Genomic DNA, 230,686 nt, shown 5'->3' on the forward strand with positions numbered 1-230,686 from the left:
TGAGTATACATGATTTAACACAAGAAATCGTTGATCAAATTTGGGCAGAAGCTAAAGAATATTTTTTGGACGGTGAAACGAATCATCTTTCTAGAGAAGAAAAATTGTATTTAGAAGAATATCAAAAACAATTTCAAGCAATTGATGAACTTGAAAATGAAATTGCAAGGTATTTGTTAATCAAGATTCCTGCAAATTGGGACTATCTTTCTATTGAAGAAAAGAGAGAACATATAAAAAATTATGATGACAAGACACATGAATCAAAGTATTTTGTTTATCGTGAAAAAATATCAGCAAGAGAAATTAGAGACGTATTATTGAAAGATGAGAGAATTGAGAATAAAGCTTTGACATCAAAAATAAATTTGAGGCTGAAGAAATTATTAAAACGAGATGCAACTGAGAAAATAAGATATCAAAAGTATTATGGACAGCAAAGAGGATTTTTTATAAATGACGAAGATATTAAATTATTAGAACAAGATTATTGTATTTAACTTTTTAGAAAAGACTGTCCCTATTGTCCCTAGATTTGGGACAACAGGGACAATAAAATTGAAAAAGTTTATTTTTAGAACATGAGCATAAGGAAAACAGCAACCACTAAGCCTTTAGGCTTAGATTTTGGCAGTGCCAAAATGTGGTTGACTCGGCAGTGCCGAGTAGTTTTCTTGTATTACATCTATGCATAATTTTTGCAACCATAATTTAGCTATTTTATGTATAAATTATGCATATTACAATGTATGACTCATACATTTGTAATACATGAAGTAATACATTTTATTACCACATAATTAGTATTACATTTTGAGAGGAATGAAAATATGAGATTGTATATTAGAAACATGGATCCTATTATTCATCAAACACTTAAAGCACATGCGAAAGAAAAAAATATGTCATTAAGTGAATTTACGAATTTAATAATTGAAACACAATTAGCAAATCAACAAATGAAATCATTAACTCAATTGATTATTGATTCAAATAATCAATCTGTTAATTCAATTAATGAACTAATTAGAGTAATTGAAAAACAAACTGAAGTATTAAATAAAGTATTACTGAATCAAAAATTATTATTGGAGCTGTGATAAAAAATGGGTAAAAGAAGAACATTTTATTTGAATGACAAAGTAGATAATTTGCTTCATGAATATAAAAATGAAAATAATTTTCGAAGTATGAGCGAAGCATTATATTCATTACTAACACAAAATGAAAATCAAAATCTAAAAATTAATAGTGAGGAATTGAAAACTAAATTAAATATTATTGATAAAAATATTTGTATTATGTTAGAAATGATATCATACCAAACCGACAATTTAGATTTAGTACCAACGTTTTCTATATCAAATGGATTAAGTAGAGCATACAATGGTGCAAAAAAATTAACAGAAGAAAATATAAAAGAAAATATGATTAATAAACGTGAGCGATCTATGTATTAAAATTAGGAAGGAGAAAAAATATGAAAAAAATAATTAGAAGTATCGCCAGATGCAAAATTTGTAATGATATAATTGAATCAAAGCATACTCATGACTATATAATGTGTAAATGTGGTGCAATCTTTTTAGATGGTGGTAAAGAGTATCAAAGGTACGGATGGTGGCCAGAGAAAGTAGAAGGAAAAAGTAGAGATGAAATAATTGATTTAAGTTTGTCTGAATATGAAGAAGAATAAAAAAGAAAATTATTTTTTATTCTAAATGGGAGTTGATAATAATGAATCTTAAAGGAAAAACAATTCATGACTTCACTCAAAGACAAAGAGAAAAAATGACAGATGATCAACGACGAGAACTAAGAGCCCACACAAAATTAATAATGAAACAAAATGGTTATTATGATGATGTCAGAAGATTGCGTAAAGACAATCCACTTCAAGAAGATGATAAAAAGGATTATTTTTTCGGTAAATCAATAGGAATATTTGAATAGTAGATATTTAAGTTAGGATTATCTAATAAACTAGGATGTGATGATATGCTTGAAGTTGATAAAGAAAAAATTCAAAAAATTCTTGAAAGTGATTTGACTTCTGATGAAATAGCTGAATATTCAGGAATAGCTTATACTACTGCTAGAGAATTAAAAGATGGAATTACAAGTATTGATGAAGCATCATTTAGAACACAAGTTAAATTAACATATGGATATAAAATAGCATTTGAAGGGCATGTGCCTGAAAAAGTTAGCTTAAAAAGAAGAATAGCGATAGTTGATGCAGCAATAGGAATAAATAAAATTGATGGTCTTGTATTAACGGATGAATATATAGAAAAAATGTATGATATGGTACATGGACGAATTAAGAGATCTGAATTTGCTGAGTATGTATTGCTTTTAAATAATGATTAAAAAAATATAGATTCTTTATTCGAGATCATAAGATTTTTAAAGTTGCTTTGTGTAACGAAGCTGACTTCTCACTTAGTTTGAGAAGTCAGCTTTAATAAAATATTGTATCCTTAATTATCAAGTTTTTCTAATAAAGTTTTTAATTTTTTTATTTCATCATCTGTCAGTTTTTCTTGTTTCGCAAAATTCATTACGAGATTAGTTAATGCACCATCATATAATTTATTTATAAATGATTTAGTAGTATTTTTTTTATAAGAGCTTTCTTTAACTAAGGGTTTATAAATATACACTTTACTATTTTTTTCTTTTGATAAAAAGTTTTTATCTACTAATCTATTAATTAAAGTTCGTATTGTTTTAGGGCTCCATTGATTATCATTACTTAAGTAATCTATAATTTGATTAGCAGATAAACCTTCTTTATTGGCCCAAATTACTTGCATAACGGTCAATTCACTTGCTGGAATCTCGTGATTTTTATTCATATTTACATACATCCTTACTTATTTAATTTTCCCACTGCTTATTATATCTTCAGTTATTATTTTTGCAGTTTTGCCATTGGCATCATTATTCTTTTTAACTAATGTTGCAAAAACATATTGTTGATTGTTTTTTTCAAAACCACCAACATACCATCCTTTAATTTCGTGGTTATTTATTATTGCAGTACCTGTTTTTCCCCAAGATTTATTATCGTTATTAGAAAGACTTTTTATAATATAGTTGGTATATTTTTTTGAAAAAATACCATGGTTTTGTTGTAGGTTTTTCATTATCATTGCTTGCTCAATAGGTGAAATTTTCAAACTGGATTCTAACCAATAAGGTCGGTTTTGGCCAGAAATATCTTGATTTCCATAATTAACTTCATTTAAATATGATAATAATTTCTTCTTAGAAATATTTTTATCTAGAGATTCAAAATACCAATTCACAGAATCTTGTAATGCTGTTTTTAATGAATGATCTTTATTCCATTCATTAATAGACGTATCAACACCATCCCATTTTTTTGTATTATTGGTCGTAGAAATGGTTTTATTATTTAGATGTATAATACTATCAATTATTTTATAAGTTGAATCTGGTGAAGTTCTTTCTAATGCTAACTCTTTATTATAAATATACATACTATCATTTTTTAAATTATACATTACAAAAGTACCATTAAAATCTTTAAAATGCACTTTTAAATCTACAGTATGATAATTCATTTCGTTAAGTTTTTTTTCCGGATAATAACTTATTGTATCATTGTATGCAAATAGAGACTTAATAGAAGTAATTAGGGAAATAATCACCAAAAGAAATAAAATTCTTATTTTAATAGGGATAGATTTAAATGTATCATTACTAATTAATTTTATTCTTTTTGTAAGTACTTTGGCAGGTTTACTGAATGTTAACAGAGCGTAATCATTCTTAGTTTTTGAACCAATTTTTAAAAGCGTTAATCCATATAATTTTCTTTCAGATTTAGTAGCATTATGAAGTACTTCTCTATCACAGGCAGTTTCTATATCATTAATAAAGTTTTTAGCAGAAAAATGTATAAAGGGGTTATACCAAAAAATAATTTTAAAAATATTGAAAAAATAGCATTTAAAAATATCATTTCTTTTTATATGTGTTATTTCATGCGTAATAATCATTTTAATTTCCTCATTTGTCATTTTAGTTAGCACATCATCTGGTATAACAATATAATGTTTACCTAACCAGATTGTAAATGGAACTGATATATGAGATGATATTAAAATTTCATAGGACATATTTTTAATAATTTGAGTTGACCTTTTACTGTATTTTATTGTGTTAATAAGCTTGTATACTATAAACAGATAATAACAAGTGAAAAGGAATATTCCCACAATCCAAATAGTATTCAAAATAACATCCCAATTATCGCTAGTCGATGATAATGAAATAGCAAGGTCTTTCACATGATTATAAGATGTGTATAATTCATTTGATGCAACCGTATTCGAATTCGTTTTATCTATAGAATTATTATTGAAAAATGAAAAATTATAATTAATTAATGGAATAAACATACTTATTAATATAATTAACCAGGGAAATATACTAAAATCTATTATTTTTAATTGATTAAGAATGAACTTATATAGTTTTATCAAAAGAAAAGAAATTCCACTGAGAAGAATGCTAATTAAAATATAATTCATATTACACCTCCAATTCTATTATATCATGTATATATTTTAAAATTACATTTGTAATTTAATATAAATATTAAATTACAGTACTAAATGATTTAGTATATATTTGTCATGATATTACATTTGTGATATATTACAAATATAATATCACAAATGTAATACTTGATGGAGGAAATTATGAAGAATATAAAAGTTAAAATATTAATAGTTTGTAGCCTATGTCTTATATCATTTTTCTTATATAATTTATTGAAAGAAAATGAAATTGATAAAATATTTTCTTCAATTGAAAATCGAAATGTAGATGAAATAAATGAGAATATTACTTTTTTATCAAGAAATACTTTTAGTAAAAAACAAAGATACGATAGAATGAATCATATTGATAATTCTCTAGGCATAAAAAAAGTAAATATAACTGATATAAAGTTATTAGAAGAAATTGTAGACACTCGAAAATATAGTGCTAATATGCACTATGATTCTAAATTCGGTAAATTCACAAAAAAAGGTTATTTTGAGTTTGAAAAAAATGGTGAGAGTAAACGTTGGGAATTGAACTGGACACCAGAGGTTATAATTCCAGGACTTACAGCAACTAATGAAGTACGAGTAGAAGAATTGAAATCAAGTAGAGGTGAAATTGTAGATAGAAATGGAATTCCTTTAGCGATAGATGGTGAACATTATCAGGTAGGAATTGATCCTAAAAATTATAATAAGAAGGATAGTAAACAAATAGCTAAGTTATTAAATATAAATGAGAGTACTTTAAAGAACAAATTAAAACAATCATGGGTTAAAGATGGAGTATTTGTTCCAATCAAATCATATGTAGAATTAAGTGATGAAATTAAAAATAAAATACCTGAATACGGATTATCTGTGAATAAAATAAAAGGTAGAACTTACCCATTAAAAGAAGCAAGTGCTCATTTGTTAGGTTATATTGGTGAAATAAATGCAGATGAGCTTAATGATCCAAAATTTAAAGGATATGATTCTCATTCAATTGTTGGTAAAACTGGTATTGAATATATGTACGATAAAGAATTACAAAACAGAGATGGTTTAATAGTATATATTACTGATGATGATGGTTTAACAGATTCAAAAGAAATATTAGTTCATAAGAAACCTAAAAATGGAAAAAAGATAGTTTTATCGATAGATAGTAGAGTTCAAAATAGTATTTACAATCATTTAAAAGATGATAATGGATCTGGTACTGCTATGAATCCCAAAACAGGAGAATTATTAGCTTTAGTAAGCTATCCATCATTTAATCCTTATGATTTTATGTTTGGTATTTCAAATAAAAAATATCAGGCCTTATTAAATGATAAAAAGGCTCCGCTTTTAAATAAATTTCAAGAATTAACTTCTCCAGGTTCTACTCAAAAATTGCTAACTTCTATAATAGGTTTAAATAATGGGGTTATAAATGAAAGCAAAAGTTATGAAATAAATGGTAAAGGATGGAGAAAAGATGGGAGCTGGGGAGGATATAAAGTAACAAGATTTGAAGTTGTCAATGGACGAATTGATTTAGAGAAAGCTATAGCACATTCAGACAATATCTTTTTTGCTAGAACAACCCTAGAAATGGGTGGGAAAAAATTTGTAAGGGGAATGAAGGATTTAGGTGTAGGAGAGGAAACGCCTTCTGATTACCCTGTTCGGACTGGCCAAATAGCGAATAAAATTAATCTAGAAAGAAATTTGAATAATGATATATTGTTAGCAGACTCAGGTTATGGACAAGGTGAAATATTGGTGAATCCAATTCATATTTTATCTATATATAGTTCATTAGTAAATGAAGGGAATATGATGGCACCTAAATTAAATATGGAACATAAAAGCAAAGTATGGAAAAAACATATTACATCACAAAAAAATATTGATATATTAACAAGTAGTATGAGAAAAGTTGTTACAGGCACTCATAAATTAGATACCGAAAGAAATTATGCTAACTTTGCTGGAAAAACTGGTACAGCAGAATTAAAAATGACTCAGAATGAAGGATTAGGTACACAAATTGGATGGTTTGTGGGTTATGATCAACAAAATCCAAATATGATGTTAGCTATAAATGTTAAAAATGTTGAAGACAAAGGTATGTCTAGCTATAATGCACAAAAATTTGCGCAAGTAATGGATGATTTATATGAACATGGAGCTAGGACTTATGAACCAGACTCAGAATAAAAATATACTCAATGTATTAGTATTTACATTGATGTCATTATTATTTACTAATTTATTAATAAATTATATAAAGTTGTTTGACGAATCTAAAAATGGATCGATACTATCTTCACTAAATATGATTAATGAAATAATAATATTTATCCCTTTGATTCTAGGTATAATTTTTATCTGCAATTCTAATAATGTAAAAGAGTTGAAGAAATATGTAATATATAACTTTTTTACTTTTGTAGCAAGTTTTATATTAAAAAATCTGATATTATTGTGCAATGAGAATCTAAATATAATAGATGTACCAGGTATATTCTACTATATATTGGTTGTGTATAGTATTATTATATTGCCAGCATCATTTTTCTATTTTCTATGTGCTCTTATAAAATTTTTAATAATAATAAAACAAAATAAATGAAAATTTAACTTTTTATCGAATATAAGTATATAGTCGTTTATAAGGGAGTATTTGATTTGATTGTAATAAAATTCTTCTTATTTAGTGATAATATAGTTTGATTTATAATTATAGCTTATTCAAAAACTCTATCCACATCTTTTGGATAGAGTTTTATTATTGCAAAAAAATTAATTGAAGATTGGATTAGTGATATAATACTTATTACTAAAGTAAAGATGGAATCAGGTGATTTGTTGAAAACAACTATAGACAAAATTGAAAAAAATCGTAAAAAAAATATTGATAGACTCCTAAATAAGAAGAAGTTTAGCCAATACTTTACTCCGGTAGAGATTGCAAAATTTATGGCTGAGTTATTTGATTTTAAAAAGGGACAAAAAGTAAATTTATTAGATCCTGGTGCAGGTATAGGCATGTTAAGTACTGTATTTTGTGAAGTAGCATTTAAGCAAGTTGATAAAATTGATGTAACTGCAATTGAGATTGATGATACTTTAAATTCAATATTTGAAGAGAATTTATGTTTAATTAATGAAGACAGAGATCTAATATTTAAAGTTTTAAATACTGACTTTATTGAATGGGCAAGTACAGCTATTAATGAACAATTGTCATTATTTAATCTAGAAGAGAAAAGATATAGTCATATTATAATGAATCCTCCTTATAAAAAAATTTCTAGTAACTCAAACTATCGAAAGATTCTTAAAGAAATTGGTGCTGATACTGTTAATTTATATAGTGCTTTTGTAGGCATGTCTATAAAGTTATTGGAAAATGAAGGTCAACTTGTAGCCATATTACCTAGAAGTTTTTGCAATGGACCTTATTATAAAAGTTTTAGAGAACTAATACTCAAAGAAACAATTATTGAACATATACATCTCTTTGAATCAAGAAATGAAGCGTTCAAAGATGACGGAGTTCTTCAAGAAAATATGATTATAAAATTGAAGAAAAGTAAAGAAAAGAAAAATATAATAGTTTCATTATCTTCAGATGCTACTTTTAGTGATTATAAAGAGAATGAATTTAAATTTGAAGATATAGTAATACCGACAGATAAAGAAAAGTTTTTTCATATTCCAGCTTCAAATGAAAAGAAAATATATGAATTATATCCTTCTATAAATAGCTCATTAGGTGATTTAAACCTTAATATTTCAACAGGACCAATAGTAGGATTTAGAAATAAAGAATTTCTCAGAGAAATACCAGATGAAAACTGTGTTCCGTTATTTTATCCTATGCATATTGAAAATAATGATATAAGTTGGATTAAAGAAACAAAGAAAAAAGCAAATGCAATCATATGGAATGATAAAACTGATAGACAACTTTATCCAAAGGGTTATTATGTGATAATTCGTCGATTCTCACCTAAAGAATCAAAAATGAGAATTAATTCTGCAGTAGTAGATCCAATAAGATTTGAATATAATGCTTATGGATTTGAAAATGGTATTAATGTTATACATGCTGATAAAAATGGGTTAAGTGAGCTTTTAGCTATAGGTTTAAATGGATATATTTCTTCAACTCTATTCGATGCTTATTTTAGAACATTTAATGGACATACCCAAGTAAATGCCACGGACTTAAGACAAATGCTTTTCCCAAGTAAAGATATTTTGATGAAAATTGGTGAAATATTAAAAGAAAATCGATCAATAAATCAAGAAGATTTAGATAAAATAATTGAAAGGAGCTTACATGAATAATATTGAAATACGATTAACTGAGACTAAAGAATTATTAAAGAGCTTAGGTTTACCACGTCAACAACAGAATGATCGTACGGCACTATGCTTGTTAGCGTTAATTGATTTGAAACCTGATGAAGATTGGAAACAAGCAAAGTCAAGGATGATTGGTATAACACCAATAATGGAATTTTGTAAAGAGTTTTATGGTCGAGAATATAAACCTAATACTCGAGAGACTTTCAGAAGACAATCTATGCATCAATTCGTATCAGCAGGTATTGCACTTTATAATCCTGATGCACCAAATAGAGCAGTAAATAGTCCGAAAGCTGTATATCAGATTGAAGAAGAAACCTTGATACTAATTCAAAACTATAATACTGATAACTGGATTATGCTATTAGAAAAATACCTATCTAACAGACAAACGTTAGTACAAGAATACGCGAAAGAAAGAGAACAGAATAAACTATCTTTGCTAGTCGATGAAGAATCAGAGTATAAATTTAGTTCTGGAGAACACAGTCAATTAATTAAAGATGTGATTGTAGAATTTGGACCACGTTTTGTACCTGGGGGGAGATTAATTTATGCAGGAGACACTGGTTCAAAAACTGAATTTTTTGATGAAAAGCTATTATTAGAATTAGGGGTTAGTGTGGATTTGCATGGTAAAATGCCAGATGTAATTATCTATTATCCTGAGAAACAATGGCTTATATTAGTTGAAGCTGTAACTAGTCATGGACCTGTTGATGGCAAAAGACACAAAGAACTGCAAAGTTTATTTAAAGACTCTAAAGTGGGAATCGTATATGTGACTGCTTTTCCCGATAGAAAATTGATGTCTAAATACTTTGATGATATAGCTTGGGAAACAGAGGTATGGGTTGCTAATGCACCATCACATTTGATTCATTTTAATGGAGTAAGGTTTTTAGGGCCATATTAATATTTTTAGGGGGTAAATATATGAATTCAATTGATGAACTTGAAAAGCAAATAAAAAGTAAATCTAAAGATATTTATACAGATTCATATTCAATGTCAGTGGGTGAAATTGCAAGTATGTATGATGATGGAGAGATAATATTACAACCAGATTATCAAAGATTTTTTAGATGGACAAATTCACAAAAGACTCGTTTCATAGAGTCTCTATTTTTAGGCATTCCGATTCCTCCTATATTCATTTATCAACAAGAGGATGGGGTATGGGCAGTTATAGATGGTTTACAGCGATTGTCTACCATATTGCAATTCATGGGAAAGTTGAGAGATGATCATAATCAAGATCATAATGTTAGTGAATTATCATTAGAAAGTACTCGATTTTTACCAGCATTAAAAGGAAAGACTTTTGATGGTGCATCTGGTATAAGTTCCAAATTAAAATTATTCTTTAAAAGAGCAAAATTAGACTTGAAAATAATTGGCCATAATAATGATCCTGATACTCAATATGAATTGTTTCAAAGATTAAATACAGGAGGTACTAATCTTTCATATCAAGAAGTTCGAAATGCAATTATTTTAATGGAAGATAGAGAAGCGTTTCATAAAATGGAGTTATTGAGTAAAAATGAGGATTTCATTAACACATTACCATTGTCACAAAAGCAATTAGACGAAAAGAATAATTTAGAATTTATTGTCAGATACTTTATATATAGATTTAATATCAAAAAAGAGTTAGATGCAAAAGGAAATGAAGATATTAAGCCTTATCTAACACAAGAGATTATTAATATACTAAGAACTGAAGATATTGATTGGGATTATGAAGAGAAAATTTTTAGTAATGTTTTTAAAGAGATAAATAATGCTTTAGGTGAAAATGCATTTAAAAAATATAATAATGAAAGTAAGAAATTTCAAGGACCTGTAATGCTTAAACAATATGAAGCAATAGTACCTGGTTTGATCAATAGAGTGATCTTTTTAAGAAATGAGGAACAAGATATTCAATTTAACAATCTAAGTGAAAAAATAATACAATTATCTCTCGATGAGAATTTTATTAATAAGAAAGAGCAGCATCGTCCAATAATAAGAATGAAAGAATTGCTATTATATAGCATATCTTATTTTGATGGATATTATTAAGCTTGAGGAAAAGTTGTCAAAGGATTTAAGTTTTAGAAAACAAGAAATTACTATTTTAGATCAAAGAGAAACTGATATATGGGGGGTATTCCCAACTTCGTCTGGAGTTATAAATGAAGAAGTTGAAGAACTAAAAGAAAGGTGTCGATACTTGACAGGTAAAAGGATGAAAGAGCCTTTATTCATAAGGCATACATCAGTAAAACCAAGTAGAGAGACAAATCATCATAAAAGATTAGAGGATGGATGTAAAAAACATTTTGATTCAATAGTACTTAATCCTTATTACAAAAATAGAATAAAAGATAAAACAATATGCATAATTGATGATTATATTACAAATGGCACCTCTTTTGAAACGGTTAGAAATTTATTAATAAGTGCAGGTGCTAATAAAATCATTTTATTAGCATTAGGTCGTTATAGAAAAGGAACATACGGTGTATATCAAAAAGAAGACTATGATATAAAAATGGATGTTACAAGACCAGGATACCAATATGTTTTGAAGGAAAAAAATAATATTACTGGGGCATACAATGAAAGAGCTAGAAATGAAGTAGAAAATATATATAATATTTTATATAATGATTGATACAAGTTAATGATGAAGTAATTTAATGTTAACTAATTATATAAGGCGACATTTAAATTAATAAGTAAATAAAATGAACATAAATATCCTAGACAATATATCATAGATTACCAAAAATATCTTATCATTTTTATAATAAAGTATTACTCAACATTAGAATTTAAATAGCAATACTCAAAATTATTGAATAAACGCTATTAAATTTAATTATTTAGGATAAAGTGTTTTCTGATAGAGATGATTACTATATTTTTTAAAATAGTTTTTGAATTCTTCTGATGTAACGAACGTTCTTATTTTTCATTATATGGAACGAATTATTTTTTGGATGAAAGTACACAACAATTTTTGATTAGATACCACCGGCCAGCAGTTTATTTAGTTACCCTTTAGTTATCCATGAGTGATATTTGATGTAATTCTATGCAATCGAAAAAATTAGAAATCCTTTAATATCAAGGCTTAAGACAGTCTATACAACTGTACGAAACCCTAAAGTTTTTTGAACGTAAGAAACCAGGTCTTAAAGGCGCTCGTCGTTCACCACAGTTCTCAAAACGTTAGGCTACAGCTGTTGCAAGTTTACTTGCTTACAGATGGAGTCCGCAAATTGCGTCAGCAATTTGTGTTCAATTGAAAATACGTTTACAGCACTCTTTGGAATAATCCAAAGAGTGCTTTTTTGTGTTCCATAACAACTTTTAGCATTACTGGAAGGTGTTTTCTTTTATGTTTATATATTTTTAGTGCTAGGATGAAAAATATATAAGTATAAATTCAAAACCCGAGGTGATTCATATGTACAAACTTGCGCGTATTTATGATAAACATATTCCTGATGGTAAGCGCGTACTCGTAGATCGTGTTTGGCCGAGAGGGATAAGTAAAGAGGATGCGAAGCTGGATGAGTGGTTGAAAGATGTTGCACCGAGTACCGAGCTTCGTAAGTGGTTTAATCATGATCCTGATAAGTTTTCGGAGTTTAAGAAGAAGTATAGAGAGGAGCTTCGTAATAACGAAGCGGTTCAAGCGTTAAAGGATATGAAAGGTACGGTTGTGCTGCTTTATGGTGCAAAGGATGAAGTGCATAATCATGCTATTGTTTTAAAGGAATTTCTAGAGGAATAGTAAAATCGGATCACCTAGAAAAAGGGATCCGATTTTTTTCATGTTTATTAATCGGTAACCATACATCATTTCAGATGTTTGTCGTCCCCAAAGTACTGTATCTACCGTGCTTAATACTTTGTTTGCAAACTGTTCGAGTTCTTCGTTGTATGCAACGAATACGATGTCTATTGCACCGTTTGGGCCTTCAGCATAACCATCTAATGAACTATGCAAAAATAGAGTTAGTTGTCTCATATTATTTCCTTATGTGTAAGTTGAATGTATTGTAAGCGATATTTATTATTTTATTAGTATGGATAGGTCCTGAAGTTTTGTCAATTTTTAAGAAAGGTTTAAATGTTGTATAATTTTACTACAAAGAAATAAATTTAAAACTTATAGTATGTGTACAAGGAGCAAAACATGAATGAAATAATAATTAAGAAAAGTAATATTAGGATGTTCTTTTCGTTTTTAACATTAGTTTGTGGTGGTTTAATTTTTACTATATTTTTATTTTATGGTACTGCGGATAGTTACGAGTGGCTTTTAAAATTTATGTGTTTTTCTATGGCAGGGATGTTATATTTCTTTTCTTTGTTCTATATCAAGCAAATCGTATTGAACAAGCCATTACTTATTATTAATGAAGAAGGCTTCTATGATTACTCATCTATCTTTGCGACTGGAAACAGAATTGTACGATGGTCAGATGTTGAAAATATATATCCTTCTGGAGATGCGAGCGGTGCTTTGGTTTATGTAGCTGTTAAGGATGAGTTCTGGGAAAGAGAAAAGTTTTGGATTGCCTCAAGGCTCGGTATTCATATTATGACGAAGTTCTCTAAGGGTTATGATGATGAAGAGTGTTTTAATCTTATGAATGAGGCGTTTAATGAATATAAGAAGAAAAACGGTTTATATGTGAAAAAGCGTAAATAAAAGTAATATTACATGTTGTGAGGTGTATGATGTACGGATATGAAGTTACGATAACAAATAGAATAATGTTGTTGCTCTCTACGTTGTTCACAGTATTTACGATAGGTCTAATTATGTTTTTATATCCGTTATTCCAGTTTATTCATGGATGGTATCAGTTTTTCTTAAATGTGTTTTTATTTCTACTGTTTATCGCAATGATAAAAGTGCAGAAACGTTCTAAAACTGGAAAGGTTGTAATGATGATAAACGAAAAAGGGTTCTTTGATCAATTATCAAGTGATGCAGAACAGGATAAGATAGTCGTATGGAAAAATGTAAAGGATATGACACTGCAAGAACATAACAACGAGAGTATCATTATCGTCCAGTTGCTGGAACCTAAGAAATTGTTTAAGGTAAAGCCTTCATATTTAAAGGGTGACTGTATTCACCTGAAACTACCGAAGCATATCGGAGTTGAACCTAAAGAGTTATTACGTGTGATGCAGCATTATAAAAAGTATTACGAGTTATATATTGAGGATAAAGAGAAAGAAAAAGAAAAGAAGAAGCATAAGAAAAATAAATCCGAAAACTAGAGGTCATTATGAGATATATACGATTATTAATAGCGATGCTGATATTGATGATAGTTATACCATTGAATGTTCATGCATCAACTTTCCCAAAATTGAATAAAGACCATCTTTATGTACAGGACTATGCAAAGATTTTCTCAGAATCAGAGATTAGTCGTTTAAACTTTTTAAGTGAACAACTTGAAGAGAACACCGGCGTCGAAATGGCAGTGTTTACAGTTGACAGTGCAGGTGAATCACGTGATTTATATGCGACCGAAGTGATTAATCATTATGGTATAGGCAAAGAAGATTTAGATAATGGAATCGTCATTCTTCTAAATATGGATAAAGATAAGAAATACAACAATCGAGGGATTGAAGTACGTGTCGGTTATGGACTGGAAGGCTTCTTTAACGATGCGAAAGTAGGTCGTATTATCGATCAAAGTGGTTATGAAACTTTGAAGGAAGGAAACTATAGTAAAGGAACTATAGAAGTATATGATGCATTTTATGAGGAGATCAATAAAATGTTTGCAGATCTTCCTAAAAATGCAACGTATGATGAAGTTAACGATATCAGCAATTATCAATTTGTGATTAAGCAGTTTTATAAAGAAATGTATGCGTATAATTATTTTATTGTGAAACCGATTATTGTAATAGCATACTATGCATCCATCACAACGGTATTAGCATTTTTGTTAAAGCATTATACAAACAACTTTCATGATATATTTGGAGAGAATACGAACGAGCGCAGGTTCCCGATATTGCATTGCATACTAGTAAGCTTTCGGGCAGGACGATATATAAAGCTGAAATATAATAATAAATTTGTGACGCTATTGTACTATGTGCATGGAGCGATTTTCTTGTTGCTGGAGATTTTGTATTTATTTTATTTGGAAAGTACAAATTTACTGAAATTAACGTCGACAGGGATATACAATGAGACACGAAAAGACCCGGCATATATTGATGATGAAACGGATAAGTTAATTCGTATGGAGAAAGTACTGCCTGTGAATACGAGAATATTAGATACATCGGCACCTCAATTTGCAGATGGGTCTCCACTTGGTGGTGGCTCAGGAGGCGGCGGTGGATCAAGCGGTGGTTCAGGTGGCGGCTTCGGGGGCGGCTCATCTGGCGGCGGTGGTGCTGGTCGAAGCTTCTAGAGGATGTTTGAATTACTAAAAAAAGGATATAACATAATATTAATATAAAAGGGAGTCGATCTGATGTTTAACTACTTAAATAATTTGTATGTTGCAAAGCAAATGTATGAATCAGGTAAAGGTAAATTACAAGGTGACGAGAACTTAGTTAAAATGTTTGAAGAGTTTGGTTATTCTAAAGACTTTATGAAAGTAATCGGTGGGGTTGAAACTGCTGGTGCTGCGTTACTTGCATTGTCTGTCTTTAATAAGAAATTCAATCAAGCTGGTGCATTACTAGTAGAAGGTGTAATGCTTGGTGCAATTTATTCTCATTTAAAGGCAGGACACGGATATGAAGCGACTAAGAGCGCACGTAATATATTAGCGCTTAATACGACATCGCTATTAACGAGTTTTAAAGACGATAAAGATAAATAATAGGATGAACCGGTATTCTCAAACTTGAGGATACCGATTTTTTTATGCGATATTACCGTATATAACGTAGTAAATAGAAAAGAATAAATTCATCATAAGTTTTTGCTATTCATTAGCGGAATTTATTCAACTTTTAATCAAATTTTAATTTTTAGTTAAGTATCGTCCAAGAATTGCTCTGTATATTTGTAATTAATAAAACATTACAAATAAGGAGAGAACATATATGAAAATCGTAGTTATTCCATCAGGTTTTAAAGAGAGTTTAAGTGCTGAAGAGGTGGGTTACTCAATCGCGCATGGTATTCAGAAGGTAGATCCGAGTCATGATGTTACTGTAATTCCTATGGTTGATGGCGGAGAAGGTTTCGCTAAAACAATTACTAAATTGAAGTCTGGAGAAATTATTAATCATCGTGTAACGGGACCTATTGGAGAAAAGATTAATTCATTCTATGGCATGTTTTATGAACAAGGTGTAAAAACTGCTGTAATCGAGATGGCAGCAATTGCAGGTCTTAAGAATGTACCGAAACATTTACGAAATCCGTTAAAAACAACGACATACGGTGTTGGAGAGATGATGTTAAAAGCACTTGATGATGGTGCGGAGCGTATTCTTATTGGATGTGGTGATTCAGGTACAAATGACTGTGGTATCGGTATGGCTCAGGCATTGGGTGTGCGTTGCTATGATGAAACAGGTCGTGAAATTTACATAGAAGGGGGCGGAGATATTCATCGTATTCAATCTATAGATTTTTCAGGTTTAAATGATAATATTAAACGCATTCCAATCGATGCAGCTGTTAACTGGAAAAATGTATTATGTGGTGAACGTGGTGTTGCACGTGTATTTGGCCCTCAAAAAGGCGCAACGCCAGAGCAGGTCGAACTATTAGCAAACAATCTAGAATATTTAGCAGAGTTATATCATGAAGTTTCGACTGAAGACTTAAAGTATGGCCAAGGTACGGGGGCTTCTGGTGGTCTTGGTGCTGGCTTAATTGCTGTATGCGGAGCGAAGTTACATCCAAGGTTTGAGATTATTATGAAGTATATTCAAATTTCAGATGCAATACAAAATACGGATCTCGTATTTACAGCAGAAGGATGTCTGGATTATCAGACGCCTCACGGTAAGATTCCATCAGAAGTAGCACGTATTGCAAAACTTTATCATAAACCTGTTATTGCACTGGCAGGTACAATCGGTAAAAATGCAAAGATTAACTATGACACTGGAATAGATGCATTCTCAAGCATTATCCCTCAACCAGCAACATTAGAAGACTCGATTTCGGATGCAAGTAAATGGCTGAAAAATTGTGCAGAAAATGCGATGCGAAAAGTAATGATTGGTATACTAATTGCTAAAGCGATGAAGTCGCATGCGAGTTGATATTTCTAATAGGACGCTTATCATTACGATAAGCTGTCTATTGTTTGCGATTTATATCTTTACATCGACTGATTTTGAATATTTAGGTAAGATCAGCGTCATATTATTTGTCGTATCGCTCGTTATGTTTATTGCAACGCCACTTCCTGCTGCGCTTGTTGCATTGTTATTGTTAACATTAGGTGTATTGATAGGCTTGCCAAAGTCATTGCTATTCGGTTCGTTTGAACAGGATATAATATGGTTGATGATTGGCGCGTTTATCATTAGTGGAATGCTCGAAAAGAGCGGACTGATGAAACGGCTATCTGATTGGGTATTAAATCAAGGTCACACACGAAAAATGAATCGTTTTATTTTTATTGCGTCCCAATTTATTAGTGTGGTTATTCCGTCAACTTCATCTCGTGCAGTAATGTTATTACCGTTATACGAGCAACTCATAAAGAAATTACCACAACATAAAACGTATTACAGTTTGCTCTTTCCAACACTTATATTAATGGGTTCAAATTTGACGTTGTTAGGTGCAGGGAGTCACTTGATTGGAATGGGCTTACTTGAAGCTCAGAACAAGAATACATTATCATATTTTGAGTTTTTATTATTTGGTGCACCGTTTGGAATATTGATTGGTGTAGTTTCAATGTTAGTTATACGCTTGTTTACAAAAGTGAAACATGAGCATATCGTACATGAATATATAGAAAATAAACATTATAGTATAATTGAGAAAAAGTCATTATTTATTATTATTGTAACAATTATCTTATGGATGACAGAATGGCTACACAATATGGATATTTCTGTATTAACATTATTTATTGCACTTATCATAATGCTGCCGTCATTGAATATACTGTCATTTAAAGAAGGTTTGAAGTACATTAACTGGAGCTTGATATTATTTGTTGCTGCAGCGAGTGCGTTAGGTTCTTTACTTGTAACGTACAATGTTGTAGATGATATACAGCAGACATTATTTAAAATGTTAACAAATTTAGAGTGGATGAATGAGTTTTATATGATGATTACGATTATCGTAATCAGTGTACTTTCTCATTTATTAATTACAAGTCATACAACAAGAGCAATCGTATTAGTTCCAGGATTTTTATTATTAGCTGATATATTTCAATTAAATCCGACAGCGACAGTATTTTTAGCACTTATCGGCATGAACTACTGTTTGACGTTTCCTGTAAGCTCTAAGTCTATATTAGTATTTTATGAAGCGGATGCTGGTTTTACATCGAAGCAATTAATGACATTGAGTTTAATATTAACGCCGATTTATATTGCCGCTATGATTATATTTTATTATTGTTACTGGAGCCCGTTAGGATTAACACTTTAAGAGGTGAATTATGGAACATATATTAATAATCGAAGATGATGAAAAGATTTCACGTGTAATCGAACTTGAACTTGAATTTGCAGGATATAAAGTGAGTAAAGCGTACACTGGACGTGAAGGATTAAATATATAAGAATCTAATCAAATTGATTTGATATTACTGGATGTAATGATACCTGAACTTAATGGTCTTGAAGTGTTACGCCGTATACGTATGGCTGATGAACAAACTAAGATTATTATGCTTACAGCACGAGATACGGTAATGGATAAAGTTGGTGGGTTAGATGGTGGCGCTAATGATTATATGACGAAGCCGTTTGAAATTGAAGAGTTGCTTGCACGTATTCGTGTACATCTGAAAAGCGCAGATGTTAAACCGGTTAATGAAGTAGTAACGTTTAAGTCTATCGAAATACACCCTAATGTACGTGAAGTCTATTTAAATGGTAAAAATATAGAGTTAACGCAAAAGGAATACGATTTACTTTATTATTTCATTGATAATAAAAACCAAGTATTAAATCGTGAACAAATTATTGAACATGTTTGGGGATATGATTATGCGGGAGATACTAATATTGTAGATGTATATGTACGATATATAAGAAAGAAATTAGGGACACCGCATGATTATATAAAAAGTGTTCGTGGCATGGGATATTTAATAAAGGAATAATTATATGAAGTTAAGTACTAAAATTCAACTGTATACTACTGTTATGATCGTACTCACATTAATTGTAGTGAATGTTTTCGTATATATTACGTTTAAGAAAAATGCTATTCAAAACGAAGTGCATCAATTAGAAAATAGGGCAATAAATATTATTAAAGAATTAGAAAAGTCCAATCAAACAAAACAGGATAACGAAAAGATTATCGTCAATCATTTACTGTCAGACGGATCTGTTACGATTGTTAATCAAAATAATAAACGCAAACTTCAAATTATGACGAAACAGCATTATCGTAATTTGATTGAAGACTATACGGATAAACAAACAGATAAGTACATTACACGTGGGAATCATCATTTCGTAATGGTTTCTGTACCGGTACTCTGGGAAGATAAAGAGACTGTCAACTTGCAAATATACGAGAATATTGATATGAAACACGAATCATTTGAAAACTTAAAGTGGATATTAATCGGTTCTACAATTATGGTTACGATCATTACTATTATTCTTAATATGATTATTACGCATAGTATATTAAAACCAATTCATCTGCTCATAAATAAAATGTCTAACATTCATAAAACGAAAGGTTATACAAAAATTGAAAGTATAGAAAACACATCAAAAGAATTAGATGATCTGACCGATACATTTAATTTAATGATGAAACGATTAAGTGAACAAGAAGAGAAAGAACAGAGTTTTATTGCAAACGCCTCACATGAATTAAAGACACCTATAACTGTAATTAAAAGCTATAGTGAGATGTTAAAGCGCTTCGGTAAATCAAAGCCAGAGGTATTGGATGAAGGATTAGACGCCATACATGAAGAAGCGATAAGGATGAGTTATTTAGCGAATCAAATGTTACAGATTACGTCATTTCATAAGCAAACGAAACATAATGAACGTGAATCATTTGAACTTATCCAATTGTTACAAAGTACCGCAAAGAAATTATCGATTACTCATGGGCGAGAAATTGATGTTCAATCAAAAATAAAGACTTTACACATAAAATTAAATCAGGAGCAATTTGTGCAACTCATTACAATATTTATCGATAATGCGATTAAGTATAGTGATAAAAGTGTAGTGATTGCGTTGAACCAAAAACATAAAAATGTGATGCTTCAAATTGAAGATAAGGGCATAGGGATACCTGCAGAAAGTCTGGATAAGATATTTAATAGATTTTATCGTGTAGACAAGGCACGTACTAGAAAGACAGGTGGCAGCGGTTTAGGGTTATACATTGCAAAAGAGATTGCACAAGCAAATGATATAGGGATTGATGTATATTCAGAATTAAATTACGGAACAACGGTTAAATTAACGATAAAGGAGCAGTACATTGAAACATTTAGTTAAACCATTTCTATATTTTGTAACGATACTACTGACAATTGTACTTGCTGTTGTAGTTTTTCAGAGTAACCGAGCGTTGCTTAGTGAAGCTGATGCAAAGAAAATAGTTGCCGAACGTTATGCAGGTGACATTAAAGATTTTCATATGACTGCGAATAAACAATACTTTAAAGTGATTGTGGAAGATAAACGAAAGAGATTTCAATTTAAAATAGATAGATATAATGAGAAAATCTCAAATTTGAAAGTGTTGAAGCACTTCGATAACAATAACACACAAGATGAAAAGAAGCGTGAAATAAAGAAAGAAAAGCGTAAAGAGGATACAAATAATAAACAGTTGAAATCAAAAGATGAAACACAAAAAGCAGTTCAAAAGAACGAGAAGCAACAGCAAAGTTCACCAAAAACCAAAACAGAGCATCCATCAATAGAGCAATCCGCAATGCCTAATCAGCAGTCAAGCAATCAGATGCCAGCAGAAAGTCAAGATACATTACAACAACCCACATATTCTCAAGAGGTACCAAATCGTCAGCAGCAGCAATCCAATGTACAAGTACAAGAAAGTCCATATTACTATTATTCAGATGATGATGATGACGATGAATATGACGATATGGATGATGATTAAAACTGAATAATACGGGCGGTCGCTTATCGTTCCAAGAGACAAGCCAATTCAAAATCCATGAACACTAAAATAAATGATGTATACTATTGACCAGACAACTAACCATATGAAGACTTTCTTACGGTATGTAAGACAATGCAGCACATGATGAGATAACCAGTAAGCGATTATTGTAACGATTACAAAGCGTAATAGTCTAGCTGGTATCGAGCATATTAGAAATAAAAATAAATTCAAGTATTGTGGTGCAGCAAATGCAAACATTTTATATGGTATTCCAAAGAGCGGTCCTGATATGAGCCCGATGAATGGATTATCATTCATTGCTTTTGTGACATGCTCTAACATATATGGCTGGACGGATGGTACATGAAATAATATTGATTTCATCACGTCTTGATTGATCAGCGCGGTAATATAAACAAGTGTTCCACCAATTAGAGCACCGATCAGAGTTAAACACAGCATCTTTATGATGATGTGTTTATTTTTTTGTGTTATGGCAACGTAAGTAAGAAAGATATCAGGAATAATAAAAAATACTGTGGCTTCAGCGAATCCCCATAATAATGCAATTAGTCCCATAAGTGCTCCTTATTAAATGTATTATTAATCATATATTATTACGAAATAATTTTGTTAATACAAATCATATGTGTATAATTACTGTAAATATAACATTTTTGATGAGAGGAGTAAGGATGATGGTAAGTATTTATGAATTGAAGCCAAAGTTTCAGCAAGTGATCATGCCAATTGTTGATAAGTTTAGAAGTGCAGGTATTACACCCAATCAAGTAACTGTAAGTGCACTTCTTTTGTCTATTTTAACGGGTGTGGCGATAGCATTATTTCATGATAACACGTGGGTTTATTTGTTGGTTCCGATAGTTATGTTTATAAGAATGGCACTGAATGCGATAGACGGTGTAATGGCTTCCAAATATAACATGAAGTCAAATCTAGGTATGCTATTAAATGAACTCGGTGATGTCATAAGTGACTTAGTATTGTACTTACCATTTATTTTGATTGTCAGAGATGAGGGTATTTCTGTGATATTATTTATCGGATTATCAATTATCAGTGAAATGGCAGGAAGTTTAGTTCAAGTTATAGGATCAAAGCGAAGATATGACGGACCTATGGGTAAGAGTGACCGTGCTTTCTTAATTGGTCTTATTGCATTTTTGATAGTGCTAAAGATAAATGTCATTCCATTTATACATATTATTCTTTATATTGCATCACTGCTTATCGTATTGAATATATATAAACGCATGAAAAATGGGTTGAAAGGAGCAACGTATGAACCTCAATAACCTATCAAACGAAATGATTACTGTATTAATCGGTGTCTTTGTTGTCCTTATTATCTCAACGATTATTAGTCAAATATTACTCAGGAAATATTCGAATAAGGATACTGAAAACATATGGTTACGTGTAAAATCTTGGTGGATGATGTGTATTATATTCTCATTTGCGTTAATGATACATAAAACAGTTTCTTTAATCTTTATGGCTTTTCTTTGCTTTCTGGCATTAAAAGAATATTTTTCACTAATTCCTACAAATAGAAGCCATCGTCTTGTATATTTATGGGCGTATTTAACGATACCTATTCAATTTATATTAATTTATAACGGACTCTATGGCTTTTTTATCGTTTTTATTCCTGTATATATGTTTTTATTTATCCCGATACAAGCGTTGATCGTTGGAGAAACGAAGGGCTTCTTACACTCTATGGCTACGATTCAATGGGGGATCATGTTATTCGTGTTTAGTTTAAGTCATCTGGCATACTTAATTGTTCTGCCAGGAAATGAACAATCAGTTTCAGGCGCAAGCTTAGTATTATTTTTAGTCATACTTACTCAAGCAAATGATGTATTTCAATACATATCAGGTAAATTATTTGGCAAGCGCAAAATAATCCCGAAAGTAAGCCCTAATAAAACATGGGCTGGTTTTATAGGTGGCGTCATACTTACAACATTACTTTCAATGTTACTTGGTTCATTACTTACTCCTTTTACTTTATCAGGCATGATCGCTGCAGGTATGTATATCAGCGTCAGTGGTTTTATTGGTGACGTGAACATTTCAGCGCTTAAACGTGATTTAAATATTAAAGATACCTCTCAAGCGATACCGGGCCATGGTGGTATATTAGATCGTGTGGACTCGCTCACATATACAGCACCATTATTCTTCCATTTCACGAGATTCTTTTATTTTTAGAAAGGAGCTACTTTGATGAGGAATTTATTATTCACGCTTATCGTGAGACCAATCGTCTTTATTGTCTTAGGTTTGAATATAAGACATTATGAACGATTACAAAAATCTGGTCCACTTGTCTTGATAGCAAATCATAATAGTCATCTAGATACTTTAGTACTAATGAGTCTGTTTAAAGGTAAACATTTTCACCATGTAAGACCTGTAGCTGCTGGTGATTACTTTCTTAAGAATAAAGTGTTGAAATGGTTTTCCACAGAAGTGATGAATATTATTCCTATCGAGCGTAAGATGACACGTGACTTTAAAGGGATGTTTCAACCGATAATAAATGAATTACAAAATGGAGGTATAATCATACTATATCCAGAAGGTTCACGTGGAGAACCAGAACAGCTATCTAAGTATAAGTCTGGAATCTATTATTTAATGCGTGAATGCCAGAATGTACCCATTCAACCTGTTTTTATGCACGGATTAGGAAAGGCATTGCCGAAAGATAGCTTCATACTCGTGCCATTTTTTGTAGATATCTTTATTGGGGAAACATTTAAATTTATTGATGACCGCAAAGTATTCATGGATGAAGTGACGAATAGACTTAATACTTTAAGAGATGAAGGTAATTTTAAGGAATGGTAAAATTTCAAAAGGAGAAATACGTATGTTCTTGCCGAAATTATTCAAAGTAGAAGATTTTAATGCACTGATAGATTTTTTAAGTAAGAATCCATTTGCTACGGTTATTTCATCTAAGGATGATGTACCGTATGCAACGCAGGTTCCAGTTATGGTGGATGTCATTGATGAAGAGGTCGTGTTATCATTTCATCTCGCAAGACCAAATCCTCAAAATAAGACACTTGAGCATAATAAGAATGTACTGATTCAGTTCACTGGTGCACATGGTTACGTATCATCTTCATGGTATGAACAAGAAGAAGTTTCTACGTGGAATTATCAAGCAGCACAGTTAACAGGAGAGTGTGTTGTTCTGAATGAAGATGAGCTGATGGAAGACCTAAGGCATCTAACGGATCATTATGAGACAGGTGACAATGCGAGAACGTTTGATACATTGAGTGAGGATGTGCTAAAGCAGGCTAAAGGGATTATTGGATATAAAGTAAAGGTTCGTGAAGCGGGTCTTAAATATAAATTAAGTCAGAATAGAAGTGACAAAGATTATAAAAATATCGTCTTGAATTTACGTGAAAGTGATAATCAGGATGATAACCGTTTAGCTGCTGAGATGGAGAAGTTGAGGGATTAATGTAAATAACGTGATAAAAATTAATAAGATGAATATAAGAACTTGGATACTATATCCAAGTTCTTTTTTATTTCACAAATTATTCATAAATAATGAATTTCACCGTGATTGAAATCACGAATGTATCGTCTGAAACTTTTACAATAATAAGTGAGAACAATTATTATTACTATTTCGAAAGGGGATAATGGTATGGCGAATGTTAAAGAACATAAAGAAAATACTGAAACACTAAAAGGTACGTTCTTTGCGACTGTCGTGTTTGTAGGTGGAAGTATCATTTTCTGGACTGGTTTATTACTCGTTTTATATTTACTACGTTATTAAGAAAGGAGCAACAGCATGAAAGTACATAAATTAGAAGAATTATGGTTGATTATCGGTGTCGTAATTATCGGACTTGCAATCGCAATAACAGGTTATCAGGCATTTGCCAAAGAGATGGCACCACCAAGTCATATCGAAACAATAGATCCGACGAAAGTATCTAAGACACCTCCTTTTAATAAACCTGGGTTAAAGAAAATAGGGGACAATGAATATGAAGCGGTTATGACGTTAGAAGCTTTCAAATTTGAACCGCAAAAATTGGAAGTGCCAAAAGGGGCGAAAGTAACATTTAAGCTTACGTCAAAAGATGTCGTGCATGGTATCAATATCCCAAATACGAATGTAAATACGATGGTGGTCCCTGGTCACATCCAGACCATCACACAGACATTTAAGAAGTCTGAACGATTCATCATGATATGTAATGAATATTGTGGCACTGGACATGACACAATGTCGATGCAAATTGTTGTAAAGGAGTGAGGATATGAATAAGTTACGTGGATCGCATTATCGTTTTTCTTTAGTGAATATGTTTCTAGCATTTGTATTGCTATTTATTGGTGGGTTTATAGGTTTAATACAAGGGTTGAACAGAGCAGGAGTATTAAAGATATTAAATGGATTAAACTATTATGAGCTGTTAACACTGCACGGTATATTATTGATTATCGGTTTTACAACTTTGTTTGTTAATGGGTATTTATACGCCGCAACAGACTATGTATTAGGTGGCTTACAAAAGATATCTAGAACGTTATCGTGGGTTGGTTTGGTGAGTTTTCTTATTGGTGCTTTAATGGTTGTGTTTGAAGTAATTAATCATCGTGCCACTGTGATGTATACGTTTTATGCACCAATGGCAGCGAGTCCCGTATTTTATATAGGTTTAGTATTTGTCGTGCTTTGCATTTGGTTAAGTGCAATCGGAATATTTATATCTTGCTATAAATGGAAGCAGTCACATAAAGGAGAACACTTACCATTATTCGCATTCTTTGCTACAGGTGTATATACGCTTATTACATTAGGAAGTATCGGTGTAACGGTAGAAGTATTGATGATGATTCCATGGTCTATGGGCATTGTAGAACGTATTAATGTACTATTAACCCGCACTTTATTCTGGAGTTTTGGTCACACATTAGTAAACGTATGGTATTTAGTTGCAGTGTCTGCCTGGTATCTCGTCTTACCTAAAGTTATTGGCGGGAAAGTATACAGTGATGCATTAACGAGAATTACAGTTATCTTAATTGTCGTGCTCAATGTTCCTGGTGGGTTCCATCATCAGATTGTTGACCCTGGATTTTCTCCAGGACTTAAATTTATGCATTTAATTATGAGTGTGGCGATAGGATTCCCATCTCTTATGACAGCATTTGCGATGTTTGCAGTTTTAGAGCAAGTCGGACGTCAAAATGGAGGTAAAGGCTTACTAGGCTGGCTTTGGAAATTACCTTGGGGTGATGTAAGATTTCTAACGATTATGTTAGCCATGGTCGGCTTTATATTTGGTGGAGCAGGAGGTATTGCACAAACAAACAATCAGTTGAATCAAGTTGTACATAATTCTTTATGGGTTGTAGGGCATTTCCATGTAACTGTAGGGGTTTCAGTTGTACTGACGTTCTTCGGTTTAGTGTACTGGCTAATCCCATATTTATCAGGAAGAGTTCTAACGCGAAAAATTCATAACTTAGGTATATGGCAAACAGGATTCTGGACGATAGGTATGATCTTTATGTCTTTATCGATGACGTTTGTGGGCTTAATCGGAGCACCCCGTCGAACACAGTTTACAACGTATCATGAGCATGCACACGCACTAGCATGGAATCCGTATTTATTATTTGTAGGTGCGGGCGGCATATTGTTGTTCATCGGTATTGTTTTGATGTGTTATATCGCATTCTATTTAATGTTTAAAGCACCTAAAGGACACACACCATTTATGGTGGCAGAAGTAAACGAAGCGGAAGTAACTACACCTGCATGGACTGAAAAATGGTCGTTATGGTTAGTGGTCGCATTCTTACTGATTTCTATGGGATACGTATATCCAATAGTTGATATCATTCAAAATGCACCTCCAGGATCACCACCGATTAAAACTTGGTAAAGGAGTCATTAATATGAGAACAGAACGTATCCTATCCGCACTATTGATTATTATAGGATTGATATTTCTAGGGATAGCAACAGATGGATATAAAGCTTTTACATTAGAACAAAAGCGAGTAACGACATTAGAGACAACAACTCCGAAGTATCCGAATATTGAAGTCGTCGATAATAAAGGTAGAACTTATCCATTTGATACGTTCAAAGGAAAATATATATTAATGACATTTATCTACACAAATTGCAGTACGGTGTGTCCGATGATGGAACAGAATATGAAATCGGTCTATAAGAATATTGACATGAAACGATATAAAGATGATATAGTGTTTGTTAGCTTATCTTTTGATAGAGAAAGAGATACTGTAGACGTATTGGAGCGCTATGCAGGATACTTTGATGCTGACGGTGAAACTTGGAGAATGGTTACACCTACTAGTGATAAAGACTTAAAGAAAATATTAGACACATATGGCGTTATTGTGATTCCTGATGGAGATAATAACTTTCAGCATAATACATCGTTTTATCTTATTAAACCGGACGGAAAGCTGCACAGTGTAATGAAGTTTCAAGATATTGATAGCACGACAGAAACTGTGCAGCAAGCATTAAAGGATGTGAGATAAGATGAGACAGTTTTATTATGGATTAGCATTATTTATATTCTTAGCGTTGCCACCTATAAGAACATTGTTTGAGTCGATAATGGTCATGCATATGCACATGCAGATGATGTTGCTGTTTATTGCAGGATGGCTAATGGGGAAATTAGTGAACGAGAAACTGATTAAAGCACATCGATATAATACGACGGGGATGCCAGGATTGATTATCTTCATTTTCTTATTTATATACTGGATGCTGCCAAGAGCTATGGACGAAGCGCTTGAGTATCCATCAGTTGAAGCATTTAAGTTTGTCTCAATACCGCTTATCGGCATGTTATTCAGAGATAGTATGGCAAAGTTGAATCATAATAAAAAATTCATCATATACACATGCATTGCCATTACATTCTCGATACTAGCTTATTTCTATATCTTTAGTGAAACAACTTTATGTAACAACTATTTAGAATCTGATCAGCTGGCGGTGGGGTATGGGTTTATATTCATTGCAATAAGTGTTGTATTATTAATGTTTATACAGATAAAAGATAGTAAGTAGCTCACTTACTATCTTTTATTTTATGCAGATTGATTTCGATAAATCCATCTGCATCTTCTTTTAATATGTGCATCTTCTTAAACACAGTAAAGTTACGACTTACTGTTTCGCGTGTTAATCCCAGCATGTTCGCAAGTTCTTGTTTATTAATCTTAAGCAGAATCTTTGTGAAATCATTATTTTCAACTTCTCCGTGCATAAGTGCCAGACGCTTTAACATTAATAATAATTGCTGAGGTGTGGGTTCTAATATTTTCTCCTGCAATCGTTTCTGTAGATCAACGATTAGATTACCTAAATACTTGAACATCTTTATTGAAAGTTCCGGATTCATCTTAACAAGTGTTTCAAACTCGTTTTTACTAATAGATAATATCTTAGCATCCTCAACAACAACCGCATTAGCTGGATAAGGTCCTGTTCTAAAGAAAGCATGATGCGGGAATAGTTCTCCCGGACCGAAGAAATTCACAATTTGTTCTTTACCGTTAACATCAGTGCGATAAATCTTTACAGTGCCTTCTTCAACAAAATAAAAATGCGTCATCTCTGTTTGATCATAAAAGATATGATTGAGTTTCTTATAATGCTGTATTTGAGAGATGGTCGCCACTGCAGCAAGTTCATGTGTATTAAGCATCTTAAAGAAAGGAAAGTGCATCATGTTGTTATTCATATTATCATCCTTTATATCATCGTATGGTGATTATATCATGTAAGATAAATTCTGATAAGATTCGAAAGAAAGGCATAGCTCTTATTCAAAGACATGAGAATAATAATTTTAGTAGCTTTTAACAAATTATCATGTTAAAGTTGTATCTGTATTAGATACAACAACGAATTAGAATTGAGATGAAATAGATGGGTACTAAATTTTCAGTTGCACTGCACATTATGGTAATGATTTCAGAATCAACAGAGGTTCAGAATTCAGACACTATAGCGAATAGCGTAAATACGAATCCAAGTTATATCAGAAAGATTACAGCATTGCTTAAGAAATCAGGTTTAATCGAAAGTACACAAGGTAAGAGCGGAATGTCACTTCTAAAATCAAGTAGAGAGATTGATTTATTAGAAATTTATCAGGCAGTACATCCAAAAGAAGTGAAGCTATTAAATGTTCATACAGACGTAAATCCAGAGTGTCCTGTCGCTCAGAATATTGAATCGGTGCTCAATCCGGTATTTACAGATGCTGAACAGCAATTATTTCAATCATTAAAAGCAAGAACGTTAGAAGATGTTATTAAACAAATGAAGGAGAATCATAATGAAAGCTATTCAAATCAAACAATATAGTAAAGATATTAAGGTAGACACTAATAAAATAATATTGATAATTGATTATAAAAAGAAATTATTTCGTTATATAAAATAATATTAGGAGTGAAATACATGTCAGTAGAAAAATTATTTGAACCACTTGTATTAAGCAATGGTGTAACGATTAAAAATAGATTATATAAAGGTGCGATGAGCGAAGGGATGGGTGACAAAACACATCGTCCTACAGAAGAACTGGTTAATGCTTATAAACATTGGGGTGATGGTGGTATCGGGATGTCACTTACAGGGAATGTAATGGTTGATAGACGTTATCTAGGTGAGCCAGGTAATGTCGTCATTGAAGATGATAGAGATTTAGATATATTAACACGTTGGGCAGAAGCGGGTAAACGTAACGGTAGTCATATTTGGATGCAAGTTAATCATCCAGGTAAACAAAGCCCTAAATCAGTATCTAAGCAACCGATCGCACCAAGTGCTATCCCGATTGGAGGAGATGCTGGTAGTGCGTTTAATCCACCACGTGAAATGACAATCAACGAAATTAAAGAAACGGTTGAACGCTTTGTTACAGCTGCAGTAATAGCGAAGAAAGCAGGATTTACTGGTGTTCAAATTCATGGCGCACACGGGTATTTAGTAAGTCAGTTCTTATCATCAAGAGATAACCGACGTTTTGATGAGTATGGTGGAACTTTAGAGAAACGTATGCAATTCTTAATTGATATTTATACAGGAATGAGAAACGCGCTTGGAGAAGATTTTCCTATCAGCTTGAAGATCAATTCAACAGACTTTAATGATAAAGGTTTCTCTTTAGAAGATTCCATTGCAGTAATCAAGAAGATGGCTGAATTAGGTATTGATCATATTGAAATATCAGGCGGAGATTATGAAAAACCAGAAATGATGGGTGACGGTGAAGTATATTTCTTGGATTATGCGAAAAAAATCAGTGACATTGTAGATGTACCAATCTCAGTTATCGGTGGATTCCGCAAACAAGAAAGCATGATTAATGCGATAACAAATACAAATGTAGCAATGATTGGTATTGCAAGACCACTAGTCTTAAATCCTGAATTACCAAATCAACTTCAAAATGGCACATACGAAGATATGACGCTTCCAAGACTGACAACTAAAGTAAAGGCATTGGATAAACTTTTAGGTGGATTTATCGGAATTGCATATTACGAGCAACAGATTAGAAAACTCGGAAACAATCAAAACCCGGTAGTCCATACAAACGCATGGAGTCCATTATTGGATTTAGCAAAAACGCACGGTGCTAGAGCATTCACAAAAAGAAGACGATAACAATCATCCGGGATGTTCATACATCTCGGATTTTTTACGTACATTACTATCTTAAATAGATGATTTCATTTATTAAGCAAATCAATTTATAGTAAACTTAAGAAAAGGAGTGATATTCATGACTTTGCTAGAACGAATTCAGAACATCGAAATATTAAAAGATGATCCAATTTATGATGAAATTCATGATAACAAAGGAAACAATGAAAAATTATCATTTGAAATCAACAATGGTTATAAAACGAATCCAGAAGTATTAAAAATACTTGGTGAAATGACGAGTCAGACGATTGATGAAAGTGTTGTCGTATCTCTGCCTTTCTATACTGACTACGGAAGACATATTAAATTCGGAAAAGAAATCTTTATCAATAAGAATGTAACATTTGTTGATTTAGGTGGTATTGAGATAGAAGATAACGTATTGATCGGACCATCAGCTAGAATTATTTCAGTGAATCATATTGTAGATCCAGAGAAGCGACGAGGCCTTGTTGTTAATAAAGTTGTTATTAAGAAAAATGCATGGATTGGTGCGAATGTCACTGTATTACCTGGTGTTACGGTTGGAGAGAATTCAATTGTTGCAGCAGATTCAACAGTAACAAAAGACGTCCCACCGAATACTGTTGTGGCCGGCACACCCGCGAAAGTGATTAAGAATATAGACTAGGAGCTGATTTGATGAGTACACTTGTAATTATCACACATCCGGAGATGAATAAATCAATTGTTAATCGTATGTGGAAAGAAGCTATAATTGAAGCGGATATTGATGTCGTTGACCTATATGAATTATATCCAAATTCAAAGCTGGATATTTATGAAGAACAACAAAGATTACTAAAGTACGATAAAGTAATTTTTCAATTCCCGTTCTATTGGTATAGCAGCCCACCATTGTTAAAACAATACCTTGATGAAGTATTCTTGTTTAACTATGCATATGGACCTGAGGGCACAAAACTAAATGGTAAATCATTTGGGTTAGCTGTCACTGTAGGAAGTCCAGAATCGGATTATACTGCAGCAGGGTTCAATAAGCATACTTTAAATGAATTGCTGACACCTTTTGAAGCAACATTCAACTATATTGGAGCGAAATATATTGGATACTTCGCGCAATTCGGTACAGTCAATCATGCTACCGAGAGTGAATTGATAGAAGGCACAAAGCGATATATTGAATTTGTGATGCAGTAATATATGAGATGAGCATAATTAAATAGCATAAAAAAAATAAGTGCTGATAATCGAATCTATCAGCACTTACTCTTTTCGCTTGTCTAGTGATTCAATCCATACTCATAAGAAACACCCAGATTCTCACGTAAAGTTTCACCTTCATATTCTGTGTGAAATAATCCGCGTTCTTGTAAGATAGGAACAACGAGTTCTACAAAGTCTTTAACACCATCATGTGATGAATCAGGGACGATTGAGAATCCATCTGTTGCATCTGCAAGATACCATTCTTCTAAGAAGTCAGCTACCATATCTGGTATTTCTCAAGGATCACTGACGAAGCAATTGAAGGAATTAGAAAGTGATGGATTGGTGCACCGTGAAGTATATGCGGAAGTGCCGCCTCGCGTAGAATATTCGTTAACTGAGATGGGACAAGAGATACTACCGATACTCGTTGATAATTTAATCTCAGCTATGAAAGACAAACCGTTAAAAGCACACTATGATGGCGCTACCGCTTGTCCTGTCGCTACAGAATATGGTCAGGCCTTTATCGCAGAATTCGGATATGATATGAAACCGAAAGAATCAATGCGGATTGATCAAGGGAAGACAAACCCATTACTGTATCAAGTAAAGAAACGCGCAATCCCGTTTATGTATTGGCACGCAATGTTAAAAGGGAAGGCATAAGTGAATAAAAATTAAGCACCGGATTTTTCCGGTGCTTAATTTATGTCTCTTTTTATCGATTTAGGTAAATCGATGAAAGGTTGAATATCTTGTACATACTCAAGAATCCCTTGATACTCATCATGTTCATCGAAAAGCGCTTTATAAGTTACATAAATAAATTCATCACCTTTTTTGAACCACATTGTAACGGATGATTCTTCTTTATTTTTTAGCATTCGCATGATCTTCATTACTTTCTTCAAACTCTTTGGTGGATGACAATTTGCAACATGACGACCGATAGATAACGGCGTTCTAATAAACATCATATTTGCAGATGAAGTTATCTCATTGAAGTATTTAAACAAACCATTTTTATCGACGAATGTAATTTCAACTGGCAAATTATTAAGTATAAGTTCAGCTTCTTTTAGCGTTAAGTAACCGCCACCTATTTTTATATTTTGTGTGTAATCAATGCTTTCATCCCTTTGTTTAAGAGGTAATGATTGTTCGTTCCAGACACGATTGACGTTCACCGCATATCCGAAAGCAGCACTTTCGTTTGCGATACGAACGAAATCTGCTTCATTGAATAACTCCTGGATGAAAGGAATCAGAATATCTTCCTCATATAACATCATCTTGTGCATATCATTAAACAGTAAATCAAAAGATTTCTTAATATGCCTGAACTCAATTTCATGAATTCGTTTAATGCGATTGCGAAATTGATTATAGTGGCTACGAATATCGTCATCGAGCGCCCACATTTTTCTTGGCAATGTGTAAATCTGATGACGTTCTAATAATGGGAATAGAATCTTTTCTTTGCGATTATAATGTGCGTACACTTTGCTCAAAGCTTGAAGTTCATTTTCTATTATTGATGAATCTTTATTTACTTCTAGAGCAGGTAACTTATCTTTTAAGCTGTTTAACTGGATATTAAAGCTATCATTCTCTCGTATTAATATATTTAATGGATGATTGTCATCTAATGAAACGTAGACATGTTGAAGTTCGATTTCTGAATGTATATTGTAATGGTGGATGAGATTATGAATGTCAGAAATATCATATAACCCTTCTGTATAATGGATGTGAATAAGCGTCTGCAAGAAATCAATTGTTGGTATCTCTTTAAGAACTGTATCCTCAATCTGTTGTTTTCTGTCAATAATTTGATTCAACAATATTTTAAGCGTATTAGAAAGTTGAAAATCAACCATGTTGTCACCTCTTTTATAAGTTATATTTAATATACATCTTTTGAAGAGTTTTGTAATGTAAATAATATAAATTCATAAAATTGTAAGTATCTCTATATAAAAATTAGAAAATTCAGTATAATTTTATTGAGAAGTGAGGGGATAATATGATTTTGAATCATTACATACATGGAAATGGTGATGAAACTATATTGTTATTACATAGTGGAGGTGAGACTGCTTTAACTGAAAATGAATTTTTGAGTACGCAGCTTCAACAGAATTATAAAGTGATAAGAATGGACTTAAGAGGTCATGGTAAGTCTGTTAGCAATGATTTAGATAACTATTTTATTGATTGTGCACATGATGTAATAGAAACACTAGACTATTTAAATGAGTCAGATATCCACATTATTGGCGCATCACTTGGTGCAGTAGTTGCACTCGTTATTAATGATATTGCGACACATCGAGTAAAATCATTGGTTCTCACCGGTATAATGACGGTTAAGTATGAAGGCTTTGATCTGAGCTCTAAAGAGGAAGATGAAAGACTTATGGAAATCATTGAATTAGATGAGGTCATTAATTATATGGATGAGATTCATGAAGGGGATTGGAGAAAGGTTATTACTAATGACGTAGGGAAAGATTGGTACCCCTTTGAGTATACAAGTAAATTTCCGCTTATTGATAAGCCTGCACTTTTATGTGTAGGGGAGAATGCACATCATGAATTGAATGGTATTGAGCAACTATATATGAATGATAATGTTCATATAGCGATTGTTCCTTTTGCCGGGCATCTTGCTAATGAGATGCAACCCGAATTATTCAGTAAAATCGTTGAGACTTTTTTAAATGAAATAAAGGAGTGATACTAATGGATTCCATCACAATTTACAATTCATATAGTGATCAGGATATTACCAGGATGGTAGAGGTCTATAAAAGTGTTGGATGGATGAATCACGATTATCACAAGGTAAGTATCATATTAAATAATAGTACTCATATAGCGATAGCTAAACTGGATGATAATATTATTGGATTTGCGCGAGCACTATCTGATGGGGTATTTAACGCTGCTATATATGATGTTGTTGTTTGTCCGGAATATCAAAGAAGAGGCATTGCTAAAATATTACTGAGAAATTTACTTGCACAATTTGAGAATCTGTCTTGTATTCATTTAATTTCAACAACTGGTAATGAAACATTTTATAAAAAAATGGGGTTTAAGAAATTAACAACAGGTATGGCGATATATCACAAAGCGCATTTGGAAAAAGAATATACGGAGGGATAGAATGACTAGTGTTATATTAGAACTTCCGCAAAAGAAATACTTATCAGATTTATACTTTTGGAGGTTTGAAGATGAAGTACAAGAATCATTCAAATGGAATGGACCATACTTTCCTAAACCAACAACTAAACTATCAAAGCAAGAGTTCATTGAACAGGAGTTTAAGAATAAATATCTTTTAGAAACAATACCTTCAACGATGTTTATTATTAAAGATGAGGAGTTTATTGGAACGGTGCATGCCTACTGGGAAAGTGAAGTGACGAGCTGGATGGAGATCGGTATTGTTATTTATAATCCCGATTATTGGAGTGGTGGATATGGAACGAGTGCTTTAAAGCAATGGATTGATTATATTTTTACTAATAGTGACATCCATCGAATCGGATTATCTACATGGTCTGGTAATATCCGTATGATTAAACTTGCTGAAAAGTTAGGTATGCAACAAGAAGCATGTATTCGTAAAGCAAGAATCGTTGAAGGGGAATACTACGATGCGATAAAGATGGGAATGTTACGAGAAGAATGGAAATGTCATACACTATAAAATTATCGGAGGTCTAGCATGCAGAGTTTCTGGGTTTATGTATTAATTACGATTGTGTTAATTGGTATAGGTATTGGTTATAGCGTTTATGACAGTATTCAATTGAAGCGTAAAATAAAAACATTGTTTAATAAGCAAGCGACGCTTTTCAGACAAAAAGGTAATCATATTATGTTTGATCATTATTATAAGCATATTAGTAAATCAGAACCACGATGTATTGATGATATTACCTGGAATGATTTAAGTATGGACCAATTATTTCAACGTATAAACTATCACTTTACTTCAGTTGGTGAAGAGTATACATATACGTTACTGCGTAATTTCCCGGGTCATAATGTAGATGAATTGATTATGAATAATGTTACTGAAGATGTAGCATATCGTGAGAAGTTATCATTTATATTAGCGAAGCTTGGTAGAAATGCGAATAATGATGCAAGTCAGTTTACAGTGCATTATCAGAAAAAAGAGCGTTACAACAAGCTGATGATACTCGTTAGTTTCTTACCGATACTGAGTTTAGTAATGTTTTACTTCGGTGTCTCTATTGGTATATTCAGTGTAATTGTTGCAATGGGTGTCGTTATGGGGCTGTCAGTAAAATTCCAGTCTCAAAGTGAACTCGTTTATAACGATTTATTCTATGCAATTAAGGTTATTGACACTGCTAACGAGATAATGAAATTAAACGGTCATAAATCAAATATTAGTAAGATGAAGTCTGTTAAGTGGATGAGTTATTTCATGTTGAACGATGATAAGAATGAAGGGAATATTGCGCTTACAATGATTAATGCGATGAAGCAGATGTTTTTAATTGATTATCATTTGTATCATCGTGCGCTTGCGATACTTCATAAACATCATGAAGATTTCGCGACGTACTTCAAAGTAGTAGGACAGGCAGATGCAAGTTATAGTACTGCTTTATGGCGAACGACATTACCATATTACGCGATTCCTGAAGTTGCTGAAGATAAAAAGCTTGAAGCGGAGGAAGTGTATCATCCGTTACTTGATCGTGCTGTAGCGAATGATTTTAACTACGCGCATTCTGTGCTGTTAACAGGCTCTAATGCCTCAGGTAAATCTACATTTATGAAAACGATGGCGATAAATTTAGTAATGGCCCAAGGTCTGAGTACATCAACAAGTGAACGATTTGTGTATCAACCAGGTATCGTAGCCACTTCAATGAATTTAGAAGATAGTTTAGCGAAAGGTGATAGTTACTTTATCGCAGAAATTAAATCAGTGAAGCGACTTATAGAAGTGCTTAAATTGGCATTACCGACGTATATATTCATTGATGAAATATTGCGTGGAACGAATACGAAAGAACGAATTGCTTCAGCAACTGCAATATTAGATTATTTGAACTTGCATCAAAACAGTTTACTATTTGCAGCAACACATGATATTGAATTAACTGAAATATTGACACACTTTGATTTTTATTACTTTAAAGAAACACTGACTGAAGATAATGATATAACATTTGATTACACGATTAGAAAAGGTGTTACAATGACTTCGAATGCAATAGAGCTTATGCGTATTCATAATTATCCTGAAAGTATATATAACAATGCCAAATCACAGCTCAAACAATTAAAACAATTGAATATGGAGGCTTAAGCACCGGATACCCGGTGCTTTTATATTATTATAATCTAATTGTATATATGTAAATACGTATATACAATTAGTGGTAAAAAGTTTATAATGTAATTAGAAGGAGATGATATTAATGAAATATGAAGCAAATCGTGATAATCATAGTATTATAAAAGAGCAGAAGTTATGGAAAACGGGAAATTCAACTGTAGTTACTATCCCGAAAGAGATGATGGAGAACTTAAATGTTACAGTAGGTGATACATTAGAGTTTAATTTAATGTCAGATGGTGTCGTTATAAAGAAAAAGGAGTCTACTGATCAGGACATATTAGATTTAGCAAAAGAAATATCACAAGAGTATCATGAAACATTTGAGAAGTTGGTGGAGAGATAATGTATTATCTAACTGAAGAGGACATTATACTTCTAAATACATTTTTAATAAAAAAATATTCTCCGAATGAACAAATTGGTGTAGTAGAACCAACCGCACTGCATCTGACTGTATCATCACCTAAGCAACATGTTTCTGGTGAAGAGTTATATCCAACTATATATTTAAAAGCTGCAAATTTATATAGAAATATTGTGATGAAGCATATTTTTTATAATGGTAATAAACGAACAGCGTTCATGGCACTCAATGTATTTTTGAGGAAGAACGGTCTGAAACTCAAAGTTGATGCTGATGATGCGGTTGAATTTATCGTACGTATTGCTACTGAACGATTAGAAGAAGACGTCATAGCTGAATGGATTGAACGCTATATTGAATAACAGAGGCTATAAACAATCATGTTTGTAGTCTCTTTTTATATTACATATGTTAGTAATACTTTACAAAATGTTAGGTATATTGTACATTAGTGGTGAGGTGAACAGCATGCTCAAGTCTCATTTAAAAGAGTACCGTGCAAAATTTAACATGAATCAAAGTGAGTTAGCGGATAGAGTTGGTGTCACAAGACAGACGATTGGTTTTATCGAAAAAGGTACGATTTCACCGTCTATCACGTTAGTTTTAAAGATTTGTCGTGTATTTCAATGTCAAGTTGAAAATCTTTTCGAATTGGAGGATGTTGAAGATGAGTGAACAACAATTTAAAAAGATTTATCCGTTATTTAATTTAGTTTGTATTGTATGTATTGGATTACTTATCATTCCACTAAGTATGGTTATGCATTATACGATTAATGAGAAGGACGTATTGTTTGCCATTCATATTGATCCATATAAGTATGGGAGTGTATTTTTGTACTTTATCATTGCTGCAATCATCATTAATATCATATTGTTGTTTGCAGGTACATTATTTCTCATATGGGCAAAGAAAAAGTTCAAAAAAATTAACTTAGTGCCAGAGATTAATGATATGGATGAAGGAATGAGTTACGTTACGTATGAATCTATGAAACAATCATACACATGGCTGAGTATACTCTTCCCATTTTTTACGGCAATCATCTTTTTACTCCCAGATAATTTTGTAACAAAACCGGTTGTACTGAGTATGCTGCTTGTAATGTGCATAATAATGTATTTGACTTATTATTTTAGAAATAGAAAGCTATTAAATTAAAAATTTGGAACTTAAGACTTCATTATTGATGAAGTCTTTTTTATTAATTTATTGTAAATTTTCAGAAAACATTTAAATAATATATACAATTAATCTATAATTATGTATGTAATTAAATTTCTGTTTATAGGAGGACAATATGGAAGATATCGTAATTGGAAAAAGTAGATTTAAAATTGGTTGCTCAGTATTTATCCTACTTATCGTATCGATTATTTTAGGTGTTATTGTTTTCATGGGCGACCTTGATTCTATAGGTAAATTAATTGTAGGTGCATTGTTTGTACTTATGGTTGGATGTGTGGTCTTTTATTTCATTCAATTTATGAATAGTAAGCCGTTATTAATTTTGAAAGATGAAGGTTTCTATGATTATTCGACGATTGGAGCTACTGGTGACAGACTGATTCGCTGGGACGAAGTGGATCATATTGATTTAATTCAGTATGGAAATCAAAAGAACATTTCTGTATTTCTGAAAAACCCCGAGGAAACTTTAAAGGATGCCAAAGCGACAAGTAAAGCATTGTCTTCTATTAATAATAGCATGATGGATGCAGGTCACATTAATATTATCGTGAGAAACGCAGCCGGTATTACATCTGAAGAGTGTGCTGTATTAATGATGCAAATTCTGGAAGATAAGCAACATAAACAAAATATTACTGAAAAGTTAAGCGGTCTAGGTGAAGCTGCAGTTCAGTATTTTGAAGATTTATCAGATAGACATGATGATGAAAGGGCTACTGTATTAAATAACCGTGGCTACGTTTTAACTGTTGAGCTTGATAAAAAGTATCAAAAAGCACCGGACGTTGTGCAGCTGCAGCAAGTGATACTTACGTTACAGGAACTTGTTAAACAACCTGCAGTTCTGGCGAAGTTATCATCTGACGATATTGATGATATTGAGAAAGGGATGCTGCCTAAAGGTTATACATTACATCATCATGAAGTACCGTGTAAGTTTGAACTTGTACCACAAGTACTTCACAATGAAACACCGCATTTAGGTGGAAATGTACTATGGGGAGGTAAGTTAGAACTATGATGAATACTTTAAAAACAAATGCATTATATTCAGAGCCGATTTACTCAGAAGACTATATCAAGTATATCGAAGCGTATCATGAACATAAATTACCGGAATCATTCAAATCATTTATAAATGTTTTAAATGGTGCTGTATTTAATAATGTTGTCGTGAATAATACGAATGTAAGACGTAAGTTTATTTCGCTGTACAAAGTATTTTCTTTAAATCCGGATAGTCGTTATGAGAATACATATGTACCTGTTATCGGAAACTTTTCAGATTTAGGGGAGTTCTTCATATTTGCTACGGATGCGTTTAATAACTACTTTGCGCTTGATTATAGAAATGATAAAGACATACCGTCAGTTGTGTTTATTGAACATGAGCAGTTTAACACAGTTGAAGAAACGACGATGACGAAAGGTCCTGACTTTTATGAATCATGTGAAAAGCTATCAGAATTTACATCTGCAATTTTTGAAATTGCAGACAACTTTGAAAGTTTTGTCTCAAAACTTGAAATTGTAAACGATGGCTTTTTGGACGGTGTTTCTATTGAGAACATGAATCGCAATATTGAATTAAATACGACAGACTTTGATGAAATAGAGACGCATATGAAGTGGCTTAACAATAGACTTGTCGAAGCGGCAAAGAAAGTAGACGGTATTATACCTCCAGATTACAAAGCGTTCCTGCTTTATTACGGTAAAAATCATGCAGGACAAGTAGAAGGAGAAATTGGTTCAAATAGTGAGAAAGAACCGCATAAGTATGTGACGCTTAAAGCGTTTATAGACAAATTTAATCCGAATATGGAGCGTCTTCAACCTGAAATAGATCGATTAGAAAATGTGTTGAAGCGTATATTAAATAATGAAGTAAAATCTGTTCAAGGAGATCCGATTACAGGCGTTTCAATTTATTACGAAGTGGATGGCGGATTAAAGACGAACGTAAGTTATGTAGATTGGTCTCAACATGAAGATATTACAGTAATAGACCGATACCATGAAGTGTTAAAACGATATACGTCACATGATGGCTATGATGAGGAAACGCTACGAAAAATTGAACGTGTAGCAGAAATTGAGCAACATAGTGATAAGAAGTAAGACAAACAAGAATGTGCATATTGCACATTCTTGTTTTTAACAAAATGATGAATGGGGAAGGTATGTAATATGAATAATCGTTATAAAAAGAAACCTGATTTCAATACACTACATGATAAGTCGTCAAATGTAGATAGTAATAAAAGTGTAAGAAAACGTCGCATTATCATTACAACTATTATTGCATTACTACTCAGTTTAGTAGTGGTTGCAATCGCTGCTGTAATGATGAACATGGATAATAAGCAGAACAAAGAGAAAAATTTATTAACTGAACAAAACGAAAGTAAAGAAACAACTAAACAGCCATCGGAATCTAAAATTGTAGAAACAGATGAAGAAGAAACTGTAAAAAACAGTGAGGATATCGTTATAGAAGAAATTACTAAAGGTATTCAAGAACATAAGCCAAAATTATTAACAAAACATATTAAATTCAAAGGTAAACCAATTACAGAAGAAATGGCAAATGCATGGTTGAAGTTAATCGATGAAACAGGAGAGAAAGAGGCGATTGCCAATAACTTCGAGATTATGATGAAGCAGAATGTCAGACAAGAATTACCTGTGTTTTCTGATGCTCTAATGTTTCATAGAGAGACGCTGTTAGAAATAGATGCTCGCCGTGGAAAATATTCGCTTTCACTTCCAGAAAATCGAGCTTATTTAGGAGATAGTTATAATCAAAAATTAAGTTTTAACTTGTTAGGAAAACAGCACGATTATGAACTTTCAAAATATGATACGAAAGTCGTAGAAAATATTCCGCTTGGTATATATAAAGTAAAAGCTAAAAAGATAATTAAAAATGAAACATTCAATGGCGAATTTGAAATTAATCCATTAAAAAGTGAAACAGATGTAATAAATAACTTCGATTTTATGAAGATTGATGTGTATTTATATAATAATTATGGTATAAAAGAAGATTTAACGCTCCATGTTGATGATAAGCAAATAAAGGTTAAAGATCCAGATAGTATTGAAGATATTTTTATAAAAGTGAATGATGAAACAGAAATCTATGCAACTGCTGTAAAAAGAGGAAAAACGGTAACTACGAATAAAGTGAAAGTGACGAAATCTATGGCCAATCACAATCGCTCAATGCATGTACAGTTAATGTTTTAAAAATATGTTGTTTAAGAGTGAATAATTGATGCTTTATTATTTGAACGCGCATATACTTAAGCAATTGAGATGTGAAGTTGTACTTACAATTGTTCACATAAAAGGGAAAAAACAATATGAAATACTTAAATAACAGAAACAAATATTCAATTAGAAAGTTTACAGTAGGTGCGGCCTCACTTATGATCGGTATGATGATGTATCGCTTCATAACATTTGTGACATGGGTAAAATGCACTATCATTCGGGAACTGAAAGCTAACGATATCTTCAAATTTATTGTAATGTGCACAACGACCTTTTTTATCTATGTTAATGCCTTTATACATATTAAATACCTCCATAGTCATAACTTTATTTGATTATACATGATTAATACAAAGATATTAAATTATCAAATATTCATTAATGAAAAGTGGTATACTTTCAAAGTAAAATTTTTCTTGGAGGTCTATATGTCAGATACTTTAAAACGAGAATGGCTGAGTCAGCCATTACAGAATATATTAGCAGGAGTCGTCGTGTCTCTTGCATTAATCCCTGAAGTTATTGCGTTTAGTGTAATCGCAGGGGTGGATCCGATGGTTGGATTATATGCATCATTTATCATTGCAGTCGTCATTGCATTTACAGGTGGAAGAAGTGCAATGATTTCAGCAGCAGCGGGTGCTATCGCATTACTTGTGTTTTCACTCGTTAAAGAGCATGGTGTTGAATATTTGTTTGCAGCAACTGTATTGATGGGAATGCTGCAAATCATCATGGGGTTTTTAAAAGTAGGGAATTTACTGAAGTACATTCCAAACACTGTAATGATTGGTTTTGTTGATTCACTCGCCATACTCATATTCGTCTCTCAACTACAGCACATTTTTAATATTAACGGATGGACGTATGGCTTTACTGTAGCGACAATCTTAATTGTATACTTTATGCCGAAGTTCTTTACGAAAGTACCGGCGCCTCTCATTGCGGTTGTGATACTCACGACAATTTCAATAATGATGAATGCCGATGTAAAGACGGTAGGTGATCTTGGAGAAATAAAGCGTACGTTACCACATTTCTCACTGCCGAATGTTCCGTTAAACTTTGAAACGTTTATGATTATATTCCCGTACAGCTTATCGATGGCAGTCGTCGGATTAGTTGAAAGTTTACTTACGGCACGTATTGTAGATGATACATTAAAAAGTGAAAGTGATAAAAATAAAGAGTCGCGAGGTCAGGGGATTGCTAATATATTCTCTGGCGTATTCGGTGGTATTGGGGGTTGTGCAATGATTGCGCAAACTGTAATGAATTTGAAAACTGGAGGAACGACAAGACTTTCTTCTATCGCGACAGGTTCTGTATTGATGTTTCTGATTATTGTTCTCGGAGACTACGTCGTGCAAATTCCGATGAGTATTCTTGCGGGTATAATGGTTGTCGCAGCATTCAGTACATTTGATTTCGGAACGTTTAAGTTTTTAAAGAAAGCAAGTCTTGTAGATATTATCGTAGTATTAACAACAATTATATTAGTTCTGATGACACATAATTTAGCAATTGGTGTTATTGCGGGGAGTGTAATCAACTTTATATTTAATAAGAAAGTGGTGGCATAAATGTATAGAACAGTGCTTATAGCAGTAGATGGCTCTCATAACAGTCTGCGCGCAGCAGAAGAAGCTTTAAAACTGAAGGCAGAACGTTATACTTTGTTATCTGTAATTACACCTGAAGACTCTAAAGAAAGTATGCTACATGGAACAGGCAATAGTGAGTCCGATCGTAGAGATAATCTGGCGCATATTATATCGAAGTTTTCAGGGCATCAATATGACGTCGTGTTTGCACATGGACATCCGAAAGAAAAAATTGTAGAAGTGGCGAATGATGGTATGCACGAAATACTTGTTATCGGCACACGTGGGTTAAGTGGCATAAAAGAAGTCATGATGGGAAGCGTCAGCCGTCACGTTGTTAAACAATCTGAAATACATGTATTAGTCGTAAAATAAAACAGGAGATTCCGAATTGGAATCTCCTGTTTTTAGTTGTTCATATTGAAATGTTTAAACCCTTTATAAATAACAGGGAAGAATAATATAAGTCCTACAATACCCATCAACGGGAATACAGTTGCAACAAGTTTTGAGAAACTGATAAACGTCATTAAGAATGTCATAACTGCAATCACAACAATCATAATATAGTAATGTTTGCTATAAGGTTTTGTGAAGCGGGAGATAAATGCATAATTTAAACCGACAACGGTATTATAAATAACAGACACCATTATAATTGAGAATATAAATCCGATGATTGGATGAATTTCTTTCGCCAATAATAATGTCGGTAAATCTACTTTTACAATATGTTTGTACTCCGTTACAAGACCTAAGTTGATTAACATGAGCAGTGCCATTATGATAATACCACCAATTAATCCACCGAAAATCGCATGTGTTCCTTTTTTTAGTTGGCCACCCATTACAGATAAGAAACTGAATGCTGCTGCAATCTGTAAACTAGAATAGTTGATTGCATCAAACCACCATGGATATAATCCTTTGTTTTCAGGAATGCTCGTAATACCTTCTGAAATATTAAAATCGTGTTTAAACATATAATAAATTGAAATGATTAATACGATAACGATTAAAAATGGTGTCACAACACTTAATACACGAATAATTTTATCAAACTGTAAACAGAGTGTTAAACTCACTAATCCTATAAATATAAGGCCGCTCACCCAAAATGGTATATTAAAACTTTCGTTTATCGTACTAACACCACCTACACTCATAACGAGTGCCAGGCCGAGTAGGAAAGCTGTTAATACAAAGTCAAAAATTAATGATATTTGTTTCGGTAAGAAATATTTTATGCTCGTCGCATGATTCTCACTCTTAATATCATAGCTTGCTTTCATTACAAACATGCCACCTAACGTGACGAGTATACCTGTTAATATTATGCCCCATATACTGTTAAGGCCATGTGATGTGAAAAACTGTAATACCTCTTGTCCTGTAGCGAATCCTGCGCCTACAACGACGCCAACAAATGCAAATGCAACAACGATAATTTGTCTAAAATCTCTCATGTTAACCCCTTCCAGAATAAAACTAAACTTTATGTATTTAAAGGTTTATGATAGCGTTTTCTGGAAGAAAAGTCCATGATTTATAAGGGATTTATATAAACATTACGAAATAAAAAGTTTTATTTTATTTATTTTCATTTAATTTTGATAATGTTACGTAGTTGATGACAACACATAATATATCCATCGCTTCTTTAAGTTGTTCAACATTTAAGAATGATGGTGCGATACGTATGATGCTGTCGTTAGGATCTTTACCATATGGATGCGTTGCCCCGGCTGGCGTTACTTTCAGTCCTAAATCACTACATTTCTGAACGATTTCACTCGCACAATGATCTAATACGTCAATCGTAATGAAATAGCCACCCATCGGTTTATTCCATTTACAAATTTCAGATGAGTAAAGTTTTTCTCTTAAATAAGTATCTACAACGTCAAACTTCGGTGCCATAATTTCTTTATGCTTACGCATATGTTCAACTAAACCATCTTTATCCTGGAAGAACTTCACGTGGCGCAGTTGATTCAGTTTGTCATGACCTATTGTCTGAACACCAAATAATGATACTAAATAATTTATATTAGCTTCACTTGCAGCAATCGCAGAAATACCCGCGCCAGGGAATGTCATTTTAGATGTAGACATTACCATTAATGCACGGTCTTCATTACCAGCAGACTTACATGCGTGAAGTAAGTTTTTAACCGTTACAACTTCATCACCGATATGATGATAACCGTAAGCATTATCCCAAATAATTCTGAAATCATCAGCTGCAGTTGTCATATTTGCTAAACGTTCTACAGTTTCATCTGAGTAATTATAACCTTGCGGATTAGAATATAAAGGGACACACCAAATACCTTTAATTGCAGAATCTTCTTTAACAAGCGCTTCAACTTGTGCCATATCAGGGCCGTGATCTGTCATATCGACAGAAATCATTTCGATGCCATAAGACTCACAAATTGTGAAGTGACGGTCATAACCTGGAACTGGACATAAAAACTTAACTTTCTGATCTTTCCAAGGTGTTGCACCTTTTGATACACCATAGAACATGAATTTATTTACCATATCGTGCATTAAATTCAGACTCGAGTTTCCGCCGATGTAAACCTCTTTTGTATCCACATTAAATAAATCGGCAAACAATTGCTTCGCTTCGGGTATACCACCTGGAATACCGTAGTTAAAATAACTCATGTATGAAGCTGCATCTTCACTCTTAAGTACATCCAGCATCGGGAACGAAAGCGCGACTTGATCACTTGACGGTTTTCCACGTGTCATATCAATATTAATATCCTGATTGAGTAACGCTTCGTACTTATCCTTATAAGTTTGTAGTGCTTCGCTTAAACTTGCCATATATTACACATCCAATCTATATTGTTACTGCCATTATAGAATATTTAATCAATGATTTACAGTAAGATAAAAAATAAAAGCCCACCCCCAACAGATAGGGTGGACTTTTATAAATAATTAACTCCAACAGATAAGTTAATCATTTATCTTTATATCAAAAGGAAATATGAAGAGCAATCATAGATTGCTTTAACATTGTAACATATAAATGTAAAAAATGATATGTTATTTTTAACAATACGTATATGATTATTAATGATAAAAAATGTTAACTAAATTAATGTTTTAATAACAAATATTTGGGTAAAGTATAAATGTAAACATTTATGAAGGAGTGATATAAATGGAAAACGAAGGAAAACTTGAACAACTTAAAGGTAATGTACAGGAAACTGTAGGTAATGCTATCGGCGATAAAGAATTAGAAAACGAAGGAAAAGGCAACAAAATTTCTGGTAAAGTTAAAGAAGTATCAGAAGATGTACAAAACAAAGTTGATGAAACAATCGATAATTTCAAAAAATAATTTATAAAAGTGAGATGCATGCGTGCATCTCACTTTTTTGTATATAATGAAAATGCATATAAAGGAGGACTTTCATGTATACAATATACTTAGCAGGTGGTTGTTTATGGGGCGTGCAAGCATTCTTAAAAACTGTCCCAGGAGTTATCGAAACAGAAGCAGGTAGAGCAAACGGCAGCACGAGTGACTTAACAGCACCATATGATGGTTATGCAGAATGTGTGAAAACAATATGTGATGATACATTAAGTATGCGTCAACTGCTTGATGATTTCTTTCAGATAATTGATCCGTATAGTGTAAACAAGCAAGGTATGGATACTGGACCGAAATATAGAACAGGGATATATAGTGAAGATGAAGCATTATTAATAGAAGCGAGGCGCTACATTAATGAAAGAGAAGATAAAGCGCAAATTGCAGTTGAAGTAATGCCGCTCCATAATTATGTGAGAAGTGCTGACGAACATCAGGACTATTTGGACAGAAATCCAGGTGATTATTGTCATATACCATTGCATATGATGAAAAAATATAAAAAATAGAACACAATATAATATACAACGATATATCTATGTGGTATGCTCATCTAAATTAAAAGAAATGAGGAATATGAAGATGAATTTTGATGATATTAAAGCACAAGCAGGTCAATTAGTTGAAGAGCATAAAGATGAAGTAATCGCACAAGGTCAGCAATTTATTGAAGATCATAAAGACGAAGCAATCGAAAAAGGTAAAGCATTCATCGAAGAGAAGTTCGGGAAGTAATACAAAATAAAGCTTATAACATATTAATTAAAATATGTTATAAGCTTTTTTTCAGACATAGAAATTTATTCATAGTCAAACTCAACTGTCCCAGTATTAATGTTCAACTTAACAATTGATTTTGCGATATCTTTAGGTCTACTTTTTAAGTCGCTTAATTCAACATCACCGTTTTGTGAAGTGACTTCAAAGTGAGTATCCTGTGGTTCTGATTGATATTCAAAAGTACCGTCACCTAGACCGATGTTACCATCAATATTAATATCTGGATTTAAACCATATAATTCAATCGTTCCTGTTTTTACATCAATATTAGTATGTTTTGAATGATATTCATCTACACTAATATCTCCTATACCTACATTTAGCTTTCCTTTATCACTTAAAATACGATTTGCTTGAATAACACCCGTTCCAGCATTCATTTCTAATTCTTCGGTAGAAAGATCATCTAATTCAATCATACCTGCAAATGTGTTCACTCTAAAGAATTGCAGTTTTTGATTTGGTATAAGTAAAGTTATTTCTATTTCATCACGGTTTACGTGATTACCAAATATGAAATTTATTTTTTGTTTCTTTGAATCGTTTTTCGTTTTGAGGTAGAGTATGTTATTTTCTACTTTAAATTGATAGTTATCTTTATGGATAATATTATTAATCTTTATTGATGGCTGATTATCATTAGTTTTCATGACTTTGATTGTACCTTTACCGATATCCAGGTCGACGGATTTAAATGGCTTGTCTATCGCGATATTCGCATTAGATTTTTTTTGTTTTTCAGGAACAATCTGATCTTTTGTGAATATCATACCTACGATTCCGATAATGAACAACGCAATTCCTAGAAATAACAGAAATTTTTTCATTGTTACGCTCCTTTCACTGTATTGATGTTCCATTTTGCATATTTAACTATTAGCTTATTCGCATATTTTCCGATGTAGTAAATTGCAAAAGCTAGGATTATACCTGCACCAACCATGGATACTGTCATAAATACTTCGAATAAAGTTACAGCTTCAGCGCCGTTAATTAAATAATCAGCGACTAAAAAGAGCGGAGAGATAATAAATATTCCAGCCATTATAATCATGCTGAATATTAAAGAAATATATGTGAATAATGGAACCGACATAAAGAAAATATTTAAAATGCCTAAACCTATGGTAGCCATTACAGCATTCATGACATTTGAAGTGGAAGGGTTTTGTTCAGCGCGATCAACGATATAAGTTGATTTAAGTTCTTTTGCAATGCGCTTTGGATCTCCGAGTTCAGAAGATATTAACTGCTCACTTTTTCCATCAAGAAGACCATCTTCAAAATGCGTTTCATATTCAAATAATATGGATTGTTTTTCGTTTTCATTCAAGCCTCTTAAGTTATTGTATAACGTATTTAAAAATTCATTCCTATTCATTATGTACCTCTCCTTCTAGTAATTGATTTACTGATGATTTTAGTTCTTTCCATTCTTCAATAAGATGTTGTAAATGCTTCTGCCCTAGTTCAGTGATTGTGTAGTATTTACGTGCAGGACCTGCTGAAGTCTTTCCCATATAAGTATCGAGTACGCCTTCATTAACCAGCCTGCGCAACATAGGATACAGCGTGCCGTCAGCAATGGATAGGTGCTCGGATATTGTTTGAGAGAGTTCGTATCCATATTGATCTCCTTTACTAATTTCATTCATTACAACGAGCTCTAATACGCCCTTTTTTAATTGAATATTCATATCAAAACTCCTTAACTAGAGAACATATCGATATAGTTCTTAATGACTATATCGTATCATCTACTAGTGAATAATTCAATATAGTTGGAAAAGATTTTACTATTGTTGTAAATTAAAACTAATATTTGATAGAATATCTAGAAAAAAGGGGGATGGTTGAAGTGATTGAATTTAGAAAATTAACACTAAAGGATAAATCAGCTTTTGAAAACTATATGGAGGAGTGGGATAAACCTGAAGAAATTGTACCGACAGCAACGAACTTCACGCGATATAAAGATTTTGAAGATATGATTCAAGCTTTTGATTATAGAGAATCTGGTGGAGAATGGGTAAAGAATACTACACTCTTTTATATTATAGAAGGTGTTATTATTGGTGCGGCAAATATTAGACATAGTCTTACTGAAGACTTGTTGAATACTGGCGGTCATATTGGATATGGTGTAGGAAAGTATTATAGAGGACAAGGTTATGCTACTAAAATTCTTCATGAATCGCTTAAGTTTGCTCAAACTATTGGTATTGAGAAAGCTTTAGTGACTTGTGATGAGGATAATATAGCATCTGGAAAGGTTATTATAAAGAATGGTGGAGTAGAGGATGTACCGTTTATGCAAAGTAACGGTGTAAAAAGCAGACGTTTTTGGATAGATGTTTAAAGTATCGTTTATTTAACGGTACTTTATTTTTTATTTTGACACATACCCCTATAAGGTATATAATGAATTTATTGATACCCCCATAACGTATAGGAGTGAGTGAAATGTCAGAGCATAAACATATAGCGGTGCCACGTAATGACGAGGAAAAGGATAAGTTGATTAAACGGTTAAAGCGTGTCGAAGGTCAGGTGCGTGGTATCCAGAAGATGATAGAAGAGGATCGTTATTGTGTTGATATATTAGTTCAGATGAGTGCAATCGAGTCTGCAATGAAGCAAGTAGGTTATGCAGTTACAGAGCGTCATATGAAGCATTGTGTAAGTGATGCGATTAAAGATGGTAATGGCGATGCATCGATTGATGAGTTGATGAAAGTTTTAAAGCAGTTCAATAAATAGGAGGTGAGGGTATGGCAAAGCGTAATGTTACGTTACCGATAGAAGGTATGACGTGTGCTGCATGTTCAGGTCGTATTGAAAAAGTGCTCAATAAGATGGACGGCGTTGATGCACATGTAAACTTAACGACAGAACAGGCTGCTGTGTCGTTTGATGATGATATCCTTTCAGTTGACGATATTGCCGCAAAGGTGGATAAACTTGGATATGCGGTTCAGCTTGAGAAGAAAGCATTTGATATTACAGGGATGACATGTGCTGCGTGTTCAAATCGTATTGAAAAAGTATTAAATAAACAAAGTGGCATTCAGCATGCGACAGTTAATTTGTCGACAGAGACAGCGATGGTTGAATATTATCCGGGAAATATAAGTGATGATGATATTATTGCGCGCATAAAAAAATTAGGATATGGTGCGACTTTACAAAGTGCGGAAAAAGTAGATCGTAAAGCACTAGAGCTAAAGCATAAGAAACGTAAGTTAATAATATCAGCGTTATTATCATTACCATTATTACTTACGATGTTAACGCATTTGTTCGGTTTACATTTGTCGCACATATTAATGAATCCGTTGTTTCAGTTTTTATTAGCATTCCCTGTACAGTTCATTATTGGCTGGCAGTTTTATTCTGGAGCATATAAAAGTTTGCGTAGTGGTTCTGCTAATATGGATGTACTCGTTGCGCTCGGAACAAGTGCGGCATTCTTTTATAGTATTTATGAAAGTATGAAGTGGATGAACGGTTTAACGCATGACCCACATCTATACTTTGAAACGAGTGCTGTACTGATTACGTTAATTCTATTTGGAAAGTATCTGGAAGCACGTGCGAAGTCACAGACAACGAATGCATTATCAAGCTTGTTGAATTTACAGGCGAAAGATGCAAGAGTAATAAAAGACGATACAGAGATGATGGTACCTGTTGAAAACTTGCAAGTAGGCGATATGATTATCGTTAAACCGGGTGAGAAGATACCGGTTGACGGTATTGTTGTTAAAGGTCATTCTTCTGTAGATGAATCGATGTTAACAGGAGAGTCAATGCCTGTGCAAAAGCGTGAAGGTGACACGGTCATCGGCGCAACGATGAATAAAAATGGTCACTTTACGATGGAGGCAAAGAAAGTTGGACATGATACAGCATTGCAATCGATTGTAAAAGTTGTGGAAGCAGCACAAGGGTCTAAAGCGCCGATTCAGAGAATGGCAGATATTATTTCAGGCTATTTCGTACCGATCGTTGTAGGTATAGCTGTTATTACATTTTTAATATGGATGTTTTTTGTGAAACAAGGCTTTGAGTCATCTCTCGTTGTAGCGATATCAGTACTTGTAATTGCTTGTCCTTGTGCACTGGGACTTGCGACACCTACATCGATTATGGTAGGTACGGGTCGTGCTGCTGAACGTGGTATTTTATTCAAAGGTGGCGAACATTTAGAGCGTACACATGAAATTGATACAGTTGTGCTGGATAAGACAGGAACGATTACAAAAGGAGAACCAGAAGTTACAGACTTTACTGGCGATGATACTGCACTGCAATACTTAGCGAGTAGTGAGCAGGCTTCTGAGCATCCGCTTGCAAGCGCAATTATGAAATATGCTGAACAGAAAGTTACACTCAAAGATTTAATGCATTTTGAAGCAATACCAGGTCATGGTATTCATACAGTAATTGAAAACATAGATATTTACATCGGTAATCGCAAGTTGATGGATAAATTTAAAATTGACGTTAGCCAATTTGAACAACAGTTAACACAGTATGAGTCTGCAGGTAAAACAGCGATGTTAGTTGCTTATCATGATCAAGTTCAGGCGATTGTCGCAGTGAGAGACGTAGTGAAGCCAAGTGCGAAATCGGCTATAGCTCAGTTAAAAGCAATGAATATTCGCGTTATTATGTTAACAGGTGATAATAAACGTACTGCTGAAGCAATTGCAGCAGAGGTTGATATTGATGAAGTGATTGCAGATGTATTACCTGAAGATAAATCGAATAAAGTAAAAACACTTCAGGAACAAGGTCATAAAGTTGCAATGGTAGGAGATGGTGTGAACGATGCACCTGCACTTGCATTAAGTGATATAGGAATAGCGATTGGCACAGGTACAGAAGTCGCGATTGAAGCCGCAGATGTGACGATACTTGGTGGTGAATTGAATCTTATTCCAGAAGCGATTGAACTCAGTCATATTACGATTCGCAATATTAAACAAAATTTAGGCTTTGCATTTGGTTACAATATTATTGGAATTCCATTTGCAGCATTCGGGTTACTTGCACCGTGGATTGCGGGACTCGCGATGGCATTATCTTCTGTAAGTGTTGTAAGTAATGCATTACGTCTGAAATCTGTTAAAATAAAATAGAGATATCATATTAATTTTTAATGAATATAGTTATTATTTAAGGAGGAGATATATATGGAAACAATTTTAAACGTAGAAGGTATGACTTGTGGTCATTGTAAAGCAGCGGTTGAAAGTGCAGCGAAAGAAGTGTCTGGTGTAACTGATGCTGTGGTGAATTTAGAGTTAGGAAATGTTACAGTAACGCATGATGACGCACTTAACATTGACGAAGTAAAGCAATCGATTGAAGATCAGGGATACGACGTAAAATAAAATATGCTGTCGCAAATGCGACAGCATATTTTTTATTTTACCTTTTTTGCTAAGTCGGTAATGTAATTGAAAAATGCATCATGATCAACATCATACACGACGTTTACCGGACGACCATTTTCCATTTCGTACGTACGGCCTTGACTTGGCCCATGTGTATATACACCAGAGAATACTTCTTTAGACTTCACAAGCTCTGGTTTTCCGATAGAAGCTGTAGTTAGAACATCCCATAAATAATATGTAGAGTTAGTTGCAAAGTGTTTAAGTGGTGGCACGACTGCGTAGCTGACACCTAAGAAATCAACACCTTGAAATTTACGCTCATTTGCCCACATTTGTCTAATGTCACCTGTAAGCGGTACTTGTATTGTACTTTCTAAAGCCACCATATCAATTTTAATGTTTGTATCAAATACAACACCGACAGCCTCTGGATCCCAGAATGCATTCCATTCTGCAGTACCATCATGTTCAGGCTCATGTACGTTACCTTCAGCGCGATACGTACCACCCATCCAAACAAGTTTCTCGATTTTATCTTCAATTTTTGGTTCAACTTCCAGTGCTTTTGCTAAATCTGTTAAAGGACCAGTGAAAAGTAATGTTGTTTTACCTTTTTCGTTCATCACTTTCTCAATTAAGTGTTCATGTGCCGTTAACTTTGAAAGTGGTGCATCGATAGTGCCTTTTTCATTAAGAATAGGTAATGCATCCATAAAGAACGCATGCATTCTCCAGTCTTTAGGGAATGGGTTTTTACCGCGTAATGGACTCATCGCAGTTTCAAGTTTACCATCGCCGAAACGATCAATAATTTTTCTTGAAGCATAAGTAGCAGGTTCAATGTAACAATCTGCATCAATAACGCTCACACCTGTAAGCTCAACATCGTCCATTTGTAATAGTAAAAATAAAGAAATTAAATCATCAACGCCACCATCGTGGTTAAAGTATACTTTTTGTACCATAGTTTTCACCTTTTTCATTAAGTATACTTTCATTATAAACAATAACATATCTATATCAATATAATAATGAATAACGTTTAATAATATTTGCATATATTAAATATATTAGGTATAATAATTATACTAAAATGAATTCGGGAGGATGTATAGTGAAAATAGAACTTGGTATAACATCATTTGGAGATAATGGCGATATTCATACTGAATCAAGTGTGTTACCGGCGATACCAGATCATGAAAGAATTAGAAATATTGTAGAGGAAATTAAATTAGCAGATGAACTTGGGTTAGATATATATGGTCTTGGTGAGCATCATCGCACGGATTATGCAGTGTCGGATCCGGTAACAATTCTAGCAGCTGCAGCACCTATGACAAATCATATTAAGTTATCTTCAGCTGTAACCGTATTATCAAGTGATGATCCGGTGAGAGTGTATCAACGCTTTGCAACATTGGATGCTCTTAGTAATGGTCGAGCTGAAATTATGGCGGGACGTGGTTCGTTTATCGAGTCGTTTCCGTTATTTGGCTATGATTTAAACGATTATGAACTGTTATATGAAGAAAAATTAGATTTATTAATGAATGTAAATCGAAACAAATTCGTCAACTGGGAAGGGACAACACGTGCGCCGATTGAGCATAAAGTTGTGATGCCACGCGCGATGCAGGAAACACTTCCGATTCACATCGCAACAGGCGGAACACCTGAGTCATCTGTTCGTGCTGGTGCACTTGGGCTTCCGATAACGTATGCAATTATTGGCGGAAATCCTGGACGATTTAAGTATAACGTTGAAGTGTACAAAGCGTCACTTAAAGCAAATGGATTTAATGCTGATGATGCGTTTATTTCAACACATTCATGGGGATATATAGCTGAAACTGACGAGCAGGCAGCACGAGAATATTTTCCATCAACAAAAGCAGTTCACGATGTTCTTGGAAAAGAGCGAGGTTGGGGTACATACACTGAAGCTGCATTTATGAATGAAATTCATAACGGTGCACTATATGTAGGAAGCCCTGAAACTGTAGCACAGAAAATTATTAATACAGTTGAAACGTTAGGATTGAACCGCTTTATGATTCATTTACCGGTTGGATCAATGCCACACGATAAAACAATGAACGCGATTCGTTTATATGGAGAACAAGTCAAACCGATTGTTGATGTATATTTTCAGAATAAATAATTCGCAATTCCATACTGATTTTTGAGATAATCGTAACGAGATAATCTTAAAGGTGGGTAATAGATGAGAATTATTGTATATTGTGGAGCAAGTGAAGGAAACCAGCCGATTTATTTAGACAATGCAAAGCAGTTAGGCGAGTGGATTGCAAACAACGGTCACTCTTTAGTATACGGTGGTGGCAATGTCGGTTTAATGGGAGAAGTGGCAAATACAGTACTGGCTAATGATGGTCGTGTCGTTGGTGTCATTCCGAAATTTTTAGCTGATAGAGAAATTGCACATGAAGGCTTAACGGATTTAATTGTTGTGGACAATATGTCAGAACGTAAAAATAAAATATTAGAAGTTGGCGATGTATGTATCGCTCTGCCAGGAGGACCAGGTACGCTAGAAGAAATTAGTGAAGTGATTTCATGGGCGCGTATCGGACAAAATGACAGACCATGTATTGTATATAATGAAAGTGGTTATTATGATTTGCTTGAAGCATTTTTCGATAACATGGTCGCACAAGGTTTTTTATCGCAGGATGATAGAGATAACGTATACTTCGTCAAAAATGTCGATGCGTTAGATGAAGTAATTAAAAACCATAAGAAGCCGGAAATAAGAGTATACAAATAAAGGTCGAGACATCAGTCTCGACCTTTATTATGCTTCTGCATGTTCTACGACAGCAGATTTGTTATTAAATGTTTCTTTGTTAAATGTTCCAAGTAATCTTGAAGTGATTGTACCACTTACCATACTTCCATTAACGTTAAGTGCAGTTCTTCCCATATCGATAAGCGGTTCAACTGTGATTAATACACCTGCTAAAGCAATAGGTAAGCCCATAGAAGAGAGTACGATAATTGCAGCAAATGTTGCACCACCACCAACACCTGCAACACCGAATGAACTAATGGCAGTAATAATCGCTAACTGAATAATAAATTCAGGTGAGAGCGGATTGATACCTGCAGAAGGCGCAATCATTACCGCAAGCATTGCCGGATATATACCAGCACATCCATTCTGTCCCATCGTTGCACCGAATGAAGCGGACATGTTAGCAGTCGCATCATCAACACCAAGAGCATTTTTCTGAGCAGCAATATTTAATGGAATCGTACCTGCGCTAGAGCGTGATGTGAAGGCAAACACAAGTGTCGGAATGACCTTCTTCAAATATGTTACAGGATTTACGCCGAATGCTGATACGATAACAAGGTGTACGATAAACATCGTAATTAACGCAACATATGATGCAATAACGAATTTACCAAGTTCCATAATACCTGCGAAGTTTGTACTTGCTACCATGTTAGCCATAAGGGCGAGTACTCCAAATGGTGTTAAACGTAAAATGATAGAAACGAGACGCATAACAACAGCGAACACAGCATCCACCATTTTTGTGAACATCTCTGCATGTTCCGGGTCTTTACGACGTACGCCGAGTACAGCAATACCAACTAAGAATGAAAAGATAACAACAGCAATTACAGACGTCGGACGTCCTCCTGTCATGTCCATAAATATATTAGACGGGATGAAGTTTACGATACGTTGAGGCATCGTCTTCTGTTCCATCGTATCAAACTTTTCCTGTATTTCAGTACCACGCATTTTCTGATCCTGGCCGATATGAATCTGGTCTGCATTTAAATCAAAGATTAATGCAGAAGCAATACCGATGAAAGCCGCCACTAATGTTGTTAACACTAATGTACCGATAACAGAAGAAGCCATTTTTCCGAGCTGGTCAGCAGTGTTTAAGTTAATGATTGAACGAATGATTGAAACCATTACGAGGGGTACGACAATAACCATGAGTAGCTTAACGTAACCACTACCGATAATTGAATACCAATCAAGTGTCGAAAGTGTCACTTTACTATCTGAACCGTAGAAGACTTGAAGTAAAGTACCGAGGATGATACCGAGCGCCATACCAGTGAAGACACGTTTAGAGAAAGAAACATTTTTCTTATGCATCACTATGAGTAATCCTATAAGAATAGTAAGAATTAAGACGTTAAAAAAAATTAACCAGTTATCCATCTGATTAAAACCTCCAAAATATATAATAATCTTAACTTTACAATGAATTGGGATATATTTCAATAGTATATAGGAAAAAGGATGTAAATGATGGGGTGAAGAGGAATGGGAATAGAGAAGGTGCCGAACAATGTAGAAGTTCGGCACCTAGGTTGTAGAAAGTGGTGGGGTGTGTGCTGTAAGTGCCGAACAATGTAGAAGTTCGTCACCTGGGTAGTAGAAAGTGGTGTGTTATGTGTTGTAGGTGTCGAACAATGTAGAAGTTCGCCACCTACGCCGGTGAAAGCAGTGTGTTCTGAGCTGTAAGTGCCGAACAATGTAGAAGTTCGTCACCTGTGTAGTAGAAAGCAGTGTGTTCTGAGCTGTAGGTGCCGAACAATGTAGAAGTTCGTCACCTACGCCGGTGAAAGCAGTATTTCTGAGCTGTAAGTACCGAACAATGTAAAAGTCCGCCACCTAGGTAGTAGAAAGCAGTGTGTTCTGAGCTGTAAGTGTCGAACAATGTAAAAGTTCGTCACTCCAACCCCCGGTCGGCCAGATCTCTACAAAAAACCTCCTAATCGTTCATCCAGACAAATTTATAAGTATATTCACAAGAGGATTCCTTTAAAATGAAATTCGTATTTTGAGATGAAATATATGCCTTTCCACATGTTTTACCGATTGAAGCATAATTTTTGCGCATTACTTTTTTAATTGTTGATTTCCCTATGGCTGTAAATTCCATAATTTCAGATGTTTTTACATGACTATTTTTAAGAAGGGCTATCGTATCAAAAGCAATGTGTACAGCTTCTTGTTTAGTTATACGTCTGCCACAATTACAAATAATACGGCGTTCCTGATTTTGGAACTTCCTGATAAATTCATGACAAACAGGACACTTTATACCTTTTTTCATATCCTGGAAAGGGTAGTATATAATTCGTTCATTTTTACTGTCCTTCTTATGAAAGTTTGCGAGTGTAGTCAATGCACGAATATCCGCATCATTTGGAGGTTTAACAAGTGCGTTTACAATACGGTCAACATCTTTATGAAAGAGAATATGTGAATGACCGTTAAAACCTGTAACGACAAAGTCAGGATTTATAAACACGACATAACTCAATATTTTATAATCCAGATTATGTTTCATACAAAACTGCTTCAGCTTAATATGAGCACCATTGAACTGCGAGATAGGATCCTTAATGACATAGTTTTGTTCACTTACAAAGTTGTTGTTAATAAATGCGTAATGTCCGGAAAAGTTTTTAATATCAAAATGAAATAAATAGCCATCTTGAATGATTAGAAAGTCATACTGAACTTCACCTTGATAATCCAACCTCAGATCCCATAACTTTGTGCCACCACAATTTTTAATGCGTTCGTAAAACTGTTTTTCTCCTAAATATCCAGAATATAAACGTTTAAATTGTGCTTCATCGAAATCATCTAAAGCAATACGACCCTTTACTTCGAATAAATATTTGACATAGGAACTTGGAAAATAAGTTTTTACAAACATTTAGTCACCTCTACTCTAATATATAACGTTAAAATAAAGGTGACAAATTACATTTTTGAAAATATTATTTATTTTGTGTAATGCATGATAATCTTACTTAACAGTTCAGCACTGCCGTTCAGACGGTCATTGTAATATTGTGTAAAGCGTTCGTCTGTTGTATAGAGCGATGCGAGATTAAAATGATATGCCTTACTGTACATACCGCTCATTATTTCCAGCCATATTTTATGACATTCAAACACTTCTTCTCCGACTGGATCTGTAACATCCAGATTGCGATTCATCATAACATGTAATAACTCAAACATCTTTCGTTCTGCATTTACTGCTTTATCGTATGAATCTTGAGACAAATGTTTGTAATGCGTATGACTTTTATTTAATGTTGCCTCATCATATTTCTCTCTTAATTCATCGCCGTACATTGCTTCGTTTTCCTGAAGTTTATAATCTTTAAATGTTTCAAACTTCTCATGCTCCGTCATGTGTATCTCTCCTTTTTGGTGGGATATGGTCTGGTCAATAACTTTAATTAGAGATTCAATATGCGCTGCTTGTTCTATTAACCTTCTACGCTGCAAGTTGAGATGTGACAATGTATCACCGTCTGAAAGCAGTTTTTGAATGTCATCCAGAGGGAATTGTAATGACTTATAAAATAAAATCAACTGCAGACGATCCAGTTGTGCTGTACGATACATACGATATCCTTTATCCGTATAATGATCTGGCTTTAGTAAATTGATGCTGTCATAATAACGCAAAGTACGTGTACTTACGCCCGTTAAATCACTGACTTCTTTCACTGAATAATACAAAGCATCACCTCCATTAATTAAATTACACCTTTACGTAACGTTAAGGTCAACAGTTGTGGTAAAATTAATAAAAATTTATTCGAGGTGACACCTATGACAAACATACTCATGAGCACTTTCCCCGCAAAATCGGGATGGAATGATGTGCTACAGCAATACCTTGAAAACAAAAAAGTGCTGGTCATTCCTTTTGCGTTCGGTGATATTGTGAAGAATGAACGGGACTGGCTGAAAATATATGGTCTGCGCGGGAAATATTACTTACAGACCGTTAATCCACTCGTGAGTTTCGGAGTGAATAAGAAAGATATTTCATGGGCAAAGTATTATTCTGATACACCTCGTACTTTAAAAGAGAAAATTAATGAAGCGGATGTACTATTCTTTTCAGGCGGATATCCGGACTTGATGATAAAGCGTCTGAAGGATATGGATGTTATAAAGTCGATTCAGAAGTTTCAGGGGACTGTTATAGGTTTCAGTGCTGGTGCAATGATTCAGATTGAAAACTTCCACATCACACCTGATAAAGATTATGACCATTTCTCTTATCATTACAGTCTGGAATTGTTACACGGATTCGATATTGAAGTACATTATGAAAAGTCTGATTATCATGATGCATATATTGATAAAGTAATTCAGGAAAGAAATATTCCGGTATATGCAATAGGGGATAACGGTATCGTTATTGTTGAAGATAACCAGTTTAAAAGTTATGGAGATGTCACGTTTTATCATGTATAACACGCCCCACTAGATAATTCTTTAATTTTTATTTATGATAACTGTATTGAAAGGAATGATTTTATGCCGATGATGAATGTTTATGTAACGATTGAAGAGAAGAAGATGATTCAGGCTGTTGCTAAAGATTTGGATATGAAAGTGTCAGATGTTTTCAAAATATATTCAATGAAAGAAATAGAAAGCAAAGCGCGTAATCTTGATATTGATGAAGTGTCTGTTAAGCATGATAAACAGCATAAAGCGATGATGCGTGAGCTTGGGTTATAGTGTTTACAAATCATTTTATACACTTTATAATATTTTTAAAGGTGGCTTCGTGCCGGTTTTCATGTATATTATGATTACAGCGCCTTCCGATATGGAAGGCGCTTTTTATTTTGGAGGTTATAATGAAAATTAATTTATTTTTACTTGCGATGATGGCATTTTTAGCAGGATTAAATGAGCTTGTGTTAGCGGGTATACTACCTTTCGTGATGGATTACTTTAATATTAACACACAAGAAGCAGGTTATTTAGTAACGGTCTTTGCATTAATATTTGGTCTTGCAGGTCCCGTTCTGATGAGCATCACGATGAATATAAATCGAAAAACACTGTTATTAGTTTTCTTATCGATTTTCATCGTTGGTAATTTAATGAGTGTGTTTGCACAATTCTACTGGATGATGATGTTATCTCGAATCGTACTAGCTGCAAGTGTGTCGATGTTAATCGGTCTCGCATTATCATTATCTGTAAAAGTAGTCCCAGAGTATATGCAGGCACGTGCGATTGGCGTTATTATGATGAGTATCAGTGGTTCTTTAGTACTTGGGACGCCGATTGGTATATATATTGCGGAACTGACAGACTGGAAGATGATATTTGTATTGATCAGTGTTTTGTCAGTTATATTAATGTTGTTACTGATAAGATATTTCCCAGAAAATATTCAAGTAGAACATGTCTCTATGGCACGTGACTGGAAGTTTATATTGAAGAAAGAGATTTTATCTGTCCATTTGTTCAGCTTTTTATTCTTTGTAGGGCAAGGTATGTTTTTCGTTTATTTAACGCCATACTTAATGGATAGAGGCCATAGTATCGCAGTTGTAGGTTTAATATATCTCGTGTTTGGTCTTGCGGGTATTATTGGCAGCGGAATCGGTGGATATATGACAGATAAGTTTGGGAGTACGAATTTACTTGTAGTACAGTCATTTTTATATGTATTTTTAATGCTAATGGTGAACTTTACAGCATCTTCTGCCGTGCTTGTATGCATTAATATTGCAATATGGGCAATGACAGGCTGGATGGTCAATGCGCCAACACAAACGTATTTAATACAAGCAGCACCGAAGTTTTCGAGTATTAATCAGACGGTAAGTACATCATCAACGCAGTTCGGTATTTCTCTCGGCGCATTGTTAGGTGGTATATGTATTACTCAAACAAATTCATATCCAGCACTCATTTATTACGGCTGTATTGTTTTAGCAATTGCATTTTTAGTAACGTTATATATACGCAAACTTAATACGAAATAAGGAGTGGCATATGCCACTCCTTATTTTGCGTGTATAGATGAATGTTTAAGGGATTTATGTGTTACAGCATGGTGAACGATGCTGACAACTTTAGAAATTAGAAGTGCACTTAAAAACCATGCGATAAATCCTGTTATGATACTTAGAGCATAGTTTGAAGTTGTACTTAACATACTCCATGTAACGAGTATGCTGATCAAACCGCCAGTCATACCGAATACAGCACCTCGGCATACGTTCGTTGCAAATTTATTGCCATATTCCATCCCTGCAATGATAAGTGAAAGTAGAAATACAGCAGGAAATGTCGCAAAAATCCCACCGAAATCTTCCCAAGGGATGACTTTAGATATGATATAGCTAAAAGCGACGGTACTTCCACCGATGAGAAATTTTAATAATAATACTTTTGTTTTCATATGAAAGACTTCCTTTAAATGTTTTTAAGTGCGAAAAATACGCAAGAAATAACAAACCAGCATAGTGTAGATAAGACAGCACCTTTTTTAAATCCTGTCTTAGGTACGAAGTATGACGCGAAGGCAACGGTTAAGATGCAGCTCGTAATACCGATGACGGCACCACTGCTTAAATTCATTGAAGCATTAACGAGATCTTCACCGTGATGATCGACTGATAGTACGAGTATCGCCGCTAGAAATACAGCAGGAAGTGTCGCGAAAATCCCGCCGATTTTACCGCCAACTTTATTTGCGATAATGGAAGCACCAGCAACTGCAATCCCGCCGATGATAAAGCGTAATATTAATCCGGACAATGATATTCCGAACATAAAGGTCATCTCTTTTCTTTGTTCGTGATATATTTCACAATTAGAATATACCCATTTTGAAATATTGTAAAGCCATTTGAACATTATGCCACGTAATTGTCATATGTATTGATTGACGAACTTTGTTGGTAAAACACATTAAATTCCTATACTATTAAGATACGAACAAATTGTAGGAGAATGCTTGTGAAATATTTTTTGATTGCTGTTGGAATCATGTCGACTGTACTTGGCTTCATCGGTGCAGCGTTACCTCTTTTGCCGACGACGCCATTTTTACTGCTGGCAGTATTTTGTTTCGCACGCAGTTCTGATCGATTTTATGAATGGCTCGTTCAGACAAGGCTATATAAAAGTTATGTGCAGGAGTTTTATGAACAAAAAGGATATACGATGAAGAAGAAAATTCAGCTGCTAATATCAGTGTACATTGTCGTTGGATTTTCGATATATATGGTCGATCATTTATATGTAAGAATTGGCCTTGGCATCATGCTGTTTTTACAGACGGTTGTACTGTTTACATTTGTAAAGACGATTAAAGAATAAACAGATCGAGACATAAGTTTCTATCTTCTTTCGATTAACAGACGAAACGGCGGAACAAAAGTTGCCACTAAGACAAAAACCGAACAAAAACTATAAATCAAAGAGCTGTAGTGCACCCCAAAAGTTAGACTTAAAATCTAACTTTTGGGGTGTTTTATTTGGCTAAATATGATTTGGAATTCAAGCTGAAAATCGTAATTGAATATATTAATGGCACAGGTGGATTCAGTGTTGTTGGTAAGCGTAATGGTATAAGTCGCTCTATGGTTAGAGATTGGTATAGAGCATATAGTGCCTTCGGCATTGAAGGGTTAGAAAGAAAAAGAAGTAAGAATAAATACAGTTTAGAGGATAAGATTGTTATACTGAGATGGATGAAAGAGAATAATGCTTCATTAAGTATTACTTCAACCAAATTCCGTATTAATAATCCATCTCTTATATCTTCTTGGGTGAATGCTTATAATAAGCATGGTATTGATGGATTGTCTGAAAAGAAGAAAGGAAGTCCATCTATGAAGAAGAAAAAAATTAATAATAGTAATAGTGACTATGTGAAAAAAATTGAACATGAAAATGAACTTTTAAGAGCTGAACTTGCCTATATAAAAAAGTTGAAAGCTTCAGGGATAAGTATACCGAACCGACTGCTAAAATCGAATCAAGAGTCATTAAAGAGCTCCGAAAAGATTTCAAATTAAACATTGTCCTTGAAGCACTGAAATTCCCAAAATCTACATATATGTATTGGCAGAAGCAGTTTGATAAAGAAAATAAGGATCAGAAAATAGAAAATCAAATAAAGGAAATTTTTGAGGAAAACGCCATGAATTATGGCTACAGAAGGATTACAGGTGAACTTAGAAATAGAGGATATATTATTAATCACAAGAAAGTTCAGAGAATCATGAGTAAATTGAATTTAAAATCAATCTCATTTACTAGAAAAAATAGAAAATATTCATCCTACAAAGGAAAAATTGGCCGTATCGCTGATAATTTGGTTAACCGTAGGTTTGATACAAATATTCCCTATCAGAAAATAACTACAGATACATCAGAGTTTAAATACCATTATCTTAATGAAAATGGTTTAATTTGTACTGGGAAGCTTTATCTTGACCCATTTATGGATTTGTTTAATAGAGAAATTATCTCATATAGTATATCCAAAAAGCCAAATGCAGAAGGTATTATGTCAGCACTTACAAAAGCTGTGGCATTAACAGATGCATGTGAGTTTAGAAGAACTTTTCATAGCGATCAAGGTTGGGCTTATCAGATGAAAAAATATAGGCAAAAGCTTAAAGATAATAAAATATTTCAGAGTATGTCCCGTAAGGGAAATTGTCTGGATAACTCGCCGATGGAGAGCTTTTTCAGTATTTTAAAACAGGAAATATTCTACGGAAAAGTTTATGAAAGTTATGAACAACTTGAAGCAGCAATTGAAAATTATATATGGTATTACAACAATAAGCGAATTAAATCAAAATTAGAATGGAAGAGCCCGATAGGGTTCAGAGAAAGTAGACTAAATGTAAAAATTGCATAAAAAAATGGAATGGATTTCTCCATTCCAAATAGTCTAACTTTTAGGGTTCACTACAAGCGATTTATTAGTTTTGTTCGGTTTTTGCTTGTGGCAGAACACGTTTGTCCCAGCCTCTTTTTGCGATTACAGTTTCTCTTTCAATCAGTTTATGCGGAATAACAAAACGTGTACCATCCGTATTATCACCTTTTATTAAACCAGCAAGTTTATGCATCGCTTTTTGCCCGAGATTTTCAGTTTCAATATCAAGCGTCGTTAAATAAGGGTGCGTTAGTGTTGAGAATATAGAATTGTTAAAGCTGATAACTGATATGTCATCCGGCACTTTATAGCCATATAATTCTACGAGCTGAATAATACGCAGCGCAAATATATCATCGAGTGCAATAATTGCTGTCGCTTGCGCAGATTGAATTTTCTCTTCAAGTTTAACGTAGTCATCCGGTACATTTAATGTCAGACTTTGATGTGCATTTAACTGTGCCAACATCATTGCCTTCTGATAACCGAAATATCGTTCATAAAAAATGTTCTCAGTTGTCGTATTTGTAATGAAGAGTATATTTTGATGGCCATTTTTAATTAAGTAATCAGTCGCTTCCTGACCGAGGAGCTGATTATCATTATCTACGTAAACTGTATTAGAAAGCGCGTCATATGGTTGTCCGATTAACACGAAAGGAATGTTTTGCTGACGTAAATAGTCAATGATAGGGTCATCAATAACAGAGTATGTAATGATAAAGCCGCCGACTTGTTTTTCAGTATGCATCGCTTTAACGTTTTCAAATAATGTATCGATATCTTTCGCAATTGCAAGTGCGGTCGTTAAGTTATGTGTACGTGCTTCACCGTTTATCGCTTCAATAATCTCGAGGAAGAAAGGATTCGCAAGTCGCTCTTTAGAATTGAGTGGTGGCAAAATGATGCCGACAGCACTCGTTGTACGCTTTCCAAGATTTCTGGCAGAAATATTCGGTACGTAGCCGAGTTCATCCATTACTTTCTGAACTTTCTTCTTTGTTGCCTGTGAAATGCTCGGATGATCATTAATTACACGTGACACTGTGCTAGTCGCTACATTTGCTTTACGGGCTACATCTTTAACTGTAATCGTCATCATCTTCCTCCTTGTTGCATGATTTAATTATATAATGGCGCAAACGATTGCATTAGTCAATACTATGATAAAAAGTTAATAACTTCTCTATTTACAAAAATGAATTCAAGTGATATATTAAAACCAACGAAACCGATTGCATAAAAATAAAAGGAGTTGAATGCAGTGAAAAATTTATTGAGTTTTGAGTTCTGGCAAAAGTTCGGTAAAGCATTGATGGTTGTTGTAGCGGTTATGCCAGCTGCTGGTTTAATGATCAGTATCGGGAAGTCGATTCCATTAATCAGCCCGGATATGCAGATGTTAATTACGATTGGTGGCGTAGTAGAAAGTTTAGGTTGGGCAATTATAGGGAACCTTCACTTACTGTTTGCGCTGGCCATTGGTGGAAGTTGGGCGAAAGAGCGTGCAGGTGGTGCGTTTGCAGCAGGGATAGCTTTTATATTAATCAACCGTATTACAGGTGCTATCTTTGGTGTCAACAGTGCAATGCTCGCAGATGACAAAGCCTTTACTCACACATTATTCGGAACTAAAATTATGGTGAAAGGGTTCTTTACGAGTGTATTAGAAGCACCAGCATTAAATATGGGTGTGTTCGTAGGGATTATCGCAGGATTTGTTGGTGCGAATGCATATAACAAATATTATAACTACCGTAAGTTACCAGATGCGTTATCATTCTTTAATGGTAAACGATTCGTACCATTTGTCGTAATATTATGGTCAACAATCGTCGCGATTGTACTATCAATCGTATGGCCATATATTCAAGCAGGAATTAACAACTTCGGTCTATGGATCGCAACATCAAAAGATACAGCGCCAATACTGGCACCATTCTTATTTGGATTTTTAGAGCGTTTATTATTACCATTCGGATTACATCATATGCTTACAATTCCAATTAACTATACACAGCTTGGTGGAACATATGAAATTCTTTCTGGTGCACAGGCAGGTACGAAAGTATATGGACAAGATCCATTATGGCTTGCATGGGCAACAGACTTAGTAAACTTAAATCATGTTGGAGATACTTCACAATATAACCATGTATTAAACTCATTTACACCTGCACGTTTTAAAGTAGGACAAATGATTGGTTCAACCGGTATTTTAATGGGGCTTGCATATGCGATGTACCGAAACGTTGATAAAGATAAGAAGCCGAAATATAAATCAATGTACTTCTCAGCTGCAATCGCAGTATTCTTAACTGGTGTAACAGAACCTTTAGAATTTATGTTTATGTTTGTTGCAGCACCGCTTTATGCTGTGTATGCATTGATTCAAGGTGCAGCATTCGCGATGGCAGATGTTATTAACTTACGTGTCCATTCATTTGGAACAATCGAGCTATTAACACGTACACCGCTTGCGCTCAAAGCAGGTCTTGCTGGAGACTTAATCAACTTCGTCTTAACGACAATTGGATTTGCAATCGGAACATATTTCATTGCAAACTTCCTAATTAAGAAGTTCAACTTTGCAACACCAGGACGCAACGGAAACTATGAAATTGATGGTGAAGCGAATGCAACTGAAGTTGTAGCAGCTGATAAACAAGTGATTCAAGTCATTCACTTGTTAGGTGGGAAAGACAACATTAAAGACGTAGATGCTTGTATGACGAGACTGCGAGTAAGTGTTAATGATAAATCTAAAGTTGGTACAGAAGCAGATTGGAAGAAAGCCGGGGCAATGGGGCTTATCGTTAAAGATAACGGTGTACAGGCTGTATATGGTCCTAAAGCAGATGTATTAAAGTCAGACATCGAAGATTTATTACAATCGGGTGCCGATATTCCAGAACCAGAAGAAACAACGGTTCAGTCAACTATACTGGATAACACTGATAGTGCTGGATTTACAGGTCATGTACATCAACTACGTGCTGTTGCAGATGGGGAAGTTATCGATATTACTGATGTGAACGACCCGGTATTCTCGCAGAAAATGATGGGTGAAGGCTATGCAGTAAAGCCGGAATCAGAAGAAGTTGTATCTCCGGTAGATGGAGAAATTATCAGCATCTTCCCGACGAAACATGCAATCGGTATTAGAACGAATGATGGTATTGAAGTATTAGTGCATATGGGAATAGAAACAGTACAGATGAAACAACCAGCTTCACGAGTTGTCGTAAACGATGGTCAGAAAGTGAAAGCAGGAGATACATTAGCGTATATGGATCTGACAGCAGTAAGAGCAGAAGGTAAGGATACGACAATTATCATTGTGATGACCAACAGCGATAAAGTTGATACATTACAATTAAATAAAACAGGAATCGTACAAAAAGGTGAAACAGTAGGAACGATGCTTGTTTAATCAAAAAGACAGTCTTCGGGCTGTCTTTTCGTTATAATAAAAGTAATAAATATAAGGAGCGAGAGATGTGAAAGTATTAACGTTAAATACGCATAGCTGGCTTGAAGCGCAGCAGGAGGAGAAACTAGAGATTATCGTTGAACGTATTATGAAGGTGGATTACGATATTATTGCACTTCAGGAAGTCAATCAGCTATCACATAATGCTGTCATTGAAACACCGGAAAACTTTTGTCCGTTAATGGAACAAACACCTATTAAAGAAGGAAACTTCGCCTATGAAATTGTGAAAAAGTTAAAGGAAAAAGGAGCGACATATTACTGGAGTTATGCGATGAGTCACATCGGTTATGGTATATACGATGAAGGCAGTGCACTATTATCTAAAACACCGATTGATCCGTATGCAGTGTTCGTATCAATAGAAGAAAGCCCGGATAATTATAAATCAAGAAAGATACTTTTCGGGAAAACGACAGCAGATGATGTAGAGTTACTCGCTGTAAGTTGTCATTATTCATGGTGGATAACACAATCAGAAGGATTCAGTTACGAATGGAATAATACAATCAATACATTGTCGCATTATGACATGCCGAAACTTGTAATGGGTGACTTTAATAATCCGGAAGGTACAGAAGGATATGCATTTGTGATAAACAGTGAGGCAAATATACAGGATACATACACAGTCGCAACAAAGAGAACAGGAAGTCATACAATTGAGAAAAATATTGCCGGATGGGAAGACAACGATGGCAAACTGAGAATAGATTTTATATTCAGTACACCTGAATTTAAAGTGCTGCATCACGGTACAGTATTTGATGGGAAAACAGAAGCAATTGTGAGCGATCACTTCGGTGTAGAAGCGGAAATAGTAAGATGATAATACCAGCCATGTGCTGGTTTTTTTTGTTTGTTGACTATTATGGCATAATAAAACTGAGGTGAGCATATGAAGATAATGATTGTGGAAGATGACCCGGTTATTCGCGAGCATCTTGCTGAGGCACTTAAAAAATGGCAATACGACGTATACATTGCAAAAAACTTTAATGATATCATTGAAGAATTTAATGATTACAAGCCGCATATAATATTACTTGATATTAATTTGCCTGCTTATAATGGTTATCACTGGTGTCAGGAAATAAGAAAGATTTCTCAAATTCCGATTATTTTTATCAGTAGCAGAAATGATAGTATGGATCATGTGATGGCGATGCAGATGGGAGCAGATGATTATATTGAAAAACCATTTGATATGACCGTTACAATTTCTAAAATCCAGGCAATGTTAAGACGAAGTTATGACTTTGTAGTGGAAGATAGAAGACTTAAAATCAATGGAGCAGAACTTATTTCTGAACAGGCGAAATTGATGTTTAAAGCGGGGGATATTGATTTAACATTGACAGAGCTTCAAATTATGCAATGTTTATTTAAAGCAAATGGAAATTTTGTCAGCCGAAATGCATTAATAGAAGCATGCTGGGAATCAGAACATTTTATTGATGATAATACATTAGCAGTTAATATGACACGGTTACGTAAGAAGTTATCCAAGATCGGATTGAACGATTTTATTGAAACGAAGAAAAATGTCGGATATAGAGTGGTGAAATGATGAATTTTATTAAGAGTAAAATGTCTGAGTTTCTAATCGTAATAATGCTATCATCTATTTTTATTTCTATTATGATGCTATATAATTTGCCGACCGAAGGGATAACGTTAAGTATTGCAATCGTTATATTTCTCGGGATAATATACTTTGGTTATAGTTCTATAATATATAAAAGAGAATGTTCAGTATATGAAGAAAATGAGCGTTTAATAGATGATATACAAATACTGCGTAATGAAAAAATAGCGTATCAAAGTGAAGTGGAGTCATACTTTCTGATGTGGGTACATCAGATGAAGACACCGATAACTGCATCTAAGTTATTACTGGAGTCCCCTGATGAAGAGACAAATTCCAGAATGCGTCATGAGATTCTGCAAATTGACAACTATACGAATCTAGCTTTAAGTTATTTGAAATTAATGAACGAGAAAACAGATATGGTAATTATGGAAACCACTATTGATGATTTGATCACACCCCTCATTAAACGCTACTCGATCCAGTTCATACATAACAATACGAAACTTAACTACGAAAGGGTACATCACCTAGTATTAACAGATGCAAAGTGGGCAAGTGTTATGATAGAACAAATATTAAATAATGCACTTAAATATGCGCGTGGACGTCAAATATGGATTGTTTACGATGAAAAAAATGAAGTGTTGTCAATTAAAGATGACGGCATCGGTATTAATGCATCAGATTTGCCGAAAATTTTCGATAAAGGGTTCTCTGGATATAACGGGAGATTGAATGAAAAATCAAGTGGTATCGGCTTATATATTGTTAAGACCATTGCCCGTAGAATAAATGTTCAAATATCTGTAGAGTCTGTTCTGAATGAAGGGACAACTTTTCATATGAAATTCCCGAACCTTACAAAATTGTAAGGTTTGTTTTTATGATTGTAAGGATAGATAAAGGCTTGAATATTCACGACAAAGTACAATGGGGTTAATAATAAATATAAAGGAGTGAAATTCATGTTATTAGATATAAGGAATGTAAAGAAAGTTTACGGTAAAGGTGCTAATCAGACAGTTGCATTAAAAGATATGAATTTTTCAATTGAAAAAGGTGAATTTGTAGCAATAATGGGAGAATCAGGTTCTGGGAAATCAACATTACTAAATATTATAGCTACCTTTGATACACCAACAGAAGGAATAGTTATGATTGATGGACAGAATGTTGGAATGCTGAAGAACAAGGATGTAGCAAAGTTTAGAAGGGATACACTTGGGTTTGTCTTTCAGGATTTCAACGTGCTGCATACAATGTCTAACAAGGATAATATATTAATGCCACTTGTACTCAGCAATAAGCGACCGGATGAAATGAATAACCGTATTTTACCGCTTGCTCAAAAACTCGGTATTGATACATTGCTGGATAAATATCCGCATCAAATATCAGGTGGGCAGCAACAACGTATTGCAATTGCACGCGCACTTATTTCAAATCCGAGTATATTACTTGCGGATGAACCTACTGGAGCGCTGGATTCAAAAACTTCGAGTGAAATAATGAATTTGTTTCGTGAAATCAATGATGATGAACAAACGATATTAATGGTTACACATTCGAGTATTGATGCAGCTTATGCGAAAAGAGTTGTATTTATAAAAGATGGAATACTTTATCATGAAATTTATCGTGGTAATGAAACGCAAAGTGAGTTTCAGAAACGTATCTCTGATAGTTTAGCCTTATTATCAGAAAGAGGTGAGTAATATGACACTGAATTTAATCTGGAAACTCGTACTCAGAAATTTTATAACGTTGCGAAGTATGATTGTTCCGTTTATTCTTGCATCAAGTGTGATGATAGGATTGGAATATATTATGATTTCATTAATTAATAATGAATATATACAGAAAAGACATGAAAACTTACCATCACTAATAATGTATGCAAATATTCTTGTAGGACTATTAAGTGTCATTTTTATTATTTATGCGAATCGTTTTGTGATGAAACAACGTAAACAGGAATTTGCGCTTCATATGATTTTAGGGCTTGAGAAGAAACATATTCGTCTAATGATTTTACTGGAAATGGTTATTCAAATGCTAATGACAGTATTGATTAGTATTACAGGAGGCTATTTATTCGGTAATATCGTATTTTTAATGCTGAATAAACTCGTAAAAGGATCAGGCATCACTTTGATGAACTACCCATTTGATATAAAGGCAGCATATATTATCGGTTTATTGGTTGCAGGAATATACGTTATTCTTTTTATATTAAATAACATAATGATTACAATGCAGAGTCCTATACAATTAATGCGTACACAAAAGGCGGGAGAGAAGAGGACGCGCAAATGGTTTATCGCTGTATGTTTTATCCTTGGAAGTTTAACAATGGGGTATGGTTATTATCAGGCAGTAACGGTTGAAGGGGTACTATCATCATTTCAGACGATATTTTTTGCTGTTGTAGCAGTACTTATCGGTACGTACTTACTTTTTATATCGCTGACGATAATGGTACTTCAGTTATTAAAGAACAATAACAAAATTTATTATCAACCGAAACATTTCTTCTCAATCTCAGGGTTAATTTCTAGAATGAAGATGAATGCGGTAGGACTTGCAAGTATTACGATGCTTGTTACACTTTTAGTTGTGACGTTAGGAATGACACTTACTGCATATAGAGGAATGGAGAGCCAGGTATCAGGTAAATTGAAACAGGATTATTTAGTTGACTCATTTTATAATACGAGTGCTGAAAAAATAAAAAAAGAAATTAGTAAATATGCTACAGTAGATCGCTTTAGGGTTGCGCAAACAATATTTTTCGCACTCGAAAATGAAGCGGGGAATTTTAGGCCACTACCTGCTGAGCCATCTAAAATAAATCCTAAAACAGTGACATATGCCACCGTCATCACCTTGCATGACCATAATGAAATACATGATGAAAAGTTGAAATTAAAAAATGGAGAAATTATATTAAGTTCTAATACTAAGCGTTTTAAAGGATATAAAAATGTTAACTTAGTAGGCAATAATGTGAAAGTGATCAATGCTGATAAAGATTATATTGGTAACAATCTCGCAATTGATGCATTATATATTATTGTTAAAGATAAATCAGAACTTGAGAAAATACGTTTATATTATAAAGAGATAGACAGGAAAACAAATAAACGTATTCCAACAGAATTATCAACAAGTATTGAATTTAATATTGTTAAAGGTGAAGAAATATTTAAACAAAATATTTCTAAAATCGAAAAGAATATAGGGACAAGAATTGTTACTAAAGAACAAGTTCGAAAATTAGTATATGAACTTAATGGTGGATTAATATTCATAGGTATTGTTGTTTCGATTGTGCTGTTAACTGGAATTTTCTTAGTATTATATTATAAGCAGTTATCAGAAGGCTATGAAGACAAACAGAACTACAATATTGTGAAAAAAGTTGGTTTACCTGACGACTTGATCAAATCAACCATTCATAAACAAATACTATGGATTTTTGGATTGCCGATTATTGTGACGTTAATTCATACTTTATTCGCATCGAAAATTATTTATAATTTACTTGGAATACTTGGTATTCGAGATATTAGTTTATTTATTACAAGCTATATCGGAGTTACAGTAATTATTATGTTTATATATGGAATGATGTACTTAATCACAAGTCATAAATATTATAAGATTATTAATGAATAATACCAGCCATGTGCTGGTATTTTTTATGGGAACATTAATTTTTAACGTGATTTAAAAATCGTGCAACGTTTTATCTTTTATGAAAAAATAACGTGCAGAGATTTAAAGTCATTTCGTCTGCACGTTCCTAAATTGTTATTTAACTGATACTTTTAATACTTCGTATCCAAGCTTTTCTATTGCTTGCTGAACCTCTTCGGGTTCAACGATTGCTGGATCAAATTGCATCTTCGCTTTACTTGCGTTAAATAATACTTTCGGTGCTTCAACACCTTTAATATTCTTCAGCAATCCTTCGATAGATGCTAAGCAAGATGGACAAGTTAATGTTTCGAGTTGTAATGTTAATTGTTTCATAATGATTTCCTCCTAAAATTATTTTTTTGATTTAAATTGAATTAATCTCATTGCGTTTAGTATAACAAGCAGCACACTTACTTCATGAGCGAACATACCTATCGCTAAGTTTACACCGCCCATGATTATACCGATGAGCAGTAAGATTACTGTAATAAGTGCGATTGCGATGTTTTGTTTTAATATGCGCATTGTTTTTCTTGCAAGATTAATTGCATGTGCATATTGTGTCAATGAGTCATTCATCAGAACGAGATCTGCGGTCTCCATAGAGATATCTGTTCCGCCTTTCCCCATAGCCAGTCCTACATCTGCGATTGCAATTGCTGGCGCATCATTGATTCCATCACCGGCCATTGCAACTTTTTTACCTTGCTGCTGCAGTAATTGAATTTGTTTCAATTTATCATCCGGCATCATTTCAGCTTGGTACGTATCCAGACTTAATTGCTGACTTATAGTGTGAGCAGTTCTTGCGTTATCTCCTGTAAGCATGATGATTTCTTTAATTCCGTTATCACGCATTGTTTGAAGTGTTTCTACTGCATCTGAGCGGATCGCGTCAGCAATCGCGATAATGCCAGTAAATGTATTATCGATTGCGATAAATGTAACAGTATTACCTGACGTTTCTAATTGTTTCGCCTGTTGTTCGTATTGTTCTTGTATCGTAATATGATGGGTCTGCATTAGTTTACGATTTCCTATTAATACAGTGTGATCGTGGATTTTACCTTTAATTCCTTGTCCTTTAACTGTTTTTGTTGTAATCATTTCTGATTGGTCGAAAGCTACTCGTGCTTTTACGTATTCCACGACTGCCTTACCAAGATGATGTTCAGACGTCATTTCGATTTGGCCGATGAGTGATAATATTTCTTGTTCTGTAAAGTGTGTCGTGTCAAATTTAACAGAAGTTACTTCTGGACGACCTTTCGTTAACGTACCAGTTTTATCGAAGACAAGAGTGTCTACTTTTGATAATGCATCGATTACTTCTCCACCTTTAATGAGCACACCATTTTTAGCGCCATTACCAATTCCAGCGACATTTGCAACAGGCGCGCCAATAACGAGTGCTCCTGGACATGCGATGACTAGAAATGTAATAGCCAGGTGAAGATCGCGTGTGATAAGCCAGACGATTAATGATAGTATTGCAATACTTGGTGTGTACCATTTTGCAAATCTATTCAGAAACTTCTCTGCTGGTGATCTTGCATCTTGTGCTTCTTCTACGAGTTCTATAATTTTTGCGAACGTCGTGTCTTCATCTACTTTTTCAGTGAATACTTCAATATATCCAGTATCAATAATGGTACTGCTGTAAACTTTGTCATTCTCTTTCTTTGATACTGGGTGTGACTCTCCTGTTATGGATGCTTCAATAATATGAGCCTTTCCTTTAATGATATAACCATCCACTGGCACAGTCCCACCAGAATATACGACGACTGTGTCACCAATATTAATATCGTCAATATCGACTTTTTCAATTTCTCCGTCTCTTAATCGGTTTGCATCTTGTGGTGCCATATCAACAAGTTTGCTAATTGAATTACGTGTAATCTTAAGCGTTCTTGCTTCAAGATAACTTCCGAATAAGAATAGGAATGTTACAACAGCTGATTCAGTATATTCATGAATATATAGCGCTCCGATAACGGCAAGCGTTACAAGTAGTTCAATGGAGAAGACTTTCAGCATAAGTGATTGCCATGCTTTTAATGCGATTGGCATCATGGCGATTAATGTTGCGATAATAAGGAAAGCGTTGCTAAAGCTTTGTACACCTGTCCATTTTAATAATAATCCAGACATAAGAAATATAAATGTAATCAGTGTCAATGTATTTACGTTCTGATAAATCCACTTCTTCATTGTCTCTGCTCCTTTCGTAATATGTGTTGTCCTTTCACATATTATGATAAGGGAGATTCCACTTTAATAAATTGACTTAGATCAATTTATTGAGGTTTTCCTGAAGAATTCGATATGTTTTATGATTAATTTTCTTTATAATCTGTTCTTCTTCTAATTTATTGAAAGTACGATTTAATGTTTCGGGCTGCATACTTAAATAAGACGCAATATGCTTTTTAGTTAAAGATAAGTTCAGCATATTCCCCTCACGATAGTTTTCGATATACATCATTAGTTTAGAACGGCTATCCAGTAATGAAATATTCGTTGTCTGCGTTTCAGATTCTGACAGACGTTTTGCAAATGTTTCGATAAAGGTAATGCTGATGCTAGGATATGTGTGCATTAATTGATATATATCTTCTCGCTGGATAATACAAATTTCAGCATCTTCTATTACTTCAGCGTAAGATGTGTTGTGCAAAGAAGGGTTAAATAATGATATTTCTCCTGTATAATCACCGTGTGAAAGTATTCTGATTAACTGCTCTTCACCGTTTTCATTTAGTTTATAAATTCTGACACGTCCTTTATGCACAACATATAGAGAATCAATTATATCTCCTGCTAAATAAATATGTTCTTTTTTAGCGAAAGTTCGATGCATAATTCGGTTGAAGATAAGTTGCATCGTCTCTTTGTCAAGGTGATTAAATATGGGTACTTTCTGCACACATAATTCATAATTAAGATGACATTTCATAACGAGCCCTCCGATATCTTTTAATCTTATCCTAACATATACCTATAATTGAATTATGATTTATCATTTTATGATTGTCATTTTCTTTTTAATGTGACATACTAATTATTGTATTAGTATAACCTATTGATGAAAATGGTATAACACATTAAAAATAAGAGGTGAATAAATTGATTAAAAAAATTTATGCTTTTGAAGAAGGTAAACAGGATATGAAAGACTTATTAGGTGGTAAAGGTGCGAATCTTTCAGAGATGATGCGTCTTGGTTTACCTGTGCCTAAAGGTTTCACAATCACTACTGAAGCGTGTATTGAATATCTTGAACAAGGTGAAAAGTTAACGGATGATTTATTAAATGAATTAAAAACATATATTAAAGGTTTAGAAGATAAAACGGGTAAAGCATTTTCTTCTAAAGAAAATTTATTGCTGGTCTCTGTACGTAGTGGTGCAAAAATTTCAATGCCTGGTATGATGGATACGATTTTAAACTTAGGTTTAAATGATGAAAATGTTGAAAGTTTAGCACAAGTAACAAACGATGCACGTTTTGCTTATGATTGTTATCGTCGTTTATTACAAATGTTCGGTAGCGTTGTATACAATATACCGATGGAAGATTTTGAAGGTTACTTTGAGTCATATAAGAAAGAAAATGGTTATCAATTTGATGCGGATATCCCTGCTGAAGGTTTAAAAGTAATCGTTAATAAGTATAAAGAAATTTATGTTGAACAAGCATATAAACCATTCCCGCAAGATCCGATTACACAGTTAACTGAAGCGATTGAAGCGGTGTTTAAGTCATGGAATAATGATCGTGCACGTATTTATCGTGATTTAAATGAGATTCCACATGATATCGGTACAGCAGTGAATGTTCAGGAGATGGTTTTCGGTAATAGTGGCGAGCGTTCTGGTACTGGTGTTGCATTTACGCGCAATCCGGCAACTGGTGAGCATAAGTTATACGGAGAATATTTATTGAACGCACAAGGCGAGGACGTTGTAGCAGGTATTCGTACGCCGAAGGAAATTGAAACATTAAATGAGCAGATGCCTGAAGTTTATAAGGCGTTTGTAGATGTGACGAAAAAATTAGAATCACATTATAAAGATATGCAGGATATTGAGTTTACGATTGAAAATGAAAAACTATTCATATTACAGACGCGTAATGGTAAACGAACAGCGAAAGCTGCGATGAAGATTGCATATGACATGGTAGAAGAAGGTGTAGTTTCAAAAGAAGATGCTGTAAAAATGGTTGACGTGAAATCAATCGATCAACTACTTCACCCTGCATTTAAACCAGAAGCATTAGCGCAGGCAGAACTTGTTTCATCGTTAGGGTTACCGGCATCTCCGGGCGCTGCAACAGGTAAGATTGTATTCAGTGCGCTTGATGCAAAAGTACAGGCTGAAACAGGCGAGTCAGTAATTTTAATGCGTCCTGAAACGTCACCTGAAGATATTGAAGGCATGATTGCGAGTCGTGCGATTGTTACGACACATGGCGGTATGACGAGTCATGCTGCAGTAGTTGCACGTGGTATGGGCAAATGTTGTGTTACAGGATGTTCTGATCTTGAAATCAATACGAAAGAAAAGTATGTCAAATATGATGGTAAAAGGTTATCTGAAGGTGATGTCATTTCTGTTGATGGCTCTACGGGTAAAGTATATATTGGTGAAATTGAAACGACAAATGCCGAGCGAAGCGATGAATTTGAAACATTTATGGGATGGGCTGAAGATGTTGCACGCCTTAAAGTACGCATGAATGCTGAGACTGAACAGGATATTCAGGCTGGATATGCATTTCATGCGACAGGTATCGGTCTTGTACGTACTGAGCATATGTTCTTTGGTAAAGAACGATTAATTGAAATGCGTCGTTTTATATTAGCACCATCGCATGAAGAACGTGTCACTGCTTTATCAAACATCGTAAAGTATCAGACAGAAGACTTTGAATCGATATTCCGTTTATCTGGTGAGCGCCCAACGATTATTCGATTACTTGACCCACCGTTACATGAATTTTTACCGAAATCAGCTGAAGAGGTTGATGCCGTTGCGTGTCAGCTAGGAGTAGATAAAGCGCTTCTTGAACGAAGAATTTCAGAATTACATGAATTCAATCCGATGCTTGGACATCGTGGTTGCCGTTTAGCGATTACATATCCTGAACTATATGAGATGCAGACTGAAGCGATTATCGGTGCTGCATTAAAGTTACAGGATGAAGGTATTCATGCAAATGCAGAAATTATGATTCCGCTTGTGTCTACTGTAGAAGAGTTTAAAATATTAAAAGATGTCGTGAAAAAGAAAGCGGATACAATTATGCATGAACAAAACAAGACGATTGCATATAAAATTGGTACAATGATAGAAACACCTCGTGCATGTCTTATTGCTGGAGCGCTTGCGGAACATTGTGAGTTCTTTAGTTTTGGTACAAACGACTTAGCGCAGTTAACTTACGGATTCTCACGTGATGATGCAGGTAAGTTTATTAATGAATATATTAATCGAGACATCCTGGCTGTCGATCCATTCCAGACTTTAGATATTGACGGTATCGGACAGCTCATTAAGATGACGGTTGAGAATGCGAAACAAGTTAATCCTCAAATTAAAATTGGTGTATGTGGAGAGCTTGGTGGAGATCCGAAATCTATTCATTTCTTTAATACACTTGATATTGATTATGTATCATGTTCACCATTCCGAGTTCCAGGAGCAATTCTGGCAACAGCGCAAAGTCAGGTGGAATAATATTAGGAGGCAGTACATTTGAGTAAATATGAGCAAGATGCATTATTGATATACATCGTTTCAGATTCTATCGGTGAGACTGCCGATAGAATGCTGAGTGCGACATTATCGCAATTCCCTAAATTAACATCTGTAACAGTTAAGAAATTCTCGTTTATTAAATCGGTAGAAGAGTTTAAGAATATATTAACACTTGCACATGAAAAACAGGCCATCGTAGTGACGACACTTGTAAATCCTGAATTCAATGCGATTGGTAAAGCGTATGCTGACGAAGTAGGACTATCATACATTGACTTTATGACAGGTTTGATACAAGTGATTGAAAGTCATACTGGAATGGAAGCATGTCATGAAAGTGGTGCACTGCGCAAGATGGACAGTGATTATTTCAGACGCATCGAGGCAATTGAATACTCAGTTAAATACGATGACGGTAAAAACTTTCATAATTTAAGTGAAGCAGATGCATTGATTGTAGGTGTTTCGAGAACGTCAAAAACACCGCTCAGTATGTATTTAGCGAATAAAGGTTATAAAATTGCGAATATCCCACTTGTACCGGAGTCGCCGATACCAGAATCGGTATATCAGGAGAAGAACTTACGTGTTATCGGGCTTACAGCGAGTCCAGAATATATTATGAACATAAGAACAGAGCGCGTGAAGATTTTAGGACTTACAGGACAGGCCGAGTACAATAACTTAAAGCGAATTAAAGAAGAACTGATTTATGCTGAAGAAGTGTTTAATCGTTTAAACGCAACAGTTATTAATACTGAGTATAAATCGATTGAAGAATCGGCGTTCTATATTGAAAAAGTGCTGAATAAAAAATAGAATAAAAATAAAGAAGCACGGCAAAATTATTTGCCGTGCTTTTAACTATTTAAAGCGAGAATATGCTATTATGATAAAGTTGAAAAGGAGGATGTTATGGAAAAACAACAAACTATACAAAAGAGTATCGGATTCTTCCCGGCATTAGCACTCGTAATGGGAACAGTGATTGGTTCGGGCGTATTCTTTAAAGTATCAAATATTACAGAAGTTACAGGAACACCGGGTATGACACTACTTGTATGGCTACTAGGTGGTTTAATTACAATTTGTGCTGGATTAACGGTTGCAGAATTAGCAGCAGCAATTCCAAGAAACGGTGGACTGACAACATATATAGAATATACATACGGTAAGTTTTCAGGATTTTTAGCAGGGTGGGCACAAAGTTTTATTTACTTCCCTGCAATGATTGCGGCCCAGGCGATTGTGTTTTCAGAACAAGTATTAAACTTGCTGCATCTTAAAGATGGTTGGCTTGTACCAGTAGCATTTATCGCTGTTGCATCAATTTATCTAATTAATATTGTAGGTTCTAAGGCTGGTGGTATACTTCAATCGGTTACGTTAGTCGTGAAGCTGATTCCACTCATCGTAATTATTATATTCGGATTAATGAATACAGGGAATGTAGAAGTATCACTTGCGCCAAATACAGGTGACACGGGGATTAATTTCTTTACTGCTATTGGTGCTGGATTACTTGCGACGATGTTTGCTTATGATGGATGGATTCATGTTGGTAATATTGCCGGGGAAATGAAAAATCCTAAGCGTGACCTTCCACTTGCAATCGTGATGGGATTAGGTTTAGTAACGATGATTTACTTATTGATTAATGCGACGTTCCTATACACGTTACCGATTGATGAACTTAAAGGCAACTTAAGTGCTGCAACAGATGCATCACAAATATTGTTAGGTGCAATGGGCGGTAAGTTTGTGACAATTGGTATATTAATTTCGGTGTACGGTGCATTGAACGGTTATACGATGACAGGTATGCGTTTACCATATGCAATGGCAGAGAAAAATGTATTACCGTTTAAAGCTTCGTTTATGAAAGTAACAAGCGCAGGAATTCCGTGGTTCAGTGGACTTGTGCAAGTGATGATTGGTGCGGTTATGATCACGCTAGGTGCATTCGACTCTATAACGAATATGCTTGTATTTGTAATATGGGCATTTTATGTCATGGCGTTTTATGCAGTGTTTGTATTAAGAAAGCGTGAAAAAGCGCTTGAACGACCTTACAAAGTACCGATGTATCCTGTGATACCAGCAATTGCGATGATTGCAGGTGTATTCGTAATGGTGAATACGTTATTCACACAACCCGTATTAGCAATTATCGGAATAATGATAACACTACTTGGAGTGCCGATTTATAAAGCACAAACGAAATAAATGAATACTGTTTTATTTAGACGAGAACAATGATGTTCTCGTCTTTTTTTACGAAAAATTTACATAAAAATTACAGATGCTTAACTCAATATTTTAAAAATACTGTTATTCTAAAATGCTACAGAATATTAATAGGAGGACAATGTAATGTCAATTGAATTAAAAAACATACAAATGAAATTTAAAGATACTACAGCAGTTAACAATTTAAATGTCACAATTCCTAAAGGGTCATTAGTAAGCATATTAGGACCTTCAGGTTGTGGTAAAAGTACGACGTTGTTCATGATAGCAGGTTTGCATGAACCAACAGGTGGCCAAATATTATTTGATGGTAAAGATGTGACAGCGTTGCCTCCGGAAAAACGCAATATCGGAATGGTATTCCAGAACTATGCATTATATCCACATATGACAGTACTTAAAAATATTATGTTCCCACTTAAGATGCAAAAAGTACCGAAGCAGGAAATGAAAGCCCGTGCGATTGAAGCAGCTAAGTTAGTAGAGATTGAACATTTACTGAATCGTAAACCAGGTGAGTTATCAGGTGGACAACAACAACGTGTTGCAATTGCGCGTGCGCTTGTAAGAGAACCGGAAGTATTGTTGCTCGATGAACCACTTTCAAATCTTGATGCGAAGTTAAGACTGACAATGCGTGAAGAAATTCGTGAAATTCAGCAACGACTCAAGATTACGACGTTATTTGTTACGCACGATCAGGAAGAGGCTTTGAGTATTAGTGATCATATTATGTTAATGAAAGATGGTGTTTTGATGCAATATGCTACACCAAATGCTTTATACGCATCGCCTGATACAAAGTTTGCTGCTGAATTCATCGGGTCACCATCTATGAATAGTTTCTCAGTAAACGAAGATACAAAGCGTTTATTAAATGATATGAATACTGAAGGTGCTGCCACGATTGGTATTCGCCCAGAAGATATCGTAATCGATACTTCTCAGGCTGGTTTAAAGGTAACTGTTAAACTCGTTGAGCAAATTGGTCGTGATAAACTTGTGACGGTTGAAGCAAAGGATGGTACAAGGGCAAAGTTGTTCATTCATAAAGATAGAAACTTACAAGTTGATGAAGAGATTTATATTAAGGGTGAATCCGGTGCGATTAAACTATTTAATGAAGAAGGGCGTAGACTATAATGGCGAAGTCATTTAAAGCTTATTTATATTTACTACCTGCATTACTAATTATTTCAATTTTTATTCTATATCCTATGGTGAAATCATTTTTGATGGCATTTTATACAGATTATGATTATTTCAAAGATGATGTGAAAGCATATGGAGTGGATAACTTTATTTATTTATGGAACGATAGTGAATTTCATCTTGCACTTAAAAATACGTTCATATTTGTACTAGGAGTTGTGCCTGCTTCCATTATCATCTCTTTATGGATAGCAATCTTGCTCAATTCAAAGATTAATTTTAAAGGATTCTTCAGAACAGTGTATTTCATTCCGTTTGTTACGAGTGTTGTTGCTGTTTCTATCGTATGGCGATGGATTTTTCATTCAGATTATGGTCTGCTCAACTACTTTTTAGGATTTATTGGTATACAACCGATTGAATGGTTAGAAAGTGCAAAGTATAGCATGCCAGCGCTCATTATATTATCAATCTGGAAAGGACTCGGTTATAACATTATTATTCTGCTTGCTGGATTACAGAATATAAATGATGCATATTACCGTGCTGCTCGAATTGATGGCGCAAATATATGGAATAGATTTGTACATGTAACGTTGCCGGGACTTGCACCGACATTATTTTTCATATCTATTATATCAGTGATTAATGGATTTAAAGTTTTTGACGAAATTTATGCACTATTTGGTGGAAAACCTGGTATTGCAAATAGTAGTTTAACTGTTGTGTATTATGTATTTAACAAATTTTATGGAGAATGGGAGTTTGGCGTAGCGAGTGCAGCTGCGTATGTACTGTTTATCATTATCTTTATCTTTACGCTTGTTCAACTATATATCGGAAAGAAAAAGATTACTTATTAGGGGAGATAATAATGAAATCAGGATTTACGAAAGGATTTACTTACTTATTGTTATCGCTCGGTGCAGTGCTGATGTTGTTACCTTTTATATGGATGTTATTAACTTCAATTAAACCTTCATACGAAGTGATGAAGATGCCACCTGTTTGGATACCTTCAGAGTTTAAGTGGGATAACTACGTTGAAGCATTTGAGAAAGCTCCGTTTGCGACATATTTATTAAATTCGATTGTTGTTACCGTTTTGTCGACACTCGGTGAACTTATAACTACAATTCTTGCAGCTTATGCATTCAGTAAACTGAAGTTCTTTGGAAAGGATATACTTTTTTCAGTGCTGATGGCGACGATGATGATTCCTGGAGAAGTACTACTCATTCCAAATTTCGTTACGCTTTCGAATTTAGGGTGGCTGGATCGATTTGAAGCATTAATTATACCGTGGACAGCGAGTATATTTTCAATATTTTTATTAAGACAGTTCTTCTTATCAATTCCAGATGAATTGCATAGTGCAGCGCGTGTTGATGGGTGTAGTAACTGGCGTTTCTTGTGGGAGATTATGGTGCCTTTAGCAAAACCAGCATTGATAACGATTATCTTATTAAAAGCAATTGGCTCATGGAATGCATTTTTATGGCCATTAATCGTTACAAATTCAGAACATATGAGAACATTGCCTGTTGGTTTAACGGCATTTACAACGGAAGCAGGAACCAATTACGAGCTATTAATGGCAGCAAGTGCAATGATTATTCTGCCGATGATTATATTATTTATTATTTTACAGAAGTATATTATTCAAGGTGTTGCAAGAGCGGGAATTAAGGGATAATTTAATGACTTTTAAGGAGGTGGTCCACTTCAGTTACAGCGTCCATGATTTTGTATGATTTCAATACATTTTAATTTTGAACAAATGAATTTAAAGCAAAAGGGAGAACTACAAATGAAAAAAGTATTTTACTTATTATTAGCAAGTATTTTATTCTTAGGCGCTTGTGGATCAAAGCAAACGGATGACAAAGGTTCAGATAATAAATCAGCTTCAGGGAAAACAGAAATTGTATTCTGGCATGCGATGACGGATACACACGAAAAATGGTTAAAAGAAAAGACGGATGCATTTAATAAAGAGCATAAAGATATCGAAGTGAAATTAGTTGCGCAAGGTAACTACGGTGATTTATCTCAAAAGTTATTAGCAGCAGCGAAAGCAAAGAAAACACCAACGATTGCTCAAGCTTATGGCGAATGGGTAAATGATTATCAAAAGAACGACCTTGTAGTAGATATTAAACCGATGATCGATGAAAAAATGAAAGATGAGAATGCTTATGAAGATATTAATCAAGTATTCCGTGATGATAATACATTTGGAGAGAAAGTCTATGGTCTGCCATTTAATAAATCGACACGTGTTTTATTTGTAAACAATGATTACTTGAAAAAAGCTGGCATTGAAGCACCTAAAACTTGGGACGAATTACAGTCAGCAGCAAAGAAATTAACAACAACTGTAGAAGGTAAAAAAGTTGTAGGTATGGGATTTGAGAATCAATTAGCTCACGAGTTAAGCATGTATGTAAAACAAGCAGGTGGCGATTTTATCGATGAGAAAACGAGTGAAATCAAGTTCAATTCTAAAGAAGGGTTACGTGCTTTAGAATTTATCGATGGTATGTTAAAAGATAAAACAGCACGTATGGCCGGAGAAGATGAATACTTATCAGGTCCATTCACAAATGGAGATGTTGCAATGTACATCGGTTCAAGTGCAGGTATTCCATTCATCCAAAAAGATGCAAAAGATATGAACTGGACAACAGTGCCACTTCCGAAAGATAAAGTACAGGCAGCACCATTCCAAGGGACAAACATTACAATGTTCAACAACAGTTCGAAAGAAGAACAAGCAGCAGCATTTGAGTATATGATGTATTTAATTACTCCTGAGAACACGATTGATTGGGCTAAAACGACAGGTTATTTACCAGTTAGGGAATCAGCGCTTAAAGATAAAGTATGGACAGATTTTGTTAAGAAAGATCCGGTGTTCAAGGCAGGATTATCACAATATAAAGGTGCATTTATTGACCCTCGTATCCCTGGTGCATTTGCGATTAAAGAAGCAATGTCAAAAGAGCTGGATAAGATGATTTATGAAGGTAAATCACCGAAAGAAACGTTAGATAATATGACGAAGCGCGTACAAGAAGAAATCGATAAAGCTAAAAAGTAGGTTTTAATATGAGTAATACACAGATTGCGTTTTACAGTGGTACGAATACAATAGGCGGAACAATTTTTAGTGTCACATATGGAAAAGATAGATTTATTGCGGATTTTGGGCACAGCCCGAAATCTGCATTATACGATGAAAGAATTCATACACGTGGTAATATTTCAGATGAAGTAGTAGTTGGAATATTACCGGATATTCCAGATTTTTATAAGGATTCACAGTGGAATACTGTCGTGGGAATTAGCCATATGCATTTAGATCATATGGGACTGCTTCAATATATTCCTCATAATGTCGACATCATAACTAGTAGAGATTCTAAAAATCTTTATGAGCAACTTACTGCAATTGGAGATGGCCAACCTTCATTTGATGCGAATCGACTTACTGCAGTTGAGCCGAACAAATGTTTTAAAGTTGGACAGATTGAAATCACCTTTATACCTGTAAATCATGATGTTATCGGTGCGTGTGCGATTCGAATCGCGACACCGGATACAGTCATTATGTACTCTGGGGATATTCGTCTGAATGATGATGATGCTTTAACAGATGCGTGGATTCATGAAGCTGGAGATGTGGACTATTTGATCATAGAAACAACCTCGTTAAGTTTTGATAATACTGAGAAAGAAGCGTATGTACCTCATACATTTGGAGAATGTAATCAGTATATTTTAAACATATATCAACGTAATATTAAGCGTATAATTGATTATGTGAAGTTAACAGAGCTGATGCAGTATACGTTTGTAGTCGATGATAGAATCGCAACTTTAATTGATGCTTTCTATGACGGAGATATGTCTCATTGCTATATGTATGAAAGCGTTAAACCGATTGGATATACCGGAAGTATACAAACGATTACACTGGAAGAAGCAATTCAGTTAGAAAAAGTTGTAATACAACATGATTTCTCTAACTGGCTACTTTTATCTCACTTTAATCTATCAGGTTTTGATTATTTGCATAGTAATGGAATGCCACTTGGGGATTTTGACCCGGGGTATAAAGTGATGAAGGCGTGGATTGAACGTCTTAATCTTAACTATGTAGATTTTCAGAAGAGTGGGCATGCAACGATTGCGCAACTAGAAGAAGTCGTTAATACAATAAAACCGAAAGTATTAATACCACAGCATGGATTTTATCCAGAGCGACTGCAGTATCCGAATCGTATACTACCTGAGATAGGTAAAGTGTATGAACTATAATTGAATTATCAAAATTAAACGTACAGATATTCATTTATCTGTACGTTTAATTGTTATATCAAACTTCTGAATATATCTTTCGCATAGTTTATTTTTGCAAGGCGTGGTGTCTGGCCGCACCATAAATGTAAGTCCTCTGCATTGTTGTTTTGAGCTGCTAACTTTCTGAATGGTGAAGTTAAATCGTTTTGATATGGATAAGGAAGAATGTCTTCATAATATTGCTCCAGATTTACGATGAGCTGATTTTTAATACCTCGTGCTTCTTTACCGCTTATTGCTTTAGTAAGCGTAGTATCTGTTTCAGTGGATGCTGTAATTGCTTCTTTATGAACGGTTGGAGCTTTGCTTTCATAGCTCGTTAAAAAAGCAGTTCCCATTTGGACACCAGCCGCACCTAGAGCAATTGCGGCATTTATACCACGCTTATCCATAATACCGCCAGCAGCAATGACAGGAATGGATACTTCGTCAACAACTTGTGGAATTAATGACATTAAACCGATGTGCGCATTCGTATTGAAGTTCGCACGGTGTCCTCCTGCTTCATACCCTTGCACGACAATAATGTCCATACCTGCTTTTTCACAAATTACTGCTTCATGGACGGATGATGCACTACCAATTGTTTTAATATGGTGCGCCTTTAACTTTTGTATAATAGACGCGTCTGGTATTCCAAAAGTAAAACTGATGATTGGTACGTGCTTTGAAATGATAAGGTCAATCATTGAATTAAAATGATCTCGATCATTGTGTTTAATATATGGTTTATCAATTTTATATTTATTGTAATAACCTTGTAAGTGTTGATGCATTTTGCTGATAGATGCTTCGTTTGTAGTCGTGTTTTCTGGAATGAATAGATTTACTGCGAATGGCTTCTTTGTAAGTGCTGTAACTTTGTCGATTTCATCATTTAATTGTGCCAGTGACATGTACCCAGCACCTATCGTTCCTAAACCACCTTCATTGCTTATTGTGGCAACAAGTTCAGGTGTTGTAGCACCTGCCATACCTGCTTGAATTATAGGATGTGTAATGTTTAATAAAGAGGTTAAAATCATGCTTTGTTTCATAATATCTCTCCTTTATGAAGCTTATTAATATATTATAAAGTTAGACACAATAGTTGTCACTGTATTAAAAAATTATGTTGTGCTATATTTAATGTGTAAGTAATTTAAAAGGAGTGTTCATATGACACAATTAATTCCGTATTTAGCATTTGATAACACGAAAGAAGCATTATCTTATTACGAAGAAGTATTCGGAGCAACGGATGTTCAACGTTTACCAGTAGGGAAAGAGCAAGCAGGACAGTTTGGTATAGATCCTGAGCAAGCGAACAACATGACGATGCATTCTGAATTCAAAGTAGCAGGCCACACGCTTTACGCAGCTGATAAATTTAATAAAGCTGGAGATTTCAACAGCAGTATTTCATTATCAATCAACTGGCAAAAAGATAACGCAGAAGAAACGAAGGCGATGACGGAGTTATTTGAGCGTATTGCAGCGCATCCGGAAACAACTGTTGATATGCCAATCGGCGAACAGTTCTGGGGTGGTGTTATGGGAGCACTTAAAGATAAATATGGTGTAGACTGGATGTTTAACGGTAACTAATTTAATGATAAAGAGCTGAGCAATCAGCTCTTTTTTTGTGCTATATTTGTGATTGAAGGGAAATAGATGGTACTAAAAAAACAAGCACTCACAATTGTGAGTGCTTGTTTCCAACATTAAATATTATAATTTAACGATGTTAGCAGCTTGAGGTCCACGTTGACCTTCTTCGATATTGAATTCAACTGCTTGACCTTCTTCTAAAGTTTTGTAACCGTCTCCTTCGATAGCACTGAAGTGAGCGAATACGTCGTCTCCACCTTCAACTTCGATGAATCCAAAACCTTTTTCTGCGTTAAACCATTTAACTGTACCTTGTGTCATAATAATGACCTCCAAAAAATTATTAAATAATATCTAATGTTTTACAAAGAAAACTTCACACATTACAAAAAGTTTCGACTAAACACGATTACTCTTTGTAATATGTGAAGTTCTTTGTTTCTTGCATATGTTCGATATATTTGTACTAAGTATATAACGGATATTCTGTGTTGTCAATGAAAGATTATTATTATTATTGAACATACGGGATAAATGGCTTACATATCACGTTTATAGATAAAAAATAAAAAAAACGAGTACTCTTATGAGCACTCGTTTCCAACATTAAATATTATAATTTAACGATGTTAGCAGCTTGAGGTCCACGTTGACCTTCTTCGATATTGAATTCAACTGCTTGACCTTCTTCTAAAGTTTTGTAACCTTCACCTTCGATAGCGCTGAAGTGAGCGAATACGTCGTCTCCACCTTCAACTTCGATGAATCCAAAACCTTTTTCTGCGTTAAACCATTTAACTGTACCTTGTGTCATAATAATGACCTCCAAAAAATTATTAAATAATATCTAATGTTTTATAAAAAACACTTCACATATTACAAAAATAGTCGGCTTACATGATTACTTGAGTAATATGTGAAGATCCTTTGTTTCTTGCATATGTACGATATATTTGTACTAAGTATATAATGGAAATCCTGATTTGTCTAGGTTAACTAGACAATTAAAAACCAATTTGAGTAAAATTAGATTTTAAAATGTGTGTAAAATTAACCGAAAAGCTTAATGACATACGTTTTCACAACACTTTCATTTTAGTAAATAAAATTTCTTTAATTCATACGAATGAGTATAATAGCTCCGAAAATGAATAGCAATCCTAAATATTGCACACCTGTAACTTTCTTTTGTTTCGCTCCTATCCATCCGAATGAATCCAGTAGAATACTACATATAATTTGACCGAATAAACAGATGATAACGACAAGCCCTGTACCGATAATCGGGACTAAGTATGACATTCCGAAAACGAAGAATGATCCGAGAATCCCACCGATCCATATCCATTTCGGTTTATCTTTACCGATTGCAAACCGAATCTGAGTGATTTCTTTTCTTATAAAAGTGACGATGACCAACAAGAATACCGTACCGATGAAAAACGAAATAAACGCAGCATGAACCGGTGAATTTAATAAATGTCCAAGCTCCCCGTTAATTGCCGACTGTGTAGCCATTAACATCCCAGCGATAATTCCTGAAATCTGAAAAGGAAGTTTAGATATGCTTTGTTCATCTGGTGCTATGTAATGTTGTTTTCTTTTTCTTAGCCAATCAGGAAGTACGATAACCATAATGACACCAAGAACTAATACGAGTAAGCCGATAAATCTTAATGGTGTGAGAGCATGACTAGGTGCATGAAACAGTCCGAAATGATCGACGATGATACTCATGATAATTTGACCCATAATAGGTAGTACAACAGTCTGGACACCACCTAATACGGGGAATAGCAGGATGTTAGCTGTTAAACCAATTAATCCAAGAATACCACCAATCCAAATCCACTTAGGCTCATTTAAGATGACAGAGCTATCAATAAGTAATGTATGCTTCGTAATCAATGTCATAAAGAGTAAAAAGATTGTACCGACAGAGAATGATACAAAGGACGCTACAAATGGTGACAATACGTAAGTTCTAAGTCTAGAGTTCACTGCAGTTTGTATAGGTACAACTAAGCCTGTTGCAAATGCAAATAAAATATAAAACATGTTCCTCTCTCCCTTACGTATCTATAGTACTGAAAATGTCCCGAAATTGCTATAGATGGTTATTTGCAAAGTAAGTAGGGTAATAAAAGTTAAAAGATATTTCGGAGGAAATTATGACAGAATATAAGCGAAGTGTGATTTATGAAGAGCAAGCAATAAGAAACAATAAAACGATAGGACCGATTGGTGAACTCGTAAAGTTGATTGATAAAAAGAGTGTACGCATTATCGTTATGATTTTAGTTGTCACATTTTTCATGTTCAGAATATATATGCAATAAAAAATCGAGTTTGAGTAGAATCCTCAAACTCGATTTTTTATTATTTTTTCCAGCGCTCTAAATTTTTAAGCTGCATAGGATAGAAAGTAACCATGAGCCATTTCTTGAACGCATTGCCTTTTCCATTGCGGATTGCTGCTTTTCCACGTGTCAGCATTTCGTCCATCGTAATATTCGGTTCAATAAATGCACCATTTGCATAACAATAACTACAAAATTTACTGCTTTTCGTACCATCTACTTCAGTTCCTCGAACATCTTCACCGTGCAACATAAGCGGCATACCACAACTTTGACAGAATTTCTCCATAATATCCTCCTAAACGTGCTGATCGAACAGCAATACATTTCCATCTAAATCTTTAACCATAAAGTATCCAGGGCCTTCGTCATTCTCCGCTTGTAGTGGTTGAAGTAACTCGTATCCTGCATCTTCTAGTGCTTGTGCGATTTCGCGAACATCTGTCCCGTTTGTACTATTTTTCTGTTCATTCCATTTTGGATTGAATGTCATCATATTCCCTTCAAACATACCTTGAAATAATCCGATACGTGCATTCCCATTTGATAATACAATCCAGTTATTCGTAACATCTCCACTTACTTGTTTAAATCCTAATGTTTCATAAAACTTAATTGAAGCCTGCAGATCCTGTACTGATAAACTTACTGAGAAATTTCCTAATTCCATAATGATGACCTCCTAGTTAAAAAAATATGCGGCAGTTGCCATGACGATAAAACAAATCATTCTATAGCTTTCGTTTATAAATATTAATTTGATGGACTTCATTTCAAAGAAATAATTTTTCAAACTTGAAAACACGGAGATTAGTCCAATCACAGCTCCCGCACATAATACATTTAGGTCGGTATGTGTAAGTAAGAAGAATACACATAAAGAAACGATGACCTCAACGACAACCGCTAAAATCATTTGAGGTGTGCCACTACCTGCTGCTTTAATTTGTTCGTCTGTTATTTTAATTTCTTTTTGCCATGCTTTTCCGAATAGCACAGAGTACCATAATCCGCCAATCATAAAGGCGATAAGACCTGCAATTATTGCTGCAATAAAATTCATTAGCTCTGCTCCTTTGTTGCTTCTGCGTATACGCGTTCCATAAATGATTGTACGACTTTATCATTTTGTTTTTTCGGCATTACTTTAAGCATTATTTTTCCTAATAGATTAATACCTTCATTTTGGCCGCTATAAGTGAAACGCGTTTCATGATCATTGATGCGTTCTAATACATAGTCTGCTTCGATTGCGAACATATTCGCAAGTTTAAAACCAGAACGATTATGCTTTCTGCTCGGTGTATCTTCGTGTTCTAAATCTGTAACAATATATTTCATGATACGCTTACCTTCTTTGTACGTCTGTTCGTATGTTGAACCGACCACACCAGGTTTTTTGTCAATAACACGTATATCAATTACTTGAGGCATAATACGCTGCATTTGCTCAATGTCAAATAAATGCCAAATTGTCTCGATGTTCGCAGGAATAATTATTGTTTCTTTCCAAGTTAACATATATAGCCTCCTTTTTATTAATTGTATACGATTGAATTTGGAATGGCGAATGATAATTGTAAATTTACAAAAAAGTTAATTAGGAGCTGGGAATGAGAGATGAAATGGACGCGGTGCCAATTTCGAGCAGGAAAATGTGAGTGAAATGGGCACGATGCCAATTTCATCAGCAATAAATCTCGACAAATATATAGACAACTATCTATATAAGAGTTAAAATATATTTGAATATAGATGATTATCTATATAAGGGGTGAGACATATGGATTATGAAAGATTTGCAAAAATATTAAAAGTTATGAGCGATAAGAGCAGGCTGGAGATTATTGATATGCTGAGCTGTGGAGAACTGTGTGCATGCGATATTCTTGAGCATTTTGATTTCTCACAACCGACGCTTTCTCATCATATGAAGCAGCTTAAAGATTGTGGATTAATTTCAAGTTACAAAGATGGTACGAAGGTAATGTATGTATTAAACGATGTATTGTGCAAAGAGATTATGGCATTCCAAAGTGAATTGTTTAATGCATCAGAGCGTTGTATTTGCCATTTATCGAAATAATGAACTGGGAGGATTTTATTATGGTAGAGATTAAATTATTTGAACCTGCAATGTGCTGTGCATCAGGAGTTTGTGGTCCTGCACCTGATCAAGAGTTAATTCGAGTGAATAGTGATGTAGAGAAACTTAAGCAAAATGGCATTAAAGTATTGCGTTACAATTTAACTTCTGCGCCGAACGCTTTCGTACGTCACGAAGAGGTTATGCATAAGATAAAATCAGAAGGCGAATCTGCATTACCGATTACACTTATTAATGACGAAGTTGTGAAATCAGGGAATTATATGTCTTCAGATGAAGTTGCGGATATTATCGTGGTACATGATTTACAAAATAGTTGCTGTGGTCCGAATGATAATTGTTGCTAGGAGTGGTTTTTGTGGAACGCTTAAATTTAGATAATATTGAGTTAACGAAATACTTATTCTTCACTGGTAAGGGAGGCGTGGGTAAGACATCTTTATCTAGTAGTATCGCAGTCAATCTGGCAGATCAAGGTAAGCGTATTGCGCTTGTAAGTACTGATCCCGCGAGCAATCTTCAAGATATCTTTAATATGTCCTTGACGAACGCACTGACGCAAGTCCCGGCACTGCCTAATTTATATGTAGCAAATTTTGAACCTGTCAAAGCAGCTGAAGCGTATAAACAGTCGGTTATTGAGCCATATATCGGTGTGTTACCAGAGTTTGCGATTAAGAATATGGAAGAACAGCTAAGTGGTTCATGTACGGTTGAAGTTGCGGCGTTTAATGAGTTCACGTCATTCTTGACGAATGAAACTTTAGCAGATGAATATGATCATATTATCTTTGATACTGCGCCAACGGGTCACACCCTCAGAATGTTAGAGCTACCTGAAGCGTGGTCATCTTATTTAGAAAGTGCGACTCATGAAGCATCTTGTTTAGGCCAGCTATCAGGATTAGGAGAACAGCAATCAACGTACTTTGCAGCAGTAGAGCGTCTTAAAAATGAAAAAGAAACGACAATGATATTTGTTGCTCGAGGTGACAAATATAGTTTGTTGGAGGCAAAGAGAGCGATGCATGAATTAAATGCCCTTCAAATCAATCATCATTTCTTAATTATCAACGGTTTAATCAACCACGCAGATAGCGAGCTCGCAAAGGAAAAGCGAAATGCCTCTGACAGGGCGTTACAGCAATTTGAATCGTTGATTAAGAAAGTACCGACATTTTACGTTGAGCTTAAACCTTATAACGTTATGGGTCTTGATGCGATGCGTCATTTATTTAGTGAATATGAACATATCGAAAGTAGCGAGGATCTTAAATTAACGGATGATTACATGCATCTGGAACTTCTGGTCGATGAACTTGTGCAGGAAGAAAAGCGCTATATCTTCACAATGGGTAAAGGTGGTGTCGGTAAGACAACTGTTGCTTCACTTATCGCTGAAAAACTTGTAGCACGCAATAAAAAGGTGCTGCTTGCGACAACAGATCCCGCAAATCAGTGGCACGATAAACATCAATATAACAATCTTACAATTAAGTATATCGATCCAAAACAAGCGCTGGCAGATTATGAAGCGGAAGTATTGCGTAATGCTGACCAGTTGACGCAAGAGCAGATCGATTATATAAAAGAGGATTTAAGAAGTCCTTGTACCGAAGAAATCGCATTCTTTCGCGCGTTCAGCAACTTTATTGCTGACACTGCGCATGACGTCGTTGTAATCGACACAGCGCCAACAGGTCATACACTATTATTGCTCGATGCATCACAAAGTTATCATAAAGAAATTGAACGCAGCACGAATGAAGTGCCAAAATCGGTATCGATGTTATTACCGAAGATATTAGATAATACACTTACAGAAATGATTATCGTTACACTCGCTGAACCAACACCTGTTAAAGAGGCGATGCGACTCAAAGAAGATCTCGAACGTGCATCTATTAAACAGAACCGTTGGGTAGTGAATAATACGATAGCAAATTACGATGTGCATGATGCATTATTCTCGCATAAAATTATGAATGAACGTAAAGTTATAAATGACTTATTACAAGACAAGTTGAGCGTGACATTACTACCTTATGACCCAAAGCTTATTTAATGGAGGGAAAAATGAAAAAGACAATTTATTTCTTATGTACAGGTAACTCATGTCGTTCACAAATCGCAGACGGTTTCGGAAAAAAGTATTTACCAGAATGGAACGTATATTCAGCAGGAATTGAAGCGCACGGCGTGAATCCGAAAGCGATAGAAGCGATGAAAGAAGTTGGAATTGATATTTCTGATCATACTTCGGATGTAATAGACAGAGAAATATTAAACAACGCAGATTTAGTTGTCACACTTTGTGATCATGCTAAAGATGTATGCCCGGTAACACCATCACACGTTAAAACTGAACACTGGGGATTTGAAGATCCTGCAGGACAGGAGTGGGAAGTATTCCAGCGTGTTCGTGATGAAATTGGTGCCCGCATTAAAGAATTCTCTGAGAAAGAAGCGGACCATGTTTGATCAGTTGAGTAAGCCGGCACAACGCGCGCTGCTATCAATTGGCATAACTTCGTATGATGAAGTCATACAGTATAGCGAGCAGGATTTATTAAGTTTACATGGTTTTGGGCCTAAAGGATTGCGTCTATTAAAAGAAGAACTAAATAGGCAGCAATTACAATTGAATAAAAATCATCAATTAAAGAGTCGCTGATTAGCGACTTTTTTTAGTTTTCTGAAAATATTTCAAAACTTGAATTCATAAACAGTCAAGCATATAATGAAATATAAATTCAAATAAATTATATTATAGAGAAATATAGTTTTATTGCATGTAGGAGGAAGTAGTTTGTATAAGTTACAACATTATTTATATTGGACGTTTCGTGTCTTATTGCAAGTAAGTTTACTTACATTGTTTTATATTATAGGGGAATGGATTAACATGCATACCACGCTAACCATCCCAGGAAGTTTGATAGGTCTCATATTGTTGTTTGTCGCCCTGGAAATAAAAGTGGTAAAACCCGAATGGATTGGGTTAAGATGTAATACTTTACTAAAGGTCATGCCTATATTATTTGTTCCAACTTTAGTGGCATTGATGGACTATGGTCCTTTATTTATGAAGAGCGGCCTATTTTTAATGTTCGATCTTGTGTTATCTTCTCTTATCATATTTTTTATGACTGGATGGTTTACACAGTTCGCCGTGAATTATAAACAGAATAGAGGTAGATCTGTATGATTGAAACGGCTAGTCTGCTGTTCCTTACAATCGTATTGTTTGTCGGAGCAGTCGCTTTAAATAAACGTTATCCTAAAGTGTGGACGTTGCCTATATTTACTGTGAGTGCAATAATGATGGCGATTCTTGTCTTCTTTCATATTCCTTATACAGATTATCAGCAAGCAACAAGTATCTTTAACTTTCTTTTAGGACCAGCGATTGTAGCATTTGCATTGCCTTTATATCAGATGCGAAAGATCGTTGTTAAATATCTACATTTCATTGTTGCAGGATTCACTATCGGCTTAATGGTATCTCTATTAGCTACTTATGTACTAGGACTGTTATTGCCGTTAGATAAAGCACTGATTCATTCTCTTTGGGAGAAGAATGTCACTTTACCTGTTGCTATGAATATTGCATCATCTACAAATGGCAGTGTTGCATTAACCTCCATCGCAGTTATTATTAGTGGCTGTATCGGATTCAGCTTTGGTCATAAAGTGATGACATGGATGAAAATCGATCACTTTGTCGCACGAGGCGTTGCGATGGCTGCTGTTGCCCATGTATTCGGAACTAATACGTCTATGGCATTAAGTAAAGAAGAAGGTGGTATCGCACTTGTGACGATGATTGGAACAGCGATTTTGGCAAGTGTCATTATTCCAATATTAATATCATGAAAAAACAAGGTGTTTACCTTGTTTTTTTAATTTACATTTTATAAAAATATTGTTTTAAAACTCATACATAAACCCTTCTTGCCTTAATTCGTTTACTGCGTTATCCAAAATCTTCTCAGATTTCGCTGATATGACGTGATCGTGTATGCCGTAAGTTAATTCAGCAAGCATTCGCCCGTTATCTTCTTCCATATCATTAGAAAAGTCATAGCATTCCTCGACAGAGCGCAGCATTAGCTCAACTGAAATTTTGCCGTATATTGGATGATTTACAGATACGTTATCGATCATTGCGCCATTTTCTACTATAATTTTTAATTCTTCTAGCATGCGCTCTGAGGTATGGCGTACGGTGATCGTACGTTTATACTTTTCTCCTTGTTCTTCAATTCTTTGAAAGATATAGCCTTGTTTTGTCGCTTTGATTGGATACTCTTCTGCTCTAAGTTGCGCGATATCTGAAACGATTATTTGTCTTGATACATCGTATTGCTGCGCCAGTTGATTGCCGTTGATTGGTGCGGTGCTCTCTTTTATTAATTGTAAGATTGCGAGGCGTCTTTCATTTACATTCATCTTCATTACTCCATTTCGCTAAGTGCACAGATTAATGCGTTGATATCGGCATCAGTTGTTAATGGGCTGATTGATATTCGTATAAACTGATGGATACTGTACCCTTGTTGCATGATTAAACTTTCCAGTGCTTTTGAATGCATTGTACCATGACCACAGGCGGTACCGGTAGAGATTAATATATCTTTTTGTGAGAGCTTCTGCATAATCACTTGTCCTTCTTGTCTGCATAAAAGCGGGATAATATGTGGTGCTTGTTCGTTGAAGATTATCGGATGGAATCTATCTCTATTTAATTGTGACATCATTTTCTGTTTCATCGGATAAAGGTCTGTATCAGGATATTCAGTCAGTGCTGTCGTCATGGCAGCGAGGGCTCCGATATCTACAGTACCATTTCTCATCGCCTGTTCATGATGTAGGTAAGGATTTCGAATGTGCAGTTCATCATCTCGAATGAGTAAGGCGCCTACACCTTTAGGCCCAAAGAATTTATGTCCGCTGATGGCGAGAGAGGTCATCACGTGTGTCGGTATATTAAGCTTAGCAGCTGACTGAACGCAGTCCACATGAAATGGGATATGATATTGTGCTGCAATGTGACCGATTTTTTCTACAGGTAAGATATACCCTGTTTCTGAATTGACGTGCTGTGCGGTTATTAGTGCAATTTCATTGTAATGCTCCTCAATATAATTGGATAGGGCATTAAGGTTCAACGTACCATCCTTATACTCGGGTATAAAATAATAATAAATATCCTCATAAGGATAGAGTGCTGCGAGTACTGATGGGTGCTCATATCTGCTAAGGACAACAGTTCTTTTATCTGTTTTGTGTAAATAATTTTGAATTGCAATCTCATTCGCATGTGAGCCGCTTGAAGTTGTAATAGCTGTAAAATTATCTGTAAAGTAATTATTTAATGCACTCTCACAGTTGTTATGTATATCTTTAGCGATATCCCCACCCGCATGTAAGCTCTCAGAATTGTAGTAGTAATTAACGTTAATATCTTTATATATATTAAATACTGATGCGCTGAGTGGTGTAGTAGCAGCATAATCAAAATAGATCATAAAAATTCTCCTTGTGTTTTATTATTTTATATGACAATATTATTGTAAAGTTATTGTAAATATAAAGTAACGGTGTTTTTTATGTATGATGTAATTATTGTTGGTGGTGGATTGGCAGCGCTTAGCCTGCTAAATGCATTACCTGAAAATATGAAGGTTGCATTAGTTATGGATGAAGTAGAATCGAGTAGTATGAAAGCGCAAGGCGGGGTCAGTTGTTCTTTATTCGAAAGTAGTATAGATCAGCATGTGATGGATACGTATAATGCGGGTTGTCAGCAAGGAGATATCGATGTTATTCGTAAAATGATTCAAGAAGGCAATGCAGTCATAAAAGAATATATTGCAGCGGGTATGCCATTTGATAAGGAAGGTAGAACTTTTGTGCTTGGGTTAGAAGGTGCGCATACATTACCTAGAATTCTTCATATCAAGGATCAGACAGGGAAACATATGTGCAATTTTTTGGAGGCACGTTATAGCGCTTCAGTAGATATCTATAAGACAAAAGTAAGTGCATTGATGCGCAATAAATATAAAGAAGTTATCGGTGTAGAACTTACTTCCGGAGGGCAGCTCATTGCCCCTAGAACAGTACTTGCAACAGGAGGGTACAGCGGATTGTTCTATCCTGCTTCCAACACATATACAGGAGGTGCAGCGATGCAATATGCTGCTTATGAAGCAGGGTGCACTCTGAAAGATCTTGCCTATATACAGTTCCATCCCACTTTATTTATACAGGATAATCGTACGATTTGCTTGATCTCTGAAGCACTTAGAGGACAAGGTGCAAAACTTGTTGATGAAACAGGTGCTCATATTATGGCATCGACAGAACAGCAAGATCTGGCAGCGCGTCATATTGTAAGTCGCACAATTTATGAGCACATAAAAGAAGGACATAAAGTCTATTTAGATATTACAGAAGTAGAAAATTTCAGCATGCAATTTCCATATATACATAGCATGTGTGAATTGTTAAATATAACGACACATATCCCTGTAGCGCCTGGTGCACATTACACGATGGGTGGAATTGAAGCTGCGATCGATGGACAGACAAATGTAGAGGGATTATTTGTGATAGGGGAAGCGGCGTGTACAGGATTTCATGGTGCCAGCCGTTTAGCGAGTAATTCGCTATTAGAAGCAGTTGCAATGGGGGCTGCTTGTGCTCAGCGATGTCTTGAAGAAGAACATCGAGATTTAACTGTTTCACCATTTTATACCGTAAATATTGAATATCCAGAATATCGTTTAAGTACGCAGTTAATGCATGTATTAGGAATTGAACGCGATCCATTGGTGATGGAAGACTTTAAGAACATACTCGGTAAAGATATATATAGTAAGTTGATTCAATTGGTTATTGAAGATGCATTACGTAAACCGTCAATTGGCGCACATCAAAAGAAAGTACTACAGGAGGGTTAACTGATGAACAGAATTCGTCTGCAAAGGAAGTTGAGACAATTTATGGATGAGGATATACAGTATGGTGACTTATCTTCTTCTATCTTTGAGCATAATATGAAAGGAACGATGCATTTTATCGCTAAAGAATCAGGATATTTCTCAGGAAATGAAGTGATTGTACAAGGGTTTAACATTCTGAGTGAGAGCGATGTTACATTACATAAAAATGATGGGGATATAGTGAAAAGTGGTGAAACAATTGCTGAAATTACGGGTAATATTAGAGATTTATTACAAGCAGAACGCACAGTACTGAATATTATTCAGCGTATGAGCGGGATTACGACATTAACGAAACAGTTTATAGACGAAGTTGCTGCAACGACTACCCGAATTACAGATACGCGTAAAACGACGCCAGGGCTTGGTATGTTTGAAAAATATGCAGTGCAAGCAGCAAGTGCAACGAATCATCGAAGAAGCTTAAATGACGGTATTATGTTAAAGGATAATCATATTGCGTATGCAGGCAGTATTTCGAAAGCTGTTCAAAAAGCACGTACACTAGCAGGCCATATGGATAAGATCGAAGTGGAAATAGAAGACGCAGCGATGCTACAAGAAGCGATTGAGTCACAAGTAGATATTATTATGTTTGATAATTGTACACCCGAATTTATAAAAGAACATATTGATCTTGTACCAGACACGATTATAACAGAAGCCTCGGGAGGCATTACATTAGATACAGTACGCGCCTACGCTGAAGCAGGAGTCGATTATATTTCGGTGGGGCAGCTATTTCATAGCAGTAAAGGGCTTGATATATCAGGGAGGATAAAAGTAGATGATTGATTTATTAAAAAACTCTAAAATACCACAGCGATATTTAGCGATGTCACAACAACAGCTGGAAGAAAGAGTGAATGAAATTAAATCTGAATTAGGAGATGATTTATTTATTCCGGCACATCATTATCAAAAAGATGAAGTTGTACAGTTTGCAGATGCGATTGGTGATTCTCTGGAGCTTGCGAATATATGCAAAGATTCTACTGCAAAGTATATTGCATTTTGCGGCGTTCACTTTATGGCTGAAACAGCAGATATGCTGACAAATGATGAGCAGATTGTCCTGTTACCGGATATGAGAGCAGGATGTTCGATGGCTGATATGGCGAATATTAATCAGGTTGAGCGTTGTGATGACTTCCTGCAATCCACATACGGAATTGACTGTCTACCGCTGACGTATGTTAATTCGACTGCACACATTAAAGCGTTTGTCGGCAAGAAAGGTGGCAGCTGTCTGACGAGTGGTAATGCGCATAAAGTAGTAAAACATGCACTAGAACAGAACAAAGTCATCCTATTTTTGCCGGACCAGCATCTTGGTAGAAATACGGCCTACGATCTTGGTGTTCCGTTAGAAACAATGGCGATATATGATCCGATTTCTGAAACACTAGAATTTGAAGGAGAAGTACAGGATATTCGTATCGTGTTATGGAAAGGACATTGCTCAGTACACGAAAAGTTTACGATCGAGAATATTAAAAATGTGAGACAGCAACATCCAGGTATGCGTATTATTGTACATCCAGAATGTACATTTGATGTTGTACAGGCAAGCGATGACTCAGGAAGTACAAGAAAGATTTTAGAAGTGATTACATCAGCACCAGCAGGGACGAAATGGGCAATCGGAACTGAGATGAACCTTGTAAATCGTATTATTAAAGATAATCCGGATAAAGAGATAATTTCTCTTAATCCGTTTATGTGTGCATGTTTAACAATGAATCGAATTGATTTACCACATTTAGTATGGTGTCTGGATAACATTGTTGAACACCGATTTGACAATCAGATTGTAGTTGATAAAGAAACTACGACATATGCATTAAGAGCCCTCAATCAGATGCTTATTTTACAATAATCTATATTTTTGTGAAATGCTGAATTATTGCGTATAATTGATGTAATTCAATTGATGGAGGAATTACTATGAATAAATGGATTAAAAGAAGTTTAGTAGTAGGTGTGGTTGGTGTAGGTGTTTATCAATCGGCTAAATATGTCAAAAATAACGAATATATTAAAGAACGTTTAGGCGATTTGAAGAATATTAAGGAATATAATGACTTACGTATCGCGATTATGGAAATTATTGAAGCGTTTAATAATCCAGCGTCGAGACCTGAGTCTCATATTGCAGATGATGTAAGTGCAGCACAAGATGCGCATTCTAATACACATAATTCAGAAGAACCATTAATTGCCGATGCAGTTAAGCGTGTATTGGATACGAAAGTTGTAGAAAACTTATTAGGCGATAAAGCCGATATTGATTTAATGAAATCTTTAGTTGATGAATCAAGAGATGTTGAAAAGCTGATCCGTGGATGGTTTAATTAGTGTTTGATAACAGAAACAATTAGTGGTATGGTTTATATATACAACTGAATAAGACGATTGCTAGGGGAGCTCTTATGAGCTGAGAAAGGAATATCCTTGACTCTTTGAACCTGTTTGGTTAGTACCAGCGTAGGGAAGCGAGCGTGTATATTAATGATGTTTTTTTGTCGTGAATTTTCACCTCCTAGTAATGAATATAACTAGGGGGTTTTTATTATGGTTAATTTGAAGAAGTCGTTTCCAGCAAGTAAGAGAATCTTTAAATCAGGTATCGGTGATGATGCGGATATTCAAGTGCCATTTCGCGAAATATCACTCACGGATACGGTAACTGAAATGGGTACAACAGAGAATGCACCGGTAGTTGTATATGATACAGGTGGCGTTTATCACGATGATACATATGAAATTGATGTGGAACGTGGAATTCCTAAGCTTCGCGAGAAATGGATCGATGACAGGGCAGATGTTGAACGCTATACAGGACGTAAAGTATTAGCAGTCGATAATGGTTTTAAAGACATTAATCATACTAAGTTTGTAGAAACGCCATTTAAGTATGAACCGAAACGTGCGCGACAAAGTAAAAACGTCACTCAGATGCATTATGCAAAGCAAGGTATTATTACGAAAGAAATGAAGTTTGTTGCAATTCGTGAGAACGTAGATCCTGAGTTTGTGCGCAGTGAAATTGCACGAGGACGCGCAATTATTCCAAACAATATTAATCATCCGGAATCTGAGCCGATGATCATCGGTAAAAATTTCAAAGTGAAAGTAAACGCGAATATCGGTAACTCAGCAGTTAGTTCATCGATTGAAGATGAGATAGAGAAGATGGTATGGGCAACGCACTGGGGTGCCGATACGATAATGGATTTATCTACAGGTAAAAATATTCACGCGACTCGTGAATACATTATTCGTAATTCTCCGGTACCTGTCGGAACAGTGCCCATTTATCAGGCGCTGGAAAAAGTAGATGGTATCGCTGAAGACTTAACGTGGGAAGTATACAGAGATACATTAATTGAACAGGCAGAGCAAGGTGTCGATTACTTTACGATTCATGCAGGCGTATTGTTACGATACGTGCCAATGACTGTAAATCGTCTGACAGGTATCGTCTCACGTGGAGGGTCAATTATGGCGCAATGGTGTTTAGCACACCATGAAGAGAGTTTCTTATATACGCACTTTGAAGAGATTTGCGAAATTTTAAAGACATATGACATCGCAATCTCACTCGGTGATGGACTAAGGCCTGGTTCAATATATGATGCCAATGACGAGAGTCAGATTGCTGAGTTAAAAACACTTGGTGAATTGACTAAGATAGCATGGGAGCATGACGTACAAGTGATGATTGAAGGACCGGGTCACGTACCACTTCATAAAATTAAAGAAAATCAGGAACTTGCAGACTTCTACTGTAATGAAGCACCTTTTTATACATTAGGACCGCTGACAACAGATATTGCACCAGCTTATGACCATATAACATCAGCGATCGGTGCTGCTAATATCGGTTCATACGGCACAGCAATGCTCTGCTATGTAACCCCGAAAGAGCATTTAGGGTTACCAAATAAAGATGACGTCCGTACAGGTGTTGTAACGTATAAGATTGCAGCACATGCAGCAGACTTAGCGAAAGGGTTGCCAGGTGCGGATGAACGTGACAATGCAATTAGTAAAGCACGCTTTGAATTCAGATGGGTAGATCAGTTTAATTTATCGTTAGACCCGGAACGCGCAAAAGAATACCACGATGAAACATTACCTGCAGAGGCTGCGAAAGTAGCACATTTCTGTAGTATGTGCGGGCCGAAGTTCTGCTCAATGCGTATTTCACATGATTTACGTAAAGATAAAGGCATGCAGGAGATGGCAGATAAGTTTAAAGCGCAAGGCAGTAAAATATACTCATAGAATTTCCTGTGATCGGAGCACAGTTGATTCATATATAAAAGCATCATCCGTTACCAAACCCGGATGATGCTTTACTTTATATATTCACTGAAATCTGTCACATTAAAAGGGAATTTATTATCAGCAATATTGTTTTTGAGTTCCTGTAATGATACGAGTGCAAAGTTAGCAAGCTGGAAAGGATAGTTAAATTTCGCGCTGTTTTCTAAAAACATATCATTGTTACGCAATACCCATTCATTATGACTTGTCTTTACGTAATCTAAATCTAAGTCCAGATACGTGATGTCTCGATCTTTATTACGCTCACAAGGTGATGAAATATTACAAAATATTTTAATCGGCTTATATGCATCGTTAAGCGTAATGAAAACAGAGTAACCGTAATACTTAGAAAGAAAATGCAGTGTCTTGTATTGGAAAGGCAGTTCTGTATTTCTTATAAAGTGTTTAAGCGTTGCAGATTCATCACACAATACGAGAAAATATTGATCAGTTTCTTTAAGTAATGTACCTTCTACCTCGATATGAGGTCGATGTGGATATTTGTGTGATTTAATTTTTATTTTTTCCAACAGTAGACCTCCTAACTTATTTTTAAGTACAAATCCAATTATAATACGAAATGTAAGCCTTTGCATAGGGGATTGTTAATATTGTAACAAGTGTCATAAAATTTACGAAACTTTAAATGGTTTGTAATAAAATATTGAAATTGTATGCGTATCATTAAAAGAAAAAGTGGAGTAATTATATGAGAAATTTATTAGAGATTTTTTTAACTGCACTAAAATTAGGTGTTACAAGTTTCGGTGGCCCAATTGCACATTTAGGATACTTCAGAAATGAATACGTTGTGAGACGAAAGTGGTTGAGTGAAGCTGTATATCAGGATATTGTGAGCCTGTGCCAGATCCTTCCGGGACCAGCTTCAAGTCAGGTCGGTATGGCGATTGGATTACTGCGAGGAGGAGTATTAGGTGCAATTGCTGCATTTTTAGGATTTACGCTGCCTTCAGTCATTGCACTTATTATCATCGCATCATTATTTGTTCAAATGAATATCCCACTCGGTTTTACGAAAGGATTAATGCTCGTTGCTGTAGCTGTCGTGTTACATGCTTTAATCGGAATGGGAAAAAAAGCACTTACGAATGTGATAACAATTTTAATCGCAATTATAAGCTTACTCTTTATACTATTTAATTCCGTTACATGGGCGCAAATATGTGTCATTATAGTTTCGGGTTTAGTTGGCATTATTGCGTTCAAAGGACATACAACGCGTAGTGAGCAATTATACATTAATATATCAAAACGCGTAAGTAACATTGCATTGTTATCGTTATGCATCTTGTTGATTGTACTCCCTGTATTAAGTTATACAACACAGAACAGCTGGGTGACATTTTTTAATCAATTATATCAGGCAGGCTTACTTGTATTCGGAGGAGGACACGTTGTATTACCATTACTTCAGAGTGCATTTGTACCGGATATTACATTGGAACAGTTTTTAGCAGGATATGGTGTGACACAAGCGATGCCGGGTCCGCTCTTTACATTCAGTTCATATATTGGAACAGTGATGTTTGGTGTAATGGGAGGTATCGTCGGGATGGTGGCGATTTTCTTACCGGCGATGCTATTAGTCATTGGGACGTTACCTTACTTTGCTCAAATTAGAAGCAATCCATATATCGCAAATGCCCTTAAAGCAATTAATGCCGGCGTTATCGGTATACTTGGAGCAGCATTTATGAACCCGATAGTGAAGCACACAATTATCCAGCCTGTAGACGCATTATTTGCAATACTACTGTTTGTAATGCTTCAATATGGGAAAGTAGCACCATGGATTGTAGTTGTGACAGGTTTAGTTGTAGGGATTATATATTATAGATAGGAGAATGAAATGAGACATACATGGGCAGACGCACATCCTTTATTAAGTGAGTATTACGATAATGAATGGCAAATTGAATCACATGACGACACATATTTATTTGAAATGCTTGTACTGGAAGGAATGCAGGCTGGTTTATCATGGCTTACAATTTTGAAGAGAAGAGAAGGAATGCGTAAAGCATTGCATTATTTTAATTATGAAAAAATTGCTTTATATGATGAAAGTGATTTTGAGCGCCTTATGCATGATGATGCAATGATTAAAAATCTTTTAAAAGTACGAAGTATTATCACAAACGCAAAAGCATTTATAGAAGTTAGAAAAACATTCGGCTCATTTGATAAATATATTTGGAACTTTACTGATAATAACCCCATCGTGACTTATTATGAGCACGAAAGTGATATACCTACTGATAATGAATTATCTCAGAAAATCAGTAAGGATTTGAAGAAAAGAGGTTTTAAATTTGTTGGACCTGTTATCATATATGGTTATCTAGGTGCAATAGGAATAATTCAGGATAAATTAAAGTAATACAAAAAAGTGCTGATCTTAGTTCAGCACTTTTAACGTTTTATAACATAAGCAAGTAATATACATATCGCTGCAAAGAAGATTGAAACATAAGGTGTAATTGCAACGTCGAAATTATTAATAATAACACCGCCGATAAGTGCACCGAAGCCAATGCCGGCATTTAACGCACTCATATTCCAGGCCATAATATTACTTGAATCACCTTTTACCTGCTTAATAATACCAATTTGAATTGCAGGGTTCGTACTCCACTCAAATATGTTCCATATCAGCATGACGATAAGTAAAACAATATAAACAGGTAATGCGAGTTTGAATAAGAAAATTGAAACTGTATAAATTGTAAGTGCGATAAGCAGCCATTTTTTACTGCCCATCTTATCTGCCATACGGCCTCCGAAACTTGTTCCGGCAATACTTCCGAGTCCACAAACGAAAAGAAGGATCGAGACTTGAGCTAACGTATAACCTTCATTTAACATCATTGGGCTGATATACGTAAATACGATATAGTTTGATGCGAGAATAAAGAACGTAATTCCGATATACTTCGCAGCTTCTTTCGGATAGAGCAATTTAGATGTTTTATCCTCATCTTCGTCTGTTTTAATCTGATTCGGTAACTGGAACATCAGCATGATAGTAGCAATCATACTCACAATAATAATCATCCAGAATGTTGCACGCCATCCGAACATTTCGCCGAGCTTCGTTCCAATCGGTACACCAAACACATTCGCACCGCTAAATCCGATATAAACGAGCCCGAGCATCTTACCGCGTTCTCTTGGATCACTTAATATTACTGTCAGCGCTAATAGTTTTACAACGATAATGCTGGATGCGGCTGATGCGATAATGCGTCCGATTACGATAATCCAGAATACACTACCGACTGCATTAATGATATTTCCGATAATGAAAATGACGAGGCTGATGAGCAGTACCCATTTCGGGTTATAGCGTTCTGTAACTTTCACAAGGATCGGTCCGCTAATTGCAACGGTGAACGCATAAATGGTTACAAGTTGGCCAGCAAGTGCACGTGATATATGCAAATCATCACTGATCAACGTCAGTATACCTGCAACGACAAGTTCCACCATTCCAACAACGAACACACTTAATATAAATGTAAATAATTTAATTTTAGACATAATAAAACCTTCCTTAGTTGTATGCATTAAGATTATATCAATATTTGACAGTTTAAACATGTATTTATTATTAATATAAATATTCAGATAACAATGTTTACGCATTGTAAATTCAACAAAAACAATGCATAATAAAAGTGAAAAGGTTCTCATTATGAAGAGGAGTGGTCAAGATGATTAGACAGATTAATGAAGTAGAGTTACAAGATGCAGTTGACCGCATTGCAGAGATTTATTTGACAAACTTTAATGATCGCAGACCGTTACGTGAATTAAGTAACGACATTTTAAAGTTAAGTCAGAACGATGGATTTATGTGCTTAATTAGTACACAGTTAGGTACGATTGATGGTTATTTATATGGATATAAGAGTGAAGTGACGCAATTTTACAGACAGTTATTAGATCAGTTTTTATCTACGAATGAAAAAGGAATGCTTGAAGATGCGTTTGAAATTGTATCAATTGCTGTCGATAAGAATATTCATAATAACGGAATCGGAACACAATTACTGGATGCACTACCACCAGGTAAGTATTATTTAACGAGTGATGTGCATGATGTGCCAGCAAATACGTTCTATTATAAAAATGACTGGACGTTACTGAAAGCGAATATGTATTTACATCCGAATATCCCTCAGAAAAATTTATATTATAAAGAAATTAAGTAAAAGTGAGAACAGAATGATTCTGTTCTCACTTTTTAATTATATAATGACAACGCTTACATGTTTGTGTATAATATTTTTATGCATTTTAATTGCAAAAATATTCAAAAAACTTAATTTTATTATTTTTAAAAACTTGAAAAATTAACTTTTGCAATTAATGTTAATGTGTTAAAATGAATAAATATTAATTATGTTGTATAAATACGGAGGGATAATCTTGCAATACGATAAAAAGACTTGGAAATTAGGTCAATTGAAATTTATCATACCGAGTTTATTAGGTATATTTTTATTTTTAACGCCACTTAATGTAGAAGGGCAGACAAGCTTACCAGTAGCAGTATTGGCGAAATGGTTATTGAGTTTGCTAAATGGCTTTACGCCGACATTAATTTATATTGTCATTATGTTATCTGTCGTGTTGACGTTTTTCTGCAGCTTTATTCAGCATCCGAAAACGAGTTACTTCAGACAATTGTTTAAAGTAAACTGGATATGGTTTTTAATTCGTTTCGTAGGTGCAGTATTTGCAACGATTGTATACTTCGAAATGAAAGTACCATTTGTTGATACTGAAAACACTGGCCAACTCATCTATACAGGATTATTACCGACGTTAATTGCCGTGTTTTTCTTCGCCGGATTATTCCTACCGTTTTTAATGGACTACGGTTTACTTGAATTTTTAGGGCCGATGTTTTCTAAAGTAATGCGCCCGTTATTTACGTTACCTGGCCGTTCAGCTGTAGATAACTTAGCTTCTTTTATTGGAGATGGAACTGTAGGTGTTATGATTACGTCAAAGCAGTACGAAGGAAATTTCTTCACACGTCGTGAAGCAACCGTAATTGCAACGAGTTTCTCTGTCGTATCGATTACATTTGCAATTGTTGTTTGTGAACAAGTTGGTTTAATGAACCACTTCTTCTATTTCTATGGGACGGTTATCGTATCGTGTTTAATTGCAGCGATGATTATGCCAAGAATCTGGCCGTTATCTAAAATTCCGGATCATTACGCAGATGGTACGACAGAAGTGAAGGATGAATCAATTCCGGATCATCATAATGTCATTACTTATGGATTTGAAAATGCTACGAAGACAGCGATTAAAGCACCAGGCTTTAAAACATTCTGGTATCAAGGCTTTAAAACAGTAGGAGATATGTGGTTTGCAGTATTGCCGGTTGTAATGTGTATCGGTACAGCGGCGACATTAATTGCTGAATATACGCCGTTTTTCCAGTGGATTGGTATGCCGTTTGTACCATTATTAGAGCTACTGCAAATTCCAGATGCAGTTGCTGCATCTCAGACAATATTAATTGGTTTTGCCGATATGTTTTTACCGTCAATCTTAATTACAGATTCTGAATATGAATTAACGCGTTTTGTTATTGGTGCATTAAGCATCTCTCAGTTAATTTATTTATCTGAAGTTGGTGGCGTTATATTAGGCTCTAAAATTCCGGTAAGTTTACCGAAATTATTTGTTATTTTCTTAATGAGAACAATCATCTGCTTACCGATTATCGTATTGATGGGACATTTACTATTTAGTATGTAATCATTCTATAAAAGAACCCCGAACGCATACGCGTTCGGGGTTTCTCAGTTAAATTTCTGTTTCAAGTTTTGCGATGACAAGTTCAGAGCCTAACATCGGTGACTCACCTTGAGGTTTATCTCCTCCGCGTGAATGTGCCTGTTTAAATGCATCGCTTGTTTTCCAGGCTTCAAAGTCTTCTAGCGTATCCCACCATGTGTTGACATATAACTCATCATGATCTTCCAAGTTTTGAATTGACCACGTCTCAATTTTATTGAATCCTTTTAGTTGCTGGATTGCGCCATCTTTCGTAAACATCGGTGCCATTTTTTCTGCGAATCCTTTTTTCATCTTAATTCTGTTTGTAACGATATACATGAAATCACTCCTAAAGTTTTGTAGGGTTTGTCGCCCAAATTTGATTTGTTCGTACGAAAGTTCGACGGTTAATTTTAAGTTGCGATATGATCACTTCAGCGATATCTTCTGGATGTGTCATCGTTTCAGAATCGAGTGTGACTTCTCCGATTAAATCTGTAAGTACAGCAGATGGGTGAATCAGGAATGTACGAATATTATGCTGACGCATTTCTCTCATTACGCCATCAGATAATCCTGATAATGCAAACTTACTAGCGGAATATGCACTTGAAGTTGGCCCGGCATTTACTGCAGACATCGAGCTCATATTCACGATATCACCTGACTTTTGTTCAATCATATGTGGCAAGACTTCCTGCATAAAGTGGAACGGACCGAATACATTGACTGCCATCATATTCATTAAGTCTTCTTCTGTTGTATCTAAAAACGAACTGTTATGCATTATACCTGCATTGTTAACGAGTATATCAATACGCTCAAACGTTTCCATTGTATGCGCAACAGCTGCCTGGATGTCTTCTTTGTTTGCACTATCGCAAACGATAGCTGTTACATCAACGTCGAATGCAGATAATTCATCGACAGCATCTTCTAAATGATTAAAATTACGACCAGTAATTGCGATGTGTACGCCTTCAGCTGCAAGATGTTTTGCAATTTGTAAACCGATACCTCTAGACCCACCTGTAATGAGTGCGACTTTGTTATGTAAGTTTTCCATGATATCCCTCCTGGAATTAAGTGTATCAAATGATTAATAAAGATGAAAAAGAAGAGGTTGCGAAATGACAACCTCTTCATAACTATTATTTATTTAATTCGTTAATAATTTTTTTGTCGTTATGTGTGTAGATAATGTACTTTTTGTCTTTCGTGTCTAAAAGCACGCGGTTTGTTTTACCGAAAGTAGAACCGATACGAACGATTCTGTCGTCGCTTGCTTCGTCAGCTGTTGCATAGATGTTTGTGTCTTCTTTAACGCTTAAGATATCTTCGTTAGGAATCGTGATATCAGCAACACGCCATTTAATGTTTACTTCTTTGTCGTTTTTAGTAATTCTCATTGCCATTTCTAAACACATCCTTATCATTTTTATACCATTAATATAACGCTTTTTCGCACTTTATTCAAATAAACTGATGTGTTTAAATGAATTTAAATGAAAATAATCTTTAATGGAAGATATTAAATAAAATTTCACTGTTTTATTACAAAAATCCTCATAATTGATTATGAGGAGTGGTGAAAGGATTTGGTGAATTGAAACATAAATCAATGATTTTACTATTGCTCGCAGTCGTAATCATCGCAGCAACATTACGCGCACCGCTTACTATCATTGGGGCGATTATTTCAGAATAATTGCAAGTAAGAATGAAAATGTTTAAGAGGTTGGAACAAAGTGTTCCGCCGTTTAGTCTGTTAATGGAAAGAAGATAGAGCTTTATGTCTCAATCTTCTTTCCATTATGACGTTTCTTATATCCCATCCACTTACTAAAGCTGTATATCGCAAGGCCGCTCCATATACAAATAAACGTAATTGCATTTGTAGTTGTAAACGGTTCGCCAAACATAAAGAGACCTTGCAGTAATATTAAAGTCGGAGATATATATTGTAAAAGTCCGATAAGTGATAACGGAATACGCTTTGCGCCAGCGCTAAATAATATTAATGGTATTGCTGTAGCAACACCTGCAAATAGTATTAGGAAACTCTCGAAGTTCATCCCGAAATATGTTTTATGCTGCGATGTTAACAATGCGATACCAAGGCACGCAATCGGTAATGTAATCAATGTTTCAAGTGCGATACTGTATACCGCATTAATATTGACAACTTTCTTCATTAAGCCGTATAATGCAAAACTCAGTGCAAGTGCAATTGATACAATCGGAAATGTGCCAATTGTGATCGTCATATAGAGTACACCTAATGCAGCGAGTGCAATTGCAATTGTTTCAGTTTTCGTAAAGCGCTCCTTTAGAAAAATAAAACCAAGTGCAATGCTCATCAGTGGATTAATATAATAACCGAGACTTGCCTGGAGTACATGATGATTATTGACAGCCCATATAAAAATACCCCAGTTAACGGTAATGACGAGGCTTGCGACGATGAGTGCGATAAATTCGTGTTTTCTTGTATATAAAGCTTTCGTTTCCTGAATGAGTGGAGATAATTTTTTAGTGAAAGCAAGTAGTATTATCATAAATACAAATGACCAGACAATTCGGTGAAACAGTATTTCATAATCATTGAAACTACCGACAGCACGCCAGTAAGAAGGGAGAATTCCCCATAATAAGTATGCAGATGCAGTATACAGGACACCTTTTTGTGAATTATCCATAATCGCCACTCCTTTTCATCATGATTATAACAATCGAAAAAAAGTGTGGCAATGTGCAAGTTTTTTACAATTACTAAATTGTGTTATAATACATGCAGTGTGATTTATAATCATAAGGAGAGACATATGAAAAGAATGAAGATGCTAGTGTTAACTTTATTGTTAGTACTTACAGCATGTGGTAATCAAAATGAAAAACAGCAGGAAAAAGATACAAAACCGAAAGTAGAAGTTAAAGTAAATCCTGAAAAGAAATCAAACGACAAGAAAAATAACGAAAAGAAAACGGAAGAATCTAGTACGGTTGAGAAATCTACTGAAAGTAATGAAACGGTTGTTCACATCGAAAGTAACGAAGAAGCACAAGCGAATCATATTGATACAAACAAGTATAATCAGGCGAGAGACTGTTTAGTAAATGGCAATAATAATCATCAATGTCATGCAATAGCTGAGACGAAGGAATACTCGAAAGCCTGGAATAATTTAACGAATGAAGGGTACAACTGCAAGAATGGTACATGTTATCAAATGACACAACACAACGTGACACAACGTAAAGAAATACACGTAACACAAGAAGTACCTAGTGAGGCTCAGCCAGCAGTAGAAAGTTCTTCAGAGATGCCGACAACAGAACGTCCTTCTACAGAAAACGTAACATCTGAAGCACCTTCAACTGAACAAAAAAAGCCGATGGATAAAAAGAATGAATCGTTAGAAAGTACTACTGAAGGTGAATGATGTTAACAATTCAAGATATTAAAAATGCATATGAGCCACTTAGAAATGAAGCTAACAGAAAACAGATGGAAAGCTATATGAAGAATCAATTTCAGTTTCTTGGCATTAAGAAATCAGAAACGGCACCGATTATGCGAAAACTATTCAAGGAATTTGGTTTGCCAAATGATAAAGATGACGTGAAGCAATTAGTAATGAATTGCTTTAGCGAACAAGAACGTGAATATCACTATATTGGTATGATTATATTAAATAAAAGCAGTGAATTATTCCACGGAGAGGACTTGTCATTCATTAAATCTATTATATTAACGCATACTTGGTGGGACTCTGTTGATACGATTGCACCGAATATTCTCGGGGATATTGTTAAACGTTCTCCGGAAGTGAAACTTGAGTTGTGTGAATGGTGCTTAGATGATAATTTTTGGTTGAAACGTGCAGCATTATTACACCAATTAAAATTTAAACAACAGATGGATCTTCCATTACTTGAACAAATGATTGATCATTTGAAAGAAGATAAGGAATTTTTCATTCGAAAAGCAATCGGATGGATATTACGAGAGTATTCAAAAACTGATGCGGCATACGTTATTAATTTTGTGCAGCAACATACATTATCCAATCTATCTTCAAAAGAAGCACTTAAATGGTTGAATAATCAAGAAAGCTACAAAATCAATTGATTTTGTAGTTTTTTATTTTTAGTATTATGTATACTGTAGTTATAGAGTATATGAGTAATGGAGGTACGCTTGTGACAGGAAAAACACATATCGCATTTGGCGTACTAATTGGAACGCAATATGCAATTGCACAATCACAAAACATAAGTCAGTTTGCTGCAATAATTGGAACAACAGCTTTATTCAGCATTATTCCAGATATTTGTCATGCAGGTAGTAAACTTGGTAGAAAAATCTGGCCGATCAGCATACTTATTAGATTATTGTTCGGGCATAGAACAGTAACGCATTCAATATTTTTTGTCATATTAACAAGTGTATTATTATACGTTTTACAAGTGGAGAAGATATACATTTTTAGTGCGATATTTGGTGTGTTGAGTCATCTATTTTTGGATATGCTGACGCCATCAGGTGTGACTTTATTTTTTCCGTGGCAGAAAAAAATACGATTTCCATTTAAATTTAAAACAGGGGGCATAATAGATTTATCGCTTGCAACAACATTTAGTATTGTTACAATGTATATTGTTTACAATGAGATTGTGCATAGAACGATTTTTTGGATTAAATAATAAAGGAGAATTTTATGAATAAAATTTTAAGAAAATATAACCATGAACAATTATTAAATCAGTTAGATTTACTTTCACAAAGAGAAAGATCTAATTTAGAAGAAAGTTTATCAATCATTAATTTTGAAGATATCGCTAAATTATACAAGGATGTTTATGTTGATAGAAAGATAGAACTCCCGCAAAATATTAAAGATATTGATACTACAATTATCAATGATATTTCTGAGGAAGAGATATTAAAAATAAAAAATATCGGTCTTCGTGGAATTGAAGAAGGAAAATTTGCAGCTGTATTAATGGCAGGTGGACAAGGTACTCGACTGGAACACAACGGTCCTAAAGGTACTTTCAAATTTGAAGGTATAAGTTTATTTGAAATGCAGGCGCGACAAATAAAAATATTAAGCGAAACATTAAATGTTACAATTCCATGGGTAATTATGACAAGTAATATTAATCATGAAGAAACATTACAATTTTTCGAAGAAAATCAGTACTTTAGTTTAAATAAAGAAAATGTTCATTTCTTTATTCAACCTAATATCGTTGCGTTAAGTGAAAGTGGCGAATTGTTATTAAATGAAGGCAAACAATTAATGACAACTCCTAATGGTAATGGAGGTATCTTTGAAGCGCTTCAAACATCAGGAATCAACCAATTACTGAAGCAAATGGGTGTGACACATATTTATCTGAATAATATTGATAATGTCCTCGTGAAAGTGCTGGATCCTATTTTGTGCGGTTATGCAATTGAAAGTGATGCGGAAGTTACAACAAAGACAATACGCGCAAAAGAAAATGAAAGTGCTGGACGTGTAGTTGAAGTGGGTGGCAAGAAACAAGTTATTGAATATACTGAGCTTCCAGAAGGTAAAGAAAATATATATCGCAATGCAAATATAGGCATCCATATTTTTAAATTAGACTTTATCATGCAACATGCATCAAGTGAAATACCTTATCATTTAGCAGTGAAGCAATTAGCGCAGCTTGATGAAACATTTACGGTCGTTAAAAAACCGACATTAAAATTCGAAAAGTTCTATTTTGATATTTTTAAATATGCTGACACATTTAAAACAGTACAATTTGACCGACTTGAAGAATTTAGTCCGCTAAAAAATAAAGAAGGTACGGATAGCATTGCAACAGCTTATGAAGCATTAAAACGCATGCATCGCTTATAGAGGAGATGAAACATGTTAAGTAAAACTTCAGTTTATGTAATGATCATGATGGGTGTATTTGCAATAATCAATTTATTTTTAATTTATTATTATATATTTGTCGTAAAAGGATTGATGTGGATGGGATTTGTCTCATTGTTTGCGGCAGGGTTGTTAATCAGTTTAATGATTAAGTATTACAAACAACAAAAAAAGAAAGACTTTTCAAATATAAACGCACATATAAAGTCTGAAGAAGATAGAATTTTAAAGTAAAAGGATATATAATGTTTAAAAAGTAAAGAAATTACGAAAAGAGGGCTTGTAATGAAAAAAGACTGGGTATTACCTTTAATATTAGGTAGCATCATATTGATAATATTGTCCCTGTCGTTGTTTGCATACATTAGTAAAACTAATGATGAAAAGAATAAATTATATTTAGGTGACTATATTAAAGAAAATCAATTACATGTTAAAGGTGAATTATCTCGTGATACGATTCCGTATTATCAAAAAGGGAACAAGTCTCAACCAGTCACATTACATGTTGCAGAGGGAGATGAAATAGAGGTAGGAAAGCCTCTATTTTCTTATGAAAGTAGCGATAGTGTTCAAGCTCAAAAAGTTTTAGAGCTTGAAATTGATAATAAGTTAATCGAAAAAGACCAAAAAGAAGGTCAACTATTAGAACGAGAGCAAAGACTGCAAAACAATAATAATAATGAAACGCTGAACGCAGAAATTAACTGGTTAGAAAATGAAATAAGAAAAATTGATAATGATTTAGATATACTAAACATTAAAAGCGATGAATTGACGAATAAAATTGATCGCCAAACAATCAAGGCACCGATAAAAGGAAAGGTTCTTCAAATCAATCAGCAGCAATTAGCGAAACATACATTAGTTAATCAGAATGAGCCAATCATGATTATAGGGAGTGAAAAAATTAAAATAAAAGGACAAGTCAATCGCGATACTGCACTTCAAATGAAAAAAGATCAAGTAATGAAGTTTAAGCTTGATGATAAGGAGACAGAAGGAAAAATTATATCTGTTAAACAAAAGATTGATGGAGAGCGTATTTATTTTGAATATGAGGCAAGTGTCGATGTTGATAATCCTTATTATGTTGGACAAAAGATTAAAGGAATTATAAAGCATAATACTGTCAATAATATTTGGATACCAAAATCTTATGTCAAAGAGAAGAAGAATAAGAAAAAGACAGAATACTATGTTCAAAAAGTATATGGAAAAGATGTAAATGAAGAGAAAGTCGTTGTAAATGGATCTACTAAAGACGCATTACTCATCACTAAAGGTTTGACAACTATAGATGAACTGAAGAAGTATGAATAATCAATTGTTGCCACTAATAAAAAATAAATGATTGTAGGACGTCATTTATGGGTAAATGTATTTAAAGCATAAAAGCGGCCTACAAGGAGGAAAACATATGAAGTGGCAAGGTAGACAAGGGAGTTCGAATGTAGAGGATGCCCGTGGTTCAAGTTCTGGAGGGTTCTCTGGTGGTAGTCCTATGGTCATCGGTGGCGGTGGTATGGGATGTCTCGGTATTATCGTAATGATTATATTTGTCTTAATGGGAGGCAATCTTAATGATTTAGGTAGTATGATGGGTGGCCAGGAATCACAACAGCAAACACAAAATCAGCAAAATGATAACGGTAATAATGATGTATTTGATACAGGTAATGTTAAAACGGATGCAGGCAATGATGGTACTGCTACTCAGAAATCATTAGATGAAAGAGGACAGTTTGCATCAGTTGTACTTAAAGATACAGAAGACGTTTGGCATGAAATCTTCAAGAAATATGATAAAACGTATACAGAACCTAAACTTGTTCTTTATTCAGATGGTGTACGTTCTGGGTGTGGTCAGGCAAGTTCACAGATGGGACCTTTTTATTGTCCTGTAGATCAGAAAGTTTATATCGATTTATCATTTATGGACGAGTTAGATAAGAAGTTCAATGCACCTGGTGACTTTGCAATGGCATATGTTATTGCACATGAAGTAGGACATCACGTTCAGAACGAACTCGGTATATTACCGAAGTTTCATCAGTTGAGAAATCAATTATCAGAGAAAGAATATAATAAGTATTCTGTTGCTGTTGAATTGCAGGCTGATTACTTTGCAGGTGTATATGCAAAACATGCACAGGAAATGGGTTACACTGACGAAGGCGATTTAGAAGAAGCGATTAAGGCTGCTCACGCTGTTGGTGATGATACGATTCAGGAGAATGCTTTAGGTCGAGCAAATCCTGATACGTTTACACACGGTTCGAGCCAGGAGCGTATGGAATGGTTTAAACGCGGTTATGAAGCTGGAGACTTCAGTCAAGGTAATACATTTAAAGCACGTGGTTTAGAATTTTAAACAAAAATTAGAGACTTGAGACAGGTGATATATGCATTTGTTTCAGTCTCTTTTTTAGGAGGACGTATGAAGACACTTATATATAACGGCACAATTTATTCGATGCGAACGGAACGTGAAACGTTTGATGCAATAGTAATTACCGATAATAAAATTTCAGAGTGTATAAACGTCGAGGTTAACCTAGCACTTTATGACCATGTTATCGATTTGAAAGGCGCAGTGCTTTTTCCGGGATTTGTAGATACGCATACACATCTTGTCGGAACTGGTATGGCGCTTACGAGTATATCCTTTAAAGGTGAAACATCGGCGCAATCGGTATTAGACGTCATTTGTGAAGCAACGAAAGCAATGGATGATGATCAGTTTCTAATATGTGAAGGACTGGACGATAACAAATTAGATAGAAAGTTAACGATCAATGATATTGAACGCGTTACACATAAGAAAGTGATAATTAAACGTGTTTGTCGTCATGCAGCACTCGTAAGTCGTGCCGTATTTAATCATTTTAATATAACTGATAATACGCGTGATATCAGCGGTGGGAAGTATGAACGTGAAGATGGTAAGCTTAATGGCTGGGTGCACGATAATGCAATGGAAGCAATCCTTTCGGTAGCATCAAAAACAGATGAATCCACTATTACGCAAGCTGTCGATAAGGCTGTAACAGCATTTCGCTCTGTTGGATTAACGGGTGTTCATACAGAAGATTTAGCTTATTATGATGACTTTAAAGATGTGCTGCAAGCGTATAAAAACGTTATTCATAAACAAAATCCATTCAGGCTTAATATATTAAGACATACTGATGTAATTGAAGAAGTGCTCGATACTGATTTTGAATATAATGAATACTTCCGCCCGGATGCGATGAAGTTTTATGCGGATGGCGCGCTTGGGGGACGTACTGCACTGATGCGAGAGCCATATACAGATGATCCGTCAACAAGTGGCTTAGCCATTTATACGAAGTCTGAACTTGAAGCGAAAGTAAAGTATGCAAGAGAACAAGACATACCTATTGCAGTGCATATGATTGGAGATAAAGCAGTTGAAATGGTGTTAGATGCAATTGAAGCTTACCCGATAAAAAATGGTCGCGATAGACTTATTCATGTGAGTTTCTTAAGTGAAGATTTAATTTCGAGAATGAAGCAGTTACCTGTCATATGTGATATACAGCCGATGTTTGTCGCATCGGATTTCCCATGGGCAATTGCGCGTGTCGGCCATGAACGCGTGCGATATAGTTATCCGTGGCACTCATTACTTAGTGCTGGAATTATTTGTGGTGGTGGTTCTGATAGTCCAATCGAAACATACAATCCGATGTATGGTATTTATGCTGCTGTAGCAAGACAATCTCCTGATGATACACAAGGTTATAATATGGAAGAAGCGTTATCCGTATATGATGCCATCAGATTATATACGACAGAAGTGGCGAAAGTTGCACGTAATGAGGATACTTACGGAACGATTGAAGTTGGGAAGCATGCCGACTTTACGATTCTGAAACAAGATCCTTTCAAAGTTAAAACAGAAAAGCTTTACGAAATCGAAACATCATGTACAATGATTGATGGGAAGATTGTATATCAGTGCGAAGGATGATGGGACATGAAGTTTAAAAAAACGAATATATCATGGATACCATTATTATTTGTATTATCGGTCGTAATAATATCAGGGATAGCATTTTTAATGATGGTGTTTTTCGGTATGTATGGATTGAGCCGACTGCTTATTTATTATAGGCTCGCTGAGTTTACATACAATGAAACTGTAATGGATAATATATTTTATTATGGGTCGTATTTAGTGATGGGGTACGCTGTCCTTTTTATTATTGAATATATTATGGATGAACTAAAACGCATGTCATCTAATAATAAGTTTTTCCAGGGCTGGTATTTCCATCTCATAACTGTAAGTGTATCGACACTCGTTTTTTATTTCGGCGTACACATTAACTATATGCACATTAAAATAAACTTTATTGTCATACTCGTCATTATTAGTGCGCTCTATTATTTAACAGAAGTGTTCTATCCGGATAGTGAAGATTTAAATAAAGATAATGAATAAAAAGTGGCACGAGAAATTACTCGTGCCACTTTTTATTCACTTTCGCAATAGACGGATACACTACCAGCATTCACTTTGAATAATCCATTACCGTCTTCATCTATAATGATTTCATCTTCACGTGTATTCGTATAGTCATACCAAACTTGTCCGGCACGTGATTTGCCGACATGCATTTGTTTTTCAGCCTCAGTTTCACTCGTATTAATAATGACAACACACCCCGTTTTATTACCTTCGCCGCGTCTGACGAAACCGATGACGTTCGGGTGATCGAAGTAATCGTCCTGGTCACCACAAGCCTTATGCTGACGAACGTATAAGAGTGGGTCGATTGCTGCTTGTTTACCTTCTACTGGTATATCTCCTCCGATACCATAATAATCACCGTAGAAGATGCAAGGATAACCGTCTTTACGCAGTAAAATTAACGCATATGCACTTTGTTTAAACCAGTCTTTTACGAAAGATTCTAATGCTTCACCTGGTTGAGAATCGTGATTATCTACAAATGTTACTGCAATTTCCGGATGTTCAGCCACAATTGTATCATCGAATATTGTGCGCATATCATAAGCACTTCCTGCTTCAGAGGCAGCCTTAAAGTTAAAGTGAAGCTTTACATCGAATAGATCAGAGTTGTAACCTGCTTCTTCAAGAAACTGCTCATTTGCACCTAAATCAGCATTCCAGTATTCTCCAAGAAAATAAAAGTCGTCACCGGCATGCGCGCGCATCGCCTCGCTGAATTCTTTAATGAAATAACTTTCAATATGTTTAACAGCATCCATGCGCATACCGTCAATTTTCAAAGTGTCGATAAACCATTTTCCCCATTCAATTGTATGTTGGCGTACATCAGGATGTTGATAGTCAACGTTCGTAAACATTAAGTAATCGAAATTTCCTTTTTCATCATCAACATTTTCGTTCCAGTCTTTATGTTCACCTAATATTTTAAATATGCCGGTACGACCGGTTTTATGGTCGTAATCTGTACCGTTAAAGTGTGTATGATTCCATTTGAAGTCACTGTATTTATTATTGCGTACTGAGAAGTCAAACTTCGTAAATGCTTCGATATCGAAAGGTTCTGATATTATGTTGTTTCTGTCAGATGGGTCCACTTCTACAACTTTTACTGTTTCAGCTTCATCAGCACCTGCTTTATGATTAATGACAACATCTGCATATACTTTCAGGCCATGATTGTGACACGCCTGAATTGCAGCGATTAATTCTTCTTTCGTACCATACTTTGTTCTGACCTGTCCTTTTTGATCGAATTCTCCTAAGTCATATAAGTCATAAACGCTGTAACCTGTATTCATTACATGATCTGCTTTACATGCAGGTGGGAGCCATACTGCATCGATGCCTTTTTCTTTTAAATGTGGTGCGTCTTCCTTTAATCTATTCCAGTGATTACCATCGCCGTTTGCGTGCCATTCGAAGTACTGCATCATCGTAAAATGTTGTGTCATATTAAGCTCCTTATTGTATTATATTTATTCTTTTTATATACCCGTTTTATTATGAATACATCATCACAATATTAATTAAAGTAATTTCTTTTATACAAAGGCAGTTCTTTTTGATAAACTAAACATATTAGAATGTGAAGGAGCGTTTAAATTGTTAACTAAAGAACAAGTAGTAGAAATTATTGGTCAATTAGAAGATCCGGTAGTAAATGTCCCACTTTCTGAGACGAACGGGATCAAAGAAGTAAGCATTAAAGAAGAAAAAGAACATGTATCTGTTAAAGTAATGATTGCAAAGCTTGGTGGACAACCACAACTTGATTTACAAATGAAGATTGTTGAGAAGTTAAAAGAAAACGGTGCAAAAACGGTAGGTATTCGTTTTGAAGAGATGGACGAAGCGATGCTTGAACAATTCCGCGGGGTTTCTACTTCTGAAATTGAAAAACATGTCGATCCGAATAATAACGTAACATTTATTTCGATAGCATCTGGTAAAGGCGGCGTTGGGAAGTCTACAGTATCTGTAAACTTAGCAGTAGCACTTGCAAGACTAGGTAAGCGCGTTGGATTAGTCGATGCGGATATTTATGGTTTCAGTGTACCTGATATGATGGGGATTTCTGAACGACCTGAAATCGATGGGGAACGTGTAATTCCTGTATCACGATTTGGAGTTAAAGTAATTTCAATGGCGTTTTTCGTTGAGGAGAACACACCTGTCATTTGGCGTGGACCGATGCTTGGTAAAATGATCAACAACTTCTTCCAGGAAGTGAACTGGGGCGAACTGGATTATATTTTACTTGATTTACCGCCGGGCACAGGGGATGTTGCGTTAGATGTGCATACGATGTTACCGAAAAGTAAAGAAATTATCGTCACAACGCCACATCCGACAGCAGCATTTGTAGCGTCAAGAGCGGGTGCGATGGCATTGCATACTGATCATGAAATTCTTGGTGTTGTTGAGAATATGAGTTACTTTGAAAGTAAAGAAACAGGAAACAAAGAATATGTCTTCGGTCAAGGTGGGGGACAGAAGTTAGCAGAAGAGTTAAACACAGAACTTTTAGGACAGCTTCCTTTATCTCAACCTGATTGGAACGACGAAGATTTCGCGCCATCAGTATATCAGGAAGATCATCCACTTGGTATTATTTATCAGCAGATGGCACAAAAAGTTATCGACAAAACAAAATAATATAAAGAGGTATTCGGCGTGACATTAAAAAATTTAGGGAAGTTTTATGGCATCACGTTATTAATCGGGTTAGTAGTAACGGTGATAGTAAGTTTAGTTTTTGGTTACGACAAATTAACAGTATATCTTGTTAGAGGTGAGTACGGAGAGTTTCTTGCAGCACTCATCTGGTTTATGGGGTACGGACTTCTTATTGCATCTATTAGCCAACTTGCGTTTTTTGCATATTTATTTATACATCAGATGGGGCAAGGTATCTTTAAAGGTGGATGGAATGCAATACAAGTTGTTATCATTTTATTTGCAGTCATTGACCTTGTATATTTCAGATATTTAAGGTTCGGTCAAAAAGATGGCGACATATTAAAGTTTATTTGGATACCGATATTAATTGTATTATTCGGTATAATCGTCAGTCTGTATAAGAATAAGCTAACAGGTAAAAACGTATTTATACCTGCAATGTTCTTTATGGTTGTGATGACGACAGTTGAACTGATTCCATTTCTTAAAGTTAAAGATATGATGTGGTTATACTGCACGATATTCGCATTACTATTATGTAATGCATTCCAACTACTGTCTTTACCGAAGTACAATAAAGCATCGTATGAAGAGCGTAAAGCGCGTAAGATTGCACGAGGTACATGGGTAGAAGAACCCGTACAGACGAAAGTGAAGAACACGAAAGTAGTAAGTAAGAAGAAAAAAAGAAAGTAATACTATGACCTGGCTCAGCTCGAGTTAGGTCATTTGTCATTATGGAAAGAGGTTAACTATGAAGAGAGGTTTAATTAGTGCGCTCGTTATCATTATGTTCATGAGTGCGATAGAAACGTCCATCGTCTCACTTGCAACACCTGCAATCGGTAAAGATTTAGGTGTTCATGAGTCACTCGCATTAATCTTTACAAGTTATATGATTGCAATTGTTATCATAACACCGCTCGTCGGTGAAATTATGAAGCGTCTCGGTTCGAAGTATACGATGCTTGCAGGTATTACAGTTTTTATTATCGGAAGTATGCTATCAGGTGCATCGTTTACGTTTCCAATGCTCGTTGCATCCAGATTGATACAAGGGTTTGGTGCAGGCATTATGATGACAATGGGGAGCATTATTCCTAAAATTGCATTTGAAATTCCGTATCGTTATAAAGTGATGGGAATTGTCGGAAGTGTATGGGGGATTTCCAGCATCGTTGGCCCATTGCTTGGCGGACTAATATTAACTTATTTGAAGTGGAGTTTTCTATTCTATATCAATGTACCGGTTGCAATTATCGCAATCGTACTCGTATTAAAGTTCTTTAAATTTGATGAGCAACCATCAAAATCGAAGCTCGATGTTAAAGGACTGGCTTTATTTTATGCATTTTTATCATGCTTAATTGTGGGCTTTGCACTTGGAAGTACATTAAGCATTGCCATATATGTCGCTGCGCTCATACTTTTATATTTATTTATCAAGTTAGAATTTAAAGTAGCAGCACCATTTATACCTGTTCGTTCTTTCAATAAGAAGATTGGGATAACGATGGGGACGGATATGATATATGCAATGATGCTGATGGGCACAAATATTTTCCTGCCATTTTATTTGCAGACCGAAAAAGGACTGACACCGCTTATGAGTGGTTTGACAACCTTTTCAATATCCGTTTTCTGGCTGACGTCTACATTTATACTGAAACATGTTGAGCGAAAGCTTTCTGTCAAACAAGTATATCAACTGAGTTTCCTCTATATGATTGTTGGTGGATCAATTATATTACTGACTGAAAGTGTCATCGCAGTGACGATAGGGTGTATATTCCTTGGATTAAGTTATGGTACAGTATTTACGAAAAATGTTGTAACCATCCAGGAGAGTGCAGCACCTCAAGAACTTGGCAGCATGATGAGTGCGTATAGTTTACTTAAATTTATAGGGTCTACAACGGGATCTGTCGTTATGTCATTCGTTTATTATAGTAATGTCCTTTCGAATATCCATAACAACATGGCAGTTATGGTAATCATTGCGATAATACTAATCATTATTTATCAGATGATTTATAGAGGTAAAGTAGTTCGATAAGCATATCATATGCTTATCGAATTTTTGTTTTCAAATTATAATAAAAAAGTTTAATAAAAATCAAATAAAGTGTTGACTTAAATATTGCAACTTGTTAAGATATAAAAGTCGCAAAAATAAGTGACGCCAACAATTAAACGTTTGAAAAACAAACTTGAAAAAGTGTAAAAAATGCTATTGAAATTTTGTTCTCAAACATTTAATATTAATTGAGTAAGAACGACGCACAAACATTTCAAATAAGAAATCGTGAGTGTAAAACTTCTTCAAAATAAAGCTTGCAAACAAGAATGAAACGTGTTAAAATTTTATCTTGTAGCAACAAAAATGAACATTGAAAACTGAATGACAATATGTCAACGTTAATTCCAATAATTTGAGTGATTAAGTTCACTCCCAAGACTGATTGCCTCAAGCAATCAAAGAGCTTTATCAAGCAATCTATTATGGAGAGTTTGATCCTGGCTCAGGATGAACGCTGGCGGCGTGCCTAATACATGCAAGTCGAGCGAACTAACGAGAGTGCTTGCACTCTCTGACGTTAGCGGCGGACGGGTGAGTAACACGTGGGTAACCTACCTATAAGACTGGGATAACTTCGGGAAACCGGAGCTAATACCGGATAATATTTAGCTTCGCATGAAGCAATAGTGAAAGGCGGTTTTGCTGTCACTTATAGATGGACCCGCGGTGTATTAGCTAGTTGGTGAGGTAACGGCTCACCAAGGCAACGATACATAGCCGACCTGAGAGGGTGATCGGCCACACTGGGACTGAGACACGGCCCAGACTCCTACGGGAGGCAGCAGTAGGGAATCTTCCGCAATGGACGAAAGTCTGACGGAGCAACGCCGCGTGAGTGAAGAAGGTTTTCGGATCGTAAAACTCTGTTGTAAGGGAAGAACAAGTACGTTAGTAACTGAACGTACCTTGACGGTACCTTACCAGAAAGCCACGGCTAACTACGTGCCAGCAGCCGCGGTAATACGTAGGTGGCAAGCGTTATCCGGAATTATTGGGCGTAAAGCGCGCGTAGGCGGTTTCTTAAGTCTGATGTGAAAGCCCCCGGCTCAACCGGGGAGGGTCATTGGAAACTGGGAAACTTGAGTGCAGAAGAGGAGAGTGGAATTCCATGTGTAGCGGTGAAATGCGCAGAGATATGGAGGAACACCAGTGGCGAAGGCGGCTCTCTGGTCTGTAACTGACGCTGAGGTGCGAAAGCGTGGGGATCAAACAGGATTAGATACCCTGGTAGTCCACGCCGTAAACGATGAGTGCTAAGTGTTGGGGGGTTTCCGCCCCTCAGTGCTGCAGCTAACGCATTAAGCACTCCGCCTGGGGAGTACGGTCGCAAGACTGAAACTCAAAGGAATTGACGGGGACCCGCACAAGCGGTGGAGCATGTGGTTTAATTCGAAGCAACGCGAAGAACCTTACCAAATCTTGACATCCTTTGACAACTCTAGAGATAGAGCTTTCCCCTTCGGGGGACAAAGTGACAGGTGGTGCATGGTTGTCGTCAGCTCGTGTCGTGAGATGTTGGGTTAAGTCCCGCAACGAGCGCAACCCTTATCTTTAGTTGCCATCATTAAGTTGGGCACTCTAGAGAGACTGCCGGTGATAAACCGGAGGAAGGTGGGGATGACGTCAAATCATCATGCCCCTTATGATTTGGGCTACACACGTGCTACAATGGATGGTACAAAGGGCAGCAAAACCGCGAGGTCAAGCAAATCCCATAAAACCATTCTCAGTTCGGATTGTAGTCTGCAACTCGACTACATGAAGCTGGAATCGCTAGTAATCGTAGATCAGCATGCTACGGTGAATACGTTCCCGGGTCTTGTACACACCGCCCGTCACACCACGAGAGTTTGTAACACCCGAAGCCGGTGGAGTAACCTTTTAGGAGCTAGCCGTCGAAGGTGGGACAGATGATTGGGGTGAAGTCGTAACAAGGTAGCCGTATCGGAAGGTGCGGCTGGATCACCTCCTTTCTAAGGATAATACGGAAACAAACCAGTAGGTTTGTAGGAATAACGGAGACATATTGTATTCAGTTTTGAATGTTTATAGATTATAATGGGCCTATAGCTCAGCTGGTTAGAGCGCACGCCTGATAAGCGTGAGGTCGATGGTTCGAGTCCATTTAGGCCCACCATTATAAATATTCATATCAATTTAATTACCTATTATGGGGGCTTAGCTCAGCTGGGAGAGCGCCTGCTTTGCACGCAGGAGGTCAGCGGTTCGATCCCGCTAGTCTCCACCATTAATTTTGTACTTTGAAAACTAGATAAAGTAAGAAGATATAAAAAGATTTTACCAAGCAAAACCGAGTGAGTTCATATTTGAATTCTTGAAAAAATCGCGCGTCTGCATAATGCAGACATCACAATATTAATAACAGATTAAGTTATTAAGGGCGCACGGTGGATGCCTTGGCACTAGAAGCCGAAGAAGGACGTTACTAACGACGATATGCTTTGGGGAGCTGTAAGTAAGCTTTGATCCAGAGATTTCCGAATGGGGAAACCCAGCATGAGTTATGTCATGTTATCCATATGTGAATACATAGCATATGAGAAGGCACACCCGGAGAACTGAAACATCTAAGTACCCGGAGGAAGAGAAAGAAAATTCGATTCCCTTAGTAGCGGCGAGCGAAACGGGAAGAGCCCAAACCAGAGTGCTTGCACTCTGGGGTTGTAGGACACTCAATACGGAGTTACAAAGGAATAGTTTAGACGAATGATTTTGGAAAAATCAGCCATAGAAGGTAAAGGCCCTGTAGTCGAAAAGTTATTCTCTCCTGAGTGGATCCTGAGTACGGCGGAACACGTGGAATTCCGTCGGAATCCGGGAGGACCATCTCCCAAGGCTAAATACTCTCTAGTGACCGATAGTGAACCAGTACCGTGAGGGAAAGGTGAAAAGCACCCCGGAAGGGGAGTGAAATAGAACCTGAAACCGTGTGCTTACAAGTAGTCAGAGCCCGTTAATGGGTGATGGCGTGCCTTTTGTAGAATGAACCGGCGAGTTACGATTTGATGCAAGGTTAAGCAGTATATGTGGAGCCGTAGCGAAAGCGAGTCTGAATAGGGCGAATGAGTATCAGGTCGTAGACCCGAAACCAGGTGATCTACCCATGTCCAGGTTGAAGTTCAGGTAACACTGAATGGAGGACCGAACCGACTTACGTTGAAAAGTGAGCGGATGAGGTGTGGGTAGCGGAGAAATTCCAATCGAACCTGGAGATAGCTGGTTCTCTCCGAAATAGCTTTAGGGCTAGCCTCGCATGATGATTACTGGAGGTAGAGCACTGTTTGGACTAGGGGCCCCCCTCGGGTTACCGAATTCAGACAAACTCCGAATGCCAGATAATTTAATGCGGGAGTCAGACTGCGGGTGATAAGGTCCGTAGTCGAGAGGGAAACAGCCCAGACCACCAGCTAAGGTCCCAAAATATATGTTAAGTGGAAAAGGATGTGGCGTTGCCCAGACAACTAGGATGTTGGCTTAGAAGCAGCCATCATTTAAAGAGTGCGTAATAGCTCACTAGTCGAGTGACGCTGCGCCGAAAATGTACCGGGGCTAAACATATTACCGAAGCTGTGGATTGTCCTTTGGACAATGGTAGGAGAGCGTTCTAAGGGCGTCGAAGCATGATCGTAAGGACATGTGGAGCGCTTAGAAGTGAGAATGCCGGTGTGAGTAGCGAAAGACGGGTGAGAATCCCGTCCACCGATTGACTAAGGTTTCCAGAGGAAGGCTCGTCCGCTCTGGGTTAGTCGGGACCTAAGCCGAGGCCGAATGGCGTAGGCGATGGACAACAGGTAGATATTCCTGTACCACCTAAGATTGTTTGAACGATGGGGGGACGCAGTAGGATAGGCGAAGCGTACTGTTGGTTATGTACGTCCAAGCACTGAGATTGAGTATTAGGAAAATCCGGTACTCATTAAGATCAAGGTGTGATGGGGAGCGAAATTATAGTAGCGAAGTCGTTGATTTCACACTGCCAAGAAAAGCCTCTAGTTAGAAATTAGGTGCCCGTACCGCAAACCGACACAGGTAGTCAAGATGAGAATTCTAAGGTGAGCGAGCGAACTCTCGTTAAGGAACTCGGCAAAATGACCCCGTAACTTCGGGAGAAGGGGTGCTTTTTAGGGTGCAAGCCTTGAAGAGCCGCAGTGAATAGGCCCAAGCGACTGTTTATCAAAAACACAGGTCTCTGCAAAACCGTAAGGTGAAGTATAGGGGCTGACGCCTGCCCGGTGCTGGAAGGTTAAAAGGAGTGGTTAGCGTATGCGAAGCTACGAATTGAAGCCCCAGTAAACGGCGGCCGTAACTATAACGGTCCTAAGGTAGCGAAATTCCTTGTCGGGTAAGTTCCGACCCGCACGAAAGGCGTAACGATTTGGGCACTGTCTCAACGAGAGACTCGGTGAAATCATAGTACCTGTGAAGATGCAGGTTACCCGCGACAGGACGGAAAGACCCCGTGGAGCTTTACTGTAGCCTGATATTGAAATTCGGCACAGCTTGTACAGGATAGGTAGGAGCCTTTGAAGCGTGAGCGTCAGCTTACGTAGAGGCGCTGGTGGGATACTACCCTGGCTGTGTTGACTTTCTAACCCGCACCACTTATCGTGGTGGGAGACAGTGTCAGGCGGACAGTTTGACTGGGGCGGTCGCCTCCTAAAGAGTAACGGAGGCGCTCAAAGGTTCCCTCAGAATGGTTGGAAATCATTCGCAGAGTGTAAAGGCACAAGGGAGCTTGACTGCGAGACCTACAAGTCGAGCAGGGTCGAAAGACGGACTTAGTGATCCGGTGGTTCCGCATGGAAGGGCCATCGCTCAACGGATAAAAGCTACCCCGGGGATAACAGGCTTATCTCCCCCAAGAGTTCACATCGACGGGGAGGTTTGGCACCTCGATGTCGGCTCATCGCATCCTGGGGCTGTAGTCGGTCCCAAGGGTTGGGCTGTTCGCCCATTAAAGCGGTACGCGAGCTGGGTTCAGAACGTCGTGAGACAGTTCGGTCCCTATCCGTCGTGGGCGTAGGAAATTTGAGAGGAGCTGTCCTTAGTACGAGAGGACCGGGATGGACATACCTCTGGTGTACCAGTTGTCGCGCCAGCGGCATAGCTGGGTAGCTATGTATGGACGGGATAAGTGCTGAAAGCATCTAAGCATGAAGCCCCCCTCAAGATGAGATTTCCCAACTTCGGTTATAAGATCCCTCAAAGATGATGAGGTTAATAGGTTCGAGGTGGAAGTGCAGTAATGTATGGAGCTGACGAATACTAATCGATCGAAGACTTAATCAATTTTAAAGATTTTTTATTCGGAATTGCCGAGTAAAACTTAATATATCTTACTTACTTTATCTAGTTTTGAAAGTATAATTTAAAGGTTGAAACGAGCGTTATGGCCCGTATCATTTTTGATAAATCGAATGAGAATCGCCAGATTCGATTGAGATTTAGAAAATGAATAGGGACAGCGAGTTGAAACTGGATATCATATTCTTTCATTTGTCTGGTGACGATGGCAGAGAGGTCACACCTGTTCCCATACCGAACACAGAAGTTAAGCTCTCTAGCGCCGATGGTAGTTGGTCTTACGATCCGCGAGAGTAGGACGTTGCCGGGCAATATTTATTTATCCACAGTAGCTCAGTGGTAGAGCTATCGGCTGTTAACCGATCGGTCGTAGGTTCGAGTCCTACCTGTGGAGCCATTAGGCCCCTTGGTCAAGCGGTTAAGACACCGCCCTTTCACGGCGGTAACACGGGTTCGAATCCCGTAGGGGTCACCATTTCGGAGGATTAGCTCAGCTGGGAGAGCATCTGCCTTACAAGCAGAGGGTCGGCGGTTCGAGCCCGTCATCCTCCACCATTTTTCTAATAATGAATTAAATATAGCGGAGGGGTAGCGAAGTGGCTAAACGCGGCGGACTGTAAATCCGCTCCTTCGGGTTCGGCAGTTCGAATCTGCCCCCCTCCACCATTTATTGGGCTATAGCCAAGCGGTAAGGCAACGGACTTTGACTCCGTCACTCGTTGGTTCGAATCCAGCTAGCCCAGCCATTTTTAGAGCCATTAGCTCAGTTGGTAGAGCATTTGACTTTTAATCAAAGGGTCAGAGGTTCGAATCCTCTATGGCTCATCTGAAAGCATCCTGTATAGGATGCTTTTTTATTTATATTTTTTTATATAATATATTTATTTAATTTATTAATACTTATGAATACGCTTTCATTATTATACATAAATATCCATTTTATGCATTTATGCATAAAATTATTGAATATTCACTTTGATAACAGTAAAATAATATTATATCCAGATTTCTAAATAGTCTGAATTTTAATTACATTGATTAAAGGGGATACAATAATGAATAAAACTATCGAGATTATTGGTGCGCCAAGTGCATTTGGCCAACGTAAGTTAGGAGTTAACATGGGGCCGGACGCAATGCGTTATGCAGGTTTAGTAGAGCGTATCGAAGCAATTGGACATAAAGTTATCGACAGCGGGAATATAACGGCACCGCCAATCGATATGAAAGTATATAAAAGCGAACAAGATGGCGGTTTACGTAACTTACCTGAAGTGACAGAGTTTTGTGAGACGTTATGTAATACTGTAGATGCATCTGTTAAGAATGGTCATTATCCATTAGTCATCGGTGGGGATCATTCTATCGCAATGGGTACAATTTCTGGTATTGCAAAGCATTATAACAATTTAGGCGTTATTTGGTATGACGCACATGGTGATTTAAACGTTGCAGACTCTTCACCGTCTGGTAATATTCACGGTATGCCACTTCGTGCTTTAATCGGTGACGGTCATGAAGATTTAGTGAATATCGGTGGATATAAAGGAAAAGTTAAAGTAGAGAACATCGTTTTAATCGGTATGCGTGACTTAGATGAGGGTGAGAAAGCATATATTAAAGAAGTAGGGATTAAAACATATACGATGGCTGATATCGACCGTTTAGGTATGAAGACAGTTATTGAAGAAACGTTAGAACATTTAGCGGAATGTGACGGTATTCATTTATCATTAGACGTAGATGCACTGGATCCGAATGAGACGCCTGGAACAGGTACGACAGTGCCGGGTGGTATTACGTATAGAGAAAGTCACTTCGCTTTAGAGATGCTTCATGATAGCGATAAAGTTACATCATTTGAAATCGTTGAAGTAAATCCGTTAATTGATATTAATAATAAAACAGCAGAGCAGGCAGTAGGGCTTACTGGTTCATTATTTGGAGAGAAGTTATTATAATATATGTATAAAGCACTGGTACAAAAGTTCCAGTGCTTTAAAGCATTTTTATAACATAATTACTTAAAGTATTGTACAATGCATACATAGTTCATAGAAAGAGGTAACACAATGAGAAGAACAAGTTCACCGGAATATTTCCATCATGTTGAGCACTTAAAGGAACAAAGTCAATCTAAGCGTACATTATGGATTTCATTATTTATTACGTTATTCTTTACAATTGTTGAAGTTGTAGGGGGGATTTTATCAAACTCTCTTGCATTACTTTCAGATTCGATGCATATGTTAAGTGACGTATTAGCACTTGGTTTATCAATGATTGCAATTTACTTTGCGAGTAAGAAACCAACTTCAAATCATACGTTCGGATTTTTAAGACTTGAAATTATTGCGGCATTTTTAAATGGTTTAGCATTAATCATTATATCAATCGGTATATGTTATGAAGGTATTATGCGTATGATTAATCCTCAAGTTGTAGATGTGAAGTTAATGCTCATCATCTCGACTATCGGATTAATTGTAAATATCGTACTGACAATCGTATTAATGCGTTCATTAAAAGGTGAAGACAATATTAACGTACAAAGTGCATTATGGCATTTTATCGGGGACTTATTAAACTCGGTAGGCGTTATCGTTGCTGTCGCAATTATATACTTCACTGGCTGGACATTAATTGACCCAATATTAAGCATTTTAATTTCGATTATTATATTCCGCGGCGGATATAAGATTGTTCGCAATGCATGGGTAATCTTAATGGAACGCGTACCAGAAGGGTATAATTCTGATGAGATTATTGCCGATATTAAAGCGTTTGACGGTGTTATAGACGTACATGAGTTCCATTTATGGGCAATTACAACAGAACATAACTCAATTACTGCACACGTTGTTGTAGATACGTTAGATGGGGTACGTAATTACGAACTCATTAATAAAATCAGCAAAATGTTAGAAGAGAAGTATAAACTTGCTCATAGTACGTTACAAATTGAACATTTACAGAAAAATAATCTAGATGACCCATACTTTGATAATATTAAAAAAGAAGTAGAGTAAGCACGACTTACTCTACTTCTTTTTTGATTGTGACGATATAGTTCGTATCTCCATTTTTATTAGAAGCTTTTTTAATGTATTTTTTGAGTTCCTTTTTAAATTCTGTGTAAGATGCAGCATCAATTTGTAACTTATAAGTTGTTTCCTTTTTTTGTTTCACTGTAGATTGATTAAACTTAAGCAGTTCAGGTGAAGGCATAAGCTCACGTGCTACAGGTGCATAGAACTTCTGTATAATGCTATGTTTCTGTTCAGTTTTAACGATTTCAATAATACCGTTCTTTTCAAGTTCTGATAAGTGGTAATGAATTTTAGCGCGCGGAATTTCAAGTTCATCAGCGATTTGTTGTCCGGTCTTCGGTTCAGTAGACATAAGTTCTAATAATTTAATACGAAATGGGTCACTAACACACTTAAGCTGTGGCAAATTATTGATCATTAACGTCTCTAACATGAGCTTGCTCCTTTTCTTTTGAGGTTGATATTTTTATTTAAGTATATTTTATCATCAAATAGTTACGATTTATCAATAATACAGTAAAATTTACATAGTCTTAATAGATTGTTTACATTAAATAATTTATACTTATAAACGAACGTAACAAGGAGGGGTATTTGTGATTGGTCAAAGAATAAAAGCTTTAAGAAATGAAGCGAATTTGACACAGCAAGAATTGGCAGACGGTATTATATCTAGAACATATTTGAGCTTAATTGAGAAGAATTCAGTTTATCCATCTATGAATGTGCTGAAGAAGTTAAGTGAACGCCTCAACTGTACACTTGAAGATTTCACATTGGAAGACAACGATCGCAGTATTAGTCTGTTAAATGTAAAACGTGAAATTAAGTGGGCAGAAAATCAAGTGATTGTCGGAAACTTTGCTAAGTTAGAATCATTTTTAGAACAGCGTTATGACACATTGGATACATTATCTAAAGAAGAACGTGCAATTGCACTATGGGTTAAGGCAAGTTTTCTATTTAATGAAGAAAAGTATAAAGATGCGGAACAAGTTGTGCTAAAATCAATTGCGCTTGCTAAAGGATTTAAAGATGTTACTTTAAAATTACGTTGTCTGGAACTTCTAGGTAAGATTTCTTTTAATAAAGGTGAGAAAGATAAAGCAATACATCATTTAAATAAGGCGAATAAAATTGCAATATTAGAGAATATTTTTAGCACTGAGAGAGTGTCGATACTTACAAGCTTAGCACAATATTATTCTCGTATAGGTGAGTTTTACGTAGCGATTAATTTAAGTAATGAAGCGCTGGATTATAACAAGAAACTTAAAATACATTATAAATCGATTGAGCTTGAAAATATATTAGGACGTTCATATCGCGCGCTTGGAAAGCTTGATGAAGCAGAGCATCATTTTAAACGTGCTGTAATGCATTGTGAGTTATCTGAAATTAATTTTGATTATGTAGGAAGTATTAGTAACGTAGCACTGCTGTTAAATACACGAGGTCTTTATGATGAAGCATATCAAGAAATCCTTAAGGCGAATGAAGTGCTTGATAAATATCAGTTTAAACATCCATTCTCAAAGTATATTCGCCTTCATTTAGCAGAAATATTAATCAATAAAGATAAGTTTGAAGAAGCGGCTGAAGTGTTAGAACAATACGCTGACCAGGATGATACAGGATATGGTTATGAATTACTCGGAGATATTGAATACAAAATAGGAGCGTATGAAAAGGCTATTGAGTAGTATGAGCAATCATTAACTTGTGAAGATCTGCCGTTTTATTCCATAGATATATTAAAGAAAATATCAAGCATATATGAGTTGCAAGGAAACTTCGAAAAATCGAATGAATATTTGAAAAAATGCATTGAAATATACAAGGAAATTGCACCAGACATGATATAATATAGATTAGTATAATTATGGAGGAGATACAATGCAGTTGACGCATGTTTTTGATAACTTAAACACGATTAAAGTTATCACTGGCATCATCGACCTCTTAATTGTATGGTACGTAATTTACCTGATTATCAATGCGATTAAAGGTACGAAAGCGATACAATTATTAAAAGGTATCTTCTTTATTCTGATTGGTAAATTAATCAGTGATTCTTTAGGATTAACGACAACTTCTAAGATATTTGATATGGTAATTGATTGGGGATTCCTGGCAATTATCGTTATTTTTCAGCCAGAATTAAGAAGAGCACTTGAGCAGTTAGGTCGAGGAAGTTTATTTAAACGTAATGCCGCAAATTTAAAAGTAAGTCAGGCGAAATTGACAGATGCAATGGTGAAATCTATTCAATATATGGCAAAGCGCCGCATCGGTGCTTTAATTGTATTTGAGAAAGAAACAGGATTGCAAGATTACATAGAAACCGGTATCCCGATATATGCAGATATTTCATCGGAACTGATGATTAATATTTTCATTCCTAATACACCACTACACGATGGTGCGATGATTATCCGTGGCGACAAAATTGCTGTTGCAGCGAGTTATCTGCCATTATCAGATAGCGCTAAAATACAGAAGAGCTTAGGAACAAGACATCGTGCAGCAGTTGGTATTTCTGAAGTATCTGACGCATTCACGGTCGTAGTATCTGAAGAAACAGGAGATATTTCTGTTACGTATAATGGGAGATTACGAAAAGATGTTTCTCTTGAAGTGCTTGAGGCATTGTTGACAGAACATTGGTTTAATACGAACACATCTAAGAAAGGTGTGATGAAATAATGCTGGAAAGTAAATGGGGACTAAGATTAATTGCTTTTTTACTTGCCCTTGGAATTTTTCTACAAGTAAATAATGTGTTTGAAGTGTTTGGTAACGATCAATTCAGTCAGACACAGCAAACTGTAATTACAGATGTGCCAGTGAATGTGATATATGATGATAAAAATCTGTACTTATCCGGGGCACCGAAAACAGTAAACGTGAAGATTAGTGGACCACAATCTATCGTTAAGAAAACGCAGAGCTTAATGGATTTCACAGTAGAACTGGATTTATCGAACTCGAAAGTTGGGGACTATAAGAAAGACTTTAAAGTTACCGGCATCTCAGATAAATTAAAGTATGAAGTAATGCCTAAATCTGCAACGCTTTCTTTATCTGAGAAGATTCAGGAAACGAGAAAGGTAGAAGCGGAAATCAGTTCTTCACGTATTGCTGCTGGATATGAACTTGTCGGTCAGGAAGTGGACCCTTCACAAGTAACGATTACTGGTGGTGAAGATGAGATTAATAAGATCGCTTATGTTAAAGCGACATTATCTGATTCTGAGAAATTAACACAAACTACAACTTCTCAGGCAGAAGTAAACGTGTTTGATGCAAGTCTAAATAAATTAGATGTTACTGTTAAACCAAGTAAAGTGAAAGTGAATACGAAAGTAATTCCGACATCTAAAACAGTAAATATTGAACCGAACACGAAAGGCACATTACCTTCGGGGCTTAAATTAAAGTCTGTGGAATTATCAGAAGATCAAGTTGAACTCTTCGGTAAGCGTTCAGTATTAGATGGTATCGGCAGTTTAACGATTGATGTTGATTTATCTAAAGTTACTGAAAGTACGACAATTAAGCAGAAGTTGTCATTACCGAAAGATGTTACGAGTTCAAAACCAGAAACAATCGAAATTAAAATTGAAGTTACTAAAAACTAAAGGAGATTTATTATGGGCAAATATTTTGGAACAGACGGAGTTAGAGGGGTAGCAAATAGCGAATTAACACCTGAACTTGCATTTAAATTAGGTCGCTTTGGCGGTTATGTGCTTGCGCACGGTGGTTCAGAGAAACCTACTGTTGTTGTAGGACGTGATACGCGTATTTCAGGTATTATGTTAGAATCAGCGCTTGTAGCAGGCCTTCTATCAACTGGAGCAGAAGTAATGCGTTTAGGCGTTATTACGACACCAGGGGTAGCTTATTTAACACGTGAGATGAATGCGCAGGCTGGTGTTATGATTTCAGCAAGTCATAATCCAGTTCAAGATAATGGTATTAAGTTTTTCGGAGCAGATGGATTTAAATTAAGCGATGCACAGGAAGCGGAAATTGAAGCATTATTAGATGCAGAAGAAGATACGTTACCACGTCCAGTAGGTGTAGAATTAGGACATACATCTGATTACTTCGAGGGCGGACATAGATATTTAAGTTACTTAAAATCAACAATTGAAGGTGATCTTGAAGGACTTAAAATCGCGCTAGATGGTGCGCATGGTTCTACTTATTCATTAGCACCATACTTATTTGGTGATCTTGAAGCGGATACAGTAACAATCGGATGTAACCCGGATGGCAATAATATTAACGATGGTGTTGGATCAACACACCCTGAAAAGTTAGCTGAGCTTGTACTAGAAAGCGAAAGCGACTTTGGACTTGCATTTGACGGAGATGGAGACCGTATTATTGCGGTTGACGAAAAAGGTCAGATCGTTGATGGAGACCAAATTATGTTTATTTTGGCGCAAGATATGGATGCTCAAGGTGCACTTAAAGATCATATGGTTGTATCGACTGTTATGAGTAACTTAGGTTTTTATAAAGGGTTAGAAGCGTTGAATATTAAATCAGATAAAACGAAAGTCGGCGACCGATATGTTGTTGAAGAAATGCGCCGTGGTTCGTATAACTTAGGTGGAGAACAGTCAGGTCACATCGTTATGATGGATTACAACACGACAGGTGATGGCTTATTAACAGGTATTCATTTAGCGAGTATTGTAAAACGTTCAGGTAAGACATTAAGTGAACTTGCTGGACAAATGACGAAGTATCCACAACGATTAGTAAATATTAAAGTATCTGATAAACATGCAGTAGAAGAGAATTCACATGTAGCTGCTGTAATTCAGGAAGTAGAAGCAGAGATGAATGGTGAAGGACGCGTATTAGTTCGACCTTCAGGAACAGAACCATTAGTACGTGTAATGGTTGAAGCAAAGAGTGATGAAGATGCAGAACGCTTCGTTAACAAAATTGCTGATGTTGTAAGAGAACATATGGGATTATAATATAAAGCACTGAAGAATAAATCATTCTTCAGTGCTTTTTTTGTCACGCGCGGATGTGTGAGTGGACAAAATGATAAACTATTATAAAATTACTTTACTAAATTTTGAAAGGATGTGAGATAATATAAAAAAAGAAAAAGGAGAACAAATATGAAGAAACATTTGCTACCGACTATTACAGTCACATTACTACTCGGTGCTTGTGGGGAAGAACAAAAAGATGGTGAAGATAAAAGTGCATCTGAAATTGCTTCGTCATCTACAGAATCTACAAAAAATAAAGAAATGAAACAAAAAACGTCTCACAAAGAGAAGACAACAACAGAAGAGAAGGACGAAACGAAAAAAAATGAAAGCAATGATAACAACAGTGAAGGTGCAAACAATTCTAGCGTACAAGAAGATGTTATATATCAATTTACACAAGAACAAATGACAGCGATGGAAAAAGAATTTCTTGATTGGGCAGACGAAAGAGCGAAGACAGCAGGATTAGCAGTATCTAATTATTACTTTACTCATGGAGCAGGAGGCTTCGGAGATTGGTTTGCCCGAAGTGAAGATGGCGATATACAAGTTCAAAACCTGGATAACCCAGGACCAGCAGGATTTAAGATTAGAGCCATTGGTGGTGTTGTATTCTATACTTCTAAGGCAGGCATAGTAGGTCAAACTGAAGAAGTGAATAAAGCTATTACAGCAGAAGGGTATTCACGCCATTCAGATTTAAATGAGGATATCCATAAATACATCCTTGCAGATAATGGAAAAGTATATGAGTTAATTAAACCGGCAACAAAAATGAGTTTCACGACTGGTTTTGGTGAATATAGCGACTCTGGTACAAGAGAAGGAGCATATATGCCGAATGAAGAGTTTTTAGTATCTAAAGATACTGCAGCACAGCAGAAATGGCAGAAAATATTAAATAAATATAAGCCAAATGCAGAAAAAATCAGCACAAAGCCTGAACAAAGTAATACAACAGCTAATGGTAAATATTCATTTATTAATGATAAAAATGAGATTGACTTCAGTGATCCTACGTTTAGACAATATTATTTCTTTGAATCACATCATGAAGAAGCGTTTGGTGTACGTGTAGGAATGACTGAAAAGCAAGTAAAAGATATTTTAGGTGCACCGACAGGAGAAACAGTTTTAAGTGGTCAAGGTGCTGTATCTGCAAAGCTATATGGAGATATTGCAGTTGCGTATTTTAATAATGTTGTGAATACGATTGTGGTACATCCACAGCGTAAAATTACAGAAACAGAGGCGTTACGTTATTTCCCTAACCCAACAATGAATAATTTAGAGCGTATTCGTAATGGTGAGGCGAAAACAGGACCTGAAATGTATCCGTTCTTCTTATACGATGGCAATCATGGGAATGGTTATCAAATCGTCGTTGACTTTGATGACGCAGGAAATATTAAAGAAATTAGAAATCAAAAAGAAGTTATTAAACCGATTCAACGTTAAGTAAACTTTTAAAAATTATTTAAACCATTGGAAGTTGTATAAATCCAATGGTTTAATTTTATATCATTTTCATTAATGCATACAAGTTTGTTATACATTGATACATGAGAGAATACACTTGTATAAACAGACGGCTATATAGTACAATAGTCTAAGTTTAGTAAACTATTTCATTCGAAAAGGAGGATCGTAACAACTGAATATACAGCGCCAGAACAGGAAACTGTTGACGAGGACGGATGGTTATCGAATTTTCGGCGGATGCCATCCCGGATGAAGCGATTCGACAGCTGATGAACAAACCATGTGGGCAACTGCATGAACAAAACACATCAGCACCGCATAATAAAACTACTAAACAAATTAAAGTTTGAATTGGAATTAGCAGGAGGAAATTATTATGTGTGGTATCGTAGGTTATATTGGAACAGAGGATGCAAAAGAGATCCTATTAAAAGGTTTAGAAAAATTAGAATATCGTGGTTACGATTCAGCGGGTATCGCTGTACGTAACGGTGAAGATGTTCGTGTATATAAAGAAAAAGGACGTATTGCTGAATTACGTAAAATGGTTGATGATTCTTTTGACACGACAACAGGTATTGGGCATACACGCTGGGCAACGCATGGTGTACCTAACCGTGAAAACTCTCACCCACATCAATCAGAAAGTGGTCGTTTCACTTTAGTGCATAATGGTGTGATTGAGAACTATGAACAGTTAAGAGAAGCGTATTTAACAGGTGTTACTTTCAAATCTGATACGGATACTGAAATTATCGTTCAATTAGTTGAACACTTCTCTAAAGAAGGTTTAGATACTGAAGCGGCATTCGTTGAAGTATTGAAATTATTACACGGTTCATATGCTTTAGGATTATTAGATACAGAAAATCCAGACGTAATTTACGTTGCGAAGAACAAATCACCATTACTTGTAGGTTTAGGAGATGGGTTCAACGTTATCGCATCTGATGCTATGGCGATGTTACAAGTAACAGATACGTATACAGAATTGCACGATGGTGAAATTGTTCTTATAACGAAAGAAAACATCGAGATTAAAGACTTAGAAGGTAACGTTATTACACGTGAACCATATAAAGCAGAAATCGATGCATCTGACATCGAAAAAGGCACTTATGCACATTACATGTTAAAAGAAATTCATGAACAACCTGCAGTAATGCGCCGTATTATTCAGAAGTATCAAGATGATAAAGGGAATTTAACGATTGATAAAGATATCGTAAAAGCAGCACGCGAAGCAGACCGTGTATATATCGTTGCATGTGGTACGTCATATCATGCAGGTCTTGTTGGTAAAGAGTATTTAGAGAAGTGGGCAGGTATTCCTACAGAAGTTCACGTTGCTTCAGAATTTGTATATAACATGCCATTATTATCTAAAAAACCATTATTTATCTTCATTTCACAATCAGGTGAAACTGCAGATAGCCGTGCAGTATTAGTAGCTGTAAAAGAGTTAGGGTATCCTGCACTTACAATTACGAATGTGCCAGGTTCGACGTTATCACGTGAAGCGGATCATACATTAATCTTACATGCTGGACCGGAAATTGCGGTAGCATCGACAAAAGCATACACTGCTCAAATTGCAGTATTGGCAATCTTCGCTCAAGTAGTAGCGGCAGATGCAGGTGTTAAAACAGAAATCGATTTATTACCTGAACTTGCGAAAGTAACTTCAGCAATAACAACAATAGTAGATGACGCGAAGTTAATGGAAGACATTGCCTCTAAGTATTTATCGACAACGCGTAATGCATTCTTCATTGGACGAACTATGGATTTCTATGTTGGTTTAGAAGGTGCTTTAAAACTTAAAGAAATCTCTTACATTCAGGCTGAAGGTTTCGCTGGTGGAGAGCTTAAACACGGAACAATTGCGTTAATTGAAGATGGAGTACCGGTAATCGCACTTGCAACACAAGAAAGTGTAAACTTATCGATACGTGGTAATGTGAAAGAAGTAGTTGCACGTGGAGCACTTCCTTGTATTATATCGATGCGTGGTCTTGAAAAAGAAGGCGATGCATACGTAATCCCAGCGGTTCATGAGATGTTATCACCGCTAGTCTCAGTTGTTACATTACAATTAATTTCATACTACGCTGCTTTACACCGTGGTGCAGATGTTGATAAACCACGTAACTTAGCAAAATCAGTAACAGTAGAATAGGATTTAAATTTTAGAGTGGGACGCTAATTGCGTTTCACTCATTTTTTGTATGTAAATATAGCGGAATATAACATTTGTACAAACTTGTATGTATTTACTAGTCATATATTGTGCGTTTAATTTACAAAATAATTGCAATATAAAGAAATATCATTATATTGCACAAAGTTTAAAAATATTATATTAAAATCTGTTATTTCTTGCTTATATAGTGTTAATTTATATTAATTTGACAAAAATAAAGTAATAAAAAATCTTATCAAATCAATCGGAATTGAAATTTAGAAATTTGTTATAATATAAGTAAATATTGTTAAGAATAGGTGGGAATAAAATGAATACGATAGACATGTATTTAATTGTCGATGATATTAATAAGAAACACCCGGAATTAAAACAAAGTGAGGAGAGTCAGTTGATATTAAGATCTTTAATATATTCAAATTTTGCTTTAGACTCTGTTGAATATATCACCGGCTTATCAAAACCACAAATTCTTTCAGTTTATCAAAAAATCAAATCATCTAATTATGTACAATTTGAAGAGGGTACTTCCGTACAATCTATGACTAAACCTCGTAGCTTTAAAAGAATAGAAATGGTAGATTTTATAAAATCAAGATTAATTAACGATAATCCGACAATTGAATTTGTTAATTTAAAGTATAACGTACTGACGTGCAGAATTGATGAACGCTTCTTTACTGTATATATTAGTACAAGTCGAGACTATGAATTTCTAAAAGATGAGGATCTCGTCAATACGAAACGTGTAACAGCCTGGCATAAAGGTGCTGAAGATATCTTTAATGAGTATGATTACTATGCATTACTCGTTAAAGTAGATCAGCGCTCAACATACAGGACAGATAATGATAAAGATATTGAATATATCTTCTTAAGTAAAAGTGAAATGACAGACTGGATTAAAGAGAAGAATCGAAATCAAAGCGGTATGGTGAACTGTTATGTTCAGTATTTGCAAGATAAGCATACAGGTGAATTACTAAAAGTAACAGATTCAAGAGAGCACCCTGTTATCTCTTTAAAGCAATTTTATCGAAAATCATTAAAAATAAATGAATAAAATAAAGCCGAGACATAGAGGTCTCGGCTTTATTTTATTCGTACGGATTTGAACGATCTACTTCATCACCGTTTTCATCATATTCAATTACTGTTCCGTCTTCATGAACATCAAATGACATTACTGGTTTATCATTATCATCGAATACACCGAAGCCATAACCAAATGTTTTCTTATCTGGCGTTCGGACTTCTCCGTAAAGACTTAAATCAGATATACCGAGATGATCTTCTGCAGCTTTAATCGCTTTTTCTTCTGAATCTATCGTGACTGTATCGCTATTATAGTCACTGCTGTTGTCTTCTGAAGTATTATCAGATGCGCTATCTTTTTCTTCATTTTGTTTTGCGAGTTCATTTGCACGATCTTCTGCAGCTTTCGCACGTTCCTCAGCGGATTTTGCACGGTCTTCTGCTTCTTTTGACTTGTTCTTTTCATCTTCTTTTGAAGTGATATATGCATCAATTTCATCTTCGTCAAACTTTAATGTCACACTGTTATTGCCATCTTCCAGATCTAGGTCATTAATCGTTTCGGTAGGTGTTTTAAAGTTTTTACCATCCACTTCACCTTCAGCGTATACACTGAAAGATTTTCCTTTATATGGACCATATACTTCTTTATTCTTGTTATAATCCACTTCATTATCATTTACGAATACTTGTGTTTCAGATTCATCGAGTTTACCATCGCCTTCGATAGTAATGTTTATAAAGTGTTCATCGAATTCTAATGTTACTTGCGGATCCTGAATTGTGTTAATAATTAATTTTCCTTTTGTCGCTTCACCACTAATAGACTTCTCAGCATCTAATATATATTGTCCGGCTACAAATGAGCCAATTGTAGTAGGATTATCTTTTGAAAGAGATAGTGTATGTGTATTTCCATTAAACTTAAAAGCAATATCTGCATTCTCTTTACTTGTAACTTCTACTTTATGACGTTCTGGCTCAAAATTGTATTTCGGGAAGATACTGAAGTGTTTACCGTTACGCTTCAGAGAAAGGATGTCTTTATCTTTAAGTTTTATCGTAGTATCAGATTTTGATTTTGCAGCGCTATGAAGCTGACTGAAAAAGTCTTCTTTTTGTCCCGATTTTTCGATTAATGTTGCAAATGCTTGTGCTTCATTTTCTGCGATACCATCCTGGCTTACAGTAAGTAAATGACTGAGCGCTTTATAATCTTTATCGTTAATTGCAGTCTCGATTGCTTTTGCTGATGTTTCAGGGCTGAATTTATTACTGAAGAAGAAATAAGCACTTGCAAGACCGACAAGTAATAATAAGCAGAGAAACGGTAAAATAAGCTTCTTCTTATTTTTCTTTTTTTTGAAGCCTTTGTTCTCTTTGCTTTGTGAAGTGCTGCGTTTTTTTGTTTCATTCTGTGTTGGCGTTTCTTCAATTACTGGAAACGGTGTCCCGCATTTAGTACATACTTTTTGAGAATCTGTTGCTTCAAAGCCACAACTTGTACAAAATTTACTCATAATGTTACTCCTTTAAATTTATTAACAATTTAATTTTAAAGTAAAAAAATACAATTCTCAATCTAAATTCTACAATTTTACAGTAAAATGATATTAAATTAATAATACAAACTAACACAAAATGATAAGATAGAAATATTAACAGTTGAAAGGAGTATATGTATGACTGAAATTATGAATGGTGCAGAAAGTTTTTATGCCCAGGGAAATAATATAGGAATATTGTTATCTCACGGTTTTACAGGTGCAACGTTCAGTATGATGCCACTTGCAGAAGCGTACAAAAAGGTAGGGTATACAGTATGTTTACCAAGACTTGCAGGTCATGGTACGAATTTAGATGATATGGCCGCTTCAACATATGAAGACTGGATAAACAGCATTGAAGAAGGGCTTGCAAAGCTCAAGAAAACATGTGACACAATTATTATGTCAGGTTTATCGATGGGCGGTACGTTAACGCTTTATATGGCAGCGAAACATCCGGAGATTAAAGCAATTATTCCGATTAATGCCGCAGTAGTGATTCCGTATATGCACGAAACAGCACATGTGGATGTTGATATTATACCAGGAAACGGTAACGATATTAAAAAGCAGGGCGTACCTGAAATAGGATATAAAGATACGCCGGTAAAAAGCATATTAGAGATTCGTAAATTAATGCGTATCGTAGAAGAAAGCTTATTCCAAATTAAGTGTCCGACACTTATATTCGTAAGCCCTGAAGATCACACTGTACCAGCATTTAATGCGGATTTAATCTATACGTCAATTAATAGTGCGCAAAAAAGCATTATTGAAACGCCGAACAGTTATCATATGGCAACACTTGATCACGATAAGGAATTCATTATAGAACAATCACTTTCATTTGTAGAATCAATAATAAACGGCTGATTACTCAGCCGTTTTGTTATGAGAAGATTGTCGTCTGCATATTACTTTGTGCAACAATTACCGGCCAGTAGAACGGTGCGTCTTTCCATCCAGAGTCACTGTGACCGTTCTGTCTGAGCAGTATGACACTTGGATGTGTTTTACCGAGCTTATATGCCGTCTGTAATTCATCGTGGCCCGTGTCTGGTCTGTCCGCAAATCTTCCATCACTACGCAGTCTACTTATATTACGATTCGTTCGGACGATGACCCATACGAAGTCATCGTCTGTTAAGTATTCAATCATTTCAACGTAGCGTTCCATATGAAATGGCATACCTTCTGTATAAATAAACGTATCTTGAATCTCCATTAATATATCACGTACGTACTGGACAGGGACGAGAACATTTTGTCCTGTATGACGTACAGCATGTTTTTCTAATGTACTGACCATTTTATCGATGCGTTTCATCGCTTGATTTAACTTCGTTTTGCTTATCGTTTCAAAACCTACAGGTAAGAACCGTTTACGCGGTTTCACTGTAATCAGTTCTGACATTAATAATTTATTAGGGCTACAAGGAATGATTTCACCTTTAGCATCTTTCGTTAAAAACTTTACAGTATGATCCTGCTTCATAATCGCCTCACGTAACCCTTCGTCAAAGGAATGCATACGCTGCATTGCACTATAAATTCGGGGTGTCGTATAAAAACGAGTGACTTCCATATCTTCCATCGGGCGGGCGCCGTACATACGTGAATGCTGCAGTACAGTGTCCTGCTGGAACTTACGTGGATCACGACCGTAATAGAAACCAATTAAATTCCCGACGGTAATACCGCGATCTAATATTTGACCCCCGATAAAGAAAGTCATTGGTGTACGTAGTCTCAGCTCACCATTATAATCCAGCAGTTGATTGACATCTTTTTCGGAATTGACGATTTCTATTAACAACTCTTCATCAATCAATGACGACTTCACAGATGCCAGAACATCACTAAAATCAGGCATATGTTGAACAGAATGCTTTAAATCTTCATAAGACGTATAAACTAATTCACGGAATAACTGCGGGTCTTCTGTAATACTTTCCTTTAATTTCGACTCCATACGACTGACGACATCATACTGCCAGAGGTGTGCCTTTTTCGTCGTAATCGTATGCATAATAAAGCTGTATTTCTTAATATAATCACTATTTATATGCCTGACTTTAGCACCGACGATAAAGTTCAAGAGTGCATGGCGTAACCCCTCTAAGTTCTTCGATGTTAACAGATAATCATCTTTTACACGTCTGTTATCAGGCTTACGTAATACTTCGAGCTCACCTTCGTCTATCGCGTGATATAAGCTGCGCGCTCGAGGCGACTGATCCTCAAAGTAAAACTTACCGCCAATGTACTTATCATGTGTCGGGACAAGGACGGTAAACGCCGGACGTTTCGGCTGGTAGCCACGCTCTGCAAGCACATCCGCATCCGGTTGTAAGTATAACGAGTAAGGCGTTGCGGTAACTTGTAAGTATGCAGCAGTCGGTAACATCGCTTTAATACCATCAAGCTTTGTCGCGATTTTCTTCAGTTCAATTAAATTACGCTCCTTATCTTCACTATAAACAACGGATGCATAATCCGCTTCATCATCGATAAACATTACTTTACGCATCTTCATCTCAGGGTAATCGATAAAAAACTGCTCAAGACGTGTGACATTCTTAATTTCTTTTTTCACAATGATAATTTGTTTTTGCTTCAGTTCATATTTGCGCAACTTCGGCATACGGATAATATCATGCACAATGACCATATCCTCATCCATCGCGCGTTGAAACTCACCAGCGACACGCGCATACGTCTGACGTGCAAGCGCATTGGAATTTTTCGTTAATATTACAATGCAGTCGAACACATCATCCAGCGCAAGTGCCATCGTACCGATATAACTACGGGTCTTACCTGACTGGATACGCCCAAGCAGCATCCCCGGACGAAATGTATCCGTAGAATGCACCTTTAACTGCGCATTCGTACGCTGCATAACTTCAATTTCTTCTTCGCTGTAATGATTCAGCTGTTTTACACATTCAAAAAAATAACCATCTAATTTCAACTGCACTCAATCTCCTGTTTATTGTATAATTGTATATTCTACTATAAACTAAAACTAAAGACATGAAAGGAATGTAATTATGAACAGAAAACCATTTTTCTATATTATGATCTTCTTCCTGACATTCATATTTGCGAATGTCATTCAAAATATTACAAGCGGCGCACCACTTGAACATTATTTGATCTATGCGATTGTTGGGCTTTTTATACTCGCAACTGTAATTCCTGATTTCATCAAGATATTCTTAAATCCAACATCACGCGCACTCACGACAGGAAACATTGTTGTCGCACTCATATATGCAGTGATAATCGGATTATCTGCTAAAGGACTTACAATGTCACATGAAACATTCGACCGCGCAATTTATATTGCATATATTATATTTAGTGCGATACTGCTCGTCTTAACGCTTTACATGGACCGTGTGAGAAGAAAGTCAGAACAAGCTTAAACAAGGAGAGCGTACTATGATTATCGTCGTTATATTATTCTTACTGATTGGTATATATATGTTAACCGGGCGTGGAAGTTTTTTGATAGCAGGCTATAATATGATGCCACAGGAACAGAAGCAGAAGTATAACGAAAAGCGCTTATGCAGATTTACAGGGGTGATGATTATAATTGCAGCACTCTATTGCGCAATGATGGAGTTTACGAATGTGAATGAAATCTATGCATCTATAGGATTTATTATCATAACACTCATATTTGTTATCGTAGTGAATGTATCATCTTATTTTAAAGTGAAATAATTTCGATTGAAGCGGCACTCAAGTTTTTGAGTGTCTTTTTTATAATAAAATGAATGATTTGTATAATTGTGTATAAAAATTATCGGGCCAAATTAATCGACAACAAGTTGGAAGATGTAATATATTTCAAATCATGTTATATTGAAGAAAAAAAGGAGAGATACTATGTTTGATTTAACAGGTCAGATTGCATTTGTTACAGGTGGAGCTAATGGCATTGGTAAAGGAATTGTTGAAGCATTATCACAAGCAGGCGCATTTGTTGTTATTGGAGATATTGATGAAGAAAATGGTAAGAAGACAGCAGAAGCGGTAAATGGTCAATATGTATATTTAGATGTGACGGATCAAGCATTATGTGAGAAAGTTGTGAATCAAATCGTTGAAGAACATGGGAAATTAAATATACTATGTTCAAATACAGGGATATTCCCGCAAGTTATGATAGAAGATATGACAGAAAGCGATTGGAATAAAACGATTGATATTAACTTAAAAGGCATGTTCTTCGTAGTACAGCAAGCGCTGAAAGTAATGAAAAAGCAGAACTATGGACGCGTAATATTAACATCGTCTGTAACAGGACCGATTACAGGTTATCCAGGATGGGCGCATTACGGTGCGAGTAAAGCGGGTCAGTTAGGGTTTATGAGAAGTGCTGCACTTGAATATGCGAAGTTCGGTGTGACAGTGAATGCGATTCAGCCAGGTAACATCCTGACAGAGGGTCTGAAGGCACAAGGTGAAGCGTACTTAGAAGGAACGAGACAAATTGTTCCGACACATGAACTCGGTGAACCGATTGATATCGGATATGCAGCAGTGTTCTTCGGCGCTAAAGAGACGAAGTATATTACAGGTCAATGTATCGTTGTAGACGGAGGGCAAATCTTGCCTGAAGAACCGATTGGGATACTGTAATTGAAACAAGGATGGAAACCAGGTAAAACTATGAAGTTTATGAAACCACTATTAATTTTAAGTTTACTAATCAATATCATATTCATCTCATTTTGGGGATATAGATATTTTGTTTATGAAAAGGCTTTAGCAATAGAACAACAAATTAACACCCATCTTGAAAAACAAGGCTTAACAGATTACAACATTCATACGAGCAAAAATTATAAATTACAAGAACCATTGGATTATCTTGCTGAAGTGAGGCTATATGATGATCCAAGGTTGTATCAATTTTATGTTGATGATAATACAGTAAAGGTACTTGATGTTCAGGATACAGATGGTGTATATAAAACACTTGATGAAGTTAAAGCGCGTGTGTTTAATGAAGATGGTACGTATTTGAAGCGAGATAAGAAGAAGTAGTAAAATTATAGCTGTTTTTAAAAATGACATCCAATATGGGTGTCATTTTTATTTTTTGGGGATGATGCCGTAGTAGATTGTTTAAGAATCTCAAATTCTAAAACTGATAATTAAGTTTCATAAATTTGTAAATATAATCATAATTATTTTAAGACTTTCATATATAATATAATTATAGAATATGGATGGTTGGTGAGCTTTTATGAAGAAAGTTTTATTAATTTTGTTAATAATATTATCTGCGTGTAGTAATCCACATACGGATAAAGAAGACCTAATTATTTATTCACCATATCCTGAGCGATTTATACAACCGGTAGTTCAAGACTTTGAGCATGACACAGGTCAAAGAGTACGTATTATACATGACTCTACACGTAAATTAATAAAAAAAGTTGAACAAACTCCTATGGAAGAACGCGGGCATGTATTTGTAGGAGGTTCTTTAAGTGAACTGAAAGGCAGCAGCAGTATTATTAAGGGAGAGATAAAGCCATTTATCTATATGCCATCTGTATTTATTGTAAATAAAGACCTGATAGGAGACATAAAAGTCGATAAATATCGTGATCTATTAAAAAAGGAATTATACAAGCAGTTCAGTTATCCAAATCCTGAATTGACGAATACAGGCTATCAGCATAGAAGTGCTCTTGAAACAATTTATAATCAATCACAATCAGAGAAAATATTAAATCGTGGTGTGCAACTGAATAAGACTGCTGATGTAATGGAACATGTGATTTCTGGCAGAAGTTATGTAGGACTGACTTATGAATACGCGGCTATGGATTATATGGATAAAGGCTATCCTTTAAAGATAATCTATCCATCTGATGGCACAATTATTAATACAGATGGTATCGTAAAGATTAATGACCACCCTAAAAGTGAAGCATTTATTCAATATATGCTGAGTAAACATGTACAGCAACACATTTCAACTACATTTCATGTCAAACCAATACATAAAGAAATACAGATTACTCCGTACAAAGTACTGAAGCCATTGAATGAAATAAATGTGATTCAAAAAGGTGGAGCATCATGAATCATCATCTATATAAGAAAAAGATAAGGCGTACGTTAATATTATTTGCGATTCTACCCGTATTCCTGTTAGCGATGATAGGAATACTCGCATATTATGCGATTTATATTATGAAAACAGATTATGAACTTAATAAAGTCAATAAAGAAATAGTGCGCGTTATTAAATCAGATAGACGTCATATTGATAAAGAATTTACAGTATTTATTAAACACTTGCCGAAGGATACTACTGAAATTTATCGTGCGTTGTATGATAGGACAAATAACACAAAGCGACAATATTTTTTTAATTTTGAGTATGACAGACAATATACGAATAACTACAATAATACACCGACAATCCCGATTTATCATCGTAGTGGACAACATCATCAAGCACCATTTGAACTGACTGTTAGCATACCTGTAACGTCTCTTAAAGAAACTGTGCAGTTTCCAAGTTATCAGTATGTTATTACTGATACATATGACAACATATATTACAGTAGTGATGATGAAAAGATAGGAGAGAAGTATATTTATGATGAACATAAACAAATTACGGCTTTTCATAGGGACAAACAGTTAAAAATTTATGTTTATCAGGATTTAACGCAAGCATTTGACAGGGGAATAATGCTTATCAGCATTTTATTCGGAACGTTTGTCTTACTAATTGTTATAACAATGTACACAAGTAAGCACCTTGCGCACAGACAAACAAAGGATATTGACGAAATTATTGCTAGAATCAGGCAGGCGCAAGTCAGAGCATTAACTGCATATGAACCGCTCTCTGCCCCTAGTGAACTTGAAGTGATTAACAGGTATATTTTTGAGTTATCACAATTAAATGAAAGATTATTGAGGTCAACAAAGGACTCTAATGAAGCATTAAGACAATCACAACTGAAATCTTTAGAAAATCAGTTTCAACCACATTTTATATTTAATACGATGCAGACAATAAACTACATGATAGATACAGACGCCAAAGCAGCGAAAAAAATGATGATAAAACTTTCATCTATATTAAGATATACATTACGTGTCAAAGAGTCAGAAGTAACATTCAGAAAAGAACTAAAATATTTAGACGACTATCTTTACATTCAGAATATTCGATTTGACGGGAAGATAAATTATTTCTTTGAAATAAATGAAAACTTACTGGATTACAGAACAGAAAAATTACTAATACAACCTATAGTTGAAAATGCGATTAAATATGGAGATATCAATCAAGGATTAAATATCATTATCCGAATCAGACTACTTAATAATAATGATATATTGATTGGTGTATATAATAGCGGTCAAGGTATGACTGATGAAAGGCTTCAGGAAGTTCGAAGTATGATTAGACATTACAAGTTACGAAATCTGCATATCGGTTTACAGAATATACATCAGACGCTACGCATTAAGTTTGGGAACAAATACGGTATGAAAGTTTTCTCGCATCAGCATAACGGCACGATGATTGTATTAAGAGTTAAAAGAGGTGATATAAGTGTATAAAGTGATAATTATAGATGATGAGCGAATGATAAGAGAAGGCTTAAAAGCGAGTATAGACTGGAGAAAGCTCAACTTTAGTGAGGTGTATATTGCGAAAGATGGTATAGAAGGTCAGGATCTTATTGTTGAACATGAACCTGACTTAGTCATAACAGATATTAAAATGCCACGTATGAACGGCATTGAAATGTTAGAAAAAACGAAACATATACAATTTAAAAAGTTGATATTATCCAGCTATGATGACTTTGAATACGCTAAAGCAGCAATTCAGTTTCAAGTCGTGGATTATTTATTAAAACCAATAGATGAAGATGAGCTCTTTGATTTGTTAGAAGAAATCACGACAACATTTACAGAGAAACATAACATAGTTCCCGATATATTAAAGCCAGTTTTAAAAACAGATTATGAAAACTACTATATCAATCAGGCAGTACAATATATTAAACAAAATATAAGACTTGAACTGGATAATGAATCGATTGCCAATAGGCTGAATATTAGTACTTCTTATTTAATGCGAACATTTAAGCAATATACAGGCATAACAATGAAAGATTTTGTTAACCGATATAGAATTTATCATTCTCTTCAATTACTGAAGCAGCCACTTAAGATTTACGAAGTATCAGATAAAATCGGATATAATGAATATAAAGCTTTCAATTACAACTTTCATAAGTATATGAATATGACACCAAATCAATATATTAAACAAATTTGAAATAAGCCGGGTAGTGGTTATCACTATCCCGGCTTATTGATTACATCTTACTCTCTAATTTTCTAATCTTTCTTTCCTCCGCTACGGCAACGATACTCAATAATATCATACCAAGAATCAGCGCCGCATAGAACACGATAAATACATCCGTCCAGCCATGTAATACATGTCCAAAGACATTTAATCCCTTACTTTCTGGGTCAGCGATCATCGCTAAACCAATCTTAGCCATCGAGTCACCAAATAAGTAACCGAATGTACCAGTCATACCGTTGGCTACACTGATCGCACGTTTTGGTACAAAGCCTACAAGAGATACACCAATCAATAATTGAGGTCCGAATATCAATGCACCAAGGCCGAATAAAGAAGCATTAACCATACCAACACTTGTTGCATTCTTATAGAACATTACAACAAACACAATTAGAAACATACACATAATAGCAACAAGTGCACGACGACCTTTCAATAAATCAGAAACATAGCCCCACATCAAGCTTGCAACTAAAGCGCCAATTTCAAAGTAAAAAATAGTATTCACTGCATCTCCTGCATTGAATCCAAGATGCTCAGTCACATATAATGGTGCCCAGTTATCAATACCGATACGCACAATATATACGAATATGTTTGATACACATAGAATCCAGATGATAGGATTCTTAAGGATATATGTCTTGAATATTTCCCATTTTGTCATATCTTGAGATGCAATATTCTCCTCGTCCACAGGTTCTTCGAAGATATCTTCACAGCGATTCCATCCTAACTCTTCAGGATCATCCTTACCGATGAAGAGTGTGACAATACCGATGATTAAAGCGATGATACTAGGGAAGATGAACATCCCGATAACATTACCGTGGAAGAACATGTTTGCACCCCATAATGCAAGACCACCTGCAATGGCACCACCGATATTATGAGAAGCATTCCAGAAACCGAGATAACGACCGCGCTTTGTTCTAGGTGCCCAGCGCGAGATTGTTGAGTAACTCGCAGGACCACCTACTGCCTGGAACATACCGTTTAATCCCCATAATACAATTAAGAATCCGACAGCTGATCCGAAGTAACTTAGCGTGAACCCCATAATTAGCACGACGATAGAAGACATAATAAGTAAAAATGATATGATACGTTTCGTATTTCTCCCGTCTATGAGATAACCGATTAAAGATTTTCCGAGTCCATAAGTGATACTGAACGCAAGCCCAATGTAACCGAGCTGTAAAGTAGTAATGCCAAGCTCTTCTTTCAGCATTGGTTGTGCAGCTTTAAAGTTGTTTCTTATTAAGTACATTGACATGTAAGCAAAGAATACAACGAAAAAAGCTTTTAAAAATTGTTTACGCCATTCCTTTCTCTGAACAGGAATAGGAATTCCTTTGTTAGGAATCTTCTGGATGTCAAAAAAGTTCATAAATAAACGCCTCCTTTTATTTGTCTTCAGTGTAATCAAAAATGATAACGTTTAATATACGATAAAATATTATTTTGTCTGAAGAAGTGAACAAAAAACAAAAGATAAATAATACATCCAATATTTTATGATTATTATGTATACTAGTTTTAAAACAATATTGATGGAATGAGGTGAGATAATGGAATTGACAAATCGTCAAAAAGAAATAATGAAATATATGCTAAATGAAAGTAAAACACTATATCAAGTTGAAGAATTATCCGTAATATTTAAAGTCTCTGATAAAACAATAAGAAATGATATTAAGGTATTAAGCGAATTTACAACTAATATTAAAGAATTTTCAATTTACTCGAAGAGAGGATCGGGTATTCATTTAGAAGTAAATAAAAATGAAGTTGATAATTTGCATAATAATCTTGAAAAATTTATTTCTATAGATAATAAGGCTTTGCTTTCCATACATATTGCTGAAAAATTATTAAAGATGGAGAAAGAGCTAAGTATTAAAGCATTAATATCAGAATTTAATAGTAATCAATATGAGATAAGAGATTGTCTTAATACAATCAATTTGTGGTTAGAGAGATTTGATATCCGGTTAACTATAAAAAAGGGTTATGGAATTATATTATCTGGAGAGGAGATAGATTTTAGAAATGCTATTAAGTTTATTTCTTCACTAAATAAGGGTAACTCACAGAAGGACTTCCTGAAATCTTTTTTTGGTGAACATTTATATAATCAAGTAGAATACGTAGTTGAAACATCGTGTGATAAAAAAATGAGAAAATCTCAAAGACAACAGTTTTTATTACATGTACTTATCATGATGAATCGATTACAAAATAATAAAAAGTTAAATTATAAATTAGAAGATAAAGAAGTTATTGATGGTTCGATAGAAGAAATTATAAAAAAATTATCTGAAATATTTGCAATTAAAATACCTGATGAAGAGAAACATTTCTTAAATATGCATTTACCAGGTAAATTATTTGAGAATAATTATGAATATGAAGTCAAAGAGTTTATAAAATTGTTAATAGCTGAAATGAAAAATGAAGCGATGATAGATTTTGAAAAAGATTCTGCTTTATTAAGTGGACTTGAAACACATTTAAAAACTACATTTTTCAATCTTAAAAATAATTTAGAAATAAATAATCCGTTAATATTCGAAATTAAGACAAGGTATCCATTTATTTATTCAAGTGTTATAAATAGTTATAGGAATATTTATAACGAAAAAATTGAGTTACCTGAAACTGAATTAGGATATATTGCACTACATTTTCAGGCATCTTATGAGCGTATTAAATTATCACGTCAGACCAATATACTGATTGTGTGTCATTTAGGTATAGGAATATCTCAAATGTTAAAGGTGAAAATACAACAAAAATATAATAATGTCAAAGTAGTAGATGTTGTTTCTGAAGAGAGGTTAGCATTATCTATAGCGACTCATAGTGATATTGATTTGATAATCTCTACGACTGAAGTAAAGGCGTCTAATATTGAAGTAGTGAAAGTTTCTCCTCTTCTGAATGAAAATGATGAAAAAACTTTAAATGCATATTTCACAAATGCTAATTCACTATCTGGCTTAACACCGACAGAAATGATTAAATATATGCAGCCGTTTTTAATATTTACCATGACTGATACTATAGATCGATTTAAAGTAATAGAAGAAATAGGACATAAACTTATTAGTAACAACTTAGTTCATATTGATTTTGTAAAATCGGTAGCCGGTAGAGAATATTTAAGTTCTACCTGTATAGGCAACGGTGTAGCTATACCACATGGAAAAACGCAATATGTTAAAGAGTCCTCTATATCAGTTTGCAGATTAAATAAACCGATTTATTGGGGAGAAGATTGGGTGGATATCGTCTTTTTAATAGCATTAAAAGAAGAAGATAAACATTCTTATCACAATATATATAGAGAATTGCATCATATTATGCAAAATAAAATGCTTCTAGATAAAATCAAGTCTGAAAAAAGTAATTTAGGTTTATTAAAATTATTTAGAGATAAGAAATTACCGGAATAACGGTAGTTTCTTTTTTTAGTAGAATTTTTTAAACATTATAATATAACTATACATTAAATATAGAGGAGGAAAAAATATGAAGTTATTAGCAATTACATCGTGTCCGAACGGTATAGCTCATACTTATATGGCAGCAGAGAATCTACAAAAAGCAGCCGATAAGATGGGCGTACAGATGAAGGTTGAAACGCAAGGTGGAGTAGGTATTGAGAATCAACTGACAGAGAAAGATATTAGAGAAGCGGATGGTATAATTATTGCATCGGATAGAAAAATTGATAAGTCACGTTTCAATGGGAAAAAATTAATAGACGTTAGTGTTGGAGAAGGAATTCGAAATCCAGAAAAACTTATTCAACGTATGAAAGATGGAGATGTTTCTACGTATACGGGTGGATATTCAAACGAATATAAAGAGGAAAAAAGGGCTCAAAATCCAATTTATCAACACTTAATGAACGGTGTTTCGTTTATGGTACCATTCATTGTAGTAGGAGGATTATTAATTGCTTTAGCTTTAACTTTAGGTGGAAAAACTACACCTGAAGGAATAGTAGTACCTGAAGGAACATTCTGGTATCAAATTCAACAAATTGGTGGTGCAGCATTCACCTTTATGATTCCGATATTAGCTGGTTATATTGCTTATAGTATTGCAGATAAACCAGGCCTTGTACCCGGTATGATTGGTGGATTAATAGCGGCTAATGGCTCTTATTATGGTAGTACTGCAGGCGCAGGATTCTTAGGTGGAATTATTGCAGGTTTCTTAGCAGGTTATGTAGCATTATGGATTAAGAAGATAAAAGTACCAAAACCAATGCAACCCGTAATGCCGATTATCTTTATTCCGGTAATTTCTTCTATTATTGTTGGATTAATATTTATCTATTTAATTGGAGCACCAATAGCTCAAATATTTGAAACATTAAATGGTTGGTTAAAAGGAATGCAAGGCTCAAACGCTATATTATTAGCTTTAATTTTAGGAGCTATGATTTCTTTTGATATGGGTGGACCAGTAAACAAAGTTGCTTTCTTATTTGGATCTGCAATGATTGGAGAAGGTAACTATACAATCATGGGAGCAATAGCAGTTGCCATCTGTATACCACCAATTGGTTTAGGGTTAGCAACATTTATTAATAAGAAAAAATTCAATGCCAATGAAATTGAAATGGGTAAAGCATCATTTACTATGGGGTTATTTGGTATTACTGAAGGGGCGATACCTTTTGCCGCTCAAGATCCGTTGCGAGTTATCCCATCAATTATGATAGGATCTATGACAGGTTCTACAATAGCAATGCTATCAAATGTAGGAGACAAAGTTGCTCATGGTGGACCCATTGTTGCAATTCTTGGAGCAGTAGATAATGTCTTAATGTTCTTCATAGCAGCATTGGTTGGTTCACTTGTCACAGCATTCTTAACAATAGCACTTAAGAGTACTAAGAAAAAAGAATTAGTAACACCAGACGGAGATACAATTAAGGTAACTGAAGAATCTAAAGATAATAATAAAGAGGTAAAACCTGTTATTACAGAAGTTGTAAAAGAAAATGAATTAATTGAATCTCAAAATATTAAGGTAATTGATGCTGAAGCAACTCAAGATGAAAGTATGGATTTATTGATTAATCAGCTATATGATAGCAACGTTATTACAGATAAAGCTGAATTTAAAAAAGGAATACTCGAAAGAGAAAGTCAGAGTTCAACAGGAATTGGAATGAATATTGCTATCCCACATGCAAAATCACATGTAGTAAAAGAGCCGAAAGTATCAGTATTAAAAGTTAATCAAGGAGTGGACTGGAACTCATTAGATGGAACACCGGCTAAACTTATCTTTATGATTGCTGTACCATCTGACGATGCAGGAGACACACACCTTAAGATTTTGCAACAGTTATCTAGAAAGTTAATGGATGATGATTATAGAAATAGTTTATTAAATGCAAAAGATGAGATTGAATTATATAATTTACTTAAAAATTTATAAAGGATGATTGTATGTCACCACTATTTTTACAACCAGTATTTAAAGAACGTATTTGGGGTGGAAATCATTTAAAGGAATTCGGATATGAGATTCCAAATGATAAAACAGGGGAGTGCTGGGGAATTTCGGCGCATGAGAACGGTCCGAATATTATTCTGAATGGAGAACATAAAGGTAAAACATTAAAAGAGTTGTGGGATGAAAATACAGGACTGTTTGGAGTTCAAACGACCGATAAGTTCCCATTACTTACAAAGATTCTTGATGCGAATGATGAATTATCTGTGCAGGTACACCCTGATGATGCATATGCACAAGTACATGAGAATGGAGAGCTTGGGAAGACTGAGTGCTGGTATATTATTGACTGTGATGAAGATGCTGAAATTATCTATGATCATAATGCGAAAGACAAAGCCGAACTGGAGAACATGATACATGAGGGCAAATGGAATCAACTTTTTAATTCGATTAAAGTAAAACCAGGTGACTTCTTCTATGTACCTAGTGGAACAGTTCATGCAATCGGGAAAGGTATACGTATATTAGAGACACAGCAGAATTCGGATACGACTTATCGCATCTATGACTATGACCGTATGGACAAGGATGGTAATAAACGTGAACTGCATATTGCTCAAAGTATTGATGTAATCGGATTTAATGAAGAAAATGCTAAAACAAAAGAGGAAGTTACTGAAGTACAGGGAACTGTGGTTAAAACGTTTATCTCTAATAATTTCTTCACAGTGAAACAGTTACTGATAAAAGAATATTATAAATATACGAAGCAGCAAAATTATTCATTAATGAGCGTGTTGTCAGGTGAAGGTATGTTAACTATCGATGGACAGGTCTATGAAATCAAAAAAGGCGATCATTTTATTCTGACGATTGAGGATAAAGAAATTGAGTTACAAGGTATGCTTGATGTTATCGAGAGTTATGTTTAACACAATTGATGAATGAAGAATATTCATAAAATGCACCTCTAAAGGTGAACCTTAAAATTCAACTTTAGGGGTGTTTATTTTGAATAAAATAGTATGAAATTAATTTTAAATTCAAGTCTAAAAGAGATAGAAAAAAGAAAAAATTTTAGCTATCGTTTATTGAATAGTCATCATAATTATATACATACATAATTAAAAAAGTATTAAATCACATGCAATTCAGAATCATTTTTCATACGTAGAAAATGCTAAAAACCCATTTCAAAATAACTTCTTTTTATTTACAATAATACAGAATATACAAAATAAGGAGAATGTTATGAAACGTTTAAGAAATTTATTCATTGTTCTGATTGCTGTACTTGCTACTGTAAGTATTTCGACCCCGGCAAGTGCTGCAGAATACTATTATAAGTATAACGGACATAGTGGTTATAATTATCAATTTGTAAAGTCTAAGTCATTTATTAATGCGGTGAAAAAGGGTAAAGTCACTGTTAATGGAAAGACAGTTGTCAAAATAGTACCAATTGAGTCTGTCGAAAAATCATCAGAGCCAATGATGGAATATGGTTTTGGGAATAAGAAGGTTAAGTCAAAATACATTAAAAGAAAGTATGACACAGTCTTTTTTCTGAATGATCACCTAAAAACATACGCCATTGTTATGCCTGTTAAAAAAGGTAAGATTACGAAAAAACAATTTATTAAAATATACGGTAAAAACTATGCAGAAATGCAAGTTGTTGATAATGAGTATAGTGTATATTACAAATTTAAAAATCATTATTTTGAAGGTATATTTAATAAAAAGAATCAACTGATTGGTGTTTCGATGAGTTCACATATTAGCGGACAATTCGGAAAAGAATTCGAACAGATGATTTTTGGTAAATAATATGAAAGTGCTACAGTATCTATAATATGGAACTGTAGCACTTTTTATTTTACATATCTTATGTTGGTGTTATTTCATAATTGAAAAGTATTATAATTAAAGAAAACAATTGAGGTGTACGATGGATAAATGTTTAATTATTGGATCGACAGTATGTGATGTTGTGATAAATGTAGATAAATTACCAACAACAGCAGGAGATGTACATATATCAAGTCAGGTGATGGCACTAGGTGGATGTGCATATAATGTAGTGTCAGTTTTACATCATCTAGGTATCCCTTATACGTTTATATCACCAGTTGGAACAGGGATGTATGGGGAATTTGTAGCTCGTGAACTATATAAGAAAGGGATTCAAACAAAGGTGCGTGTTGAAGGAGAGAACGGATGCTGTTATTGTTTCGTTGAGCAGCACGGAGAACGTACATTTATGTCACATCACGGTGTTGAGTATACGTTTAATCCGGAATGGTTACATGGTTTGAATTTAGATGACTACAAGTATGTATATATATGTGGGCTGGAAGTCGAAGAACGTGATGGAGATAAACTGATTGATACGTTAACACATATCGATGCAACAATTATCTTTGCACCAGGACCGAGAGGGAACTTAATCCCTAGGGAACATATGGAACGCGTGTATCAACTATCACCGATTGTACACTTGAATGAACAGGAGATAATGGAACAAACGGGATGTGATACGGTTGAAGCGGCGCTTGAAGTAATGTATAGAAAGACACGCAATAAAATTGTCGTAACACAAGGAGAGCATGGTGCAATCATATATGATGGTGTGGTTACACATGTACCAGGAGAAACAGTTACAGTGAAAGATACGATTGGTGCTGGAGATAGTCATGCAGGTGCATTTATATCTAGCCTGGCTAAAGGGATGGACGACAAATCCGCACTAACACTCGCAAACAAAGTGGCGGCACAAGTAGTACAGGTGAGTGGCGTTGGGTTGAGTGATGAAGTGTGGAATAAGATTAGGTTTAAAAGATGAAAATAAAAAAGAATAATAAATATCCTTATAAAGGAAAAATATTCATCAAAATCGAGTGAATTTATAAATGTAGAAAAAATTGGAAAACAGAAAAATTATGTGATTAAATATGCTTGTAGTACATTATACAAGTAAGGGAGAATCATGATGGGACAGTCTTTCACGTTGAAAAATATGAGTAAGAACCAATGCTTTAGTCCTCATGAAGCGGCATGTGGTTGTAAGCCTTATGAATTTAGTGATGTTGATAGTTTCTTTATCCTTGAAATTTGTATGAAGTTAAAAGATGAGTGGAATGGAGATTGTCTTGCAATTGCCGGTGATTATATAGAAGATGAGCGTGAAATGAAGTGTTTCTGGCCAAGTATTAATTCGTGTGAAGTGAAAAATGATGAATTATATTTAGACTATTATATACATGAAGAGTATGATTTTGTAGTTATTAATACTGAAACGTTGGAAGAGAAAATAGCGGCTTTATTAAAATAACTAGAAGATTTTGTGTTCGTTAATTATAAGAGACAAGCCTTTATCGAATGGGATTATCGTATTGCTGAAAATGAAGATAGATGGTCACAATCAGTGGTTAGCACGTTATTGATTCACAATGATTATTATTTAGGATGGTTACCCGACAATTTTGGTAATAGCTTAAATGGTAAGTGGGTTAGTGAACCTGTTGGTATGATTACTAGAGAAGAGACTTTGAAACTCAACTATTACGAAGTTTTCGTGTGAACCCCGGAGAATGATCAGATGGATGGAAAAGTGATTTTGGTTAAGGCGAGAAAATAAATTATATTGAACAGACATCCATAAAATTGTTGAGTGGTTGTCTGTTCAAATATATTATTCTACAAATTATTCTGATGATGAAAATTCTTTTAAAACAATACTGATAAATATTGCAGTAATTCCTATTGCGTAAAGTTGATACATAATTTCATCAGTTGTCGTTACAAAGTTAATAGGCGCATTGGAGTTAACAAATTTTATGTCGATTTGCTTGGTAGTAAAGCTGAAACCTTTGTATATAAGTGTAGAAAAACTTTCCAATTCACTATTAACTTTTGAAAAATAGATATTTATGCTTGTTTCTTCCAAAGTTAAAAACTTATATAGAGGTATAGGTTTTTTTCGAATGTACCTGTGTAAATAAATTTATTACTCAAATCAAAAAATGCAGACGTAAAACCGATAATAAAATAAAAGTATGCGAGGTGAATCAAACTATTAATAAATACTAGAGCCTTATTAATAATTAAAGAATTAAGCTTTAATTTATTTAAGTTGATTACAATAAATATAAAAGATAAAAGTGGATACAATGATACTATAAAATAAATATAAAAATCTGTATAAGTTATTTTTAGAAATTCAAGTTGTAATGTTAATGTTGCAAGTAAGTTTAATCCCAATGATTCAATAAGAATTGTTAAGATTATGATAGTATTTCCAACATTTGTAGAGTTTTTATTAAACTTACTATTAATAAATATACTAGTTCTTATAAAGAAATCTAATATTATATAAATAATAGTTATTTTTATAACTAAGTGGAGATGTAGAGTTGTTTTTAAATTAATTAGATAGAGTATACACAATGTAACAATTTCAATTATAAATATATTTTTTATATGAAAATATTTATAGCCCTTCTTAATTGTTAACATGAAATTATTTCTGACTACTCTAATTATTTTCAAAACATTTCTTAAATTGCTTTTGCAAATTATAGGTAGTTTATTTGCATGAAAAATAAGAATTATTAGAACATCCAAAATTAGAGTTGCCACATATATTAAACAAAATAAAAATAAAAATAAAATAAGTGTTATTATAATAACAGGTGATGAAAGTATTATGAAGATGAAAGGAAATAAATTTTTTATAAGATTAATGATACTATGATAGTGATTTATAGCCATCAGAGTTAAAATTATCATTAATATAATACATACGAATAACGTCATACACACTCTCCTTTTTATTTTTCATATATTTACTATAACAATTTTTCATGTCAATCATATAATTATGAAAGGAACTTTATATGCCTAACCAATATTCAACTCAAGAAGCGTGGAGGTTATTAATAGATGAACTGGATATCAAACAAAAGGTTGAAAAGAAAAACTTTGTAAAAGTTAGTGCGAAAAAGATTAAAGAGTACAAAGAACCCCGAGTAATGTGCAAATGGGATTCAAGTTATCAGCGCCCAAAAATCTTAAGGGATAACAATATTAGTATCCTTCCTATCAGTAGAAGAGAGTATGTCCTTGGGAATTTTGATTTGTATTGTAAACTTCCTGAGTTAGATAAAGAAGAAGCTACTAAAATTAAGGTGCCACATTTTGAATCTATTAATACTGACACAATCAGTAGTGAAGCTAAGGCGATTAGCGTCATGAATTTATCGGGTATTCTAGAAGATTTTCTGAATGTAGAAGATAATTTTTCAACTTTTGCTGGAAAAATGGGTGTAGGTAAATTTAACTTTGATGTAAAAATAAAAAATAGTAATAAAAAAATTAACATACAAGTTGATAAGTCAATTTGTGAAATAGATGCAGGTTATGAAAACGATGATTCTATTGTGATAGTAGAAGCTAAAAATGTTGTAAATTCAGACTTTCATGTTAGACAATTATATTATCCATATCGTCTATGGGATACAATCGTAAGTAAACCTATCCGATTAGTTTTTGCAGTCTATACTAATAAGATATTTAGATTGTATGAATATCGATTTAAAGATATACAAGATATATCTTCGATTGAATTAGTAAATTATAAATTGTATTCAATAGATAGTACAGATATTCAAATTAGTGAAATTAAAGCGATACATAAAAAAACTAAAATTGAAACTGATGATAATATGTCTCAATTTAGTAAATCAAATAAAGTTCCTTTTATTCAGGCAGACTCCTTTGATAAAGTTATTTCATTAATTGAAAACTTATACGATAATCCGATGAATAAGTTTGAAGTAGCTGAAGAAGTATTGAATGTAGACCCGAGACAATCTGATTACTATTTTAATGCTGCAAAATATTTAGGATTACTATATAAAGACTCTAAAGGTGACATGTTGTTAACGCCCTTATGTGATAAAATGATGAACATGTCATATAAACAAAGAATCATGATAATATTGCAACAAATATTTAAACATCAAATATTCTACGAAATATTTAAGCAATATTTTGATACAGGAGCATTACCTACTCAAAATGAAATCATAGAAAAAATGAGGAAGTACAATGTTTGTTCAGAAAATGTAATTCATCGAAGAAGTAAGAGTGTTATCAGTTGGTTGAACTGGATCATAAATTTACCGAATATCACATCAAAATAATTAGTTTTATTTTGATAGATAGATTATAATTAGAAATAACAATTAAATTATTGAACATGAAAAATCAAATTGGTTTTTCATGTTTTTTTGATCAAATGAAAGAACGGTGAGATTATGCAACCATTTGTTAAATGGGCTGGAGGAAAGCGTCAATTATTAGCGAAAATTTTAGAGGAAAGTCCGAAAGAGTTTAATAAATATTATGAGCCTTTTATCGGAGGAGGTGCGGTATTTTTTGCAATTGAGCATGAGAATGCAACAATTAATGATATTAATACACACCTTATACATACTTATAATATAATAAAAACAAACCCTGATGAATTCAGTCAATTACTAGAAGAATATGATTCGATATTACTAAATGCTGAAAAATACAATGAAATTAGAGCAAAATATAATAATAAAATATTAGATAATAGATACGACTTAGAAATGGCCGTGTTATTTGTGTTCTTAAACAAGCATGCTTTTAATGGATTATATCGTGTGAACTCTAAAGGATTATTTAATGTACCTTGGAATAAAAAAGAGTCAGGGGCTTCGTTCAATAAAGAGAATATTTTATCTATATCGAAGTATTTACAAAGTGTAACAATATTAAATGGAGATTTTGAACTTGCAGTAAAAGATGCGGCAAAAGGAGATTTTGTATTTTTTGATAGTCCGTATGCTCCTTTGAATCCAACAAGCTTTGATTCTTATGATAAAGCTGGCTTTGGTATTGAAGAACATGAAAGACTAGCGAGACTGTTTGGTGAACTTACTGAACGAGGATGTTATTGTATGCTTACGAATCATAATACTGAATTAATTAGAGATTTGTATCAAAATTATAACATCGAAGTAGTAAATGTACGTAGAAGTATTAACTCAGATGCGACTAAGCGTGTAGGTAAAGAAGTAATTATAAAAAATTATTAGTTGAGGAGAAGGAAATGAAATCAAATATTTACTTTTCAGATGATACAACTACAATTTACCATGGAGACTGTTTCGATGTCTTAAATAATGAAATTAAAAAAAGTACGGTTGATGTGATATTTGCAGATCCTCCGTACTTTCTTTCTTCAGGAGGAATATCAAATTCTGGAGGAAAGATGGTAAAAGTTGATAAAGGGGATTGGGATGTACCTACAACCTTTGAAGAAAAACACGAATTTAATAGAAAATGGATAAAATTGTGTAAACGTTTACTAAAAGATAATGGTACAATATGGATAAGTGGAACACTACATAATATCTATTCAATTGGAGTAGCTTTAGAACAGGAAGGTTTCAAAATTCTTAACAATATTACGTGGCAAAAGACAAATCCTCCACCAAATTTAGGATGCAGAAACTTTACGCATTCAACCGAAACAATTTTATGGGCTAGAAAAGATGATAAGAAAGCACGACATTATTTCAATTATGATTTAATGAAAGAATTGAATGATGGAAAACAAATGAAAGATGTCTGGACGGGATCATTAACGCCACAAAAAGAAAAAGAATTTGGAAAACATCCTACACAAAAGCCGCTCTATGTCATCGAAAGATTATTAAGAGCATCCACGCAACCAGGTGATGTCGTACTAGACCCTTTTATGGGAAGCGGGACAACTGGTGTAGCTTGTAAGAAATTAGATTTACATTTTATTGGAATTGAGAAAGAATCGAATTATGCAGAGCTTGCAAAGACCAGAATTATTAATATGTTGATTCAGGAGGAGTTATTTTGACAAATAAACGAGACTTTGACGAATGGCATTCGAAATTTAAGAAGAGTATTGCAGATTATAAGTACTATGTAGATTTTGAAAAGGTTATTAAAAATGTAGAATCGATAAAGATTGAGTTGAACATACTAAATTCATTAATCGGTGAACAGAACATTGAAGAGAAGTTTATTGAGATAGTAGAGAGATATCCTGAGACTTTAAAGTGTATACCAATATTATTAGCGATTCGAATCAATCAAATTCCTGTAAAAACGATAGATGAAGATAAAATATTCGACTTCAATAATCCGAATCATTCACCAGAAGAATACGCGATATTTATGAAAGAAACAGGACTCTTTGATTTACTTAAAAATCATTTAATTTCAAATCTGATTGACTACGTAACAGGTGTGGAAACAGGTTTAGACAGTAATGGTCGCAAAAATCGTGGTGGTCATCTAATGGAAGACTTAGTTGAAGAGTATTTGAAGTTATTAGATGTCGAATACTATAAAGAAATGAAGACGACAGAAGTGCAAGAAAAGTTTGGAGTTGATTTATCTGAAATTACGAACGCAGGAAAAACGATTAAACGATTCGATTTTGTGATTAACCATAACGGAACGGTATATGCAATTGAAGCTAACTTCTATCAAGCCGGTGGATCAAAGTTGAATGAAACAGCAAGAAGCTTCAAGAACCTTGCTATTTACTCTAAAAAAATTGAAAATTTCAAATTTATGTGGATCACAGACGGGGCAGGATGGAAAAGCGCGAAAAACAATTTAGCAGAGACTTTTGGCGTTATGGAACATTTGTACTCTATTGAAGATTTGCAAGATGGAGTGCTAGAGAAACTATTGAAGGAGTAGATATATGTGGCTAGGCAACCTAACATTTGGGGCGGCGGAGCAAATACTAATTTAAATGGACTAGAGTTTGAGAGGACAACATCTTTAAATGAGACTTTGAGAAAAGATGGTTTTGAAATAAATGATAATAATGAAATTAGATTGAAAGATAAATTTATTGGATGGTCGTTGCCTCAACATAAAGTATATAAAGATTTTTTGATTAAAAAAGGTATAGACTATCGGGAATATAATTCTAAGAAGTGGTTACCTGATGAATGTTTTGTTAATGAATTAAATGGCACAGTGTACATAATAGAAAAGAAATTTCAAATGAGTTCAGGATCAGTAGATGAGAAACTCCCTAGTTGTCATTTTAAGGCAAAGGAGTATAAAAAACTATTTGAGCCATTAATGTATAAGGTAGAATTTTATTATGTTTTTAATGACTGGTTTAAGCACCCTGGATATAAAGACACTTTAGAATACATAGAGGAAATGGGATGCAAATACTTTTGGGGTGAAATACCTTTTAAATATTTGGGGTTGGAATTTAATAAGAGCAGTGAAGAAATTATTAGAGTTACATATAAACCATGAAGCTGTTAGTCAGATGACTATCATAATTTTAATAAATGGTACAACTATATTTCACAATTACATCGTACATTCGATATGGAACTGTTAGAAGAAAGCATCTATACAAACTACTTGATTAAGTTCATACCTAAAGAAAAGCGAGAACGTGTTGATATTGCGGATAAAGTTAAACTAGAGTTCTATAAGTTACATCAGGACTTCAAAGGCGATATCGCATTAGTAGCAGAAGAGGGAGAATTGTATAATCCTGAAGAAATTAACACAGCAGTTAAACCACCTGATGAAAAAGAACAATTAGATGAAATCATTCAGAAAGTAAATGAAAGATTTCCAGATGATTTTACAGAAGCAGATAGAGTAATAATTGAGAACCTATATAAAGCATTTGAGAAAGATCCAGATGCCAAAGTGATTAATATGGCGAAAAACAATAGTAAGGAGATGTTCAGAGATAGCTTATTTAAAGACATCTTTATGAAAAAAGTTATGCAGGAATACCTAGGTAATCAACAAGCATTTGAAAAATTGGTTGGTGGCGACCAGGAATACTACAATACAGTGTATACATTAATTGAGGATGAGTTGTATAGGAAGATGAGAGGGTAAAATTTAATGGAATTTTCCTGATATTAAATAATTATATTACAAAAATATGGGCTTAAATAAGGAAAAATAATCATGTGGTTAATTTAAAAGATGTATATGTCACTCAAGGACAGACTACAACCATATGAATCGCCTACTTTCTTAATTTAACAATACATCCCCTCAGGGGAGTTGTCCAATTAAGTGTAGACGATTCAACATGCTGTAAAAACTCAAGTCATATCAATGGCTTGAGTTTTTATTTATATGCTATTAACAATATAAGTAAATAATATTCATCTAAAGGATAAGCTTGTATGATGAGAGAAATATAATCCAGAAAATCCATAGAAATTGTCTAGCTTATTTTGACAAACGAAAGAATACAAAATGGATATCTTTTCAAATAAAAATGCAAACCATCTATAATATAAATTAACAACTAAATAATAATGAGGTGATTACATGTCCAGTATCGATGAATTATTAGAACGGTATCGCTCATTTACGAAGAAGGAATGTATTCATATAAAGACGTATGAACAAGTACCGACATATGTATGGGAAAGTAAGTTTGGCGGGTTACCATATTTACCACATGATGCTCAAAGTCCTACAACACAAGATGGTAAGCAGCTTCATTTTGTGGCGCAATATCATTTAGATGTATTACCAAAAAACAAAGTGGGGCTACCATCAAAAGGGATGCTACAGTTTTGGGTGCTGATGGATGATGTTTATGGGATTGATAATAATAACCATGCATTAAATGATAAACATCGTGTGATTTATTACGAAACAGTAGACAAAACGGTAACGAGAGAAGATGTTGAGAAGAAATATAGGCATCCAGATGATGAATATTTTAATCCAATAATTAATGAGTTGAGTATTTCTTTTGAAATTGGCGAGAACTATATGTCTTTTGGCGATAGAGATTTTGATAAAGTGTTGCAACAATTGGGAGTTGATCTCGAACAACTGAGCGATGAGGAGCAGAATAAATTTTGGTTAACTGTCAATGTTGAAGGACATTTTATTGGTGGTCATCCAACACATATACAACAAGATATTCGTGATACACGTCTGTCAGAAATGATTAATCCTTCGCAAATGGATTATTCGAAATATGATATTTTACTACTTCAAATAGATTCTGAGTTAAACGAAGCATGTACGAAAGATATTATTTTATGGGGAGACTGTGGAAACGCACATTTTTATATTACAAAGGATGATCTGGCACAATGTGATTTTAGTAAGGTTATGTATGATTGGAATTGTTATTAATGATAATGTAAATTAAGTAACGAGGTGTGAACATGTCTAATAATGAACAGTTTGATAAAGTAATTAATACATTTAGAAATTTAACGAGAAAACAGTGTATTGATATTAAAGTCATTGAAAATTCAAATCCAAATATAACAGATAGTAAATTTGGCGGACTGCCTTATTTACCACAAGATGTTCATTGTCCAACAACTCCAGAAGGTGAGCAGTTACATTTTCTTGCTCAATACCGATTGGATGAAATACCGAAAAATGATATAGGTTTACCAACGACGGGATTATTGCAGTTTTGGGTTTTGATGGATGATATGATTGGTTTAAATGATGATAACTATATATTAAATGATAGACATCGCGTGATATATTATCCAAAAATAGATATGACGGTTACACGTGATGGAGTAAGCGAGAAATATCATTACCCTGAAGATGAATATGCAAATCCAGTTCGAGGTGAATATGCGATTACATTTCAATTAGGCGAGAATATGATGTCATATGAAGATAGAGATTTTGATAAAGTCGTAAATCAAATTGAAGGATATGATTATTTAAGTGAAGCGGATGAAGATAAGTTCTACGAAATAGTGAATCAAGAAGGACACTACATTGGAGGAAATCCTGTATTCCCACAATATGATATTCGTGATTCACGATATATTGAGTTTAACAAGCATAATTTAGACTATTCTAATTATGATATTTTACTACTTCAAATTGCTTCAGAATGGTACGATAATACAGGTGATTTAATTAATTGGGGAGACAGTGGTAGTGCACATTTTTTTATAACGAAAGATGATTTAGAGCGTTTAGATTTTACAAAAGTACTCTATGAATGGGCATGTTATTAAGTGATGATTGTGACAAGTAGATAATGAATGAGTGAAAAGGATTATAGTTTCATACAAGTTTTAAGTAAACATAATCAAGAAGTGCACATTGCAGCTTATGATAAGTCAGGAAATAGCAGTGGCTATGTAACAAAGAAAGTAGTGGATAACGTACCACCAGCAGCTGCAAAGTAATTAATCTTGAGTAAAGATAAGAAAAAACTAAGTGGTAATGGTGAAGTAGGAACTACAGTAAGTGTGTATTATAAAGATACTTTTTTAGGATCAGCTATTACTAATGAAGATGGACGTTTCTTCGTGAAGATGAGTAAACAAAAACGAGGAAGAGTATTAACAATTCAGCTCATGGATGCTGCAGGAAATGATAGTAAGATTGTTAAATATAAGGTTAAGTAATAGTAAGAAAATATATAAGATTATATTTTAGGAGCCGCCATATTTAGACTAAATATGGCGGCTCTTTAATGAAATTTGTAAATGTATCCAAATTAAAAAACAAACATATTACAATATATTATTTATTGTATCTATTAGTAAAAGTTGCTAAAAATAACTAAAAATAAGTAAAAGTAATGTTGTTTATTACTATTTGGGTAGAATGTAATATTTATTTATTGTAAAATTATATTGTATTAAAAAATATGTTAAAAGGAGTAGTAAGTATGAACAGAAAAGTATCATTTGCATTATCTCTTATTATGTTTTGGATTAAAGGTCAGGTGGAAACAGATACTCGTTTCGTAAAAATTAAAAACTCTAATACAGTATTAGGTTTTATTCCTGCAGGTAGTAACAATCAAACAATCCCATTAAAGAATATTAGTGCTACTCAAATTAACAGTAGTTATAAAATTATGCCAATGATTATTGGAATAATTTTCATGTTTATTGGACTATCTCAAATCAGTAATAGTTTCATGTCTTTCTTAATTTTTGGATTAATTGGTGTTGGTCTATTTGGTAGTGGAATATTAACAACACTTGCTATTCAACGTGCTGGTAATGATTACATCATCGCAGTGCCATTCTTCGAAAAAGCTAAGCTATTAGAAGCTCAGGACATGATTGAAGAAGCATTAGCACATGATGCTGATAAAACAGATTTAAACTTATATATGAATCGTAAGGACGAAGCATAATATATACTTTCAACTCAAGTCATATCAATGGCTTGAGTTTTTATTTATATACTATTAACAATATAAGTAAATAATATTATAATTTAGGAGTATGGAAGTAATAAAATAATAAAAATGACAACTAGGAGGAAATATGAAACAAATACTAACAGGTTTATTCATTTCTACGTTATTACTAACTGCATGCGGACAGCAACAAGAGGAAAATGAAGAGAAATCATCAATTCAATCGAAAAGTGAAGAAAAATCATCAACAACTAATAAAGAAAAATCAGAACAAAAGAAAGATCAGTTAGCAGATACAAAATCAACAGCGAGTCAAGCTGAACCTTCATCACCTGAAGAAAAAGAGAAGGGTAATGAAGAAATAAATATAAAATTGGACGAGAAAACAAAGATTGCTTTAGCATTTATGCATCCGGAAGCGGAAAAATTTATTGTATCAGGTAAAGAAGTATTAACAGGTAAATATACAAAAATGGTGCCGCCAGAGCCACAAGTAAGAAAGTTTTATAAGCTTGTTCTTACACCACATTATGAGAATATTATTCCGCAAGGTGCTAAAGTTTATATCGTCCATCCAAATAAAGCGAATGCTATTTCATTTATAGCATTTACTGATAATGAAACAGTTATTGGTGGTACGCAAAGCGGGTATTATGATTTAAATAATAGTAATAATGGCTTTATTAGATATAATACTGAATCTTTCTTTAACGAGAAGAAACATCTTCGTTCATTAAAAGAACTCGCAGATATGGTGGAAATCGGCGAAAAGCCATCGTATGAGGAAACGGAGCGAGAAGAAAAAATGACGAATCAAACAGTAAGAGAAAGAATTTATAATGAGATTATTGCGATGGAAGGTACTACGCAATTGGATCCTAAGTATATATGGGATGATATTAAGTTGGATGAGAAAAACAATAGCTTTTATGTCAACTATAGAAATAAAGATTTAGAGGTGCTAGGGACGTATAAATATGTAGATGGGAAGCTGGTAAAGGAATTAATTAAATAAAAAAACTACTCTAGAACATGAATATAAAGGTGATATGTGCATAATTAAATTCTATAAGATGACTGATTTCCTGAAAGTGATCCTTATTAAAATGCTTATCACTTTTTCCAATTACAAGACGTTTCCTTCCGTTAAGCGTATTAAGGAACGCGTTTACTTCATCTATGGAAACAGGATAAAACAAATCGCCTGTAATGTAGATGGCGTCTTATTCTGAAACAGTCTTATTCCAGTTCTTGATGAGTAGCGCATTCATTTGTTCAACAGCAAAGGAACGTGATTTAGCCATATTTTTGTGATAAAAGTGTGTGTCTGAAATGAAGTGGATTATTATGGACTCGCAAATATAAACAGGACAGCCTTTGATTAAAGACTGTCCTGTTTATTGTTATATTCATTAATAAAAGTATTAATTTTTTTGTAGATAAATTCCTTATTATTATCTTTTTCAACATAATTTTCAATGTAATCATCAAGATCGGTTAATTCAAAATTATTATGAATACGCGTTAAAATTGCTTCTGCTAGTAATATTCTGTTTGAAGGATGTTTATATAAGTGATGATAAGATTTATCTGTTAATTTATTAACATAAAGTATATCCCAGTTATCATATTCACTATAAATTCTTTTTGACAAATCAAATCCAACTTCATATAATTGCTCAATTTGGAAAGGATTATTATCTTTTTTCTCTTGCATATATTGAAGTATTTTCAAAGCTAGTGATTGGTATTGATACATCAATTCATTTGAATTTAAATATTTTAAGCTAAATTTAAATTTAATTTCTCTAATAAATTTATCTAGAAAATCATTTTCTATTAAATAATCGAATACTTTAAGTTCATCCAAGTTAATCTTCTTATAGTTATCAGTTTTCTCTAAGTAAATATTAATGAATGTAATATAGGGATTTAGAGATACATCTAAAGGATAAGCTTGTTTGATGAGAGAAATATAATCCAGGTAATCATTATTTTCAATAGCATGATTAACATAATTCAATATGTTTTTGAATGCACTAATAATGGATTCATCGACGATTGGAAAATACTCTATATCAGAGTTTAATATATGAACAGCATACATTTCAGGTTCAAATGGCCATGTGTATATACTGTAGTTTTGAATTTCATTGAGAATATCTATGAATTGCTTATTTATAAAGTCTATATTATATACTGGGAAGGACCCCATTTCATTAACACTATCATAATACTCTTCTATTGGAAATGAGTGAGATTCCATCAAAGATGAAAAAGTTTCGTAGAAAACGCTGTGTGTTGTTGAAGAGTTAGATCCTATTTGTAATGAACGGTAATAAAATAGCCATGTATACATTAAAGTTAAATCATCGTTATATTCAATATAGGTATCATAATTAAATTCTGTTTCATTTTTTTGAATCAGTGTATTCATTGTATGAAAATAGTTATGGGTGAATAAATCTACTAATATATGGTTATAATCATATTGATTATCTTTTAATGATAATATTTCTCCATTGCTATATAAGTATTTATTTAAGGATACGACTTCTAAGAATATATCTTCAAATAGTAACAATGTATCTTCCTGATTCAAATTTTTAACATATGGCTCAGAAATTATTGCTGAGAAATAATCAGACGGATTATTTTCGTAATTGATACAATGATTAATTAGCAATTTTAATTTTGAGACGAGAATTCCTAATCTCTTATGCTCTGATATCTCTTTAATAACGTTATGAATTAATTGATCATTTTGTAAATCTATTAAATTAAAGTTTTTATTTTGGAGAGAGTCGAAATAAAATGTTGAAAATACTGTCAGATAATCATCGTGATAATTATCTAATATCTTTAATTGGAAATGATTAAATAATTCAAGTTCTTGTATTAGAAAATCATTTTTTTCCTGATGTGATAATTTGTTAATATAAGTTTTACTAAATTTATTAATATTTACTTGATGATATAATTTAGCAGATTCAAGGTTACTGTTTAAATACTTATAAAGTTCTTTATTATATAAAACTTCTGTAATTACTATATCTCTTTCATGTGGTTCAACGGTTGAAATTAAGTTGTTAATATATATGAAAATTTCCTTTTCTTTTTCAACTAAGTTAAGTTTTTTGTTTTCCGAAACTCTAGAGAATTTGTTGTTAAATTCATTAATAAGAGATCTAATAATCAATCGATTAAACGATTCGCTTTCTTCTATCTGCTCATTAATAAGAAGTGCTTTAATCGGAATATCAATATTCTTTATTATCAACAAAATAAAAATAATTGATAGAACAACTAGACTTGCTTGCCACGTTGAGGAAAGTATTGTGAAAATCATTTCATTTTCTTTTATATGCTTTGGTATAAGTTTAAAGCAAAAATAAATAATTAAAGGCAGGAGAAATTGAAATGATAGTATTGCTGAAAATACAATTTTTCGTGTGATTTGAATATATGGATTTTGTTCAATAATGATGACAGCACGACTTCTACCTAAATATCTTGATTGAGTATCACTCGAAAAGCTCACGATAAATTGTAAAAAACTAATATATACACCATATAAGCCAAGTACAACGAATGCCATATTTAATATCTCCATGAGATTAAAATTTGCTTGAGTTACAAATAATAAGTCATATTTAATTTGAATAATAATTATTAATAACATTATTAACATTAGAATTAAATCATAGCCGGTGAGAAAGGACGTTTTTTTTAGAACACTAAAAGGCTGATTATAAAACTTATCTAATCTTAGTTTACTTTGAAATTCAATTGAAACAAAAAGGCAGATAATTATTACAGCTACTATAATAAATGCCACATATATCACATCCTTGAATAATTTAATTTTATTTTACTTCAAAAAAGTAATATTTTACTAGTGGTTTGGACAGAAATATAAGGTACAGGTATTCACTCTGATGAAGGTCAAGGCAAAAGTGAATTATCCGAACGTATCTGATGATTCGAGTCTTTTTTAATACATTTTAGTATGATAGACCTAAATGGATGAGGGGATGATTATATGGGGGAACATAATATAAATAAAGATACGTTTCAAGTTAGCTTTTCAAATACACATAATGATGCTGATGTATATGAAGTTAATGAAAGATATATCCATTACCACACACCTAATCAGCTGATTAAATATTACGCCAATTATTTTCAGTATAAAGTGATGCCGGATGTTGATACTTTTATGAATGATTATGAAAGACAAAAGGCATTTCATGAACAACGTGGACAAAAGCATGCACTGTTTATATTCCCTGAAAAAGAAGTACTGGATGATGCATTGCAGGAGAAGGCAAAGGCTTTAGGATTTACTGTTGAAAAGATGGAGCTTTATTTATTGAAAGAGATGCCGAAATCTAAAGATACTGAGATTGAAGTAGTGCAGGTGTTGAAGGAAAATGATGTGTTCCTGGATTATCTTGAAGTTTGTCGTGAAGGGGATTTAGAGTACGGTGAAGAATTTGCAGATCTGAAAGCACGCACACATCGACGTGATGTATTAAACCCACAAATATTACAGTTTGTAGCGTATCAGCATGGATTTCCTGCAGGTAAAGTTAATGCGGTGGAAAGTGCAAAGTATATTGAAATAGATGATTTATATGTGCTCGATGCGATGCGTAAGCAAGGTGTTGGGACGGCATTACAGCTAGCAGTATGGCGTTATGCATCACAAGTTAGTAAGCAGGTTATCTTAATTGCTGATGGAAATGACGCGCCGAGAGAAATGTATCAAAGACAAGGGTATGCGTTAGTCAGTGAACGTTATGAGTTGTTACGTGTGCCGTCAGCGGATAATTTAACATTCAATAATAGTACTAATAGTAATAATGATATCTCCCTCGGATAAATGAATATTGAGGGAGATTGTTCTTTGAAAGGGTAATGCTGCATTAACTAGTATTTTAGTGAACAAGAACCTTACTTTTGAATAATATGGAGGGAATATCATGAATGCTGAAGTTGAATTGAAATTGAAACAGTACAAAGAAGGATTTGGTGAATCATTAACTAAAACATATACAAGGAATATGTCTGATGAACAAATTATAGAAGCAGTAAATACTTGTCTGGAGAAAAATATGACTTACTTTGAAACAATGGTAGAGAAGTATGGGAAGTGGATTGTGATTTAGGATAAGATGCATGTTGTAAAAAATTTAATCCCCATATTTATGGCTTGAGTCAGACTGCAGACTTCATCTCCAAAGAGGTCTTTATCAAAAGTTTAAGAGCACGCATATACTGCGTGCTCTTAATTTTTATCCCCCAACATTCACTAACGCAAACGGATAGACTGCATTCGCCTGTTGTAACAATAGTGAAGCGGCAACTGTCATCGTCCAGCGTGAGTTAACGATTGAGTCGATGAGGAGTATGGTGTTGTCTGTTATATCTGCTGATTCATTGCGTGCTAGTGTGTCTGTAATATTTTGTTCTTGCATAATAGAGTTGTGCATATCGCTCTGTATATGTCCTGGTCGTGTTTTGTCCAGTGCCTCTACGTAATTTAATCCATGTTCGCGTGCAATGTATTGTGCGAGTTCATTGACGAGTGCTGGATAGCGCTTGTTCGGGACTGGTACAATCGTATCGATTTGATGTGTTTGAATGTGTTCTGCCAGGAAATTACTAATTGTGATCATCGTCTTCTCACTGTAATGCTGGTTTGCGCGTTCTGCCATAAAGCGTTTGCCGATAGGTGAATAAGGATCTGTCGTATACGTCCATCCTGGCATGTAACGTAATGCTTCATCTAACTTCTTATTGTTTGCGTGACGTTTACGAGGTTCGATTTCACCATGCAGTTTGTTTTTATAAGCTGTTGCTTGTTCGAGGTACGGATTGTCCTCACGTGTTGGGATGAATATTCGTCCTTTGCAGTGTGTACATTTGCCGCACTTTTCTTTTAAATCAGGGGCATCCAGTTCATTTGCGATATATTGCATATAACAGCCGTCATAGTTTACGAATCGTTTTAAGTTATCGAGTTCAACGATGCGTGTGTCGTTTAATTGCTGCTGTAGTTTCTTGCTCGCTCGTTCATCAAATGTTTCATTCGGGTTTATGACATACTTACGTTTATCCATATAGATATATTCATGCACGAATAAGTACTTCAGCACGCTTGAAAGTTTTGTAACGTTCAAGTTGAAGTGTTGTAGAATCTCGTTACGTGATAGTCCTTTTGGATAATTTGCAATTAGTTTTAATATGTCGCTCAGTAGTGATGGATCCTTATATGCACTATCGATAAAGGACTTAATAATTTCTTCATCTTCATCACCATGTAATAGTATCGCAAGTGCAGGTTTGCCATTTCGTCCAGCACGTCCAATCTGCTGGTAATATGAGATTAAGTTTTGCGGGAGCTGATAATGGATAACGAATCCGATATCCGCCTTATCATAACCCATGCCAAGTTTTACTGTCGCAACGATGACACGCGTTTGTCCTGTATGGAAACGTTCCAGTACTTCCTGCTCTATACTTTCACCGAGTGCATTCTGAACGCCGGAGTAATAAGCTTCGCATGAAATATCGTGTTGCTGTAGAAATGTTGTCACGTCTTCACATTCACGTTTCGTTAAGCAATATATGATACCTTGCTGCGCACTTAAAAAAGGGTGGTGTGTCAATGCATCTGTGACAAATGCCAGTCGTTCTGCCTTACTTTGTACAGGGTTTACTTGTATAGAAATGTTATGACGCATTAAGTCACCACGGAACACGTTCAAGTCGTGACCGAGTTGTGCTTTAATGTCTTCAATTACACGGTCGTTAGCTGTCGCTGTCGTACCGAGTACTGCAATCGAATCAGGCAATGTTTTAAGAAGGCGCACGATACGCTGATAATCAGGTCTGAAGTCATGTCCCCAGTCTGATATAGAATGCGCTTCATCTACAACGATGAGTTCGATGTCGCGTAAGTTCGTTAACGCTTCTATAAAGTCCGGACTTGATAACTTCTCGGGAGAGACAATAACTGCATCTGTTTGCTGTAAGTTCGCGTATATCTCATCCCATTTATCGCGATTGTTGCTATTAATTGTTACTACGTTCAGTCCAAGCTTTGCCGCCGCTTCAATTTGGTTGTGCATTAAAGCTAACAGTGGACTAATAATAATTGCAGGACCTGCACCTTGTTCTCGTAATAATTTCGTTGCGATAAAGTAAACGATTGATTTACCCCAGCCGGTTTTTTGAATTACGAGCGTCTTCTCTTTTTTCATAATCGCCTGTATTGCTTCTAACTGACCCTCTCTGAATGCACTATTGTCGCCATAGCTTTCCTTTAATAATTCTGTAGCACGTGTTGTAATATTGGTCATTTCGCTAACCTGTTCAGTACTACTTCACCGAGAGATTTCGCACAGATCATCATCGTGTCCTCATGAATTGTGAGTGCATCAAAATCTGCACGCAGTCCTATAACTTTTCCAGGATTACCGCTTTTTATATCGACGATAACAGCATGACCACCGCCGAAATTCGTATGTATGGGAACGTCTTTATTCTTATAGAAATGTTGGATGAACGCTGCAGTATGTTCCTCGTGAAACGACAACTCTGGATGCGCATGTAAGTGACGTCTGATTTCTAACATACGTGCTTCTTTCTCTTCTAATTTTTTGAACAATTTTTCTTTTAAAATCATAGTTGTAACCCCTTTCACTCTTTTTTTATTATAATAAAAAATCGATGTTCATTGTTGCTGGACGGTTGTTAACAAGATGTTTATATATGATATCATTAGAATTTAATATACATATACCTTAAACTATAATTGTAGTAAAAATTTGTGAAGGAGTTGTTTCGATTGTTAAATATTCAGGACGTAAGTGATATTCCGGAAGGTGAGCAATTAGCGTATAAGAAGTTTATTGACGCATTAAAAGATAGCGACGTTCCAACGCAAGAATATGTACGAATGAACCTTTCTAAATTAGAAAATGAAACGCTTGAACAAAGTAAAATTGGCGGTGTACCGTTTTTAAAATCATTGGATGACATTCCGGTAGATGTAAAGAACGCACCGATGATGTTACTCGCACAAATTAACTTAAGTGAATTACCTGAAGGTCAAAGCGTATTCCCGGTAAATCAAGGTTTATTACAATTCTGGGTGAGCGGCAATGACGAAGGCTATGGTATGGGGATTGAGTCATTGGAAGACATAGGGAACTCTAAGTTGATTTTTATAGAAGATGTAAGTACTGCACTGACATTGGAAGAGATTCAATCATACTTTAATCAGTTCGAGTTTGAAGAAACACCGATTAGCGGCGGAGCTTTTAAAATTTCATATTCATTAGAAAAACAAATGCTTACACCAGTAGATTATCGTTTCCAGGAAATCGCGGTACCAATTTGGAATGAAGTGAATCCTGATATGGAAGTCGAGTCTATATATGATGGGTATGAAGAAGTGTTTGAAGCAATTTTTGAAACGTTAGCACCAGAACAACCAATGCATCAACTTGGTGGGTTTCCATTCTTTGCACAAGAAGACCCACGAGAATTTGAGGAAGAGCTTCAAGTCTATGATCAGCTGCTACTTCAAATTGACACAGATGACGATGAAGGTGTTGAAATTGCATGGGGAGACGCAGGGATCAGCAATATTCTAATGAAATCTGAAGATTTAAAAGCGATGAAATTCGATAATTATATATTTACGTGGGATACGTTATAAAAAATTAAGGTGAGATGATCATTTATCTCATCTTTTTTAATGGATAATATATTTTAATATGTCTTTTACATGGAAAATATTACATAATAGTAGTAAGAAAAAGAAAGGGTGATTTTAATGACAAATGTTTGTAAAGACTATTTAAACTACTGGCGTTATGCACTTAATACAACTGAAGAAGCAAGTCGTTCTGAGTATTGGTTTCCAACACTTGCGCATGTGGCGTTCTTCTCATTATTGATGGCAGCAGACAAAGAAAACTATGACACAGAGCCTGGGGATCAGTTTATCCCGACACCGATAAATAAACTGTACACTGCATTTGCTGTACTGTCATTCATTCCAACTTACAGCGTATTTAGCAGACGTCTTAATCATCTTGGGATGAGTAAGTCTATTGCGAAACTCATCTATAGTGCGAATGCGTTAGGATATATTTACGTGTATTTTATGAATAAGAAAACACATAAAGAAATTGAAGCAATAGTAGGTGGACGTAAGAACTTTGCGATATTAGCAAGTATTGTGACGGTTGCATACACTTCGGAGCTGGTGCTTGCACTCAAGAAATAAGCATGATAATAAAAGGTGATCTGTGTAATATTTATTCTATTTCAGGTTATAATTCAGCTGTTTAAACAGCTGAATTACTGTAAAAAAATAGCATGTTAAAGAAATAAGGAGACTAATATGGAATATACAATTCTTATATTATTTATTGCATTTGCTATTTTGATAATATATTTTGCTACAAAATTTTTACATAAAATTATGAATAAGAGATATGATTTCTATAAAATGTTTTCAATAGTGCTAATTGCAGTATTTATACCATTATTAGCTTATTTAATTTCGAGTGAAGTTATTAATTATTGGTCACAGCCAACGGATGAAGATCGTCAAAGGCTGGGAGAGATGACAACGAAAGTTATTTATAGTGAAGATTTTAAAAAGTTAGAAAAAACACGTATTATTTATAGTATTGAACCTTCAGTAAATCGTTATAATCGGCAAGCTAATAATTACTTATACGATGTGTATGTGAAGACAGACAAAGAAACATATGGATTTAATTGTGATGACCTCGATAAAGATGATAAAGACCAACAATGCAAAATTGTAGATATCTCAAGTTGGAGTTACTCTGAATATAGCGAAGAACAGCCATTCTTTAATGGATATAAAGGGTATAAAAATGGTATAAAGAGATAAGACCATTGTAGAAATGAGGCAAATTATGCTTAAAGTTATTAACATTCATAAACTTTACGGTAAAGATAAATGGGTTTTACGTGATTTGAGCTTTGAAGTTATGGATGGTGAATTTTTCGTACTTGTCGGGCCTAGTGGGTGCGGTAAGAGTACATTGCTGAAGATGATTGCAGGGCTAGAGGATATTACTGAAGGTGAACTGTATATTGATGGTCAGCTTGCAAATCAGCTGCATCCTAAAGATCGTTCATTATCGATGGTGTTTCAGAACTATGCACTTTATCCGCATATGACTGTTGAAAAAAATATTTTATTCACATTAGAAAATCGTAAAGTACCTAAAGCATTACGTCATGATAAGATGATGGAAGCGGCTAAGCTTGTAGGTTTAGAAGATTACTTGAAGAAGAAACCAGGCGAACTCTCTGGTGGGCAGCGTCAGCGTGTGGCATTAGCGCGTGCGATTGTCAGTGAATCGAAGTTGTGCTTAATGGACGAACCGTTATCAAACTTAGATGCAAAGCTGCGTGGACAGATGCGTGTTGAGTTACGACAGTTACAACAGCGTCTCGGTATGACGATGATTTATGTGACGCATGACCAAGTTGAGGCGATGACGATGAGTGATCGTATCATGGTGTTAAATGGTGGACATATCCAGCAGATCGGCACACCACTTGAAATCTACAATGAGCCCAATAATAAGTTCGTTGCGAATTTTATGGGGTCTCCTGCAATGAATATTGTGCGTGGTAATGTAACAGGTAACGCAGTCCATTTCGGTGATTTTAACTTACCGATCAACATGCCGGTCGCTGAAGGCGCGATAGATGTAGGATTCAGACCGGAAGATGTAGTGTGTGATGAAACGGGCACACTCGTTACTGTCACTGCGTGCGAGATGTTAGGTGATACGACGGTCGTTAACTTCATGATTAATGGAGAGAAATGTATCGCTAAGTTTTCGGAGCAAGTATCGCTTGCAAATGGTGATAAGATTCGCATCTCAATCAATGACAAGAAAATTAAATATTTCGATTCAGAAAATGGAACAGTGATTAAATAAACGGGCGATGGCTCGTTTATTTTTTGCAATGATTGTTAACTTATATTTAAAATTAGTTTACAATATAATGGTACAGTTATATTGAAAATGTATACAAGGGGGATTTTATGTTAGCACAACGTATTATTAAAGGGGAAAGTATTTCAAAGGAAGAAGCATTGTCGTTATTTGTCGATAATAATATAGATACATATGACTTATTACATGAAGCATATCAAGTACGTAAGCATTATTTTGGTCGTCGAGTGAAGCTCAATATGATTCTGAACGCGAAGAGTGGGATTTGTCCGGAAGACTGTGGTTATTGTGGTCAGTCTAAGCTGATGAAGAATAAGGACAAGTACTTGCTTGTTGACAAAGATCAGATAAAGTCAGGTGCAGACTTCTGTGCTACCCATGATATCGGAACGTATTGTATTGTTATGAGTGGTCGTGGTCCGAGTGATAAAGAGGTCGATCATATCGCGCATACTGTAGAAGCGATTAAACATGAACATCCGCAGCTTAAGATTTGTGCTTGTCTCGGTCTGACGAATGACGAACAGGCGAAAAAGTTAAAGTCGGCTGGTGTAGCCCGTTATAATCACAATATTAATACGAGTGAAAATTACCATGATGAAGTTGTAACAACACATACATATAAAGATCGCGTAAACACTATTGAAATTATGAAAGCAAACAATATCTCACCATGCTCAGGAGTTATTTGTGGTATGGGGGAAACAGATGAAGATATAATCGATATGGCATTTGCACTGAAAGAAATCGATGCAGATAGTATCCCAGTCAACTTCCTCCATCCTGTGAAGGGGACTAAGTTTGGTAATGAAGATAATTTAACGCCAGAACGCTGTTTAAGAATTTTATCACTTTTCAGGTTAATCAATCCTACGAAGGAAATTCGTATTGCCGGAGGGCGTGAAGTAAACTTAAGGTCACTTCAGCCACTTGCAATGCAGGCTGCGAATTCAATCTTTGTCGGTGACTATTTAATTACGAACGGTCAACCGAATGAACTGGATTATAAAATGTTAGAAGATTTAGGATATGAAATAGATATAAATAAAAATTGATTACACTGTTTTTTAGTTATAAAACATAAAGGACGTGAAGTTCACTGTTTAAGTTAAATTTATGGAAAAAGAAAGCTAGTGATAAGAGCAAGTGGCCTCCAAAGCATGCAAAAAGTAGTATGAAACTGGTAAATATGATAGAAAAGACATAAACAAAGATGCTCGAATAATCATATGTTCGAGTGTCTTTTTTTGAAATAATTGCAAACGCTTACTTTACGTGATATTCTATATGTAATCGGTTACACATGGAGGTGGTAGGATGCCAACAATTAAAGATGTCGCGCGTGAAGCAGGTGTATCTGTTGCTACAGTATCACGTGCAATGAATAGCTCGGGTTATGTACATGAAGACACGCTAAAGAAAATAAATCGTGCAATCGAAGTTTTGAATTATCAACCAAACGAGACTGCACGTACACTTTTTACAAAAAAATCAAAAATAATTGGCTTATTACTTCCTGATATAAGTAACCCATTTTTTACTTTAGTAGCAAGAGGCGTAGAAGATGCGGCCTCAGCAAAAGGATTTCATGTTGTAATTGGTAATAGTGATCAGAACAAAGAGAAAGAACGACAATATGTTGATACTTTCAATATGCATAACTGTGCAGGCATCATCTCTTCGGCATTAATGTTTGACGATGCTGAACACTATATCCGTAAAACTGGAATGGAGCACATTATGTTAGACCGTACAGGTTCGATACATCATTCAATAGCAGCTGATCATTTTAAAGGCGGTGTGCTACAGGCACAATGCTTGATTGATAGACAATGCAGACGTGTACTTGTCATTGAAGGCAATCAGCAGTTTAATTCATTTAAGCAACGTCGAGAAGGCGCAGTTTCAATATTCAAGCAGTCTAAAGTTGCATATGAAGTTATGAATGGAGAAGAAGTTTCTAATGATCAACAATTATTAGATTATATTAAATACAATAAAGTAGACGGTATTATTTGTTACAACGATTTAATTGCCATACAAGTAATGGGGATGCTGCAGCATCATGGAGTACGAATCCCTGAAGAGGTTCAAGTAGTAGGTTTTGATGATATTCAGTTAAGTGAATATTGTTATCCGAGTTTAACTACAATTCATCAGCCAGCATATTTAATTGGTAAAGTTGCATGTGAGCAACTGATAGCGTTACTTCACAATGAAAAAACGGAACAGAATATAAAATTAGATGTTCATTTAATTAAAAGAAATAGTACAAGGAGTGTTTAAGATGGGAAATATTTTTGTAATTGGTAGTGCTTCTGTTGATCTCGTTGTTAAAAGTCATCGACAACCTGCGAAAGGAGAAACGATACTCGGTGAGTCGTTCTTTATGACAACTGGAGGTAAGGGCTCTAATCAGGCAGTGAGTGCGAGTCGATTAGGTGCAGAAGTGTACATGGTAGGTGCAGTTGGAGATGATACATTTGGTGAAATGATTTTAAACAATTTTAAAGAAAATCACGTAAATATCGACAATGTGGAAACGGTTACACATCAATCGAGTGGTACCGCACATATTACGTTAGAGGATAACGATAATTCTATTATTGTAGTTCCTGGTGCCAATTTTAAGATAACAATTGAACAAGTTGAGGTTGTGCTAAGTAAGTTGGAACAGTCGGATATCGTCGTTATTCAAAATGAGATTCCTGTTCAAGTTACTGAATATATTATTAATCGTACGCACGAACTTGGAATTACAACGATTTATAATCCAGCGCCTTTTGTACAGATCGATACATCACTTTTAAATAAGGTATCTTACTTTACACCGAATGAAACAGAAGTTCGAGAACTATTCGGTGAAGACTTTGAATCTGTAATTAAACAATATCCGAAGCAAATGATTGTAACATTAGGTGCACAAGGTGCTGTTTATTATGATGGCGAATTAAAGCGTGTACCTGGCTTAAAAGCTGAAGTAGTTGATACAACTGGTGCTGGTGATACATTTAACGGAGCGTTTGCAGTTGCGTTAAGCGAAGGTAAAGATATCGATGCAGCATTACAATTTGCTAATAAAGCAGCAAGTATATCAGTCGGTGGCTTAGGTGCACAAGGTGGCATGCCGTATAGAAAGGATATGGCGTAATGTATAAGACGGGAATTTTAAATAGTGATATTTCAAAAGTATTAAGTGATCTTGGTCATACAGATACAATCGTAATTGCAGACTGTGGATTACCAGTTCCATCTAGTGTTAATAAGATAGATCTTGCATTAAAACATGGATTTCCGAGCTTTATTGATGTTCTAAAGATTATAGCGGAGCATATGGTGATTGAACACTATACATTAGCAGAAGAAATAAAAGAACATAATATGAATACATTGCAATCAGTAGAAAACGTATTGCATCATGATAAAGATTTCGTATCACATGAAGCATTTAAAGCATTGACGAAAGATGCAAAAGTAGTTATTAGAACGGGAGAAGCAACACCTTATGCCAATATTATATTGAGAAGCGGTGTTAATTTTTAAGGAGGTGCGACAATGATTAAAATGTCAAATATTCATAAAGCATTTGGTGCAAACAAAGTACTAAAAGGCGTCGACTTTTCACTTAACAATCAGACAGTACATGCTTTAATGGGTGAGAATGGTGCTGGGAAGTCAACACTGATGAATATTCTTTCGGGTATACATCAACATGATAACGGTGAAATCTTTGTTGATGGCACAAGTGTAAATTACAATTCACCAAAGGAATCTGAACAAGCAGGTATTCAGTTTATTCATCAGGAATTAAATATTTGGCCAGAAATGACCGTACTTGAAAATTTATTTGTCGGTAAAGAATTGACGACAAATTTTGGTAAAACAGATGATAAAAAAATGAAAGCAGAAGCTTTAAAAGTATTTAATCGATTAGATTTTCACTTACCATTAAATAAAGTTGCAGGCAGTTGTTCAATCGGAGAACAGCAAATGATAGAAATCTCTAAAGCATTAATGACTGATGCGAAAGTGATTATTATGGACGAACCGACAGCAGCACTAACGGATAAAGAAATTGATAAGTTATTTGAACTCATTAATCAGCTTAAATCAGAAGGTGTAAGTTTCGTGTATATCAGCCACCGTATGGATGAAATATTCAGAATTTCAGATGAGATAACAGTTATGCGTGACGGTGTTTCTGTGATGCATAAACATACGGAAGATACAACATATAATGAACTCGTACATGCAATGGTAGGTAGAAGTTTAGAACAACAATTTCCGGATCGAACTGTTACACCAGGAGATATACTGCTGGAAGTTAAAGCACTTTCAAATGATACATTCGGTATGAAAGGGATTAATTTCAATTTAAGAAAAGGTGAAATTCTCGGATTTAGTGGACTGATGGGTTCTGGTCGCACTGAAATTATGCGTAGTTTATTTGGAATAGATCGTGGTGTGAAAGAAGTAGTCATTGAGGGGAAAAGTGTAACCATTAAAAATCCAGGTGATGCTATTAAACATGGATTAGCACTGATTACAGAAAATCGAAAAGATGAAGGGCTCGTACTTGATGCATCGATTAAAGATAATATGACGATGGCTAACTTAAAAAGTTTTACAAAGAATGGTTATATTGTGAATCAACCACTTGAACTGTTCGTAGACCAAATGCAGCAAAGATTGTCGATTAAATCAGATAAGAATTTAAACGTTGGCGCATTATCTGGAGGTAACCAGCAAAAAGTTGTAATTGCAAAATGGGTAGGTAATGGACCTAAAGTATTGATATTGGACGAGCCGACACGAGGTATTGACGTTGGTGCAAAACGTGAAATTTATAATTTAATGAATGAATTAACGGAGCGTGGTATATCCATCATAATGGTATCTTCAGAAATGCCTGAGATTATTGGACTTAGTGATCGTGTGTACGTAATGCAGGAAGGTCAGATTAAAGGTGAACTAAAAGGCAAGCATATTTCCCAGGAAAATATTATGACACTCGCTACAGGAGGCGAAATCAATGAATAGTAAAGCAGCAAATAAAACGAATATTATAGAAAAGCTTGGACCATTACTTGGATTACTGATTTTAGTAATCATTATTACAGTACTCAATAATAGTTTTATTGCACCGAGCAATATTTTTAATTTATTGAGACAAGTATCGATTAATGCACTTATTGCTTTCGGTATGACATTTGTTATTTTAACAGGTGGAATTGATTTAAGTGTTGGTTCTATATTAGCGTTATCAAGTGCACTAACAGCAATTCTGATTACGAGTGGCGTTGATCCGGTATTAGCCTTATGTATTGGCGCATTAATTGGAACAGTACTTGGTGCAATTAACGGTGTACTCATTACATTAGGCAAAATAGCTCCATTTATCGCAACGCTTGCAACAATGACAATTTTCAGAGGATTGACACTCGTCGTCACAAATGGTAATCCAATTACTAACTTAGGTGATAGTATCCCGTTCCAAATGTTTGGTAAAGGGTATTTCTTCGGAATACCAGTACCAGCAGTAACGATGATTATTGCATTTGCAGGGTTATACTTTATACTGCATAAAACGATTTTCGGAAAACATACTTATGCAATTGGTGGTAATGAAAAAGCAGCATTTATTTCTGGTATTAAAGTTAATAAAGTTAAAGTTATGATTTATTCAATCTCTGGGTTGATGGCAGCTATTGCTGGTGGCATATTAACTTCAAGATTAAATTCAGCACAACCTACAGCTGGAGCTTCGTATGAGTTAGATGCAATCGCAGCGGTTGTGCTTGGTGGTACATCACTTTCAGGTGGAAAAGGACGTATTTTTGGCACGCTAATCGGTGTACTTATTATCGGTGTATTAAACAATGGATTAAACTTACTCGGCGTATCATCATTTTATCAGCAAGTAATTAAAGGTATTGTTATTCTAATTGCGGTATTAATCGACCGTAAGAAATAAAGGAGCGTAAACTATGAAGAAATTAATCGCACTTATAATCGTTTCATTACTCATTTTGTCAGCATGCAGTTTAGAACCACCTGCATATTTAAAAGAAGATAAAACAAAAAAAGATAATAAAGATATTACAATCGGTGTAAGTCTATCTACGTTAAACAATCCATTCTTCGTAAAAATGAAAGAAGGTATTGAAAAACAAGCAAAATCACACGGCTTTAAAGTTAAAGTTGTAGATGCACAAGATGATTCAGCGAAGCAATCAAATGATATTGACGATTTAATTCAACAACAAGTAGATTTCTTAATTATTAACCCGACAGATTCAGCAGCAATATCTGCATCTGTTCAAAATGCTAATAATCAGGATATTCCAGTTATTACTTTAGACCGTTCAGTAGATAAAGGAAAAGTAACACAGTTTATCGCCTCAAATAATATTGAAGGTGGAGAAATGGCTGGAAAACTAATTGTCGATAAGTTAGGAGAAGGTACTAAAGTTGGAGAGTTGGAAGGTGTTCCAGGAGCAAGTGCTACACGAGAACGTGGACAAGGATTCCATAATGTTGCAGATAAAAAATTAGATGTTATTGCAAAACAGACTGCTAAATTTAATCGCGCAGAAGGATTAAATGTCACACAGAATATGATTCAGTCAAATCCAGATATTAAAGCAATTTTTGCACATAATGATGAGATGGCACTCGGGGCAATTGAAGCAACTGCAGGGAAAGATATTCTTGTAATTGGGTTTGATGGTAATGATGATGCGATGAAATCAATTAAAAACAAACAACTTGATGCAACCATTGCACAGCAACCAAGTTTAATGGGTGAAAGTGCAGTGAAAACGATTGCTCAGATTAAAACAGGTAAGAAAGTTGATAAAGAAGTGAAAGTACCACTTAAAATAGTTCAACAATAATAGTGTGCTTAATATTATGCTTAAAGGGTATTACAAACTATACAAAAGTATAGGAGGGATACACATGAAGGTCGATAAAGACACGACAAGTGAAAGAACTCAGAAAATGCCCGAATCATCGCTCGATGGTCCGATGAATGAAAAAGTTAAAGAACAGCTTACACTAAAGCCAGGAGAAAAGAAAGTAAGTAAAGAAGATCAGAAGTAGTGGGTAATAACTAAAACAAGCTGGATTAGTAACATTACTAATCCAGCTTGTTTTATTAGAGCTATTTTACTTCTTTAAATGTTACTATATTTTTTTTGTGTTCATTGAGTGTTTTTAATTCTTCATCTTTTTCCTTGCCATCTATGACCATTTTAACGATCTTACCTTCGTAATAACCTTCTTCTTTTTTCTCAACTTCTATATCCATCTCAGTACCTTTATCATCTGTTAAACTTAAAGTCTTATCTTTAAACTCGTATTTCATCTTTTCATTTTTAGAATCATCTTTAGGTTTAACCGTACCATTATTTTCAAAAACAAGTGTATCTTTACTACCCATAATATCTACATCAAATGTTTTGCCTTTAAACTCGCCACCTGAACCACAAGCACCTAATAAAAAGACAAATAAAAGTGCAACTAAACTCATTTTTTTCATAATAATCCTCCCTAAATAATGTAATATGTTACAAAGTTTATTATACATAATTACAACTATTTACACTAATGATGTGAATTGACATATCAATTTTTGAAGAATTACATTTGATGCATTTTAACCCAATTATTATTTTCTTAAAATCAAAGTCAGGTCGTTTATCCTGGAAAGAAAGTGGTCGATGCGCCTTATTAAACTAGTTTTTTATTAATACTTCTCTTTCAGTCACTGGCTTTTCTGTATGAATTCTATCAAAAATTTTATTAAGATTATAATAAGTAAGCCATTTAAAGAATTATCGGTATAGAATTGCTTATTAATAAATAGGAAGTTTTGTTCCTTCTCTGTTTTTTGTTTGTTGAAATAATTTTGTGAGTTATGTAAAATACACTTTATAAATTCTGAAAATTAAAATAATTAGGAGGAGATGAGATGAAGGAACAATCAGTAAAGAAGAGGAGTTTCATTGATAAGTTTTTAGATGTGATTGAGAAGTCAGGAAATAAACTTCCAGATCCAGTCGTTATCTTTATGTCTTTATGTTTAATTATATTGATAGCTTCATTTGTGACGGGACAAATGGGTGTATCAGCAAAGAATCCTGCAGATGGAAAAGTAATTAAAGCAGTAAATTTATTAACGCCTGAAGGTATTGCGAAAATTATATCAGAAGCGGTAAATAATTTTGCAACCTTTCCACCACTCGGATTAGTACTCGTAGTAATGATTGGAGTAGGTATCGCTGAAAAAACGGGATACTTTGAGACGTTGATGAAATATACAATTGAGAGAACACCTCGTAAGATCATCGTTCCTGTTATCATAATTGTTGGGATTCTCGGAAATGCTGCAGGGGATGCAGCACCGATAGTGTTACCACCGATTGCTGCGATGGTATTTATCAAACTTGGATATCATCCGGTTGCGGGTCTCGTAATGGCATATGCATCTGCTTTAGGTGGTTTTTCTGCGAGTATTATGTTAGGTATGAGTGATGCATTGGTTGTGTCTTTCACAGAACCAGCTACCAAACTTGTTGATGATAGTGTTTCTGTAAATGCCGCAATGAACTATTATTTTTTATGTGTATCTACAATATTACTATTAATTGTAACGTGGATAGTCACAATGAAAATTACAGTTCCAAGATTCGGATTATATCAGAGTAACGATAATGATGCATCAAATGAAGTAACGCCTACAGAGCGAAAAGCAATGATTATTGCAAATATTGCATTAGTTATTACGATAGTGATAATCGCTGCTATATCAATACCTGAAGATGGATTGTTAAGAAATGCTAAGACGGGAAGCTTAATTGAAGATTCACCATTTATGAATGGTATTGTTCCTATTATTACTTTGTTGTTTTTTATACCTGGAATTGTATATGGATTTGTAGCAAAAACGATGCGTAGTACAAAAAAGTTTGCGGAAATGCTTGGTGAGTCTATGAGTACGATGGGGCCATTAATCGTTATCGTATTTTTTGCAGCACAAATGCTTGCGTATTTTAATTGGAGTAAATTAGGAACGATTATTGCTATAAAAGGCGCTGAAGCACTTGAAGGTCAAAACGGTGTTGTATTAATACTAGGTGTATTATTTTTATCGGGGTTTATTAATATGTTGATAGGTAGTGCCTCTGCTAAATGGGCAATTTTAGCACCTATACTTGTACCTATGCTTATGTTATTAGGATTTCATCCTGCATTTACTCAATTAATTTATAGGGTAGGAGACTCTGTTACAAATCCGATAACACCAATGATGCCTTACTTACCATTGTTATTATCATATGCTCAGAAATATGTTAAAGATATAGGATTAGGAACATTGATTGCAGCTTTAATGCCATTCTCTATCGCATTCGGTATATTCTGGACTATTTTACTAATTGCATGGTACTTCACAGGGCTACCAGTTGGACCAGGTGGACCAATTTATTTGAAATAGTGAGTGAGAAATTGGCGCGGTGCCAAATTCGAGGCAGATTAAAAGCGTGAAATTGGTATGATGCCAATTTCACGCTTTTTATATCATATTCATTAACATCTTAATTGCTGCAAGTGCAATTAAGAATGCTAGTATTACCCTTAATAATTGCTGGTTTGTCTTTCTTGATACTTTCGTTCCAATTGGCGCAAATAGCAAGCTTGCAATGACAAGCGGTAACATCATCATAAAATCGATTTGTCCTGTCATCGACTTCATGATGAATGTGCCAACTGATGAGATAAATGCTATCACGATACTACTCGCAACAACACTTCTAAAAGGTGCTTTAAAAATTGCAAGCAATACCGGAACAATGATGAATGCACCCCCTGCACCAACGATTCCTGAGAGTATTCCTATAGCAAGTGCGGTGATAAATAGTGCAATTTTATTAAAAGTTGTGTGCTCATTCTCTGGTTTTACTTTGACAAACATTAAGAAAACGGCAAGTATCGCTAAAAATGTATAGACGATATTGATTAATGAATCATCAAATATTGAAGCACTAAATGCGCCGATTAAACTTCCAAGTAATATACCTGCTCCCATTGGTACAATAATCCCTTTATTGAGGTCAGGATTATTGCGTTGACTCATGCTGCCGCTCAGCGTACTAAAGAATACTTGTGCTGCCGTAAGTCCGGATGCAATTTCAGGTGTTATCTTATAGCCGAATATCGGCGGAATAAATAGCAGCATCGGATAAATTACAATAGCGCCACCGATTCCGACAAGTCCTGATATGAATGCACCAAATGCCCCAATTAAAGAGAGGATTAAAATTAAAGACGTGTCCATTCAATCATGCCGCCTTGGACATTTGTCGTCTTAATATCAAATTGTTGCAGGTAGTCACATGCCATACCACTTCGGTTACCTGAACGACAAATAATAATGTAGTCATCTTCTTTGTTAAATTTATCGACATGCTGATCCAGTTCAGACAAAGGAATATTTATAGCTTCGTTAATATGTCCTGCTTCAAATTCCTCTATTTCTCTTACGTCGATCAACTTGATTTCTGCACTTTGTTCAAGTAATTGTTTTAAACTGTTCACTGTAATTGTATTCATTTTATTTACCTGCTCTTTATCAATAGATTTACTGCTTCTTTTACAAGATCGTCAGTATCTGTTTCGTTTTTTACACTATCTTTAACACATTGCGCTAAATTCTCACTTACAATAACGCCTATTAAGCGTTCAATCCCACTGCGTGATGCGCTGAGCTGCGTTACGACATCTTTACATTCTTTATCTTCTTCCATCATTTTCAGGATGCCGTTCAATTGGCCCTGCAGTCGTTTAAGACGATTAATCTGATTTTTATCGTATTTCATATTATACCTTCTTTCGTAATTCATGATATTCATACTATATACCCCTCTAGGTATTGTGTCAAATATTAAAAATACCCATATAGGTATTTGACAACTTGATAAACAATGGTTTATTATACCCCTATAGGTATTTAATGAGGAGGAAACAAAATGAGAAAAATTATGATTATTGGTGGTGTAGCAGGTGGCGCATCTGTAGCAGCACGTTTAAGACGATTAAATGAACAAGATGAGATAACTATTATTGAAAGAGGTCCGCATGTATCATTTGCAAACTGTGGATTACCTTATTACATCGGTGATGAAATAAAAGATAGAGATAAATTATTAATTCAAACACCTGAACTGATGAATGATCGTATGAATATTAACGTCAGAACCAATACAGAAGCGACTCAAATCAATCCGGATAATAAAACAGTCGTACTTAAAACAGAGCACGGTGTTGAAGAAGCCTCTTATGATATTCTTATTCTTTCGATGGGAGCACGTGCGATTGAGGTACCAATTGAAGGTGCAAAACAAAGCCATGTCTTAACTTTAAGAAATATTCCGGATATGGATAAAATAAAATCTTATATAAACGAGCGTAATGTAAAAACAGCGTCTGTCGTAGGTGGAGGTTTTATTGGGTTAGAAATGGCAGAGAATTTACATGCTCTAGGAATTGATGTAACACTTTTTGAACTTGGTAATCAAGTGATGCCTGGCATGGATAAAGATATGACAAAATTATTAGAAGCGCATATGGTTCAGAAAGGTGTCAATTTAAAATTAAATTCATCCATTAAAAAGATAAACGAGAAAAGTGTCATTGCAGAAAATGGAGAAGAAATTTTTAGTGATATGGTAATTATGGCTATCGGTGTTGTACCTGAATCGACAATTGCAGAAGTAGCAGGCATTGAAACAGGTGTTAAAGGTGCAATCAAAACAAATGATGTATTTGAAACTTCAATTAAAGCTATTTATGCTATCGGTGATGTTGCAGAAGTGACACATAAAATTTCAGAGCAGGATGTTCATATTCCACTTGCCTGGATAGCGAATCGTCAAGGTCGCTTACTTGCTGACCACTTAAATGGTAAACAGATTGAAAAAGTAAAACCAATTGGTACTGCTATTGCAAAAGTATTTGATTTAAATGCAGCAAGTACAGGTCTTAATGAGCGTACTCTTAAGGCTCGAGGGTTAGATTATCGTGTTGTACACGTATCAGGCCAATCAAATGCAACATATTATCCTGGTGCAGAACCAATGACGATTAAAGCGTTATTCAGTCCGGAAGGGAAAATATATGGAGCTCAAATTGTTGGTCGCAAAGGTGTTGATAAGCGAATAGATTTAATCGCAAGTGCAATGACATTTAATCAGGATATTAGACGTTTATCAGAAATTGAAATTGCATACGCACCACCATTCTCTTCAGCAAAAGATCCGGTAAACATGGTTGGTTACATTGCACAAAATGTAATTGAAGATGATATGAAGCTTATTCAATATGATGAAATTAACCATTATAAGCAAATAATAGATGTACGAGAACCGATTGAATATGAAATGGGGACGATTAAAGGTGCAAAGAATATACCACTTGGCACATTGCGCAATCGTCTGGATGAACTTGATAAAAACATACCGGTAGCGATTTTTTGCCAAGTTGGTCAACGTGGTTATAACGCTGCACGTATATTACAGAATAATGGCTTTAACGTTGTGAATTTAGATGGAGGTTATAAACATTACAAAGCGATGAATGAAAAGGTAAATCCACCGGAAGTAAAAGCAGTTGAACAAGTGCAGAATGAAAAACTAACTATAAAGGAGCAACTCATGAAAAATGAAGATAGACGCGTTATAGAAGCGAGTGGTCTGCAATGCCCAGGACCAATCCTTAAAGTAAAAGAGAATATGGATGAAATGAAAGACGGTGAACAACTCGAAATACACGTAACGGATTTTGGTTTCTGTACCGATATCGAAGCGTGGGCAAAAAATACAGGAAATACAATGATCAGCAATGAAACAAAGGATGGCAAAGTAGTCGCAGTAGTACAAAAGGGAAACGATTTACCCGTTAACGTGCTGAACGACAAGGATGGTCATCAACTCGTTGAAACGAAAAATGGTGCTACGATGGTTGTGTTTAGTGGCGATCTTGATAAGGCGTTAGCATCATTTATCATTGCAACTGGTGCTGCGTCATATGGTAAAGAAGTGACGATGTTCTTTACGTTCTGGGGTCTAAATGTCATTAAGAAACCGGGCGTGACTGTCGCAAAAGAAGGACTCGATAAAATGTTCAGCAAGATGATGCCGAAGCATGCAGGTAAACTACCGATTTCTAAAATGAATATGGGTGGTGCAGGTGCAAAAATGATTCGCCACGTCATGAACAAGAAGAAAGTAGATTCTTTAGAAACAATGATTGAAAAAGCGCAATCGATGGGTGTTAAGATGGTTGCGTGTACGATGAGCATGGATATTATGGCGATAACAAAAGAAGAACTTATTGATGGTGTTGAATATGGCGGCGTTGCAACATACTTAGGTGATACTGAACAATCAAACTTAAACTTATTTATTTAGGAGGGACATTATGTATTTCAAACAATTTTTTAATGAACAACTCGCGCAATATTCTTATTTAGTCGGATGTCAAAAAACAGGAGAAGCAATCATTATCGATCCACTGCGTGACATTACTCCGTATATTGAAGCTGCAGAACAAGAAGGACTACGTATTACACATGTAACTGAGACACATATTCATGCGGACTTTGCTTCAGGTATTAGAGAAGTGATTAACATGGGAGCACAAGGTTTTGTATCAGGACATGGTGGTAAAGATTGGACATATCAAGATATTAAAGCAGGTATTATTCATGAAGAAGACGTTATAAAAGTAGGGAATGTGAAACTTGAAGTGTTACACACTCCTGGGCACACACCTGAAAGTATTAGTTTTCTCCTGTATGATAATGGAATGAACGTACCAATGGGACTATTTACAGGGGACTTTATCTTTGTTGGTGACGTAGGGCGACCTGATTTGCTTGAAGAAGCAGCAGGTATTAAAAATACGACAGAAACAGGTGCGAAACAAATGTTTCAATCACTGAAAAAGGTGGATAAGCTTCCAGACTTCATACAAATATGGCCGGGACATGGTGCAGGTAGTGCATGTGGTAAATCGTTAGGTGCAGTTCCCATGACGACACTTGGATATGAGCGTGCAAACAGCTGGGCATTCCAGATCAATGAAGAACAAGTATTCATTAAAGCATTAACTAGTGAACAACCTGAGCCACCGTATTATTTTGCTGAAATGAAGCGTATCAATCGTGATGGTGTAGCATTAATGCATCATAATATTGTAACACCGGTAGATGAAATTAAAGAACGTGCAATAGATATTCGACCTAAAGAAGTTTATGCAGAAAATCTTTCTGATGGTATTAATATTCCTTACAACAAGAAATTTTTATCTTTTGCAGGTTGGTATTTAGATTATCAAAAACCATTGCAATTAGTTGGTGATTTTGAGACGGTACAAAAAGCAGCGCATGATTTAAAAATGATTGGTTTTGATAAAGTTACGACATATGTGGACACAGTAAATGGTAAATCATACAAAAAGATTGTTCCGGAATCATTTAAACAGTTAGATAGAGAGAAAATTAATATTCTAGACGTACGTACGAATAAAGAATGGAATGAAAGTCACTTTAAAGAGGCGGTACATATACACTTTGGAAAACTATTAAAGAAAAGCGTTCCATTTAATCAAAACGAAAAAATTTATGTACATTGCCAATCAGGTGTCAGAAGTGCTATAGCAATGAGTATTCTAGAACAGCAAGGATTTACGAATTTAATTAATATTAATGGTGGCTATCAAGCTATAAAATAAAACACAGACGCTTATACGAAGTTATTCGTATAAGCGCTTTTAATGTATAGTCCCGGTATTCAGCGTTATATCTTCTTGATGCGTCAGTGCTGCCTGGATTGCAGTGTAAAGTGCTTCAGTCATTGTTTCTATCGGCATTGATGGTTTGTCTTTCGTTTGCTCTGGAGCATATGGTACGTGAATAAAACCACCTCGCATAGAAGGGAACTCTTTAGTGATTGTATGCAGCAATTGATACATCACTTCGTTGCAGACAAATGTGCCAGCACTGTATGAAATTTCTGCTTGTATATCTTTATCCTGAATCGCTTTTACCATCGCTTTAACGGGTAAGTTAGAGAAATATGCATTATCACCTGTGACGATGACATTCTCATCTTGCGGTTGATTTCCTTCATTATCCGGAATTCGTGCTTCAATTATGTTAATCGCAACTTGTTCAATGGATATTGCACTTCTACCACCTGCCTGACCTACGCATATAATGATATCAGGTAAGTTTTTCATTATTGCATCTCTTATTAGTGCTGCACCTTTATAAAAGACGGTCGGGATTTGCATTTTAATGATCTGTGCTCCGTCGATTGTTTCAGGTAAAGCATTCACTGCTTCATATGATGGATTAATTTTTGCACCATCAAATGGTTCAAAGCCTGTTATTAATACTCTTTTCAATGCAACTTCCTCCTTTTAATTAAACAAAATGATTACGATTTATAATTACTCTATGTTGATCGCATTCTGAAAATGTAATTTCTTCAAGCGAAACGTTTTCTGGCAGAATATTATTGAAAGATGTCCATATATAGTAGCAGAGATTCTCTGCAGTCGGATTAATATTCGGTAACGCTAAATTGATGATATTAGAGTTAAGCGTTTCAGATAAATGATTATCATATAAATTCCGAATATAAAAAAAGTCAACAGCAATACCGTTTTCATTGACTTTCGAGGAGATGGTGATTGTGAATTTGTACAAATGTTCAATTAAATATTTATATAACGTATCTGAAAAAAATATTCTGCTACTTGTTTTGAAGGAAAAGTCGAGTTGTAAATATATTAATTCATGATAGTAAGGATTTGAAGTATTCTTTACATTATTCAATATATTCTGCATAAAATTCTCTCCTATATATTAATGATAAAATTACATATTTAAAACTTAATACGTGAGGATGGATGATGATGAAATTTGTTAAAGTAACATTAGTAAGCGCGTTATTGTTCACAAGTTGTGCTACATTTGAGCCGAATCAAACAGAGGCGGCTACAGTGTCACAATTCAGGTAGAGCGGTAAGTCATTACCAGTTAAATATGGAAATTTTAAAACTCATAAACAAAGAAAGACGCGTATATGGTATTGCATCGTTACGATATAATAATAACAATTATATCTCTCAAGGTACAAATTTGCTTGCAAATGAGATTAGAAGATACTTTGCGCACTACCGTCCAATAGAAGATTGTTATTATTGTACTATTATATTGTATCCGGTTACATTTTTTTATATTAAATGCTTTACTACGATTACAAATGACAAAAAAAGGTCTATAATAGAAGTAATGGAGTTCAAAAATATTGGGGGCAGGAATGAATGAAGCGTAAATTTAAAGAAACAGATGTAATTTTAATTGGTGGCGGAATTATGAGTGCAACACTAGGTGTGTTGTTAAAGGAACTTGATCCGTCAATTAACATTAAAGTTTTTGAAAAATTAGAAGCTGCAGGTCTTGAAAGCTCGAATGTATGGAATAATGCAGGAACTGGGCATTCTGCTTTATGTGAATTAAACTACACGAACGAAGATGCAGATGGCAATATCGATATTACAAAAGCAAGTGGTGTAAATGAGCAGTTCCAACTATCGAAACAGTTATGGGCATATCTTGTAGACCAAGGTAAGCTAAAGCATCCTGAAGGATTTATTATGCCTGTACCACATTTAAGTTTCGTTGAAGGTGAACAAAATGTTGACTTCTTAAAACGTCGTTTAAAAGCGTTCGAAGGGAATCCATTATTTGAAGGAATGGAGCTAACAGAAGACCATGATAAGATGCGTGAATGGGTACCATTAATGATGAAAGGTCGTAATCCCGATGAAAAGATTGCGATTACACGTATGGAAGCAGGGACTGATGTTAACTTCGGTGCGTTAACGAATGACTTGTTTGATATTATGACTTCTTATGAAGGTGCAGTGATTCATTATAACCATGCCGTAAAAGATATTAAACGTAATGAAAACGGTACATGGGATGTAAAAGTCTATGATGAAAAAGCAAAGAAATCTGAAATCCATAGTGCGAAGTTCGTGTTTATCGGAGCAGGTGGATATTCGTTACCATTATTACAGAAGACGAAGATTCCAGAGGCAAAAGGTGTCGGTGGCTTCCCAGTAAGCGGATTATTCTTAGTATGTAAAAAGCCTGAAATTGTGGAACAGCATTTAGCGAAAGTATATGGAAAAGCGAAAGTTGGCGCTCCTCCGATGTCAGTACCACATTTAGATACGCGTTATATTGATGGTGAGCGTGCATTATTATTCGGACCATATGCAGGTTTCTCACCAAAGTTCTTAAAAACAGGTCGATATACGGATTTAATCGAATCTGTAACACCAGGTAACATCGCAAATATGTTATCAGCTGGTGCGAAAGAAATGAAATTAACACAATACTTAATTTCACAAGTAATGCAGAATCACGAAGCACGTATGGAAGAATTACGTGAATTCGTTCCGAATGCTAAATCAGAAGATTGGGAAATTGTCGTTGCAGGACAACGTGTACAAGTGATTAAAGAAACTGAAGCAGGCGGAAAAGGTACGCTTCAGTTCGGTACAGAAGTGATTACAAGTAAAGATGGTAGTATCGCAGCGTTACTGGGGGCTTCACCTGGTGCATCAACAGCAGTTCACGTTATGTTACGTGTTATTAATGAATGTTTCGGGAATCGTATGACAGAATTTGAACCGAAAATTAAAGAAATGATTCCTTCATACGGTAAGAAATTAGCAGAGCATCCAGAATTATTTGAAGAAATTAATAAACAGACAGCACGTGCACTTGGCTTAAAAGAAAAGTAATTACTAAAAACAGAAGAACAAAATGTTCTTCTGTTTTTATATGAGTTGGGAGATAGTTTTTCATCATGCTTGATAAAATGAATGGTGTTATACAAAAATATATTGCATTTTTAACGATCAGTAGTTTAATTCTCGGTATTATATTTGATGATTTTGGAAAACAGTTTCTATTATTTGTACCTTATTTATTTGCCTTTATGACATTTGCAAGTAGTATTCGCATGAAATTCAGCGATTTGAATGTATTTTATAAAGCGCCTCGTGCCATATTATTCTGTTTGTTAATACTGCATATTATAATGCCGATTATTAGTTACGTTATTGCGCAATTCGTATTCGATGATCCGTTACTCATTATCGGATTTGTCATGCTGATGTCTGTACCGACCGGTGTCACAAGTATTATTTGGATCAATGTTGGTAGAGGTGATATACCATTAGGACTTGCTGTCGTCATGCTTGATACGATGCTAGCACCGATTATTATTCCGACAACACTCCACTTCGTTGCGATGAAGTCTGTAGAAATTGATACGAGTAGTTTAATTATCGATTTAATCATGATGATTGTCGTCCCGACGATTATTGCAATAATTTTAAATGAAATTAGTAAAGGAAAAATACCTGATATTATTGGCACAAGGCTTAGTCCGTTTAGCAAACTTGCATTATTCTGTATTATATTTGTAAATGGTGGAGCGATTTCGCCATATATGAAAAAGTTTTCGTGGGAATTATTCATCATTATACTTGTTGTTTTCGTAGTCGTTGTAAGTGGTTATATAGTGAGTGTTGCATTGAGTCATTTTATGGAACATAGCTATGCGAGACATGTGAGCATTACATTTTTATGTGGAATGCGTAACATCTCTACAGGCGTCATTGTCGCAACAACATATTTCCCGGCAAAAGTTGCGATGCCTGTTGCTTTCGGGATGCTCTTTCAGCAATTATTAGCAAGTATCGTAAGTCAGCAATTGGAACGATACAGACCACAAAATTGACACAAAAAATGTGTCAATTTTATTTATTTTCTTTTATGCGAATATATTCACATGATAAAATCGAGTTTAAAAGAAGTTGGCGGTGCACGTGCATCAGTTGTAACAGCAGCAAGTAAAGTTGTCTGTGTCGGCTTACCACCAGAAACAATGGATTTATCAATCGTTAAAACTGTTCTGGATGGTATTGAAGTAGTAGGCTTTTTAGTTGGAACACGTGAAGACTTACGTGAAGCATTCCAGTTTGGTGCAGAAGGTAAAGTAGTACCGATTGTTGAAACGCGTTGCTTACATGAAGTGAATGATGTGTTTAAAGAGATGCATGAAGGGAAAATTCAAGGTCGAATGGTAATCCGATATGCATATACAATAAAATTAAATTTTGGCGTGATATTTTTCAAAAATTGCAGGAATTCCTGCAATTTTTTTAGTTTTCGGCTGAAATTTTTTAAAAACTGCATTTTTCGTTGATAGACGTGCGTTTGCGCATAAAAAAATTACGCATTATATTGAAGTTGAGGTGATCATTTTGATAAAAAAAGTCCATGAACCAACTTCTATTAATGCGTATTTATATGAACTTGAACACAGAATTCATATGGAGCAGGAAGATTATCTTAAATTTGTGAAGTACAAAAAAGGATACGAAGGAGAACTAAAATTCTTTGAAATGATTGAACAATTAGATGGAGATTTTGTTGTTTTATGGGATATAAATTTTGTAAGGCCGGTACGCGTGCAATATGATTTCATAATTATTACATCGAAAAATATACTTCACTTTGATATTAAAAATTATAGTGGCAACTACCGATATCAGAATAACCGTTTGATCAGTGAACACGGCAAAACAGATAAAGATATATTCATACAATTGGATAATGCGAATGCATATTTAAATCAGTTGATTGCAAAGTATGAAATGCCTCAAAATCTCATCAGTAAAATTATTTTTATTAATGAAGATTTAAATTTAACAGGATTTAACGGTAAAGACTGTGTGATGTTCGCACATGAACTTAATGCGGTATTTAATTATTTGAAAACATGTAAAGGTATCACACAACAAATGAAAAATTTTGCTGATGCGCTTATACAGATGCATGATAATGAAGGAATTGAAAAACGCATTTATTATTATAATATCGACGAAATGAAACTTGGCCTACGATGTCCTAAATGCAGAAAAATTGAAATGCGGAGGGTTCCTGAAAAACAATATTTACAATGTAGTTGTGGGTACAAAATTTCAAATCATGATGCAATCCTCGCTGCATATGAAACATTAAGGTTATTAGGAATGAAACAAATTCAAAGGAAAGATATTGTAGCTTTTACAGGAATATCAGTTCGAACAGTAGCGCGATATGCGAATAAACTATTTAATAAAAAATCTAAGCATAGGGGGACGTATTATGAGAAAGATGAATTAGAACTATAAAATCTGAAACGGTAGAAGGAGGCACGTAAATAAAAAACACGTGCCACATTGGCCACGAGAACCTCTTGAAACGGTAGAAAGTGGCACGTAAATAAAAAACACGTGCCACATTGGCCACGAGAACCTCCTGAAACGGTAGAAAGTGGCACGTAAATAAAAAACACGTGCCACATTGGCCACGAGAACCTCTTGAAACGGTAGAAAGTGGCACGTAAATAAAAAGCACGTGCCACATTGGCCACGAGAACCTCTTGAAACGGTGGAAGGTGGCACGTAAATAAAAAACACGAGCCACTTTGGACATGGGAACTCTCTGAAACAGTGGGAGGTGGCACGTAAATAAAAAACACGTGCCACATTGAGAGTTCATCGTTAATCCGATATAGACGCAAACCAAAAAAATCATCCCATCCAATTTGGATGGGATGTGCTTACTTATTTATATTATTGGTAGATTCCTTTTGCTTTGTCAGAGTAATCGATGTAAATACATTTCACTTGCTGATAGTGACGTAATGTTTCTTTATAAGTTTCACGTCCGATACCTGATTTCTTATAGCCACCGAATGGTGAACCTGCTGGAATCTGATTGTATGTGTTAATCCAGATGCGGCCAGTGTCAATTGCATTCGCAACTTGTAATGCATCGTTAATATTTGCAGTGAAGATTCCACCAGCTAAGCCGTATTCTGAGTCATTAGCTTTCTCGATAACTTCTTCTTTCGTTTTAAACTTAGATACTAATACAACAGGTCCAAAGATTTCTTCCTGTACTAAACGAGATTTGTTGTCTTCGAACTCAATAATTGTTGGTGGGAAGAAGAAACCTTTATCACGTCCGTTATCCATTAAACGTTTACCACCAGTAACAATATTCAAACCTTCTTGTTTTGCGATTTCCATATATTCTTCGATTTTATCGATTTGAGCCTGACCTGTTTGTGAACCGTAATGGTTGTTCTCATCCATTGGATCGCCTACGTTTACTTTTTCAAATGCTGCTTTTAATTTACTAATAAATTCATCATAAATGCCTTCTTGTACATATAGACGGCTTCCGGCAGAACATACTTCACCCTGGTTAAATAAAATACCAAGTTGCGCACCTTCAACAGCTTGATCAAGGTTAGCATCATCAAAAATAATGTTTGCGCTTTTTCCACCTAGTTCTAGTGTAGCAGGTACGATACGTTTTGCTGCTGCTTCTGCAACGCTGTACCCAACTTCTGTTGAACCTGTAAATGAAACTTTCGCAACATCTTCATGATTGAAAATTGCATTACCAGATTCTGATCCCTTACCTGTAACGACGTTTAATACACCTTTAGGTAATACATCCTGTATAATTTCTGCTAATTTAAGTAATGATAAAGGTGTAGATGAAGATGGTTGAATTACAACTGCGTTTCCTGCAGCAAGTGCTGGCGCGAGTTTCCATGCTGCAAGAAGCATTGGGAAGTTCCATGCGACAACAGCACCGACTACTCCGATAGGTTCGTGCTTAATCACACTGATAACATTTGCATCAACTTCTTTATTCGTTCCTTCATCTGCTAAAATAACACCAGCGAAATATCTGAAATGCTCAGCTGCAAATGGCAAGTCAATATTAAATGACTCACGAATTGCTTTACCACTGTTTAATGATTCAATTTTCGCAAGCTCTTCACGATGTTCATCCATTTTATCTGCAATTTTGTTTAAAATCTTTGCGCGTTCTGTATGCGAAGTATGACGCCAAGTTTTAAATGCCTCTTTCGCTGATTGAACAGCATCATCAACATCTGCTGCTGTACCTTTTGCGATTTTAGCTAATACTTCGCCTGTAGCAGGATTCGTAACATCAAGCGTTTCCCCTGATGCACTGTCTTTAAATTCACCATTAATAAATAAACCATACTGTTCTTTTAATAAGTTACTCATGATTGTCCTCCTAATAGTAAAATTTCTTGCTACCCGAATTGTACAACTGTCTTCTATAAAAGTGCAATAGAGTTGCCCTATTTAATTTCAGAAAATTTAGTTAAATGGTTGTAGATTGTTGAATAGTATTCGTTTTGTAATATATTTGGATAATGCTTACAGTTGAAAGGTGAGGTATCTTAAGAAATTCACTGATATAACAACGTTTATTGAAAAGATGCTTTTGTTACAGACGTATACAAAATATATCACTTAAGTAACAAATTATTAACAATACCCCAAATGATGTTTAAACATGCTATAGTAATTTCAGTGCTAAACGAGGCACACAATTAACCAAATAAAATATATAACTTTAATATAATCATTAAAATTACCGGAGGAATTTATATTATGAAAAAATCAGCATTAGCTTTAACGGCATTAGTGTCATTATCAACATTAGGAACTACTCAAGTAGACGCAGCAGCTTATGGAAGAGCAGATGCCTCTAATACAACTACAAGTGTAAACACTCAATACTCAAATAACATCAACTATACATATAACAATGATGGTTCATATACTTATAATTATGATTACAACACACCAGTAGCATCTGCACAAACTGCAGTATCATCCGACTCAAACACTCCTGTTGTTTCTCAAACTTCAGTAGTACAAAAAGCACCAGCAACTACTGCTGTGAGCGGAGACGTTGCTTCAGTAGCATTAAGTGTTGCAGCAGGTAAATCATATGTGTTCGGAGCAAACTCAGCTTCAGCTGTTGACTGTTCTTCATTTGCACAACAAGTTTTAGCAGCGATGGGTAAATCAATTCCACGTTCGACATATGCACAAAGAGATGCAGGAACACAAGTTTCTACACCACAACCAGGTGACTTAGTATTCTTTAACAACTATAGCCACGTAGGTGTATATATCGGTGGAGGACAAATGGTTGATGCATTAAATCCATCTGAAGGAATCGGACAACGTTCAGTAAGCTACGTAAGTGGTTACATTGATGGATACTACAGATTCTAATTATTTCATAAGTAAGCATTGGGGCATAAGTCTCAATGCTTTTTATTTTTAACTTTATTATTTTTATATCCTATATTACAATCAAGGAAACATGTAAAGGTGGAGAAGCATTTGTGGCATTATAAAACTTATGAATCATTAACGCATGATGAAATTTATCAGATCTTCAAACTTAGAATAGATACATTTGTTGTTGAACAGCAAAGTTATTACCCTGACATTGATGAAAGAGATTTATCATGCATCCATTATTTCAAAAAAGAGGGCGACAAAGTAGCTGCTTATGCGCGTATCATATTAGATGAAAATAAAGTAAAATTAGGTCGCGTGATTGTTAATCCAGAATTTCGTGGGCAAGGACTTGCACGTGAACTTGTTCAAAATGGACTTGATTATGTAAAAGAAAATTATTCAGATAAAAATATTTCACTCAGTGCACAGGCACATTTAAAAGACTTTTATGCGAGTTTCGGTTTAATACCATCATCAGACATATATTTTGTAGATTTAATTCCACATATTGATATGTCTCGTAAACCATTTGCATAAACAAAGTGAGAGGATGAATCATTTGAAAGTATATATTACGCACTTTCTTTTGAACGATACAGATTTTATCATCGCTTCGAATGCTTCAGGTGTTATTTATTTAGCGAATGACGATACGATGGAGTATTTAAATCGACATATCGAGCGATTCTACAGTGAGGCAGTAAAAGTTACAGGATATGAAGCGGATCAGTTAAACGCGCGCTTCATTGAAGACTTGAGATTATACTTCAAGGGCGAACTGAAACAGTTTAACTGGCCACTTAATTTAGCAGGTACAGATTTCCAAAAGAAAATATGGTCATCGCTCTGTAATATTCCGTATGGTACAGCAGTGACATATAGTGAAATCGCCTCATTATCTGGTAATAAACAGGCCGTACGCGCAGTTGGTGGTGCAGTTGGTGCAAATCCGGTAATGATAGTAGTACCTTGCCACCGCGTTATCGGCAAGAATGGTGAACTAACTGGATTCAGCGGTGGTCTTGATATGAAACGTACATTATTAGCAATTGAAAATATTAAATATATAAAATAAGGAGATAACTATGACAATTCCAGCATGTCCAAAATGTAATTCAGAATATACTTATGAAGATGGATTAAACTACGTATGTCCGATGTGTGCTCATGAATGGCCACAGGAAGAAATTGTAGAAGAAGTAGTCGTGAGAGATGCAAACGGCAACGTCTTACAAGACGGGGACAGTGTATCTGTAATTAAAGACTTAAAAGTTAAAGGAAGTTCTTCAGTTATAAAGCAAGGAACGAAAGTGAAAAATATTAAACTTGTTGATCCGGATAATGGACACGATATCGATTGTAAAATTGATGGATTTGGCCAAATGAGTTTAAAGAGTGAGTTTGTTAAGAAATTATGATGAAAAGAATCGAAAGTATCGATGTAATGCGCGGTATTAGTATAATGGGAATTTTGTTCATGAACATCGTAGGATTTCATATGAACGAGTTGTATACACATCCGATAGACCATTTTCATACATCAATGGATCGATTTCTGTACTATTTGGATGTATTATTCGTCCATAATTCATTTTATCCAATCTTTTCGTTTTTATTTGGCTTTGGTTTAGCAATTATGGCAGCGAATATAAAAGAACGTGGCGGTAATTTTTTACCCATCCTTTATCGTAGAGTATTTGCTTTATTAATATTCGGTATGCTGCATGGTGTACTTATCTTTTATGGAGATATACTGAACGTTTATGCAGTATTAGGTATGATTGCTATTATATTTTTGTTATTGCCAAATATAGTGAGCCTCATTACCGCAACTGTCATTTCAGTATTGTATTTACTTATCAATTTAATATTGATGGTAGCAGCTATCGTTGAGCCTCAAATGCTTCAGTTTACTTCATCGGAAGAAAGTAAACATTGGATTGATGTAATGCATAGTGGTGATATCGGTAAGATTATCACGCTTAATCAGCAGTTCTTTCTTGAAAATTTCAGTGCACTTAGTGTTACAGGCATTTTTAGTTATGGTTTGTCTGTATTGCCATTTATATTATTCGGTATGTTTGCGATGCGTGCAAACTTGATAGACCGTATCAACCTCAACAAGAAGGTATCAATAACGATTGCATTTATCAGCTTTATTATAGGATTACTTATCAAGTACTATACGATTTACGCAGATTTAAATATGTTTTCTGGTCAGGCGTTTATCTTCTACGGTGGAACATTCGTTGCAATCAGCTACTTTATAGCAACAGTACTCGTTTGTAATTACAAACCTATTTATACGTATTTAAAACCATTTCAACGAGCAGGAAAAATGAGTTTTACTTTATATATTACGCAAAGTGTAATAATGTTTATTATATTTTACGTATTTAAATTATATGCAATGCTTTCGCTCGTTGAAGTTTATATGATTGCAGTTATCATTATTATATTAGAATTAGTGTTTGCAACTCTTTATTTCAAACGATTTAAGTATGGACCACTTGAGTGGATATGGAGAAAAATTACATACTTAAAATAATTGCTCATTATATGATTGTGATTTAAAATATGTTATAATGTACTAGCTAAAAGGAGGTGTATCAAATGGCGAATCTACAGGAACAAATTGCTGAGTCAGTATTGGCAGGTAATTTTTATGCAACTGAAAAGTTAATGAACGCAACAGATTTTATGGAATTTGAAGAAGCATTTATCAGCGCAAGTCACGAAAGTGAGTCGGTCATGTATTATACATTTATATTAGAAATGATGAAAAAAGAAGAATCGGTTGAATTACATGATCTTGCATTTTTACTACTTGTATATCCGTTGAGTGAAGTGAAAGGTGCATTTGATAGTGCATATTTCCATGCTGAACGAGCTGTTGTAATGACAGACTATAAGGAAATTAAAAACTTACTGCAGTTATTATTCTTATACACGACGCCAACGCCAGTATTATCAGATCGTGAAGCATTTGATACATCTAAGAGAATACTTGCGATTGATTCAACGAACCAGGTTGCAAGAACTTTAATGAAGAAAGCTGCGAAAAAATTAGATAAAGTTGTCGTAGATATTAAAGACTTTAATCAGTACAAAAACGCTTAAGACAGTGTCTTAAGCGTTTTATGTTTATTCAAGCCATAGTTCAATCGGTACAATAATTGGAAATTGACCTCGGTCTTCAGATAACTTTGTAACGATTGATGACGCTTTTGCGAATAATGGAATGGCATACATTGCTTCATTTTGTTTTATGTCAGCAAGAATATCAGTACCTTCTTCCCCCTGAATCAGCATCGTTGTTTCGATGACGCCGTCAACTTGTGTACCGAAATGCCCGAACATAAAGGTAAGTTTAAATTCAAATACGTGTGGATCATCGCTGCCAGTATAATCTAATCGATGCATTACAGTAGGTTCTTCAGAATTGCTTTCAAAGTCTCTTACATGCGCTTCTCTTACATATGTCTGTACAATTTGTTTATGAATTTCCATATTAAAGCTCCTTTTCATCGTGTTATTTATATAATGAAATAAACGCTTTTATAATGCAAATTATTATAAAAAATAAATATAAGTATATAAAATAAATCGTAAGACATATTGTTTTTACGTATTAAATGCTATAAGATGTATAGACAAATAAAATTTCGGAGGAAATATGAAGAAATCTACAATCATAATGATCACCTTTTTAATAGGTGCATTTTTTACGTTTTTAAATGAAACATTGCTAAACATCGCTTTAACGAAAATTATGACAGTTTTCCATGTCGATGCACCGACAGTACAGTGGTTAGCAACTGGGTTTATGCTTGTTATGGGTGTGCTGATGCCACTTTCTGCCACAATTATACAATGGTTTAATACACGACAACTTTTTATCGGTTTAATGTCGATATTCTTAATTGGGACTTTAGTTGCCGGTTTTGCAGTAAACTTCCCGATGTTACTTGCTGGTCGAATGATTCAGGCAGCTGGAACGGGATTATTAATTCCTGTTATTATGAATGCGCTGCTGTTATTATTCCCACCACACGAGCGTGGTAAAGTAATGGGGAACTTCGGACTTGTTATGATGTTTGCACCAGCCATTGGTCCGACGCTTTCAGGAGTCATTGTTGATACGCTCGGTTGGCGATGGTTATTCTTTGCTGTCGTACCATTTGTTTTGTTTTCCATTGGATTTGCGTTTAAGTATTTAGATAATGTAGGCGAAGTAACGAAACCAAAAGTAGATGTATTCAGTGTAATACTTTCTACAGTTGGTGTAGCGGGTGTGATATACGGTTTTAGTTCAGTAGGCAGTGTTCAAGGTGGATTTACAAATCCGCTCGTCTTTGTTTCTATTATTACTGGATTTATCGCTTTGTTCATCTTTGTATTACGTCAGAAAAAGTTATCATCACCTTTACTGGACATGTCAGTATTTAAATATGGTAACTATAGTAAAGGGATGTTTATATTCGTTGTCGTGGTGATGGCAATGTTTGCTTCTGAGATTGTAATGCCGATGTATCTTCAGGGGCCGATGGGGTTCAGTGCTAAAGTAGCAGGTATGATTTTATTACCCGGGGCATTACTGAATGGTGCCATGAGTCCTGTGATGGGGCGTATCTTTGATAAAATTGGGCCTCGTAAAATGATTATTCCTGGTATGTTCGTATTAATGGCAGTTATGTTCTTCTATTCAACGATTCATCCGGGTATACCACTTTATGTCTTTATTATTGTTTATATGATATTAATGGTTTCGATTTCAATGATTATGATGCCGAGTCATACAAATGCGATTAATCAATTACCGAAACATTTGTATCCACATGGTACAGCAATTGGTAATATGATCCAACCGATAGCAGGTGCAATGGGAATTTCAGTGTTTGTAAGTATCATGACACATGGTCAGAAGAAGGCACTGGATGGTATAAGTCATCCGACGCATGAACAAATTCAGGAGGCATTAACGAGTGGTGTTCACCATGCATACTGGTTTGCAATCGCATTGACGATAATTGGTTTTATAACGGCACTTTTCATAACACGTTCAAAATCACCAGAAGGCGAGACGTTCGGTCTGGAAGAAGAAAGAAATTAAATTTCATGTTTATCAATAGAATATATGGGTAATTAATAACTTGTTGTGACTTATTCACGGCAAGTTATTTATTTATAGGGAGAGGTTGGATGTCAAAAGGAAACAGAGAGTCGATGAAAATAGGTGCCGCATATGTTGGTGTCATCGTCGGCGCAGGATTTTCAACAGGTCAGGAAGTTTTAAAGTTTTTCACGAATTATGGTATATACAGTTATTTTGCTATTATTATTGCCGGTCTGATGCTGACATTTTTCGGACGACAAATTAGTAAAGTAGGATACGGACTTGATGTAGATAGTCACGAACCTACAATTACGTACCTATTTGGTGAAAAATTTGGTAAAATTATTGACTACATTTTAGTGTTTTTCTTATATGCGATTTCAGTCATTATGATAGCTGGATCTGGTAGTGCATTTCATGAAAGTTTCGGCATCCCGATTTGGTTAGGGTCATTGATAATGATCGTAGCAGTAGTCGGCACATTACTTCTGGATTTCAGTAAAATTGTAAGTGCTTTAGGTGTTGTGACTCCTTTCTTAATTGTTGTTGTAACAATTATTGCTATATATTTCTTCTTTAAAGGTCATGTTTCGGTTGGTGAAATCGATAAGTATATTGAACCTTCTAAACAACCATTCAAATTAAGTTTCTTACCAGAAAATTCATTGTGGTGGTTCTCGGGATTAAACTACGGAGGACTCGCATTTGCAACGGGTTATAGTATGATGGCAGCCATTGGTAGTGATGCATCGAAGAAACGTATTGCAGGTCGTGGTGCATTTATTGGAGGTATTACATTACTAGTACTATTACTAATGGTTAACTCGGGCCTTCTAAGTGAATTAGAAATGATTCAGGATTCAGCGATTCCTACACTAGTATTAGGACGTATGATTCATCCAGTTCTCGGTTTAGCATTAAGTATTATCATGTTAATGGTAATGTATAACACAATTGTAGGACTTATGTATTCATTCGTAGCAAGATTAACGACGCCTTATTCGAAACAATATGTTATTTTACTCGTCGTTTCAATGACAATTGGTTATGCATTAAGTTTCGTAGGTTTCGTAGAACTAGTTGGAACAGTTTATCCGATTATGGGGTATGTCGGTTTACTACTATGCTTCGGCTTACTATTTAAATATATTAAACGTAAAAAGGCAGGGAAAGACCATATTGCATAAGCAATAGGTCTCCTGGCTTTTCTTTATATCACACATTAACATGTATAATGTGTATGAAGTGAAAGGATTTTGCAGATGAAAAAGAGGTACTTACTATTCGTTATTTTATTATCATTAATTGTCATGTTTATTGCACGCGTTATGGGATGGTACCCTAAAGAAAATGCAGCATTAAGTGAAGGGACTGTCTTTGATGAATTTGGTGTAGCAAGGAATGTTAAACTAATATCAGATGTGAAGTACGGAAATGATGCACCGAACTCAGAACTTGATATTATTATGCCGAAAAACATTAAAGAAGGAGATAAGCTACCCCTTATATTATGGACACACGGTGGTGGATTTATCGCAGGAGATAAAAACCATAAAAATCCTTACTTAGCACAAATTGCTGAACGAGGGTTTATTATTGCGAACATTAACTATGCACTCGCTCCGGCACATCAATATCCTGTCCCGCTCATTCAGGAAAAACAGGCCGCAATGTTTATGAAGCAGAATAAATTTAATTTACCGATTGATTTTAGTCAGATTATTATTGGTGGTGACTCTGCAGGTGCTCAAATTGCATCTCAATTTGCAGCGCTTCAGACGAATAAAGCATTAAGAGATGATATGCAGGAAAGTGCTGTATTTAGCAAAACTTCAATTAAAGGTGTTATTTTATTTGGTGGCTTATATGATATGCATACTGTTAGAGACACGAAGTTTCCACGTATTGAAGAATATATGGAGAGCTATACTGGGGAAAAACATTGGGAGCAGGACTTTAAACAAATTAATCAGATGACCGTTACAAAACAAGTGACACGTAACTATCCACCTGTATTTCTTACAGTAGGTGATGCGGATCCTTTTGAAAGTCAGTCTAGAGCATTGGAACGTGTATTAAAATCAAATAACGTCCCTGTGGAGACATCGTATTTCGATGGCACACATAAACTTAAGCATCAGTATCAATTTCATATGAAATTAAAAGAATCGAAAGTAACATATGAAAAGTTAATGCAATTTTTAAGTGAATATACAAATCAATCATTATATAATACATTAGAAGAAGAACCATTAGTAACGAAACCTAAATAAACGAGGTGCGTATAATGAAAGAAAAAGTATTGTTAACAGGTGCAACAGGTTATATCGGAAAATATTTATCACAGCAACTTGCAGGACAGTTTGATATATATGCGATGAGTAAGTATCCAGGTGAAGTAGTGCAAGGTGTCAAATGGATAACTGCCGATATGTTCTCTTTAAATGATTGTATCGATGCAATGCAGCATGTGGACTACGGCGTTTACTTTCTGGATCCGAATAAACGCTCCAGTAAATTAAACGATGCAAGGTTTAAAGATATCAATGCAATCAGTGCGGATAACTTTGCCCGTGCAGCTGAAACGACAGGTTTAAAAGCAATTTTCTACATTACCGGAACAAGTGATGATACAGAAACATTGAACATTTTACAAAGTTACAGCACGCCTGTATTCGCTACTAAAACGACAGTTAAAAGAAAAGGGATTGTACCACAGACACAAACGTCTGAGATCAACGACGTCAGAAGTATTCAAAGAACGCTTATCCCGTCGTCGTGGACAGTTGCTGAAGTAAGCCGATATTACTTTAACTGGTTGAGTGAAATGGCATTTAACGTAGTACAAGTAACAGAAGCGGGACAATCGTTTACGATACATGTCGCGGGTAAGAATATTCTCACGCTGACATTGGATGAAGAAAAATGTGATGTCAATCGTGTCGTATATAAAATAACGAGTGGTGCAATGTATAAAGATACGCCGGATAGTAGAGCGCGTATGGAATTCAGAAGGTTAAAACATACAGATACATTAATTATCGCATTGCATGATTACGAACCGACATTACCATGGTTAATTTATTTATTAACACAATTACCAATTCATCATTTATCTATGCGCATATTCGATGTAGAAATGCGTATAGCACGATTTCAGGAAGAGAAAGCAAACGGCGTAGAAAAACGATATACGAAATAAAAAAATCAATCAGCAAAGGATGATACATTTACTTTTGCTGATTGATTTTTTTATGATAAGACACTAATTTGTGTGTATTAAATATTACAGTTTTGTAAAGATTGTAAAGAGCATTGATAGTATCAATGTTTTGCAAACGCTTTCTTTACATACTTAATAAAAATTTTACAAATATCTATTAATAGTAAACAAATTGCTTTAAAATAGGCAATGTAAAGAATTATAGTGTAAATACTAGGAGGCAGTAACATGTTTAACAAGAAAAAAGATAAATTTGCGGTTCAGTTAGAAGCTATGGCAGAAAACTTAGATCGTGCTGCAGTTGCATTTGGTGAAATGACTTTTCATAATGCATTTGATTTAAAAAAGTATGCGGATACGATTAAAGCATACGAAACAAATGGTGACGAGTTAATGCACCAGATGATATCAGACTTAAATCAAACTTTCATTACACCAATTGAACGTGAAGATATTCTTGCACTTTCAAATGCAATTGACGATGTAATGGATGGTATGGAAGAAACATCTGCAATGTTTGAAATGTACTCAATTGAGTACTCAGATGAGTTTATGGCAGAGTTCGTTCAGAACATTCAAGGTTGTGCGAAAGAAATCAAAACAGCAGTTTCACTTGTCGCTGATAAAAAGTTATCACATGTACGTGTGCACTCTATTAATATTAAAGAACATGAAACAAATTGCGACGGTATTTTAAGACAGTCTATTAAACATATTCTATCTGTAGAAACTGATCCATTAACTGTGATGAAGATTAAAGATATTTATCAATCACTGGAAGATATCGCTGATAAATGTCAGGCAGTTGCGAACATACTTGAATCTATCATTATGAAAAATAGTTAAGGAGCATTTTTATGGAACCGATTATTATTTTTACGTTTGCGATTGTGTTCTTCGCGTTAGCCTTTGACTTTATCAATGGTTTCCACGATACGGCAAATGCAATTGCAACAGCAGTATCTACTAAAGCATTAAAACCACGTCATGCAATCTTTATGGCAGCAGTGCTGAACTTTGTTGGTGCGATTCTGTTCCACGGAGTTGCAAAAACAGTAACGAAAGATATCGTTGACCCGTTTACATTACAAAACGGTCAAGTAGTAATATTAGCGGCATTAATTAGTGCTATTACCTGGAACTTACTTACTTGGTATTATGGAATTCCAAGTTCATCATCTCATACATTAATTGGATCAATTGCAGGTGCTGCAATTGCCTCTGGTGGATTTGGCATATTAGAATATGCTGGATTTACGAAAATTGTAGTCGGATTAATTATTTCACCACTACTTGCATTTATCGTCGGATATATTATGTATACGATTATTAAAACAGTATTTAAAAATGCGAATCTGACTAAAACAAATCGTAGTTTCAGAGTTGTACAAATCTTTACAGCAGCAGCGCAAGCTTTCGCACATGGTTCCAATGATGCACAAAAAGCGATGGGGATTATTACGATGGCATTAATCTCTGCGGGTATGCAAACAGGTAGTACTGAACCACAATGGTGGGTACAGTTATCATGTGCTGCAGCAATGGGACTTGGTACAGCAGTTGGTGGATGGAAGATTATTAAAACAGTTGGTGGCAACATTATGAAAATTCGCCCGGCAAACGGTGTAGCGGCAGATTTATCATCAGCTTTAATTATCTTTGGTGCAACACATATTCACTTACCAGTATCAACAACACACGTTGTATCATCATCAATTTTAGGTGTAGGTTCAAGCCACCGTGTGAAAGGTGTAAAATGGACAACAGCACAACGTATGATCATTACTTGGGTAATTACGATGCCAATTTCAGCTTTACTTGCAGCAATTGTATTTTTTGTAGTTAACTTTTTAACGCATATTTTTTAAGGTAATATTTTTACATGAGAATCATCAGATAGGGATTATCTATCTGATGATTTTTTTTAAATCAAATTATTCGAAAATTATACGCAATAATTGTATAATAATGACTATAATAAATTTATTTGGAGGATATTATGAACAATTACTATAACGCAGAACCGGTATCACGTTCATCTGCTTACCGTCAGACGTTTTTATTCTTTATGTATTACTGGATTATCTTTGCAGCAGGAACTTATTTAGGTCAGTTCGTACCAGCTGGTTTAAGATTTACAGTTTCAATGGCTATTTTTGCACTGATTATGATGTCACTATTTGTTCGTGCATCACGTAAATTTGGATTTTTAATTTCGAACTTAATGGCATTTGGTATGGGAATCGTAAGTTATGGTTCGTTTATGTACTACATGTCAACATTAGGTGAAGTTGCATTTTATCAAAACGTGGCGCTTGCAGTTGGGGCATTCTTAGCATTCGGTTTAGTTGGTTTCTTCGTTGTAGGAGATGCTACAAACTTAGGACGTTTATTATTCCCGGCATTAATCGCTTTAGTGTTTGCAAGTTTCTTAGGTATCTTTATTCAAATTCCAATGTTTCAGATGGTAATAACAATTGCAGGATTAGCAATTTTCTTCCTGTACACTGTATATGACTTCAACCGTTTGAAACAAGGAAACTTCTCACCACAGGAGATGGGATTCAGTTTATTTATTAACTTATTAAATATCATTTTAGATATTTTACGATTAGCGAGTATTTTAAGAGATTAAAGGCAGATGCCTTTAATCTTTTTTGTGTAATGAACGATAAATGTGTATAATAATGACATAAATTATTGAAAGAGAAGTGTATACTATGGGTCGTAAGTGGAACAATATTAAAGAGAAGAAAGCTGCAAAGGATAAAAACACGAGTAGAATTTATGCTAAGTTTGGCCGTGAGATTTATGTTGCAGCAAAATCTGGAGAGCCAGATCCAGAGTCGAACCAGAATTTAAAGTTTGTACTTGAACGTGCGAAAACATATTCAGTACCAAAACATATTATCGACCGTGCAATTGAAAAAGCTAAAGGCGGTTCTGAAGAGAACTATGATGAATTACGCTATGAAGGATTCGGTCCAGGTGGATCAATGTTAATCGTTGATGCGTTAACAAATAACGTAAACCGTACAGCAAGTGACGTACGTGCAGCATTCGGTAAGAATGGTGGAAACATGGGTGTATCAGGTTCTGTAAGCTACATGTTTGATAATACTGCTGTATTTGGATTTGATGGTAAAACTGCAGATGAAACGTTAGAAATTTTGATGGAAGCGGACATAGACGTGCGTGATGTAATGGAAGAAGATGGCCACGTTGTTGTATATGCTGAGCCAGATCAGTTTGCAGCAGTTCAGAACACGTTGAAAGAAGCAGGTGTAGAGGAATTTACAGTTGCTGAGCTTTCAATGGTACCTCAAAATGAATTAGATTTGTCAGATGCAGATTTAGAAGTATTCGAGAAGTTAGTAGATGCAATTGAAGATTTAGAGGACGTACAAACAGTACACCATAATGTAAATGCATAACATTAAGCACTGAACATGTTCAGTGCTTTTTTAGGAGGTACTATGAATAAGCATGATTTCATTGAAAGTTTGAAATTAATACCACATCCTGAAGGTGGTTACTATTTTGAAACATATAAGTCAGATTTAAGTGTTGAAAATAAAAAATTATATACTAGTATATATTTTCTGCTTGAAGCAGGGAATATCTCACATTTTCATAGAATAAAATCAGATGAGTTATGGTACTTTCATGCTGGAGACACACTCACAATTCATATGATTTTTGAAGATGGTAAATATGAAGCAGTAAAATTAGGGCTAGATGTTAAAAACGGTGAAGTGCCTCAATTTTTAGTACCTAAAAATACTGTGTTTGCTTCAACCGTTGAAGGTGAGAATGAATGGAGTCTTGTTGGATGCATGGTATCACCAGGTTTTACATTTGAAGAATTTGAATTATTTACTCAAGATGAGCTTAAAGTCAGATATCCGGAACATACAAATATAATTGAAAAATATGCATTAAAACAAAAGGAGGATGTATAATGAAAAACAAAAAAATAACACCGTTTATGATGTTTAACGGGAAAGCAGAAGCAGCAATTGAGTTTTATACATCAGTATTTCGTAATAGTGAAGTTATTTCAATGATCAAGTATGATGAACAAGGCCCTGGTGCACCTGGAACGGTTAATCACGCGGTATTTACGATTCATAATGAACAATTTATGGCGATTGATAATGCAAATGGTACGGATATTCCTTTTACACCTGCACTGAGTTTTGCGGTGGAATGTGAATCTGTCGAAGAGATTGAGTTTTTATATGATCAGTTAAAGGAAAATGGTCAAGTGTTAATGGAACTTGCACCGATGCCACCTGTTGCTGAGAAGTTTGCATGGATTGCCGATCAGTTCGGTATTAACTGGCAACTTAATTTACCACTTTTAGCATAAAGTTTTGCACTCGAATATTCATTCGGGTGCTTTTTTGTTTGCATTGAATGTATGAGTGTCCCAAAAAGAGACACTCGCGGTCCAAAAATATGCTGAGTGTCCCAAAAAGAGACACTCGCGGTCCAAAAATAGTATGAGTGTCCCAAAAAGTGACACTCGCGGTCCAAAAATATGCTGAGTGTCCGAAAAAGTGACACTCGCGGTCCAAAAATATGCTGAGTGTCCGAAAAAGTGACACTCGCAGTCCAAAAATAGTATGAGTGTCCGAAAAAGTGACACTCGCGCTCCAAAAATATGTTGAGTGTCCCAAAAAGAGACACTCGCGGTCCAAAAATATGCTGAGTGTCCCAAAAAGAGACATTCGCGGTCCAAAAATAGTATGAGTGTCTCAAAAAGTGACATTCGCGGTCCAAAAATATGTTGAGTGTCCTAAAAAGAGACACTCGCGGTCCAAAAATATGCTGAGTGTCCCAAAAAGAGACACTCGCGGTCCAAAAATAGTCTGAGTGTCCGATTATCAGCCACTTATAATGATGCTGCGAATATATTTCACGATACTTCTTCATGGCCAACGTACGTTATCCCTTTATTTACAAAATTTGTTGACATTCACTGTATTAAGTGTATTATATAGTATAGTACAGTTAATACAGTAGAACGGAGAGATGAGATGATTTCAATTGATAATCGAAGTTGTGTTCCGATATATGAGCAGCTAATCAATGGGTTTAAAGTACAAATTATTAATGGTGTTCTGCTTCCGGATGAAAAGTTGCCCTCAGTAAGACAGCTCGCACAGGAGTTAACGATTAATCCAAATACGATTCAAAAAGCATATCGTGAACTGGAATATTTAGGATATACATATTCAGTTCCAGGCAAAGGCAGTTTTGTGAACACTATTCAAAATGAAATGAATAAGGAGCGCATTCAAATGCTAACAGAAACTTTAAACAAGACAGTGAATGAGTTATTATTTTTAGGTTTAACGAAAGAAGAGATCATTCAAGCAATCGAAAGTATGGAGGGGGATCATCATGACGATACAACTGAATAGTGTTAGTAAGTCATTTGGCAATTATAAAGCGGTTGATGATGTTAATTTATCAATTCTTCAAGGCTCTATTCAAGGATTGCTCGGTAGTAATGGTGCCGGAAAAACGACATTATTAAAACTGATTGCAGGGATATATAAATGTGATGACGGTAATATTCTATATAATGATGAACATATATTTGAAAATAAGTCTTACAAGGAAAAGATGATTTTCATATCGGATATTCCATACTTCTTCGGTCATGCTGCACTCGATGAAATGGCTGAATTTTATAAACTGATGTTCCCTAAGTTTAGCGATGAGCGTTATAAGCAGCTTGTTGAAGTACTGAAAATTAATCCAAAAAAGAAAATCACGAAATTCTCAAAAGGTATGCAACGTCAATGTGCTTTCATACTTGGAATTGCATCACGCCCAGAAGTTTTATTGCTGGATGAACCATTCGATGGCCTGGACCCTATAGTCAGACATACGATTAAAAATATACTAATTCAAGATGTGTCAAATCATAATGTCGCGTTATTTGTATCGAGTCATAATTTAAGGGAAATGGAAGATTTCTGCGATTCAGTCACGTTAATGCATGAAGGTCGTGTACTCATGACTCGTGATTTAGATGACTTAAAAGGAAATGTCGCTAAAATTCAGATGGCGTTCAGTATATTACCTGATGAAGCTTTCTACAAAGGGATGAATGTTATAGAGAAGTCTGTTAAAGGTCGCGTTGTAACGTGCATCGTTAAAGATAATCTCGATAACGTTGAAGAATATATAACAAAGGCAGATCCGCTGCTCTATGATATTCTGCCACTCACTTTAGAAGAAATATTCACTTATGAACTAGGAGGTTACGGTTATGCAATCGAAAATGTCATTGTGGAATAATGCTTTGTTTAAAAATTTATCACGTAATATTATGTTTTTAACCGTAATTAATATGATTTGTACGTTTATCCTTATACCATTCTCATATTTTATGATGGATGTTGAAGGGACGAATAATATTAGTAAGTACATTATCGGGTCAGCAAGCACGTCTAGCTTATACTTTTTCGGAACGATGATGTATGCAATTTTATGTGGTTTGTTTATCACATATTTCTTTAAATCAAAGCATGCTTCTGATTTTATTCATAGTTTACCAATAAAGCGTCAGGAGATATTATCTACAATTTATGGTACATACTTTATTCACGCATTACTGAATTTAGTTATTAACGGGGTCATTACGCTTATATTCGGTATAAAGTTTACAGGTATTAATATTGAAAAGATGCTCATCTGGATAGCTTTAAGCCTATTATTGCATTTATTTATATTCAGTTTAACGATATTGCTCGGATTACTCATTAACAATTATTTAAGTCATATTATTAGTGTTATCGCTATATTAATTTCCCCGGTAATAATGGGTACGCTTATATACACGACACATATGAGAATGTTCAAAGGTTTGAGCAGTTATCCTGAGCAGTTTCTGAATGAAATTACGATTCCGGTTAAATTTATGGATTTTGTAGTGAAGGATGACTATAACTTTACATACTTATGTATCATATTCTTGATTTCAGTAGTAATGATAGCCGCATCATATGTCATATATAATAAGCGAAGAAATGAGCGCATCAATGAAGCGTATGCGAACAATACGATTCATCTAGTCATTTACTTTATCACGATATTAATTGTGACACTTCTTGGTGGGTTAATATTCAGCACGCTATTTAATGAAATGCTCATTATTGCGATAATCATATACTTCATTTCGTTTACGATCAGTTATATGTTAATGGAGATGTCTGCACAAAAATCTGTGCGTATTACATTTAATAAAAAGTTATATTTAGCATCACTGTTAGTAGTGGGGGTTGCTTTATTGTCCGTGTACGCAGCTGGTCTATACCGTGAGCAATATATTCCGGATGAAAGAAAGGTTAAAAATGTTGCTGCTACATTTGAAGGTGAAACAGGTCAATATGCGATGACAAGTTTACTTAATGATACGAAAGTAAGTGATCCAGTATTCATTAACAATGTTATTAGGTCACATAGCAAACTTGTTGCGGCACAAAAAGCACAATATAATAATGATTATGAAGTGTATAATGTTCATTTAAAATATACTTTGAACGATGGTCGTGTCATTGATAGAAATTATGATGTATATAAAAAAGACTATGAGCACTACATAAAATCAATGAACACTGAAGAAAATAAATCAATCTTAACGAAAGCACTGGATTTAAGTAATCGCGTAAATGATACGATTTCTATACAACATGAAATTAGCGAAGATTCATATACAGGTGAAGGACTTAATAAGAAACAGAAGGAACGTTTAGTAAAAGTGCTTGAAGCGTCTATTAATAATAAAGCTTTCAGTAGCAAATTAGAAGCAGGACGTAGTAAATATGCTGTTACATTCGAATATGAAAATTACAATGGCACTGTATATGAAGCCGGCAGTTATGATGTTCCTATTTCGCTTTATGATAAGGAAGTTATCGCGTTCTTGAAACAGGAGAACTTCATAGATAAATATAGTGACTTGTTACCAGAAGGTAAAGTATATGAATTACCAAAATCAACAGATTTATCTTTCGCCTCGAGTGTAGATTCTATTAAAGACATTAAAGGTGCAAAAAAGGTAGAACGCAAATCATTTAAAGCTATCGTTGATGAAAATAAAATCGATGAAGAAGGTAATCATTTATACTTAATCGATAATGCTGAAAGAACATTTATATTTGTAAAATAAGCAGGGATTTCCCCTGCTTTTTGTTATACTTTTAATAGGAGGTGCATCATGCAGCAAAAACGTAATGCAGTTCAATCTAAAGGTAAATCGATGGCGAAGAAAAAAGCTGTGAATAAAAAAACGCAGCGTAAACGCAAAAGAAAAAAATCAAAACTTAAATTTAAACATATCTTTATAATCGGGTGTGTTATTTATGTTTGCAGTGCAGTGTATGGCGCGATGAAACCGCTCCCAGCAGGTATTAGTAAGGCTTATGAACCGAGTAAGACAAATGACGTGAAATTACTCATTGATAAAACGTACGAAAAAAATAAAAAAATGTACTATGAGCACGAAATATTCAATGAACAGTTAAAAACGATTAAAGCAGCAGATGATTTTATTATTCTTGATATGTTCTTATTCAATGATACATATGATGGTGATGTTAAGTTTCCGAAACTGACGACAGAACTTACGCATGCACTGATAAATAAAAAGAAAGAAAATCCAGACATTCAAATCTACATGTTGACAGATCCGATTAATTCATTTTATGGAAGTTACACACCAGCGCATTATAAAATGTTGCGTGATAATGGTATATCTGTTTATGAAACGAATCTTGTAAAACTTCGTGATTCAAATCCAATATACTCAGGGTTATGGCGACCGACTTTACGCTTTTTCGGAAATAACGAGAATGGTCTCATTCCGAATATATTCTCTAAAGAAGCACCGAATGTAACGGTACGAGGTTTCGCAAGATTACTTAATATGAAAGCGAATCATCGAAAAACATTAGTAACAGAAGATGCCGCAATCATATCAAGCAGCAATCCACACGACCCTAGCGGACATCATCAGAACGTTGCAGTAAAAGTAACAGGCCAATTACAGGAAGATTTGATTAAAAGTGAAATTCATGCACTGAACATGAGCGGTAGTAATTTATCAGCAAGTGATTTCGCGATAAAAAATCACGCATATAGCAATGACATGGATTATAAAACAACACTCGTAACAGAGGCTAAAGTGAAAGAAGCGGTACTGCGAAATATTAACAGCATGAAGTCCGGGGATAATATTAAGATGGGAATGTTTTATTTATCTGATCGTGATATCGTAAAATCACTATTAAATGCATCAGACCGTGGTGTAGAGGTTCGCATTATTTTAGATGTAAATAAAGAAGCATTCGGAAAGGAAAAGCCGGGTATACCAAACAAACCTGTTGCGCATGAACTCATCTCAAAGTCAGACGATCATATAAAAGTGAGATGGGCGGTGAGTCACGGAGAACAATTCCATGCGAAATATACACTTTTTAGAAGTTTATCGACTGGTGAGAGCACTGTAATACTTGGAAGTGCGAACTTAACACGTCGAAACGTTGGAGACTATAACATGGAAACAGACGTTGTGATTTCCGGTAAAAGCGACTTAAGCGTATTTAAACAACTAAACGATACATTTGATGCAATGTGGGAAAACAAATATGCGCATGTAACAGATGATTATGACGTCCAGAAAGATCCATCGTTTATTAAAGACGTCTTATACCGTGTACAGGAGTTTACAGGGTTATCGAGTTTCTAAAAAAAACTAAATTTTTAAAAAAGTTTAAAAATAATATTGACTTATTTATGTATCACATGTAATATGTAAAACAACTTAATAATAATTTATCAAGAGAGACAGAGGGATATGGCCCGATGAAGTCTCAGCAGCGGACTCTACTACAGAGCACTGTGCTAAATCCATCAAGCATTAGCTTGGCAGATAAATGTTGAACGTATAACACTCATTTAGCTCAAGCTATGTGAGTGTTTTTTTATTTGAAGGAGGAGGAAAAATGGGCATAATCGAAATTCAGGATGTTACGAAAGTATATACTACGAAAAAAGGTGAAGTTCATGCACTGAATCATGTGGACTTAACGATTGAGAAAGGACAAGTATTTGGAATTGTTGGTTACTCAGGTGCAGGTAAATCAACTTTGCTGAGATTAATAAATCGTCTGGAAAAACCGACGACAGGGAATGTTATCGTAGAAGGTCAGGATATTACGACGATAAGAGAGAAAACATTGAGAAAAAGACGTCAGAATATCGGTATGATATTTCAGCAATTTAACTTATTTAAATCAAAAACGGTAGGAGACAATATTAGATATCCGCTTAAATTATCAAAGCGATATAACAAATCAGAAATCGAATCAAGAGTTGATGAGTTGTTAAACTTTGTTGGTTTAATTGATAAAAAAGATGATTATCCAAATCAACTCTCAGGAGGGCAGAAGCAGAGAATAGGGATAGCGAGAGCACTTGCAACAGAACCGGATATATTACTCTGTGATGAAGCAACGAGTGCGCTTGATCCTGAAACGACAGATGATATATTAAACTTACTGAAGAAAATAAATGAGAGACTCAATATTACAATTGTCATTATTACACATGAGATGGAAGTCGTTAAAAAGATTTGCGATGAAGTTGCTGTAATGGAACACGGCAAAGTCGTAGAACAGAATAAAGTATTTGAACTGTTCACTTCGCCAAAGCATCCTGTTACGAAACGATTTGTTCATAGCGTATTAAATGATGATATACCTAATGAAATTAAAACATCAGATCGTAAATTATACCGTTTTATTTTCAGTCATCAGCAAATCTTAAAGCCGGCACTCAGTCAGGTCGGTCGACAGTTTGGGGTTGATTTCAATATTTTGTATGGTGGTATAACCGAGTTAACTGATAGATTATTTGGGAATTTGTTAATCGAAGTGATAGGATCATCTTCTAATATTGATGCAGCGCTGAATCAATTACGTGAATTTAAAATTGATATAAAGGAGGTAGAAGGATTTGAAAACTGATATTACAACATTTTATCCAGTTATTATCGAGCAGACGATCAACACATTAATCATGGTGGTGATTACATTATTCTTTGCAGTACTGATTGGGCTTCCACTCGGAATATTACTTTATGCGACTGCAAAAGGTAATATACTGGAAAACAAGTTTGTGAATGGTATATTAAATGCACTGATTAATACGATCAGGCCCATTCCATTTATCATCTTCCTTGTCGCATTAATCCCGGTTACGAGATTTTTAGTTGGAACATCAATTGGAATATGGGCAGCGATTTTCCCGATGACACTCGCAGCTTCATTATCCATCGCACGTATTGTAGAAAACAATATTGTATCTGTAGATAAAGGTGTGATAGAAGCAGCAGAAGCAATGGGGTCAAGCAAGTTCGATATATTATTTAAAGTACTCATACCTGAAGCTGCGGGTGCTTTAATATTAGGTTTAACATTTACGACTGTATCACTAATTGAATTCTCGGCAGTAGCAGGACTCGTTGGAGCTGGCGGTATAGGTTACTTGGCATTTACATATGGTTATCAGAGATTTGATGTATTGATTATGTTTATTACAGTCGTCATACTAATCATACTCGTTCAGATTACACAATTTATCGGTAATAAATTTGCAAGCATATATACAAATAGACTATAAAAGGGAGCAATGAACATGAAAAAATTATTCGTATTATTATTAAGTTTAATCGTTGTACTGGCAGCATGTGGGAGTAAGGAGAGTAAAGAAAAAACTGTGAAGATTGGTGTCACTGGCGTAGACTCTAAAGTTTGGGAAGTAGTGAAGAAAGAAGCAAAGCAGGAAGGTATTAATATTGAATTTGTAGAGTTTCAAGATTACACAGCACCAAATAAAGCATTGAATGAAGGTGAAATTGATTTAAACGCATTCCAGCACTTTGCATTTTTAGATCAGTTTAAAAAGGATCATAATCTTGATATTTCAGTATTAGGTACGACAGTATTTGCACCACTTGGCGTATATTCAGAAAAAGTAAAATCAATTAAAGATATTAAAAAAGGAGATACAATTGCTATTCCTGACGATGTAACAAACCAGGCACGTGCGTTACGTTTGCTTGAAGCAGGAGGATTAATAAAGTTATCAGATGACTTTGGATTGTTTGGTGGTCCGGAAAAAGTTAAAGAAAACAAACTAGATATTAATATTAAACCAATTGATGCACAGCAAACACCACGCGTGTTACCAGATGTTGCAGCGAGTATTATCAATAACGGTGTTGCAGCACGTGCTGGTTTAAATCCTAAAAACGATCCAATTCTCCTTGAAGATTCAAACAGTAAAAATGTTGCTCCGTATATTAACGTTATCGCTGCACAAACGAAAGATAAAGATAATAAAACATATAAGAAAATTGTAGCATTGTATCATTCAGATAAAGCGAAAGACGCCTTAAAGGAAGACACGAAAGATGGCGAGATTCCTAAAAACTTAAATGCAGACGAAATTAAGAAAATTGAAGACAATCTGAAATAAATAATAGAGGTGTAAGACATTTGTCTTATACCTCTTTATCGATTTATTTTAAGTATATTATTATAAATAATCGTACTGATTACTTCAGGCGGCTCCGGGCAGTCATTTTGCAACCAGAAATATAACACCCCGAACTGACCACCGATCGTATAGCTGACGAAATAATCAGGATATTGAAGCGTCGTACTTGTTTCCAGAACATTCATATAGTTTGTACGCCAGTTTGAAAGTAGTTTCTGGGTAAAGTTCTGTGCTGGATGAAGTGTAAGTAGCACACGAAAGAATTGTCGGTGCTTATAAATATATTCAATCGTATGCGTTAAATATTTTTCAACAGAAGGTCGCTTATCTTTCGTTAAATGCAAATTTACAAAATCTTCATTTAATATTACTTCTAACTGCATGATATGGCTATCAATCAAACTATCCAGTAAAGCATATTTATCATCGAAGTATGCATAAAACGTCGAGCGATTAATCTGTGCTTCTGTACAAATCATCTTTATTGTAATTTCTCTGAAACGATATGTTTCCATCAACTGAATTAAGCTAGTTTCGATTAACTGTTTTTTATCCATATATATACTCATTTCTTCTTATTTAATAGTAGTAGTGCATTTATTTTACTCAATTTCCGACAAATTCACAATTATTGTTGGTTGAATGTTTATGAAATCCTACTATAATATTCTTTATGTAAAAAGGGAGGAAATTATAAATGAAGAAATTAGTAATGATTAATATTTTAACGTTAGTTATTTTAGCAGTGTTAGGTATTGTGGGCTTTCACTTCTATGATGAAGCAACAAATTATGTGAAAACAGATAACGCAAAGGTAGATGGTGATCAGATTGCAATTGCAAGTCCAGTAGCAGGAAAACTGATTACATTCGATAAAAAAGTTGGGGATACGTTATCAAAAGACGATAAATTAGGTACAGTTGCAGGTGCAGGTCAGGATGGCGCGCCTTCTAAAGTAGAATTAACGATGCCACAGGATGGTACATTAGTTAAGAAGCAAGCAACTGAAAACGGATTTGTAGGCGCAGGTACACCAATTGCATACGCATATAATATGGATAAATTGTTCGTAACTGCAAACATTAAAGAAACAGAACTTGATGGCGTTAAAAAAGGTCAGAAAGTAGATGTTTACGTTGATGGCTATAAAGATACAACATTAACTGGTAAAGTTGAACAAATTGGTTTAGCGACAGCTTCAAGTTTCAGCTTATTACCATCATCAAACGGTAACGCAAACTTCACTAAAGTAACACAAGTCGTTCCAGTTAAGATTGAACTTTCAAAGGATAAATCTTTAGATATATTACCAGGAATGAATGTAACTGTACGCATTCATAAAAATTAAGGAGGTTATATTATGACCTCGATGATTATTCTATATAGTATCTTCTCGATACTTACATTTATTGTCGTAAACAGATTGTTACTGCGACGTAATAGAAAAAAAGCAGCGCCTGTTAAACAGGCAGCAAAAACGTATACACCGATAACAAAAAAAGATGACGCTATTGCAAATGAAACAGCAGAACATCAACAAGTATCTGATGCACCGATTGATGTGAATCGTCCTGTACACGAGCAGGTGAAAAAACCTGAAGCGCTCGTTACTTTCGAAAAAGGAATTACACTGGCTAAAATTATTACAGCACTTATGGCCGGTATGTTCGTTGCGATATTGAATCAGACGTTAATTAACGTTGCATTACCGATAATGATTAATGACTTCAGTATTTCAACAGCGACAGCACAATGGTTAACGACTGGATTTATGCTTGTTAACGGGATACTCGTACCTGTTAGTGCATATTTGATTCAGAAATTCACATATCGACAGTTATTCCTGTTTGCAATGATTTCGTTTACGATTGGCTCTGTAATTTGTGCGATTAGTACAAACTTCCCGTTAATGATGACAGGACGTGTCATTCAGGCAGTGGGCGCCGGAATCTTAATGCCGCTAGGTACGAATGTATTTATGACAGTATTCCCACCTGAAAAACGTGGGGCTGCAATGGGGATGATGGGGATTGCTTTCATTTTAGCACCGGCTATTGGTCCGACTTTAACTGGATGGGTTATTCAGAACTACCATTGGAACGTCATGTTCTACGGAATGACAGTTGTCGGTATCATTTCTATTATTATTGGAATGTTCTGGTTTAAAATATATCAACCACTTAGCAATCCAAAACTTGATGTCCCGGGCGTTATATTCAGCTCGTTAGGTTTCGGTAGTTTGCTATATGGTTTTTCAGAAGCAGGTAATAAAGGCTGGGATTCAACGATCGTAATCTTAACAATGGTAATCGGATTAATCTTTGTCGCATTATTTGTATATAGAGAAATTACGATGAAAGCACCGATGATGGATCTACGTACGCTTAAATATACCGGCTTCTCATTCACATTACTTATCAACGTTATTGTTACGATGAGTTTATTCGGTGGGATGTTATTATTACCGGTATATTTACAGTCAATCCGTGGCTTCTCTCCACTGGATTCAGGATTGCTCTTATTACCAGGATCGTTACTGATGGGTG

Annotated in this window: 243 protein-coding genes, 8 tRNA genes, 3 rRNA genes, 7 pseudogenes and 2 riboswitches (2 of these 263 running past the window's edge); of the genes and pseudogenes, 204 read left to right on the top strand and 57 right to left on the bottom strand. The window is 34.9% G+C overall.

Translation table 11 applies throughout. From position 1 onward, the window contains the following. The 6 genes from LAU42_RS01255 to LAU42_RS01280 all read left to right on the top strand — a co-directional run. A protein-coding gene (locus LAU42_RS01255; protein ID WP_086037949.1) for a virulence-associated E family protein crosses the window boundary here: on the top strand, nt 1-500 show its 3' end. It extends 874 nt beyond the left edge of the window; only the last 500 of its 1,374 coding nucleotides appear in the window; the start codon falls outside the window, past its left edge; it ends in the stop codon at nt 498-500. A 330-nt stretch (nt 501-830) separates the two neighbouring features. Continuing rightward, entirely contained in the window at nt 831-1,100 is a 270-nt protein-coding gene (locus LAU42_RS01260; RefSeq protein WP_086037950.1) for a hypothetical protein, read from the top strand. Between the two features lie 6 nt (nt 1,101-1,106). Beyond that, on the top strand, nt 1,107-1,460 hold the full coding sequence (locus LAU42_RS01265) for a hypothetical protein (protein WP_086037951.1): 354 nt from the start codon (nt 1,107-1,109) through the stop codon (nt 1,458-1,460). Nucleotides 1,461-1,480: 20 nt separating this feature from the next. After that, nucleotides 1,481-1,696 (top strand): DUF7695 domain-containing protein, encoded by a 216-nt coding sequence (locus LAU42_RS01270; RefSeq protein ID WP_086037952.1) that lies wholly within the window; start codon nt 1,481-1,483, stop codon nt 1,694-1,696. A 41-nt stretch (nt 1,697-1,737) separates the two neighbouring features. After that, nucleotides 1,738-1,953, top strand: a complete 216-nt coding sequence (locus LAU42_RS01275; protein ID WP_086037953.1) for a hypothetical protein — start codon at nt 1,738-1,740, stop codon at nt 1,951-1,953. Between the two features lie 45 nt (nt 1,954-1,998). Further along, nucleotides 1,999-2,373, top strand: coding sequence for a hypothetical protein (locus LAU42_RS01280; RefSeq protein WP_086037954.1), 375 nt, complete (start codon nt 1,999-2,001; stop codon nt 2,371-2,373). A 110-nt stretch (nt 2,374-2,483) separates the two neighbouring features. Here LAU42_RS01280 and LAU42_RS01285 read toward each other — a convergent pair whose 3' ends face one another. Next, on the bottom strand, nt 2,484-2,861 hold the full coding sequence (locus tag LAU42_RS01285) for a BlaI/MecI/CopY family transcriptional regulator (RefSeq protein WP_157819704.1): 378 nt from the start codon (nt 2,859-2,861) through the stop codon (nt 2,484-2,486). Between the two features lie 18 nt (nt 2,862-2,879). Then, nucleotides 2,880-4,565 carry a M56 family metallopeptidase gene (locus LAU42_RS01290; protein ID WP_086037956.1) on the bottom strand — a complete coding sequence of 562 codons (1,686 nt, stop codon included), beginning with the start codon at nt 4,563-4,565 and terminating at the stop codon, nt 2,880-2,882. A gap of 171 nt (nt 4,566-4,736) precedes the next feature. Between LAU42_RS01290 and mecD the strand changes: the two genes are divergently transcribed. The 7 genes from mecD to LAU42_RS01325 all read left to right on the top strand — a co-directional run bounded on the left by mecD (nt 4,737) and on the right by LAU42_RS01325 (nt 12,726). Continuing rightward, nucleotides 4,737-6,773: a PBP2a family beta-lactam-resistant peptidoglycan transpeptidase MecD gene (mecD, locus tag LAU42_RS01295; protein WP_087587946.1), complete on the top strand. Its 2,037-nt coding sequence runs from the start codon at nt 4,737-4,739 to the stop codon at nt 6,771-6,773. A 633-nt stretch (nt 6,774-7,406) separates the two neighbouring features. Then, nucleotides 7,407-8,912 carry an Eco57I restriction-modification methylase domain-containing protein gene (locus LAU42_RS01300; RefSeq protein WP_086037958.1) on the top strand — a complete coding sequence of 502 codons (1,506 nt, stop codon included), beginning with the start codon at nt 7,407-7,409 and terminating at the stop codon, nt 8,910-8,912. Then, nucleotides 8,905-9,849: a BsuBI/PstI family type II restriction endonuclease gene (locus tag LAU42_RS01305; protein ID WP_086037959.1), complete on the top strand. Its 945-nt coding sequence runs from the start codon at nt 8,905-8,907 to the stop codon at nt 9,847-9,849. Before LAU42_RS01300 ends, LAU42_RS01305 begins: the two co-directional genes overlap by 8 nt. Before the next feature lie 20 nt (nt 9,850-9,869). Continuing rightward, nucleotides 9,870-11,003: a DUF262 domain-containing protein gene (locus tag LAU42_RS01310; protein WP_086037960.1), complete on the top strand. Its 1,134-nt coding sequence runs from the start codon at nt 9,870-9,872 to the stop codon at nt 11,001-11,003. After that, nucleotides 10,987-11,598: a phosphoribosyltransferase gene (locus tag LAU42_RS01315; protein WP_224183921.1), complete on the top strand. Its 612-nt coding sequence runs from the start codon at nt 10,987-10,989 to the stop codon at nt 11,596-11,598. Before LAU42_RS01310 ends, LAU42_RS01315 begins: the two co-directional genes overlap by 17 nt. Nucleotides 11,599-12,072: 474 nt before the next feature. Then, nucleotides 12,073-12,162, top strand: coding sequence for a 30S ribosomal protein S9 (rpsI, locus tag LAU42_RS01320; protein WP_111626125.1), 90 nt, complete (start codon nt 12,073-12,075; stop codon nt 12,160-12,162). A 234-nt stretch (nt 12,163-12,396) separates the two neighbouring features. Continuing rightward, nucleotides 12,397-12,726, top strand: coding sequence for a DUF488 domain-containing protein (locus LAU42_RS01325; protein ID WP_224183922.1), 330 nt, complete (start codon nt 12,397-12,399; stop codon nt 12,724-12,726). Here LAU42_RS01325 and LAU42_RS01330 read toward each other — a convergent pair. Next, complete coding sequence (locus LAU42_RS01330) at nt 12,715-12,963, bottom strand: dihydrofolate reductase family protein (protein ID WP_224183923.1); 249 nt, start codon at nt 12,961-12,963, stop codon at nt 12,715-12,717. The two genes, LAU42_RS01325 and LAU42_RS01330, sit on opposite strands and share 12 nt — an antisense overlap. Before the next feature lie 168 nt (nt 12,964-13,131). Between LAU42_RS01330 and LAU42_RS01335 the strand changes: the two genes are divergently transcribed. From LAU42_RS01335 to LAU42_RS01375, 9 genes and pseudogenes are all read left to right on the top strand, one after another. Further along, a complete protein-coding gene (locus LAU42_RS01335) occupies nt 13,132-13,650 on the top strand; it encodes an STM3941 family protein (protein WP_224183924.1) in 519 nt (172 codons plus the stop codon). Between the two features lie 26 nt (nt 13,651-13,676). After that, nucleotides 13,677-14,231 carry a hypothetical protein gene (locus tag LAU42_RS01340; RefSeq protein ID WP_224183925.1) on the top strand — a complete coding sequence of 185 codons (555 nt, stop codon included), beginning with the start codon at nt 13,677-13,679 and terminating at the stop codon, nt 14,229-14,231. An 8-nt stretch (nt 14,232-14,239) separates the two neighbouring features. Beyond that, nucleotides 14,240-15,394: a TPM domain-containing protein gene (locus tag LAU42_RS01345; RefSeq protein WP_224183926.1), complete on the top strand. Its 1,155-nt coding sequence runs from the start codon at nt 14,240-14,242 to the stop codon at nt 15,392-15,394. A 63-nt stretch (nt 15,395-15,457) separates the two neighbouring features. Beyond that, complete coding sequence (locus LAU42_RS01350) at nt 15,458-15,814, top strand: DoxX family protein (RefSeq protein ID WP_224183927.1); 357 nt, start codon at nt 15,458-15,460, stop codon at nt 15,812-15,814. Between the two features lie 226 nt (nt 15,815-16,040). After that, nucleotides 16,041-17,216 carry a glycerate kinase family protein gene (locus tag LAU42_RS01355; RefSeq protein WP_224183928.1) on the top strand — a complete coding sequence of 392 codons (1,176 nt, stop codon included), beginning with the start codon at nt 16,041-16,043 and terminating at the stop codon, nt 17,214-17,216. Then, entirely contained in the window at nt 17,206-18,573 is a 1,368-nt protein-coding gene (locus tag LAU42_RS01360) for an SLC13 family permease (RefSeq protein ID WP_224183929.1), read from the top strand. The genes LAU42_RS01355 and LAU42_RS01360 overlap by 11 nt, the downstream gene beginning before the upstream one ends. Before the next feature lie 10 nt (nt 18,574-18,583). Beyond that, nucleotides 18,584-19,252, top strand: a pseudogene (locus LAU42_RS01365) (response regulator transcription factor). A 4-nt stretch (nt 19,253-19,256) separates the two neighbouring features. Further along, nucleotides 19,257-20,627, top strand: a complete 1,371-nt coding sequence (locus tag LAU42_RS01370; RefSeq protein WP_224183930.1) for a sensor histidine kinase — start codon at nt 19,257-19,259, stop codon at nt 20,625-20,627. After that, nucleotides 20,611-21,258, top strand: coding sequence for a hypothetical protein (locus LAU42_RS01375; protein WP_224183931.1), 648 nt, complete (start codon nt 20,611-20,613; stop codon nt 21,256-21,258). Before LAU42_RS01370 ends, LAU42_RS01375 begins: the two co-directional genes overlap by 17 nt. A 48-nt stretch (nt 21,259-21,306) precedes the next feature. Here LAU42_RS01375 and LAU42_RS01380 read toward each other — a convergent pair whose 3' ends face one another. Next, entirely contained in the window at nt 21,307-21,726 is a 420-nt protein-coding gene (locus LAU42_RS01380; protein WP_224183932.1) for a hypothetical protein, read from the bottom strand. A 233-nt stretch (nt 21,727-21,959) separates the two neighbouring features. Between LAU42_RS01380 and LAU42_RS01385 the strand changes: the two genes are divergently transcribed. From LAU42_RS01385 to LAU42_RS01425, 9 genes are all read left to right on the top strand, one after another. After that, a complete protein-coding gene (locus tag LAU42_RS01385; RefSeq protein ID WP_224183933.1) occupies nt 21,960-22,580 on the top strand; it encodes a CDP-alcohol phosphatidyltransferase family protein in 621 nt (206 codons plus the stop codon). Then, nucleotides 22,567-23,505, top strand: a complete 939-nt coding sequence (locus tag LAU42_RS01390; RefSeq protein WP_224183934.1) for a phosphatidate cytidylyltransferase — start codon at nt 22,567-22,569, stop codon at nt 23,503-23,505. The genes LAU42_RS01385 and LAU42_RS01390 overlap by 14 nt, the downstream gene beginning before the upstream one ends. Nucleotides 23,506-23,520: 15 nt before the next feature. After that, on the top strand, nt 23,521-24,147 hold the full coding sequence (locus tag LAU42_RS01395; RefSeq protein ID WP_224183935.1) for a lysophospholipid acyltransferase family protein: 627 nt from the start codon (nt 23,521-23,523) through the stop codon (nt 24,145-24,147). A 22-nt stretch (nt 24,148-24,169) separates the two neighbouring features. Next, entirely contained in the window at nt 24,170-24,778 is a 609-nt protein-coding gene (locus tag LAU42_RS01400; RefSeq protein WP_224183936.1) for an FMN-binding negative transcriptional regulator, read from the top strand. Nucleotides 24,779-24,928: 150 nt separating this feature from the next. Then, nucleotides 24,929-25,105: a hypothetical protein gene (locus tag LAU42_RS01405; protein WP_224183937.1), complete on the top strand. Its 177-nt coding sequence runs from the start codon at nt 24,929-24,931 to the stop codon at nt 25,103-25,105. Nucleotides 25,106-25,120: 15 nt separating this feature from the next. After that, nucleotides 25,121-25,591, top strand: coding sequence for a cytochrome c oxidase subunit II (locus LAU42_RS01410; RefSeq protein ID WP_224183938.1), 471 nt, complete (start codon nt 25,121-25,123; stop codon nt 25,589-25,591). Between the two features lie 4 nt (nt 25,592-25,595). After that, entirely contained in the window at nt 25,596-27,230 is a 1,635-nt protein-coding gene (locus LAU42_RS01415; protein WP_224183939.1) for a cbb3-type cytochrome c oxidase subunit I, read from the top strand. Nucleotides 27,231-27,243: 13 nt separating this feature from the next. Then, a complete protein-coding gene (locus LAU42_RS01420) occupies nt 27,244-27,861 on the top strand; it encodes an SCO family protein (protein WP_157820849.1) in 618 nt (205 codons plus the stop codon). A 1-nt stretch (nt 27,862) separates the two neighbouring features. Then, nucleotides 27,863-28,402: a hypothetical protein gene (locus LAU42_RS01425; RefSeq protein ID WP_224183940.1), complete on the top strand. Its 540-nt coding sequence runs from the start codon at nt 27,863-27,865 to the stop codon at nt 28,400-28,402. A 1-nt stretch (nt 28,403) separates the two neighbouring features. On the opposite strand, the gene LAU42_RS01430 is transcribed toward LAU42_RS01425, so the two are convergent. Next, nucleotides 28,404-29,078 (bottom strand): Crp/Fnr family transcriptional regulator, encoded by a 675-nt coding sequence (locus LAU42_RS01430; protein WP_101153243.1) that lies wholly within the window; start codon nt 29,076-29,078, stop codon nt 28,404-28,406. A gap of 188 nt (nt 29,079-29,266) precedes the next feature. Here LAU42_RS01430 and LAU42_RS01435 point away from each other — a divergent pair, with 188 nt between their 5' ends. The 4 genes from LAU42_RS01435 to LAU42_RS01450 all read left to right on the top strand — a co-directional run bounded on the left by LAU42_RS01435 (nt 29,267) and on the right by LAU42_RS01450 (nt 32,218). Then, nucleotides 29,267-29,707, top strand: coding sequence for an Rrf2 family transcriptional regulator (locus LAU42_RS01435; RefSeq protein ID WP_224183941.1), 441 nt, complete (start codon nt 29,267-29,269; stop codon nt 29,705-29,707). Nucleotides 29,708-29,803: 96 nt separating this feature from the next. Continuing rightward, nucleotides 29,804-31,015, top strand: coding sequence for an NADH:flavin oxidoreductase/NADH oxidase family protein (locus LAU42_RS01440; protein WP_224183942.1), 1,212 nt, complete (start codon nt 29,804-29,806; stop codon nt 31,013-31,015). A gap of 109 nt (nt 31,016-31,124) precedes the next feature. Beyond that, nucleotides 31,125-31,688 carry a DapH/DapD/GlmU-related protein gene (locus LAU42_RS01445; RefSeq protein WP_224183943.1) on the top strand — a complete coding sequence of 188 codons (564 nt, stop codon included), beginning with the start codon at nt 31,125-31,127 and terminating at the stop codon, nt 31,686-31,688. A gap of 11 nt (nt 31,689-31,699) precedes the next feature. Next, on the top strand, nt 31,700-32,218 hold the full coding sequence (locus tag LAU42_RS01450) for an NAD(P)H-dependent oxidoreductase (protein ID WP_224183944.1): 519 nt from the start codon (nt 31,700-31,702) through the stop codon (nt 32,216-32,218). Between the two features lie 83 nt (nt 32,219-32,301). Here the strand turns inward: LAU42_RS01450 and LAU42_RS01455 are convergent, their stop codons facing one another. Beyond that, complete coding sequence (locus LAU42_RS01455; protein ID WP_338147633.1) at nt 32,302-32,511, bottom strand: hypothetical protein; 210 nt, start codon at nt 32,509-32,511, stop codon at nt 32,302-32,304. On the opposite strand from LAU42_RS01455, the pseudogene LAU42_RS01460 reads away from it, so the two are divergent. Then, nucleotides 32,510-32,656, top strand: a pseudogene (locus tag LAU42_RS01460) (winged helix-turn-helix transcriptional regulator); the annotation flags it as partial. The gene LAU42_RS01455 and the pseudogene LAU42_RS01460 overlap by 2 nt on opposite strands. Before the next feature lie 275 nt (nt 32,657-32,931). Here LAU42_RS01460 and LAU42_RS01465 read toward each other — a convergent pair. Continuing rightward, the gene (locus LAU42_RS01465) at nt 32,932-34,110 is read right to left on the bottom strand and encodes a PAS domain-containing protein (protein WP_224183945.1); all 1,179 of its coding nucleotides are present in this window, start codon (nt 34,108-34,110) and stop codon (nt 32,932-32,934) included. Nucleotides 34,111-34,262: 152 nt separating this feature from the next. Between LAU42_RS01465 and LAU42_RS01470 the strand changes: the two genes are divergently transcribed. The 12 genes and pseudogenes from LAU42_RS01470 to LAU42_RS11970 form a co-directional block, all read left to right on the top strand. Further along, entirely contained in the window at nt 34,263-34,970 is a 708-nt protein-coding gene (locus LAU42_RS01470; RefSeq protein ID WP_224183946.1) for an alpha/beta fold hydrolase, read from the top strand. A 5-nt stretch (nt 34,971-34,975) separates the two neighbouring features. Then, complete coding sequence (locus LAU42_RS01475; RefSeq protein ID WP_224183947.1) at nt 34,976-35,401, top strand: GNAT family N-acetyltransferase; 426 nt, start codon at nt 34,976-34,978, stop codon at nt 35,399-35,401. 1 nt (nt 35,402) lies between these two features. After that, the gene (locus tag LAU42_RS01480) at nt 35,403-35,951 is read left to right on the top strand and encodes a GNAT family N-acetyltransferase (protein ID WP_101040867.1); all 549 of its coding nucleotides are present in this window, start codon (nt 35,403-35,405) and stop codon (nt 35,949-35,951) included. Between the two features lie 18 nt (nt 35,952-35,969). Then, on the top strand, nt 35,970-37,595 hold the full coding sequence (locus tag LAU42_RS01485; RefSeq protein WP_224183948.1) for a MutS-related protein: 1,626 nt from the start codon (nt 35,970-35,972) through the stop codon (nt 37,593-37,595). A gap of 112 nt (nt 37,596-37,707) precedes the next feature. Next, entirely contained in the window at nt 37,708-37,971 is a 264-nt protein-coding gene (locus LAU42_RS01490) for an AbrB/MazE/SpoVT family DNA-binding domain-containing protein (RefSeq protein ID WP_224183949.1), read from the top strand. Further along, nucleotides 37,971-38,354, top strand: a complete 384-nt coding sequence (locus tag LAU42_RS01495; RefSeq protein WP_224183950.1) for a type II toxin-antitoxin system death-on-curing family toxin — start codon at nt 37,971-37,973, stop codon at nt 38,352-38,354. The genes LAU42_RS01490 and LAU42_RS01495 overlap by 1 nt, the downstream gene beginning before the upstream one ends. A 106-nt stretch (nt 38,355-38,460) precedes the next feature. After that, nucleotides 38,461-38,670, top strand: coding sequence for a helix-turn-helix transcriptional regulator (locus LAU42_RS01500; RefSeq protein ID WP_224184711.1), 210 nt, complete (start codon nt 38,461-38,463; stop codon nt 38,668-38,670). Continuing rightward, the gene (locus LAU42_RS01505; protein ID WP_224183951.1) at nt 38,663-39,157 is read left to right on the top strand and encodes a hypothetical protein; all 495 of its coding nucleotides are present in this window, start codon (nt 38,663-38,665) and stop codon (nt 39,155-39,157) included. Before LAU42_RS01500 ends, LAU42_RS01505 begins: the two co-directional genes overlap by 8 nt. Nucleotides 39,158-39,296: 139 nt before the next feature. Then, a complete protein-coding gene (locus LAU42_RS01510; RefSeq protein WP_224183952.1) occupies nt 39,297-40,208 on the top strand; it encodes an STM3941 family protein in 912 nt (303 codons plus the stop codon). Beyond that, a complete protein-coding gene (locus tag LAU42_RS01515) occupies nt 40,205-41,308 on the top strand; it encodes an SMI1/KNR4 family protein (protein ID WP_224183953.1) in 1,104 nt (367 codons plus the stop codon). The genes LAU42_RS01510 and LAU42_RS01515 overlap by 4 nt, the downstream gene beginning before the upstream one ends. Before the next feature lie 69 nt (nt 41,309-41,377). Continuing rightward, entirely contained in the window at nt 41,378-42,439 is a 1,062-nt protein-coding gene (locus LAU42_RS01520; protein ID WP_224183954.1) for a zinc ribbon domain-containing protein, read from the top strand. A 116-nt stretch (nt 42,440-42,555) separates the two neighbouring features. Beyond that, nucleotides 42,556-42,642 (top strand): annotated as a pseudogene (locus tag LAU42_RS11970) (YSIRK-type signal peptide-containing protein); the annotation flags it as partial. Here LAU42_RS11970 and LAU42_RS01530 read toward each other — a convergent pair. Further along, on the bottom strand, nt 42,616-42,768 hold the full coding sequence (locus LAU42_RS01530; RefSeq protein WP_224184818.1) for a CHY zinc finger protein: 153 nt from the start codon (nt 42,766-42,768) through the stop codon (nt 42,616-42,618). The pseudogene LAU42_RS11970 and the gene LAU42_RS01530 sit on opposite strands and share 27 nt — an antisense overlap. A gap of 126 nt (nt 42,769-42,894) precedes the next feature. On the opposite strand from LAU42_RS01530, the pseudogene LAU42_RS01535 reads away from it, so the two are divergent. Together LAU42_RS01535 and LAU42_RS01540 are read left to right on the top strand one after the other, a co-directional pair. Further along, nucleotides 42,895-44,028, top strand: a pseudogene (locus tag LAU42_RS01535) (SulP family inorganic anion transporter); the annotation flags it as partial. A gap of 21 nt (nt 44,029-44,049) precedes the next feature. Beyond that, nucleotides 44,050-44,445, top strand: coding sequence for a universal stress protein (locus LAU42_RS01540; RefSeq protein WP_224183955.1), 396 nt, complete (start codon nt 44,050-44,052; stop codon nt 44,443-44,445). A gap of 32 nt (nt 44,446-44,477) precedes the next feature. Here the strand turns inward: LAU42_RS01540 and LAU42_RS01545 are convergent, their stop codons facing one another. Together LAU42_RS01545 and LAU42_RS01550 are read right to left on the bottom strand one after the other, a co-directional pair. Further along, complete coding sequence (locus tag LAU42_RS01545) at nt 44,478-45,536, bottom strand: YkvI family membrane protein (protein ID WP_224183956.1); 1,059 nt, start codon at nt 45,534-45,536, stop codon at nt 44,478-44,480. 124 nt (nt 45,537-45,660) lie between these two features. Beyond that, nucleotides 45,661-46,911 carry an aspartate aminotransferase type Ic gene (locus LAU42_RS01550; RefSeq protein ID WP_224183957.1) on the bottom strand — a complete coding sequence of 417 codons (1,251 nt, stop codon included), beginning with the start codon at nt 46,909-46,911 and terminating at the stop codon, nt 45,661-45,663. A gap of 343 nt (nt 46,912-47,254) precedes the next feature. Here LAU42_RS01550 and LAU42_RS01555 point away from each other — a divergent pair, with 343 nt between their 5' ends. The 3 genes from LAU42_RS01555 to LAU42_RS01565 all read left to right on the top strand — a co-directional run bounded on the left by LAU42_RS01555 (nt 47,255) and on the right by LAU42_RS01565 (nt 48,208). Then, nucleotides 47,255-47,437, top strand: a complete 183-nt coding sequence (locus LAU42_RS01555) for a CsbD family protein (RefSeq protein ID WP_224183958.1) — start codon at nt 47,255-47,257, stop codon at nt 47,435-47,437. Between the two features lie 74 nt (nt 47,438-47,511). Further along, nucleotides 47,512-47,982: a peptide-methionine (S)-S-oxide reductase gene (locus LAU42_RS01560; protein ID WP_224183959.1), complete on the top strand. Its 471-nt coding sequence runs from the start codon at nt 47,512-47,514 to the stop codon at nt 47,980-47,982. Between the two features lie 73 nt (nt 47,983-48,055). Continuing rightward, nucleotides 48,056-48,208 carry a hypothetical protein gene (locus LAU42_RS01565; protein ID WP_224183960.1) on the top strand — a complete coding sequence of 51 codons (153 nt, stop codon included), beginning with the start codon at nt 48,056-48,058 and terminating at the stop codon, nt 48,206-48,208. Nucleotides 48,209-48,273: 65 nt separating this feature from the next. Here LAU42_RS01565 and LAU42_RS01570 read toward each other — a convergent pair whose 3' ends face one another. From LAU42_RS01570 to LAU42_RS01580, 3 genes are read right to left on the bottom strand one after another with little or no spacing between them, the layout of a single operon-like run. Beyond that, the gene (locus LAU42_RS01570) at nt 48,274-49,080 is read right to left on the bottom strand and encodes a DUF4097 family beta strand repeat-containing protein (protein WP_224183961.1); all 807 of its coding nucleotides are present in this window, start codon (nt 49,078-49,080) and stop codon (nt 48,274-48,276) included. A 2-nt stretch (nt 49,081-49,082) separates the two neighbouring features. Next, nucleotides 49,083-49,634, bottom strand: a complete 552-nt coding sequence (locus tag LAU42_RS01575) for an HAAS signaling domain-containing protein (RefSeq protein ID WP_224183962.1) — start codon at nt 49,632-49,634, stop codon at nt 49,083-49,085. Beyond that, nucleotides 49,627-49,950, bottom strand: coding sequence for a PadR family transcriptional regulator (locus LAU42_RS01580; protein WP_224183963.1), 324 nt, complete (start codon nt 49,948-49,950; stop codon nt 49,627-49,629). Before LAU42_RS01580 ends, LAU42_RS01575 begins: the two co-directional genes overlap by 8 nt. A gap of 161 nt (nt 49,951-50,111) precedes the next feature. On the opposite strand from LAU42_RS01580, the gene LAU42_RS01585 reads away from it, so the two are divergent. The 4 genes from LAU42_RS01585 to LAU42_RS01600 all read left to right on the top strand — a co-directional run bounded on the left by LAU42_RS01585 (nt 50,112) and on the right by LAU42_RS01600 (nt 53,652). Next, entirely contained in the window at nt 50,112-50,612 is a 501-nt protein-coding gene (locus tag LAU42_RS01585; RefSeq protein ID WP_224183964.1) for a GNAT family N-acetyltransferase, read from the top strand. Between the two features lie 104 nt (nt 50,613-50,716). Then, entirely contained in the window at nt 50,717-51,013 is a 297-nt protein-coding gene (locus LAU42_RS01590; protein WP_224183965.1) for a metal-sensing transcriptional repressor, read from the top strand. A gap of 11 nt (nt 51,014-51,024) precedes the next feature. After that, nucleotides 51,025-53,397, top strand: a complete 2,373-nt coding sequence (locus tag LAU42_RS01595; protein WP_224183966.1) for a heavy metal translocating P-type ATPase — start codon at nt 51,025-51,027, stop codon at nt 53,395-53,397. A gap of 54 nt (nt 53,398-53,451) precedes the next feature. Then, the gene (locus tag LAU42_RS01600) at nt 53,452-53,652 is read left to right on the top strand and encodes a cation transporter (protein ID WP_224183967.1); all 201 of its coding nucleotides are present in this window, start codon (nt 53,452-53,454) and stop codon (nt 53,650-53,652) included. A 32-nt stretch (nt 53,653-53,684) separates the two neighbouring features. Here the strand turns inward: LAU42_RS01600 and LAU42_RS01605 are convergent, their stop codons facing one another. Beyond that, on the bottom strand, nt 53,685-54,623 hold the full coding sequence (locus LAU42_RS01605; RefSeq protein WP_224183968.1) for a nucleoside hydrolase: 939 nt from the start codon (nt 54,621-54,623) through the stop codon (nt 53,685-53,687). Nucleotides 54,624-54,772: 149 nt separating this feature from the next. Between LAU42_RS01605 and LAU42_RS01610 the strand changes: the two genes are divergently transcribed. Both LAU42_RS01610 and LAU42_RS01615 read left to right on the top strand, forming a co-directional pair. Further along, nucleotides 54,773-55,822, top strand: coding sequence for an LLM class flavin-dependent oxidoreductase (locus tag LAU42_RS01610; protein ID WP_224183969.1), 1,050 nt, complete (start codon nt 54,773-54,775; stop codon nt 55,820-55,822). 63 nt (nt 55,823-55,885) lie between these two features. Continuing rightward, on the top strand, nt 55,886-56,449 hold the full coding sequence (locus tag LAU42_RS01615; protein ID WP_224183970.1) for an LOG family protein: 564 nt from the start codon (nt 55,886-55,888) through the stop codon (nt 56,447-56,449). 27 nt (nt 56,450-56,476) lie between these two features. On the opposite strand, the gene LAU42_RS01620 is transcribed toward LAU42_RS01615, so the two are convergent. From LAU42_RS01620 to LAU42_RS01630, 3 genes are all read right to left on the bottom strand, one after another. Continuing rightward, nucleotides 56,477-57,871 (bottom strand): L-cystine transporter, encoded by a 1,395-nt coding sequence (locus tag LAU42_RS01620; RefSeq protein ID WP_224183971.1) that lies wholly within the window; start codon nt 57,869-57,871, stop codon nt 56,477-56,479. Between the two features lie 556 nt (nt 57,872-58,427). Further along, a complete protein-coding gene (locus LAU42_RS01625; RefSeq protein WP_224183972.1) occupies nt 58,428-59,384 on the bottom strand; it encodes a nuclease-related domain-containing protein in 957 nt (318 codons plus the stop codon). A gap of 68 nt (nt 59,385-59,452) precedes the next feature. Beyond that, a complete protein-coding gene (locus LAU42_RS01630) occupies nt 59,453-60,205 on the bottom strand; it encodes a MerR family transcriptional regulator (RefSeq protein WP_224183973.1) in 753 nt (250 codons plus the stop codon). A 93-nt stretch (nt 60,206-60,298) separates the two neighbouring features. On the opposite strand from LAU42_RS01630, the gene LAU42_RS01635 reads away from it, so the two are divergent. The 3 genes from LAU42_RS01635 to LAU42_RS01645 all read left to right on the top strand — a co-directional run bounded on the left by LAU42_RS01635 (nt 60,299) and on the right by LAU42_RS01645 (nt 62,487). Continuing rightward, on the top strand, nt 60,299-60,952 hold the full coding sequence (locus LAU42_RS01635; protein WP_224183974.1) for a Type 1 glutamine amidotransferase-like domain-containing protein: 654 nt from the start codon (nt 60,299-60,301) through the stop codon (nt 60,950-60,952). A 69-nt stretch (nt 60,953-61,021) separates the two neighbouring features. Next, nucleotides 61,022-61,222, top strand: a complete 201-nt coding sequence (locus LAU42_RS01640) for a hypothetical protein (RefSeq protein ID WP_224183975.1) — start codon at nt 61,022-61,024, stop codon at nt 61,220-61,222. A 122-nt stretch (nt 61,223-61,344) separates the two neighbouring features. Further along, nucleotides 61,345-62,487, top strand: coding sequence for an MFS transporter (locus tag LAU42_RS01645; protein ID WP_224183976.1), 1,143 nt, complete (start codon nt 61,345-61,347; stop codon nt 62,485-62,487). 20 nt (nt 62,488-62,507) lie between these two features. Here LAU42_RS01645 and LAU42_RS01650 read toward each other — a convergent pair whose 3' ends face one another. After that, on the bottom strand, nt 62,508-62,906 hold the full coding sequence (locus tag LAU42_RS01650; protein WP_224183977.1) for a DUF3147 family protein: 399 nt from the start codon (nt 62,904-62,906) through the stop codon (nt 62,508-62,510). Nucleotides 62,907-62,920: 14 nt separating this feature from the next. Further along, nucleotides 62,921-63,280 (bottom strand): DUF3147 family protein, encoded by a 360-nt coding sequence (locus LAU42_RS01655; RefSeq protein ID WP_224183978.1) that lies wholly within the window; start codon nt 63,278-63,280, stop codon nt 62,921-62,923. 186 nt (nt 63,281-63,466) lie between these two features. Here LAU42_RS01655 and LAU42_RS01660 point away from each other — a divergent pair, with 186 nt between their 5' ends. From LAU42_RS01660 to LAU42_RS11900, 3 genes are all read left to right on the top strand, one after another. Next, complete coding sequence (locus tag LAU42_RS01660) at nt 63,467-63,829, top strand: YbaN family protein (protein ID WP_224183979.1); 363 nt, start codon at nt 63,467-63,469, stop codon at nt 63,827-63,829. Nucleotides 63,830-63,987: 158 nt separating this feature from the next. Further along, on the top strand, nt 63,988-64,530 hold the full coding sequence (locus LAU42_RS11895) for a helix-turn-helix domain-containing protein (protein WP_338147625.1): 543 nt from the start codon (nt 63,988-63,990) through the stop codon (nt 64,528-64,530). After that, the gene (locus LAU42_RS11900; protein ID WP_325051780.1) at nt 64,500-65,384 is read left to right on the top strand and encodes an IS3 family transposase; all 885 of its coding nucleotides are present in this window, start codon (nt 64,500-64,502) and stop codon (nt 65,382-65,384) included. Before LAU42_RS11895 ends, LAU42_RS11900 begins: the two co-directional genes overlap by 31 nt. Before the next feature lie 64 nt (nt 65,385-65,448). Here the strand turns inward: LAU42_RS11900 and LAU42_RS01670 are convergent, their stop codons facing one another. Further along, entirely contained in the window at nt 65,449-66,507 is a 1,059-nt protein-coding gene (locus LAU42_RS01670; RefSeq protein ID WP_277602376.1) for a LacI family DNA-binding transcriptional regulator, read from the bottom strand. A gap of 162 nt (nt 66,508-66,669) precedes the next feature. Here LAU42_RS01670 and LAU42_RS01675 point away from each other — a divergent pair. The 7 genes and pseudogenes from LAU42_RS01675 to LAU42_RS01700 all read left to right on the top strand — a co-directional run. Next, nucleotides 66,670-68,295 (top strand): annotated as a pseudogene (locus LAU42_RS01675) (PTS transporter subunit IIBC); the annotation flags it as partial. Between the two features lie 54 nt (nt 68,296-68,349). Continuing rightward, entirely contained in the window at nt 68,350-68,838 is a 489-nt protein-coding gene (locus LAU42_RS11905) for a PTS sugar transporter subunit IIA (protein WP_338147537.1), read from the top strand. 67 nt (nt 68,839-68,905) lie between these two features. Continuing rightward, nucleotides 68,906-69,727 (top strand): endonuclease/exonuclease/phosphatase family protein, encoded by an 822-nt coding sequence (locus tag LAU42_RS01680; RefSeq protein WP_224183981.1) that lies wholly within the window; start codon nt 68,906-68,908, stop codon nt 69,725-69,727. A gap of 69 nt (nt 69,728-69,796) precedes the next feature. Next, nucleotides 69,797-70,468 carry a response regulator transcription factor gene (locus tag LAU42_RS01685; RefSeq protein WP_224183982.1) on the top strand — a complete coding sequence of 224 codons (672 nt, stop codon included), beginning with the start codon at nt 69,797-69,799 and terminating at the stop codon, nt 70,466-70,468. After that, nucleotides 70,465-71,364 (top strand): sensor histidine kinase, encoded by a 900-nt coding sequence (locus LAU42_RS01690; protein WP_420908206.1) that lies wholly within the window; start codon nt 70,465-70,467, stop codon nt 71,362-71,364. Before LAU42_RS01685 ends, LAU42_RS01690 begins: the two co-directional genes overlap by 4 nt. A 93-nt stretch (nt 71,365-71,457) precedes the next feature. Continuing rightward, nucleotides 71,458-72,207, top strand: coding sequence for an ABC transporter ATP-binding protein (locus tag LAU42_RS01695; RefSeq protein ID WP_224183983.1), 750 nt, complete (start codon nt 71,458-71,460; stop codon nt 72,205-72,207). A gap of 1 nt (nt 72,208) precedes the next feature. Further along, the gene (locus tag LAU42_RS01700) at nt 72,209-74,170 is read left to right on the top strand and encodes an ABC transporter permease (protein ID WP_224183984.1); all 1,962 of its coding nucleotides are present in this window, start codon (nt 72,209-72,211) and stop codon (nt 74,168-74,170) included. 135 nt (nt 74,171-74,305) lie between these two features. Here LAU42_RS01700 and LAU42_RS01705 read toward each other — a convergent pair whose 3' ends face one another. The 3 genes from LAU42_RS01705 to LAU42_RS01715 form a co-directional block, all read right to left on the bottom strand. Then, nucleotides 74,306-74,527: a heavy-metal-associated domain-containing protein gene (locus tag LAU42_RS01705; RefSeq protein WP_041635787.1), complete on the bottom strand. Its 222-nt coding sequence runs from the start codon at nt 74,525-74,527 to the stop codon at nt 74,306-74,308. Between the two features lie 18 nt (nt 74,528-74,545). Beyond that, nucleotides 74,546-76,408 carry a heavy metal translocating P-type ATPase gene (locus LAU42_RS01710; protein ID WP_224183985.1) on the bottom strand — a complete coding sequence of 621 codons (1,863 nt, stop codon included), beginning with the start codon at nt 76,406-76,408 and terminating at the stop codon, nt 74,546-74,548. Nucleotides 76,409-76,484: 76 nt separating this feature from the next. Then, nucleotides 76,485-77,153: a Crp/Fnr family transcriptional regulator gene (locus tag LAU42_RS01715; RefSeq protein WP_224183986.1), complete on the bottom strand. Its 669-nt coding sequence runs from the start codon at nt 77,151-77,153 to the stop codon at nt 76,485-76,487. Between the two features lie 170 nt (nt 77,154-77,323). Between LAU42_RS01715 and ppdK the strand changes: the two genes are divergently transcribed. The 8 genes from ppdK (at nt 77,324) to LAU42_RS01755 (ending at nt 87,685) form a co-directional block, all read left to right on the top strand. Further along, the gene (gene ppdK, locus LAU42_RS01720; protein ID WP_224183987.1) at nt 77,324-79,939 is read left to right on the top strand and encodes a pyruvate, phosphate dikinase; all 2,616 of its coding nucleotides are present in this window, start codon (nt 77,324-77,326) and stop codon (nt 79,937-79,939) included. Nucleotides 79,940-79,957: 18 nt separating this feature from the next. After that, the gene (locus LAU42_RS01725) at nt 79,958-80,779 is read left to right on the top strand and encodes a pyruvate, water dikinase regulatory protein (protein ID WP_224183988.1); all 822 of its coding nucleotides are present in this window, start codon (nt 79,958-79,960) and stop codon (nt 80,777-80,779) included. A 96-nt stretch (nt 80,780-80,875) separates the two neighbouring features. After that, nucleotides 80,876-82,186, top strand: a complete 1,311-nt coding sequence (locus LAU42_RS01730; protein WP_224183989.1) for an APC family permease — start codon at nt 80,876-80,878, stop codon at nt 82,184-82,186. A gap of 147 nt (nt 82,187-82,333) precedes the next feature. Then, complete coding sequence (locus LAU42_RS01735) at nt 82,334-83,353, top strand: ABC transporter ATP-binding protein (RefSeq protein ID WP_224183990.1); 1,020 nt, start codon at nt 82,334-82,336, stop codon at nt 83,351-83,353. Next, entirely contained in the window at nt 83,353-84,225 is an 873-nt protein-coding gene (locus LAU42_RS01740) for a carbohydrate ABC transporter permease (RefSeq protein ID WP_224183991.1), read from the top strand. The genes LAU42_RS01735 and LAU42_RS01740 overlap by 1 nt, the downstream gene beginning before the upstream one ends. Nucleotides 84,226-84,236: 11 nt before the next feature. Next, nucleotides 84,237-85,058: a carbohydrate ABC transporter permease gene (locus LAU42_RS01745; protein ID WP_224183992.1), complete on the top strand. Its 822-nt coding sequence runs from the start codon at nt 84,237-84,239 to the stop codon at nt 85,056-85,058. A gap of 114 nt (nt 85,059-85,172) precedes the next feature. Beyond that, on the top strand, nt 85,173-86,465 hold the full coding sequence (locus tag LAU42_RS01750) for an ABC transporter substrate-binding protein (RefSeq protein ID WP_224183993.1): 1,293 nt from the start codon (nt 85,173-85,175) through the stop codon (nt 86,463-86,465). 8 nt (nt 86,466-86,473) lie between these two features. After that, nucleotides 86,474-87,685: an MBL fold metallo-hydrolase gene (locus LAU42_RS01755; RefSeq protein ID WP_224183994.1), complete on the top strand. Its 1,212-nt coding sequence runs from the start codon at nt 86,474-86,476 to the stop codon at nt 87,683-87,685. A gap of 53 nt (nt 87,686-87,738) precedes the next feature. Here the strand turns inward: LAU42_RS01755 and LAU42_RS01760 are convergent, their stop codons facing one another. Then, a complete protein-coding gene (locus LAU42_RS01760; RefSeq protein ID WP_224183995.1) occupies nt 87,739-88,764 on the bottom strand; it encodes an NAD(P)H-dependent flavin oxidoreductase in 1,026 nt (341 codons plus the stop codon). A gap of 121 nt (nt 88,765-88,885) precedes the next feature. Between LAU42_RS01760 and LAU42_RS01765 the strand changes: the two genes are divergently transcribed. Next, the gene (locus tag LAU42_RS01765; RefSeq protein ID WP_224183996.1) at nt 88,886-89,314 is read left to right on the top strand and encodes a VOC family protein; all 429 of its coding nucleotides are present in this window, start codon (nt 88,886-88,888) and stop codon (nt 89,312-89,314) included. A gap of 123 nt (nt 89,315-89,437) precedes the next feature. Here LAU42_RS01765 and LAU42_RS01770 read toward each other — a convergent pair whose 3' ends face one another. From LAU42_RS01770 to LAU42_RS01780, 3 genes are all read right to left on the bottom strand, one after another. Continuing rightward, entirely contained in the window at nt 89,438-89,638 is a 201-nt protein-coding gene (locus LAU42_RS01770) for a cold-shock protein (RefSeq protein WP_086041794.1), read from the bottom strand. Between the two features lie 292 nt (nt 89,639-89,930). Continuing rightward, entirely contained in the window at nt 89,931-90,131 is a 201-nt protein-coding gene (locus LAU42_RS01775; protein WP_041635790.1) for a cold-shock protein, read from the bottom strand. A 299-nt stretch (nt 90,132-90,430) separates the two neighbouring features. Next, a complete protein-coding gene (locus tag LAU42_RS01780; RefSeq protein ID WP_224183997.1) occupies nt 90,431-91,375 on the bottom strand; it encodes a DMT family transporter in 945 nt (314 codons plus the stop codon). A 113-nt stretch (nt 91,376-91,488) separates the two neighbouring features. Here LAU42_RS01780 and LAU42_RS01785 point away from each other — a divergent pair, with 113 nt between their 5' ends. Further along, nucleotides 91,489-91,656 (top strand): hypothetical protein, encoded by a 168-nt coding sequence (locus LAU42_RS01785; protein WP_224183998.1) that lies wholly within the window; start codon nt 91,489-91,491, stop codon nt 91,654-91,656. A 40-nt stretch (nt 91,657-91,696) separates the two neighbouring features. Here the strand turns inward: LAU42_RS01785 and LAU42_RS01790 are convergent, their stop codons facing one another. From LAU42_RS01790 to LAU42_RS01805, 4 genes are read right to left on the bottom strand one after another with little or no spacing between them, the layout of a single operon-like run. Then, nucleotides 91,697-91,966: a zinc ribbon domain-containing protein gene (locus LAU42_RS01790; RefSeq protein ID WP_224183999.1), complete on the bottom strand. Its 270-nt coding sequence runs from the start codon at nt 91,964-91,966 to the stop codon at nt 91,697-91,699. Nucleotides 91,967-91,975: 9 nt separating this feature from the next. Then, nucleotides 91,976-92,347: a VOC family protein gene (locus LAU42_RS01795; protein ID WP_224184000.1), complete on the bottom strand. Its 372-nt coding sequence runs from the start codon at nt 92,345-92,347 to the stop codon at nt 91,976-91,978. Nucleotides 92,348-92,359: 12 nt separating this feature from the next. After that, the gene (locus tag LAU42_RS01800; protein WP_224184001.1) at nt 92,360-92,740 is read right to left on the bottom strand and encodes a DUF1761 domain-containing protein; all 381 of its coding nucleotides are present in this window, start codon (nt 92,738-92,740) and stop codon (nt 92,360-92,362) included. Beyond that, nucleotides 92,740-93,198 carry an SRPBCC family protein gene (locus LAU42_RS01805; protein ID WP_224184002.1) on the bottom strand — a complete coding sequence of 153 codons (459 nt, stop codon included), beginning with the start codon at nt 93,196-93,198 and terminating at the stop codon, nt 92,740-92,742. The genes LAU42_RS01800 and LAU42_RS01805 overlap by 1 nt, the downstream gene beginning before the upstream one ends. A gap of 262 nt (nt 93,199-93,460) precedes the next feature. Between LAU42_RS01805 and LAU42_RS01810 the strand changes: the two genes are divergently transcribed. From LAU42_RS01810 to LAU42_RS01840, 7 genes are all read left to right on the top strand, one after another. Further along, nucleotides 93,461-93,763: an ArsR/SmtB family transcription factor gene (locus tag LAU42_RS01810; protein WP_133421199.1), complete on the top strand. Its 303-nt coding sequence runs from the start codon at nt 93,461-93,463 to the stop codon at nt 93,761-93,763. A gap of 20 nt (nt 93,764-93,783) precedes the next feature. Further along, nucleotides 93,784-94,131 (top strand): arsenite efflux transporter metallochaperone ArsD, encoded by a 348-nt coding sequence (gene arsD, locus LAU42_RS01815; RefSeq protein WP_224184003.1) that lies wholly within the window; start codon nt 93,784-93,786, stop codon nt 94,129-94,131. 2 nt (nt 94,132-94,133) lie between these two features. Further along, on the top strand, nt 94,134-95,849 hold the full coding sequence (gene arsA, locus LAU42_RS01820; RefSeq protein ID WP_224184004.1) for an arsenical pump-driving ATPase: 1,716 nt from the start codon (nt 94,134-94,136) through the stop codon (nt 95,847-95,849). An 11-nt stretch (nt 95,850-95,860) separates the two neighbouring features. After that, entirely contained in the window at nt 95,861-96,265 is a 405-nt protein-coding gene (gene arsC / locus LAU42_RS01825) for an arsenate reductase (thioredoxin) (protein WP_420908095.1), read from the top strand. Beyond that, entirely contained in the window at nt 96,258-96,458 is a 201-nt protein-coding gene (locus LAU42_RS01830; protein WP_224184006.1) for a helix-hairpin-helix domain-containing protein, read from the top strand. The genes arsC and LAU42_RS01830 overlap by 8 nt, the downstream gene beginning before the upstream one ends. Before the next feature lie 201 nt (nt 96,459-96,659). Further along, entirely contained in the window at nt 96,660-96,992 is a 333-nt protein-coding gene (locus tag LAU42_RS01835; protein WP_224184714.1) for a CidA/LrgA family protein, read from the top strand. Further along, a complete protein-coding gene (locus tag LAU42_RS01840; protein WP_224184007.1) occupies nt 96,989-97,660 on the top strand; it encodes an LrgB family protein in 672 nt (223 codons plus the stop codon). The genes LAU42_RS01835 and LAU42_RS01840 overlap by 4 nt, the downstream gene beginning before the upstream one ends. A gap of 54 nt (nt 97,661-97,714) precedes the next feature. Here the strand turns inward: LAU42_RS01840 and LAU42_RS01845 are convergent, their stop codons facing one another. Then, complete coding sequence (locus LAU42_RS01845; protein ID WP_224184008.1) at nt 97,715-98,236, bottom strand: transcription repressor NadR; 522 nt, start codon at nt 98,234-98,236, stop codon at nt 97,715-97,717. 5 nt (nt 98,237-98,241) lie between these two features. Next, nucleotides 98,242-99,315 (bottom strand): aminotransferase class V-fold PLP-dependent enzyme, encoded by a 1,074-nt coding sequence (locus LAU42_RS01850; protein ID WP_224184009.1) that lies wholly within the window; start codon nt 99,313-99,315, stop codon nt 98,242-98,244. A gap of 81 nt (nt 99,316-99,396) precedes the next feature. Here LAU42_RS01850 and LAU42_RS01855 point away from each other — a divergent pair, with 81 nt between their 5' ends. The 5 genes from LAU42_RS01855 to thiC all read left to right on the top strand — a co-directional run bounded on the left by LAU42_RS01855 (nt 99,397) and on the right by thiC (nt 105,084). Then, complete coding sequence (locus LAU42_RS01855) at nt 99,397-100,752, top strand: FAD-binding protein (protein ID WP_224184010.1); 1,356 nt, start codon at nt 99,397-99,399, stop codon at nt 100,750-100,752. A 3-nt stretch (nt 100,753-100,755) separates the two neighbouring features. Next, a complete protein-coding gene (gene nadC, locus LAU42_RS01860) occupies nt 100,756-101,589 on the top strand; it encodes a carboxylating nicotinate-nucleotide diphosphorylase (protein WP_224184011.1) in 834 nt (277 codons plus the stop codon). Then, nucleotides 101,582-102,673 (top strand): quinolinate synthase NadA, encoded by a 1,092-nt coding sequence (nadA, locus tag LAU42_RS01865; protein ID WP_224184012.1) that lies wholly within the window; start codon nt 101,582-101,584, stop codon nt 102,671-102,673. The genes nadC and nadA overlap by 8 nt, the downstream gene beginning before the upstream one ends. Before the next feature lie 68 nt (nt 102,674-102,741). Further along, entirely contained in the window at nt 102,742-103,152 is a 411-nt protein-coding gene (locus tag LAU42_RS01870; RefSeq protein ID WP_224184013.1) for a hypothetical protein, read from the top strand. Nucleotides 103,153-103,204: 52 nt separating this feature from the next. Continuing rightward, nucleotides 103,205-103,305: riboswitch (TPP riboswitch) on the top strand. Nucleotides 103,306-103,368: 63 nt separating this feature from the next. Beyond that, a complete protein-coding gene (thiC, locus tag LAU42_RS01875; protein WP_224184014.1) occupies nt 103,369-105,084 on the top strand; it encodes a phosphomethylpyrimidine synthase ThiC in 1,716 nt (571 codons plus the stop codon). 71 nt (nt 105,085-105,155) lie between these two features. On the opposite strand, the gene LAU42_RS01880 is transcribed toward thiC, so the two are convergent. Continuing rightward, entirely contained in the window at nt 105,156-105,659 is a 504-nt protein-coding gene (locus LAU42_RS01880; protein ID WP_224184015.1) for a DUF402 domain-containing protein, read from the bottom strand. A gap of 179 nt (nt 105,660-105,838) precedes the next feature. Between LAU42_RS01880 and chrA the strand changes: the two genes are divergently transcribed. Beyond that, nucleotides 105,839-106,990 (top strand): chromate efflux transporter, encoded by a 1,152-nt coding sequence (chrA, locus tag LAU42_RS01885; RefSeq protein ID WP_224184016.1) that lies wholly within the window; start codon nt 105,839-105,841, stop codon nt 106,988-106,990. A 9-nt stretch (nt 106,991-106,999) separates the two neighbouring features. Next, a complete protein-coding gene (locus LAU42_RS01890) occupies nt 107,000-107,530 on the top strand; it encodes a DNA-3-methyladenine glycosylase I (RefSeq protein WP_224184017.1) in 531 nt (176 codons plus the stop codon). Between the two features lie 32 nt (nt 107,531-107,562). Here the strand turns inward: LAU42_RS01890 and LAU42_RS01895 are convergent, their stop codons facing one another. Beyond that, entirely contained in the window at nt 107,563-108,690 is a 1,128-nt protein-coding gene (locus tag LAU42_RS01895) for an MFS transporter (RefSeq protein ID WP_224184018.1), read from the bottom strand. A gap of 173 nt (nt 108,691-108,863) precedes the next feature. Here LAU42_RS01895 and LAU42_RS01900 point away from each other — a divergent pair, with 173 nt between their 5' ends. Together LAU42_RS01900 and LAU42_RS01905 are read left to right on the top strand one after the other, a co-directional pair. Continuing rightward, nucleotides 108,864-109,364, top strand: a complete 501-nt coding sequence (locus LAU42_RS01900; RefSeq protein ID WP_224184019.1) for an N-acetyltransferase — start codon at nt 108,864-108,866, stop codon at nt 109,362-109,364. A gap of 214 nt (nt 109,365-109,578) precedes the next feature. After that, nucleotides 109,579-110,931, top strand: coding sequence for a YjiH family protein (locus LAU42_RS01905; RefSeq protein ID WP_224186264.1), 1,353 nt, complete (start codon nt 109,579-109,581; stop codon nt 110,929-110,931). A gap of 48 nt (nt 110,932-110,979) precedes the next feature. Here LAU42_RS01905 and LAU42_RS01910 read toward each other — a convergent pair whose 3' ends face one another. The 3 genes from LAU42_RS01910 to LAU42_RS01920 all read right to left on the bottom strand — a co-directional run bounded on the left by LAU42_RS01910 (nt 110,980) and on the right by LAU42_RS01920 (nt 112,367). Next, nucleotides 110,980-111,291 (bottom strand): heme oxygenase, encoded by a 312-nt coding sequence (locus LAU42_RS01910; RefSeq protein ID WP_224184021.1) that lies wholly within the window; start codon nt 111,289-111,291, stop codon nt 110,980-110,982. A 10-nt stretch (nt 111,292-111,301) separates the two neighbouring features. Continuing rightward, a complete protein-coding gene (locus tag LAU42_RS01915; RefSeq protein WP_224184022.1) occupies nt 111,302-112,018 on the bottom strand; it encodes an SDR family NAD(P)-dependent oxidoreductase in 717 nt (238 codons plus the stop codon). 85 nt (nt 112,019-112,103) lie between these two features. Continuing rightward, nucleotides 112,104-112,367 carry a M23 family metallopeptidase gene (locus tag LAU42_RS01920; RefSeq protein WP_224184023.1) on the bottom strand — a complete coding sequence of 88 codons (264 nt, stop codon included), beginning with the start codon at nt 112,365-112,367 and terminating at the stop codon, nt 112,104-112,106. Between the two features lie 170 nt (nt 112,368-112,537). Between LAU42_RS01920 and LAU42_RS11830 the strand changes: the two genes are divergently transcribed. Continuing rightward, nucleotides 112,538-112,660: a hypothetical protein gene (locus LAU42_RS11830; RefSeq protein WP_277602377.1), complete on the top strand. Its 123-nt coding sequence runs from the start codon at nt 112,538-112,540 to the stop codon at nt 112,658-112,660. Between the two features lie 82 nt (nt 112,661-112,742). Here the strand turns inward: LAU42_RS11830 and rarD are convergent, their stop codons facing one another. Continuing rightward, the gene (gene rarD / locus LAU42_RS01925; RefSeq protein WP_224184024.1) at nt 112,743-113,651 is read right to left on the bottom strand and encodes an EamA family transporter RarD; all 909 of its coding nucleotides are present in this window, start codon (nt 113,649-113,651) and stop codon (nt 112,743-112,745) included. A gap of 126 nt (nt 113,652-113,777) precedes the next feature. On the opposite strand from rarD, the gene LAU42_RS01930 reads away from it, so the two are divergent. From LAU42_RS01930 to LAU42_RS01970, 9 genes are all read left to right on the top strand, one after another. After that, complete coding sequence (locus tag LAU42_RS01930; RefSeq protein ID WP_224184025.1) at nt 113,778-114,395, top strand: hypothetical protein; 618 nt, start codon at nt 113,778-113,780, stop codon at nt 114,393-114,395. After that, nucleotides 114,392-115,084: a DNA alkylation repair protein gene (locus LAU42_RS01935; protein WP_224184026.1), complete on the top strand. Its 693-nt coding sequence runs from the start codon at nt 114,392-114,394 to the stop codon at nt 115,082-115,084. The genes LAU42_RS01930 and LAU42_RS01935 overlap by 4 nt, the downstream gene beginning before the upstream one ends. Before the next feature lie 71 nt (nt 115,085-115,155). After that, entirely contained in the window at nt 115,156-115,659 is a 504-nt protein-coding gene (locus LAU42_RS01940; RefSeq protein ID WP_224184027.1) for a metal-dependent hydrolase, read from the top strand. Nucleotides 115,660-115,673: 14 nt separating this feature from the next. Next, the gene (locus LAU42_RS01945; protein WP_224184028.1) at nt 115,674-116,852 is read left to right on the top strand and encodes a UTP--glucose-1-phosphate uridylyltransferase; all 1,179 of its coding nucleotides are present in this window, start codon (nt 115,674-115,676) and stop codon (nt 116,850-116,852) included. A gap of 12 nt (nt 116,853-116,864) precedes the next feature. Then, the gene (locus LAU42_RS01950) at nt 116,865-117,107 is read left to right on the top strand and encodes a hypothetical protein (protein WP_224184029.1); all 243 of its coding nucleotides are present in this window, start codon (nt 116,865-116,867) and stop codon (nt 117,105-117,107) included. 51 nt (nt 117,108-117,158) lie between these two features. Then, the gene (locus tag LAU42_RS01955) at nt 117,159-118,196 is read left to right on the top strand and encodes an efflux RND transporter periplasmic adaptor subunit (protein ID WP_224184030.1); all 1,038 of its coding nucleotides are present in this window, start codon (nt 117,159-117,161) and stop codon (nt 118,194-118,196) included. 97 nt (nt 118,197-118,293) lie between these two features. Then, nucleotides 118,294-119,247, top strand: a complete 954-nt coding sequence (gene ypfJ, locus LAU42_RS01960) for a KPN_02809 family neutral zinc metallopeptidase (RefSeq protein ID WP_224184031.1) — start codon at nt 118,294-118,296, stop codon at nt 119,245-119,247. Between the two features lie 66 nt (nt 119,248-119,313). Continuing rightward, a complete protein-coding gene (locus LAU42_RS01965) occupies nt 119,314-120,870 on the top strand; it encodes an amidohydrolase (RefSeq protein WP_224184032.1) in 1,557 nt (518 codons plus the stop codon). Between the two features lie 6 nt (nt 120,871-120,876). Beyond that, a complete protein-coding gene (locus LAU42_RS01970) occupies nt 120,877-121,344 on the top strand; it encodes a SepA family multidrug efflux transporter (RefSeq protein ID WP_224184033.1) in 468 nt (155 codons plus the stop codon). 32 nt (nt 121,345-121,376) lie between these two features. Here the strand turns inward: LAU42_RS01970 and LAU42_RS01975 are convergent, their stop codons facing one another. Further along, the gene (locus LAU42_RS01975) at nt 121,377-122,828 is read right to left on the bottom strand and encodes an alpha-amylase (RefSeq protein WP_224184034.1); all 1,452 of its coding nucleotides are present in this window, start codon (nt 122,826-122,828) and stop codon (nt 121,377-121,379) included. Nucleotides 122,829-122,979: 151 nt separating this feature from the next. Between LAU42_RS01975 and LAU42_RS01980 the strand changes: the two genes are divergently transcribed. The 16 genes from LAU42_RS01980 (at nt 122,980) to LAU42_RS02055 (ending at nt 134,490) form a co-directional block, all read left to right on the top strand. After that, the gene (locus tag LAU42_RS01980; RefSeq protein WP_224184035.1) at nt 122,980-124,032 is read left to right on the top strand and encodes an Mrp/NBP35 family ATP-binding protein; all 1,053 of its coding nucleotides are present in this window, start codon (nt 122,980-122,982) and stop codon (nt 124,030-124,032) included. A gap of 18 nt (nt 124,033-124,050) precedes the next feature. Next, the gene (locus LAU42_RS01985; protein WP_224184036.1) at nt 124,051-124,752 is read left to right on the top strand and encodes a KinB-signaling pathway activation protein; all 702 of its coding nucleotides are present in this window, start codon (nt 124,051-124,053) and stop codon (nt 124,750-124,752) included. Between the two features lie 58 nt (nt 124,753-124,810). Next, nucleotides 124,811-126,112, top strand: a complete 1,302-nt coding sequence (locus tag LAU42_RS01990) for an MFS transporter (RefSeq protein WP_224184037.1) — start codon at nt 124,811-124,813, stop codon at nt 126,110-126,112. Between the two features lie 443 nt (nt 126,113-126,555). Further along, nucleotides 126,556-128,109, top strand: a 16S ribosomal RNA gene (locus tag LAU42_RS01995). A gap of 87 nt (nt 128,110-128,196) precedes the next feature. Then, a tRNA-Ile gene (locus LAU42_RS02000) sits at nt 128,197-128,273 on the top strand. A 35-nt stretch (nt 128,274-128,308) separates the two neighbouring features. Further along, nucleotides 128,309-128,384, top strand: a tRNA-Ala gene (locus LAU42_RS02005). A gap of 137 nt (nt 128,385-128,521) precedes the next feature. Further along, a 23S ribosomal RNA gene (locus LAU42_RS02010) occupies nt 128,522-131,446 on the top strand. 210 nt (nt 131,447-131,656) lie between these two features. Continuing rightward, nucleotides 131,657-131,771, top strand: a 5S ribosomal RNA gene (rrf, locus tag LAU42_RS02015). Together the 16S, 23S and 5S rRNA genes with 8 tRNA genes alongside form the textbook arrangement of a ribosomal RNA operon. 12 nt (nt 131,772-131,783) lie before the next feature. Beyond that, nucleotides 131,784-131,858 (top strand) — tRNA-Asn (locus tag LAU42_RS02020). A 3-nt stretch (nt 131,859-131,861) separates the two neighbouring features. Next, nucleotides 131,862-131,936: transfer RNA gene (locus LAU42_RS02025), tRNA-Glu, on the top strand. Nucleotides 131,937-131,940: 4 nt separating this feature from the next. After that, nucleotides 131,941-132,016: transfer RNA gene (locus LAU42_RS02030), tRNA-Val, on the top strand. A gap of 27 nt (nt 132,017-132,043) precedes the next feature. Beyond that, nucleotides 132,044-132,127 (top strand) — tRNA-Tyr (locus tag LAU42_RS02035). 5 nt (nt 132,128-132,132) lie between these two features. After that, a tRNA-Gln gene (locus LAU42_RS02040) sits at nt 132,133-132,207 on the top strand. A gap of 6 nt (nt 132,208-132,213) precedes the next feature. Next, a tRNA-Lys gene (locus LAU42_RS02045) sits at nt 132,214-132,286 on the top strand. 230 nt (nt 132,287-132,516) lie between these two features. Further along, on the top strand, nt 132,517-133,422 hold the full coding sequence (gene rocF / locus LAU42_RS02050; RefSeq protein ID WP_224184038.1) for an arginase: 906 nt from the start codon (nt 132,517-132,519) through the stop codon (nt 133,420-133,422). Between the two features lie 111 nt (nt 133,423-133,533). After that, nucleotides 133,534-134,490, top strand: coding sequence for a cation diffusion facilitator family transporter (locus tag LAU42_RS02055; RefSeq protein ID WP_224184039.1), 957 nt, complete (start codon nt 133,534-133,536; stop codon nt 134,488-134,490). 7 nt (nt 134,491-134,497) lie between these two features. Here the strand turns inward: LAU42_RS02055 and LAU42_RS02060 are convergent, their stop codons facing one another. Next, on the bottom strand, nt 134,498-134,944 hold the full coding sequence (locus LAU42_RS02060; RefSeq protein WP_224184040.1) for an ArsR/SmtB family transcription factor: 447 nt from the start codon (nt 134,942-134,944) through the stop codon (nt 134,498-134,500). A 163-nt stretch (nt 134,945-135,107) separates the two neighbouring features. Here LAU42_RS02060 and LAU42_RS02065 point away from each other — a divergent pair, with 163 nt between their 5' ends. From LAU42_RS02065 to LAU42_RS02095, 8 genes are all read left to right on the top strand, one after another. Beyond that, nucleotides 135,108-136,214, top strand: a complete 1,107-nt coding sequence (locus LAU42_RS02065; protein ID WP_224184041.1) for a helix-turn-helix domain-containing protein — start codon at nt 135,108-135,110, stop codon at nt 136,212-136,214. A 193-nt stretch (nt 136,215-136,407) separates the two neighbouring features. Continuing rightward, entirely contained in the window at nt 136,408-137,217 is an 810-nt protein-coding gene (gene cdaA, locus LAU42_RS02070) for a diadenylate cyclase CdaA (RefSeq protein ID WP_224184042.1), read from the top strand. Beyond that, nucleotides 137,217-138,152: a CdaR family protein gene (locus LAU42_RS02075; RefSeq protein WP_224184043.1), complete on the top strand. Its 936-nt coding sequence runs from the start codon at nt 137,217-137,219 to the stop codon at nt 138,150-138,152. Before cdaA ends, LAU42_RS02075 begins: the two co-directional genes overlap by 1 nt. 12 nt (nt 138,153-138,164) lie before the next feature. Then, a complete protein-coding gene (gene glmM / locus LAU42_RS02080) occupies nt 138,165-139,511 on the top strand; it encodes a phosphoglucosamine mutase (protein WP_224184044.1) in 1,347 nt (448 codons plus the stop codon). A gap of 150 nt (nt 139,512-139,661) precedes the next feature. Beyond that, nucleotides 139,662-140,996: a hypothetical protein gene (locus LAU42_RS02085; protein WP_224184045.1), complete on the top strand. Its 1,335-nt coding sequence runs from the start codon at nt 139,662-139,664 to the stop codon at nt 140,994-140,996. 239 nt (nt 140,997-141,235) lie between these two features. Next, nucleotides 141,236-141,370 (top strand): hypothetical protein, encoded by a 135-nt coding sequence (locus LAU42_RS11835; protein WP_277601881.1) that lies wholly within the window; start codon nt 141,236-141,238, stop codon nt 141,368-141,370. Between the two features lie 26 nt (nt 141,371-141,396). Continuing rightward, nucleotides 141,397-143,199 (top strand): glutamine--fructose-6-phosphate transaminase (isomerizing), encoded by a 1,803-nt coding sequence (gene glmS, locus LAU42_RS02090; RefSeq protein WP_224184046.1) that lies wholly within the window; start codon nt 141,397-141,399, stop codon nt 143,197-143,199. Between the two features lie 334 nt (nt 143,200-143,533). Next, nucleotides 143,534-144,286, top strand: coding sequence for a hypothetical protein (locus tag LAU42_RS02095; RefSeq protein ID WP_224184047.1), 753 nt, complete (start codon nt 143,534-143,536; stop codon nt 144,284-144,286). 34 nt (nt 144,287-144,320) lie between these two features. Here the strand turns inward: LAU42_RS02095 and LAU42_RS02100 are convergent, their stop codons facing one another. After that, a complete protein-coding gene (locus LAU42_RS02100) occupies nt 144,321-145,778 on the bottom strand; it encodes a TcaA second domain-containing protein (RefSeq protein WP_224184048.1) in 1,458 nt (485 codons plus the stop codon). A gap of 162 nt (nt 145,779-145,940) precedes the next feature. Here LAU42_RS02100 and LAU42_RS02105 point away from each other — a divergent pair, with 162 nt between their 5' ends. Then, entirely contained in the window at nt 145,941-146,678 is a 738-nt protein-coding gene (locus tag LAU42_RS02105) for an alpha/beta hydrolase (RefSeq protein WP_224184049.1), read from the top strand. 16 nt (nt 146,679-146,694) lie between these two features. Here LAU42_RS02105 and LAU42_RS02110 read toward each other — a convergent pair whose 3' ends face one another. Continuing rightward, nucleotides 146,695-148,785 carry a Z1 domain-containing protein gene (locus tag LAU42_RS02110; protein WP_224184050.1) on the bottom strand — a complete coding sequence of 697 codons (2,091 nt, stop codon included), beginning with the start codon at nt 148,783-148,785 and terminating at the stop codon, nt 146,695-146,697. A gap of 73 nt (nt 148,786-148,858) precedes the next feature. Between LAU42_RS02110 and LAU42_RS02115 the strand changes: the two genes are divergently transcribed. The 7 genes from LAU42_RS02115 (at nt 148,859) to LAU42_RS02145 (ending at nt 154,149) form a co-directional block, all read left to right on the top strand. Continuing rightward, a complete protein-coding gene (locus LAU42_RS02115) occupies nt 148,859-149,236 on the top strand; it encodes a hypothetical protein (RefSeq protein WP_224184051.1) in 378 nt (125 codons plus the stop codon). A 16-nt stretch (nt 149,237-149,252) separates the two neighbouring features. Next, complete coding sequence (locus LAU42_RS02120) at nt 149,253-149,540, top strand: DUF3784 domain-containing protein (RefSeq protein WP_224184052.1); 288 nt, start codon at nt 149,253-149,255, stop codon at nt 149,538-149,540. A 165-nt stretch (nt 149,541-149,705) separates the two neighbouring features. Then, on the top strand, nt 149,706-150,461 hold the full coding sequence (locus LAU42_RS02125; RefSeq protein ID WP_224184053.1) for an SDR family oxidoreductase: 756 nt from the start codon (nt 149,706-149,708) through the stop codon (nt 150,459-150,461). Then, a complete protein-coding gene (locus LAU42_RS02130; protein WP_224184054.1) occupies nt 150,462-150,869 on the top strand; it encodes a hypothetical protein in 408 nt (135 codons plus the stop codon). A gap of 202 nt (nt 150,870-151,071) precedes the next feature. Beyond that, nucleotides 151,072-151,920 (top strand): extracellular solute-binding protein, encoded by an 849-nt coding sequence (locus LAU42_RS02135; protein ID WP_224184055.1) that lies wholly within the window; start codon nt 151,072-151,074, stop codon nt 151,918-151,920. After that, the gene (locus tag LAU42_RS02140; protein ID WP_224184056.1) at nt 151,917-153,422 is read left to right on the top strand and encodes a sensor histidine kinase; all 1,506 of its coding nucleotides are present in this window, start codon (nt 151,917-151,919) and stop codon (nt 153,420-153,422) included. The genes LAU42_RS02135 and LAU42_RS02140 overlap by 4 nt, the downstream gene beginning before the upstream one ends. Then, nucleotides 153,415-154,149 carry a response regulator transcription factor gene (locus tag LAU42_RS02145; RefSeq protein ID WP_224184057.1) on the top strand — a complete coding sequence of 245 codons (735 nt, stop codon included), beginning with the start codon at nt 153,415-153,417 and terminating at the stop codon, nt 154,147-154,149. The genes LAU42_RS02140 and LAU42_RS02145 overlap by 8 nt, the downstream gene beginning before the upstream one ends. A gap of 40 nt (nt 154,150-154,189) precedes the next feature. On the opposite strand, the gene uhpT is transcribed toward LAU42_RS02145, so the two are convergent. Beyond that, nucleotides 154,190-155,575: a hexose-6-phosphate:phosphate antiporter UhpT gene (gene uhpT / locus LAU42_RS02150; protein WP_224184058.1), complete on the bottom strand. Its 1,386-nt coding sequence runs from the start codon at nt 155,573-155,575 to the stop codon at nt 154,190-154,192. A 181-nt stretch (nt 155,576-155,756) separates the two neighbouring features. Here uhpT and LAU42_RS02155 point away from each other — a divergent pair, with 181 nt between their 5' ends. From LAU42_RS02155 to LAU42_RS02180, 6 genes are all read left to right on the top strand, one after another. Further along, nucleotides 155,757-157,643, top strand: a complete 1,887-nt coding sequence (locus LAU42_RS02155) for a BglG family transcription antiterminator (RefSeq protein ID WP_224184059.1) — start codon at nt 155,757-155,759, stop codon at nt 157,641-157,643. Nucleotides 157,644-157,719: 76 nt separating this feature from the next. Then, a complete protein-coding gene (locus tag LAU42_RS02160) occupies nt 157,720-159,648 on the top strand; it encodes a PTS fructose transporter subunit IIABC (RefSeq protein ID WP_224184060.1) in 1,929 nt (642 codons plus the stop codon). An 11-nt stretch (nt 159,649-159,659) separates the two neighbouring features. Next, nucleotides 159,660-160,601, top strand: a complete 942-nt coding sequence (manA, locus tag LAU42_RS02165; protein ID WP_224184061.1) for a mannose-6-phosphate isomerase, class I — start codon at nt 159,660-159,662, stop codon at nt 160,599-160,601. Between the two features lie 319 nt (nt 160,602-160,920). Beyond that, a complete protein-coding gene (gene isaB / locus LAU42_RS02170) occupies nt 160,921-161,499 on the top strand; it encodes an immunodominant staphylococcal antigen IsaB family protein (RefSeq protein WP_224184062.1) in 579 nt (192 codons plus the stop codon). A gap of 121 nt (nt 161,500-161,620) precedes the next feature. Beyond that, entirely contained in the window at nt 161,621-162,514 is an 894-nt protein-coding gene (locus LAU42_RS02175; RefSeq protein WP_224184063.1) for a PfkB family carbohydrate kinase, read from the top strand. Between the two features lie 174 nt (nt 162,515-162,688). Next, on the top strand, nt 162,689-163,003 hold the full coding sequence (locus LAU42_RS02180; RefSeq protein WP_224184064.1) for a hypothetical protein: 315 nt from the start codon (nt 162,689-162,691) through the stop codon (nt 163,001-163,003). Between the two features lie 372 nt (nt 163,004-163,375). On the opposite strand, the gene LAU42_RS02185 is transcribed toward LAU42_RS02180, so the two are convergent. Beyond that, on the bottom strand, nt 163,376-163,618 hold the full coding sequence (locus tag LAU42_RS02185) for a hypothetical protein (protein WP_224184065.1): 243 nt from the start codon (nt 163,616-163,618) through the stop codon (nt 163,376-163,378). A gap of 949 nt (nt 163,619-164,567) precedes the next feature. On the opposite strand from LAU42_RS02185, the gene LAU42_RS02190 reads away from it, so the two are divergent. The 12 genes from LAU42_RS02190 to LAU42_RS02245 all read left to right on the top strand — a co-directional run bounded on the left by LAU42_RS02190 (nt 164,568) and on the right by LAU42_RS02245 (nt 173,924). Then, on the top strand, nt 164,568-165,875 hold the full coding sequence (locus tag LAU42_RS02190; protein ID WP_224184066.1) for a type II restriction enzyme: 1,308 nt from the start codon (nt 164,568-164,570) through the stop codon (nt 165,873-165,875). 114 nt (nt 165,876-165,989) lie between these two features. Continuing rightward, nucleotides 165,990-166,799 carry a DNA adenine methylase gene (locus LAU42_RS02195; protein WP_224184067.1) on the top strand — a complete coding sequence of 270 codons (810 nt, stop codon included), beginning with the start codon at nt 165,990-165,992 and terminating at the stop codon, nt 166,797-166,799. Between the two features lie 14 nt (nt 166,800-166,813). Further along, nucleotides 166,814-167,599, top strand: a complete 786-nt coding sequence (locus LAU42_RS02200; RefSeq protein ID WP_224184068.1) for a DNA-methyltransferase — start codon at nt 166,814-166,816, stop codon at nt 167,597-167,599. Then, on the top strand, nt 167,596-168,453 hold the full coding sequence (locus LAU42_RS02205; protein ID WP_224184069.1) for a type II restriction endonuclease: 858 nt from the start codon (nt 167,596-167,598) through the stop codon (nt 168,451-168,453). The genes LAU42_RS02200 and LAU42_RS02205 overlap by 4 nt, the downstream gene beginning before the upstream one ends. A 6-nt stretch (nt 168,454-168,459) precedes the next feature. Beyond that, on the top strand, nt 168,460-169,032 hold the full coding sequence (locus tag LAU42_RS02210; RefSeq protein WP_224184070.1) for a PD-(D/E)XK nuclease superfamily protein: 573 nt from the start codon (nt 168,460-168,462) through the stop codon (nt 169,030-169,032). A 75-nt stretch (nt 169,033-169,107) separates the two neighbouring features. Next, nucleotides 169,108-169,638: a hypothetical protein gene (locus LAU42_RS02215; RefSeq protein ID WP_224184071.1), complete on the top strand. Its 531-nt coding sequence runs from the start codon at nt 169,108-169,110 to the stop codon at nt 169,636-169,638. A gap of 444 nt (nt 169,639-170,082) precedes the next feature. After that, nucleotides 170,083-170,907: a YwqG family protein gene (locus LAU42_RS02220; RefSeq protein WP_224184072.1), complete on the top strand. Its 825-nt coding sequence runs from the start codon at nt 170,083-170,085 to the stop codon at nt 170,905-170,907. A gap of 32 nt (nt 170,908-170,939) precedes the next feature. Continuing rightward, nucleotides 170,940-171,764, top strand: a complete 825-nt coding sequence (locus tag LAU42_RS02225) for a YwqG family protein (RefSeq protein ID WP_224184073.1) — start codon at nt 170,940-170,942, stop codon at nt 171,762-171,764. 27 nt (nt 171,765-171,791) lie between these two features. After that, entirely contained in the window at nt 171,792-171,938 is a 147-nt protein-coding gene (locus tag LAU42_RS02230) for a hypothetical protein (RefSeq protein ID WP_224184074.1), read from the top strand. 6 nt (nt 171,939-171,944) lie between these two features. Further along, nucleotides 171,945-172,160 (top strand): Ig-like domain-containing protein, encoded by a 216-nt coding sequence (locus LAU42_RS02235; protein ID WP_224184075.1) that lies wholly within the window; start codon nt 171,945-171,947, stop codon nt 172,158-172,160. 266 nt (nt 172,161-172,426) lie between these two features. Continuing rightward, nucleotides 172,427-172,903, top strand: a complete 477-nt coding sequence (locus tag LAU42_RS02240) for a hypothetical protein (RefSeq protein ID WP_164953056.1) — start codon at nt 172,427-172,429, stop codon at nt 172,901-172,903. Between the two features lie 133 nt (nt 172,904-173,036). Continuing rightward, entirely contained in the window at nt 173,037-173,924 is an 888-nt protein-coding gene (locus LAU42_RS02245) for a hypothetical protein (RefSeq protein WP_224184076.1), read from the top strand. 366 nt (nt 173,925-174,290) lie between these two features. On the opposite strand, the gene LAU42_RS02250 is transcribed toward LAU42_RS02245, so the two are convergent. After that, a complete protein-coding gene (locus LAU42_RS02250) occupies nt 174,291-176,507 on the bottom strand; it encodes a hypothetical protein (RefSeq protein ID WP_224184077.1) in 2,217 nt (738 codons plus the stop codon). A 444-nt stretch (nt 176,508-176,951) separates the two neighbouring features. Here LAU42_RS02250 and LAU42_RS02255 point away from each other — a divergent pair, with 444 nt between their 5' ends. Continuing rightward, nucleotides 176,952-177,794, top strand: a complete 843-nt coding sequence (locus LAU42_RS02255) for a GNAT family N-acetyltransferase (protein ID WP_224184078.1) — start codon at nt 176,952-176,954, stop codon at nt 177,792-177,794. Between the two features lie 100 nt (nt 177,795-177,894). Then, nucleotides 177,895-178,080, top strand: coding sequence for a hypothetical protein (locus LAU42_RS02260; protein ID WP_224184079.1), 186 nt, complete (start codon nt 177,895-177,897; stop codon nt 178,078-178,080). A gap of 126 nt (nt 178,081-178,206) precedes the next feature. On the opposite strand, the gene LAU42_RS02265 is transcribed toward LAU42_RS02260, so the two are convergent. Next, nucleotides 178,207-180,276, bottom strand: a complete 2,070-nt coding sequence (locus LAU42_RS02265; protein WP_224184080.1) for a RecQ family ATP-dependent DNA helicase — start codon at nt 180,274-180,276, stop codon at nt 178,207-178,209. A 53-nt stretch (nt 180,277-180,329) separates the two neighbouring features. Then, nucleotides 180,330-180,602, bottom strand: a pseudogene (locus LAU42_RS02270) (amidohydrolase); the annotation flags it as partial. Between the two features lie 162 nt (nt 180,603-180,764). Between LAU42_RS02270 and LAU42_RS02275 the strand changes: the two are divergent. The 12 genes from LAU42_RS02275 (at nt 180,765) to LAU42_RS02330 (ending at nt 191,040) form a co-directional block, all read left to right on the top strand. Further along, entirely contained in the window at nt 180,765-181,640 is an 876-nt protein-coding gene (locus LAU42_RS02275) for a YwqG family protein (protein ID WP_224184081.1), read from the top strand. Between the two features lie 117 nt (nt 181,641-181,757). Next, nucleotides 181,758-182,213 carry a DUF805 domain-containing protein gene (locus tag LAU42_RS02280; protein WP_133419385.1) on the top strand — a complete coding sequence of 152 codons (456 nt, stop codon included), beginning with the start codon at nt 181,758-181,760 and terminating at the stop codon, nt 182,211-182,213. Between the two features lie 198 nt (nt 182,214-182,411). Further along, complete coding sequence (locus tag LAU42_RS02285; protein WP_224184082.1) at nt 182,412-182,852, top strand: hypothetical protein; 441 nt, start codon at nt 182,412-182,414, stop codon at nt 182,850-182,852. A gap of 25 nt (nt 182,853-182,877) precedes the next feature. Beyond that, nucleotides 182,878-183,918 (top strand): ABC transporter ATP-binding protein, encoded by a 1,041-nt coding sequence (locus LAU42_RS02290; protein ID WP_277602378.1) that lies wholly within the window; start codon nt 182,878-182,880, stop codon nt 183,916-183,918. Between the two features lie 107 nt (nt 183,919-184,025). Then, nucleotides 184,026-184,991: a biotin synthase BioB gene (bioB, locus tag LAU42_RS02295; RefSeq protein WP_224184084.1), complete on the top strand. Its 966-nt coding sequence runs from the start codon at nt 184,026-184,028 to the stop codon at nt 184,989-184,991. Nucleotides 184,992-185,253: 262 nt separating this feature from the next. Then, nucleotides 185,254-186,222 (top strand): LacI family DNA-binding transcriptional regulator, encoded by a 969-nt coding sequence (locus tag LAU42_RS02300; RefSeq protein WP_224184085.1) that lies wholly within the window; start codon nt 185,254-185,256, stop codon nt 186,220-186,222. A gap of 1 nt (nt 186,223) precedes the next feature. Further along, complete coding sequence (gene rbsK / locus LAU42_RS02305; protein ID WP_224184086.1) at nt 186,224-187,087, top strand: ribokinase; 864 nt, start codon at nt 186,224-186,226, stop codon at nt 187,085-187,087. Beyond that, entirely contained in the window at nt 187,087-187,479 is a 393-nt protein-coding gene (rbsD, locus tag LAU42_RS02310) for a D-ribose pyranase (RefSeq protein WP_224184087.1), read from the top strand. Before rbsK ends, rbsD begins: the two co-directional genes overlap by 1 nt. A gap of 12 nt (nt 187,480-187,491) precedes the next feature. Further along, entirely contained in the window at nt 187,492-188,976 is a 1,485-nt protein-coding gene (locus tag LAU42_RS02315) for a sugar ABC transporter ATP-binding protein (RefSeq protein WP_224184088.1), read from the top strand. Beyond that, complete coding sequence (locus tag LAU42_RS02320; RefSeq protein WP_224184089.1) at nt 188,969-189,910, top strand: ABC transporter permease; 942 nt, start codon at nt 188,969-188,971, stop codon at nt 189,908-189,910. The genes LAU42_RS02315 and LAU42_RS02320 overlap by 8 nt, the downstream gene beginning before the upstream one ends. 13 nt (nt 189,911-189,923) lie before the next feature. Continuing rightward, nucleotides 189,924-190,832: a D-ribose ABC transporter substrate-binding protein gene (locus tag LAU42_RS02325; protein WP_224184090.1), complete on the top strand. Its 909-nt coding sequence runs from the start codon at nt 189,924-189,926 to the stop codon at nt 190,830-190,832. A gap of 64 nt (nt 190,833-190,896) precedes the next feature. Next, nucleotides 190,897-191,040 (top strand): hypothetical protein, encoded by a 144-nt coding sequence (locus tag LAU42_RS02330; RefSeq protein WP_224184091.1) that lies wholly within the window; start codon nt 190,897-190,899, stop codon nt 191,038-191,040. 61 nt (nt 191,041-191,101) lie between these two features. Here the strand turns inward: LAU42_RS02330 and LAU42_RS02335 are convergent, their stop codons facing one another. Further along, a complete protein-coding gene (locus tag LAU42_RS02335) occupies nt 191,102-191,479 on the bottom strand; it encodes a hypothetical protein (RefSeq protein WP_224184092.1) in 378 nt (125 codons plus the stop codon). 432 nt (nt 191,480-191,911) lie between these two features. Here LAU42_RS02335 and LAU42_RS02340 point away from each other — a divergent pair, with 432 nt between their 5' ends. Further along, on the top strand, nt 191,912-193,435 hold the full coding sequence (locus LAU42_RS02340) for an AbgT family transporter (RefSeq protein WP_224184093.1): 1,524 nt from the start codon (nt 191,912-191,914) through the stop codon (nt 193,433-193,435). 78 nt (nt 193,436-193,513) lie between these two features. Here LAU42_RS02340 and LAU42_RS02345 read toward each other — a convergent pair whose 3' ends face one another. Genes LAU42_RS02345 through LAU42_RS02355 form a run of 3 tightly spaced genes read right to left on the bottom strand, consistent with a single transcriptional unit; the run spans nt 193,514 to nt 194,816 of the window. Then, on the bottom strand, nt 193,514-194,275 hold the full coding sequence (locus tag LAU42_RS02345; RefSeq protein WP_224184094.1) for a sulfite exporter TauE/SafE family protein: 762 nt from the start codon (nt 194,273-194,275) through the stop codon (nt 193,514-193,516). Beyond that, nucleotides 194,260-194,550: a rhodanese-like domain-containing protein gene (locus LAU42_RS02350; protein ID WP_224184095.1), complete on the bottom strand. Its 291-nt coding sequence runs from the start codon at nt 194,548-194,550 to the stop codon at nt 194,260-194,262. Before LAU42_RS02350 ends, LAU42_RS02345 begins: the two co-directional genes overlap by 16 nt. Nucleotides 194,551-194,555: 5 nt before the next feature. Then, on the bottom strand, nt 194,556-194,816 hold the full coding sequence (locus LAU42_RS02355; protein WP_224184715.1) for a metal-sensitive transcriptional regulator: 261 nt from the start codon (nt 194,814-194,816) through the stop codon (nt 194,556-194,558). A 150-nt stretch (nt 194,817-194,966) separates the two neighbouring features. Between LAU42_RS02355 and LAU42_RS02360 the strand changes: the two genes are divergently transcribed. Together LAU42_RS02360 and LAU42_RS02365 are read left to right on the top strand one after the other, a co-directional pair. Then, nucleotides 194,967-197,405 carry a CoA-disulfide reductase gene (locus LAU42_RS02360; RefSeq protein ID WP_224184096.1) on the top strand — a complete coding sequence of 813 codons (2,439 nt, stop codon included), beginning with the start codon at nt 194,967-194,969 and terminating at the stop codon, nt 197,403-197,405. A gap of 10 nt (nt 197,406-197,415) precedes the next feature. Continuing rightward, on the top strand, nt 197,416-198,729 hold the full coding sequence (locus LAU42_RS02365; RefSeq protein WP_224184097.1) for an MBL fold metallo-hydrolase: 1,314 nt from the start codon (nt 197,416-197,418) through the stop codon (nt 198,727-198,729). A 39-nt stretch (nt 198,730-198,768) separates the two neighbouring features. On the opposite strand, the gene pcp is transcribed toward LAU42_RS02365, so the two are convergent. Then, nucleotides 198,769-199,404: a pyroglutamyl-peptidase I gene (pcp, locus tag LAU42_RS02370; RefSeq protein WP_224184098.1), complete on the bottom strand. Its 636-nt coding sequence runs from the start codon at nt 199,402-199,404 to the stop codon at nt 198,769-198,771. A 19-nt stretch (nt 199,405-199,423) separates the two neighbouring features. After that, nucleotides 199,424-199,849 carry a 6-pyruvoyl trahydropterin synthase family protein gene (locus LAU42_RS02375; protein WP_224184099.1) on the bottom strand — a complete coding sequence of 142 codons (426 nt, stop codon included), beginning with the start codon at nt 199,847-199,849 and terminating at the stop codon, nt 199,424-199,426. 479 nt (nt 199,850-200,328) lie between these two features. Between LAU42_RS02375 and mqo the strand changes: the two genes are divergently transcribed. The 4 genes and pseudogenes from mqo (at nt 200,329) to LAU42_RS02395 (ending at nt 204,261) form a co-directional block, all read left to right on the top strand. Then, nucleotides 200,329-201,819, top strand: coding sequence for a malate dehydrogenase (quinone) (mqo, locus tag LAU42_RS02380; protein WP_224184100.1), 1,491 nt, complete (start codon nt 200,329-200,331; stop codon nt 201,817-201,819). A gap of 65 nt (nt 201,820-201,884) precedes the next feature. Next, the gene (locus tag LAU42_RS02385; protein ID WP_224184101.1) at nt 201,885-202,823 is read left to right on the top strand and encodes a bile acid:sodium symporter family protein; all 939 of its coding nucleotides are present in this window, start codon (nt 201,885-201,887) and stop codon (nt 202,821-202,823) included. 69 nt (nt 202,824-202,892) lie between these two features. Further along, nucleotides 202,893-203,174, top strand: a pseudogene (gene adhP, locus LAU42_RS02390) (alcohol dehydrogenase AdhP); the annotation flags it as partial. 175 nt (nt 203,175-203,349) lie between these two features. Next, nucleotides 203,350-204,261, top strand: coding sequence for a nuclease-related domain-containing protein (locus tag LAU42_RS02395; RefSeq protein WP_224184102.1), 912 nt, complete (start codon nt 203,350-203,352; stop codon nt 204,259-204,261). Between the two features lie 444 nt (nt 204,262-204,705). Here the strand turns inward: LAU42_RS02395 and LAU42_RS02400 are convergent, their stop codons facing one another. Further along, nucleotides 204,706-206,184 (bottom strand): aldehyde dehydrogenase family protein, encoded by a 1,479-nt coding sequence (locus LAU42_RS02400; RefSeq protein ID WP_224184103.1) that lies wholly within the window; start codon nt 206,182-206,184, stop codon nt 204,706-204,708. Between the two features lie 393 nt (nt 206,185-206,577). On the opposite strand from LAU42_RS02400, the gene LAU42_RS02405 reads away from it, so the two are divergent. From LAU42_RS02405 to LAU42_RS02430, 6 genes are all read left to right on the top strand, one after another. Then, complete coding sequence (locus LAU42_RS02405) at nt 206,578-207,210, top strand: C40 family peptidase (protein ID WP_224184104.1); 633 nt, start codon at nt 206,578-206,580, stop codon at nt 207,208-207,210. 111 nt (nt 207,211-207,321) lie between these two features. Then, complete coding sequence (locus tag LAU42_RS02410) at nt 207,322-207,759, top strand: GNAT family N-acetyltransferase (RefSeq protein WP_224184105.1); 438 nt, start codon at nt 207,322-207,324, stop codon at nt 207,757-207,759. A 13-nt stretch (nt 207,760-207,772) separates the two neighbouring features. Then, nucleotides 207,773-208,297 (top strand): methylated-DNA--[protein]-cysteine S-methyltransferase, encoded by a 525-nt coding sequence (locus LAU42_RS02415; RefSeq protein ID WP_224184106.1) that lies wholly within the window; start codon nt 207,773-207,775, stop codon nt 208,295-208,297. 10 nt (nt 208,298-208,307) lie between these two features. Next, nucleotides 208,308-208,640, top strand: a complete 333-nt coding sequence (locus LAU42_RS02420; protein ID WP_224184107.1) for a zinc ribbon domain-containing protein YjdM — start codon at nt 208,308-208,310, stop codon at nt 208,638-208,640. Continuing rightward, nucleotides 208,637-209,770 carry a DUF418 domain-containing protein gene (locus tag LAU42_RS02425; RefSeq protein WP_224184108.1) on the top strand — a complete coding sequence of 378 codons (1,134 nt, stop codon included), beginning with the start codon at nt 208,637-208,639 and terminating at the stop codon, nt 209,768-209,770. The genes LAU42_RS02420 and LAU42_RS02425 overlap by 4 nt, the downstream gene beginning before the upstream one ends. Nucleotides 209,771-209,835: 65 nt before the next feature. Continuing rightward, nucleotides 209,836-210,342 (top strand): hypothetical protein, encoded by a 507-nt coding sequence (locus LAU42_RS02430; protein ID WP_224184109.1) that lies wholly within the window; start codon nt 209,836-209,838, stop codon nt 210,340-210,342. A 24-nt stretch (nt 210,343-210,366) separates the two neighbouring features. Here the strand turns inward: LAU42_RS02430 and LAU42_RS02435 are convergent, their stop codons facing one another. After that, nucleotides 210,367-210,732 (bottom strand): hypothetical protein, encoded by a 366-nt coding sequence (locus LAU42_RS02435; RefSeq protein WP_224184110.1) that lies wholly within the window; start codon nt 210,730-210,732, stop codon nt 210,367-210,369. Nucleotides 210,733-210,898: 166 nt separating this feature from the next. Here LAU42_RS02435 and LAU42_RS02440 point away from each other — a divergent pair, with 166 nt between their 5' ends. From LAU42_RS02440 to LAU42_RS02520, 17 genes are all read left to right on the top strand, one after another. Then, nucleotides 210,899-212,335: a DHA2 family efflux MFS transporter permease subunit gene (locus LAU42_RS02440; RefSeq protein ID WP_224184111.1), complete on the top strand. Its 1,437-nt coding sequence runs from the start codon at nt 210,899-210,901 to the stop codon at nt 212,333-212,335. An 89-nt stretch (nt 212,336-212,424) separates the two neighbouring features. Continuing rightward, complete coding sequence (locus LAU42_RS02445; protein ID WP_224184112.1) at nt 212,425-213,525, top strand: YkvI family membrane protein; 1,101 nt, start codon at nt 212,425-212,427, stop codon at nt 213,523-213,525. Nucleotides 213,526-213,600: 75 nt separating this feature from the next. Next, nucleotides 213,601-214,611, top strand: a complete 1,011-nt coding sequence (locus LAU42_RS02450) for an alpha/beta hydrolase (protein WP_224184113.1) — start codon at nt 213,601-213,603, stop codon at nt 214,609-214,611. Between the two features lie 14 nt (nt 214,612-214,625). Then, the gene (locus LAU42_RS02455) at nt 214,626-215,540 is read left to right on the top strand and encodes an NAD-dependent epimerase/dehydratase family protein (RefSeq protein WP_224184114.1); all 915 of its coding nucleotides are present in this window, start codon (nt 214,626-214,628) and stop codon (nt 215,538-215,540) included. 249 nt (nt 215,541-215,789) lie between these two features. Continuing rightward, complete coding sequence (locus tag LAU42_RS02460; RefSeq protein ID WP_224184115.1) at nt 215,790-216,407, top strand: DUF47 domain-containing protein; 618 nt, start codon at nt 215,790-215,792, stop codon at nt 216,405-216,407. Between the two features lie 11 nt (nt 216,408-216,418). Further along, nucleotides 216,419-217,429, top strand: coding sequence for an inorganic phosphate transporter (locus LAU42_RS02465; protein ID WP_224184116.1), 1,011 nt, complete (start codon nt 216,419-216,421; stop codon nt 217,427-217,429). Between the two features lie 131 nt (nt 217,430-217,560). Next, nucleotides 217,561-218,196, top strand: a complete 636-nt coding sequence (locus LAU42_RS02470; RefSeq protein ID WP_224184117.1) for a Bax inhibitor-1/YccA family protein — start codon at nt 217,561-217,563, stop codon at nt 218,194-218,196. 85 nt (nt 218,197-218,281) lie between these two features. Next, nucleotides 218,282-218,995, top strand: a complete 714-nt coding sequence (locus tag LAU42_RS02475) for a YebC/PmpR family DNA-binding transcriptional regulator (RefSeq protein WP_224184118.1) — start codon at nt 218,282-218,284, stop codon at nt 218,993-218,995. A 42-nt stretch (nt 218,996-219,037) separates the two neighbouring features. Further along, nucleotides 219,038-219,523 carry a cupin domain-containing protein gene (locus LAU42_RS02480; protein WP_224184119.1) on the top strand — a complete coding sequence of 162 codons (486 nt, stop codon included), beginning with the start codon at nt 219,038-219,040 and terminating at the stop codon, nt 219,521-219,523. Then, nucleotides 219,523-219,933, top strand: coding sequence for a VOC family protein (locus LAU42_RS02485; RefSeq protein ID WP_224184120.1), 411 nt, complete (start codon nt 219,523-219,525; stop codon nt 219,931-219,933). Before LAU42_RS02480 ends, LAU42_RS02485 begins: the two co-directional genes overlap by 1 nt. A gap of 670 nt (nt 219,934-220,603) precedes the next feature. Further along, nucleotides 220,604-220,990, top strand: a complete 387-nt coding sequence (locus LAU42_RS02490) for a GntR family transcriptional regulator (RefSeq protein ID WP_224184121.1) — start codon at nt 220,604-220,606, stop codon at nt 220,988-220,990. After that, nucleotides 220,971-221,876: an ABC transporter ATP-binding protein gene (locus LAU42_RS02495; RefSeq protein ID WP_224184122.1), complete on the top strand. Its 906-nt coding sequence runs from the start codon at nt 220,971-220,973 to the stop codon at nt 221,874-221,876. The genes LAU42_RS02490 and LAU42_RS02495 overlap by 20 nt, the downstream gene beginning before the upstream one ends. Then, a complete protein-coding gene (locus LAU42_RS02500; protein ID WP_224184123.1) occupies nt 221,848-223,749 on the top strand; it encodes an ABC transporter permease in 1,902 nt (633 codons plus the stop codon). Before LAU42_RS02495 ends, LAU42_RS02500 begins: the two co-directional genes overlap by 29 nt. A gap of 48 nt (nt 223,750-223,797) precedes the next feature. Further along, complete coding sequence (locus LAU42_RS02505; RefSeq protein ID WP_224184124.1) at nt 223,798-225,327, top strand: phospholipase D family protein; 1,530 nt, start codon at nt 223,798-223,800, stop codon at nt 225,325-225,327. Nucleotides 225,328-225,410: 83 nt separating this feature from the next. Further along, a riboswitch (SAM riboswitch) is annotated at nt 225,411-225,517 on the top strand. Nucleotides 225,518-225,589: 72 nt separating this feature from the next. Next, the gene (locus LAU42_RS02510; RefSeq protein WP_224184716.1) at nt 225,590-226,606 is read left to right on the top strand and encodes a methionine ABC transporter ATP-binding protein; all 1,017 of its coding nucleotides are present in this window, start codon (nt 225,590-225,592) and stop codon (nt 226,604-226,606) included. Then, entirely contained in the window at nt 226,596-227,261 is a 666-nt protein-coding gene (locus LAU42_RS02515; RefSeq protein WP_224184125.1) for a methionine ABC transporter permease, read from the top strand. The genes LAU42_RS02510 and LAU42_RS02515 overlap by 11 nt, the downstream gene beginning before the upstream one ends. Before the next feature lie 15 nt (nt 227,262-227,276). After that, nucleotides 227,277-228,119, top strand: coding sequence for a MetQ/NlpA family ABC transporter substrate-binding protein (locus tag LAU42_RS02520; RefSeq protein WP_224184126.1), 843 nt, complete (start codon nt 227,277-227,279; stop codon nt 228,117-228,119). Nucleotides 228,120-228,154: 35 nt separating this feature from the next. Here LAU42_RS02520 and LAU42_RS02525 read toward each other — a convergent pair whose 3' ends face one another. Beyond that, nucleotides 228,155-228,697 carry a TetR/AcrR family transcriptional regulator gene (locus LAU42_RS02525; protein WP_224184127.1) on the bottom strand — a complete coding sequence of 181 codons (543 nt, stop codon included), beginning with the start codon at nt 228,695-228,697 and terminating at the stop codon, nt 228,155-228,157. 140 nt (nt 228,698-228,837) lie between these two features. Between LAU42_RS02525 and LAU42_RS02530 the strand changes: the two genes are divergently transcribed. Both LAU42_RS02530 and LAU42_RS02535 read left to right on the top strand, forming a co-directional pair. Next, nucleotides 228,838-229,488 carry an HlyD family secretion protein gene (locus LAU42_RS02530; RefSeq protein WP_224184128.1) on the top strand — a complete coding sequence of 217 codons (651 nt, stop codon included), beginning with the start codon at nt 228,838-228,840 and terminating at the stop codon, nt 229,486-229,488. Nucleotides 229,489-229,500: 12 nt separating this feature from the next. Beyond that, nucleotides 229,501-230,686, top strand: the 5' portion of a protein-coding gene (locus tag LAU42_RS02535) for a DHA2 family efflux MFS transporter permease subunit (RefSeq protein ID WP_224184129.1). 572 nt of this gene lie beyond the right edge of the window; 1,186 of the gene's 1,758 nt are visible here — the first part of the coding sequence; it begins with the start codon at nt 229,501-229,503; the stop codon falls past the right edge of the window.

This window comes from Macrococcus armenti (assembly GCF_020097135.1).
GTDB classification, from domain to species: Bacteria; Bacillota; Bacilli; order Staphylococcales; family Staphylococcaceae; genus Macrococcoides; species Macrococcoides armenti.

Coding starts and splice junctions, on each gene's coding strand:
- LAU42_RS02055 (WP_224184039.1), top strand. CDS start 133,534: ATGAGAAGAACAAGTTCACCGGAATATTTCCATCATGTTGAGCACTTA.
- LAU42_RS02160 (WP_224184060.1), top strand. CDS start 157,720: ATGAAGTTATTAGCAATTACATCGTGTCCGAACGGTATAGCTCATACT.
- isaB (WP_224184062.1), top strand. CDS start 160,921: ATGAAACGTTTAAGAAATTTATTCATTGTTCTGATTGCTGTACTTGCT.
- LAU42_RS01435 (WP_224183941.1), top strand. CDS start 29,267: ATGGGTACTAAATTTTCAGTTGCACTGCACATTATGGTAATGATTTCA.
- glmS (WP_224184046.1), top strand. CDS start 141,397: ATGTGTGGTATCGTAGGTTATATTGGAACAGAGGATGCAAAAGAGATC.
- LAU42_RS02140 (WP_224184056.1), top strand. CDS start 151,917: ATGAATCATCATCTATATAAGAAAAAGATAAGGCGTACGTTAATATTA.
- LAU42_RS01565 (WP_224183960.1), top strand. CDS start 48,056: ATGAATTTTGATGATATTAAAGCACAAGCAGGTCAATTAGTTGAAGAG.
- LAU42_RS02530 (WP_224184128.1), top strand. CDS start 228,838: ATGAAGAAATTAGTAATGATTAATATTTTAACGTTAGTTATTTTAGCA.
- LAU42_RS01450 (WP_224183944.1), top strand. CDS start 31,700: ATGAGTACACTTGTAATTATCACACATCCGGAGATGAATAAATCAATT.
- LAU42_RS01735 (WP_224183990.1), top strand. CDS start 82,334: ATGTCAATTGAATTAAAAAACATACAAATGAAATTTAAAGATACTACA.
- LAU42_RS01575 (WP_224183962.1), bottom strand. CDS start 49,634: ATGAATAGGAATGAATTTTTAAATACGTTATACAATAACTTAAGAGGC.
- LAU42_RS01465 (WP_224183945.1), bottom strand. CDS start 34,110: ATGGTTGATTTTCAACTTTCTAATACGCTTAAAATATTGTTGAATCAA.
- LAU42_RS01270 (WP_086037952.1), top strand. CDS start 1,481: ATGAAAAAAATAATTAGAAGTATCGCCAGATGCAAAATTTGTAATGAT.
- LAU42_RS02320 (WP_224184089.1), top strand. CDS start 188,969: ATGAATAGTAAAGCAGCAAATAAAACGAATATTATAGAAAAGCTTGGA.
- LAU42_RS02075 (WP_224184043.1), top strand. CDS start 137,217: ATGCTGGAAAGTAAATGGGGACTAAGATTAATTGCTTTTTTACTTGCC.
- LAU42_RS01930 (WP_224184025.1), top strand. CDS start 113,778: ATGAAAAGAATGAAGATGCTAGTGTTAACTTTATTGTTAGTACTTACA.
- LAU42_RS02220 (WP_224184072.1), top strand. CDS start 170,083: ATGTCCAGTATCGATGAATTATTAGAACGGTATCGCTCATTTACGAAG.
- LAU42_RS01620 (WP_224183971.1), bottom strand. CDS start 57,871: ATGGATAACTGGTTAATTTTTTTTAACGTCTTAATTCTTACTATTCTT.
- LAU42_RS02190 (WP_224184066.1), top strand. CDS start 164,568: ATGCCTAACCAATATTCAACTCAAGAAGCGTGGAGGTTATTAATAGAT.
- rbsD (WP_224184087.1), top strand. CDS start 187,087: ATGTATAAGACGGGAATTTTAAATAGTGATATTTCAAAAGTATTAAGT.
- LAU42_RS01990 (WP_224184037.1), top strand. CDS start 124,811: ATGAAGAGAGGTTTAATTAGTGCGCTCGTTATCATTATGTTCATGAGT.
- LAU42_RS01500 (WP_224184711.1), top strand. CDS start 38,461: ATGCTCAAGTCTCATTTAAAAGAGTACCGTGCAAAATTTAACATGAAT.
- LAU42_RS01505 (WP_224183951.1), top strand. CDS start 38,663: ATGAGTGAACAACAATTTAAAAAGATTTATCCGTTATTTAATTTAGTT.
- LAU42_RS02415 (WP_224184106.1), top strand. CDS start 207,773: ATGAATCATTTGAAAGTATATATTACGCACTTTCTTTTGAACGATACA.
- LAU42_RS02225 (WP_224184073.1), top strand. CDS start 170,940: ATGTCTAATAATGAACAGTTTGATAAAGTAATTAATACATTTAGAAAT.
- LAU42_RS02215 (WP_224184071.1), top strand. CDS start 169,108: ATGGAACTGTTAGAAGAAAGCATCTATACAAACTACTTGATTAAGTTC.
- LAU42_RS01895 (WP_224184018.1), bottom strand. CDS start 108,690: ATGTCTAAAATTAAATTATTTACATTTATATTAAGTGTGTTCGTTGTT.
- LAU42_RS01855 (WP_224184010.1), top strand. CDS start 99,397: ATGTATGATGTAATTATTGTTGGTGGTGGATTGGCAGCGCTTAGCCTG.
- LAU42_RS01750 (WP_224183993.1), top strand. CDS start 85,173: ATGAAAAAAGTATTTTACTTATTATTAGCAAGTATTTTATTCTTAGGC.
- LAU42_RS01775 (WP_041635790.1), bottom strand. CDS start 90,131: ATGACACAAGGTACAGTTAAATGGTTTAACGCAGAAAAAGGTTTTGGA.
- LAU42_RS01970 (WP_224184033.1), top strand. CDS start 120,877: ATGAAGTTTAAAAAAACGAATATATCATGGATACCATTATTATTTGTA.
- LAU42_RS01275 (WP_086037953.1), top strand. CDS start 1,738: ATGAATCTTAAAGGAAAAACAATTCATGACTTCACTCAAAGACAAAGA.
- LAU42_RS02480 (WP_224184119.1), top strand. CDS start 219,038: ATGAATAAGCATGATTTCATTGAAAGTTTGAAATTAATACCACATCCT.
- LAU42_RS01760 (WP_224183995.1), bottom strand. CDS start 88,764: ATGAAACAAAGCATGATTTTAACCTCTTTATTAAACATTACACATCCT.
- LAU42_RS02175 (WP_224184063.1), top strand. CDS start 161,621: ATGGATAAATGTTTAATTATTGGATCGACAGTATGTGATGTTGTGATA.
- LAU42_RS01945 (WP_224184028.1), top strand. CDS start 115,674: ATGAATAAAATTTTAAGAAAATATAACCATGAACAATTATTAAATCAG.
- LAU42_RS01655 (WP_224183978.1), bottom strand. CDS start 63,280: ATGTTCGGAATATCATTGTCCGGATTAATATTACGCTTTATCATCGGC.
- bioB (WP_224184084.1), top strand. CDS start 184,026: ATGTTAGCACAACGTATTATTAAAGGGGAAAGTATTTCAAAGGAAGAA.
- LAU42_RS01545 (WP_224183956.1), bottom strand. CDS start 45,536: ATGAGAGATTTTAGACAAATTATCGTTGTTGCATTTGCATTTGTTGGC.
- LAU42_RS02490 (WP_224184121.1), top strand. CDS start 220,604: ATGATTTCAATTGATAATCGAAGTTGTGTTCCGATATATGAGCAGCTA.
- LAU42_RS01485 (WP_224183948.1), top strand. CDS start 35,970: ATGCAGAGTTTCTGGGTTTATGTATTAATTACGATTGTGTTAATTGGT.
- LAU42_RS01390 (WP_224183934.1), top strand. CDS start 22,567: ATGAACCTCAATAACCTATCAAACGAAATGATTACTGTATTAATCGGT.
- LAU42_RS01385 (WP_224183933.1), top strand. CDS start 21,960: ATGATGGTAAGTATTTATGAATTGAAGCCAAAGTTTCAGCAAGTGATC.
- LAU42_RS01795 (WP_224184000.1), bottom strand. CDS start 92,347: ATGGAATTAGGAAATTTCTCAGTAAGTTTATCAGTACAGGATCTGCAG.
- LAU42_RS01785 (WP_224183998.1), top strand. CDS start 91,489: ATGACAGAATATAAGCGAAGTGTGATTTATGAAGAGCAAGCAATAAGA.
- LAU42_RS01805 (WP_224184002.1), bottom strand. CDS start 93,198: ATGTTAACTTGGAAAGAAACAATAATTATTCCTGCGAACATCGAGACA.
- LAU42_RS01670 (WP_277602376.1), bottom strand. CDS start 66,507: ATGATGACGATTACAGTTAAAGATGTAGCCCGTAAAGCAAATGTAGCG.
- LAU42_RS01440 (WP_224183942.1), top strand. CDS start 29,804: ATGTCAGTAGAAAAATTATTTGAACCACTTGTATTAAGCAATGGTGTA.
- LAU42_RS02475 (WP_224184118.1), top strand. CDS start 218,282: ATGGGTCGTAAGTGGAACAATATTAAAGAGAAGAAAGCTGCAAAGGAT.
- LAU42_RS01915 (WP_224184022.1), bottom strand. CDS start 112,018: ATGGAAAACTTACATAACAAAGTCGCACTCATTACAGGTGGGTCTAGA.
- LAU42_RS01685 (WP_224183982.1), top strand. CDS start 69,797: ATGAAGATAATGATTGTGGAAGATGACCCGGTTATTCGCGAGCATCTT.
- LAU42_RS02200 (WP_224184068.1), top strand. CDS start 166,814: ATGAAATCAAATATTTACTTTTCAGATGATACAACTACAATTTACCAT.
- rarD (WP_224184024.1), bottom strand. CDS start 113,651: ATGGATAATTCACAAAAAGGTGTCCTGTATACTGCATCTGCATACTTA.
- LAU42_RS02120 (WP_224184052.1), top strand. CDS start 149,253: ATGATTATCGTCGTTATATTATTCTTACTGATTGGTATATATATGTTA.
- LAU42_RS01615 (WP_224183970.1), top strand. CDS start 55,886: ATGAGAATTATTGTATATTGTGGAGCAAGTGAAGGAAACCAGCCGATT.
- LAU42_RS02230 (WP_224184074.1), top strand. CDS start 171,792: ATGAGTGAAAAGGATTATAGTTTCATACAAGTTTTAAGTAAACATAAT.
- LAU42_RS01645 (WP_224183976.1), top strand. CDS start 61,345: ATGAAAATTAATTTATTTTTACTTGCGATGATGGCATTTTTAGCAGGA.
- LAU42_RS02290 (WP_277602378.1), top strand. CDS start 182,878: ATGCTTAAAGTTATTAACATTCATAAACTTTACGGTAAAGATAAATGG.
- LAU42_RS02285 (WP_224184082.1), top strand. CDS start 182,412: ATGAATAAGAGATATGATTTCTATAAAATGTTTTCAATAGTGCTAATT.
- LAU42_RS02500 (WP_224184123.1), top strand. CDS start 221,848: ATGCAATCGAAAATGTCATTGTGGAATAATGCTTTGTTTAAAAATTTA.
- glmM (WP_224184044.1), top strand. CDS start 138,165: ATGGGCAAATATTTTGGAACAGACGGAGTTAGAGGGGTAGCAAATAGC.
- LAU42_RS01870 (WP_224184013.1), top strand. CDS start 102,742: ATGAATAAATGGATTAAAAGAAGTTTAGTAGTAGGTGTGGTTGGTGTA.
- LAU42_RS01305 (WP_086037959.1), top strand. CDS start 8,905: ATGAATAATATTGAAATACGATTAACTGAGACTAAAGAATTATTAAAG.
- LAU42_RS01490 (WP_224183949.1), top strand. CDS start 37,708: ATGAAATATGAAGCAAATCGTGATAATCATAGTATTATAAAAGAGCAG.
- LAU42_RS02300 (WP_224184085.1), top strand. CDS start 185,254: ATGCCAACAATTAAAGATGTCGCGCGTGAAGCAGGTGTATCTGTTGCT.
- LAU42_RS01650 (WP_224183977.1), bottom strand. CDS start 62,906: ATGAAAACAAAAGTATTATTATTAAAATTTCTCATCGGTGGAAGTACC.
- LAU42_RS02095 (WP_224184047.1), top strand. CDS start 143,534: ATGAATACGATAGACATGTATTTAATTGTCGATGATATTAATAAGAAA.
- LAU42_RS01790 (WP_224183999.1), bottom strand. CDS start 91,966: ATGGAGAAATTCTGTCAAAGTTGTGGTATGCCGCTTATGTTGCACGGT.
- LAU42_RS01550 (WP_224183957.1), bottom strand. CDS start 46,911: ATGGCAAGTTTAAGCGAAGCACTACAAACTTATAAGGATAAGTACGAA.
- LAU42_RS01780 (WP_224183997.1), bottom strand. CDS start 91,375: ATGTTTTATATTTTATTTGCATTTGCAACAGGCTTAGTTGTACCTATA.
- LAU42_RS01935 (WP_224184026.1), top strand. CDS start 114,392: ATGATGTTAACAATTCAAGATATTAAAAATGCATATGAGCCACTTAGA.
- LAU42_RS01495 (WP_224183950.1), top strand. CDS start 37,971: ATGTATTATCTAACTGAAGAGGACATTATACTTCTAAATACATTTTTA.
- LAU42_RS01625 (WP_224183972.1), bottom strand. CDS start 59,384: ATGTTTGTAAAAACTTATTTTCCAAGTTCCTATGTCAAATATTTATTC.
- cdaA (WP_224184042.1), top strand. CDS start 136,408: ATGCAGTTGACGCATGTTTTTGATAACTTAAACACGATTAAAGTTATC.
- LAU42_RS02265 (WP_224184080.1), bottom strand. CDS start 180,276: ATGACCAATATTACAACACGTGCTACAGAATTATTAAAGGAAAGCTAT.
- LAU42_RS01850 (WP_224184009.1), bottom strand. CDS start 99,315: ATGATCTATTTTGATTATGCTGCTACTACACCACTCAGCGCATCAGTA.
- LAU42_RS01690 (WP_420908206.1), top strand. CDS start 70,465: ATGATGAATTTTATTAAGAGTAAAATGTCTGAGTTTCTAATCGTAATA.
- LAU42_RS01595 (WP_224183966.1), top strand. CDS start 51,025: ATGGCAAAGCGTAATGTTACGTTACCGATAGAAGGTATGACGTGTGCT.
- chrA (WP_224184016.1), top strand. CDS start 105,839: ATGAGAAATTTATTAGAGATTTTTTTAACTGCACTAAAATTAGGTGTT.
- LAU42_RS01705 (WP_041635787.1), bottom strand. CDS start 74,527: ATGAAACAATTAACATTACAACTCGAAACATTAACTTGTCCATCTTGC.
- LAU42_RS02375 (WP_224184099.1), bottom strand. CDS start 199,849: ATGCAGAATATATTGAATAATGTAAAGAATACTTCAAATCCTTACTAT.
- LAU42_RS01395 (WP_224183935.1), top strand. CDS start 23,521: ATGAGGAATTTATTATTCACGCTTATCGTGAGACCAATCGTCTTTATT.
- LAU42_RS01695 (WP_224183983.1), top strand. CDS start 71,458: ATGTTATTAGATATAAGGAATGTAAAGAAAGTTTACGGTAAAGGTGCT.
- LAU42_RS01265 (WP_086037951.1), top strand. CDS start 1,107: ATGGGTAAAAGAAGAACATTTTATTTGAATGACAAAGTAGATAATTTG.
- LAU42_RS01845 (WP_224184008.1), bottom strand. CDS start 98,236: ATGAATGTAAATGAAAGACGCCTCGCAATCTTACAATTAATAAAAGAG.
- LAU42_RS01430 (WP_101153243.1), bottom strand. CDS start 29,078: ATGAATAACAACATGATGCACTTTCCTTTCTTTAAGATGCTTAATACA.
- LAU42_RS01400 (WP_224183936.1), top strand. CDS start 24,170: ATGTTCTTGCCGAAATTATTCAAAGTAGAAGATTTTAATGCACTGATA.
- LAU42_RS01700 (WP_224183984.1), top strand. CDS start 72,209: ATGACACTGAATTTAATCTGGAAACTCGTACTCAGAAATTTTATAACG.
- arsD (WP_224184003.1), top strand. CDS start 93,784: ATGGTAGAGATTAAATTATTTGAACCTGCAATGTGCTGTGCATCAGGA.
- LAU42_RS01710 (WP_224183985.1), bottom strand. CDS start 76,408: ATGAAGAAGTGGATTTATCAGAACGTAAATACATTGACACTGATTACA.
- LAU42_RS01340 (WP_224183925.1), top strand. CDS start 13,677: ATGATGTACGGATATGAAGTTACGATAACAAATAGAATAATGTTGTTG.
- LAU42_RS01900 (WP_224184019.1), top strand. CDS start 108,864: ATGATTAGACAGATTAATGAAGTAGAGTTACAAGATGCAGTTGACCGC.
- LAU42_RS01515 (WP_224183953.1), top strand. CDS start 40,205: ATGATGAATACTTTAAAAACAAATGCATTATATTCAGAGCCGATTTAC.
- LAU42_RS01745 (WP_224183992.1), top strand. CDS start 84,237: ATGAAATCAGGATTTACGAAAGGATTTACTTACTTATTGTTATCGCTC.
- LAU42_RS02325 (WP_224184090.1), top strand. CDS start 189,924: ATGAAGAAATTAATCGCACTTATAATCGTTTCATTACTCATTTTGTCA.
- LAU42_RS02100 (WP_224184048.1), bottom strand. CDS start 145,778: ATGAGTAAATTTTGTACAAGTTGTGGCTTTGAAGCAACAGATTCTCAA.
- mqo (WP_224184100.1), top strand. CDS start 200,329: ATGAAGCGTAAATTTAAAGAAACAGATGTAATTTTAATTGGTGGCGGA.
- LAU42_RS02085 (WP_224184045.1), top strand. CDS start 139,662: ATGAAGAAACATTTGCTACCGACTATTACAGTCACATTACTACTCGGT.
- LAU42_RS02420 (WP_224184107.1), top strand. CDS start 208,308: ATGACAATTCCAGCATGTCCAAAATGTAATTCAGAATATACTTATGAA.
- LAU42_RS11835 (WP_277601881.1), top strand. CDS start 141,236: ATGGTTATCGAATTTTCGGCGGATGCCATCCCGGATGAAGCGATTCGA.
- LAU42_RS01310 (WP_086037960.1), top strand. CDS start 9,870: ATGAATTCAATTGATGAACTTGAAAAGCAAATAAAAAGTAAATCTAAA.
- LAU42_RS01350 (WP_224183927.1), top strand. CDS start 15,458: ATGTTTAACTACTTAAATAATTTGTATGTTGCAAAGCAAATGTATGAA.
- LAU42_RS01330 (WP_224183923.1), bottom strand. CDS start 12,963: ATGAGACAACTAACTCTATTTTTGCATAGTTCATTAGATGGTTATGCT.
- LAU42_RS02505 (WP_224184124.1), top strand. CDS start 223,798: ATGCAGCAAAAACGTAATGCAGTTCAATCTAAAGGTAAATCGATGGCG.
- LAU42_RS02445 (WP_224184112.1), top strand. CDS start 212,425: ATGTCAAAAGGAAACAGAGAGTCGATGAAAATAGGTGCCGCATATGTT.
- mecD (WP_087587946.1), top strand. CDS start 4,737: ATGAAGAATATAAAAGTTAAAATATTAATAGTTTGTAGCCTATGTCTT.
- LAU42_RS02155 (WP_224184059.1), top strand. CDS start 155,757: ATGGAATTGACAAATCGTCAAAAAGAAATAATGAAATATATGCTAAAT.
- LAU42_RS01335 (WP_224183924.1), top strand. CDS start 13,132: ATGAATGAAATAATAATTAAGAAAAGTAATATTAGGATGTTCTTTTCG.
- LAU42_RS02345 (WP_224184094.1), bottom strand. CDS start 194,275: ATGGACACGTCTTTAATTTTAATCCTCTCTTTAATTGGGGCATTTGGT.
- LAU42_RS01965 (WP_224184032.1), top strand. CDS start 119,314: ATGAAGACACTTATATATAACGGCACAATTTATTCGATGCGAACGGAA.
- LAU42_RS01520 (WP_224183954.1), top strand. CDS start 41,378: ATGAATAATCGTTATAAAAAGAAACCTGATTTCAATACACTACATGAT.
- LAU42_RS02280 (WP_133419385.1), top strand. CDS start 181,758: ATGACAAATGTTTGTAAAGACTATTTAAACTACTGGCGTTATGCACTT.
- LAU42_RS02385 (WP_224184101.1), top strand. CDS start 201,885: ATGCTTGATAAAATGAATGGTGTTATACAAAAATATATTGCATTTTTA.
- LAU42_RS01540 (WP_224183955.1), top strand. CDS start 44,050: ATGTATAGAACAGTGCTTATAGCAGTAGATGGCTCTCATAACAGTCTG.
- LAU42_RS02485 (WP_224184120.1), top strand. CDS start 219,523: ATGAAAAACAAAAAAATAACACCGTTTATGATGTTTAACGGGAAAGCA.
- rocF (WP_224184038.1), top strand. CDS start 132,517: ATGAATAAAACTATCGAGATTATTGGTGCGCCAAGTGCATTTGGCCAA.
- LAU42_RS02350 (WP_224184095.1), bottom strand. CDS start 194,550: ATGAATACAATTACAGTGAACAGTTTAAAACAATTACTTGAACAAAGT.
- LAU42_RS01510 (WP_224183952.1), top strand. CDS start 39,297: ATGGAAGATATCGTAATTGGAAAAAGTAGATTTAAAATTGGTTGCTCA.
- uhpT (WP_224184058.1), bottom strand. CDS start 155,575: ATGAACTTTTTTGACATCCAGAAGATTCCTAACAAAGGAATTCCTATT.
- LAU42_RS02255 (WP_224184078.1), top strand. CDS start 176,952: ATGGGGGAACATAATATAAATAAAGATACGTTTCAAGTTAGCTTTTCA.
- LAU42_RS02450 (WP_224184113.1), top strand. CDS start 213,601: ATGAAAAAGAGGTACTTACTATTCGTTATTTTATTATCATTAATTGTC.
- LAU42_RS01765 (WP_224183996.1), top strand. CDS start 88,886: ATGACACAATTAATTCCGTATTTAGCATTTGATAACACGAAAGAAGCA.
- LAU42_RS01555 (WP_224183958.1), top strand. CDS start 47,255: ATGGAAAACGAAGGAAAACTTGAACAACTTAAAGGTAATGTACAGGAA.
- LAU42_RS02455 (WP_224184114.1), top strand. CDS start 214,626: ATGAAAGAAAAAGTATTGTTAACAGGTGCAACAGGTTATATCGGAAAA.
- LAU42_RS01560 (WP_224183959.1), top strand. CDS start 47,512: ATGTATACAATATACTTAGCAGGTGGTTGTTTATGGGGCGTGCAAGCA.
- LAU42_RS01530 (WP_224184818.1), bottom strand. CDS start 42,768: ATGTATAAAGGCATTAACATAGATAAAAAAGGTCGTTGTGCACATTAC.
- LAU42_RS01640 (WP_224183975.1), top strand. CDS start 61,022: ATGATGAATGTTTATGTAACGATTGAAGAGAAGAAGATGATTCAGGCT.
- LAU42_RS02060 (WP_224184040.1), bottom strand. CDS start 134,944: ATGTTAGAGACGTTAATGATCAATAATTTGCCACAGCTTAAGTGTGTT.
- LAU42_RS01770 (WP_086041794.1), bottom strand. CDS start 89,638: ATGACACAAGGTACAGTTAAATGGTTTAACGCAGAAAAAGGTTTTGGA.
- LAU42_RS01280 (WP_086037954.1), top strand. CDS start 1,999: ATGCTTGAAGTTGATAAAGAAAAAATTCAAAAAATTCTTGAAAGTGAT.
- LAU42_RS01415 (WP_224183939.1), top strand. CDS start 25,596: ATGAATAAGTTACGTGGATCGCATTATCGTTTTTCTTTAGTGAATATG.
- LAU42_RS01380 (WP_224183932.1), bottom strand. CDS start 21,726: ATGCTGTGTTTAACTCTGATCGGTGCTCTAATTGGTGGAACACTTGTT.
- LAU42_RS02405 (WP_224184104.1), top strand. CDS start 206,578: ATGAAAAAATCAGCATTAGCTTTAACGGCATTAGTGTCATTATCAACA.
- LAU42_RS02115 (WP_224184051.1), top strand. CDS start 148,859: ATGAACAGAAAACCATTTTTCTATATTATGATCTTCTTCCTGACATTC.
- LAU42_RS02355 (WP_224184715.1), bottom strand. CDS start 194,816: ATGAAATACGATAAAAATCAGATTAATCGTCTTAAACGACTGCAGGGC.
- LAU42_RS01830 (WP_224184006.1), top strand. CDS start 96,258: ATGTTTGATCAGTTGAGTAAGCCGGCACAACGCGCGCTGCTATCAATT.
- manA (WP_224184061.1), top strand. CDS start 159,660: ATGTCACCACTATTTTTACAACCAGTATTTAAAGAACGTATTTGGGGT.
- LAU42_RS01950 (WP_224184029.1), top strand. CDS start 116,865: ATGTTAAGTAAAACTTCAGTTTATGTAATGATCATGATGGGTGTATTT.
- LAU42_RS02125 (WP_224184053.1), top strand. CDS start 149,706: ATGTTTGATTTAACAGGTCAGATTGCATTTGTTACAGGTGGAGCTAAT.
- LAU42_RS01410 (WP_224183938.1), top strand. CDS start 25,121: ATGAAAGTACATAAATTAGAAGAATTATGGTTGATTATCGGTGTCGTA.
- LAU42_RS01300 (WP_086037958.1), top strand. CDS start 7,407: ATGGAATCAGGTGATTTGTTGAAAACAACTATAGACAAAATTGAAAAA.
- LAU42_RS01425 (WP_224183940.1), top strand. CDS start 27,863: ATGAGACAGTTTTATTATGGATTAGCATTATTTATATTCTTAGCGTTG.
- LAU42_RS01260 (WP_086037950.1), top strand. CDS start 831: ATGAGATTGTATATTAGAAACATGGATCCTATTATTCATCAAACACTT.
- rbsK (WP_224184086.1), top strand. CDS start 186,224: ATGGGAAATATTTTTGTAATTGGTAGTGCTTCTGTTGATCTCGTTGTT.
- LAU42_RS01285 (WP_157819704.1), bottom strand. CDS start 2,861: ATGAATAAAAATCACGAGATTCCAGCAAGTGAATTGACCGTTATGCAA.
- LAU42_RS01920 (WP_224184023.1), bottom strand. CDS start 112,367: ATGGCAATGAGAATTACTAAAAACGACAAAGAAGTAAACATTAAATGG.
- LAU42_RS02525 (WP_224184127.1), bottom strand. CDS start 228,697: ATGGATAAAAAACAGTTAATCGAAACTAGCTTAATTCAGTTGATGGAA.
- LAU42_RS01800 (WP_224184001.1), bottom strand. CDS start 92,740: ATGAATTTTATTGCAGCAATAATTGCAGGTCTTATCGCCTTTATGATT.
- LAU42_RS02360 (WP_224184096.1), top strand. CDS start 194,967: ATGAGAAAAATTATGATTATTGGTGGTGTAGCAGGTGGCGCATCTGTA.
- LAU42_RS01480 (WP_101040867.1), top strand. CDS start 35,403: ATGACTAGTGTTATATTAGAACTTCCGCAAAAGAAATACTTATCAGAT.
- ypfJ (WP_224184031.1), top strand. CDS start 118,294: ATGAAGTGGCAAGGTAGACAAGGGAGTTCGAATGTAGAGGATGCCCGT.
- LAU42_RS02245 (WP_224184076.1), top strand. CDS start 173,037: ATGAAACAAATACTAACAGGTTTATTCATTTCTACGTTATTACTAACT.
- LAU42_RS02250 (WP_224184077.1), bottom strand. CDS start 176,507: ATGGCATTCGTTGTACTTGGCTTATATGGTGTATATATTAGTTTTTTA.
- LAU42_RS01600 (WP_224183967.1), top strand. CDS start 53,452: ATGGAAACAATTTTAAACGTAGAAGGTATGACTTGTGGTCATTGTAAA.
- LAU42_RS02440 (WP_224184111.1), top strand. CDS start 210,899: ATGAAGAAATCTACAATCATAATGATCACCTTTTTAATAGGTGCATTT.
- nadA (WP_224184012.1), top strand. CDS start 101,582: ATGATTGATTTATTAAAAAACTCTAAAATACCACAGCGATATTTAGCG.
- LAU42_RS02105 (WP_224184049.1), top strand. CDS start 145,941: ATGACTGAAATTATGAATGGTGCAGAAAGTTTTTATGCCCAGGGAAAT.
- LAU42_RS01975 (WP_224184034.1), bottom strand. CDS start 122,828: ATGACACAACATTTTACGATGATGCAGTACTTCGAATGGCACGCAAAC.
- LAU42_RS01580 (WP_224183963.1), bottom strand. CDS start 49,950: ATGAATATTCAATTAAAAAAGGGCGTATTAGAGCTCGTTGTAATGAAT.
- LAU42_RS02470 (WP_224184117.1), top strand. CDS start 217,561: ATGAACAATTACTATAACGCAGAACCGGTATCACGTTCATCTGCTTAC.
- LAU42_RS01715 (WP_224183986.1), bottom strand. CDS start 77,153: ATGAAATGTCATCTTAATTATGAATTATGTGTGCAGAAAGTACCCATA.
- LAU42_RS01605 (WP_224183968.1), bottom strand. CDS start 54,623: ATGGTACAAAAAGTATACTTTAACCACGATGGTGGCGTTGATGATTTA.
- LAU42_RS01755 (WP_224183994.1), top strand. CDS start 86,474: ATGAGTAATACACAGATTGCGTTTTACAGTGGTACGAATACAATAGGC.
- LAU42_RS01455 (WP_338147633.1), bottom strand. CDS start 32,511: ATGGTAGCTGACTTCTTAGAAGAATGGTATCTTGCAGATGCAACAGAT.
- LAU42_RS02435 (WP_224184110.1), bottom strand. CDS start 210,732: ATGGAAATTCATAAACAAATTGTACAGACATATGTAAGAGAAGCGCAT.
- LAU42_RS01325 (WP_224183922.1), top strand. CDS start 12,397: ATGTACAAACTTGCGCGTATTTATGATAAACATATTCCTGATGGTAAG.
- LAU42_RS01910 (WP_224184021.1), bottom strand. CDS start 111,291: ATGTATATCGTTACAAACAGAATTAAGATGAAAAAAGGATTCGCAGAA.
- LAU42_RS01360 (WP_224183929.1), top strand. CDS start 17,206: ATGCGAGTTGATATTTCTAATAGGACGCTTATCATTACGATAAGCTGT.
- LAU42_RS01290 (WP_086037956.1), bottom strand. CDS start 4,565: ATGAATTATATTTTAATTAGCATTCTTCTCAGTGGAATTTCTTTTCTT.
- LAU42_RS02460 (WP_224184115.1), top strand. CDS start 215,790: ATGTTTAACAAGAAAAAAGATAAATTTGCGGTTCAGTTAGAAGCTATG.
- LAU42_RS01890 (WP_224184017.1), top strand. CDS start 107,000: ATGAGACATACATGGGCAGACGCACATCCTTTATTAAGTGAGTATTAC.
- LAU42_RS02195 (WP_224184067.1), top strand. CDS start 165,990: ATGCAACCATTTGTTAAATGGGCTGGAGGAAAGCGTCAATTATTAGCG.
- LAU42_RS02180 (WP_224184064.1), top strand. CDS start 162,689: ATGAGTAAGAACCAATGCTTTAGTCCTCATGAAGCGGCATGTGGTTGT.
- LAU42_RS01955 (WP_224184030.1), top strand. CDS start 117,159: ATGAAAAAAGACTGGGTATTACCTTTAATATTAGGTAGCATCATATTG.
- LAU42_RS01475 (WP_224183947.1), top strand. CDS start 34,976: ATGGATTCCATCACAATTTACAATTCATATAGTGATCAGGATATTACC.
- LAU42_RS01570 (WP_224183961.1), bottom strand. CDS start 49,080: ATGAAAAAATTTCTGTTATTTCTAGGAATTGCGTTGTTCATTATCGGA.
- LAU42_RS02260 (WP_224184079.1), top strand. CDS start 177,895: ATGAATGCTGAAGTTGAATTGAAATTGAAACAGTACAAAGAAGGATTT.
- LAU42_RS02400 (WP_224184103.1), bottom strand. CDS start 206,184: ATGAGTAACTTATTAAAAGAACAGTATGGTTTATTTATTAATGGTGAA.
- LAU42_RS01730 (WP_224183989.1), top strand. CDS start 80,876: ATGGAAAAACAACAAACTATACAAAAGAGTATCGGATTCTTCCCGGCA.
- LAU42_RS01635 (WP_224183974.1), top strand. CDS start 60,299: ATGACAAACATACTCATGAGCACTTTCCCCGCAAAATCGGGATGGAAT.
- LAU42_RS02465 (WP_224184116.1), top strand. CDS start 216,419: ATGGAACCGATTATTATTTTTACGTTTGCGATTGTGTTCTTCGCGTTA.
- LAU42_RS02240 (WP_164953056.1), top strand. CDS start 172,427: ATGAACAGAAAAGTATCATTTGCATTATCTCTTATTATGTTTTGGATT.
- LAU42_RS02520 (WP_224184126.1), top strand. CDS start 227,277: ATGAAAAAATTATTCGTATTATTATTAAGTTTAATCGTTGTACTGGCA.
- LAU42_RS02425 (WP_224184108.1), top strand. CDS start 208,637: ATGATGAAAAGAATCGAAAGTATCGATGTAATGCGCGGTATTAGTATA.
- LAU42_RS02330 (WP_224184091.1), top strand. CDS start 190,897: ATGAAGGTCGATAAAGACACGACAAGTGAAAGAACTCAGAAAATGCCC.
- LAU42_RS02340 (WP_224184093.1), top strand. CDS start 191,912: ATGAAGGAACAATCAGTAAAGAAGAGGAGTTTCATTGATAAGTTTTTA.
- LAU42_RS02430 (WP_224184109.1), top strand. CDS start 209,836: ATGGCGAATCTACAGGAACAAATTGCTGAGTCAGTATTGGCAGGTAAT.
- thiC (WP_224184014.1), top strand. CDS start 103,369: ATGGTTAATTTGAAGAAGTCGTTTCCAGCAAGTAAGAGAATCTTTAAA.
- LAU42_RS01590 (WP_224183965.1), top strand. CDS start 50,717: ATGTCAGAGCATAAACATATAGCGGTGCCACGTAATGACGAGGAAAAG.
- LAU42_RS01345 (WP_224183926.1), top strand. CDS start 14,240: ATGAGATATATACGATTATTAATAGCGATGCTGATATTGATGATAGTT.
- LAU42_RS02365 (WP_224184097.1), top strand. CDS start 197,416: ATGTATTTCAAACAATTTTTTAATGAACAACTCGCGCAATATTCTTAT.
- nadC (WP_224184011.1), top strand. CDS start 100,756: ATGAACAGAATTCGTCTGCAAAGGAAGTTGAGACAATTTATGGATGAG.
- LAU42_RS02495 (WP_224184122.1), top strand. CDS start 220,971: ATGACGATACAACTGAATAGTGTTAGTAAGTCATTTGGCAATTATAAA.
- LAU42_RS01370 (WP_224183930.1), top strand. CDS start 19,257: ATGAAGTTAAGTACTAAAATTCAACTGTATACTACTGTTATGATCGTA.
- LAU42_RS02315 (WP_224184088.1), top strand. CDS start 187,492: ATGATTAAAATGTCAAATATTCATAAAGCATTTGGTGCAAACAAAGTA.
- LAU42_RS01355 (WP_224183928.1), top strand. CDS start 16,041: ATGAAAATCGTAGTTATTCCATCAGGTTTTAAAGAGAGTTTAAGTGCT.
- LAU42_RS01840 (WP_224184007.1), top strand. CDS start 96,989: ATGATTGAAACGGCTAGTCTGCTGTTCCTTACAATCGTATTGTTTGTC.
- arsC (WP_420908095.1), top strand. CDS start 95,861: ATGAAAAAGACAATTTATTTCTTATGTACAGGTAACTCATGTCGTTCA.
- LAU42_RS02335 (WP_224184092.1), bottom strand. CDS start 191,479: ATGAAAAAAATGAGTTTAGTTGCACTTTTATTTGTCTTTTTATTAGGT.
- LAU42_RS02135 (WP_224184055.1), top strand. CDS start 151,072: ATGAAGAAAGTTTTATTAATTTTGTTAATAATATTATCTGCGTGTAGT.
- LAU42_RS01420 (WP_157820849.1), top strand. CDS start 27,244: ATGAGAACAGAACGTATCCTATCCGCACTATTGATTATTATAGGATTG.
- LAU42_RS01810 (WP_133421199.1), top strand. CDS start 93,461: ATGGATTATGAAAGATTTGCAAAAATATTAAAAGTTATGAGCGATAAG.
- LAU42_RS01740 (WP_224183991.1), top strand. CDS start 83,353: ATGGCGAAGTCATTTAAAGCTTATTTATATTTACTACCTGCATTACTA.